Origin of the sequence: Pseudomonas sp. B21-056, assembly GCF_026016325.1 — a bacterium.
GTDB lineage: Bacteria > Pseudomonadota > Gammaproteobacteria > Pseudomonadales > Pseudomonadaceae > Aquipseudomonas.
In genome coordinates this window covers 1318285-1545836 of record NZ_CP087203.1, presented here as the reverse complement: position 1 = coordinate 1545836, position 227552 = coordinate 1318285, and the positions used below count along the sequence as shown (strand labels likewise).

At 61.4% G+C, this 227552-nt stretch carries 217 protein-coding genes, 3 tRNA genes, 6 pseudogenes and 1 other annotated feature (2 of these 227 only partly in view); of the genes and pseudogenes, 110 read left to right on the top strand and 116 right to left on the bottom strand.

Annotated features, from left to right (window positions below):
* A protein-coding gene (locus tag LOY67_RS06915) for a succinate dehydrogenase assembly factor 2 (RefSeq protein WP_039593311.1) crosses the window boundary here: on the bottom strand, window positions 1-132 show its 5' portion. Its footprint begins 123 nt before the window's first position; the window shows 132 of its 255 coding nt (coding positions 1-132); it begins with the start codon at window positions 130-132; its stop codon lies off the left edge, out of view.
* Between the two features lie 149 nt (window positions 133-281).
* On the opposite strand from LOY67_RS06915, the gene LOY67_RS06910 reads away from it, so the two are divergent.
* A complete protein-coding gene (locus LOY67_RS06910) occupies window positions 282-1223 on the top strand; it encodes a YgfZ/GcvT domain-containing protein (RefSeq protein ID WP_265066519.1) in 942 nt (313 codons plus the stop codon).
* 34 nt (window positions 1224-1257) lie between these two features.
* Complete coding sequence (locus tag LOY67_RS06905; protein ID WP_265066518.1) at window positions 1258-2079, top strand: HDOD domain-containing protein; 822 nt, start codon at window positions 1258-1260, stop codon at window positions 2077-2079.
* 18 nt (window positions 2080-2097) lie between these two features.
* Here LOY67_RS06905 and LOY67_RS06900 read toward each other — a convergent pair whose 3' ends face one another.
* Window positions 2098-3489: a sensor histidine kinase gene (locus LOY67_RS06900; protein ID WP_265066517.1), complete on the bottom strand. Its 1392-nt coding sequence runs from the start codon at window positions 3487-3489 to the stop codon at window positions 2098-2100.
* The gene (locus LOY67_RS06895) at window positions 3482-4153 is read right to left on the bottom strand and encodes a response regulator (protein WP_041020823.1); all 672 of its coding nucleotides are present in this window, start codon (window positions 4151-4153) and stop codon (window positions 3482-3484) included. Before LOY67_RS06895 ends, LOY67_RS06900 begins: the two co-directional genes overlap by 8 nt.
* Window positions 4154-4508: 355 nt before the next feature.
* Here LOY67_RS06895 and LOY67_RS06890 point away from each other — a divergent pair, with 355 nt between their 5' ends.
* From LOY67_RS06890 to LOY67_RS06875, 4 genes are read left to right on the top strand one after another with little or no spacing between them, the layout of a single operon-like run.
* Entirely contained in the window at window positions 4509-5486 is a 978-nt protein-coding gene (locus LOY67_RS06890; protein ID WP_265066516.1) for a Bug family tripartite tricarboxylate transporter substrate binding protein, read from the top strand.
* 55 nt (window positions 5487-5541) lie between these two features.
* Window positions 5542-6003 carry a tripartite tricarboxylate transporter TctB family protein gene (locus tag LOY67_RS06885; RefSeq protein ID WP_265066515.1) on the top strand — a complete coding sequence of 154 codons (462 nt, stop codon included), beginning with the start codon at window positions 5542-5544 and terminating at the stop codon, window positions 6001-6003.
* A gap of 1 nt (window position 6004) precedes the next feature.
* Window positions 6005-7519, top strand: coding sequence for a tripartite tricarboxylate transporter permease (locus tag LOY67_RS06880; protein WP_265066514.1), 1515 nt, complete (start codon window positions 6005-6007; stop codon window positions 7517-7519).
* A complete protein-coding gene (locus tag LOY67_RS06875; RefSeq protein WP_265066513.1) occupies window positions 7512-8549 on the top strand; it encodes an AbrB family transcriptional regulator in 1038 nt (345 codons plus the stop codon). Before LOY67_RS06880 ends, LOY67_RS06875 begins: the two co-directional genes overlap by 8 nt.
* A gap of 114 nt (window positions 8550-8663) precedes the next feature.
* Here the strand turns inward: LOY67_RS06875 and ung are convergent, their stop codons facing one another.
* Window positions 8664-9359 (bottom strand): uracil-DNA glycosylase, encoded by a 696-nt coding sequence (gene ung, locus LOY67_RS06870; RefSeq protein ID WP_265067710.1) that lies wholly within the window; start codon window positions 9357-9359, stop codon window positions 8664-8666.
* A 127-nt stretch (window positions 9360-9486) separates the two neighbouring features.
* Here ung and LOY67_RS06865 point away from each other — a divergent pair, with 127 nt between their 5' ends.
* A complete protein-coding gene (locus tag LOY67_RS06865) occupies window positions 9487-10599 on the top strand; it encodes an enoyl-CoA hydratase/isomerase family protein (RefSeq protein ID WP_265066512.1) in 1113 nt (370 codons plus the stop codon).
* 105 nt (window positions 10600-10704) lie between these two features.
* On the opposite strand, the gene LOY67_RS06860 is transcribed toward LOY67_RS06865, so the two are convergent.
* Window positions 10705-11070, bottom strand: coding sequence for a hypothetical protein (locus tag LOY67_RS06860; protein ID WP_265066511.1), 366 nt, complete (start codon window positions 11068-11070; stop codon window positions 10705-10707).
* 382 nt (window positions 11071-11452) lie between these two features.
* Here LOY67_RS06860 and LOY67_RS06855 point away from each other — a divergent pair.
* From LOY67_RS06855 to LOY67_RS06835, 5 genes and pseudogenes are all read left to right on the top strand, one after another.
* A pseudogene (locus LOY67_RS06855) lies at window positions 11453-12058 on the top strand (GGDEF domain-containing protein); the annotation flags it as partial.
* Window positions 12051-12269, top strand: coding sequence for a cysteine-rich CWC family protein (locus tag LOY67_RS06850; protein WP_265066510.1), 219 nt, complete (start codon window positions 12051-12053; stop codon window positions 12267-12269). The pseudogene LOY67_RS06855 and the gene LOY67_RS06850, both read left to right, overlap by 8 nt.
* 35 nt (window positions 12270-12304) lie before the next feature.
* A complete protein-coding gene (locus LOY67_RS06845) occupies window positions 12305-12997 on the top strand; it encodes a pseudouridine synthase (RefSeq protein WP_265066509.1) in 693 nt (230 codons plus the stop codon).
* Between the two features lie 310 nt (window positions 12998-13307).
* Complete coding sequence (locus tag LOY67_RS06840; protein ID WP_265066508.1) at window positions 13308-14192, top strand: alpha/beta fold hydrolase; 885 nt, start codon at window positions 13308-13310, stop codon at window positions 14190-14192.
* Between the two features lie 157 nt (window positions 14193-14349).
* Window positions 14350-14423, top strand: a tRNA-Gly gene (locus LOY67_RS06835).
* Between the two features lie 241 nt (window positions 14424-14664).
* Here LOY67_RS06835 and lysA read toward each other — a convergent pair.
* From lysA to LOY67_RS06820, 3 genes and pseudogenes are all read right to left on the bottom strand, one after another.
* Entirely contained in the window at window positions 14665-15903 is a 1239-nt protein-coding gene (lysA, locus tag LOY67_RS06830) for a diaminopimelate decarboxylase (protein WP_265066507.1), read from the bottom strand.
* 1 nt (window position 15904) lies between these two features.
* Window positions 15905-16051, bottom strand: a pseudogene (locus tag LOY67_RS06825) (EamA/RhaT family transporter); the annotation flags it as partial.
* A pseudogene (locus LOY67_RS06820) lies at window positions 16049-16465 on the bottom strand (SidA/IucD/PvdA family monooxygenase); the annotation flags it as partial. The pseudogenes LOY67_RS06820 and LOY67_RS06825, both read right to left, overlap by 3 nt.
* A gap of 155 nt (window positions 16466-16620) precedes the next feature.
* On the opposite strand from LOY67_RS06820, the pseudogene LOY67_RS06815 reads away from it, so the two are divergent.
* Window positions 16621-17578 (top strand): annotated as a pseudogene (locus tag LOY67_RS06815) (LysR family transcriptional regulator).
* An 83-nt stretch (window positions 17579-17661) separates the two neighbouring features.
* The gene (locus tag LOY67_RS06810) at window positions 17662-18213 is read left to right on the top strand and encodes a hypothetical protein (protein WP_265066506.1); all 552 of its coding nucleotides are present in this window, start codon (window positions 17662-17664) and stop codon (window positions 18211-18213) included.
* Between the two features lie 294 nt (window positions 18214-18507).
* Here the strand turns inward: LOY67_RS06810 and LOY67_RS06805 are convergent, their stop codons facing one another.
* Window positions 18508-19428 (bottom strand): nucleotidyl transferase AbiEii/AbiGii toxin family protein, encoded by a 921-nt coding sequence (locus LOY67_RS06805; protein ID WP_265066505.1) that lies wholly within the window; start codon window positions 19426-19428, stop codon window positions 18508-18510.
* Entirely contained in the window at window positions 19421-20179 is a 759-nt protein-coding gene (locus tag LOY67_RS06800) for a type IV toxin-antitoxin system AbiEi family antitoxin (protein ID WP_265067709.1), read from the bottom strand. The genes LOY67_RS06805 and LOY67_RS06800 overlap by 8 nt, the downstream gene beginning before the upstream one ends.
* 436 nt (window positions 20180-20615) lie before the next feature.
* On the opposite strand from LOY67_RS06800, the gene LOY67_RS06795 reads away from it, so the two are divergent.
* The 3 genes and pseudogenes from LOY67_RS06795 (at window position 20616) to LOY67_RS06785 (ending at window position 23542) form a co-directional block, all read left to right on the top strand.
* Window positions 20616-22643: a hypothetical protein gene (locus tag LOY67_RS06795; protein ID WP_265066504.1), complete on the top strand. Its 2028-nt coding sequence runs from the start codon at window positions 20616-20618 to the stop codon at window positions 22641-22643.
* 271 nt (window positions 22644-22914) lie between these two features.
* Window positions 22915-23091, top strand: a pseudogene (locus LOY67_RS06790) (type II toxin-antitoxin system HicA family toxin); the annotation flags it as partial.
* Between the two features lie 40 nt (window positions 23092-23131).
* Window positions 23132-23542 (top strand): type II toxin-antitoxin system HicB family antitoxin, encoded by a 411-nt coding sequence (locus LOY67_RS06785; protein ID WP_047701790.1) that lies wholly within the window; start codon window positions 23132-23134, stop codon window positions 23540-23542.
* A 123-nt stretch (window positions 23543-23665) separates the two neighbouring features.
* Here the strand turns inward: LOY67_RS06785 and LOY67_RS06780 are convergent, their stop codons facing one another.
* Window positions 23666-23812, bottom strand: a complete 147-nt coding sequence (locus LOY67_RS06780; protein ID WP_265066503.1) for a hypothetical protein — start codon at window positions 23810-23812, stop codon at window positions 23666-23668.
* A 174-nt stretch (window positions 23813-23986) separates the two neighbouring features.
* Here LOY67_RS06780 and LOY67_RS06775 point away from each other — a divergent pair, with 174 nt between their 5' ends.
* On the top strand, window positions 23987-24391 hold the full coding sequence (locus LOY67_RS06775) for a low affinity iron permease family protein (RefSeq protein WP_265066502.1): 405 nt from the start codon (window positions 23987-23989) through the stop codon (window positions 24389-24391).
* A gap of 48 nt (window positions 24392-24439) precedes the next feature.
* On the opposite strand, the gene LOY67_RS06770 is transcribed toward LOY67_RS06775, so the two are convergent.
* From LOY67_RS06770 to LOY67_RS06760, 3 genes are all read right to left on the bottom strand, one after another.
* Complete coding sequence (locus tag LOY67_RS06770) at window positions 24440-25348, bottom strand: SDR family oxidoreductase (RefSeq protein WP_265066501.1); 909 nt, start codon at window positions 25346-25348, stop codon at window positions 24440-24442.
* Window positions 25349-25422: 74 nt separating this feature from the next.
* Window positions 25423-25926, bottom strand: coding sequence for a DUF4142 domain-containing protein (locus tag LOY67_RS06765; protein ID WP_265066500.1), 504 nt, complete (start codon window positions 25924-25926; stop codon window positions 25423-25425).
* Window positions 25927-26272: 346 nt separating this feature from the next.
* Complete coding sequence (locus tag LOY67_RS06760; protein ID WP_265066499.1) at window positions 26273-27622, bottom strand: GGDEF domain-containing protein; 1350 nt, start codon at window positions 27620-27622, stop codon at window positions 26273-26275.
* A 484-nt stretch (window positions 27623-28106) separates the two neighbouring features.
* Here LOY67_RS06760 and LOY67_RS06755 point away from each other — a divergent pair, with 484 nt between their 5' ends.
* From LOY67_RS06755 to LOY67_RS06745, 3 genes are read left to right on the top strand one after another with little or no spacing between them, the layout of a single operon-like run.
* Window positions 28107-29342, top strand: a complete 1236-nt coding sequence (locus LOY67_RS06755) for an aminotransferase class I/II-fold pyridoxal phosphate-dependent enzyme (RefSeq protein ID WP_265066498.1) — start codon at window positions 28107-28109, stop codon at window positions 29340-29342.
* 12 nt (window positions 29343-29354) lie between these two features.
* Complete coding sequence (locus LOY67_RS06750; RefSeq protein ID WP_265066497.1) at window positions 29355-30518, top strand: MFS transporter; 1164 nt, start codon at window positions 29355-29357, stop codon at window positions 30516-30518.
* A gap of 51 nt (window positions 30519-30569) precedes the next feature.
* Window positions 30570-31589: a DUF4917 family protein gene (locus tag LOY67_RS06745; protein ID WP_265066496.1), complete on the top strand. Its 1020-nt coding sequence runs from the start codon at window positions 30570-30572 to the stop codon at window positions 31587-31589.
* A 79-nt stretch (window positions 31590-31668) separates the two neighbouring features.
* Here the strand turns inward: LOY67_RS06745 and LOY67_RS06740 are convergent, their stop codons facing one another.
* From LOY67_RS06740 to LOY67_RS06715, 6 genes are all read right to left on the bottom strand, one after another.
* Window positions 31669-32013, bottom strand: coding sequence for a YegP family protein (locus LOY67_RS06740; protein WP_265066495.1), 345 nt, complete (start codon window positions 32011-32013; stop codon window positions 31669-31671).
* 75 nt (window positions 32014-32088) lie between these two features.
* Complete coding sequence (locus LOY67_RS06735; protein WP_265066494.1) at window positions 32089-32670, bottom strand: DJ-1/PfpI family protein; 582 nt, start codon at window positions 32668-32670, stop codon at window positions 32089-32091.
* A gap of 216 nt (window positions 32671-32886) precedes the next feature.
* Window positions 32887-34104 carry a class I SAM-dependent methyltransferase gene (locus LOY67_RS06730; protein ID WP_265066493.1) on the bottom strand — a complete coding sequence of 406 codons (1218 nt, stop codon included), beginning with the start codon at window positions 34102-34104 and terminating at the stop codon, window positions 32887-32889.
* A gap of 233 nt (window positions 34105-34337) precedes the next feature.
* Window positions 34338-34955, bottom strand: coding sequence for a TPM domain-containing protein (locus LOY67_RS06725; protein WP_265066492.1), 618 nt, complete (start codon window positions 34953-34955; stop codon window positions 34338-34340).
* 28 nt (window positions 34956-34983) lie between these two features.
* Window positions 34984-35739, bottom strand: a complete 756-nt coding sequence (locus tag LOY67_RS06720; RefSeq protein ID WP_265066491.1) for a TPM domain-containing protein — start codon at window positions 35737-35739, stop codon at window positions 34984-34986.
* A 26-nt stretch (window positions 35740-35765) separates the two neighbouring features.
* Window positions 35766-36374 (bottom strand): LemA family protein, encoded by a 609-nt coding sequence (locus LOY67_RS06715; protein ID WP_265066490.1) that lies wholly within the window; start codon window positions 36372-36374, stop codon window positions 35766-35768.
* A gap of 262 nt (window positions 36375-36636) precedes the next feature.
* Here LOY67_RS06715 and bglX point away from each other — a divergent pair, with 262 nt between their 5' ends.
* On the top strand, window positions 36637-38928 hold the full coding sequence (bglX, locus tag LOY67_RS06710; RefSeq protein ID WP_265066489.1) for a beta-glucosidase BglX: 2292 nt from the start codon (window positions 36637-36639) through the stop codon (window positions 38926-38928).
* A 133-nt stretch (window positions 38929-39061) separates the two neighbouring features.
* Here bglX and LOY67_RS06705 read toward each other — a convergent pair whose 3' ends face one another.
* From LOY67_RS06705 to LOY67_RS06690, 4 genes are all read right to left on the bottom strand, one after another.
* Window positions 39062-40219 carry a phospholipase D-like domain-containing protein gene (locus LOY67_RS06705; protein WP_265066488.1) on the bottom strand — a complete coding sequence of 386 codons (1158 nt, stop codon included), beginning with the start codon at window positions 40217-40219 and terminating at the stop codon, window positions 39062-39064.
* Window position 40220: 1 nt separating this feature from the next.
* Complete coding sequence (locus LOY67_RS06700; protein WP_265066487.1) at window positions 40221-40811, bottom strand: YceI family protein; 591 nt, start codon at window positions 40809-40811, stop codon at window positions 40221-40223.
* Window positions 40812-41056: 245 nt separating this feature from the next.
* The gene (locus tag LOY67_RS06695) at window positions 41057-41368 is read right to left on the bottom strand and encodes an amidase (protein ID WP_265066486.1); all 312 of its coding nucleotides are present in this window, start codon (window positions 41366-41368) and stop codon (window positions 41057-41059) included.
* Window positions 41365-42459 (bottom strand): serine hydrolase domain-containing protein, encoded by a 1095-nt coding sequence (locus LOY67_RS06690; RefSeq protein WP_265066485.1) that lies wholly within the window; start codon window positions 42457-42459, stop codon window positions 41365-41367. The genes LOY67_RS06695 and LOY67_RS06690 overlap by 4 nt, the downstream gene beginning before the upstream one ends.
* 360 nt (window positions 42460-42819) lie before the next feature.
* Between LOY67_RS06690 and olsB the strand changes: the two genes are divergently transcribed.
* Both olsB and LOY67_RS06680 read left to right on the top strand, forming a co-directional pair.
* On the top strand, window positions 42820-43575 hold the full coding sequence (olsB, locus tag LOY67_RS06685) for an L-ornithine N(alpha)-acyltransferase (RefSeq protein ID WP_265066484.1): 756 nt from the start codon (window positions 42820-42822) through the stop codon (window positions 43573-43575).
* Window positions 43575-44366, top strand: coding sequence for a lysophospholipid acyltransferase family protein (locus tag LOY67_RS06680; protein ID WP_265066483.1), 792 nt, complete (start codon window positions 43575-43577; stop codon window positions 44364-44366). The genes olsB and LOY67_RS06680 overlap by 1 nt, the downstream gene beginning before the upstream one ends.
* Before the next feature lie 86 nt (window positions 44367-44452).
* Here LOY67_RS06680 and LOY67_RS06675 read toward each other — a convergent pair whose 3' ends face one another.
* Window positions 44453-45046, bottom strand: a complete 594-nt coding sequence (locus LOY67_RS06675) for an ACP phosphodiesterase (protein WP_265066482.1) — start codon at window positions 45044-45046, stop codon at window positions 44453-44455.
* Window positions 45047-45211: 165 nt separating this feature from the next.
* Between LOY67_RS06675 and LOY67_RS06670 the strand changes: the two genes are divergently transcribed.
* The 4 genes from LOY67_RS06670 (at window position 45212) to LOY67_RS06655 (ending at window position 48622) form a co-directional block, all read left to right on the top strand.
* The gene (locus tag LOY67_RS06670; RefSeq protein WP_003198672.1) at window positions 45212-45514 is read left to right on the top strand and encodes an ArsR/SmtB family transcription factor; all 303 of its coding nucleotides are present in this window, start codon (window positions 45212-45214) and stop codon (window positions 45512-45514) included.
* 12 nt (window positions 45515-45526) lie between these two features.
* A complete protein-coding gene (locus LOY67_RS06665; RefSeq protein WP_265066481.1) occupies window positions 45527-46693 on the top strand; it encodes an MFS transporter in 1167 nt (388 codons plus the stop codon).
* Window positions 46694-46724: 31 nt separating this feature from the next.
* Complete coding sequence (locus LOY67_RS06660; protein WP_265066480.1) at window positions 46725-47774, top strand: alkene reductase; 1050 nt, start codon at window positions 46725-46727, stop codon at window positions 47772-47774.
* Window positions 47775-48115: 341 nt separating this feature from the next.
* Window positions 48116-48622: a hypothetical protein gene (locus tag LOY67_RS06655; RefSeq protein ID WP_265066479.1), complete on the top strand. Its 507-nt coding sequence runs from the start codon at window positions 48116-48118 to the stop codon at window positions 48620-48622.
* Between the two features lie 133 nt (window positions 48623-48755).
* On the opposite strand, the gene LOY67_RS06650 is transcribed toward LOY67_RS06655, so the two are convergent.
* Window positions 48756-49388 (bottom strand): TetR family transcriptional regulator, encoded by a 633-nt coding sequence (locus LOY67_RS06650; protein WP_265066478.1) that lies wholly within the window; start codon window positions 49386-49388, stop codon window positions 48756-48758.
* A gap of 286 nt (window positions 49389-49674) precedes the next feature.
* On the opposite strand from LOY67_RS06650, the gene LOY67_RS06645 reads away from it, so the two are divergent.
* The 4 genes from LOY67_RS06645 (at window position 49675) to LOY67_RS06630 (ending at window position 57355) form a co-directional block, all read left to right on the top strand.
* Window positions 49675-50856, top strand: coding sequence for an efflux RND transporter periplasmic adaptor subunit (locus LOY67_RS06645; RefSeq protein ID WP_265066477.1), 1182 nt, complete (start codon window positions 49675-49677; stop codon window positions 50854-50856).
* Between the two features lie 3 nt (window positions 50857-50859).
* Entirely contained in the window at window positions 50860-54015 is a 3156-nt protein-coding gene (emhB, locus tag LOY67_RS06640) for an efflux RND transporter permease subunit EmhB (protein ID WP_265066476.1), read from the top strand.
* Window positions 54012-55469, top strand: coding sequence for an AdeC/AdeK/OprM family multidrug efflux complex outer membrane factor (gene adeC / locus LOY67_RS06635; RefSeq protein WP_265066475.1), 1458 nt, complete (start codon window positions 54012-54014; stop codon window positions 55467-55469). Before emhB ends, adeC begins: the two co-directional genes overlap by 4 nt.
* A gap of 632 nt (window positions 55470-56101) precedes the next feature.
* Window positions 56102-57355: an OprD family porin gene (locus LOY67_RS06630; protein ID WP_265066474.1), complete on the top strand. Its 1254-nt coding sequence runs from the start codon at window positions 56102-56104 to the stop codon at window positions 57353-57355.
* A gap of 194 nt (window positions 57356-57549) precedes the next feature.
* On the opposite strand, the gene pcaC is transcribed toward LOY67_RS06630, so the two are convergent.
* From pcaC to pcaR, 11 genes are all read right to left on the bottom strand, one after another.
* Window positions 57550-57942, bottom strand: coding sequence for a 4-carboxymuconolactone decarboxylase (gene pcaC, locus LOY67_RS06625; protein ID WP_047701824.1), 393 nt, complete (start codon window positions 57940-57942; stop codon window positions 57550-57552).
* A gap of 10 nt (window positions 57943-57952) precedes the next feature.
* Window positions 57953-58753: a 3-oxoadipate enol-lactonase gene (gene pcaD, locus LOY67_RS06620; protein ID WP_265066473.1), complete on the bottom strand. Its 801-nt coding sequence runs from the start codon at window positions 58751-58753 to the stop codon at window positions 57953-57955.
* A 12-nt stretch (window positions 58754-58765) separates the two neighbouring features.
* Window positions 58766-60130 carry a 3-carboxy-cis,cis-muconate cycloisomerase gene (locus LOY67_RS06615; RefSeq protein ID WP_265066472.1) on the bottom strand — a complete coding sequence of 455 codons (1365 nt, stop codon included), beginning with the start codon at window positions 60128-60130 and terminating at the stop codon, window positions 58766-58768.
* Between the two features lie 16 nt (window positions 60131-60146).
* Window positions 60147-61442, bottom strand: a complete 1296-nt coding sequence (locus LOY67_RS06610; protein WP_265066471.1) for an MFS family transporter — start codon at window positions 61440-61442, stop codon at window positions 60147-60149.
* Between the two features lie 185 nt (window positions 61443-61627).
* The gene (gene pcaG / locus LOY67_RS06605; protein WP_265066470.1) at window positions 61628-62194 is read right to left on the bottom strand and encodes a protocatechuate 3,4-dioxygenase subunit alpha; all 567 of its coding nucleotides are present in this window, start codon (window positions 62192-62194) and stop codon (window positions 61628-61630) included.
* A 1-nt stretch (window position 62195) separates the two neighbouring features.
* Window positions 62196-62900: a protocatechuate 3,4-dioxygenase subunit beta gene (pcaH, locus tag LOY67_RS06600; protein ID WP_265066469.1), complete on the bottom strand. Its 705-nt coding sequence runs from the start codon at window positions 62898-62900 to the stop codon at window positions 62196-62198.
* A gap of 37 nt (window positions 62901-62937) precedes the next feature.
* Window positions 62938-64143 (bottom strand): 3-oxoadipyl-CoA thiolase, encoded by a 1206-nt coding sequence (gene pcaF / locus LOY67_RS06595; protein ID WP_265067708.1) that lies wholly within the window; start codon window positions 64141-64143, stop codon window positions 62938-62940.
* Entirely contained in the window at window positions 64140-64919 is a 780-nt protein-coding gene (locus LOY67_RS06590; RefSeq protein WP_265066468.1) for a CoA-transferase subunit beta, read from the bottom strand. The genes pcaF and LOY67_RS06590 overlap by 4 nt, the downstream gene beginning before the upstream one ends.
* Complete coding sequence (locus LOY67_RS06585; protein ID WP_265066467.1) at window positions 64916-65776, bottom strand: CoA transferase subunit A; 861 nt, start codon at window positions 65774-65776, stop codon at window positions 64916-64918. Before LOY67_RS06585 ends, LOY67_RS06590 begins: the two co-directional genes overlap by 4 nt.
* 286 nt (window positions 65777-66062) lie before the next feature.
* Window positions 66063-67409, bottom strand: a complete 1347-nt coding sequence (locus LOY67_RS06580; RefSeq protein ID WP_265066466.1) for an MFS transporter — start codon at window positions 67407-67409, stop codon at window positions 66063-66065.
* A gap of 130 nt (window positions 67410-67539) precedes the next feature.
* A complete protein-coding gene (gene pcaR / locus LOY67_RS06575; RefSeq protein WP_265066465.1) occupies window positions 67540-68382 on the bottom strand; it encodes a pca regulon transcriptional regulator PcaR in 843 nt (280 codons plus the stop codon).
* 569 nt (window positions 68383-68951) lie between these two features.
* Here pcaR and LOY67_RS06570 point away from each other — a divergent pair.
* Window positions 68952-69152 (top strand): hypothetical protein, encoded by a 201-nt coding sequence (locus LOY67_RS06570; RefSeq protein ID WP_080686273.1) that lies wholly within the window; start codon window positions 68952-68954, stop codon window positions 69150-69152.
* Between the two features lie 361 nt (window positions 69153-69513).
* Window positions 69514-70989, top strand: coding sequence for an inorganic phosphate transporter (locus tag LOY67_RS06565; RefSeq protein WP_265066464.1), 1476 nt, complete (start codon window positions 69514-69516; stop codon window positions 70987-70989).
* Window positions 70990-71241: 252 nt separating this feature from the next.
* Here the strand turns inward: LOY67_RS06565 and ccoM are convergent, their stop codons facing one another.
* The 3 genes from ccoM to LOY67_RS06555 form a co-directional block, all read right to left on the bottom strand.
* A complete protein-coding gene (ccoM, locus tag LOY67_RS28330; protein WP_025212288.1) occupies window positions 71242-71358 on the bottom strand; it encodes a cytochrome c oxidase subunit CcoM in 117 nt (38 codons plus the stop codon).
* Between the two features lie 145 nt (window positions 71359-71503).
* Window positions 71504-71665, bottom strand: a complete 162-nt coding sequence (locus LOY67_RS06560) for a hypothetical protein (RefSeq protein ID WP_265066463.1) — start codon at window positions 71663-71665, stop codon at window positions 71504-71506.
* A gap of 95 nt (window positions 71666-71760) precedes the next feature.
* Window positions 71761-72102, bottom strand: coding sequence for an aspartate-semialdehyde dehydrogenase (locus LOY67_RS06555; RefSeq protein ID WP_265066462.1), 342 nt, complete (start codon window positions 72100-72102; stop codon window positions 71761-71763).
* Between the two features lie 235 nt (window positions 72103-72337).
* On the opposite strand from LOY67_RS06555, the gene rapA reads away from it, so the two are divergent.
* Complete coding sequence (rapA, locus tag LOY67_RS06550) at window positions 72338-75184, top strand: RNA polymerase-associated protein RapA (protein WP_265066461.1); 2847 nt, start codon at window positions 72338-72340, stop codon at window positions 75182-75184.
* 222 nt (window positions 75185-75406) lie between these two features.
* Here the strand turns inward: rapA and LOY67_RS06545 are convergent, their stop codons facing one another.
* The 4 genes from LOY67_RS06545 to LOY67_RS06530 form a co-directional block, all read right to left on the bottom strand.
* The gene (locus LOY67_RS06545) at window positions 75407-76249 is read right to left on the bottom strand and encodes a cache domain-containing protein (RefSeq protein WP_413776164.1); all 843 of its coding nucleotides are present in this window, start codon (window positions 76247-76249) and stop codon (window positions 75407-75409) included.
* A gap of 268 nt (window positions 76250-76517) precedes the next feature.
* Complete coding sequence (locus tag LOY67_RS06540) at window positions 76518-77390, bottom strand: ATPase (protein WP_265066460.1); 873 nt, start codon at window positions 77388-77390, stop codon at window positions 76518-76520.
* Window positions 77391-77497: 107 nt separating this feature from the next.
* The gene (locus LOY67_RS06535; RefSeq protein ID WP_265066459.1) at window positions 77498-78481 is read right to left on the bottom strand and encodes an NAD-dependent epimerase/dehydratase family protein; all 984 of its coding nucleotides are present in this window, start codon (window positions 78479-78481) and stop codon (window positions 77498-77500) included.
* Between the two features lie 78 nt (window positions 78482-78559).
* Complete coding sequence (locus LOY67_RS06530; RefSeq protein WP_265067706.1) at window positions 78560-79465, bottom strand: LysR family transcriptional regulator ArgP; 906 nt, start codon at window positions 79463-79465, stop codon at window positions 78560-78562.
* Between the two features lie 91 nt (window positions 79466-79556).
* Between LOY67_RS06530 and LOY67_RS06525 the strand changes: the two genes are divergently transcribed.
* The 4 genes from LOY67_RS06525 to LOY67_RS06510 all read left to right on the top strand — a co-directional run bounded on the left by LOY67_RS06525 (window position 79557) and on the right by LOY67_RS06510 (window position 84881).
* Complete coding sequence (locus LOY67_RS06525; protein WP_265066458.1) at window positions 79557-80159, top strand: LysE/ArgO family amino acid transporter; 603 nt, start codon at window positions 79557-79559, stop codon at window positions 80157-80159.
* Window positions 80160-80333: 174 nt separating this feature from the next.
* Window positions 80334-80930 (top strand): superoxide dismutase, encoded by a 597-nt coding sequence (locus tag LOY67_RS06520; protein WP_265066457.1) that lies wholly within the window; start codon window positions 80334-80336, stop codon window positions 80928-80930.
* A 316-nt stretch (window positions 80931-81246) separates the two neighbouring features.
* Complete coding sequence (locus LOY67_RS06515; protein ID WP_265066456.1) at window positions 81247-83298, top strand: putative bifunctional diguanylate cyclase/phosphodiesterase; 2052 nt, start codon at window positions 81247-81249, stop codon at window positions 83296-83298.
* Window positions 83299-83537: 239 nt separating this feature from the next.
* Complete coding sequence (locus tag LOY67_RS06510; RefSeq protein ID WP_265066455.1) at window positions 83538-84881, top strand: imelysin family protein; 1344 nt, start codon at window positions 83538-83540, stop codon at window positions 84879-84881.
* A gap of 225 nt (window positions 84882-85106) precedes the next feature.
* Here LOY67_RS06510 and LOY67_RS06505 read toward each other — a convergent pair whose 3' ends face one another.
* The 4 genes from LOY67_RS06505 to LOY67_RS06490 form a co-directional block, all read right to left on the bottom strand.
* Entirely contained in the window at window positions 85107-86342 is a 1236-nt protein-coding gene (locus LOY67_RS06505; protein ID WP_265066454.1) for an RNA polymerase sigma factor, read from the bottom strand.
* Complete coding sequence (locus tag LOY67_RS06500) at window positions 86342-86818, bottom strand: SRPBCC family protein (protein WP_265066453.1); 477 nt, start codon at window positions 86816-86818, stop codon at window positions 86342-86344. The genes LOY67_RS06505 and LOY67_RS06500 overlap by 1 nt, the downstream gene beginning before the upstream one ends.
* Window positions 86819-86845: 27 nt before the next feature.
* Window positions 86846-87190 carry a YciI family protein gene (locus LOY67_RS06495; RefSeq protein WP_265066452.1) on the bottom strand — a complete coding sequence of 115 codons (345 nt, stop codon included), beginning with the start codon at window positions 87188-87190 and terminating at the stop codon, window positions 86846-86848.
* A 67-nt stretch (window positions 87191-87257) separates the two neighbouring features.
* Window positions 87258-87692 carry a YybH family protein gene (locus LOY67_RS06490; protein ID WP_265066451.1) on the bottom strand — a complete coding sequence of 145 codons (435 nt, stop codon included), beginning with the start codon at window positions 87690-87692 and terminating at the stop codon, window positions 87258-87260.
* A gap of 141 nt (window positions 87693-87833) precedes the next feature.
* Here LOY67_RS06490 and LOY67_RS06485 point away from each other — a divergent pair, with 141 nt between their 5' ends.
* Window positions 87834-88337 (top strand): GNAT family N-acetyltransferase, encoded by a 504-nt coding sequence (locus LOY67_RS06485; RefSeq protein WP_265066450.1) that lies wholly within the window; start codon window positions 87834-87836, stop codon window positions 88335-88337.
* Here LOY67_RS06485 and LOY67_RS06480 read toward each other — a convergent pair.
* Window positions 88324-88812 carry a GyrI-like domain-containing protein gene (locus tag LOY67_RS06480; protein WP_265066449.1) on the bottom strand — a complete coding sequence of 163 codons (489 nt, stop codon included), beginning with the start codon at window positions 88810-88812 and terminating at the stop codon, window positions 88324-88326. The two genes, LOY67_RS06485 and LOY67_RS06480, sit on opposite strands and share 14 nt — an antisense overlap.
* 79 nt (window positions 88813-88891) lie before the next feature.
* Window positions 88892-89554, bottom strand: a complete 663-nt coding sequence (locus tag LOY67_RS06475; RefSeq protein ID WP_265066448.1) for a LysE family translocator — start codon at window positions 89552-89554, stop codon at window positions 88892-88894.
* 196 nt (window positions 89555-89750) lie between these two features.
* Between LOY67_RS06475 and alaC the strand changes: the two genes are divergently transcribed.
* Window positions 89751-90968 (top strand): alanine transaminase, encoded by a 1218-nt coding sequence (gene alaC / locus LOY67_RS06470; protein ID WP_265066447.1) that lies wholly within the window; start codon window positions 89751-89753, stop codon window positions 90966-90968.
* Between the two features lie 120 nt (window positions 90969-91088).
* On the opposite strand, the gene LOY67_RS06465 is transcribed toward alaC, so the two are convergent.
* Together LOY67_RS06465 and LOY67_RS06460 are read right to left on the bottom strand one after the other, a co-directional pair.
* Complete coding sequence (locus tag LOY67_RS06465) at window positions 91089-92441, bottom strand: GntP family permease (RefSeq protein WP_265066446.1); 1353 nt, start codon at window positions 92439-92441, stop codon at window positions 91089-91091.
* Window positions 92442-92531: 90 nt separating this feature from the next.
* A complete protein-coding gene (locus LOY67_RS06460) occupies window positions 92532-93065 on the bottom strand; it encodes a gluconokinase (RefSeq protein ID WP_265066445.1) in 534 nt (177 codons plus the stop codon).
* 215 nt (window positions 93066-93280) lie between these two features.
* On the opposite strand from LOY67_RS06460, the gene LOY67_RS06455 reads away from it, so the two are divergent.
* The 3 genes from LOY67_RS06455 to LOY67_RS06445 all read left to right on the top strand — a co-directional run bounded on the left by LOY67_RS06455 (window position 93281) and on the right by LOY67_RS06445 (window position 95558).
* Window positions 93281-94312, top strand: coding sequence for a LacI family DNA-binding transcriptional regulator (locus LOY67_RS06455; protein WP_265066444.1), 1032 nt, complete (start codon window positions 93281-93283; stop codon window positions 94310-94312).
* Window positions 94313-94465: 153 nt separating this feature from the next.
* On the top strand, window positions 94466-95020 hold the full coding sequence (locus LOY67_RS06450; RefSeq protein WP_265066443.1) for a hypothetical protein: 555 nt from the start codon (window positions 94466-94468) through the stop codon (window positions 95018-95020).
* Between the two features lie 115 nt (window positions 95021-95135).
* On the top strand, window positions 95136-95558 hold the full coding sequence (locus LOY67_RS06445; protein WP_265066442.1) for a GNAT family N-acetyltransferase: 423 nt from the start codon (window positions 95136-95138) through the stop codon (window positions 95556-95558).
* Between the two features lie 111 nt (window positions 95559-95669).
* On the opposite strand, the gene def is transcribed toward LOY67_RS06445, so the two are convergent.
* Both def and LOY67_RS06435 read right to left on the bottom strand, forming a co-directional pair.
* Window positions 95670-96209, bottom strand: a complete 540-nt coding sequence (def, locus tag LOY67_RS06440; RefSeq protein WP_265066441.1) for a peptide deformylase — start codon at window positions 96207-96209, stop codon at window positions 95670-95672.
* Window positions 96206-97165, bottom strand: coding sequence for a YihY/virulence factor BrkB family protein (locus tag LOY67_RS06435; RefSeq protein WP_265066440.1), 960 nt, complete (start codon window positions 97163-97165; stop codon window positions 96206-96208). The genes def and LOY67_RS06435 overlap by 4 nt, the downstream gene beginning before the upstream one ends.
* A 235-nt stretch (window positions 97166-97400) precedes the next feature.
* On the opposite strand from LOY67_RS06435, the gene LOY67_RS06430 reads away from it, so the two are divergent.
* Window positions 97401-97778: a hypothetical protein gene (locus LOY67_RS06430; protein WP_265066439.1), complete on the top strand. Its 378-nt coding sequence runs from the start codon at window positions 97401-97403 to the stop codon at window positions 97776-97778.
* Window positions 97779-97982: 204 nt separating this feature from the next.
* Here the strand turns inward: LOY67_RS06430 and fadD1 are convergent, their stop codons facing one another.
* Window positions 97983-99674, bottom strand: a complete 1692-nt coding sequence (gene fadD1, locus LOY67_RS06425) for a long-chain-fatty-acid--CoA ligase FadD1 (protein ID WP_265066438.1) — start codon at window positions 99672-99674, stop codon at window positions 97983-97985.
* Between the two features lie 372 nt (window positions 99675-100046).
* Window positions 100047-101735 (bottom strand): long-chain-fatty-acid--CoA ligase FadD2, encoded by a 1689-nt coding sequence (gene fadD2, locus LOY67_RS06420; RefSeq protein ID WP_265066437.1) that lies wholly within the window; start codon window positions 101733-101735, stop codon window positions 100047-100049.
* A 224-nt stretch (window positions 101736-101959) separates the two neighbouring features.
* Between fadD2 and LOY67_RS06415 the strand changes: the two genes are divergently transcribed.
* A complete protein-coding gene (locus tag LOY67_RS06415) occupies window positions 101960-102904 on the top strand; it encodes an alpha/beta hydrolase (protein ID WP_265066436.1) in 945 nt (314 codons plus the stop codon).
* 44 nt (window positions 102905-102948) lie between these two features.
* Window positions 102949-103419: a MaoC family dehydratase gene (locus LOY67_RS06410; RefSeq protein ID WP_041023860.1), complete on the top strand. Its 471-nt coding sequence runs from the start codon at window positions 102949-102951 to the stop codon at window positions 103417-103419.
* Between the two features lie 179 nt (window positions 103420-103598).
* Here the strand turns inward: LOY67_RS06410 and LOY67_RS06405 are convergent, their stop codons facing one another.
* From LOY67_RS06405 to LOY67_RS06385, 5 genes are all read right to left on the bottom strand, one after another.
* Window positions 103599-104468, bottom strand: coding sequence for an HlyD family secretion protein (locus tag LOY67_RS06405; protein ID WP_265066435.1), 870 nt, complete (start codon window positions 104466-104468; stop codon window positions 103599-103601).
* A 10-nt stretch (window positions 104469-104478) separates the two neighbouring features.
* Window positions 104479-104685 carry a DUF1656 domain-containing protein gene (locus LOY67_RS06400; protein ID WP_024781186.1) on the bottom strand — a complete coding sequence of 69 codons (207 nt, stop codon included), beginning with the start codon at window positions 104683-104685 and terminating at the stop codon, window positions 104479-104481.
* The gene (locus LOY67_RS06395) at window positions 104672-106672 is read right to left on the bottom strand and encodes an FUSC family protein (RefSeq protein WP_265066434.1); all 2001 of its coding nucleotides are present in this window, start codon (window positions 106670-106672) and stop codon (window positions 104672-104674) included. Before LOY67_RS06395 ends, LOY67_RS06400 begins: the two co-directional genes overlap by 14 nt.
* A 100-nt stretch (window positions 106673-106772) precedes the next feature.
* Window positions 106773-107051 (bottom strand): hypothetical protein, encoded by a 279-nt coding sequence (locus tag LOY67_RS06390; RefSeq protein ID WP_265066433.1) that lies wholly within the window; start codon window positions 107049-107051, stop codon window positions 106773-106775.
* A gap of 46 nt (window positions 107052-107097) precedes the next feature.
* Window positions 107098-107562: a ferritin-like domain-containing protein gene (locus tag LOY67_RS06385; protein ID WP_265066432.1), complete on the bottom strand. Its 465-nt coding sequence runs from the start codon at window positions 107560-107562 to the stop codon at window positions 107098-107100.
* A 205-nt stretch (window positions 107563-107767) separates the two neighbouring features.
* Here LOY67_RS06385 and LOY67_RS06380 point away from each other — a divergent pair, with 205 nt between their 5' ends.
* Entirely contained in the window at window positions 107768-108004 is a 237-nt protein-coding gene (locus LOY67_RS06380; RefSeq protein WP_024781183.1) for a DUF3820 family protein, read from the top strand.
* An 11-nt stretch (window positions 108005-108015) separates the two neighbouring features.
* Entirely contained in the window at window positions 108016-109197 is a 1182-nt protein-coding gene (locus LOY67_RS06375; RefSeq protein WP_265066431.1) for an aminotransferase class V-fold PLP-dependent enzyme, read from the top strand.
* A 225-nt stretch (window positions 109198-109422) separates the two neighbouring features.
* On the opposite strand, the gene LOY67_RS06370 is transcribed toward LOY67_RS06375, so the two are convergent.
* Genes LOY67_RS06370 through zwf form a run of 3 tightly spaced genes read right to left on the bottom strand, consistent with a single transcriptional unit; the run spans window position 109423 to window position 112275 of the window.
* Window positions 109423-110088: a bifunctional 4-hydroxy-2-oxoglutarate aldolase/2-dehydro-3-deoxy-phosphogluconate aldolase gene (locus tag LOY67_RS06370; protein WP_265066430.1), complete on the bottom strand. Its 666-nt coding sequence runs from the start codon at window positions 110086-110088 to the stop codon at window positions 109423-109425.
* Window positions 110089-110105: 17 nt separating this feature from the next.
* Window positions 110106-110819 carry a 6-phosphogluconolactonase gene (pgl, locus tag LOY67_RS06365; RefSeq protein WP_265066429.1) on the bottom strand — a complete coding sequence of 238 codons (714 nt, stop codon included), beginning with the start codon at window positions 110817-110819 and terminating at the stop codon, window positions 110106-110108.
* Window positions 110806-112275 (bottom strand): glucose-6-phosphate dehydrogenase, encoded by a 1470-nt coding sequence (gene zwf / locus LOY67_RS06360; protein ID WP_265066428.1) that lies wholly within the window; start codon window positions 112273-112275, stop codon window positions 110806-110808. Before zwf ends, pgl begins: the two co-directional genes overlap by 14 nt.
* A 196-nt stretch (window positions 112276-112471) precedes the next feature.
* Here zwf and LOY67_RS06355 point away from each other — a divergent pair, with 196 nt between their 5' ends.
* Window positions 112472-113332 (top strand): MurR/RpiR family transcriptional regulator, encoded by an 861-nt coding sequence (locus LOY67_RS06355; RefSeq protein WP_171057240.1) that lies wholly within the window; start codon window positions 112472-112474, stop codon window positions 113330-113332.
* Between the two features lie 155 nt (window positions 113333-113487).
* On the opposite strand, the gene LOY67_RS06350 is transcribed toward LOY67_RS06355, so the two are convergent.
* From LOY67_RS06350 to edd, 11 genes are all read right to left on the bottom strand, one after another.
* Window positions 113488-114342: a D-hexose-6-phosphate mutarotase gene (locus LOY67_RS06350; RefSeq protein ID WP_265066427.1), complete on the bottom strand. Its 855-nt coding sequence runs from the start codon at window positions 114340-114342 to the stop codon at window positions 113488-113490.
* 272 nt (window positions 114343-114614) lie between these two features.
* Window positions 114615-115961 (bottom strand): carbohydrate porin, encoded by a 1347-nt coding sequence (locus LOY67_RS06345; RefSeq protein WP_265066426.1) that lies wholly within the window; start codon window positions 115959-115961, stop codon window positions 114615-114617.
* A gap of 136 nt (window positions 115962-116097) precedes the next feature.
* Window positions 116098-117258 carry an ABC transporter ATP-binding protein gene (locus LOY67_RS06340; protein WP_265066425.1) on the bottom strand — a complete coding sequence of 387 codons (1161 nt, stop codon included), beginning with the start codon at window positions 117256-117258 and terminating at the stop codon, window positions 116098-116100.
* Window positions 117259-117260: 2 nt separating this feature from the next.
* The gene (locus LOY67_RS06335) at window positions 117261-118106 is read right to left on the bottom strand and encodes a carbohydrate ABC transporter permease (RefSeq protein WP_047701874.1); all 846 of its coding nucleotides are present in this window, start codon (window positions 118104-118106) and stop codon (window positions 117261-117263) included.
* On the bottom strand, window positions 118099-119007 hold the full coding sequence (locus tag LOY67_RS06330) for a carbohydrate ABC transporter permease (protein ID WP_265066424.1): 909 nt from the start codon (window positions 119005-119007) through the stop codon (window positions 118099-118101). The genes LOY67_RS06335 and LOY67_RS06330 overlap by 8 nt, the downstream gene beginning before the upstream one ends.
* 145 nt (window positions 119008-119152) lie before the next feature.
* Window positions 119153-120439 (bottom strand): ABC transporter substrate-binding protein, encoded by a 1287-nt coding sequence (locus tag LOY67_RS06325; RefSeq protein WP_041023874.1) that lies wholly within the window; start codon window positions 120437-120439, stop codon window positions 119153-119155.
* A 114-nt stretch (window positions 120440-120553) separates the two neighbouring features.
* Window positions 120554-121813, bottom strand: a complete 1260-nt coding sequence (locus LOY67_RS06320; RefSeq protein WP_265066423.1) for an AGE family epimerase/isomerase — start codon at window positions 121811-121813, stop codon at window positions 120554-120556.
* 235 nt (window positions 121814-122048) lie between these two features.
* Window positions 122049-123518 (bottom strand): ATP-binding protein, encoded by a 1470-nt coding sequence (locus LOY67_RS06315; protein ID WP_265066422.1) that lies wholly within the window; start codon window positions 123516-123518, stop codon window positions 122049-122051.
* Window positions 123508-124239, bottom strand: coding sequence for a response regulator (locus tag LOY67_RS06310; RefSeq protein ID WP_265066421.1), 732 nt, complete (start codon window positions 124237-124239; stop codon window positions 123508-123510). Before LOY67_RS06310 ends, LOY67_RS06315 begins: the two co-directional genes overlap by 11 nt.
* 176 nt (window positions 124240-124415) lie before the next feature.
* On the bottom strand, window positions 124416-125372 hold the full coding sequence (locus LOY67_RS06305; RefSeq protein ID WP_265066420.1) for a glucokinase: 957 nt from the start codon (window positions 125370-125372) through the stop codon (window positions 124416-124418).
* The gene (edd, locus tag LOY67_RS06300; protein WP_265066419.1) at window positions 125369-127195 is read right to left on the bottom strand and encodes a phosphogluconate dehydratase; all 1827 of its coding nucleotides are present in this window, start codon (window positions 127193-127195) and stop codon (window positions 125369-125371) included. The genes LOY67_RS06305 and edd overlap by 4 nt, the downstream gene beginning before the upstream one ends.
* Window positions 127196-127423: 228 nt before the next feature.
* On the opposite strand from edd, the gene gap reads away from it, so the two are divergent.
* The 9 genes from gap (at window position 127424) to LOY67_RS06255 (ending at window position 136476) form a co-directional block, all read left to right on the top strand.
* The gene (gap, locus tag LOY67_RS06295) at window positions 127424-128425 is read left to right on the top strand and encodes a type I glyceraldehyde-3-phosphate dehydrogenase (RefSeq protein WP_265066418.1); all 1002 of its coding nucleotides are present in this window, start codon (window positions 127424-127426) and stop codon (window positions 128423-128425) included.
* A 238-nt stretch (window positions 128426-128663) separates the two neighbouring features.
* Entirely contained in the window at window positions 128664-129182 is a 519-nt protein-coding gene (locus LOY67_RS06290) for an RNA polymerase sigma factor (protein WP_265066417.1), read from the top strand.
* Between the two features lie 51 nt (window positions 129183-129233).
* Window positions 129234-130196 (top strand): FecR family protein, encoded by a 963-nt coding sequence (locus LOY67_RS06285; RefSeq protein ID WP_265066416.1) that lies wholly within the window; start codon window positions 129234-129236, stop codon window positions 130194-130196.
* A gap of 119 nt (window positions 130197-130315) precedes the next feature.
* Window positions 130316-132907, top strand: coding sequence for a TonB-dependent receptor (locus tag LOY67_RS06280; RefSeq protein WP_265066415.1), 2592 nt, complete (start codon window positions 130316-130318; stop codon window positions 132905-132907).
* A gap of 197 nt (window positions 132908-133104) precedes the next feature.
* Window positions 133105-133695, top strand: a complete 591-nt coding sequence (locus tag LOY67_RS06275) for a biliverdin-producing heme oxygenase (RefSeq protein ID WP_265066414.1) — start codon at window positions 133105-133107, stop codon at window positions 133693-133695.
* 147 nt (window positions 133696-133842) lie between these two features.
* On the top strand, window positions 133843-134235 hold the full coding sequence (locus LOY67_RS06270; protein WP_265066413.1) for a YbaN family protein: 393 nt from the start codon (window positions 133843-133845) through the stop codon (window positions 134233-134235).
* Window positions 134236-134280: 45 nt separating this feature from the next.
* Window positions 134281-135627, top strand: a complete 1347-nt coding sequence (locus tag LOY67_RS06265; protein ID WP_265066412.1) for a CoA transferase — start codon at window positions 134281-134283, stop codon at window positions 135625-135627.
* Window positions 135628-135705: 78 nt separating this feature from the next.
* On the top strand, window positions 135706-136065 hold the full coding sequence (locus tag LOY67_RS06260) for a DUF5064 family protein (protein WP_265066411.1): 360 nt from the start codon (window positions 135706-135708) through the stop codon (window positions 136063-136065).
* Window positions 136066-136299: 234 nt separating this feature from the next.
* The gene (locus tag LOY67_RS06255; protein ID WP_162843618.1) at window positions 136300-136476 is read left to right on the top strand and encodes a hypothetical protein; all 177 of its coding nucleotides are present in this window, start codon (window positions 136300-136302) and stop codon (window positions 136474-136476) included.
* Window positions 136477-136483: 7 nt separating this feature from the next.
* Here the strand turns inward: LOY67_RS06255 and LOY67_RS06250 are convergent, their stop codons facing one another.
* Window positions 136484-137377, bottom strand: a complete 894-nt coding sequence (locus LOY67_RS06250; protein ID WP_265066410.1) for a helix-turn-helix domain-containing protein — start codon at window positions 137375-137377, stop codon at window positions 136484-136486.
* A 173-nt stretch (window positions 137378-137550) separates the two neighbouring features.
* On the opposite strand from LOY67_RS06250, the gene pobA reads away from it, so the two are divergent.
* Both pobA and LOY67_RS06240 read left to right on the top strand, forming a co-directional pair.
* Window positions 137551-138741: a 4-hydroxybenzoate 3-monooxygenase gene (gene pobA, locus LOY67_RS06245; RefSeq protein ID WP_265066409.1), complete on the top strand. Its 1191-nt coding sequence runs from the start codon at window positions 137551-137553 to the stop codon at window positions 138739-138741.
* Between the two features lie 52 nt (window positions 138742-138793).
* A complete protein-coding gene (locus LOY67_RS06240) occupies window positions 138794-140329 on the top strand; it encodes an MDR family MFS transporter (protein WP_413776163.1) in 1536 nt (511 codons plus the stop codon).
* Window positions 140330-140541: 212 nt separating this feature from the next.
* Here LOY67_RS06240 and LOY67_RS06235 read toward each other — a convergent pair whose 3' ends face one another.
* The gene (locus LOY67_RS06235; RefSeq protein ID WP_265066407.1) at window positions 140542-141891 is read right to left on the bottom strand and encodes a spinster family MFS transporter; all 1350 of its coding nucleotides are present in this window, start codon (window positions 141889-141891) and stop codon (window positions 140542-140544) included.
* A gap of 282 nt (window positions 141892-142173) precedes the next feature.
* On the opposite strand from LOY67_RS06235, the gene LOY67_RS06230 reads away from it, so the two are divergent.
* Window positions 142174-144351 (top strand): hypothetical protein, encoded by a 2178-nt coding sequence (locus LOY67_RS06230; RefSeq protein ID WP_265066406.1) that lies wholly within the window; start codon window positions 142174-142176, stop codon window positions 144349-144351.
* Window positions 144352-144627: 276 nt separating this feature from the next.
* On the opposite strand, the gene LOY67_RS06225 is transcribed toward LOY67_RS06230, so the two are convergent.
* Entirely contained in the window at window positions 144628-144933 is a 306-nt protein-coding gene (locus LOY67_RS06225) for a DUF2288 domain-containing protein (protein ID WP_265066405.1), read from the bottom strand.
* Here LOY67_RS06225 and LOY67_RS06220 point away from each other — a divergent pair.
* The 10 genes from LOY67_RS06220 (at window position 144932) to LOY67_RS06175 (ending at window position 153160) form a co-directional block, all read left to right on the top strand.
* Complete coding sequence (locus LOY67_RS06220; RefSeq protein ID WP_265066404.1) at window positions 144932-145210, top strand: hypothetical protein; 279 nt, start codon at window positions 144932-144934, stop codon at window positions 145208-145210. The genes LOY67_RS06225 and LOY67_RS06220 overlap by 2 nt on opposite strands.
* A gap of 60 nt (window positions 145211-145270) precedes the next feature.
* Window positions 145271-146398 (top strand): branched-chain amino acid ABC transporter substrate-binding protein, encoded by a 1128-nt coding sequence (locus tag LOY67_RS06215; RefSeq protein ID WP_265066403.1) that lies wholly within the window; start codon window positions 145271-145273, stop codon window positions 146396-146398.
* 272 nt (window positions 146399-146670) lie between these two features.
* A complete protein-coding gene (gene livH / locus LOY67_RS06210) occupies window positions 146671-147594 on the top strand; it encodes a high-affinity branched-chain amino acid ABC transporter permease LivH (protein ID WP_024776368.1) in 924 nt (307 codons plus the stop codon).
* A complete protein-coding gene (locus tag LOY67_RS06205; protein WP_265066402.1) occupies window positions 147591-148844 on the top strand; it encodes a high-affinity branched-chain amino acid ABC transporter permease LivM in 1254 nt (417 codons plus the stop codon). Before livH ends, LOY67_RS06205 begins: the two co-directional genes overlap by 4 nt.
* Window positions 148841-149608: a high-affinity branched-chain amino acid ABC transporter ATP-binding protein LivG gene (livG, locus tag LOY67_RS06200; RefSeq protein WP_265066401.1), complete on the top strand. Its 768-nt coding sequence runs from the start codon at window positions 148841-148843 to the stop codon at window positions 149606-149608. Before LOY67_RS06205 ends, livG begins: the two co-directional genes overlap by 4 nt.
* Window positions 149609-150310, top strand: a complete 702-nt coding sequence (locus LOY67_RS06195; protein WP_265066400.1) for an ABC transporter ATP-binding protein — start codon at window positions 149609-149611, stop codon at window positions 150308-150310.
* Between the two features lie 391 nt (window positions 150311-150701).
* Window positions 150702-151007: a DUF2282 domain-containing protein gene (locus LOY67_RS06190; RefSeq protein WP_265066399.1), complete on the top strand. Its 306-nt coding sequence runs from the start codon at window positions 150702-150704 to the stop codon at window positions 151005-151007.
* Window positions 151008-151032: 25 nt separating this feature from the next.
* Window positions 151033-151920 carry a DUF692 domain-containing protein gene (locus LOY67_RS06185; protein WP_265066398.1) on the top strand — a complete coding sequence of 296 codons (888 nt, stop codon included), beginning with the start codon at window positions 151033-151035 and terminating at the stop codon, window positions 151918-151920.
* Window positions 151917-152678, top strand: coding sequence for a DUF2063 domain-containing protein (locus tag LOY67_RS06180; protein ID WP_265066397.1), 762 nt, complete (start codon window positions 151917-151919; stop codon window positions 152676-152678). Before LOY67_RS06185 ends, LOY67_RS06180 begins: the two co-directional genes overlap by 4 nt.
* The gene (locus LOY67_RS06175; protein ID WP_265066396.1) at window positions 152675-153160 is read left to right on the top strand and encodes a DoxX family protein; all 486 of its coding nucleotides are present in this window, start codon (window positions 152675-152677) and stop codon (window positions 153158-153160) included. The genes LOY67_RS06180 and LOY67_RS06175 overlap by 4 nt, the downstream gene beginning before the upstream one ends.
* A gap of 83 nt (window positions 153161-153243) precedes the next feature.
* On the opposite strand, the gene LOY67_RS06170 is transcribed toward LOY67_RS06175, so the two are convergent.
* A complete protein-coding gene (locus tag LOY67_RS06170; protein WP_265066395.1) occupies window positions 153244-154158 on the bottom strand; it encodes a LysR family transcriptional regulator in 915 nt (304 codons plus the stop codon).
* Window positions 154159-154262: 104 nt separating this feature from the next.
* Here LOY67_RS06170 and LOY67_RS06165 point away from each other — a divergent pair, with 104 nt between their 5' ends.
* From LOY67_RS06165 to LOY67_RS06155, 3 genes are all read left to right on the top strand, one after another.
* A complete protein-coding gene (locus tag LOY67_RS06165; RefSeq protein ID WP_265066394.1) occupies window positions 154263-154862 on the top strand; it encodes a short chain dehydrogenase in 600 nt (199 codons plus the stop codon).
* Window positions 154863-155080: 218 nt separating this feature from the next.
* On the top strand, window positions 155081-155755 hold the full coding sequence (locus LOY67_RS06160) for a COG3650 family protein (protein WP_265066393.1): 675 nt from the start codon (window positions 155081-155083) through the stop codon (window positions 155753-155755).
* 87 nt (window positions 155756-155842) lie between these two features.
* Window positions 155843-157456 carry an NAD(P)/FAD-dependent oxidoreductase gene (locus LOY67_RS06155; RefSeq protein WP_265066392.1) on the top strand — a complete coding sequence of 538 codons (1614 nt, stop codon included), beginning with the start codon at window positions 155843-155845 and terminating at the stop codon, window positions 157454-157456.
* 140 nt (window positions 157457-157596) lie between these two features.
* On the opposite strand, the gene LOY67_RS06150 is transcribed toward LOY67_RS06155, so the two are convergent.
* Entirely contained in the window at window positions 157597-158691 is a 1095-nt protein-coding gene (locus LOY67_RS06150) for a PLP-dependent cysteine synthase family protein (RefSeq protein WP_265066391.1), read from the bottom strand.
* Window positions 158692-158947: 256 nt separating this feature from the next.
* Here LOY67_RS06150 and nhaA point away from each other — a divergent pair, with 256 nt between their 5' ends.
* Complete coding sequence (gene nhaA, locus LOY67_RS06145; RefSeq protein ID WP_265066390.1) at window positions 158948-160135, top strand: Na+/H+ antiporter NhaA; 1188 nt, start codon at window positions 158948-158950, stop codon at window positions 160133-160135.
* A gap of 257 nt (window positions 160136-160392) precedes the next feature.
* Here the strand turns inward: nhaA and LOY67_RS06140 are convergent, their stop codons facing one another.
* Entirely contained in the window at window positions 160393-160857 is a 465-nt protein-coding gene (locus tag LOY67_RS06140; protein ID WP_024776354.1) for a glycine zipper 2TM domain-containing protein, read from the bottom strand.
* Window positions 160858-161028: 171 nt separating this feature from the next.
* On the opposite strand from LOY67_RS06140, the gene LOY67_RS06135 reads away from it, so the two are divergent.
* A complete protein-coding gene (locus tag LOY67_RS06135) occupies window positions 161029-161313 on the top strand; it encodes a hypothetical protein (protein WP_265066389.1) in 285 nt (94 codons plus the stop codon).
* Here LOY67_RS06135 and pdxH read toward each other — a convergent pair.
* From pdxH to dinG, 4 genes are all read right to left on the bottom strand, one after another.
* The gene (gene pdxH, locus LOY67_RS06130) at window positions 161261-161908 is read right to left on the bottom strand and encodes a pyridoxamine 5'-phosphate oxidase (RefSeq protein WP_265066388.1); all 648 of its coding nucleotides are present in this window, start codon (window positions 161906-161908) and stop codon (window positions 161261-161263) included. The two genes, LOY67_RS06135 and pdxH, sit on opposite strands and share 53 nt — an antisense overlap.
* 24 nt (window positions 161909-161932) lie before the next feature.
* Window positions 161933-163033 (bottom strand): OmpA family protein, encoded by a 1101-nt coding sequence (locus LOY67_RS06125; RefSeq protein WP_265066387.1) that lies wholly within the window; start codon window positions 163031-163033, stop codon window positions 161933-161935.
* A 118-nt stretch (window positions 163034-163151) separates the two neighbouring features.
* The gene (locus LOY67_RS06120; RefSeq protein ID WP_265066386.1) at window positions 163152-164297 is read right to left on the bottom strand and encodes a serine hydrolase domain-containing protein; all 1146 of its coding nucleotides are present in this window, start codon (window positions 164295-164297) and stop codon (window positions 163152-163154) included.
* 314 nt (window positions 164298-164611) lie between these two features.
* Complete coding sequence (gene dinG / locus LOY67_RS06115; protein WP_265066385.1) at window positions 164612-166756, bottom strand: ATP-dependent DNA helicase DinG; 2145 nt, start codon at window positions 166754-166756, stop codon at window positions 164612-164614.
* Between the two features lie 99 nt (window positions 166757-166855).
* Between dinG and LOY67_RS06110 the strand changes: the two genes are divergently transcribed.
* The gene (locus tag LOY67_RS06110) at window positions 166856-167320 is read left to right on the top strand and encodes a CopD family protein (protein ID WP_265066384.1); all 465 of its coding nucleotides are present in this window, start codon (window positions 166856-166858) and stop codon (window positions 167318-167320) included.
* 121 nt (window positions 167321-167441) lie between these two features.
* Here LOY67_RS06110 and LOY67_RS06105 read toward each other — a convergent pair whose 3' ends face one another.
* From LOY67_RS06105 to LOY67_RS06095, 3 genes are all read right to left on the bottom strand, one after another.
* Window positions 167442-168200, bottom strand: a complete 759-nt coding sequence (locus LOY67_RS06105; RefSeq protein ID WP_265066383.1) for a collagen-like protein — start codon at window positions 168198-168200, stop codon at window positions 167442-167444.
* Window positions 168193-168465 carry a DUF1145 domain-containing protein gene (locus tag LOY67_RS06100; protein WP_265066382.1) on the bottom strand — a complete coding sequence of 91 codons (273 nt, stop codon included), beginning with the start codon at window positions 168463-168465 and terminating at the stop codon, window positions 168193-168195. Before LOY67_RS06100 ends, LOY67_RS06105 begins: the two co-directional genes overlap by 8 nt.
* Window positions 168466-168622: 157 nt before the next feature.
* Complete coding sequence (locus tag LOY67_RS06095) at window positions 168623-169318, bottom strand: OmpA family protein (protein ID WP_265066381.1); 696 nt, start codon at window positions 169316-169318, stop codon at window positions 168623-168625.
* 191 nt (window positions 169319-169509) lie between these two features.
* Between LOY67_RS06095 and LOY67_RS06090 the strand changes: the two genes are divergently transcribed.
* From LOY67_RS06090 to LOY67_RS06075, 4 genes are all read left to right on the top strand, one after another.
* Complete coding sequence (locus tag LOY67_RS06090; RefSeq protein ID WP_265066380.1) at window positions 169510-170007, top strand: DUF6231 family protein; 498 nt, start codon at window positions 169510-169512, stop codon at window positions 170005-170007.
* A gap of 2 nt (window positions 170008-170009) precedes the next feature.
* The gene (locus LOY67_RS06085) at window positions 170010-170498 is read left to right on the top strand and encodes a YchJ family protein (protein ID WP_265066379.1); all 489 of its coding nucleotides are present in this window, start codon (window positions 170010-170012) and stop codon (window positions 170496-170498) included.
* Window positions 170499-170562: 64 nt separating this feature from the next.
* Window positions 170563-171048, top strand: coding sequence for an LEA type 2 family protein (locus LOY67_RS06080; protein ID WP_265066378.1), 486 nt, complete (start codon window positions 170563-170565; stop codon window positions 171046-171048).
* A gap of 5 nt (window positions 171049-171053) precedes the next feature.
* Window positions 171054-171257, top strand: coding sequence for an SEC-C metal-binding domain-containing protein (locus LOY67_RS06075; protein WP_003198420.1), 204 nt, complete (start codon window positions 171054-171056; stop codon window positions 171255-171257).
* 155 nt (window positions 171258-171412) lie between these two features.
* Here LOY67_RS06075 and LOY67_RS06070 read toward each other — a convergent pair whose 3' ends face one another.
* The gene (locus LOY67_RS06070; RefSeq protein WP_265066377.1) at window positions 171413-171970 is read right to left on the bottom strand and encodes a cysteine hydrolase family protein; all 558 of its coding nucleotides are present in this window, start codon (window positions 171968-171970) and stop codon (window positions 171413-171415) included.
* 155 nt (window positions 171971-172125) lie between these two features.
* On the opposite strand from LOY67_RS06070, the gene LOY67_RS06065 reads away from it, so the two are divergent.
* From LOY67_RS06065 to pdeM, 11 genes and pseudogenes are all read left to right on the top strand, one after another.
* Window positions 172126-172770 carry a glutathione binding-like protein gene (locus LOY67_RS06065; RefSeq protein ID WP_265066376.1) on the top strand — a complete coding sequence of 215 codons (645 nt, stop codon included), beginning with the start codon at window positions 172126-172128 and terminating at the stop codon, window positions 172768-172770.
* Between the two features lie 262 nt (window positions 172771-173032).
* Window positions 173033-175483 carry a penicillin acylase family protein gene (locus tag LOY67_RS06060; RefSeq protein WP_265066375.1) on the top strand — a complete coding sequence of 817 codons (2451 nt, stop codon included), beginning with the start codon at window positions 173033-173035 and terminating at the stop codon, window positions 175481-175483.
* Between the two features lie 240 nt (window positions 175484-175723).
* Window positions 175724-176749 (top strand): ligase-associated DNA damage response exonuclease, encoded by a 1026-nt coding sequence (locus LOY67_RS06055; RefSeq protein WP_265066374.1) that lies wholly within the window; start codon window positions 175724-175726, stop codon window positions 176747-176749.
* The gene (locus tag LOY67_RS06050; protein WP_265066373.1) at window positions 176746-178434 is read left to right on the top strand and encodes an ATP-dependent DNA ligase; all 1689 of its coding nucleotides are present in this window, start codon (window positions 176746-176748) and stop codon (window positions 178432-178434) included. Before LOY67_RS06055 ends, LOY67_RS06050 begins: the two co-directional genes overlap by 4 nt.
* Window positions 178435-178854: 420 nt before the next feature.
* Entirely contained in the window at window positions 178855-179637 is a 783-nt protein-coding gene (locus LOY67_RS06045; RefSeq protein WP_265066372.1) for a transporter substrate-binding domain-containing protein, read from the top strand.
* A 57-nt stretch (window positions 179638-179694) separates the two neighbouring features.
* A complete protein-coding gene (locus LOY67_RS06040; RefSeq protein ID WP_265066371.1) occupies window positions 179695-180423 on the top strand; it encodes an ABC transporter permease in 729 nt (242 codons plus the stop codon).
* Window positions 180420-181130 (top strand): ABC transporter permease, encoded by a 711-nt coding sequence (locus LOY67_RS06035; protein WP_265066370.1) that lies wholly within the window; start codon window positions 180420-180422, stop codon window positions 181128-181130. The genes LOY67_RS06040 and LOY67_RS06035 overlap by 4 nt, the downstream gene beginning before the upstream one ends.
* Before the next feature lie 18 nt (window positions 181131-181148).
* Window positions 181149-182268: pseudogene (locus LOY67_RS06030) on the top strand (succinylglutamate desuccinylase/aspartoacylase family protein).
* 13 nt (window positions 182269-182281) lie between these two features.
* Window positions 182282-183046 carry an ABC transporter ATP-binding protein gene (locus tag LOY67_RS06025; RefSeq protein WP_265066369.1) on the top strand — a complete coding sequence of 255 codons (765 nt, stop codon included), beginning with the start codon at window positions 182282-182284 and terminating at the stop codon, window positions 183044-183046.
* A gap of 191 nt (window positions 183047-183237) precedes the next feature.
* Entirely contained in the window at window positions 183238-185724 is a 2487-nt protein-coding gene (locus LOY67_RS06020) for a ligase-associated DNA damage response DEXH box helicase (RefSeq protein ID WP_265066368.1), read from the top strand.
* Window positions 185724-186380, top strand: a complete 657-nt coding sequence (gene pdeM / locus LOY67_RS06015) for a ligase-associated DNA damage response endonuclease PdeM (protein WP_265066367.1) — start codon at window positions 185724-185726, stop codon at window positions 186378-186380. The genes LOY67_RS06020 and pdeM overlap by 1 nt, the downstream gene beginning before the upstream one ends.
* A 25-nt stretch (window positions 186381-186405) precedes the next feature.
* Here the strand turns inward: pdeM and LOY67_RS06010 are convergent, their stop codons facing one another.
* Together LOY67_RS06010 and dcd are read right to left on the bottom strand one after the other, a co-directional pair.
* On the bottom strand, window positions 186406-186612 hold the full coding sequence (locus tag LOY67_RS06010) for a hypothetical protein (protein ID WP_041022879.1): 207 nt from the start codon (window positions 186610-186612) through the stop codon (window positions 186406-186408).
* Between the two features lie 103 nt (window positions 186613-186715).
* Window positions 186716-187282 (bottom strand): dCTP deaminase, encoded by a 567-nt coding sequence (gene dcd / locus LOY67_RS06005; protein WP_017126297.1) that lies wholly within the window; start codon window positions 187280-187282, stop codon window positions 186716-186718.
* 341 nt (window positions 187283-187623) lie between these two features.
* Between dcd and LOY67_RS06000 the strand changes: the two genes are divergently transcribed.
* Window positions 187624-187833 carry a cold-shock protein gene (locus LOY67_RS06000; RefSeq protein ID WP_047701932.1) on the top strand — a complete coding sequence of 70 codons (210 nt, stop codon included), beginning with the start codon at window positions 187624-187626 and terminating at the stop codon, window positions 187831-187833.
* 207 nt (window positions 187834-188040) lie between these two features.
* Here the strand turns inward: LOY67_RS06000 and LOY67_RS05995 are convergent, their stop codons facing one another.
* Window positions 188041-189048 (bottom strand): DUF481 domain-containing protein, encoded by a 1008-nt coding sequence (locus tag LOY67_RS05995; protein WP_265066366.1) that lies wholly within the window; start codon window positions 189046-189048, stop codon window positions 188041-188043.
* Between the two features lie 163 nt (window positions 189049-189211).
* Here LOY67_RS05995 and LOY67_RS05990 point away from each other — a divergent pair, with 163 nt between their 5' ends.
* The 4 genes from LOY67_RS05990 (at window position 189212) to LOY67_RS05975 (ending at window position 193985) form a co-directional block, all read left to right on the top strand.
* Window positions 189212-189565 carry an MGMT family protein gene (locus LOY67_RS05990; protein WP_265066365.1) on the top strand — a complete coding sequence of 118 codons (354 nt, stop codon included), beginning with the start codon at window positions 189212-189214 and terminating at the stop codon, window positions 189563-189565.
* A 44-nt stretch (window positions 189566-189609) separates the two neighbouring features.
* Window positions 189610-191169: an AmpG family muropeptide MFS transporter gene (locus tag LOY67_RS05985; protein WP_265066364.1), complete on the top strand. Its 1560-nt coding sequence runs from the start codon at window positions 189610-189612 to the stop codon at window positions 191167-191169.
* 129 nt (window positions 191170-191298) lie between these two features.
* Window positions 191299-193014: a proline--tRNA ligase gene (locus LOY67_RS05980; protein WP_265066363.1), complete on the top strand. Its 1716-nt coding sequence runs from the start codon at window positions 191299-191301 to the stop codon at window positions 193012-193014.
* 17 nt (window positions 193015-193031) lie between these two features.
* Window positions 193032-193985, top strand: coding sequence for a hypothetical protein (locus tag LOY67_RS05975; RefSeq protein WP_265066362.1), 954 nt, complete (start codon window positions 193032-193034; stop codon window positions 193983-193985).
* Window positions 193986-194159: 174 nt separating this feature from the next.
* On the opposite strand, the gene dinB is transcribed toward LOY67_RS05975, so the two are convergent.
* Complete coding sequence (dinB, locus tag LOY67_RS05970) at window positions 194160-195221, bottom strand: DNA polymerase IV (protein ID WP_265066361.1); 1062 nt, start codon at window positions 195219-195221, stop codon at window positions 194160-194162.
* A 282-nt stretch (window positions 195222-195503) separates the two neighbouring features.
* Here dinB and LOY67_RS05965 point away from each other — a divergent pair.
* From LOY67_RS05965 to LOY67_RS05950, 4 genes are all read left to right on the top strand, one after another.
* A tRNA-Met gene (locus LOY67_RS05965) sits at window positions 195504-195580 on the top strand.
* Between the two features lie 207 nt (window positions 195581-195787).
* Window positions 195788-195864 (top strand) — tRNA-Met (locus tag LOY67_RS05960).
* Between the two features lie 167 nt (window positions 195865-196031).
* Window positions 196032-198671 carry a bifunctional lysylphosphatidylglycerol flippase/synthetase MprF gene (gene mprF / locus LOY67_RS05955; protein WP_265066360.1) on the top strand — a complete coding sequence of 880 codons (2640 nt, stop codon included), beginning with the start codon at window positions 196032-196034 and terminating at the stop codon, window positions 198669-198671.
* Window positions 198671-199960, top strand: coding sequence for a virulence factor family protein (locus LOY67_RS05950; protein ID WP_265066359.1), 1290 nt, complete (start codon window positions 198671-198673; stop codon window positions 199958-199960). The genes mprF and LOY67_RS05950 overlap by 1 nt, the downstream gene beginning before the upstream one ends.
* A gap of 113 nt (window positions 199961-200073) precedes the next feature.
* On the opposite strand, the gene LOY67_RS05945 is transcribed toward LOY67_RS05950, so the two are convergent.
* From LOY67_RS05945 to LOY67_RS05930, 4 genes are all read right to left on the bottom strand, one after another.
* A complete protein-coding gene (locus tag LOY67_RS05945) occupies window positions 200074-201834 on the bottom strand; it encodes an isocyanide synthase family protein (RefSeq protein WP_265066358.1) in 1761 nt (586 codons plus the stop codon).
* 27 nt (window positions 201835-201861) lie between these two features.
* On the bottom strand, window positions 201862-202584 hold the full coding sequence (locus LOY67_RS05940) for an HAD family hydrolase (RefSeq protein ID WP_265066357.1): 723 nt from the start codon (window positions 202582-202584) through the stop codon (window positions 201862-201864).
* The gene (locus tag LOY67_RS05935; RefSeq protein WP_265066356.1) at window positions 202560-203555 is read right to left on the bottom strand and encodes an isocyanide synthase family protein; all 996 of its coding nucleotides are present in this window, start codon (window positions 203553-203555) and stop codon (window positions 202560-202562) included. The genes LOY67_RS05940 and LOY67_RS05935 overlap by 25 nt, the downstream gene beginning before the upstream one ends.
* A gap of 211 nt (window positions 203556-203766) precedes the next feature.
* Complete coding sequence (locus LOY67_RS05930) at window positions 203767-205608, bottom strand: potassium transporter Kup (protein WP_413776200.1); 1842 nt, start codon at window positions 205606-205608, stop codon at window positions 203767-203769.
* A gap of 336 nt (window positions 205609-205944) precedes the next feature.
* Between LOY67_RS05930 and rimO the strand changes: the two genes are divergently transcribed.
* The 5 genes from rimO to tsaA all read left to right on the top strand — a co-directional run bounded on the left by rimO (window position 205945) and on the right by tsaA (window position 209990).
* The gene (rimO, locus tag LOY67_RS05925) at window positions 205945-207285 is read left to right on the top strand and encodes a 30S ribosomal protein S12 methylthiotransferase RimO (RefSeq protein WP_265066354.1); all 1341 of its coding nucleotides are present in this window, start codon (window positions 205945-205947) and stop codon (window positions 207283-207285) included.
* Window positions 207286-207502: 217 nt separating this feature from the next.
* The gene (locus LOY67_RS05920) at window positions 207503-207976 is read left to right on the top strand and encodes a GNAT family N-acetyltransferase (RefSeq protein WP_265066353.1); all 474 of its coding nucleotides are present in this window, start codon (window positions 207503-207505) and stop codon (window positions 207974-207976) included.
* 75 nt (window positions 207977-208051) lie between these two features.
* Window positions 208052-208762, top strand: coding sequence for an rRNA pseudouridine synthase (locus LOY67_RS05915; RefSeq protein ID WP_265066352.1), 711 nt, complete (start codon window positions 208052-208054; stop codon window positions 208760-208762).
* A 58-nt stretch (window positions 208763-208820) separates the two neighbouring features.
* Entirely contained in the window at window positions 208821-209282 is a 462-nt protein-coding gene (locus LOY67_RS05910) for a DUF1456 family protein (protein WP_258631469.1), read from the top strand.
* Window positions 209283-209291: 9 nt separating this feature from the next.
* A complete protein-coding gene (gene tsaA / locus LOY67_RS05905; protein ID WP_265066351.1) occupies window positions 209292-209990 on the top strand; it encodes a tRNA (N6-threonylcarbamoyladenosine(37)-N6)-methyltransferase TrmO in 699 nt (232 codons plus the stop codon).
* Window positions 209991-210109: 119 nt separating this feature from the next.
* Here the strand turns inward: tsaA and fpr are convergent, their stop codons facing one another.
* The gene (fpr, locus tag LOY67_RS05900) at window positions 210110-210889 is read right to left on the bottom strand and encodes a ferredoxin-NADP reductase (protein ID WP_003184787.1); all 780 of its coding nucleotides are present in this window, start codon (window positions 210887-210889) and stop codon (window positions 210110-210112) included.
* Between the two features lie 121 nt (window positions 210890-211010).
* Here fpr and LOY67_RS05895 point away from each other — a divergent pair, with 121 nt between their 5' ends.
* Window positions 211011-211937 carry a LysR family transcriptional regulator gene (locus LOY67_RS05895; protein WP_265066350.1) on the top strand — a complete coding sequence of 309 codons (927 nt, stop codon included), beginning with the start codon at window positions 211011-211013 and terminating at the stop codon, window positions 211935-211937.
* On the opposite strand, the gene LOY67_RS05890 is transcribed toward LOY67_RS05895, so the two are convergent.
* The 3 genes from LOY67_RS05890 to LOY67_RS05880 all read right to left on the bottom strand — a co-directional run bounded on the left by LOY67_RS05890 (window position 211938) and on the right by LOY67_RS05880 (window position 213943).
* Window positions 211938-212300 (bottom strand): diacylglycerol kinase, encoded by a 363-nt coding sequence (locus LOY67_RS05890; RefSeq protein ID WP_265066349.1) that lies wholly within the window; start codon window positions 212298-212300, stop codon window positions 211938-211940. It lies immediately after the preceding gene.
* Window positions 212301-212371: 71 nt separating this feature from the next.
* The gene (erdR, locus tag LOY67_RS05885; RefSeq protein ID WP_265066348.1) at window positions 212372-213025 is read right to left on the bottom strand and encodes a response regulator transcription factor ErdR; all 654 of its coding nucleotides are present in this window, start codon (window positions 213023-213025) and stop codon (window positions 212372-212374) included.
* A gap of 171 nt (window positions 213026-213196) precedes the next feature.
* Window positions 213197-213943, bottom strand: a complete 747-nt coding sequence (locus tag LOY67_RS05880) for a tRNA-uridine aminocarboxypropyltransferase (protein WP_265066347.1) — start codon at window positions 213941-213943, stop codon at window positions 213197-213199.
* A 185-nt stretch (window positions 213944-214128) separates the two neighbouring features.
* Here LOY67_RS05880 and LOY67_RS05875 point away from each other — a divergent pair, with 185 nt between their 5' ends.
* Window positions 214129-214551 carry a quorum-sensing-regulated virulence factor family protein gene (locus LOY67_RS05875; RefSeq protein WP_265066346.1) on the top strand — a complete coding sequence of 141 codons (423 nt, stop codon included), beginning with the start codon at window positions 214129-214131 and terminating at the stop codon, window positions 214549-214551.
* A 47-nt stretch (window positions 214552-214598) separates the two neighbouring features.
* Here the strand turns inward: LOY67_RS05875 and LOY67_RS05870 are convergent, their stop codons facing one another.
* The gene (locus tag LOY67_RS05870; RefSeq protein WP_265066345.1) at window positions 214599-214799 is read right to left on the bottom strand and encodes a hypothetical protein; all 201 of its coding nucleotides are present in this window, start codon (window positions 214797-214799) and stop codon (window positions 214599-214601) included.
* Window positions 214800-215035: 236 nt separating this feature from the next.
* Here LOY67_RS05870 and LOY67_RS05865 point away from each other — a divergent pair, with 236 nt between their 5' ends.
* Window positions 215036-216154 carry a TIGR00730 family Rossman fold protein gene (locus LOY67_RS05865; RefSeq protein ID WP_265066344.1) on the top strand — a complete coding sequence of 373 codons (1119 nt, stop codon included), beginning with the start codon at window positions 215036-215038 and terminating at the stop codon, window positions 216152-216154.
* Window positions 216155-216200: 46 nt separating this feature from the next.
* Here the strand turns inward: LOY67_RS05865 and recX are convergent, their stop codons facing one another.
* The 14 genes from recX to LOY67_RS05795 form a co-directional block, all read right to left on the bottom strand.
* On the bottom strand, window positions 216201-216668 hold the full coding sequence (gene recX, locus LOY67_RS05860; protein ID WP_265066343.1) for a recombination regulator RecX: 468 nt from the start codon (window positions 216666-216668) through the stop codon (window positions 216201-216203).
* 8 nt (window positions 216669-216676) lie between these two features.
* Window positions 216677-217729 carry a recombinase RecA gene (recA, locus tag LOY67_RS05855; protein ID WP_042730773.1) on the bottom strand — a complete coding sequence of 351 codons (1053 nt, stop codon included), beginning with the start codon at window positions 217727-217729 and terminating at the stop codon, window positions 216677-216679.
* Between the two features lie 83 nt (window positions 217730-217812).
* Window positions 217813-218313 carry a CinA family protein gene (locus tag LOY67_RS05850; RefSeq protein ID WP_265066342.1) on the bottom strand — a complete coding sequence of 167 codons (501 nt, stop codon included), beginning with the start codon at window positions 218311-218313 and terminating at the stop codon, window positions 217813-217815.
* Between the two features lie 71 nt (window positions 218314-218384).
* Window positions 218385-218921, bottom strand: coding sequence for a lysis protein (locus LOY67_RS05845; protein WP_265066341.1), 537 nt, complete (start codon window positions 218919-218921; stop codon window positions 218385-218387).
* Window positions 218903-219466: a glycoside hydrolase family 19 protein gene (locus LOY67_RS05840; RefSeq protein ID WP_265066340.1), complete on the bottom strand. Its 564-nt coding sequence runs from the start codon at window positions 219464-219466 to the stop codon at window positions 218903-218905. The genes LOY67_RS05845 and LOY67_RS05840 overlap by 19 nt, the downstream gene beginning before the upstream one ends.
* Window positions 219399-219513: a sequence feature (Trp leader region), on the bottom strand. (Overlaps the previous gene by 68 nt.)
* A 72-nt stretch (window positions 219514-219585) precedes the next feature.
* The gene (locus LOY67_RS05835) at window positions 219586-219972 is read right to left on the bottom strand and encodes a phage tail assembly chaperone (RefSeq protein WP_265066339.1); all 387 of its coding nucleotides are present in this window, start codon (window positions 219970-219972) and stop codon (window positions 219586-219588) included.
* An 8-nt stretch (window positions 219973-219980) separates the two neighbouring features.
* On the bottom strand, window positions 219981-221192 hold the full coding sequence (locus tag LOY67_RS05830) for a carbohydrate-binding protein CenC (RefSeq protein WP_265066338.1): 1212 nt from the start codon (window positions 221190-221192) through the stop codon (window positions 219981-219983).
* A gap of 11 nt (window positions 221193-221203) precedes the next feature.
* Entirely contained in the window at window positions 221204-221803 is a 600-nt protein-coding gene (locus LOY67_RS05825) for a YmfQ family protein (RefSeq protein WP_265066337.1), read from the bottom strand.
* Complete coding sequence (locus LOY67_RS05820) at window positions 221791-222831, bottom strand: baseplate J/gp47 family protein (RefSeq protein ID WP_265066336.1); 1041 nt, start codon at window positions 222829-222831, stop codon at window positions 221791-221793. Before LOY67_RS05820 ends, LOY67_RS05825 begins: the two co-directional genes overlap by 13 nt.
* Complete coding sequence (locus LOY67_RS05815; protein WP_265066335.1) at window positions 222821-223219, bottom strand: phage GP46 family protein; 399 nt, start codon at window positions 223217-223219, stop codon at window positions 222821-222823. Before LOY67_RS05815 ends, LOY67_RS05820 begins: the two co-directional genes overlap by 11 nt.
* Window positions 223219-223728: a phage baseplate assembly protein V gene (locus LOY67_RS05810; protein ID WP_265066334.1), complete on the bottom strand. Its 510-nt coding sequence runs from the start codon at window positions 223726-223728 to the stop codon at window positions 223219-223221. The genes LOY67_RS05815 and LOY67_RS05810 overlap by 1 nt, the downstream gene beginning before the upstream one ends.
* Window positions 223729-223971: 243 nt before the next feature.
* Window positions 223972-225012, bottom strand: a complete 1041-nt coding sequence (locus LOY67_RS05805; RefSeq protein ID WP_265066333.1) for a phage baseplate assembly protein — start codon at window positions 225010-225012, stop codon at window positions 223972-223974.
* 3 nt (window positions 225013-225015) lie between these two features.
* On the bottom strand, window positions 225016-226254 hold the full coding sequence (locus LOY67_RS05800; RefSeq protein ID WP_265066332.1) for a DNA circularization protein: 1239 nt from the start codon (window positions 226252-226254) through the stop codon (window positions 225016-225018).
* A protein-coding gene (locus LOY67_RS05795; protein WP_265066331.1) for a phage tail protein crosses the window boundary here: on the bottom strand, window positions 226241-227552 show its 3' portion. Its footprint extends 224 nt past the window's final position; only the last 1312 of its 1536 coding nucleotides appear in the window; its start codon lies off the right edge, out of view; its stop codon occupies window positions 226241-226243. Before LOY67_RS05795 ends, LOY67_RS05800 begins: the two co-directional genes overlap by 14 nt.

The following is a 227552-nucleotide window of genomic DNA, read 5'->3' as shown; positions in this document are numbered from 1 at the left end:
GTAACAGGCACGGTCCACTTCATCAAGGTGGGGATAGACCTCTTTCACGAATGGCACCAGCAGTACATCAAGCTCAAGCATGCCGCGGCGGCTGTGCCAGTAGAGGCGATTCAGTTCTACATCTTCGACCATGGAGCGCTCCTCAAATAGAGCGCAAGTATACAGGCACGGCTGCGGCGATACAGACGGCTTTGGTCGGTCGCCATCGATCCTTTGTGAACTACCCATTTCAAGGGCGCGCCCTTATGATGTCCACCAGACTTTTTACCCTGCGATGACTCATGGCTGATTCCGCTTTTTTCTGCACCCTGTCTCACGAAGGCATTCTCGCGGTTCGCGGCGTGGACGCCGGCAAATTCCTGCAGGGCCAATTGACCTGCAACCTCAACTACCTGAGCGACAGCCGTGCCAGCCTCGGCGCCCGTTGTACCCAGAAGGGCCGGATGCAATCGAGCTTTCGGATCCTGCTCGAAGGCGATGGCGTGCTGATGGCAATGGCCACCGAATTGCTCGAGCCGCAATTGGCGGACCTGAAGAAATACGCTGTGTTCTCCAAATCCAGGCTCACCGACGAAAGTGCAGCCTGGGTTCGCTTCGGCCTGGAGAACGCCGACGCGGCGCTGACTGAACTGGGCCTGGCGCTGCCGGCCGAGATCGACAGCGTGGCGCGCAACGAGGCCCTGATCGCCATCCGCGTGTCCCCCGGCCGAGTCGAGCTGTGGGCCCCGGCCGAACAGGCCGACGCGTTGAAAATCCGCCTGGGCACGACCTTGGCCGAGGCGGACCTGAACCCGTGGCTGCTGGGCCAGATCCGCGCAGGCATCGGCCAGGTCATGCCGGCCACGCGCGAGCTGTTCATCCCGCAGATGCTCAACCTGCAGGCGGTCGGCGGCGTGAGTTTCAAGAAAGGCTGCTACACCGGCCAGGAAATCGTGGCCCGCATGCAATACCTGGGCAAACTCAAGCGTCGCCTGTATCGCCTGCAACTGGATGCCAGCGAACTGCCGGAGCCCGGCACCGCATTGTTTTCCCCCGCCCATGGCAGTGCCATCGGCGAGGTGGTGATTGCAGCGCAAGCCGAGCGAAACATTGAACTGCTGGCAGTGTTGCAGGCCGAAGCAGCAGAAGAAGGCAACGTGCACCTCGGCACGCCGGAAGGCCCGATACTGAAATTGCTGGACCTGCCTTACGAACTGGACCGCGACCGCGAAATCCAGCACTGATCGCAGCATTTGTCGCAATACCTAGAGAATCGAAATGAGCGATTTGGCGGATAAGGTCCAACGGGATTTGGTAGAAGCCATCGATAACGATGACTTGGTTCTGCCGACATTGCCGGAAGTGGCCCTGCAGATTCGCCGGGCCGCCGAAGACCCGGAAATCAGCGTCAGCAACCTGAGCAAGGTGATCGGCCGCGACACGGCGCTTTCAGCGCGCCTGATAAAAGTGGTCAACAGCCCATTGCTGCGCGCCACTCAGGAAGTCACCGACCTGCACACGGCCATTACCCGGCTGGGCGTCAATTACAGCAGTAACCTGGCCATCGGCCTGGTCATGGAGCAGATCTTCCACGCCCGCTCCGAGGTGGTGGAACAGAAGATGCGCGACGTCTGGCGCAAAAGCCTGGAGATCGCCGGCGTCAGCTATGCGTTGTGTAGGACTTATACACAGCTCAAGCCCGATCAGGCCGCCCTGGGCGGGCTGGTGCACCAGATCGGCGTGCTGCCGATCCTCACCTACGCCGAAGACCATAATGAGCTGCTGTCAGACCCGGTCAGCCTCAACCATGTCATCGAAACGATTCACCCGGTGCTGGGGGACAAGTTGCTCAGCGTCTGGGAGTTTCCGGAGAGGCTGGTGAAACTGCCGGGCCTGTACCTGGATTTCGCCCGGGAATCCCGACAGCTTGATTATGTCGACCTGGTGCAGGTCGCTGCGCTGTATTGCTACAAGGACAGCGACCATCCCCTCGGCAGGGTCGACGTATCCAAGGTGCCGGCGTTCCAGAAGCTGGGCATCGACCCGAACGACAAGGAACGCTGTGCGGATCTCGAAGAAGCGCGGTCGATGTTTTACTAGACCGGGTTCGCCTCAGAGTCAGTCTGAGCCTGGGATAAAACTCACCCGCACCTTCAACCCACCTTCTTGCCCGTCATGCAGGCTGATCTGCGCCAGATGGGCGCGGCAGATTTCTCCGACGATGGCCAAGCCCAGGCCAGAACCTGCAACCTGCTGGTTGCGTCGGTAGAAGCGTTCGAAGACACGGTCACGCTCGTGCAACGGAATGCCGGGACCATCGTCCTCGACCTCCAGCACCGCAGGTGCGGCGACCCGCAGAATCACGTTGCCGCCCGAGGGCGTATGGGCCAGGGCATTGTCCACCAGGTTGCTCAACAGCTCATTCAACAGGGTCGGTTCACCTCGCAGCCACACCGGCTCGTCGGCTTCAAGGGCCAATGCCACGCCTCGCGCATGGGCCAGCGGCGCCATCGCCATACCCAGCTCACGGGCCAACTGACTGAGGTCCAGCAACTGCGCGCCCCCCTCGGCAATCGCCCGCGCACCGTTTTCCACCCGTGCCATGGACAGCAACTGGTTGGCCAGATGCGTCAACCGATCGGTGCCCTGGGCCGCAGTCTCCAGTGTTTCCCGCCAGGTCGTCGGTTCGCTGGCGCGCAGCCCCAGCTCAAGCCGCGCCTTGAGCGCAGCCAGGGGCGTGCGCAGTTCATGGGCGGCGTCGGCGATGAACTGCGCCTGGCGCTCGAACTGCCCGCGCAAACGCTCGGTAAAGTGGTTGAGGGCTCGCACCAGCGGCCATAACTCGTGCTGCACTTCCACCAGCGGCAACGGCCGCAGATCGTCCGATTGACGCTCCTCCACCGCCGTACGCAAGCGCTCCAATGGACGCAACGCCGCGCTGACCGCGAACCACACCAACAGCAGTGCGCCCACCGCCAGCATGCCCAGGCGCAACAGCGTGTCGGCCATCAGGCTGCGGGCCATGCTGACGCGAGCCTCTTCGGTTTCCGCCACACGGATTTCCGCCATGCCATTCATGTTCGGCTCGCTCACGGCCTTGAGCAGGCTTACCACCCGCACATCCTGGCCCTGATAACGGGCATTGTAGAAGCGCGCCAGGGCTGGATAGTCGTCCGTACGCGGCGTGCCGGGTGGCGGGCCGGGGAGGTTCTCGTAGCCGGAGATCAGCTTCTTGTTGATGTCATTGACCTGGTAATAGATGCGCCCGGCGCTGTCATAGGCGAAGGTGTCCAGGGCCACGTAGGGCACATCCGCGCTGAGGCTGCCGTCGCGTTGCGACAGGCCGGCGGCGATGGTCCGGGCTGAGGCCAGCAAGGTCCGGTCATAAGCCGTATCCGCGGCTTCACGACCGTTCCAGTAGGCGCTCAGGCCGCTGGCCAGCATCAGCACCACCAGCAGCAGCGCCAGGTTGCGCAGCAGTCGCCAGCGCAGGCTGTCGGGTCTATGCATCGCGGGTTTCCAGCAGATAACCCAAGCCCCTGAACGTCACGATTGCCACGGCGTGCCCATCGAGTTTCTTGCGCAGGCGATGGACGTAGATTTCAATCGCATCGGGACTGGCTTCTTCATCCAGGCCGAACACCTGGGCGGCGAGTTGCTCCTTGCTCATCACCCGCCCCGGCCGCGCGATCAACGCCTCCAGCACGGCTTGCTCGCGGGACGTCAGGGTCAACAGTTCGTCGTCGAGGGTAAAGCGCCGGGTGTCCAGGTCATAGATCAGCCCGCCACAGCGCTGCTGGCGTTCGCCGCCCAGTACACTGCGCCGCAACAGCGCCTTGACCCGGGCTTCCAGCTCGGTGAGTTCGAAGGGCTTGGCCAGGTAATCGTCGGCCCCCAGGTTGAGGCCATGCACCCGGTCCTTGACGTCGCTGCGAGCGGTCAGCATCAACACCGGCAAGGTCTTGCCCCGCGCCCGCAGGCGCGCCAGCACTTCAAAACCGTCCATGCGCGGCAACCCGACGTCGAGTACCGCCACGGCGTATTCCTCGCTGCTCAATGCCAGGTCGGCGGCCACGCCGTCGTGCAACACGTCCACAGTCAAACCAGTGCTCTTGAGCGCTTGGGCGACGCTTTCGGCGAGCTGCAGATGGTCTTCGACGAGCAGAACACGCATGGGTTTTTCCTCGATTCAGGAACGGTCGGCGCCATTCACTGGCGCGGAGTTTACAGCCGCATCCGCTGCTGTGAAGCCTGAAAACATCCTGAAAGCTTTTGAAAGGTTAGCGAAAGGTTGGGCTATTAGAGTCCTCTCACGGACAGTTTTGACTGTCGGTCGCGAAACCCCTCGCGAATGAAAAACGCCTCGAAGCGTTTTCGTAAGAATAAGAATAAAGCGGAGTATCCACCATGCTGTCCATACAGCTCCAGGCCACGATGCCTGCCCACCCCTCCCGCTTCCATCAGGCCGTTCCCCGGTCTGGCCTCTTGCATTTGCAATACACACAACAACAACTCCTGTGGAGACAAGTATGAGCCTTTCACTGCGTAAAGTAGCCCTGGCCGCTGGCTGCCTGATATTCGCCGGGCAGTTGCTCGCCGAACCGAAGCGCCCCGAATGCATTGCCCCGGCCTCCCCTGGTGGCGGTTTCGACCTGACCTGCAAACTGGCGCAAAGCGCGCTGGTCAACGAAAAGCTGCTGACCAAGCCGATGCGCGTTACCTACATGCCGGGCGGCGTCGGCGCGGTGGCCTACAACGCGGTGGTCGCCCAACGCCCCGCCGATGCCGGTACGCTGGTGGCCTGGTCCAGTGGTTCGCTGTTGAACCTGGCCCAGGGCAAGTTCGGTCGTTTCGATGAGAGCGCCGTGCGCTGGCTGGCCGCCGTTGGCACCAGCTATGGCGCCATTGCAGTGAAGAGCGACTCGCCCTACAAGACCCTGGACGATCTGGTACAGGCCCTGAAGAAAGATCCTGGTTCGGTGGTGATCGGCTCCGGCGGCACCGTCGGCAGCCAGGACTGGATGCAAACCGCACTCATCGCCAAAGCCGCCGGCATCAACCCCCGTGACCTGCGCTACGTGGCCCTCGAAGGCGGCGGTGAAATCGCTACCGCCCTGCTCGGCGGCCACATCCAGGTCGGCAGTACCGACATCTCCGACTCCATGCCCCACATTCAGAGCGGCGACATGCGCCTGCTGGCCGTGTTCGCCGAGAAGCGCCTCGACGAGCCGGAAATGAAAGATATCCCGACCGCCAAGGAACAAGGCTACGACATCGTCTGGCCGGTGGTACGCGGTTTCTACCTCGGGCCGAAAGTCAGCGACGAAGACTACGCCTGGTGGAAAGACGCGTTCGACAAACTGCTGGCTTCCGAAGAGTTCGCCAAGCTACGTGACCAGCGCGAACTGTTCCCGTTCGCCATGACCGGCCCGGAACTGGACACCTACGTGAAGAAGCAAGTAGCCGACTACAAGGTGTTGGCCAAAGAGTTCGGCCTGATCCAGTAACCGTCTCTGTTCGCGCGGCGGCGTCGGCTCCCCCGGCGCTGCCCAGGAGTTAGTCATGCTCACCCTCCAACGTATTTTTGCCGCGGTGTTGTTGCTGGTCTGTATCGGCCTGGCACTGATGGCCTGGCCTTACCAGGCCGCTTTTTCCTACGAACCGGTCGGCCCACGGGCCTTTCCCTTGCTGATGCTGGGTCTGATGGGCCTGGCGCTGCTGTACATGGTGTTCCGCCCGGCCCCCATCGTGCACAGCGAAGACGATCCGCAACTGGACCGTGAAACCTTGCAGAAGATCGGCATCTGCGTCGCGCTGTTGCTGGTATTCGCCGGAACCTTCGAGCCCCTGGGCTTCATCGTCTCCAGCATCCTGATCGGGGTGCCGATGGCGCGCCTGTATGGCGGTCGCTGGGTGCCGAGCGTGGTGATCATCAGCCTGATGGCCATCGGTCTTTATCTGTTGTTCGACAAGCTGATGGACGTGCCGCTGCCCCTGGGCCTGCTCGACGTCCTGGAGAATTGATATGGATACCCTGAATTATCTCGGCCAGGGTTTCGGTGTCGCGCTGACGCCTTATAACCTCGTCACAGCTCTGACCGGCACCCTGATCGGCACCGTGGTCGGCCTGCTGCCCGGCCTCGGTCCGATCAACGGCGTGGCGTTGCTGATCCCGATCGCCTTCGCCCTGGGCCTGCCGCCGGAATCGGCGCTGATCCTGTTGGCAGCGGTGTACCTGGGTTGCGAATACGGCGGGCGCATCAGTTCGATCCTGCTCAACATCCCGGGGGAAGCCTCCACCGTGATGACAACCCTCGACGGCTACCCGATGGCCCGCCAGGGCCTGGCCGGGGTGGCGCTGTCGTTATCGGCGTGGAGTTCGTTCATCGGTGCGTTCATTGCCACGTGCGGCATGGTGCTATTCGCTCCGCTGCTGGCCAAATGGGCGATTGCCTTCGGGCCGGCGGAATATTTCGTCCTGATGGTATTCGCCATTGTCTGCCTCGGCGGCATGGCCGGCGACCGCCCGCTGAAGACGTTCATCGCGGCGTTGATCGGGTTATTCCTGTCGTCTGTGGGGATCGACGCCAACAGCGGCGTGTACCGCTTCACCGGTGACAACATCCACTTGACCGACGGCATCCAGTTCGTCGTGCTGGTGCTGGGCCTGTTCTCCATCAGCGAAATCCTGTTGCTGCTGGAAAAAACCCATCGCGGCCAGGAAGCGGTGAAAGCCACCGGGCGGATGATGTTCAACTTCAAGGAAGCCGCGTCGGTGTTCGTCGTGAACCTGCGTTGCGGCCTGCTCGGTTTCATCATGGGCGTGTTGCCAGGTGCCGGAGCAACCCTGGCCAGTGCCGTGGCCTACATGACCGAGAAACGCATGGCCGGTGCCAGCGGCACCTTCGGCCAGGGCGACAAGCGCGGCCTAGCCGCCCCGGAAACCGCCATCGGTGGCGCAGCCTGTGGTGCGCTGGTGCCGATGCTGACCCTCGGCGTTCCCGGCTCGGGCACCACGGCGGTGATGATCGGCGCGCTGTCGCTGTACAACATCACCCCGGGCCCACTGTTGTTCCAACAACAGCCGGACATCGTCTGGGGCCTGATCGCCTCCCTGTTCATCGCCAACGTCATGCTGGTGATCCTCAACATCCCGATGATCCGCGTCTTCACCCGCATCCTGGCCGTGCCGAACTGGGCGCTGGTGCCGGTCATCGCCATCATCACCGGCATCGGTGTCTACGCGGTGCACGCCACCACGTTCGACCTGTTCCTGATGATCGGTATCGGCATCTTCGGCTACATCCTGCGCAAGCTGGACTTTCCGTTGTCGCCGGTGCTGCTGGGTTTCATCCTCGGCGGCCTGATGGAGCAGAACCTGCGGCGTGCGTTGTCGATCTCCAACGGCGCACTGGAAATCCTCTGGTCGAGCCCGATCACCTTTGGCTGCTGGATCCTGACGGCGATCATGCTGTTCATGCCACTGCTGCGGATCTGGCGTCGCCGCGCAGCCCAACGACGCGCCGTGGCCGATGTCTGAAACGACCTTCAGACAATGGTGGGGAACACCGCTGGTCGGCCTGGCCGGCGGTTATCTGGCCAGCCTGATCGGCTGGCCTTTGCCCTGGATGGTCGGCTCGTTGCTGGCGATCATCCTGGTGCGCTGCCTGACCCCGTGGCAACTGATGGAAATCCCCGGCGGCCGTAAATGCGGCCAATGGGTGGTGGGCATCGGCATCGGCCTGCACTTCACCCCCGTGGTGATGGAACAGGTCCTGGGCCACTTCGGCCTGATCTTCTTCGGCGCGCTGATCACCAGCGTGTCCAGCGTGGTCAGTGTGTGGCTGATGCGCCGCACCGGCGAAGACCGCGCCACCGCTTTCTTCTCCAGCATGCCGGGCGGTTCCGGCGAAATGGTCAACCTTGGCGCTCGGAACGGCGCGGATCTCAGCCGTGTCGCCGCGGGCCAGAGCCTGCGGGTGCTGGTGGTCGTGCTGTGTGTGCCGGCGGCGTTCAAATACCTGCTGGGCGAAGGCGCCCCGGTGCAGCACGCCACCACTGTGGACTGGCTGTGGCTGGCGCTGTTGTTCCCGGCGGGCGCCCTGCTCGCCTGGATCTGGGAGCGCCTGCGTCAACCCAACCCGTGGTTGTTCGGGCCGCTGCTGGTGAGTGCGGCGGTCAGTATCGGTTGGGACCTGCACATCGGCCTGCCCAACGGCGGCAGCCAGATCGGCCAGTGGCTGATCGGCAGCGGCTTGGGTTGTCACTTCAACCGGCAGTTCTTTCGCCGGGCGCCCTCGTTCATGGGGCGCACCCTGATCGGCACGGTGTTGACGATGCTGATCGCCACCCTCGCGGCCCTGGGCCTGAGCACGCTGACCCATCTGGACCTGCGCTCACTGACCCTCGGCATGATGCCCGGCGGCATCGCAGAAATGAGCCTGACGGCGGAGACGCTGCAACTGTCGGTGCCGCTGGTGACGGCGTTGCAGGTGATGCGGCTGTTGTTCGTGTTGTTTCTGGCGGAGCCGTTGTTCAGGTATTGGATGCGACGACCGGGTTCCGCCTGATCGTTCGTGTCGCCCTCATCGCGAGCAGGCTCGCTCCCACATTGATCCGTGCCTGCACCGCAGATCCTCTGTGGGAGCGAGCCTGCTCGCGATGAGGCCCGCATTGCCGAACATTTAAACCGGCGGCAACCGCCAATCGATCGGCGCCTCGCCATGCTGCTCGAGAAACTTGTTCGTCCGGCCAAAATGCCCGCACCCCAGGAAGCCACGATAAGCCGACAGCGGCGATGGGTGGACCGAGGTCAGCACCAGGTGTTTGGTGGCGTCGATCAGCTTCTGCTTGCTCTGGGCATGAGCGCCCCACAGCAGGAACACCAGATTCGGTTGATGCGCGCTGACCACCTCGATGACCCGGTCGGTAAAATGTTGCCAGCCCTTGCCTGCATGAGCGTTGGCATTGGCACGTTCCACGGTCATGGTGGTATTGAGCAGCAACACACCCTGATCGGCCCAGCTTTGCAGGTAGCCGTGGTTGGGGATGTCGATGTTCAGGTCGCGCTTCAATTCCTTGAAGATATTCACCAGCGACGGCGGCGCCGGTACGCCCGGCTGCACCGAAAAGCACAGGCCATGGGCCTGGCCCGGGCCGTGATATGGGTCTTGCCCCAGGATCACCACCTTGACCTTGTCCAGCGGCGTGGAGTTGAGGGCGTTGAAAATCAGCGAGGCCGGTGGGTAAATCTCCTTGCCGGCGGCGTATTCCTGGCGCAGGAATTCGCGCAACTCTGCCATGTAGGGCTGGTCGAACTCGGCACGCAGCGCCTGCTTCCAGCTCGGTTCGAGTTTGATACGGTCGTCAGCAGTCATGATTGCACCCGGTAAAAACAATGGGCGCACCCTAGGAAAGCCTACATGGCTTGTCAATTGATCTGACGCAGAACCGGCACTTTCCCACGCAGCGTTCATACTGAACATTCAATTTCTGATCGAGGTCACGATGAATCTGCACTTCGAAGAACTCACGGGCATCACTGGGGCCCGTATCGGCATTGCCACCCTGGACGCCGAAAAATCCTTGAACGCCTTGTCCCTGCCGATGATCAACGCGTTGCGCGAACGTCTCGATGCCTGGGCCCGGGAACCGCAAGTGGTTTGTGTATTACTGCGAGGCAACGGCGCCAAGGCCTTCTGCGCGGGAGGCGAAGTCCGCAGCCTGGTGGAAGCCTGCCGCGCCCATCCCGGCGAAGTCCCAGCGTTGGCGGCGCAATTCTTTGCGGCGGAATATCGCCTGGACTTCAACTTGCACACCTACCCCAAGCCCTTGGTGTGCTGGGGCCACGGCTATGTGCTCGGCGGCGGCATGGGTTTGCTGCAAGGCGCAAGCACCCGGATCGTCACACCAAGCAGTCGCCTGGCGATGCCGGAAATCAGTATCGGCCTGTACCCGGATGTCGGCGCCAGTTGGTTCCTGTCACGCTTGCCGGGCAAGCTCGGGCTGTTTCTCGGCCTGACCGGCGCCCACATGAACGCCCGGGATGCCATCGACCTGGGCCTGGCCGACCGTTTTTTGCTGGACGAGCAACAAGACGACCTGATCGAGGGCCTGCTGCAGCTCAACTGGCAGGAACAGACCGACATGCAACTCAACAGCCTGCTCAAGGCCTTGCAGCAGGAAGCGCTCGACCGGTTACCCGAAGCCCAATGGCTCCCACGTCGTCGACAAATCGACGAATGGCTGGATGTCAGCGACGTGCGTTGCGCCTGGAAAGCCCTCAGCCTGCTGGTCGACCATGCGGATCCGCTGATCGCCCGGGCCGCCAGGACCATGACCGAAGGCTCACCGCTGACCGCTCATCTGGTCTGGGAGCAGATCGCCCGGGCCCGTCACTTGTCGTTGGCCGGCGTGTTTCGCATGGAATACACCCTGAGCCTCAATTGTTGCCGGCATCCTGAATTCAGTGAAGGCGTGCGGGCCCGACTGATCGACAAGGACCAGAAACCTCACTGGCACTGGCCGGACATCAACCATGTGCCTGAAGCGGCAGTGGAGGCGCACTTCCACAAGGCCTGGGAAGGACGGCATCCGCTGGCGGATCTGGCCAATGAATAGAAATCCCGGATGAAACCATGTGGGAGCGAGCCTGCTCGCTCCCACAGATTTTGTTGCAGGCGAAAAAAAGCGGCGCTCGATGCGCCGCTTTCAGTTACCTGGAGATCAGCGGTGACTGCCCCGTCCATCATGATCGCCCCGTCCCCGACGGTCATGGCCGCCCCAGTCACGGCCACCCCAACCACCCCGGTCATGGCCGTCCCAGCCGCCCCGACTCGGATAAGACCGATAGACTGCCCGCGGTGGCGAATAATAGCGGGGAGCGGGTTGGTAGTAGCGCGGCGCCGCTTGGTAATACCTTGGTGCCGAATAGTAGCGCGGCGCCGAGTAATAACTCCCACCGCCGTAATAGACCGGCGCCGGTGAGGTGTAGACCTCGGAACGGTAATAGCTCGAGTCTCCGTCGTAGTAAGGCACGCAGGCCGAAAGAGTCAAACCGAGAAACGCAAGGAGCAGCAATCGTCGATACATGGCGGCCTCCTGGACCGCGAATGGGCCGCATCAGCGACGCTGATGGGCGGCAGTCATCTTTCGGTGACTGACGATTAATCTGACAACAAAAACGGAATCTGGTGCGATTTGGCAATAAGTTGAAACATCTAGCCTTTTGCCTGTTTCCCGGACTCGCCACAGAGTCCCCTCCACAAATCCCGTCGCCATTTCCTACAAGCCACTAAACTGAGTCCATCCGATCGCCGCTCAGGGAATCGCCATGTCGCCTCGTTCGCCGTTGTATTCCCAACGCAAACCGCTCCTGGCACTGGCGGTGCTGCTGGGTACGGGCTTTCTGGTGATTTCGCTATTGGGCTATTACGTCGCCCACACCTCGATACGGGACAACCTGCTCAAGGTCCTGTACCTGAATCTTGTGATTGGCCTGCTGATCACGCTGGCGGTGCTATTAGTGCTGTGTCGGATCATCAGCAGCTATCAACGCCGCATCGATGCCCAGGCAACGCTCGACAGCCTGACCGAACTGCCCAACCGCCGGGGCTTCGACCTGCTCGCCGTGCAAGCTCTCCATGAGGCTCAGCGCGAGCCCAGACCCTTGACCGCATTGTTGCTGGAACTGGACGACTTCAAGCGACTGGACACCGCCCATGGTCACATCGCCAGCGATCAACTGTTGACCGGGTTTGCCCGCGACCTGACCGATAGCCTGCGACATTCGGACATCGTGTGTCGCTGGAGTACCGACGCCTTTGTCGTCCTGCTCAAGGACACCGACGGACAGACAGGTCTGAAAATCGCCGAGAAAATTCGTCAGCACATCGAGAGGCAACGCTATTTCTGCAGTGGGAAGCAACTGCTGGCGACTATCAGCATCGGCCTCACCACCTTGCAGGACAACGACACCTTGCACAGCTTGCTGTCGCGGACCGATCATGCGCTGCAACGTGCCCGACAAACCGGAAGCAACCGAACCTGCGTTGAGATGCCCCACTCCAGTTATGAATAAACCCGACTTGTGCCCCGCCTGCGGCAGCGCCAATGACTGCACCCTGGCCAACCCGAACACAGCCGACCGAGCCTGCTGGTGTTACGGTGTGAGTATCGACCCGGTAGTGCTCGAGGCATTGCCAGCCGAACTGCGCAATCAATCCTGCCTGTGCCCACGCTGCGCCCGAGTCGAAAGCCAATTGCGCGCCAGACAGCAGCCGATCGCGTAAGATTCCCGCCCTCCGCTCCCTTGCCTGAATTGCCCATGCGCGTCGACCGTTTCCTCAGCAATCTACCGCGCTTCAATCGCCAACAGGTCCGGTTGTTGCTGGTGGCGCGTCGGGTGCGAATCGATGGTCTGGTGGTCAGCGACCCGCACGCTCAGGTCCGTGAGTTCAGTCGCGTCGAGGTCGACGACGAATTGCTGCAGGCAGGCCGACCGGCGCGGTATTTCATGCTGCACAAACCCACCGGCTGCGTCAGCGCCACCCGCGATCCGCAGCATCCCACCGTGCTCGATTGGCTGGACGAGCCGGACAAGGACGACCTGCACATCGCCGGACGCCTGGACTTCAACACCACCGGGCTGATGCTGATCACCAATGACGGCAGTTGGTCGCGACGCCTGACCCAGCCACAGACCAAACTGCCAAAGGTCTACTACGTCGAAACCGAGCAGATCATTACTGCCGAATACGCCGTCACCTTCGCCCGAGGCCTGTACTTCGCTTTCGAAGACCTCACCACCTTGCCCGCGGAGTTGACGCTGCTGGGGCCGAACTCGGCGCGGCTGAGCATCGTTGAGGGGCGCTATCATCAGGTCAAACGCATGTTCGGCCACTTCGATAACAAAGTGTTGCGCCTGCACCGCGAAGGCATGGGGCCGCTTTCGCTGGACGCCGATCTCGAGCCGGGCCAATACCGCGCCTTGACCCCCGAAGAAGTCAGCCTGATCTGAGCTACGGACCGCCGGGCAGAAGTGTCGAACAATTTTCAAAAAGACACTTGCGCAACGGCCATCCCCCTGCTTGAATCAGACCGTCGGCCGAAATGTGACCGATGAGTCACCCCATACCTCTAAGAAACTTTTTGTCGGCCAGAACCTCTGGTTCCGCCTTGCCCGCCGACAAACTGCCCGCTTAATAACAACACCCGTCGACCGGTCTTTTTGGGATCGACTTGGGCCTTATCTTCCAGGCGAATGCCTACCTGTCACATTGCCCGTGCAATCTCATTGCGCGCATACCCGCTTGCCAGGAGTCTATGACATGAGGCCAGAAATCGCTGTGCTGGATATACAGGGTCAGTATCGGGTTTACACGGAGTTCTATCGCGCAGACGCCGCACAAAAGACCATCATCCTGGTCAACGGCTCGCTGGCCACTACCGCGTCGTTTGCACAGACCGTCAAGAACCTTCATCCGCAATTCAACGTCGTGCTGTACGACCAGCCCTACGCGGGCAAGTCCAAGCCCCACAACCGGCACGAGAAGATGCTGACGAAGGAAGTCGAAGGCCAGATCCTGCTGGAGCTGATCGACCATTTCGCCGCCGAACACGTGCTGTCGTTCTCATGGGGCGGCGCCGCCACATTGACCGCGTTGTCCCAGCGCCCGCGACGTATCGAAAAAGCCGTGATCAGCTCGTTCTCACCCATCCTCAATGCGCCGATGCGCGACTACCTCGAGCGTGGTGTCGATTACCTGGGCAACCTGGACGGCGACCGTGTGGGGCATCTGGTCAACAGCACCATCGGCAAGCACCTGCCGCCGCTGTTCAAGCGCTTCAACCATCGCCACGTCAGCAGCCTGGCCGAGCATGAATACGGGCAGATGCATTTCCACATCAGCGAGGTGCTCCAGAGCGACCTCGGCTGCTACGCCACTGCTGCGAAAAAAATCAACGTGCCGGTGCTGTTCCTGAACGGTGAATGGGACGAGTACACCTCGGCCGCCGACGCCAGGCTTTTCGCCACCCATGTGCAGCACAGCACGTTCAGCACGCTGCAAGCCACCGGGCACTTCCTGGACATGGAGCACAAGGCCGCCTTCCGGGACAGCCGCAACGCCTTGCTGGGCTTCCTCAAACCGGGCCACCACGAAAGCCGACCACGCTACAGCCAGGTGCAGGGCTACCATGCACTGGCAATCTGAAACCGCGTCCTCGCGAGCAAGCCCCGCCCCCTCGACAACGGGGCTTGCTCGCGAACGACCGCTCTGGTTTGAGGCTTGCGTCGACGGGCAACCTCAGCGTCGGTAAAGAAAAACTTCAAATCCGCGCCCACATCTGGTACAAAGTCAGCCGCTCTGAGCGGGTGTCGTATAATGGCATTACTCCAGCTTCCCAAGCTGATAACGAGGGTTCGATTCCCTTCACCCGCTCCAATCGAATTCTGGTCTCGCGTCGTGGTGGTTTTGACGGGGGATATAAAAACCGGCACTGGGTGGCCGGTTTTTTTTGGTCTGGAATTTATGTGTTGCCGGCGCGTACGGACGCGGTTGAATGGAATGTCCCAGTTCCCCTACTAGTGGCCTGTACAGTTAATCGAGTGCACGAATAGCCACACAGACCACCCGCCACCCGCGAGCATCGAGCAAACATACGGGGGAACCGGGATGTGCTCCCTCAGCTGACCTCTTCGAGCTCCAATAAGGTACTCAACGTCTGACGCTTCCTGATCAGCCGATCTTCACCACCATCCATTAATACCTCCGCAGCATGTGTGCGACTGTTGTAGTTAGAAGACATGGAAGCGCCATAAGCCCCTGTGTCATGGAACACAAGATAATCTCCTACCTCGGCAGCGGGTAGAAGTCGAGACTCGACAATCCCGCCATCGGACTGGGTAAAGACATCACCGGACTCGCAAAGCGGACCCGCCACCACGGTAGCCCGCATTGGTAATGGCTCATCGCGCGAAGTAATCAAGGAAATCTCGTGATAACTGCCATACAGCGATGGACGCATCAGGTCATTGAAACCCGCATCAACCAGTGTGAAGTGGTTGCTGCCCATCTGCTTGATTGCACGCACCTCTGACACGAGTACTCCAGCATCAGCAACCAAAAAGCGCCCTGGCTCGATTTCCAGGCGTACCGGATGACCTAGATGGCGTTCAATTTGCTTCCTGGCGGCATCCCACTGCGCAAAATAATGGTCGGCATCGACGGGCTTTTCGCCAGCCCGGTATGGAACGGACAAACCGCCTCCAGCTGAAATGGCCTCGATATCATGGTCCATGCCTGCTATCAGTTCTGCCATGGTGCTGCAGACTTGCTTTAAATGCTGGTAATCCACTCCAGAACCAATGTGCATGTGCAGACCGACAAGATGAAAATCGTATTTACGGACCAGCGTCAGGGCGTCCTCTAACTGCGTATGCCATATTCCATGCTTGCTGTTTTCGCCGCCGGTATTGGTCTTACGACTGTGCCCATGACCAAAGCCTGGATTGATCCGTAGCCATATGCGATGACCAGGTGAAAGCGGTCCCAACTGACGCAGCATATCGATTGAACCAACATTGACTTCGACTTGCGCCTCTACCACTCGCTGCAATGTGGCTTGATCAAACACGTCGGCAGTGAATACGACTTGCGCAGCTCCCGACGACGCCCTGCTGACAAATCCTGCACGTAGCGCGCGTTCTATCTCACCCAATGACACGGCATCTACCACCGCCCCGGCATCGCGCATCAACCGCAGGATATGGAGATTGGAACAGGCCTTCTGGGCAAAGCGAACGGTATCGAAAGCAGCCAGCTGCTTGATACGCTGTTGGATCATCTGGCCGTCGTACACCCACAAAGGGGTGCCATAGTGAACCGCAAGTTTCGATACAAGACTCTCAGGGAAGGAACTCATGTCAGCAAGTCTCAGGTAAGCGGCGCGCCTGAAGCGCGGGCAGGATAGAAATGATAAGCACCGGAAGTACAACCAGGCCGATGCCCGCCAGGGTTGTCATGCCCAAAGGTTCATATAGAAGAGCGACCGCGAATATGACCCCGAAATACGTACTGTTTTCGGTAAAAACCTCAAAGCCCAGGGAATGGGGCTTTATCATTTTCACATCCTCTCCCCATCGCACTGCCGGGAGGCATTGAGCCACCCACTGCAGATATTGGTTGAACTCTCGCCGTGTGGTTCTTTGAAAGCCAGCGTTCACATACTGGTAGAGGCGCTTGTGTTCATGAAGAAACGCTAGAAAGGAGAAAGGGCTGGTTGGGTCAGCAAAACTGACGAGGTCTTTGAGGAAACTGTTCTGGACAGTCGTATTCTGTAAAAGCATCCCGGCATGCCAACTAAAATGGTTCTGCTTTTCGAGGAAGCAGTTCCGAACAGTCTTTATCGGGTGAAGAAGCGCCGCAACGCTCAGGTTGAACGGACCCGCACCTACTCCCACGGCATCAAATACTTGATTGTCCATCGGTCTTCCCTACCTTGATTAGCGCGTGTGCATCAACGGTGCTATCGCGCAGTGGGCGGCATCATGAGGAAAGACCAGCCACTCATAAAATATCAATATTCAGTAACTTTATTCATTTATGATATGGCTCTATCGAAAACGATGAGTTCCTGTTCATGTCAGCCACGCTGCGCCACGTAGAAGTGTTTCGAGCAGTCATGACCTCAGGCAGCGTTACGGAAGCCGCAGCAATGCTGCATACCTCCCAGCCAACTGTGAGCCGCGAGTTGGCACGCTTTGAGCAATTGACCCAACTCAAACTGTTTGATCGAGTGCGTGGCCGTTTGCGACCTACGGCTCAAGCCCTTTCTCTTTTCGAGGAGGTGCAACGGGCCTACTTTGGCTTAGGGCGGATTCTGAACACGGCCGCGTCATTAAGGGAGTTCGAGCACGGTCAGCTATCGATTGCCTGTCTACCAGTGTTCTCGCAATCCTTGCTGCCCAAGGCATGCCAGCGTTTCTTTGCGCAGTTCCCAAAAGCCAGCATGAGCATTACGCCGCAAGAGTCCCCCTTATTAGAGGAGTGGCTGTCGGCCCAGCGCTACGATCTTGGAATGACAGAAGTGGCCATAGCCCCCCCCAGGGACAGAGCTTCTGCCCTTGATGGTTGTTGATGAAGTCTGTGTTCTGCCAATGGGCCACCCGCTATTGAAGAAACATACGTTGGCACCTGAGGACTTCTCTTCAAAGCCTTTTATCAGCTTGTCCAACCTTGATAGCTACAGACAGCAGATCGACGAAATTTTCCGTCAAGCCCAAGTGGAACGGCAAATGGTCTTGGACACCCATAGCGCCGCATCAGTCTGCGCATTGGTTCGGGAGGGGGTTGGCCTTGCCATCGTCAATCCACTGACTGCACTGGACTTCGTTGGGCAAGGTTTGGAAATCCGGCCGTTCACAGCATCGATACCGTTCACCGTCAGCCTCGTTAAACCCCTGTACCGACCGGCCTCCCCACTGGTTATCCTGTTTGAAGACGCATTGCGCGAACAAGCCGCGTTAGTTGAGGCACGACTGGCTACGATCAGCAGTCGCTCGCATGTGAACCGTGGCGATCGAACGGATATTTGCTAACGCCCTTGGGAGCAAGGTTGGATGGCGCCCCATGGTATTTCCCGCTATCCACCGGCACGCAGAGTAAATAAAGGAGAGCAGGCATGCGCGTCATTGATTCATACCTTCCTACCTATCAATTCAGTGAAGTGCATTCAATAGACGTACCAGTGTCTCCCTCCCGGGCGATGGCGCAAGCGCTTGCTCATCGTCCGGAAGACGACTGTTTTTTTCGATATGCAATCAAGCTCCGCGAGCTGCCTATGCGCCTGCTGGGTAAGTATCGACGCGAGGGGTTTGAGCGACCCGCTTCCTTCGGCCTGGATAACTTCACATTGCTCCAGCGTAATGACGACACAGAGGTCGCTTACGGGCTGGCTGGCAAACTCTGGAAAGCTGACTATGGCCAAGCCCTTATCGCGGATGCCGAAGCTTTTCAGGCATTCAATGAGCCGGGTAACGTGAAGCTGGTTATAGATTTCACATGCCAGTCATTGCGGCCAGGTTTGACGAGAGTCACCACGGAGACGCGAATACAGTGCCTTGACGCTGATGCGCTACGTAGTTTTACGTCGTACTGGTACCTGATTCGACCTGCCAGCGGTCTCATTCGTCGTCGCATGTTGAAGGCGATTGCGAGACGTTGTGGGAGCTGAGTCTGCGTGAATTCATATTCTGGTTGAAGTATCTGAGTTACAGAGACCAAACGTATTTTGCAGCAAAAGCAAAAACGACAAACAGGATCAGAGCGAACACGGCACCAACGCTGAGTGGCAACAAGGTAGCGCGGATTCTGGTCGGGGTCGTGCGTCTCATCTCCTCAGCGAAAGCCGCTACCTCAAGATGGAGTTGCTCAATGTTGGCTTGATTACTACGAGGTGGACATATTCCTTTCTCCTCCAGAGTCGCGGGCCGTGCTGAAATGCATCATGCACATGCTAGGTAGACCCCTAGACTTGGCTCAGAAGCCTTTCGAGTTCACCCGCCTGAGACGCAAAGTCTTCGGGTCGGCGTTTGCGGAAGGTTTCCAGATTTCTGAGTTTCCATTGCAGTGCAGGTAGCTGCGCAACGTGCTGACATTGCAACAAAGACCAGTCGGGTCGTGCCCACGCGAGCCCTTCCAGGAATTGCTTATGGGCCACACTCAATCTTGCTGGTAATTCACGACGAAGCTGCGCCCGAGCATCAAGCAACGTGGACAAGGGGCACGCGACTTCGGTCATGCCCATGAAGGCACGGTCGTACTCGGCAGCGATATTCTTGTCATTGCCGAATAACACTTCATGAATCGGTCTATTGTGCCCGGCCAGATAGACCACAAAGCACTCCACCATACCGTCGGTGATTCCCCCTGTTTCGTATAGCTGCCACACATCAAAAAGATCGCGAGGGTGTTGCCGGTCAAGCGCGGCGGTTAGTTTCCCGGCATAGAGCTCGTCTGGGGCAAGAGTGGGTACGTCAAACTCGACACCGAAAAGATCACCCGTCCTGGCACAAAGTTGTCGCCGCTCCACAGGCAGAACCGTCCCTCGAAACACGACATTGACTTCGATCTTGACTTGGCTGGTCTCGTTTTCAACGATCAGCTTGGTATCGCCCAACTCCCCGCTGCGAACAAGGCGGGTATGCACGCCAAGACTCTCAACACGTTCTGAAATAGCTGCCAACTCCTGATTGATCGCACGTAGCGCGTCCTCACGAGGGGTCTGCCATGGCAGGTATACGACATCGATGTCGACCGACAGACGCGGCATATCTTGCATAAAAAGATTGATGGCGGTGCCGCCCTTCATGGCAAAGATATCGTTGGCGAATACATCGGGGGCAACGGCGAGCAAAAGGCGGACGGTGTCCGCATAGCTTTTATCCATGAGGTTTCAGGCTCAACAGCGTGCCGTCATCAAGGCGGCTCATCCAGCGCTTGTTGCTGCCGGTACGGACCTCGTGTTGCGCCAGCAAAGCATCGACATCTACGACATTCGTCTCGCGAGCCCAGGAGAGGAACAGACGTACAGCCTTCACGCTGGTGCAGCAGGACAACAGATGCCCAAGGAGCTCCTTGCGGGGAGAACGTAAACCGTCGAACAGATTGCGTGCCTCTTCGAGACCTTGTTTCACACCTGTCTCATACAGCAACTCCATGAGCGCACGCTCGGGAACGGATACTTGCATTCCCTCTGGTAGACCCGGCGGGGTAGTTAGCGTCTTGACGGGCAAAACAGTGTCCGGCCACTCGAACAGTTGGGCGTGCACATAACGAGCAGGAAAACGCGAGGTGAACCATGTTGGCAATACAAAGCGGGTATCGCCCCACAAGACCAGCGTATCTCGAGTGCTCAGGTTATGGCGCACACCCTGCACAGCCAATGCACTCTTGCCGCCGATGTGCAGACCAGGCACACGCTTCTGGAGGAACAGGATTGCCTTGTGAACGCCGAAGTCATCATTCGGGAAGGCATAGACCCCTTGTGCCAGACGCACGAGCCAACCTCCTTGCGCATAGCGTGCGGCGAGCTGCGCCGAGACCCCGAACTGCTCAAGAGTAGCGAGATCGAAGGGTGCGCCGCGAGGTAATTCCGCTTGAAGACGCTTGATTATCTGATGTCGGGAATTTATATCCATGATTGAAAAGTAGCACAAATTCCAATCAACAAATCCGGCAGGACAGAAACTCTGCACGAAAATTAACCTCATGGTGTATTTTTTCAGCAAGATCTAATCAAAAGAGTACGCACTCGCATCTCAATCCGATGGCACCGTTATCCGGTCTTGATTGCAGCTTTCTTGTGTCTGCACGAATGCTCCATTGAACAGCTTTACCTAAAATATCGTACGGTTCTCATGAGGGGTTGTAGGCAAACTCCGAGAGTTGCGTAAGGGGTACGTCAAATGCCTATTTTGGGCGGGCTCCCAGCTTGTTGATCCTGTTTTCGTTGGGCGAGAACCCAGGCCACTAGCAAGGTACGGATACCGGACTAGACTTTCCACGCGGTCGCTTCAGCAGGCATGAAGCGCATCACTCAAAAGCTGCTTTTATCCGCGGATAGGGAGATCTCTCATGTTCAGCCTCAACGCCTCTGGATATACGAAAAGCACCACCATCCCCGCATTTGCTACAGAGCCGCCCGTCAGTGGCAGCATCGAAAGCACCGCCGTGGCGGTTGTCTGGCAAAACATTCTGCAAAGTGATGTGCTTCAGATGCTCTCGGAAATCAATCCCCCTCCGAGTGGCTCCTTCATCGATTACCGTTACTGGGCAAACGGCATTCTTCGTTGGGCACTGAGCCAGCAGGACGACGATGGCAACCCGCTTTATGCTTTCGCCATCCCGTCGTGGGAAACGGGCTTCGATGACGATGGCAATCCCGTCGTCGGGGCGTTTCTGTTCCCTGTGGGGACCCAGGTCACCGTGCTCCAGCCCAGCGACAACGAACTCAACGCCGCGTTGGCGAGTGCCTATGGCAACCAACCGCCCCTCACATTGACCTCGAACCAGACCGGCGACCCTGACGAGCGCCGCTGGGCCGCTGCTGCCCATGCCTATGCCCTGACGCAAAACGACGCCAACGGTAACGCCTACGTGGCCGGCATCCCGAGCTGGGAAATGGCGGTCGAGGGCGACCAGACCATCCGCGGCGTTTTCGCTTTCAGCAACACTCCTGGTATCCAGGTGCTCGAGGCTGGTCGCGCCGCCCTTATGGATCAGATCCTCGCGGGCATTCTCGACCCCTTGAACAGTCCGAACCTGATGGACACGAACATGAGTGTCCTCGCCGTGGCCGCCAACCGTTGGGCCATGCGTTACAGTGGAGTGTGTGGCGCTGGTACCTTTGGCTATTGCTCCGCCAAATACCCCGAGGGGGACGAGTGGTACAGCATCTTCACGCACGACATCGTCATCTGCTTCGCGCCACAGCAGCCGACCATGGATTTGCTGCAATCCATCGTCGATCAGCCCGCCGTGGCCTGGCCTGATTTCAACGGCGCCTACTCGGCGCTGTGCATCGCCCTCGGTAACATCATCAATGGCCCGAACTCCAATGACCCACTCGATCCACGTGAGCTGGCGGCGTCCTCCGATTGGTCTCCGAACACCGTCGCCACCCAACTCGACAACTGGTTGCAATTCGACACGAACGGCAACTACAGCCTATCTCCCACCGCCCCCGTTGCGCCGACGGGTGTGGCCGCTGACGACTGGCTCCAGATCATCTATACCGTCTGGCAGGAAATGAGCGCTGTCGGACAACTCCAATCGCTCTATACCTACACCCAGGGAACCCTGAACACCGCCCAAGGCACAGCAAATACCCTGATAAACGGCGCTATCGCCAACATGCAAGCCAAGACCGACGACAGTACGCTGCTGGACTTCGGCCAGTTGCTCAAGGATCTCGGTTATTCGCTGGTATGGTTCTTCTCCGGAACCACTGCTGCCTGGGCCAACCTGGCGGCGGTTGCCGTGACCGACGTCATTCGCGTGATCACCAACGCCCTCGGCGGAACGTCCAGTTCGATCACCATCGGCCAATACTGGGACCAGGTCGCCGACTCCTTCGAAGCGAGCAACACGAGCCTCAGTAACTTCTACACGACCATCGCCAGCGACCACGGACGCCTGATGAACTTCTACAGGTACGCCGATAACGGCAACCTGCCTATCCCCACTGGCAATAACGGCGGCTCCTCGACAACGGACCACGACAGCTCCACTGCAACCGCAATGGCCAATGGGCTGATGTTGCAGGCCTACCAGAACCTGATGCCGCTCTACTGGGCAATCGCCTGGGCCGCCCCCGATCCGTACGTCGGCCCGGGATATAGTGCTTATACGACACTCACCATTCCAGAAGCACCCGAGGGCACCTATGTCGAGGGGCCGTATTACGAGTTTGCGATCGTCTGGAGCAACAGTGGCGTCATCAAAAGCTATCCGACGTCGGCGATGATGACGGACCTCACCGACACACTGAACGTCAACCTGATGGATGTCCTGGCGCGGACCGAGCCCTGGCTCGGCATTACCGCTTGGTTTGGCTGGTTCGCTGGCACTCAGGTCAACGTGCAAGGCCCTTATAGCCGCTGATCCCAGGTGCTTCCCCAACGACGCGGCGGCCGCGCCGTTGGGGAGGGGCTGCTCCGCAGCCCAACGGGAGCAAGCTCCCCTCGCCACGGTTTGTACGCTCTTCACATCCGGCAATAATCCCGCCCGCCTCGCCACCGGCCTTATCTGGCGCGGCTTCTAGACTTCGTTGCGATAAGCGCGCCTACCGGCCCAAGCATTGGCGGTGGTTATAGTGTTGATCATAAACTCATAGTAGGTATAGTACCCACCAAGCACACCACACGGAGGTGATGTGAATAGCCGATTTTTGATAAGCCAGATCGTCGCGGACGGTTGGTACCTGGTGCGGGTTCGAGGCAGCCATCACCATTTCAAGCACCCGACCAAGCCTGGACTGGTCACCGTTCCGCATCCTAAGAAGGACCTGCTCAAGAAAACGGCCATCAGTATCCTGCAACAGGCCCTGCTCCAGACCGCCCGTTGCCCTGCGTTCCCGGAGGACGATGAACATGCTGTACCCGATTGCGATTTCCATGGGTGATGAACAACACGCCTGGGGTGTTGAAGTGCCGGATATTCCCGGATGCTTTTCCGCCGGTGATGATCTGGACGACGCCATGGCCATGGCCCGCGAGGCCATTGAAGGTCACTTCGAGATTCTGGCCGAAGACGGCTCGCCGATTCCGTCGGCCAGCAAAGTCACTGTCCACGCGGCCAATCCGCACTATGCCGGTTGCACCTGGGCACTGGTGGATATCGATGTGACCAAGTACCTGGGCAAGGCGCAGAAACTCAATATCACCTTGCCGGGCTACCTGCTGAACCGTATCGATGAATATGTGCTGCATCATCCGGAAGAAAAGAGCCGTTCCGGTTTCCTGGCTTCGGCGGCGCTCAAGGTGTTGCAACAGGGACGGTAAACAGCTGGAAACAAACCCTGTGGGAGCGAGCCTGCTCGCGATGGCGGTGGCTCAGCAACATTGGCGTTGCTTGGCACTACGCCATCGCGAGCAGGCTCGCTCCCACAAGGTTTTGCACCCCACCTATTTATTCTGGGACTCGGACTCTTTCATCTGCACCGAAGACTTGGTCCCGTCGGTGTTGTCCTTGGTTTCATTGTCCGAGTTGTCGAAGCAGCCTTGCAGGACGAGCAGGCTACAGGCGAGGCAGAAGGTGCGCGTGACGTTCATGGTGTACTCCGGCTAAGGGCTTTAAGGAGTGACCGATGAAGGCGGCAAATGGTTGCGCCTGTCTTGAGCCAGTGCGATGAACGTTCGCCCGAGGGAGCGCCTAAATGTAAGTAGAATTTTCACCGCTGCGTTGCTGTCACACCAGACAGGTGCAATCCCATAAGGAACACAGCAATGACCTTCGCAAAAATCGCTCAAAAACTGGCCCTGTGGGCGGGGAGTCCCAAGACATTTCTGGCGGCTATCGTTCTGCTCGTGCTTTGGGCCTTCAGCGGGCCACTGTTCAAGTTCAACGATACGTGGCAACTGATCATCAATACGTCGACGACGATCATTACCTTCCTGATGGTGTTCCTGATCCAGAACACGCAGAACCGCGACACCGATATCCTGCACCTGAAGATCGACGAGCTATTGCGCGCGACCAACGAAGCGCAAAACGCAATGCTCGGGCTCGAGGCGCTGGACCTCAAGCAGTTGGAGGCGCTGAGAAAGCATTACCAGGCCATGGGACAAGGTGAAGCTAAAAGCCTCGAAGGACTGCAAAAGAAGAACAAGATCGATCTGAATCAATGCTGATAGAGATGCGCGAATGGCGCAGCGCCACTCGCGTATCCTGAGCGAGCCTCAAGGCAGCGGATTACCCCCCGTCACCCCGAAGACTTCGCCGGTGATGTAGCTCGATTCCTGAGAGGCCAACAGTACATACAGTGGCGCACATTCGGCCGGTTGCCCGGGACGCTTCATCGGTACCTGAGAGCCAAAGGTAGGAATTTTCTCCTGGGGTTGTCCGCCGCTGGGTTGCAGCACCGTCCAGATCGGCCCGGGGGCCACGGCGTTGACACGGATGCCCTTGCTGATCACCTGCCCCGCCAATGCCTTGGTGAAGGCGACGATGGCGGCTTTGGTGGTGGCGTAATCCAGCAACGTCGCGGACGGATCGTAAGACTGGATGGAGGCGGTGTTGATGACCGTCGCCCCTGCCGGCATCAACGGCACTGCGGCCTTGCAGATCCAGAACATCGCGTAGATGTTGGTTTTCATGGTGTCATCGAATTGCGCGGTGGTGATGTCGGCGATGTCTTTTTGCGCCTCCTGCTTACCGGCAACGTTCACCAGGATATCCAGGCCACCCAGTTGCTCATGGGCGCTTCGCACCATCTGGACGCAAAAGGCTTCGTCCTTGAGATCACCGGGAATCGCAATGGCCTTGCGGCCTTCGGCTTCGATCAGTTCGATGACCTGCCGTGCATCACGCTCTTCGCTGGGCAGGTAATTGATCGCGACGTCAGCCCCCTCCCGGGCATAGGCAATGGCGGCCGCGCGGCCGATACCCGAGTCGCCGCCGGTCACCAAGGCCTTGCGACCTTCCAGGCGGCCAAAGCCTCGATAGCTTTTTTCACCATGATCCGGCTTGGGCACCATCTCCTGGTCGATGCCGGGGGGCGATTGCGGCTGGTCGGGAAAGGGTGGACGGGGGTATTGGGTCAGCGGGTTCTGCATCGCGTATTGATTGGGCTCTCGGCGTGTGGACATCGAGGTTCTCCTTTCAGCGGCAAGACAAGCCGGGAGCGCGAACGCCCCGGCCCTGAATGTAAAACGTGCCGCGATCAGCGGCTGGCCTGCAGCGCCCTGGCCATCTCCAGATGGGTCTGCAATTTAGGCAGGGTTTCATCGGCAAACGCTTTGATTTCCGGTACTTCCGTGGTCTGGGCTTCCTGCTCGATCTGCGCGATGGCCTCCTCGGTGGCCTTGACCTGGCTGGCGGCATAAGCCGCTTCGAACGATTCGCCTTCCTGTATTGGCGGGATCAACGCCTTAGCCTTGTGAGCGACTTCCTCCCGCGGTGCCACGGGCAGATCGAGCTTTTTCGCGATCTTGGCAAGATGCTGATTGGCGGTGGTGCGGTCGTTGATCACCATGATGGTGTAATCCTTCACCTCCCGGGATTCGGCTTTACCGTGGGCCATGCGACTGGCCTCGATGTCGGCCATGCCTTTGGCGGAGGCATCGTTGATGAATTCGGCTGGCGATTGGGCCCAGGCACTATTGGCACCCAGGCCCATCAGCACGACGAGACTGGTGGTGCGAAAAAAGGTGGCCATCCGGCTCATGGTCGCGCCCTCCTCGTAATAAAAGTTGCGGCGGGTCTCCCCGCTTCTGAATCAGAACCACCGATGCCCCTTCAGCGACATGTCTGACCCGGCTTACGACCGGTTTCGGCTTTCGACGGGCGCTTATCGACGGTCATGATGGTGGTTCTCCCACTTTTGCGACCCGCTTCAGACACCTTGGTTCGATCGTGGGCACTGTTTCCAGGGTAATTGCTTCGTGAACCAGGCATGGTCTGGCCCTCCAGATGCATGGATGCGGCGAGCAGGGCCCGCCTGATATTCGAAAGGACGAGGGACCAAAAGGTTTGAATAAACGAGCGGCGCCACGACGAACGGTGACGAGTCCTCAGATGCCGAAGGTTCTGTGATTCTGACGTTTGGCGGCGTACATCGCTTCGTCGGCATGGCGGAACAGCGCCACGTCTTCGACGCCATGGTCGGGAAAGCAGGCCACGCCGATGCTCGGTTCGATGCTCAGGCAGTGCCCGTCCAGTCGCAGCGGCTGGGTCAACGCATGGCGGATTTTTTCCTGCACGCCGTGGGCATCCTCCAGAGCCTGGATGCTATGGAGCAACACCACAAACTCATCGCCGCCAATACGCGCAACCGTGTCGGAATCACGTATACAACCCTGGAGCCGACTGGCCACCGCTTGCAGCAGCATGTCGCCGATGCCGTGACCGTAGGTGTCGTTGACCTGTTTGAAGCGGTCCAGGTCGATATACAGCAGCGCCATGCGCCCTGACACTGCGCGGGCGCTCGCCAGTGCGGCCTTGAAGCGTTCACGCAGCAGTTCGCGATTGGGCACCTGGGTCAGTTGGTCGTATTGCGCCATGCGCTGCAATCGGGCGTGCAGTTGCTGGCGCTCGACGGCGAGGGTGATCTGCGCACAGACGTACTGCAGCAATTCCATGTCCTGCTCGGTGTAGCGCTCATTGTCCTGAGCGCTCTTGAGGATCAACGCGCCAATCGTGCCGTTCTGCGAGTTCAACGGCACACCCAGCCAGCACGGCGCGCCCGGCTGCGCCATGAGGTCGAAAAAGCCCGCCGGCAATGGGTTGCAACCAGGTGTCAGCAGGATCGGCTGGCCGCTTCGGATCACCTCGGTGCACAAACGCCCGGTCATCGTGCCCGGCAATTCGGGTTGCCGCTCCTGGTCGTCGACGTGATAGGCAAAATTCAACTGAGCGCATTGTTCATCGTACAGCGCCACCGAGAAATTCAGCGCCGGCAGCCACTCGCCGATGATCAGGTGGATACGCTTGAACAACGCCAGCAGATCTGCCGCGGCATGGGCTGCTTCGGAGATGGCGTACAGCGCCGCCTGCCGGGACTCGGCCAGTTTGCGCTCGGTGATGTCGCGGGCCACGGCGATCCGCAACTGGTCCACTTCCGACCAGCGCGCCGACCACAGGATATGCACCACCCGGCCGTCCTTGCGCAGGTAGCGGTTCTCGAAGTTGAGCTTGGGCTCGCCGCCCATGATCTCCCGCGCCGCCTCGAGGGTACGCTGGCGGTCGCCGGGGTGAACCAGGTCGATCATCGGTCGGCCGATCAACTCCTGGGGGGTGTAGCCGAAAATGCGTTCGCAGGCGGCACTGACAAACACGAAACGCCCCTGGCCGTCGACGGCACACACGGCGTCCAGCAGAAGGTCGATATAACTGGCCAGCGGCGCGGAATCTCGAATACCCATTGAGCTGGAAGCCATCCGGAGAATGCAGCGGTGGGCGAATAGGGTGATCGGACATGCACCCATGATACGAAGAGGATAGCGCAGGCAATCAGGCCGCCCGATAAATTGATTGCAATAAGCCATCTATCTGCTAGCCGGTAGGCCCGGGCGGCCCAGGTGATTGAGGCCTGAAAGCATCGACAGGCGACCTCCGCAAAAAGAAATGAATGTTACGCCCGTTTACCGATGCCTTGACAGCGGTTCAGGCCAGGCAAACGCAGCGGATCCGGAGACATCCGCGTAGCCCCACCGAACTCCCACTCGCCGATGGGATTCCCCGTCCACGTTCATAGGCAAGGTCCTACACGGAAGACTCCGGCAGCCCTCAAACACGCCGGAAACAGCCGATTCAAAGCCCTGTGCGGTGGTCTGTAAAGTCCGGAAACACACAGATATTGAAACAACCCACGGACTGCACCACTCAACCAAGGAATGTAATCGCACCATGAACCCGATCGCGCAACCCACCCATCGCTTCACCAACTACCGCAAGGTCATCTCCCTGGCGGACCCGGACTGGCAGTGCGCCGAGGCCGGAAAAATCTCGGGGCTCAACGTCGAGGTCAAGACACCCAACGTCCTGGTCGACCAGTACGGCCGCACCCTTCACCACTTCTGTACAACGTCCTACCTGGGCCTGGACTATCACCCCGCCCTGCTGGATGGCGCCATGACCGCGCTATGGGAAACCGGGACCCTGCGGGTCGCCAATTCGAAGAATCGCTGCAAGCTGGCGATCCTGGCCCAATACGAGACCCAGCTGTCGGAACTGTTCGGCGCCAGCTGCCTGAGTGCCTTGTCCTGCAGCGCGGCCAGTGCCGGAATCCTGCCACTGCTGGCCAGCGGTGCACTCACGGACAATCGGCCCCCCGTCATGGTGTTCGACAAACATGCCCACCATTCGATGAACCACTTCAAGACCGCCTGCGCCGATGAAACCCAGGTCATCACGTGCCCGCACAACGACATGGATTTCATCGAAGACCTGTGCAAACGGGAGCGCAATGTCGCCTATGTGACTGATGGCGCCTACAGCATGGGCGGCGTGGCGGACCTGGACAGCCTGCTCTATCTCAAACAGCGGTATGGCCTGTTCCTGTACCTGGACGACTCCCACGCGTTATCCACCGTCGGCAAAGGCGGCACGGGGCTGGTCCGTTCGCGTCTTCCCGCCGTGGACGAGCGCACCCTGATTGTCGCTTCGCTGGCCAAATCGTTCGGTGCCAGCGGCGGGCTGGCCATGTTCGGCAGTGAGCGGCATAAGGCGCTGGTGCAGCGTTATGGTGGGCCGAGCAACTGGTCCCAGAGCCTGAACGCAGCGGCCATTGGTGCCGGCATGGCCTCGATCCGCCTGCACCGCAGTCGGGAGCTGGGCTCCTTGCAGGAGCGTTTGCAGGCTAATATCCGCTTCTTCGACAGCCTTATCCGCACCGAACAGCACGGCAACCCGATGGCGATCCGTCTGGTGCCCTGCGGCGAAGCGGCCCTGGCCAACCGCCTGGCGGTTGAGCTGGCCGAGTTGGGGTATTTCACTTCGGCGGTGTTTTTCCCCGTGGTGCCACAAGACAAGGCGGCAATACGCATTACCCTGCGCGCTGACATGGAGACGAGCGTGATCCGATCCTTCTGCGAACAGATCATCACCCTGCTGCTGGCCCATGGGCGCGATATCCGCCCCTGACACGAGCCCTCGATGAAAAAACGTACAACTCTGATTGTCACTTGCACCACCGTTTTCCTGGCACAACTGGGCATGAGCATCTACCTACCCGCACTGCCGGATATTGCCCGGGATCTTGGGGCCGATGCATCCCGGGTTTCCTGGGGCCTGTCGGTGTACCTGATCGGGATGGCGCTGCCCATGCTGGCGTGGGGCAGCCTGAGCCAACGCCTGGGACGCAAGCCGGTTCTGCTGGCGGCATTGGGGTTGTACGGGCTGGGCAACCTGGCGTTGCCGCTGGGTACCTCGGTGGAGGGATTCCTGGCGTTCAGGTTGATCCAGGGCATCGGTGCCAGTGGTATCTCGGTAATGGCGCGGGTATTGATCCGTGACAGCTTCAGCGGCGACCTGCTGGCAAAAGCCCTGCCATGGATTTCGATAGCCTTCGTGATCGCCCTCGGCATCGGCCAATACCTGGGTTCGCTGATCCAGGCGGCTTTTGGTTGGGAAGCAATCTTTCAGGGCCTGGGCGCTGCCAGCCTGATCATGGCAGCAGCGGTTTTGCGGGCCAGGTTCCCCATACTGACAGAGGTCAGCAGCGGAAAGCCTGCGTGGCGGGTGTATGGGCAGTTGCTCACCTTTCACGCTTTTTTGCGGCCTGCCCTTGCGGGAGGGCTGGGGTACGGCGTGATCATCGCTTTCAACACCGCAGGGCCGCTCATTCTGCAAGAAGGCTTTCAGTGGTCGGCAATTGAGTACGGCCTGCTGGGCTGGCCGATCAGTGCCGCGTATCTGCTCGGCGCACTGGTGGTGAACGCCTTTGTGCTGCGTACCGGCCAACGGCGGCTGATGAGCTGGGGCATCGTGCTGGTGCTGGGCGGCAGCGCGGCCATGCTGGCGGGCAGCCTTACCCCGGGTAGCATCGCCTTGCTCTTCTGGTTGCCGTACTGCCTGGCAGTGTTCGGCCAATCGTTGAACTACCCCATCAGCCTGTCCCTGGCCAACGAAGGTTCGCCGGTGTCGGGCGCTTACGCCATGGCGCTGAGCGGGTTCCTGCACCAACTGCTGGCTGCGGTAATCGGTGCCATGGCCAGCCTGTTATCGAGTCAACAGGCCTGGCCGTTGGCTACGTTGTGCACGTTGCTGGCGGTGTCGGCCATGCTTTGTGTGAGGGGCATGCCTCCTCGTGCCACTTAGAACGCGTTAAAGTCGCGCCCTGCCCTTGCCACGTTTTGAGATGACTTTCCAATGACCGACTTCCAGGAATACGACGCCCGACTTGAAGATTGGGAGACCCTGCGCGCCCATACCGCCTTCAGCGGGCTGCTGGTGGGCAATGGTGCCAGCCGCGCCGTATGGGATGATTTCGGCTACGACTCGCTGTTCGAAAACGCCCGCACGGTCGAGGAAAAGCCCTTGAGCCCGTCGGAACTGAGCGTGTTCGACGCGCTGCAGACCCGCAGCTTCGAACAAGTGCTCGGTGCGCTGAAAACCACCAGCCGGGTCAACAAGGCCCTCGCCGTCAGTTCTGCCGCCCCGCGCAATCGCTACTACGCGATCAAGGAAGCACTGATCAACACCGTGCATGCGGTGCATATCCCCTGGCGGCTGGTGCAGCCGTCGACCCTGGCGACGTTGAACCAGGAGTTGAGCCGTTACCCTACGGTGTTCACCACCAACTACGACCTGCTCAACTACTGGGCGATCCAGCATGCGCCACAAGCCGTTACCGACCTGTTCACCGGCGCCGACCACAGTTTCGATCTGAGCCAGGTGGCCACGGAGAAACCACGTCTGTTGTACCTGCACGGCGGCCTGCACCTGGTGCGCAACCAGGACGGCACGGCGCGCAAGCTCACGTCCACCGAAGGTACGTTGCTGGGCAATTTCGCCATCAACAACACCCTCAAGACCCTCGACGACGTACCGCTGTTCGTCAATGAAGGCCCCAACGCGGACAAGCTCAAGACCATCCGCAGTTCCGACTACCTGTCGTTCTGCTACGACCAACTGCTGCACCACGGCGACAACCTGTGCCTGTTCGGCCACGCCCTGGGCGAGCAGGACCAGCACATCGTCCGCGCCCTGCGCCAGGCGACACCCCGCGTCATGGCAATCTCGATCTACCCCCGCAGCCAGGCGTTCATCCAGCACCAGAAGCGCCACTACACCAAACTGTTCCAGGGGCTGAAGATGGAGTTGCGGTTCTTCGACGCCAAGAGCCATCCGCTGGGCAATCCAAAGCTGTCGGTGCCAGTGGAGCTGTAGGAGCTGTCGAGTGCAACGAGGCTGCGATCTTTCCCCTATCAATTGAATCTCAAGTGAAGGTCGCAGCCCGCGACAGCCCCTACAGCGCCAGCAGAGTCTTGTCCTTGATCATCGTGGTCGGCCCGTTCGCCTTGACGCTGGCAATGCCTTTGTCCCGGGCGGCGTCCGATGAATAGGTTTCGCTGCTGCCGATCACTTCATGGTTGGCGGCCTTGAGATTGAAGTAGGGATGTCCGTCCCTGGTGTTCTTAAGCTCGTAGCGCTCGGCCAATGGGCTGTTCTTCTGCACCGCGGCGATGCCACCGTCGGCACCGCTGTGGGTGGTGTACAACTCGCTGGTCAGGATCGTCTCGGCGTTGGCTGCCTTGAGCACGAACCGAAACTGGCCACTGCTGTTTTTGCTGACTTCGTACCATCCGGACATGATCATTTTCCTGAAAGGTCAAGAGATCGCCTCGCAAGTAAAGACCTGCCACGCCCGCTCTGCCAGTCCGCCCTGCTACAGGGTGATGGCCGTGCCCAGCAGCGTCAGGAACCCCGCCAGCCAGTTCGGATGAGCCGGCCAGGCCGGTGCGGTTGCCAGGTTGCCCTGGACATGACCTTCGGTCACCGGAATGTCGATAAAGGTCCCGCCCGCCAGGCGCACCTCCGGGGCACAGGCCGGATAAGCGCTGCATTCACGCCCTTCCAGGATCCCCGCCGCCGCCAGCAGTTGCGCGCCGTGACATACGGCAGCAATCGGCTTGCCCGCCACGTCGAAATCGCGCACCAGTTGCAGGACCTTTTCATTCAGCCGCAGGTACTCCGGCGCCCGCCCGCCGGGAATCAGCAGGGCGTCGTAGGCGGCCGCTGTGACACTGGCAAAATCATGGTTAAGGGCGAACAGGTGACCCGGTTTCTCGCTGTAGGTCTGGTCGCCTTCGAAGTCGTGGATCGCCGTGCGCACGGTCTGCCCGGCGGTCTTGTCAGGGCATACCGCGTGCACGGTATGACCGACCATCTGCAAGGCCTGGAACGGCACCATCACTTCATAGTCTTCGACGTAATCGCCGACCAGCATCAGGATTTTCTTTGCGGCCATGGTTTGGGCTCCTTTGGGAATGCGTGAGGGGGGAACGCATTAAAGGTAGTCCGGTGGGGAAGGCTTCACTTGTCATCTGACGGGTTGCACGACGCTGGAGCCCTTTGTGGGAGCGAGCCTGCTCGCGATGGCGGTGTGTCAGTCAGCAATCCAGTCAACTGATACACCGCTATCGCGAGCAGGCTCGCTCCCACAGGGAATCGGTGTAACTGGCGATCAGGCGAGGTAACCGTCGGCCCGCAGCAGGGTTTCGAGGCAGTGTTCGGTGATGTGATAGAACGCCTTCAGTTCCTCGATCTTCGCCAGCAGTTCGGCCGGGTCGATCGGCTCGGCGCGCTTGACCGCCAGGATCATCTTGTTCTTGTTGGTGTGTTCCAGGGAGATGAACTCGAACACCTTGGTTTCGTAGCCACAGGCTTCCAGGAACAGTGCCCGCAGGCTGTCGGTGACCATTTCCGCCTGCTGGCCCAGGTGCAGGCCATATTGCAACATTGGCTTGAGCAATTCCGGGCTCTGGATCTGCAAGCGGATCTGCTTGTGGCAGCACGGCGAGCACATGATGATCGAAGCGCCCGAGCGAATGCCCATGTGGATCGCGTAGTCGGTGGCGATGTCGCAGGCATGCAAGGCGATCATCACGTCCACAGCGCTCGGCGCCACGCTGCGCACGTCGCCGTGCTGGAAGCTCAGGCCCGGGTGTTCCAGGCGCGCTGCGGCCTCGTTGCACAGCCGGACCATGTCCTCGCGCAGCTCGACGCCCGTCACCACGCCTTCGGCCTGCAAGGTGTTGCGCAGGTAGTCGTGGATGGCGAAGGTCAGGTAGCCCTTGCCCGAACCGAAGTCCGACACCCGTACCGGTTTGTCCAGGGCCAGCGGCGAGGACGTCAGCGCATGGCTGAAGACTTCGATGAACTTGTTGATCTGCTTCCACTTGCGCGACATGGCCGGAATCAGCTCGTGCTTGTGGTTGGTCACGCCCAGGTCGGCCAGGAACGGTCGACTCAGGTCGAGGAAGCGGTTTTTCTCGCGGTTGTGTTCCACCGAGGGCACTTCGCGCAACTGCTGGGGCTTGCTTTTGAACAGTGACGGCTTGCCCTTCTTGCTGTATTCCAGCTGCGCCTCGTCGGTGACCGCCAGCAAATGGGCGTTCTTGAACGATGCCGGCAACAACGCCGCGATGGTCGCCACGCCTTCGGCCAGCGGGAAGTTCTTGGTGATGTCGCGGGTCTTGTAGCGGTAAACGAAGGACAGGCAAGGCTGCTCCTTGACCGTCAGTTGTTTGATGATCAGCCGTTGGAGGTCCGCTTCGTCACCGACGTACTTGGCCAATACCAGCTTGATGAAAGCGTTCTGTTCGAGGCTGGCCTGCAGCAGCTCGATGAACTCGGCGTGATGATCCGGCGCGGGACGGGCGGGAGTTGCGGTGACAGACATGGAAAAACGGCCTCGGGGCGGGCGGATCGGGAGTGGTGGGTATTTTAGGAGGAATGAAGTGTCTGGGCACGAGGAATTGTTGTGGCGAGGGGATTTATCCCCGTTGGGCTGCGAAGCAGCCCCAAAACTGTCGACTCAATCTGTCTGGTACATCTAGGTGTCAGGATCTGGGGATGCTGCGCAGCCCAGCGGGGATAAATCCCCTCGCCACAACAGTGTTTGGCAGAAAAATCTTAGCCCAGTACCACCAAGCGGTTCGGCAACTCATTGCGCTCATGGGTCACCGGAACATGCGTCTTGAGCAATTCTCCACAGGCTTCGATGCAGGTCACGAAGCCCTGCAACGTCTGCCCCTGGCGGACCTGCTCGGTGAAGGCCGCAACAATGGCACCCCAATTCCGGTTATCGAGTCGCTTGGAAATGCCTTCGTCCACCAGGATCTCCACGTAGCGCTCGGCCTCGCAGACAAAGATCAGCATGCCGGTGCTGCCCACGGTGTGGTGCAGGTTCTGTTCGAGAAACTGTCGGCGAGCCAGGTTGGATGCCCGCCAGTGGCGCACCGACCGGGGGATCAGGTGGGTGGTGATCCTGGGAATGCGAAACACCAGGCACAGCACGATGAAACTGATCCACTGCACCAGCAGCAGGCTGTGCATGGTCAGCCAGCCCGACAGGTAATGCAGCACGCCGGGGACCACCAGGGCCAGCAGGCTGGCCCACAGCAGCGGGATGTAGGCGTAATCGTCGGCGCGTGCCGCGAGCACCGTGACCAATTCGGCGTCGGTGTCCCGTTCGACCCGGGCGATGGCCTCGGCCACCTTGCGTTGTTCGTGTTCAGTCAGTAATGCCATGGTTAAAAGTGCCTGCTCATTATTATTGTCACCAGCCGCCCGACGACCCGCCGCCACCGAAACTGCCACCGCCGCCGCTGAAACCACCACCCCCGCCACCACCGAACCCGCCGCCGCCAAAGCCTCCCCCGCTTGAGCCGCTGGAGCCGCCCCGTCCGGCCGGCAGGATGCCCAGCACCTGGCAGACCATGATCGTGACGATAAACAACATCACCAGCATCACGAATGTCCACGGATGGCGCGAGACAAAGTCACCCTCCTCCTGCTCGCCTGCATTGTATGCGGTGGCCGGTTCATCCAGAGGGCTGCCCCCCAGCACCACCAGCATCGCCGCCACGCCGTCGCTGATGCCTTTGTTGAAATTGCCGGTCTTGAACGCCGGGGTGATGACCTGGTTGATGATCACCGAACTCTGGGCGTCGGTCAGGCGATCTTCCAGGCCGTAACCCACTTCGATCCGCAGTTTCCGGTCGTCCCGGGCCACGATCAGCAGCGCGCCGTTGTTCTTGTCCTTTTGCCCGATGCCCCAATGGCGCCCCAACTGATAGCCGAAGTCTTCGATGCTGGTGCCTTGCAGGTCAGGCAGCGTGACCACGACCACCTGTTCGCCAGTGGCCTGCTCGTGGGTCTTGAGCTGCGCATCCAGTTGCTCGCGCACCGATGGTTGAAGCAATTGGGCAGTGTCCACCACCCGGCCGGTCAGCGCAGGGAACTTCAACTCGGCCTGGGCCGTGACTGCAAACACCCAGAGCAACAGCACCAGGCCAAACTTCAACATGCGCATTGGAACCTCTGGCTGCCAGGTATTGATCAGAACTTCACCTCAGGCGCTTTTTCGGCGTTGGGGCTGGTGGCCTCGAAGGTTTCGCGGATCGGCAGGTCGCTGTACATCACGCTGTGCCACAACCGCCCCGGGAAGGTCCGGATCTCGGTGTTGTACTTCTGCACCGCCAGGATGAAGTCGCGACGGGCCACGGCGATACGGTTCTCGGTGCCTTCGAGTTGCGATTGCAGCGCCAGGAAGTTCTGGTTGGCCTTGAGGTCCGGATAGCGCTCGGAGACCACCATCAAGCGGCTGAGTGCACCGGTCAACTGGTCCTGGGCCTGCTGGAACTGCTTGAGCTTCTCCGGGTTGTCCAGGGTGTTGGCATCGACCTGGATCGAAGTGGCCTTGGCCCGCGCCTCGATGACCGCGGTCAGGGTTTCCTGTTCGTGCTGGGCATAGCCCTTGACGGTTTCCACCAGGTTGGGAATCAGGTCGGCGCGACGCTGGTACTGGTTCTGCACCTGGCCCCAGGCAGCCTTGGCCTGCTCGTCGAGGGTCGGGATGGTGTTGATGCCGCAACCGGCCAGCAGCGAGGTGAACAGCATCAGGGCCAGCAGTTGCAGGCCGCTGCGGTGGTTCAGTCGTAGGTTCATTGGATGAAGCTCTCCCTTGCCTTTATATTGGATAACACGGCCACCTATACCACCGGTGTCTGGGGCATAATCTGCCGCCGCACTGGATTGAAACGGATCGATGGGCTAAAAGATGCGCGGTGCGAAACTGCAGTGCGAAACTAAATTCAGCCCCATGGGTTCGAAAGTGTGCTGCATTTGACCGAACAACAATAGCCACTCCTCACATTTCGGCTGACGGCGTGTCCTGATCAACGCCTTTGGGCCTGCGAGAAAACTATTCATGAAGAAGCTGTGTTTGCTGGGCCTGTTTGTCAGTCTGGCCAGTCAATCCGTATTAGCCGACAACCTGCCAGCCCCCATGGAGAACAAGGACGCTTTCATCGGCAACCTGATGAAGCAGATGACCCTCGAGGAAAAGATCGGCCAGTTGCGCCTGATCAGCATCGGCCCGGAAATGCCCCGGGAAATGATTCGCAAGGAAATCGCCGCCGGCAACATCGGCGGCACGTTCAACTCCATCACCCGTGCCGAAAACCGTCCAATGCAGGATGCGGCCATGCGCAGCCGGCTGAAGATCCCGATGTTCTTCGCCTATGACGTGATCCACGGCCACCGCACCATTTTCCCGATTCCCCTGGCCCTGGCTTCGAGCTGGGACATGGACGCCATCCACCACTCCGGCCGCATCGCCGCCCAGGAAGCCGCGGCCGACAGCCTCGACATCACCTTCGCGCCGATGGTCGACATTTCCCGCGACCCACGCTGGGGCCGGACTTCCGAAGGCTTTGGCGAAGACACCTACCTGGTGTCGCGCATCGCCGGGGTGATGGTCAAGGCGTTCCAGGGCAGCGGCGCCAATGCGGCCGACAGCATCATGGCCAGCGTCAAGCACTTCGCCCTGTACGGCGCCGTTGAAGGCGGCCGGGACTACAACACCGTGGACATGAGCCCGCTGAAAATGTACCAGGACTACCTGCCACCCTACCGCGCCGCTATCGATGCCGGTGCCGGCGGGGTGATGGTGGCGTTGAACTCCATCAACGGCGTGCCGGCCACGGCCAACACCTGGCTGATGAACGACCTGCTGCGCAAGGAATGGGGCTTCAAGGGCCTGGCCGTCAGTGACCATGGCGCCATCTTCGAACTGATCAAGCACGGTGTTGCCCGGGACGGTCGCGAAGCGGCGAAGCTGGCGATCAAGGCCGGCATCGACATGAGCATGAACGACTCGCTGTATGGCAAGGAATTGCCGGGGCTGCTCAAGTCCGGTGAGATCGAGCAGAGCGACATCGACAATGCCGTGCGTGAAGTGCTTGCCGCCAAGTACGACATGGGCCTGTTCAAGGACCCGTACCTGCGCATCGGCAAGGCCGAGGATGACCCAGCCGACACCTACGCCGAAAACCGTCTGCACCGCAGCGATGCCCGTGACGTGGCACGCCGCAGCCTGGTGTTGCTGGAAAACCGCAACCAGACCCTGCCGCTGAAAAAGAACGCGAAGATCGCCCTGGTCGGCCCGCTGGCCAAGGCACCGATCGACATGATGGGCAGTTGGGCCGCCGCCGGTCGTCCTGCGCAGTCGGTCACTCTGTTCGACGGCATGAGCCGCGCCCTCGGCGGTGACGCCAAGTTCATCTATGCCCGTGGCGCCAACATCACCAGCGACAAGAAGGTGCTCGATTACCTGAACTTCCTCAACTTCGACGCCCCGGAAGTGGTGGACGATCCGCGCCCGGCCCAGGTGCTGATCGACGAAGCGGTGAAAGCCGCCAAGGACGCCGATGTGGTGGTGGCCGCCGTGGGTGAGTCCCGTGGCATGTCCCACGAGTCTTCGAGTCGCACCGACCTGCACATCCCCGCCAGCCAGCGCGAGCTGATCAAGGCCTTGAAGGCCACCGGCAAACCGCTGGTGCTGGTACTGATGAACGGCCGTCCACTGTCGTTGCTGGAAGAACAACAGCAGGCCGATGCGATCCTGGAAACCTGGTTCAGCGGCACCGAAGGCGGCAACGCCATCGCCGACGTACTGTTTGGTGACTACAACCCGTCGGGCAAACTGCCGATCACTTTCCCACGCTCGGTGGGTCAGATTCCGACCTACTACAACCACCTGAGCATTGGCCGTCCGTTCACCCCGGGCAAGCCAGGCAACTACACCTCGCAGTACTTCGATGACACCACCGGCCCGCTGTACCCGTTCGGCTACGGCCTGAGCTACACCGAGTTCAGCCTGTCGGACATGGCCCTGTCGTCCACCACGCTGAACAAGACCGGCAAGCTCGACGCCAGCGTGACCGTGGAGAACACCGGCAAGCGTGACGGCGAAACCGTGGTGCAGCTGTACATCCAGGACGTGACCGGTTCGATCATCCGCCCGCTGAAGGAACTGAAGAACTTCCAGAAGGTGATGCTCAAGGCCGGCGAGAAGAAGGTCATCCACTTCACCATCAGCGAAGACGACCTGAAGTTCTACAACGCCCAGCTCAAGTACGCGGCTGAGCCAGGCAAGTTCAACGTGCAGATCGGCCTGGATTCCCAGGATGTGAAGCAGCAGAGTTTTGAGTTACTCTGACCTTCAGAGCGACATGACTCCCCTGTGGGAGCGAGCCTGCTCGCGATAGCGGTGTGTCAGCCGACTGAATGGTTGACTGATTCACCGCTATCGCGAGCAGGCTCGCTCCCACAGTTGTTTTAGGGTGTCTGGATCAGCCCCGCCGATCCAGCAGATTCACCACCAACCGATCCACCAACCCCCACACCCGCTGCTTGAAACGCTTCCACAACGGCCGGCGCTGCCAGGCGTCGAGGCTGACTTGCAGGCTTTGGCTGAAGTCCTGCTCGAAGCTCGCCGCCACTGCACGGCTGAGCCGGGAATCCAGGGCTTCGAGGTTCGCTTCCAGATTGAAACGCAGGTTCCAGTGATCGAAATTGCAGGAGCCGATGCTGACCCAATCGTCCACCAGCACCATCTTCAGGTGCAGGAAACACGGCTGGTACTCGAAGATCTTCACGCCGGCCTTGAGCAGGCGCGGGTAGTAGCGGTGCCCGGCGTAGCGTACGGACGGGTGATCGGTGCGCGGGCCGGTGAGTAGCAGGCGCACGTCGATGCCCCGGGCTGCGGCTTTGCGCAAGGAACGACGGACGTTCCAGGTCGGCAGGAAGTACGGCGTTGCCATCCAGATGCGTTTCTGGCCGCTGTTCAAGGCTCGCGATAACGATTGCAGGATGTCGCGGTGCTGGCGGGCGTCGGCATACGCCACCCGGCCCATGCCCTCGCCCGCCGGCGGTACGCGAGGCAGGCGCGGCAAGCCAAAGTTGGAGGCTGGCTTCCAGGCCCGGCGATGGCGGTTGGCGAGCCACTGGCGATCGAACAGCAACTGCCAGTCGAGCACCAGCGGGCCGACGATTTCCACCATCACCTCGTGCCAATCACTGCGATCGTCGAGGGGGTTCCAGAATTCATCGGTCACCCCGGTACCGCCGACCACCGCCAGACGCTGGTCCACCAACAACAGTTTGCGGTGGTCGCGGTAGAAGTTGCGCACCCAGCGGCGCCAGCTCAGGCGATTGTAGAAGCGCAACTCCACACCGGCCTCGATCAGGCGGTTACGCAGGCTCAAGGTAAACGCCAGGCTGCCGTAGTCATCGAACAGGCAACGCACCCGGACACCACGCTCGGCCGCCTGGACCAGAGCCTGGACCATCGCTTCGGCACAGGCGCCCGCCTCCACCAGGTACAACTCCAGTTCGACCTGCTCCTGGGCGCGGGCAATCTCCACGAGCATGCGCGGAAAGAACTGCGGGCCGTCGATCAACAGCTCGAACCGATTGCCGTCACGCCATGGAAAGACCGGACCGCTCATGTCAGCGCGCCGTGAAGATCAGCACCGCATTCACCGGTACCGACAGACTGATGGCCGACAACCCGGCCATTTTGCGCAACGTCTCCAGGCCCGGCGCCAGGTCGAAGTCCGCTGCGTTGAGCACCACCGGCTCCAGGGTCACCACCTGGAAGCGGCGTTCATCCAGCCGCGTCGCCAGCAGTTCGACGTTGTACTCGTGCTGCTTGCCATGCAAATCCACGGTCAGCGGCAGGCGCAGCTCCAGCTGTGCGCCGTTGGCCAGATCCTGGATCGGCAACAGGTCGATCTGCGCAGTGATGGTGGCTTCGCCGAACTGCTTGATGTCGAACAGTTCGGCGCGCATGCGCTCGTCCCGCAGGGGAATGCCGCTGTTGATCGACTCCAGCTCCACTTCCAGCCGCGCCAGCCCCTTGGGCTGGACCTGGCCATGCAACACCAGGAAGCGCTGGACTTCGGACACATTGCCGTTCTTGCTGCTGATAAACGACAACCGTGACGACTCACCGTCCAGATACCAGTCGGCCCGGGCAGGCAGCACAGCGCCGGCCAACAGCAAGGTCGTGACAGCGAGGGAAAGAAACCGCTTGAACATACACACTCGGAGGGCAGATAAACCTGTGGCGAACCTTAACCGGGCCGAGGGCGCTTGCAAACTGTCTGTTAACCCATCGTCCGCAAACACACAGATCCTGGGGCGAGGGGATTTATCCCCGCTGGGGTGCGAAGCGCCCCCAAAAAACTATCAGCCACCGCGATAAAACAGACAGGACGCAGGGGGTCGCTTCGCAACCCAGCGGGGATAAATCCCCTCGCCACAAGGTTCGCGTCGATCCAGGCTCACGGCTCCAACTGACAGCCCTGCCGCTCTCCCATCCAGCGCGCGCTGTTGCTGCGCCCCAATCCGGCAACCGTCACGCGCTTCGCTTCGGGGCTTTCGAGAAAAGCGCTGATGGGCACCGACTGTTTCACGTAGCCATGGCAGTAGTCGGCCGGTTGCTGCATCACGTAACGGCACGAACAATACTCCTTGGCGGTATAGGCGCTAATGATGTCGGGGAATGCCCGCAGCGCCACACGCTCGATCCAGATCCAACTGAACAGCGCAATGAGCAACACCAGCATCAACGTCAGTAACGGTCTGCGTCTCATGGCTGCACCGCCCCGGCGAACGCCGCCATGACTCGTTTGAGCAACTCATTGTGGTGATAGCTACCGTCGCGGTCGTCACCGTAGCGCACGATGACCAGCCGGGCGCTGGGGATGACATACAGCGCCTGCCCCCAATGCCCCAGCGCGGCGTAGGTGTCCGGCGGCGCATCGGGCCAGGGGCGAAGCGTGGGGTCGGCACCACGGTTGAGCCACCAGTGCCCGCCGGGCACGGCCTCGTCCTGGCCGGCCTGGAACCGGGCGAAAGGTTCGCGATTGAACGCCACCCAATCCTTGGGAACCAGTTGCCGCTCGCCCCAGCGGCCATCGCGTTGCATCAGCAAGCCGACACGGGCCAGGTCGCGGGCCGTGAGGTAGGCGTAGGACGAACCGACAAAGGTGCCGCTGGCATCGGTTTCCCAAACAGCATGGCGGATGCCCAGCGGTTCGAACAACGCCGTCCAGGGATAGTCGGGATATCGCGCCGGGCCGACGATATTTTTCAACGCCGCCGCCAACAGGTTGCTGTCGCCGCTGGAATAACGGAACGACTCCCCCGGCGGGCTGTAGCGCTCATGGTGCGCGGTGAACGCCGCCATGTCGCGGCGTCCCCGGGTGTAGAGCATCGCCACCACCGAGGAATTGAGCGGCGCGTATTCATAGTCTTCCTGCCAGTCCAGGCCCGAAGCCCAGTGGAAAAGATCGGCCAGGGTCAGGTTCGGCGAGTTGCTCAACGCGGGGTAATACCGGGCAACCGGGTCCTGCAGGGCAAAGCGCTTTTCACCGTAGGCCACGCCAAACACCGTCGCCATCAGGCTTTTGCTGATGGACCAGGTCAGGTGCGGGGTGTCTGCGCTGGTGGGGCCGGCATAGCGCTCGTAGACCAGTCGACCGTCCTGGATCACCAGCAGCGCGTCAGTGCGAATGCCTTGGCGGGTGGCATCGTCGCGCAGTGGAAAAGCGTATTGCTCAAGCGCTTCGACGGCCGACCCGGTGGGCGTCGGACCGCTCGGCCATTGCTCGCCGGGCCAGTCTTCGGCATGGACGCTCAGGTTGAACAGCAGGAACGGGATCAGGAACCAGCCTTTAGACATGCTTGGGGGCTCGGTGGATTGAACCGGTTGAGCTTAACCGAGGTTGATGACGGTTTCAGGATCGTTCCCACGCTCCTGCGTGGGAATGACGCAACGGACGCTCCGCGTTCGGCTCTGGGGACGCGGAGCGTCCCGGGCTGCATTCCCACGCGGAGCGTGGGAACGATCAACTGATCCACCGCTATCGCGAGCAGGCTCGCTTCCACAGGGGGCTCCTTGAGGGCTGTCATATAAGCATCACCAAAGCTTCATGGCGATGACACCGGGGCTACATAGCCTGACTTTGCACAACATGGCTGCATAAAGAAAGTCGATTGGCTCAACCCCAAGACGGGTACACAGCCCGCACGGAGATTCGCTATGACTCAGATCGCCCGCATCAGTGACACCGGCAATGACCGCCGCCTGCAAGCCGAACGCCTGATCGGCGCCCAGGCCTTGCAAGAAGCCCAGGCCCTGCGCTTCAACGTCTTCAGCGGCGAATTCAACGCCAGGCTCAAGGGCGCTGAAATGGGTCTGGACATGGATGACTACGATGTTCACTGCGCCCACATCGGCGTGCGGGACCTGAACACCGGCCGCCTCGTGGCGACCACTCGCCTGCTCGACCACCAGGCCGCCAGCAGCCTGGGCCGCTTCTACAGCGAAGAAGAATTCAACCTCCACGGCCTGATCCAGCTCAAGGGCCCGATCCTGGAAATCGGCCGCACCTGCGTCGACCCGGCCTACCGCAACGGCGGCACCATCGCAGTGCTCTGGGGTGAACTGGCCGAAGTCCTGAACGAGGGCGGCTACAGCTACCTGATGGGCTGCGCGAGCATTCCGATGCAGGACGGCGGCATCCAGGCCCAGGCAATCATGCAACGCCTGCGTGAGCGCTACCTGTGCACCGACCACCTTCAGGCCGTACCGAAAAAACCGTTGCCGGCCCTCGACGTACCGTCCAACGTCATCGCCGAAATGCCGCCGCTGCTCAAGGCCTACATGCGCCTGGGTGCGAAGATCTGCGGCGAGCCGTGCTGGGACGAGGACTTCCAGGTGGCCGACGTGTTTATCCTGCTCAAGCGCGACGATCTCTGCCCACGCTACGCCCGCCACTTCAAGGCAGCGGTCTGATGAGCCGGCTACGGGTGTACGCGCGTATCGCGCGAGTGCTGATGGTGGTGACGCTGGGCCTGGCGATGGCCAGCGTGTTTGGTCTGTTCGAACGCCTGGGGCTGGCCAACTCGATGATGCGCCGTCAGCGCTGGTCGCGATTTTTCATGGCACGTCTGAGCAATGCCCTGCCCTTTACCGTGACCGTCCACGGCCAGTTGCCGCAACGGCCAATGCTGTGGGTCAGTAATCACGTGTCCTGGACCGATATCCCGCTGCTGGGCATGCTCACGCCCTTGTCGTTCCTGTCCAAGGCCGAAGTGCGCACCTGGCCGGTGGCCGGTTGGCTGGCGGCCAAGGCGGGCAGCCTGTTTATCCGCCGTGGCTCGGGTGACAGCCAGTTGATCCGCAAGCAGATGAGTCGTCATCTGGAACAGGCCCATCCGCTGCTGATGTTCCCGGAAGGCACCACCACCGATGGCCGCTCGTTGCGCACTTTCCATGGACGCCTGCTGTCGGCGGCCATCGATGCCGACGTAGCGTTGCAACCCGTGGCGATCCGTTACCTGCGCAACGGCGAGCCGGATTCGCTGGCGCCGTTCATTGGCGAGGACGACTTGTTGTCGCACCTGATGCGCTTGTTCAGCAACGACCTGGGTGATGTGCACATCCACCTGCTGCAACCCATCGCCTGTCACGACCAGGAACGTGCGGCCCTGGCCTTCCAGGCGCAGCAGGCGGTGCACAAGGCGTTGTTCGGTGTGATTCCCGAGAAGCAACAGGTGCCGATGCGCCCTGCCATTGCGGCTTGAGTCAAACCTTTGCGCAATCCCCTGTGGGAGCGAGCCTGCTCGCGATAGCGGTCTGACATTCAGTGGAGATGTTGACTGCTACACCGCTATCGCGAGCAGGCTCGCTCCCACAAGTGGTTCGTCGCAAACGCTTGAAGCTGCGGATAAAACAACCGGAAATCCTCACTCAACGGCTCATAGAGCCGGACCAGTTCTTCCATCGCCCCAGCCAGTTCCTCCGGCCGGGACAGGCGTCGGGAAATGCCCCGCAGCACCTGCCCGAGCACCTCGAATTCCTGATAAGACCCCAGCCAGTCATCCGCCACCATGTAGGGCGCGATGTGCGCCAGGCGTCCCGGCAGTTGCGGTTCGTCGGCCAGCACCCGGTACACACGGGACGTGAAATCCGCCAGCACCCCATCGCCATACAGCGCCCAATCCCGGGCCAGGCAATGGTCGAAAAACACATCCAGCACGATACCGGCGTAGCGCCGCCGCACTGTGGAAAAACGCGACAACGCGGTATCCACCAGCGGGTGTCGGTCGGTGTACTGATCGATGCGCCGATGCAGGGCAATGCCCGCTTCGATCCGCGGGTCATAGGTGCCTTGCAGCGGTCCTTTGACGAAGTCGCCATAGAGACTGCCGAGCAGTTGTTCCCGGTCGGAGCCGCCGAGGTGCAGGTGTGCGAGATAGTTCATGGTCGGCAGCTTAGCACCGTCGCGCTCATATCGTTATAACCCGATATAGCGATTCGTTCGGTATTCAGATCAAATCCATATTGGTATATCGCGAAGCAACGATTTAAGGTTCGCCTCATCGCGATATAGCGTTTTATCCACCTCAACCCATTACGAACTGCCCTCATGACCCTTGACCTCGACGAAATAATAAAAGCACTGGCACACCCGGTACGGCGAGACATCCTCAACTGGCTCAAAGACCCCAAGGTCCAGTTCCCGGAACAGTTGCATAACCACGAATTCGGCATTTGTGCCGGCCAGATCGACCAGCGTTGCGGGCTGTCGCAGTCCACGGTGTCGGCCCATCTGGCGGTGTTGCAACGGGCGGGGCTGATCACCAGCCAGAAGGTCGGTCAATGGCACTTCTTCAAACGCAATGAGGAAGTGATCCAGCAGTTCCTCAAGCAAATGAGCCAAGAGCTCTGACAAGGATTCGCCATGCCCCTCTCACTCCTTATCCTGGCCCTCAGCGCCTTCGCCATCGGCACCACCGAGTTCGTCATCATGGGCCTGTTGCCCGATGTGGCGGCTGACCTGGGTGTATCGATCCCCGGCGCCGGCTGGCTGGTGACCGGCTACGCCCTGGGCGTCGCCATCGGTGCGCCCTTCATGGCCCTGGCCACCGCCCGGCTGCCGCGCAAGGCCGCCCTGGTGGCGCTGATGGGGATTTTCATCATCGGCAACCTGCTGTGTGCCATCGCCAGCGACTACAACGTGCTGATGTTCGCCCGGGTCGTCACAGCCCTGTGCCATGGGGCGTTCTTCGGGATCGGTTCGGTGGTGGCCGCCGGCCTGGTGGCGCCCAACAAGCGTGCCTCGGCGGTGGCCCTGATGTTCACCGGCCTGACCCTGGCCAATGTGCTCGGCGTCCCGTTGGGCACGGCATTGGGCCAGGAAGCCGGCTGGCGTTCGACCTTCTGGGCCGTGACCCTCATCGGTGTGGTGGCGCTGATCGGCCTGATCCGCTTCCTGCCGGCCAAGCGCGATGAAGAAAAACTCGACATGCGCTCCGAACTGGTGGCGCTCAAGGGTGCAGGCCTGTGGCTGTCCCTGGGCATGACGGCACTGTTTTCCGCCTCGGTGTTCACCCTCTTCACCTATGTCGCGCCATTGCTGGGTGAAGTCACCGGCGTGTCGCCCCGTGGCGTGACCTGGACCCTGGTATTGATCGGCCTGGGGCTGACCCTGGGCAACATCATCGGCGGCAAGCTCGCGGACAAGAGCCTGGCGAACACGCTGATCGGTGTGTTCATCACCATGGCCGTGGTCTCCACCGTACTGAGCTGGACCAGCGTGGCGCTGATCCCTACCGAAATCACCCTGTTCCTCTGGGCCACCGCCTGCTTCGCCGCCGTGCCGGCCCTGCAAGTCAATGTGGTGACCTTCGGCAAAGACGCACCGAACCTGGTGTCCACCCTGAACATCGGCGCCTTCAACATCGGCAACGCCTTGGGCGCCTGGGTCGGCGGCAGCGTCATCGACCGGGGCCTGGGCCTGACCACCGTGCCCCTGGCCGCCGGTGCGCTGGCCGTGCTCGCGCTGTTGATCACCCTGATTACTTTCCGCCAGGGCGCCAACCCCGACCTGGCTCCGGCAACTCGTTGACTTTCACTTTCCACTTTCGAGGCTGTAACTCATGACGACTATTTTCGACCCGATCAAACTCGGCGACATCGAGCTGAACAACCGCATCATCATGGCGCCACTGACCCGCTGCCGCGCCGACGCAGGCCGCGTGCCCAACGCGTTGATGGCCGAGTACTACGTGCAACGCGCCTCCGCCGGCCTGATCCTCAGCGAGGCCACCTCCGTCGCGCCGATGGGCGTGGGCTACCCGGACACCCCAGGCATCTGGTCCAACGATCAAGTGCGCGGCTGGGCCAACGTGACCAAGGCGATCCACGGCGCCGGCGGCAAGATCTTCCTGCAACTGTGGCACGTCGGCCGGATCTCCCACCCGTCGTACCTGGATGGCGAAACCCCGGTGGCGCCCAGTGCCATCCAGCCTAAAGGCCACGTGAGCCTGGTGCGCCCATTGGCCGACTACCCGACGCCACGGGCCCTGGAAACCGCTGAGATCGCCGACATCGTCGACGCCTACCGCGTAGGCGCCGAGAACGCCAAGGCCGCCGGTTTCGACGGCGTGGAAATCCACGGCGCCAACGGCTACCTGCTCGACCAGTTCCTGCAAAGCAGCACCAACCAGCGCACCGACAACTACGGCGGCTCCCTGGAAAACCGCGCTCGCCTGTTGCTGGAAGTGACCGACGCCGCCATCGAAGTCTGGGGCGCCGGCCGGGTGGGCGTGCACCTGGCGCCACGGGCCGACTCCCATGACATGGGCGACGACAACCGCCTGGAAACCTTCAGCTACGTGGCCCGCGAATTGGGCAAGCGCGGCATCGCCTTCATCTGCTCCCGCGAGAAGGCAGGCGACGACAGCATCGGCCCGCAACTCAAGCAGGCCTTCGGCGGCCCGTACATTGCCAACGAGCGCTTCACCAAGGACAGCGCCAACGCCTGGCTGGCCGAAGGCAAGGCCGATGCCGTGGCCTTCGGGGTACCTTTCATTGCCAACCCGGACTTGCCGGCACGCTTGAAAGCCGATGCACCGCTGAATGAGCCACACCCGGAAACGTTCTATGGCAAAGGTCCGGTGGGTTATATCGATTACCCCGTGATGTAAGCTCGGAAAACAGAGCCTACTGAAAAGCCCCGACTCGAAAGAGCCGGGGCTTTTTTATACCTGTAAACTTTAAACCCGCATCAATTATTCAGAACCGAAACATCGGATAACAAGACGAAACTTATCCGCTATGGATTCCCAATTCGAACAACGCTAATAATAAAACCCGGACGACACTTCACCCACTCAAAGGATTGACGCTTATATATTCATTACCCGCAATGACTCAACACGCTGACAAGTAAAGCTCAGCAATACAACAACATTCAATCAAACACAGCAACATATCCATCAATGTGTGCAGGCTTCAGCGAGCCTTGCATTTACGAGAGACGCTAACTATGAACATCCTGAAAAGTTTCATCCTCGCCCTGATCCTGGGCCCCGCAATGGTTGCCAACAGCATGGCCAACACCGGTATCACCGTGGAAATCACAAACAACACTGCCGGCACGTTGACCATGACCAACCTGTTGACCGACCCACCACAGCCTCCGGACTTCTCCTCGAACGCTTATGACATATCGCCCAAGTCCATTCGCAATATCCATTTCGTTCACCAACGAAATTACACTTACCCCACCGCTGGCTGGCAACCCACCCTGAAGAAGGTCAAACCTATTGAACTCGTGCTCTCTTATGCACTTAGCAATTACGATTTCGAATGCCAGATGCAAACCCGATTCCAGGCCCCAATCGTTATTGGCGCCCTGGAGCCGAGTTACAAGCCAGACTGGAAAAGCCGATCGAACTACACCGGCAATGGCAAATACACCTGCCGGACTGAAATCTCCCAAAAGATGCTCGAACCGCCCTTTAACTACACCGTCCGCCTGATTGTCGAATAGACCGTAGACATACGACAGCGACTCATCCGCAGCCAATGTGCCAGCGGCGCATAAAGTACCCCGCCGGGCTCAAGTCCGGCGGGATATTTGCCATCAGCTATTGACACATATCGACGCAATTACGCATTTTGTTTCATTTGCGCAGGCTGGGGCTCAGGCGCAGCATATCCAGCCCGATGTCCACCCAGCGCTCGGCCTCACCGGCCAGGGCGAAGCTGTCGGGGACCAGCAGCCACTGGTAGAGGATGCCGTCGATATAGGCATGAAGGGCGACCGCCGCCCTTTCCGGGTCCAGATCACCCGGCAACTGTCCGCGCTTCATTGCATTGCGCAGCGACAGCGTGATACGCACATTGCAGTCGAGGCTGACTTCGCGCCGCTGCTGGCGCAAATCGCACATCTCATCGGTGAACTCGCACTTATGGAAAAGAATCTCGTTGATGCGTCGGGTTTTCGGGTCCAGGGCCACCTGTTGAAACAGCCGCACCAGCAATTTCTGGACGCAGCCCAGCGGGTCCAGCTCCTCTGCATTTTCACTGGCGCGGGCCAGTTCATCGAGCGGCTCATGCAAGGTGTCGAGCATGGCCTGGAGCAAGTCCGCCTTGTTGCTGAAATGCCAGTAGATAGCCCCGCGCGTCACACCGGCCAGGCTCGCAATGTCAGCCAGCGTCGTGCGCGCCACGCCTCGCTCGAAAAAGGCTTTTTCGGCCGCTTCGAGTATCTGGCTGCGAGTCTCCAGGGCTTCCTCTTTGGTACGACGAACCATGGCAGTAAACACCTCAATCAGGATGCATCAGCAATGCGTAAGGTCAGCTGAGCGAATAGAGAGCGCTTGCACATAGAGCGCGCCTCCGGTCAACAGGGCCTTTGTCAGGCTTTTGTAAATCCGGATGGTACGCAATTTGGCTGTTTACAAACAACCATGTACGTAAGTATATTTCTTAGCATCCTACTAATTGAAAAATGCTGCCTTTTTAATCGTCGAATAATGCTGCTTTTTTAACCTTCCACCTTTCGAGTGCGCCCGTCGCGCGCCTGACCCGAGGATTTCCATGCAATTCAAGCCAGCTGTTACTGCTCTGGTTACCGCCATCGCCCTGGCATCACTGCTCAGCGGATGCAAAAAGGAAGAGGCGGCCCCCGCCGCACCACCCCCTCAGGTCGGCGTCGTAACCCTCAAAACCCAGCCGTTCACCCTGACGTCCGAGTTGCCCGGCCGTACCAGCGCGTTCCGCGTCGCGGAGGTCCGCCCACAGGTCAACGGCATCATCCTCAAGCGCCTGTTCAAGGAAGGCGCCGACGTCAAGGCCGGTCAGCAGCTGTACCAGATCGACCCGGCCGTGTACGAAGCGACCCTCAAGAGCGCCGAGGCCAACCTGCGGTCAACCAAATCCATCGCCGATCGCTACAAGCAGTTGGTCGACGAACAGGCCGTCAGCCGCCAGGAATACGACACCGCCGTGGCCAACCGCCTCGAGTCGGAAGCCAACCTGCAAACCGCCCAGATCAACGTGCGTTACACCAAGGTCTATGCACCGATTTCCGGTCGCATCGGTCGTTCTTCGGTGACCGAGGGTGCGCTGGTCAGCAACGGTCAGGCCGACGCCCTGGCGACCATCCAGCAGTTGGACCCGATCTACGTCGACGTGACACAGAGCTCTGTCGAGCTGCTGCAATTGCGCCGTGAGCTGGAAAGCGGCCGGTTGCAGAAGGCTGGCGACAACGCCGCCATGGTCAAGCTGACCCTGGAGGACGGCAGCCCGTACCCTCACGAAGGCAAGCTGGAATTCTCCGAAGTGTCGGTCGACCAGACCACCGGCTCCGTCACCTTGCGGGCCGTGTTCCCCAACCCTGACCACACCCTGCTGCCGGGCATGTTCGTCCACGCGCAATTGCAGGCCGGTGTGAACAGCGCGGCAATTCTCGCGCCGCAGCAGGGCGTGACCCGCGACCTCAGGGGCATGCCGACTGCATTGGTGGTCGGCCCGGACAACAAGGTCGAACTGCGTCAGCTCAAGGCCAGTCGCACAGTCGGCAGCCAATGGCTGATCGAAGACGGGCTCAAGGCCGGCGATCGCGTCATCACCGAAGGGTTGCAGTACGTAAGGCCCGGAGTCGAAGTCAAGGCCACCGAAGCCACCAACGTGAGCAGCAATGCGGGCAGCAACGCAGCCACCAAGAACCCGGCCCCCGCTCAGGCAGCTGACAAAGCAGCCGGCGGCAAAGGGGAGTAAACCATGTCGAAATTCTTTATCGACCGTCCGATTTTCGCCTGGGTGATCGCCCTGGTGATCATGCTGGTCGGGGCTCTATCGATCCTCAAGCTGCCGATCAACCAGTACCCGAGCATCGCACCACCAGCCATCGCGATCCAGGTGACCTACCCGGGTGCGTCCGCGCAAACCGTGCAGGACACCGTGGTCCAGGTGATCGAACAGCAGCTCAACGGTATCGACAACCTGCGTTATGTGTCCTCGGAAAGTAACTCCGACGGCAGCATGACCATCACCGCGACCTTCGAGCAGGGCACCAACTCCGATACCGCGCAGGTCCAGGTCCAGAACAAGCTGAACCTGGCCACCCCGTTGCTGCCGCAAGAAGTGCAGCAGCAGGGTATCCGCGTGACCAAATCGGTGAGGAACTTCCTGATGGTGATCGGCGTGGTGTCGCGCGACGGCACCATGACCCGGGAGGACCTGTCCAACTACATCGTGTCCAACATGCAGGACCCGATCTCGCGCACTGCCGGCGTCGGTGACTTCCAGGTCTTCGGTGCCCAGTACGCGATGCGGATCTGGCTTGACCCGGCCAAGCTGAACAACTACAGCCTGACCCCGTCGGACGTGAGCACCGCCATCGCCGCGCAGAACGTCCAGGTTTCGTCCGGCCAGCTCGGCGGCCTGCCCGCCTTGCCCGGCCAGCAACTGAATGCCACCATCATCGGCAAGACCCGCCTGCAGACCGCCGAGCAGTTCAAGAATATTCTGCTCAAGGTCAACCCGGACGGCTCGCAAGTCCGCGTCGGCGACGTGGCGGATGTCGGCCTGGGCGGTGAAAACTACGCCATCAACGCACAGTTCAACGGCGCCCCGGCCTCGGGCCTGGCGGTGCGACTGGCCACTGGTGCCAACGCCCTCGACACGGCCAAGGCCCTGCGCCAGACCGTCAATAACCTCAAGCCATTCTTCCCGCCTGGCATGGAAGTGGTATTCCCCTACGACACCACGCCGGTGGTGAGCGAATCGATCAAGGGTGTGGTCGAAACCCTGGTCGAAGCGGTCGCGCTGGTGTTCCTGGTGATGTTCCTGTTCCTGCAGAACTTCCGCGCCACCATCATCACCACGATGACCGTGCCCGTGGTGTTGCTGGGTACGTTCGGGATCCTCGCGGCGTTCGGCTTCAGCATCAACACCCTGACCATGTTCGGTATGGTATTGGCCATCGGCTTGCTGGTGGATGACGCCATCGTCGTGGTGGAAAACGTCGAACGGGTGATGAGCGAAGAAGGCCTGTCGCCCAAGGAAGCGACGAAAAAATCCATGGGCCAGATCCAGGGTGCCCTGGTGGGTATTGCCCTGGTGCTCTCGGCGGTACTGCTGCCGATGGCGTTTTTCGGCGGTTCCACCGGTGTGATCTATAAACAGTTCTCCATCACCATCGTCTCGGCCATGGCCCTGTCGGTACTGGTGGCACTGATCTTCACCCCGGCCTTGTGCGCCACGATGCTCAAGGCCATCCCGCAGGGTGAACATGGCACGCCGAAACGCGGCTTCTTCGGTTGGTTCAACCGCAGCTTCGACCGCAGCGTGCAAAGCTACGAACGCGGCGTCGGCAACATCCTGCGCAACAAGGCACCGTACCTGCTGGTCTACGTGATCATCGTCGTCGGCATGATCTGGCTGTTCATGCGCATTCCATCCTCGTTCCTCCCGGAAGAAGACCAGGGCGTGTTGTTTGCCCAGGTACAGACGCCCGCCGGCTCCAGCGCCGAGCGCACCCAGGTGGTGGTGGACAAGATGCGTGAGTTCCTGCTGCGTCCGGGCAAGGACGGCGGCGAGGGCGACGGCGTGGCGTCGGTGTTCACCGTGACCGGTTTCAACTTCGCCGGTCGTGGCCAGAGTTCGGGCATGGCGTTCATCATGCTCAAGCCGTGGGAAGAGCGTAACGCCGACAACACCGTGTTCAAGATCTCGGCCCGCGCCCAGCAGCACTTCTTCACCTTCCGTGATGCAATGGTGTTCGCCTTCGCCCCGCCGGCGGTGATGGAATTGGGTAACGCCACCGGTTTCGACGTATTCCTGCAGGACCGCGCCGGGATCGGCCACACCAAGTTGATGGAGGCGCGCAACCAGTTCCTGGGCATGGCGGCCCAGAGCAAGGTGCTGGCGCAGGTGCGTCCTAACGGCCTGAACGACGAACCGCAATACCAGTTGGAAATCGATGACGAGAAGGCCAGCGCCCTGGGCGTGACCATCTCGGACATCAACAGCACCCTGTCGATCGCCCTGGGCAGTAGCTATGTGAACGACTTCATCGACCGCGGTCGGGTGAAGAAGGTCTACGTGCAAGGTCAACCGGGTGCCCGCATGAGCCCTGAAGACCTGCAGAAGTGGTACGTGCGCAACAGCGCCGGAACCATGGTGCCGTTCACCGCGTTCGCCAAGGGTGAGTGGATCTACGGTTCGCCGAAACTGGCTCGTTACAACGGCGTGGAAGCGATGGAAGTGCTGGGCGTTCCGGCGCCGGGTTACTCCACCGGTGAAGCCATGGCCGAAGTCGAAGCCATCGCCAAGAAGCTGCCGGCCGGTGTCGGTATTTCCTGGACCGGCCTGTCGTATGAAGAACGACTGGCAGGCTCTCAGGCACCGGCGCTGTTCGCCCTGTCGATCCTGATGGTGTTCCTCTGCCTGGCGGCGCTGTATGAGAGCTGGTCGATTCCGATTGCGATCGTGCTCGTGGTGCCGTTGGGGATCATCGGTGCGTTGATGGCAACCAGCTTGCGCGGTCTTTCCAATGACGTGTACTTTCTGGTCGGTCTGTTGACCACCATCGGCCTGGTCGCGAAAAACGCCATCCTGATCGTCGAGTTCGCCAAAGAACTGCACGAGCAAGGCAAGAGCCTGCAGGAGGCGGCCATCGAGGCTTGCCGGATGCGACTGCGGCCGATCATCATGACTTCGCTCGCGTTTATCCTCGGCGTGGTACCCCTGGCGATTTCCACAGGTGCCGGCTCGGGTAGCCAACATGCCATCGGCACCGTGGTGATCGGCGGGATGATCACCGCCACCGTCCTGGCGATCTTCTGGGTGCCGCTGTTCTTCGTGGCCGTGTCGTCGATCGGTCGTCGCAAGCAGGACGATACTCCTGAAACTTTTAAAGAGGCTGGGCAATGAGCAAGTCGCTACTCTCTCTGACCATCGCCGCCGTCGTGCTCAGCGGCTGCTCGCTGATCCCCGACTATCAGCGGCCCGAAGCACCGGTCGCGGCGCAATACCCGCAAGGCCCGGCCTACGAACCGGCCCAGGCGGCCGGCCAGGCCGCCGCGGAACAGGGCTGGAAGCAGTTTTTCCATGACCCGGCGTTGCAGCAGTTGATCCAGGTTGCCCTGGAAAACAACCGTGACCTGCGCGTCGCGGCGCTGAACATCGATGCCTATGCCGCGCAGTACAACATCCAGCGGGCGGACCTGTTCCCGGCGGTCTCGGCCACCGGTTCCGGCAGTCGCCAGCGTGTACCGGCACGGGCCTCGCAGACCGGGCAAGCAGCCATCAGCAGCTCCTACTCGGCCACCCTGGGCATCAGCGCCTATGAACTGGACCTGTTCGGTCGGGTTCGCAGCCTGAGCGAGCAAGCGCTGCAAAGCTACTTCGCCACCGAAGAAGCCCGTCGCAGTACCCAGATCAGCCTGGTGGCCAGCGTCGCCAACGCCTACCTGACCTGGCAGGCCGACAAGGAACTGCTCAAGCTGACCCAGGAAACCCTGGGCACCTACGAGAAAAGCCTCAAGCTGACCACCCGCAGCGCCGACGTCGGCGTGGCCTCGGCGCTCGACCTGAGCCAAGCACGCACAGCGGTGGAAAACGCCCGCGTGCAACTGGCGCGCTACACCCGCCAGGTGGCCCAGGACGAAAACAGCCTGACCCTGCTGCTGGGCACCGGCCTGCCGGCCAACCTGAACTCGCAACCGCTGAGCGACGACCTGCTCAGCGAAGTACCGGCCGGGTTGCCGTCGGACCTGCTGCAGCGTCGTCCCGACATTCTCCAGGCCGAACGCAACTTGCTGGCCGCCAACGCCAACATCGGCGCCGCACGGGCCGCGTTCTTCCCGAGCATCAGCCTGACGGCCAACGCCGGAACGCTGAGCCCGGACCTGTCCGGCCTGTTCAAGGGCGGCTCGGGCACCTGGAGCTTCGCCCCGCAGATCAACCTGCCGATCTTCAACGCCGGCAGCCTGCGGGCAAGCCTGGACTACGCCAAGGTTCAGAAAGACATCAACGTCGCGCAGTACGAGAAGTCGATCCAGACCGCGTTCCAGGAAGTCTCCGACGGCCTGGCCGCGCGCCAGACCTACAACGAACAGTTGCAGGCCCAGACCGACTTCGTCGCCGCCAACCAGGACTACTACCGCCTGGCCGAGCGTCGCTATCGCATCGGTGTCGACAGCAACCTGACCTTCCTCGACGCCCAACGCCAGTTGTTCAGCGCCCAACAATCGCTGATCACCGACCGCCTCGCGCAATTGACCAGCGAGGTCAACCTGTACAAGGCACTGGGTGGAGGCTGGAACGCCGAGACCGGCAAGAACGAACCGGTCAAGGAAGAAGCGCCGAAGATGAAGCTGTTCTGATGGATGTTTGAACGTTGAACAAAAAGCCCACCAAAAGGTGGGCTTTTTGTTTTTAAGGATCAGTAATCAGTAGTTTCCGAGTTCAAAACACAGGCCTGTGGCGAGGGGATTTATCCCCGCTGGATTGCGCAGCAATCCCCGTATTCCTGCCACCTCGACTTACCAGATTTTCGCATAGGGCCCTTTTGGGGCTGCTCCGCAGCCCAGCGGGGATAAATCCCCTCGCCACAATATGTTCCGACTGGCTAACGTGGGTCGACGATATCCAGCGCGCGATTAGCCAGCACTGTGGGAGCGAGCCTGCTCGCGATAGCGGAAGACCAGGCACAGCAGTGTTGTCTGATACTCCGCCATCGCGAGCAGGCTCGCTCCCACAGGTTTTCCGGTTTCTGCTCAGGTGTTTTTTGCCGTTCGATAATCGCCCAAAACCGATAATCGCCAATTGAAGCGATCCCGGCCCGCCCTTCACCATCGCTCGCACAAAACAAGAACGACAGGTTCCACGCCATGACCGCACGCCTCGCCTCCCCCGGCTGACCCCCAGCTGTTTACCCCTTTGGTTTCACCGTTTCGCCTGCAACCCAGATTTGCGGCAACGGCTCTTCTCGTCCATAAAAAACAGAGACACGCCCATGAAGTCCACACAGCATTTGTTCCCCAGCCTGATCGCCGTTGCCCTGGCCGGTTCCGCCCTGCCGGTCCTGGCCGCAGAGTCGGGGTTTGTCGAGGATGCGAAGGTCAACCTCAACCTGCGCAATTTCTATTTCAACCGCAACTTCACCAACTCGAGCGCCGCCCAGGGCAAGGCCGAGGAATGGACCCAGAGTTTCATCCTCGACGCCAAGTCCGGTTTCACCCAGGGCACGGTGGGTTTCGGCATGGACGTGCTGGGCCTGTATTCGCTCAAGCTCGATGGCGGCAAAGGCACCGCCGGCACCCAGTTGCTGCCGGTCCACGATGACGGGCGTCCGGCCGATGACTTCGGGCGCCTCGGTGTGGCCCTCAAGGCCAAGGTGTCGAAGACCGAATTGAAGGTCGGCGAATGGATGCCGGTGTTGCCGATCCTGCGTTCCGACGACGGTCGCTCCCTGCCGCAAACCTTCCGCGGTGGCCAGGTCACGTCCACTGAGATCAGCGGCCTGAGCCTCTACGGCGGCCAGTTCCGTGGCAACAGCCCGCGCAACGATGCGAGCATGGAAGACATGTTCATGAACGGCCGCCCGGCCTTCACCTCCGACCGCTTCAACTTCGGTGGCGGCGAGTACGCCTTCAACGACAAACGCACCCAGGTCGGCGTCTGGTACTCGGAACTGTCCGACATCTACCAACAGCAATACTTCAACCTGACCCACAGCCAGCCCATCGGCGACTGGACCCTGGGCGCCAACCTCGGCTACTTCATCGGCAAGGAAAACGGCAGTGCTCTGGCCGGCGACCTGGACAACAAGACCGCCTTCGCCATGCTCTCGGCCAAGTACGGTGGTAACACCTTCTACGTCGGCCTGCAGAAACTCAGCGGCGACGACGCCTGGATGCGTGTCAACGGTACCAGCGGCGGCACCCTGGCCAACGACAGCTACAACTCCAGCTACGACAACGCCAAGGAAAAATCCTGGCAAGTGCGTCATGACTTCAACTTCGCCGCCGGCGGCGTACCGGGCCTGACCTTGATGAACCGCTACATCAGCGGCGACAACGTGCACACCGCCACGGTGGACGACGGCAAGGAATGGGGACGTGAGAGCGAGCTGGCGTACACCGTGCAGAACGGTGCGCTGAAGAACCTCAATGTGAAGTGGCGCAACTCGACCCTGCGGCGGGATTTCAGCACCAATGAGTTCGATGAGAACCGGTTGATTGTCAGCTATCCGATCAGTTTGCTGTAAAGCGGCTGGGGTGGGTCTGTCGTTCAGGTGGCGACTGACCCACCGCTATCGCGAGCAGGCTCGCTCCCACAGTGGTTCAGTGCGGTATGTAGATTCTGCGTACACTGCAAATCCCCTGTGGGAGCGAGCCTGCTCGCGATAGCGGTAGCACATTCAACATCTTCACCAACTGACCCACAGGGATTGCGGTGAATCTATTCCCGCGATTCGACACCCAACTCGTCCCACACCGACTCAGCCAGGTGGAACGTGGCGTTGGCCGCCGGAATGCCGCAGTAGATCGCGCTCTGCATGATCACTTCCTTGATCTCGCCACGGCTCACGCCGTTGTTGGCGGCGGCGCGCAGGTGCAGTTTGAGTTCTTCGTTGCGGTTCATGCCGATCAGCATGGCGAGGGTGATCAGGCTGCGGGTGTGGCGCGGCAGACCCGGGCGGGTCCAGATGTCGCCCCAGGCGTGACGGGTGATCATCTCCTGGAATTCGCTGTTGAACTCGGTCAGGGCATTGAGGCTGCGATCCACATGGGCATCGCCCAGCACTGCGCGGCGGACTTGCATGCCTTCGTCGTAACGTTGTTTCTCGTCCACAAAAAATTCCTCAGGCGCGACTGGAATCAAGCAGGAAATCCAACACCCGCTCGCTGAACGCAGCGCCGGCCTGGACGTTGGACAGGTGCGCGGCATGGAATTCGGCATACTGCGCCCCACTGACCCGCTCCTGGATAAAATGCCCGCCCGATGGCGGCGTAACGGCATCTTCGGTACCGGCCACCACCAGCAGCGGCACACGGATCGATGCCAGTTGATCGCGAAAATCGGCATCGCGCACGGCGGCGCAGTTGGCGGCATAGCCCTGGGGTGAGGTGGCGGCGAGCATGTCGGTGATTTTCCTCGCCGTGTCCGGGTTGGCCTGGGCGAAGTCCGGGGTGAACCAGCGGGCAATCGAGGCATCCCGCAGCGCCACCATGGCCGCCTTGCCATCACGCAGCACGGTTTCGATGCGCGGGTTCCACATCGACGGATCACCGATCTTGGCCGCGGTGTTGCACACCACCAGCTTGTGCAGTCGCTCGCCGGCGTTGATGCCCAACCACTGGCCGATCAGACCGCCCATGGACAAGCCGCAGAAGTGCACCTTGTCGATCTCCAGCGCATCAAGCATCGCCAGCACATCGTGGCCCAGTTGCTCGATGCTGTAAGGGCCTTCGGTGACCAGCGACTGGCCGTGACCCCGGGTGTCGAAACGCAGCACACGGAAGTGTTCGCTGAACGCCGCGACCTGCTCGTCCCACATGTGCAGGTCAGTGCCCAAGGAGTTGGACAACACCAGCACCGGCGCGTCTTGCCGCCCGTCAAAGCAATAGTTCAGTTCGCCGTCGGCGAGTTTGACGAATCCCACAACAATCTCCTTTCAGACCTTCAAGGCCAGGTGTTCGGCCACTGCCCGGGCGACCCAGGTCTGGGCCTGGCCGAGGTAATGGGCGGGGTTGAGCAAATGATCGAGTTCGGCCGCGGACAACTGCGCGCAAACCTGGGGTTCGTCCCCCAACACGTCCCGCAGATGACGGTGTTCGGCCACGGCACGCTTGCAGCATTGCTCCAGCAGATGGTGCGCGGTGTCACGCCCGACGCGCTGGGCCAGGACGATGCTCACCGCTTCGGCCAGCACCAGCCCCTGGGTCAGATCGAGGTTATGGGCCATGCGCGCCGCGTCCACCTCCAGCCCTTCCGCCAGCAGCCGCGCCTGTTGCAGGGCACCGGACACCAGGCAACAGATCTCCGGCAGGGTTTCCCATTCGGCATGCCACAGGCCCAGGCTGCGTTCATGTTCCTGGGGCATCGCGCTGAACAGCGTCGACAACAACCCCGGCACCCGCGTTGCCGCACCGATCAGCACCGCCGCGCCCACCGGGTTGCGCTTGTGGGGCATGGTCGACGAACCGCCCTTGCCCGGCGCCGACGGTTCGAACGCTTCACCGGCCTCGGTCTGCATCAACAGGCTGACGTCACGGCCGAGTTTGCCCAGGCTACCGGCAATCAGGCCCAGTACCGAACCGAACTCCACCAGCCGATCACGCTGGGTGTGCCAGGGTTGCTCCGGCAGGCTCAGGTGCAGCTCGGCGGCCAGGGCTTCGGCGATTGGCAAGGCGTGTTCGCCCAATGCAGCGAGCGTCCCGGAGGCGCCGCCGAATTGCAGCACCAGCAAGCGGGGCTTGAGTTCCAGAAGACGTTGGCGGCTGCGGGTGATTGCCCCCAGCCACCCGGCGATTTTCATGCCCAGGGTCACCGGCGTTGCATGTTGCAACCAGGTGCGCCCGGCCAATGGCGTGGCGGCGTAGCGCTCGGCTTGTCGGGCGAGGATAGCGGCCAGTTGCGCCAGCTCACCCTCGATCAGCTCCAGCGCCTGGCGCAGTTGCAGGACCAGGCCACTGTCCATCACGTCCTGGCTGGTGGCGCCCAGGTGCACATAACGCTCAGCCTCGCGATCCACGCTGGCGATGCGCTTGCCCAATGCCTTGACCAGCGGGATCGCTGAATTGCCGGCCGTGGCAATCGCTTCACTCAGTGCTGAAAAGTCGTAGAGGTCGGCACAACAAGCCTGCTCAATCGACGCCACTGCACTGTGGGGAATCAATCCAACCCGCGCCTCGGCCCGGGCCAGTGCCGCCTCGACATCGAGCATGGCTTGCACCCGGCCGGCATCGCAGAACACCTCGCGCATGTCGCGGGCGGTGAAGTAGGCATCGAACAGCTGATTACCCGGTCGTTCGCTCATAAACAGTCCTAGGGTGTTAAAGGTCGTGATGCAAATACGTCGGTTGCTTCGGCAGGCGCAGGCTGAACAGGAACGCCACCACCATCATGACCGTGACGTACCAGTAAAAGGCGTTCTCCATGCCCTGGGCTTTCAGGCTCAAGGCAACGTACTCCGCCGAACCGCCAAAAATCGCATTCGCCACTGCGTAGGCCAACCCTACCCCCAGTGCTCGTACTTCGGGTGGAAACATTTCAGCTTTTACCAGACCACTGATGGAGGTGTAGAAGCTGACGATTGCCAGTGCCAGGGTAATCAACACGAACGCCAGGAACGGACTGCTGATGCTTTTGAGCGTCAGCAGGATCGGCACCGTGCACAACGCGCCCAAGGCACCGAACCAGAGCATGGAGTTACGTCGGCCGATCCTGTCCGCCAGCATGCCGAACAGCGGCTGCATGCACATGTAGAGGAACAGCGCGCCGGTCATGATGTAGCTGGCGGTCTTGGCGTGCAGGCCCGCGGTGTTCACCAGGTATTTCTGCATGTAGGTGGTGAAGGTGTAGAAAATCAACGAACCGCCGGCGGTGTAGCCGAGTACGGTGATGAACGCGGCCTTGTGGTCGCGAAACAGCGCGGCGATGCTGCCGGCGTCCTTGTTCTCGCGCATTTCCTTGCTGCTGGTTTCCTTCAGGGAACGGCGCAGGAACAGGGAAATCAACGCGGCCACGGCGCCGACCACGAAGGGGATCCGCCAGCCATAGGCCCGCAGTTCGTCTTCGTTGAGGAACTGTTGCAGGATCACCACCAGCGACACTGCCAGCAGTTGCCCGCCGATCAGCGTCACGTACTGGAACGAGGCGAAAAAGCCGCGCTGGCCCTTGAGGGCGACTTCGCTCATGTAGGTGGCGGTGGTGCCGTACTCGCCACCCACCGACAAGCCTTGCAGCAAGCGGGCGAGCAACAGCAACACCGGCGCCCAGACGCCGATGTCCTTGTAGGTGGGCAGGCAGGCGATGAGCAACGAGCCGAAGCACATCATCAGCACCGAAATCATCATCGAGTTCTTGCGTCCGTGACGGTCCGCCACCCGGCCGAAAATCCAGCCGCCGATCGGCCGCATCAGGAACCCGGCGGCGAAGACACCGGCGGTGTTGACCAGTTGCACCGTGGGGTTATCGGACGGGAAGAACGCCGGGGCGAAATAGATCGCGCAGAACGCGTAGACGTAGAAGTCGAACCATTCGACCAGGTTGCCGGAGGAAGCACCGACGATGGCGAAGATGCGCTTGCTGCGTTCTTCGCCGGTGTAGTGGCTGGTTAAGGTGGTCATGGGCTATTCACTCTTGGGGACTCAACAAAGTCTAGACACACTTCGTAACAGTCCCGTTCCACAGATCGTTCCTACGCTCTGCGTGGGAATGCAGCCGGGGACGCTCTGCGTCCCAAAAGCCGAACGCGGAGCGTCCGTTGAGGCATTTCCACGCAGAGCGTGGGAACGATCAGTACAGGAGTTCTTCAGTAATCGAAAAACACCGTCTCGGCATCCGTCCCCTGCAGGATCACGTTCCACTGGTACACGCCCGACCCATCGGGCTTGCTCACGATCGTGGCGCGGCGCTCCTCGGGTACGCAGGCCAGCAGCGGGTCGGCTTCGTTGGCCTGTTCGCCGTCAAAGTAGATGCGCGTCAGCAGGTGCTTGACCAAGCCACGGGCGAAGACCAGCACCACCAGGTGCGGGGCCTGGGTCGTGCTGCCCAGGCCCGGCACGGTGCCCGGCTTGATGGTGGTAAACCGAAAACGCCCCTCGGCGTCCACCGGCACCCGGCCGAAGCCTTCGAAGTTCGGGTCCAAGGGTTTGTCCTGCTCGTCCTCGGGGTGGGCGTATTTGCCGGCAGCGTTGGCCTGCCAGACTTCCAGCATTGCGTCGTTGACGAACTCGCCGTTGCCGTCGATCACCTGCCCGGTGATCGCCACGCGCTGGCCGAGGGTTTCGGCGACGGTCATGTCTTCGCGGTTCAGCCAGGTCAGGCCGATGTGGTAGTAAGGGCCAACGGTATGGGACGTGGTGGCGGTAAGCGTCATCTTATTTCTCCATCGGCGTGGCGTCGCGGCCGCGCAAGACGATGTCCCAGCGATAACCGAGGGCATAGTGAGGGATGGTTTTTTCCAGGTCGAAACTGGCGATCAGGCGTTCCTTGGCACTGGTGTCCGACACGCAGTTGTAGATCGGATCGTAGGCCAGCAGCGGGTCGCCAGGAAAATACATCTGCGTCACCAGGCGCGTCAGGATGCTCGGCCCGAACAACGAGAAATGGATATGCGCCGGGCGCCAGGCGTTGTGGTGGTTGCCCCATGGGTAGGCGCCGGGCTTGATGGTCTGGAACTGGTACCAGCCGTCGGCGTCGGTGATAGCACGACCGGTGCCGGTGAAGTTCGGGTCCAGCGGTGCATCATGTTTGTCGCGGTCATGGTTATAGCGACCGGCGGCGTTGGCCTGCCAGATCTCTACCAGGATGCCCGGCACGGGATGGCCGTTCTCATCCAGCACGCGTCCGTGAATGATGATCCGCTCCCCCAGGGGTTCGCCGGCATGTTGGGCGGTCAGGTCGTTGTCCTTCTCCTGCACGCGGTCGGCGCCGATGGTCGGGCCGGTGATTTCCGACAGCGAGTGAGGCAGATGCACCAACGGCTTGGACGGCGAGCGCAGGTTGGTGGACTGATATGGCGGGTGCAGGTACTCCGGCTGGGTGCCCACTTGGGGGCGACGGTAACCAGGCTTGTCAGTCATGAAGCATTCCTCGGATTCTTATAAGTAGTACGACGCGTCAAACGCGTTCGATAGCCAATGCCAGGCCCTGGCCGACGCCGACACACATGGTCGCCAGGCCTTTGCTGCCGCCGGTCTTTTCCAGATGATGCAACGCCGTCAGCACCAGCCGTGCGCCACTCATGCCCAACGGATGGCCGAGCGCGATGGCGCCGCCGTTCGGGTTGACCTGCGGCGCATCGTCCGCCAGCCCCAGTTCGCGCAGCACCGCCAAGCCCTGGCTGGCAAACGCTTCGTTGAGTTCGATCACGTCGAAATCGGCGACCGCCAGGCCCAGGCGCTCCGTCAACTTGCGCACCGCCGGCACCGGGCCGATGCCCATTACCCGTGGTGCCACGCCGGCACTGGCCATGCCCAGCACTTTGCCGCGAGGGGTCAGGCCGTGTTGCTTCACCGCGTCGGCCGAGGCCAGGATCAACGCCGCCGCGCCATCGTTCACACCCGAGGCGTTGCCGGCGGTGACGGTCTTGTCCGGGCCGTTGACCGGTTTGAGTTTGTTCAAGGCCTCCAGCGTGGTGTCGGCGCGCGGATGCTCGTCTTGCTCGACCACGGTTTCGCCTTTCTTGTGGGCAATGCGCACCGGTACGATTTCTTCGGCGAAGAATCCTGCGGCCTGGGCCGCTGCCGTGCGTTGCTGGCTGCGCAGTGCGAAGGCATCCTGGTCGGCGCGGGACACCGCGTAATCGTCCGCCACGTTATCGGCGGTCTGGGGCATCGCATCGACGCCGTACTGGGCCTTCATCAACGGGTTGATGAAGCGCCAGCCGATGGTGGTGTCTTCCAGTTTCATGTTGCGGGAGAACGCCGCGTCGGCCTTGCCCATCACGAACGGCGCGCGGGACATCGATTCCACGCCGCCGGCGATGGCCAGTTCCATTTCGCCGCTGGCAATGGCGCGGAACGCCGTGCCGATGGCGTCCATGCCCGAAGCGCAGAGACGGTTGAGGGTCACGCCGGGAATGCTCTCCGGCAGGCCCGCCAGCAGCAGCGCCATGCGCGCCACGTTGCGGTTGTCTTCGCCGGCCTGGTTGGCGCAACCGAGGAACACCTCGTCCACCGCGCTCCAGTCCACCGACGGGTTGCGCTCCATCAGCGCCTTGATCGGCACGGCCGCCAGGTCATCGGCGCGCACCGCGGCCAAACCGCCACCGAAGCGGCCGATGGGGGTACGAATCGCATCACAGATATAAACGTCGCGCATCAGGCTTCTCCCGGTGCCTGGCCGTGGGCCGCCGCCGTGCGAGCTTCCAGGTCGCGCAGCGCGCGCAGCTCCACGTCGGTCGGCTCGGCGGTTGTTTGCACCTGATCGGCGAAACGGATCGCCCATCCGGTGGCCGCGATGACCTGCTCGCGGGTCACGCCGGGGTGCAGCGCGGTGACCACGAATTCATGGGTGCCGGCTTCCGGCTCCATGATGCACAAGTCGGTGATGATACCCACCGGCCCCGCGCCCGGCAGGCCCAGGCGCTTGCGGGAATCTCCGCCCTCACCGTGACCGACCGAAGTGATGAAGTCCAGTTTGTCGACGAACGAACGCGCCGACTGCTTGAGGATGATCAACACACTCTTGGCGGAACCGGCGATTTCCGGTGCGCCGCCGGCGCCCGGCAGGCGGACTTTGGGCTGATGGTAATCGCCCACCACCGTGGTGTTGATGTTGCCGAAACGGTCGACCTGGGCCGCGCCGAGGAAACCGACGTCGATACGCCCGCCCTGCAGCCAGTAGCGAAAAATCTCACCGGTCGGTACGACGGTATCCGCCGTTTCAGCCAGCTCACCATCGCCAATGGACAGCGGCAATACGCTGGGCTTGGCACCGATCGGACCGGACTCGTAGATCAGCACCACATCTGGCGATGAGGTCAGCCGCGCCAGGTTGGCCGCTTTCGACGGCAGGCCGATGCCGACGAAGCACACGGCGTTGTTCTTCAACCGACGGGCCGCGGCAACGGTCATCATTTCGTTGGTGGAGTACGTCATTGTTTCGCCTCCGAAGCGGCTGCCAGTCTGGCCTGCAATTCACTGAAATCCCGGGTGCCATGAATGTATTCGTTGATCCACGCGGTAAAGGTCCCACGGTCCCGGGCAATGGCATCCCACGCCTGGTAGAAACGATTGTCACGCTCGGTGTAGCCATGGGCGTAGGACGGATGAGCACCACCAGGCACATGGCAGACTGCGCTCAGGGCCCAGGTCGGCAGCACGCAGGCGTTCATCGGCGCGTTCAGGTCGTCGACGATTTCTTCCACGGTGACGATGCAGCGTTTGGCGGCCAGGGCGGCTTCTTTCTGCACGCCGAGGATGCCCCACAGCAGCACGTTGCCCTTGCGGTCGGCTTTCTGGGCGTGGATCACGGTGATGTCCGGGCGTACCGAAGGCACGGCGGCCAGGACTTCACCGGTAAAGGGACAGGTCACGCTTTTGATCAGCGGATTGACCTTCGGCAGGTCGGAACCGGCGTAGGCCCGCAACACCGCGAACGGCAGGCCGGAGGCACCGGCGACGTAGGCGTTGGCCAGGTCGGCGTGGCTGTGTTCCTCGATCTCCAGCGGATGCGGCCATTGTTTCTCCACGGCATCGCGCAGGCGGTGCAACGAACCCACGCCCGGGTTGCCGCCCCAGGAGAAAATCAATTTGCGCGCGCAGCCTGCACCGATCAACTGGTCATAGATCAGGTCCGGGGTCATCCGCACCAGGGTCAGGTCTTTCTTGCCCTGGCGAATGATTTCATGACCCGCCGCCGTCGGAATCAGGTGGGTGAAGCCTTCGAGGGCGACGGTGTCGCCGTCGTTGACGAACTGCTTCACCGCGTCGTGCAGCGAAAGGATTTCAGCCATGGGCAGGCTCCCGTTTTCCAGTGGACCGACATGAAGAAAAAGGCGCGAGGTTCAGCGCCGGAGTGACTGAAGATTAAGCTGCGGGAAAAGGCCAAACAATCCGATAATCGACTGAGTGTTCGTTTATCGAACGGATTGTTGTTTGGCTATCGATTTACTTGGTCAATGAATTTTGGGTGGGAGCGAGCCTACTCGCGATGGCGGCCTGTCAGTGCCAAATTTATTGCCTGATACACCGCTATCGCGAGCAGGCTCGCTCCCACAAGGGTTCGCTCAGGTTAGCGGCTCAGGTCGCATCCGCATGGCTGACCATGCCCTTGATCACCACCGCCGTGGTCGCCAGCGCCGCGGGAATGACCAGCGCGGTCAGCACCTGTTCGAAGTTCCAACCCAGGCCCAGCAGCGTCGCCCCCATCCAGGCCCCGAGGATGGCACCGAACCGGCCGATGCCGAGCATCCACGACACGCCCGTGGCCCGGCCTTGGGTCGGATAGAAGCGTGCCGCCAGGGAAGGCATCGCCGATTGCGCGCCGTTGACGCACATGCCGGCCACCAACACCAGGGTGGCAAGCAGGGTGATGCTGCCCAGGCTCTGCCCGACGGCGTAGGCAAATATCCCGGCCATCAGATAGAAAAGGCCGATGACCTTGTGAGGATTGAACCGATCCATCGCCCAACCCACACCCACAGCGCTCAATACGCCACCGAACTGAAACAACGCACCGATAAATGCCGCCTGCTCCATGCCCGCGCCACTGTCGCGCATCAGCGTCGGCAGCCAACTGGTCAGCAGGTAAACGATCACCAGGCCCATGAAATAGGTCAGCCACAGCAGCAACGTACCGGCGCTGTAGGTACCGGAGAAAATCACTGCGAGGACATTGCGGGCCTTCACGGTTTTCTGCTCAGGCACACTGAAGCTGGCTGCCTGGGCGATGGTGGCCGGGTCGATCGGCGCCAGGGCCTTGCGCACCTTGTCGGTGCCGCGATTGCGCACGAGCAGGTAGCGCGCCGATTCCGGCAACCAGAACAGCAGCACCAACGCCAGGATCAGCGGCAGGATCCCGCCGATCAGCAGCAAGCTGTGCCAGCCGAACGCCGGGATCAATTTGGCCGAGATGAAGCCGCCGCCGGCCATCCCCAGGTTGAACCCGCAGAACATGCTGGTCACCAGCAGGGATTTCTTGCGTTCCGGGGTGTACTCCGACAGCAACGTGGTGGCGTTCGGCATCCCTGCGCCCAACCCCAGGCCCGTCAGGAAGCGCAGCACCAGCAATTGCTCGACATTGGCGCTATAGGCCGAGGCCAGGCTGAACGCACCGAACAGCACCACCGCCCCCACCAGTACGACTTTGCGCCCGAAGCGGTCAGCCAGCGGCCCGGAGCCCAGCGCGCCGAAGACCATACCGATCAGCGCGGCGCTCATGACCGGGCCGAGGCTGGCGCGATCGATTCCCCAATCCTGGGACAGCGCCGGGGCGATGAAGCCCATGGCCGCCGTGTCCAGGCCATCGAGGAAAACGATCAGGAAACAGAGGATCACCACCCGCCACTGATAGCGCGAAATGGGTTGCGCATTGATGAAGGACTGCACATCGAGGCAATGGCCTACGGAGGTCTGGGGCTGGTTCATCGGGTCTCTCATTATTATTGTGCCGGGCGGATCGGACCCGATCGCGCCGGATGACGCTGCCGCGACATTAATGAGGCCGGATAAACACCGTCAATTCACCCGAGACGTCTCTGTGCGTTTATCGAACAGCTTAAGCGAACAGCTGCGCGCTCAGGTCCCGGCTGGCCCCCAACAGGCTGGGCAGGAAACGCTGTTCCAACTCATTGCGGCTGACCCGTCCGGCATGGGTACTGACATTCAGCGCCGCCACGACCTGACCGGAAGCGTCGTAGACCGGAACGGCAATCGCCCGCAGGCCCTGCTCCAGCTCCTGATCGACGATGCACCAGCCTTGCAGTCGCACCTGCTGCAGGCACTCGAGCAATGCCTGCGGTGTGTGCAACGTCCGACTGGTCTTGGCCTGCAGGTCGGCGTGGTCGAGGTAGTCACGCAGCGACGCGTCATCCAGGGCCGCCAGGAGAATCCTGCCCATCGAAGTGCAATAGGCCGGCAGGCGTCCACCGACGGACAGATCCACGGAAATCAGCCGCTGGGTGGTGGCCGACCGGGCGATGTAAAGGATGTCGTCGCCCTCGAGCGTCGCCATGTTGCAGGCCTCGTGCAACTGCTCGCTCATGCGGTCCAGGTACGGCTGGGCAGAAACCGCCAGCGGCGTCGACGACAGATAGGCATGGCCGAGGGTCAGCACTTTTGGCAACAGCGAATAGGTGCGCCCGTCGGTGGTGGCGTAGCCGAGTTTGATCAATGTGTGTAGGCAGCGCCTGACAGCGGCGCGAGGGATTTCGGTGCGGTGGCTGATCTGTGCAATGGTCAGGTGGCGCTTGCGCTCCTGGAATGCCTGGACCACGGCCAGCCCACGGGCCAGGGACGTCATGAAGTCCGGATCACCGGTCAGGGCCTGTATCCGTTTGGCCGGCGAGGCGACAATCGGTGGCGCGACTGAAGAGAAGGCATTGCGCAATTGATCGTTCATGTCTGGTGCTTCCCCCGGCGGTGGCGGTTATTACAAACGGCAGCCCGAGGGACAACAAGAGCTGGCCCATCAAGACCGTTCGATTATCGAACCCTCGGCCGATAATCGCAATCGACGAAACCATTCCCGGGAAATCGCCCGACCGCTCAACGAGAGAATCCGCCAATTAGTTTGAAGGACAGCACCCGGCACATTTGACTTTGAACAACGAGGTTGCAATATTGAACTTGTCGCCTTGAACGGCGCGAGGGTATCGGCAGAATGGTATTGTTTGAAACGTAATTGCCACAAGTTGCACAGGCAAACATGGACACACACAACAACCCACCCTTTTAATAATTCCCGATAGTGTTCTTCGGGTGGACCGCTATAATGCAGCTCAGCGACGGTACGGCCCATCGGCCGGTCCGTCCTCAGGTGCCTGAAGCGCCACATGGCCGTTTCCCCTGTATCGGCAACAACACGAAGCCCTGATGCTACGTCAGCTGTCAGCTCTGGTGCCGTGGCCGTCTGCGTGGATACATGCAGTGCGTATCACCAGATTCAATTTCACTTTGCTAGGTAATACTGTGACGAAAGACGAACTGCGCGCGGAACTTGAGCGCCAGGAACAACGTTACAAGGAAGTTTACGGCGGGGAAGTCACCACCTACGCCGCACAACCTGAACCGGAACGCAAACCCTGGCGTAAACGCGCCACTGTTCAGGACCAGGCCTTTTCCCAGGAACTTCAGAAAATGGAAAAGGAACTCAGGCCCGAAGAGCGATGACACGCTTACTCCGAGCCTTTTGAAACGGTTTCCGGTCGGCACCCAGGCCGGACACCGGGCTGGATGCCCGTCATGAGCGGGCCGCCCCTCCTTCCGTTAAGCGGTGGAGGAAACGTGACTGACCTTCTTTTCAGATATTTCATACAACTACCTGGGGCCCTGCTCAGCCTCATGGCGCCCCTTGCTCGCCTGGCTTTTGACCCCGGAATCAATGGGTTGCGCCCCCCTTGGAAAACCTGCCCCCAGAGGGTTTCCTACAAATTATTTCGTTGAAGAATGTTACCGATGAGCAGGCAATGCATCGATCAACGAGGTTTTCTGGCATAATCGCGCCCCCTTATGACCGGGTCAGAAAACCTTCATGATCGATTTATTCAGCGGACTGGATGCTTGGGTGCTTGTGAGCCTCTTGCTCGCCCTGGCTTTTGTCCTCGCCTTCGAGTTCATCAACGGCTTTCATGACACCGCTAACGCGGTTGCCACTGTTATCTACACCAAAGCGATGCCGCCGCACCTGGCGGTGTTCTTTTCCGGGGTGTTCAACTTCCTCGGCGTGCTGCTGGGCGGCGTGGGCGTGGCGTATGCCATCGTTCACCTGTTGCCGGTGGAACTGCTGATCAACGTGAACACCGGGCACGGGCTGGCAATGGTGTTCTCGCTGCTTGCAGCGGCCATTACCTGGAACCTGGGCACCTGGTACTTCGGTATCCCGGCGTCCAGCTCCCATACGTTGATCGGTTCGATCCTCGGCGTGGGCCTGGCCAACGCGTTGATCAACGATATTCCGCTAGGCGATGGGGTGAACTGGCAGAAGGCAATCGATATCGGCGCCTCGCTGGTGTTCTCGCCCATGGCCGGCTTCCTGATTGCAGCCCTGGTGCTGATTGGCCTGAAATGGTGGCGTCCGCTGTCGAAGATGCACAAGACACCGGAACAGCGCCGCAAGCTCGACGACAAGAAGCATCCCCCGTTCTGGAACCGCCTGGTGCTGGTGATCTCGGCCATGGCCGTCAGCTTCGTCCACGGTTCCAACGATGGTCAGAAAGGCATCGGCCTGATCATGCTGGTGCTGATCGGTATCGTCCCCGCGCAATTCGTACTCGACCTGAGCAGCACCACTTACCAGATCGAACGCACCCGCGACGCCACCCTGCACCTGAGCCAGTTCTACCAGCGCAACAGCGAATCCCTGGGTGAATACCTGGCGCTGGGCAAAAGCGTGCCGGGCGACCTGCCGGAGAAATTCCGTTGCAACCCGCAACAGACCGAACCCACCATCAATGCGCTGCTCGACACCCTCAAGGGCGTGGCCGACTACCACTCGCTGCCGGCGGAAAGCCGCATCGAGATTCGTCGCTACCTGCTCTGCCTGGACGACACAGCCAAGAAGGTCGGCAAGTTGCCAAACCTGGCGGCCCGCGAAAAGGACGATCTGAACAAGCTGCGCAAGGACCTGACCGCCACCACCGAATACGCTCCGTTCTGGGTGATCCTGGCCGTTGCCCTGGCGCTGGGCCTGGGCACCATGGTTGGCTGGAAGCGCGTGGTGCTGACCATCGGCGAGAAAATCGGCAGGCAGGGCATGACCTACGCCCAGGGCATGTCGGCGCAGATCACCACCGCGTGCATGATCGGCCTGGCCAACGTCTTCAGCCTGCCGGTATCCACCACCCACGTGCTGTCTTCCGGCGTGGCCGGCACCATGATCGCCAACAAGAGCGGCCTGCAAGGCGGCACGGTACGCAACATCCTGCTGGCCTGGGTACTGACCCTGCCGGCGACGGTGGCGCTGTCGGCCGGATTGTTCTGGCTGGCTTCCAAGGCGCTGGGCAGCTGAGTCCAGCGGCTCATAAAAAAGGTGCGATCCTGGCGGGTCGCACCTTTTTTTATGCCAAATGCATACCCTGTGGGAGCGAGCCTGCTCGCGATAGCGGTGGGTCAGCCACCATTGATACTGGCTGAACTGACGCTATCGCGAGCAGGCTCGCTCCCACAGGGGTTTGGTGTGTGGGCAAGAATCTGGCGCGAAAAAAAAAGGGCGACCGAAGTCGCCCAAAATGCCTTGCGTGCTCGTTGCAGCCGGAAAGACCTATGGTTTTTTGCGCTTGTGTGCGTCTTTCCAGATGAATAATCCAAAGCCGGCGAAAAATACAAACATGAGGCCGACCGTCAACACGCCGGCAAACACCACATTGTCGAAAAACATGATTGGCCTCCTGGTCTTGCCCCTGTTGCGTTGGAGCCAAGTTAACCAATGACGCCTGGATGAGAATTGACCGAGGTCAATAACGCTCGCGACCGAGCGAAAAGGAAGGGAAATAACTGATCTGCATCAATGGATCGAGGGGGCGTCAGCGCTTTTTCGGTTTGCTCTTCGGTTTTTTCTTCGGCTTACCCAAAGGCATGGCCTGCTCGAAAGCCTGGCGGACTTCATTGAGGCGCTTTTCGTTGAGGTCATGAACACGCTTGGCGCGTTCAGCGCTGAGGTCTATCAGTTTGTCGTCTTGGCTCATGGCGTGTCGGCATCATGCAGTGAAGTGCGAATGTGCTCATGATGGGGGCTGTCGGCGGCGTTGACCAGCCTGCATACGCGGGCACATATCGGAAATCAGATCTGGATATCGACCCACAGGCCCTGGCGCGCCTCATCGTCTATCAGCGGCTTCACCGGCACGGTGTTGTCGGCATTGAGTTCAGTCCCCGGTATGGCCAGGTGCTCCTCGGGGTCTTCATCGGCTTCACGACGGCGCCTCTCGCGCTCCTGCTGGCGACGCTGTTCCTCGCGCAACAACAGCGCGGCTTCCTCCGGATCGCGCTGTTGCAGGTCGATGGTGCTTTCGCTGGAGGTCTGTTGTACCGGGACCACGGGCGGGATATCCGGTCGCTGGCGGACCGGATCCTGTTGTGCGGTGATGGGTACGGCGCTCAAGGGGAGCGTGGGTAGCAACATAAAAATCTCCTGTCATCAGGCTATCGGCTGTGGCGCAGACAGCTTGAACCGCTGGTCCGAAACTTGTGACCCGGTTGGCATTAACGCAGGGCAGGCGCAAGCCTGTTTGATCGCAGAACCGGCTGAAGTTCCATCGGACCGGCCGCTATAACGGCCTTTAAAGTGCTTAATTCCTTTGGTCTGAGGGATCATTCCGTTAAGATAATCGGCTTTTTCAAGGCGGGAGTCAGGCAGCATGGCGCAGCAGTATCAACCGGGGCAACGCTGGATCAGTGACAGCGAAGCCGAGCTGGGTTTAGGCACCGTTCTGGCACAGGACGGCCGCTTGTTGACCGTGCTCTATCCGGCCACTGGCGATACCCGCCAGTACGCGCTACGGAATGCGCCTCTTACACGGGTACGGTTTTCGCCGGGCGACGTGATCACCCACTTCGAAGGCTGGAAGATGACCGTGCGCGAAGTCGATGACGTCGATGGGCTGCTGGTTTATCACGGTCTCAACGGGCAGAACGAAGTCGTCACCCTGCCGGAAACCCAGCTGTCGAACTTCATCCAGTTCCGCCTGGCCAGCGACCGTCTGTTCGCCGGCCAGATCGACCCGCTGGCCTGGTTCTCCCTGCGCTACCACACCCTGGAGCACACCAGCCGCCAGTTGCAGTCCTCGCTCTGGGGCCTGGGTGGCGTACGCGCCCAGCCTATCGCCCACCAGTTGCACATCGCCCGGGAAGTCGCCGACCGTATTGCACCGCGGGTGTTGCTGGCGGACGAAGTGGGGTTGGGCAAGACCATCGAAGCCGGCCTGGTCATCCATCGCCAACTGCTGTCCGGTCGCGCCAGCCGCGTGCTGATCCTGGTTCCGGAAAACCTTCAGCACCAGTGGCTGGTGGAAATGCGCCGGCGCTTCAACCTGCAGGTCGCTCTGTTCGATGAAGAGCGCTTCATCGAAAGCGATGCGAGCAACCCGTTCGAAGACACGCAACTGGCGCTGGTGGCGCTGGAATGGCTGGTGGACGACGAGAAGGCCCAGGACGCGCTGTTCGCCGCCGGCTGGGACCTGATGGTGGTCGACGAAGCCCATCACCTGGTATGGCACGAGGATCAGGTCAGCCCGCAATACGCGCTGGTCGAACAGCTTGCCGAGACGATCCCGGGCGTACTGTTGCTGACCGCGACGCCGGAACAATTGGGCCAGGACAGCCACTTCGCCCGCCTGCGCCTGCTGGACCCGAACCGTTTCCACGACCTCAAGGCCTTCCGCGCCGAAAGCGAAAACTACCGCCCGGTGGCCGAGGCCGTGCAGGAACTGCTGGACAAGGGCCGTCTCTCGCCCGAAGCCCACCAGACCATCCACGGCTTCCTGGGCAATGAAGGCGAAGCGCTGCTGACCGCCGTCAATGATGGCGACGTCGAAGCCAGTGCCCGCCTGGTCCGCGAACTGCTGGACCGTCACGGCACCGGCCGCGTGCTGTTCCGCAACACCCGCGCCGCCGTCCAGGGCTTCCCGGAGCGTAAGCTGCATGCCTATCCGCTGCCGTGCCCGGCCGAATACCTCGAGCTGCCCCTGGGCGATCACGCCGAGCTGTACCCGGAAGTCAGCTTCCAGGCCCAGCCGGACGCCAGCGAAGAAGAACGCTGGTGGAAATTCGACCCGCGCGTCGAGTGGCTGATCGACCAGCTGAAAATGCTCAAGCGCACCAAGGTGCTGGTGATCTGTGCCCACGCCGAAACCGCCATGGACCTGGAGGACGCCTTGCGCGTGCGCTCCGGCATCCCGGCCACGACGTTCCACGAAGGCATGAGCATCCTGGAGCGTGACCGCGCAGCGGCCTATTTCGCCGATGAAGAATTCGGCGCCCAAGTGCTGATCTGCTCGGAAATCGGCAGCGAGGGCCGTAACTTCCAGTTCGCCCATCACCTGGTGTTGTTCGATCTGCCGGCGCACCCGGACCTGCTGGAGCAGCGTATCGGTCGTCTGGACCGAATCGGCCAGAAGCACACCATCGAACTGCATGCGCCATATCTGGAAACCAGCCCGCAGGCGCGCCTGTTCCAGTGGTATCACGAAGCGCTGAATGCGTTCCTCAACACCTGCCCGACCGGCAACGCCCTGCAGCATCAGTTCGGCCCACGCCTGCTGCCGTTGCTGGAAGAAGCCGACGATGGCCAGTGGCAAGCGCTGATCGACGAGGCCCGCGCCGAACGCGAACGCCTGGAAGCCGAGCTGCACAGCGGCCGCGACCGGCTGCTGGAGCTCAATTCCGGTGGCACCGGTGAGGGCGATGCGCTGGTGGAAGCCATTCTCGAACAGGACGACCAGTTCGCCCTGCCGATCTATATGGAAACCCTGTTCGACGCGTTCGGCATCGACAGCGAGGACCATTCGGACAACGCGCTGATCCTCAAGCCGAGCGAAAAAATGCTCGATGCCAGCTTCCCGCTGGGCGACGACGAAGGCGTGACCATTACCTACGACCGCAACCAGGCGCTGTCCCGCGAGGACATGCAGTTCATCACCTGGGAACACCCGATGGTGCAAGGCGGCATGGACCTGGTGCTGTCCGGCTCCATGGGCAACACGGCCGTGGCCCTGATCAAGAACAAGGCCCTCAAGCCCGGTACCGTGCTGCTGGAGCTGCTCTACGTCAGTGAAGTGGTTGCCCCGCGCTCGCTGCAACTGGGCCGTTACCTGCCACCGGCCGCCCTGCGCTGCCTGCTGGACAGCAACGGTAACGACCTGGCGGCCCGGGTTTCGTTCGAGACCTTGAACGATCAGCTCGAAAGCGTGCCACGCGCCAGCGCCAACAAGTTCATCCAGGCCCAGCGCGATCAACTCACCCCGCGCATCAATGCCGGCGAAGAGAAGATCGCTCCCCGGCACGCCGAGCGCGTGGCCGAGGCCCAACGTCGCCTGGCGGCCGATACAGACGAAGAACTGGCCCGCCTGACCGCCTTGCAAGCCGTCAACCCGACTGTGCGCGACAGCGAACTGGTGGCCCTGCGCCAACAGCGCGAGCAAGGCCTGGCGATGCTGGAAAAAGCTGCCTTGCGCCTGGAAGCGATCCGGGTGTTGGTGGCGGGCTGATTGCCTTAGGAACCAAACAAGAAGCCCGCAGCGAATGCGGGCTTTTTTGTACCTGTGGCGAGGGGATTTATCCCCGCTGGGTTGCGCAGCAACCCCTTGCGTTCTCTCTAACACATCCAACGGCTGAGATCATGGGGTCTGCTTCGCAGCCCAACGGGGCGGTGCGACGTTTCGCTAAATCCCCTCGCCACAAGGGCGCGTCAGTGCAAGACCTCACCGGGTTTACGGGCTGTAATACCCCACCGCCACCAGGAAATGCCCGACCTTCTTCAGGTAGGCGTGTTTGTCCTCGACTTTGCCAGTCACCGGGTTCTTCCAGCGATAGGCATACTCCCCCACATCCTGCTTGCCGATCATTGCCAGGATCGGCTCGCCCACCGGCTTGCCACCCGGGTCCTTGACCTTGGCGAAATCGGTATCGATCAACCGCAGATTGGTGCCATGAGCAACATAGCGTCGGGTATCGAGGTCAACGACGAAGACGTACAAATCATCCTGCAAGTACCCGCCTTTGAGGGAGTTGACGGCCGTCAACGTGGCCTTCTCGTTCTTCTGCAGGTCGTTTGAAGCCTTGTCCAGTAGCGCCCGGGCCTGTTCGGCAGAAGCCCGTGGCAGGTAATAGCCGACGGCCAGGATTCGCTCGCCGACTCGCTGGAAATACACATGCTTGCGTTCGACCTTGCCGTCCGCCCAGTTCTGCCAACGGTAGTCGGCCTGCTGGATCCCGCTGCCCTCGGGAGTTTTCAGGGCGTCCTTGAAACCCTTGCGCAGGTCTGGTCCCAACACCTCGGAAACGTCACGCCCGATCAGTGCCGCAGAAGGCCCGCCGCTGGCGAGCATCACGCCCCGGGTGTCCAGCACGAACACGTAGCGATCCTTGTCGACGAAATCCCCCTGCCGACTGAAGGCGGCAAAGGCTTTGTCACCGTGGTCGTGGTAGTAGGCCAAGGCCTTTTCCAGCAACCCCCGGGCCGCCCGGCCGTCATCCGCTGGCGCGGCATGCACCTGTGCCAGCCCCAGCACCAACAGTGCGCCCAGCCAGGCCATCTTCTGAAAAATTCCCATACCGCGCCCCCGTTCTTGTTGGTATTTCAAGAGAGTAACTGGCATGGGGTGATGTGGAAGTATTCAGGAAACTGCGGTGGAGACATCAGACCCGCGACCGCTGGAAAACAACTGTGGGAGCGAGCCTGCTCGCGATGACGCCCGCACAGTCGAGATTTCTGCCAACTGAACCATCGCCATCGCGAGCAGGCTCGCTCCCACAGGGATCTGTGGTGAATTTAAGTTCTCTGGGTACCTGGAAAACCGTGGGAGCAGGCTCCCACAGTTTTTACTGAGCCCGGGCGCTGAGCTGCTGTTGCAGATGCTGGATCTGCGCTTGCAGGGTATTGATGTTGCGGGTGACCTGGCCACGGAAGGCGTCGAATTCGGCGGTGTTGCCGTTATCCTGCTGGCTCTTGAGCACTATCATGTCCTGCTCCAGGCGCTCGATGGCAGGGTTCTGGCTGTTCCTTTTCAGCGCGGTGATATCGGCACCGATGCTCTTGAGCTGGGCATCGAGCACGCCGCCTTCGCCCTGGTTCTTCAGGGCGGTCACTTCCGCCGCCAGCGTCTTGAGCTGGGCTTGGAGCTCCTTGTTGGCAGCTTGCAGTTGAGTGCTGGTGTTCTGCTGCTCAGTGGCCTGGGCAATGAGCTGGGCCAGTTCCTTGTCCAGGTCGGCGGATGGACCGAACGTAGCCTGCTGCTGTTTGTACTGTTCCTGCAGCTTGCTTTCGAATAGCCGGGCCTGCTCTTGCAGCTTGTTGTCCAGCTGTTTGATCTGCAGCTTCAAGGCTTCACTGTCGCTCATGACATTGGACTGACCGGCCACCACCTTGCCGGAAATGTCCTGCAAGCGTCCCGCCGCGTCCTCACTGATCCGCGCGAAGCTCTCCTGGGTCGCCACCAATTGCTGCTCCATCAGGGAAATCTGCTGGAAGCTCCACCAGGCCAGGAAGCCGAACGCACACAGCAACGCGCCGACCAGCGCCCACAGCGGCCCGGTGCTGGGGCCCTTGACCTTGGCCGCCGCCACGGGTGCGGGACGCGCCTGCACATGCGGTTGACGGTTGGGCAGGAAGTCGTCGTCATCGGGGATGTCGGCACGCATCCGCAGGCTCGGTACATCGTCGAAGTCGTCGTGTTCATCATTACGCGTGGGCATGGATTCAACCTTTGAAAAACCAGTAATGGCTTGATGCGGCGAGTATAACCCCCTCGCCCGCCGCACCGATTGACCCCGAACCCGGCAGTCGGTTCATGACGGGCCGATCAGCGGGCTTTCCACCAGGTGCAGAATTCATCGAGGGCGGCCCACAGGCTGACCTGCGGATCGTAATCGAGATAATGCCGGGCCCGGCTGATGTCGAGGGTGAAATTCTTGTTCATGACCTGCATGCCCAGGCGCGACAGCGTCGGTTCGGGACGACCCGGCCACAATTTACAGGCCCCTTCGTTCAACGCTGCAACGCTGTAGGCCAGCTTGTAGGAACGGTAACGCCTGACCTGTGGGACGTCCATCTGCCGCATCACATAGTTGACCACGTCCCACAGCGGAATCGGCGCCCCGTTGCTGATGTTGTAGGCCTTGCCCAAGGCTGAACCGGTGGCCAACAGGCTGCTGAGCAGCGCCTCGTTGAGGTTGTGCACGCTGGTGAAATCGACCTTGTTCAAACCATTGCCGACAATCGCCAGGCGCCCCTTGCGCTGCATGTTCAACAGGCGCGGGAAGATGCTCATGTCACCGGCGCCGGTCACGAAGCGCGGCCGCAGGGCCAGCACTTCAAGGCCGAACTCCTGGGCGCCGAAGACTTTCTGCTCGGCCAGGTATTTGGTCGCGGCGTAGGGATGGCCGAAGCGCTTGGGCACCTGCTCTTCGGTCAGCCCGAGGTGGTCACGGCCATCGAAATAGATCGAGGGGGACGACAGGTGTACCAGGCGCCGGACCTTTTGCTTGAGGCAGGCCTCGACCACATTTTCCGTGAGCTGGACGTTGCCCTGGTGAAAATCCTGATAGCGCCCCCACAACCCCACGGAACCGGCGCAATGCACCACGGCCTCGACGTCCAGGCACAGATCACGGGCCAACAATGGGTCGCTCAGATCCCCCGGGACGAATTGCGCACCGCGCCGCACCAGGTGCTCCACGCTCTCGGCCCGGCGTCCGTTGACCCGTACATCCAGGCCCTGCTCCAGGGCGAACCGCGCAAAGCGCCCGCCGATGAAGCCGCTTGCGCCGGTAACCAGAATTTTCATGAATACTCCCAACCCATGCCGCGGCAACCCTTGGGCCGCCACGGCAAATTAATCTGTGCGCCGCTTGCGGCTTGACGCTCATTGCGGCTCCCAAGGCACCAGCCAGCGCCTCGAGAAGTGGATCAATCGCTCGGTCAACAACCCGAGCAACTGTCCGCCATTGCGCCAATGATGCCAGTACAACGGCACATCGATCGGTTTATCTGCCAGCAACTCCACCAGCACGCCACGCGCCAGTTGCTCGCGCATCTGCAATTCCGGCACCAGCCCCCAGCCAAGCCCGGCTTCGGCGAGGCGGATGAAACCTTCGGACGACGGGCACAAATGGTGCTCGAAACCGCCTTCGACGCCGAGGGAAGCGAGGTAGCGGTGTTGCAGGAAATCATCCGGACCGAACACCAGGGCCGGCGTGCGGGCCAGTTGATCGGCGCGCACGCCATCGGGGAAGTGCCGGGCGATGAAGGCCGGGCTCGCCAGCGCACGGTAGCGCATGGCCCCCAGCAAGACACTGCGCGCACCGGCCACCGGGCGTTCGCTGGCGCAGACACACGCCGCCACTTCGCCGGCACGCATGCGTTTGAGGCCAACGGTCTGGTCCTCGACCACCAGGTCCAGCAACAGGTGATGTTCGGCGCAGAAATCGCCCACGGCCCCCGCCCACCAGGTCGCCAGGCTGTCGGCATTCAGAGCGATGCGCAGACGTTCCGGCAGCCCGTCTTCATCCAGTGCCGGCACCAGGCTTTGCAGATCGCGCTCGAGCAAACGCACCTGCTGCACATGGTTGAGCAGACGGCGACCGATCTCGGTGGGGGCTGGCGGCGTGGCGCGTACCAGCACCGGCTGGCCGACCCGTGCCTCCAGCAGTTTGATCCGTTGGGAAATGGCCGATTGCGACAACCCCAGCACTTGGGCGGCGCGCTCGAAACCGGCCTGCTCCACCACCGCCGCCAGGGCAGCCAGCAATTTGTAATCGAACATCAGTATTCCTAATGAGCAATCAGCAAGATTGGTTTTTCTTATACAGCGTTCCACTCGAAAATGGCCAGCATTCGCACACTGACCGGGGATTGAATCTATGTGGCAAAGCTATCTGAACGGCCTGTTGGTGGCCCTCGGGCTGATCATGGCCATCGGCGCCCAGAACGCGTTTGTGCTGGCCCAGAGCCTGCGTCGCGAACATCATTTGCCCGTGGCGGCGCTGTGCGTCACCTGCGATGCGCTGCTGGTCATGGCCGGCGTATTCGGGTTGGCTACGCTGCTGGCCCAGAGTCCGCTGTTGCTGTCGATTGCCCGCTGGGGCGGTGCGGCGTTCCTGCTCTGGTACGGCAGCCTGGCCTTGCGTCGGGCCTGTTCGAAGCAGAGCCTGCAACAAGGCGAGAACCAGGCTGTGCGCTCGTTGCGGGCGGTATTGCTCAGTGCGCTGGCCGTGACACTGCTCAACCCCCACGTCTACCTCGACACCGTGCTGCTGATCGGCTCCCTCGGTGCCCAGCAGAGCGTGCCGGGGGCCTATGTCGTGGGCGCCGCCAGCGCCTCGCTGCTATGGTTCTTCACCCTGGCCTGCGGCGCCGCATGGCTGGCCCCCTGGCTGGCTCGCCCGAGCACCTGGCGGATCCTCGACCTGCTGGTGGCGGTAATGATGTTCACCGTCGCGGTGCAACTGATCGTCATGGGCTGATTATTCAAAACCGCTCTGGAACCTCTATCCCACACAGTTGTTGCGTGGTTATGCCGCACCCCCGGTGCTATGATCCGACCCTGCGCCGCAAAGAGTACAAACTCCCCGGCGCTAGTCCGGCCGCCCGTGATCGGCCTTGCGCTCACCGCAACTGACCTGATTAGGAGAATCACCATGGCTTTCGAATTGCCGCCGCTGCCCTACGCACACGATGCACTGCAGCCGCACATCTCCAAAGAGACTTTGGAATTCCACCACGACAAGCACCACAACACCTACGTCGTGAACCTGAACAACCTGGTGCCTGGCACCGAGTTCGAAGGCAAGACCCTGGAAGAAATCGTCAAGACTTCCTCGGGCGGTATCTTCAACAACGCCGCTCAGGTCTGGAACCACACCTTCTACTGGAACTGCCTGGCGCCCAACGCCGGCGGTCAACCTATCGGCGCACTGGCCGAAGCCATCAACAAGGCCTTCGGTTCGTTCGACAAGTTCAAGGAAGAGTTCAGCAAGACTTCCATCGGCACCTTCGGCTCCGGCTGGGGCTGGCTGGTGAAAAAGGCTGACGGTTCCCTGGCCCTGGCCAGCACCATCGGCGCCGGCAACCCGTTGACCAGTGGCGACACCCCGCTGCTGACCTGCGACGTCTGGGAACACGCCTACTACATCGACTACCGCAACCTTCGCCCGAAATACGTCGAAGCGTTCTGGAACCTGGTCAACTGGAAATTCGTGGCAGAGCAGTTCGAAGGCAAGGCTTTCACCGCCTAAGCTTCGTTCCAGGCCTCGATGCCAGACAAAAGAACCCGGCACCTTGCCGGGTTTTTTTCATCCCGCATAAATTTCACCGCCCCTTTCCGAGCGGATGACCTCACGTCCGAATCCCAACAAAAAATTCCTCAAGCCCTCAAGTTGCGGGCCTCTGCAACCGACACAATGACCGTAGAGCAATCACTCTGGAAAAACCGTATATCGGCCATGCTCCGGGCAAAATCCCTTGTGTTTGATTGTCCCTTTGACTGACATCACAGGATTGCCAATACTCATGGCAACTTGACGCTACCCGCACGGTACAAGGAATCCCTCTTTGAAGCTGGAACTCAAGAACAGCTTGTCTGTGAAGTTGCTCCGGGTCGTGCTCCTTTCGGCATTGATCGTTGGCGTGATTTTGAGCTGTGCTCAGATCGTGTTCGATGCCTACAAAACCAACCGGGCCGTTGCCAGCGACGCCCAACGCATCCTCGATATGTTTCGCGATCCCTCGACCCAGGCCGTCTACAGCCTCGACCGGGAAATGGGCATGCAGGTGATCGAAGGGCTGTTCCAGGACGAAGCCGTCCGCATGGCCTCCATCGGTCACCCTCACGAAACCATGCTCGCCGAAAAGACCCGGCCCTTGCAGCACTCCGAAAGCCGTTGGCTGACCGACCTGATCCTGGGCAAGGAACGTACCTTCACCACGCAATTGGTTGGCCGCGGCCCCTACAGCGAATACTACGGCGACCTGAGCATCACCCTGGACACCGCCACCTACGGCCAGAGCTTCATCATCAGCTCGGTCATCATTTTCATCTCCGGCATGCTGCGGGCCCTGGCAATGGGCCTGGTGCTGTACTTGGTCTATCACTGGCTGCTGACCAAGCCGCTGTCCCGGATCATCGAGCACCTGACCGAAATCAACCCCGACCGCCCCAGCGAACACAAGATCCCGCAGTTGCGAGGCCATGAGCAGAATGAGCTGGGCCTGTGGATCAACACGGCCAACCAGTTGCTCGCCTCCATCGAGCGCAATACGCACCTGCGCCACGAAGCGGAAAACAGCTTGCTGCGGATGGCCCAGTACGACTTTCTCACCGGCCTGCCCAACCGCCAGCAGCTCCAGCAGCAACTGGACAAGATCCTGGTGGACGCCGGCCGCCTGCAACGTCGGGTCGCGGTATTGTGCGTGGGACTGGATGACTTCAAGAGCATCAACGAACAGTTCAGCTACCAGACCGGCGACCAGTTGCTGCTGGCCCTGGCTGACCGGCTGCGGGCCCACAGCGGGCGCCTGGGTGCGCTGGCACGGCTGGGCGGCGATCAGTTCGCCCTGGTCCAGGCCGACATCGAACAGCCTTACGAAGCCGCCGAACTGTCGCAAAGCATCCTTGACGACCTGGAGGCGCCATTCGCCCTCGACGACCAGGAAATCCGCCTGCGCGCCACCATCGGCATCACGCTGTTCCCCGAAGACGGCGACAGCACCGAGAAGCTGCTACAGAAAGCCGAACAGACCATGACCCTGGCCAAGAGCCGCTCGCGCAACCGCTATCAGTTCTATATCGCCAGCGTCGACAGCGAAATGCGCCGCCGTCGCGAGCTGGAAAAAGACTTGCGCGACGCTCTGGTTCGCGATCAGTTCACCCTGGTCTACCAGCCACAGATCAGCTACCGCGACTTGCGGGTGGTGGGCACCGAAGCCCTGATTCGCTGGCACCATCCCGAACACGGTTTCGTGCCGCCGGATCTGTTCATTCCACTGGCCGAGCAGAACGGCACCATCATCGCCATCGGCGAATGGGTGCTGGACCAGGCCTGCAAGCAACTGCGCGAATGGCACGACCAGGGGTTCGTCGAAATGCGCATGGCGGTCAACCTGTCCACGGTGCAACTGCACCACGCCGAACTGCCGCGGGTGGTGAACAATTTCCTGCAGATGTACCGGTTGCCACCTCGCAGCCTGGAACTCGAGGTCACCGAAACCGGCCTGATGGAAGACATCACCACCGCCGCCCAACACCTGCTGAGCCTGCGCCGCTCCGGCGCGCTGATTGCCATCGACGACTTCGGGACCGGCTATTCGTCCCTGAGTTACCTCAAGAGCCTGCCGCTGGACAAGATCAAGATCGACAAGAGCTTCGTCCAGGACCTGCTCGATGACGAAGACGACGCGACCATCGTCCGCGCCATCATCCAGTTGGGTAAAAGCCTCGGGATGCAGGTGATCGCCGAAGGTGTCGAGACGGTGGAACAGGAAGCCTACATCATCGCCGAGGGCTGCCATGAAGGTCAGGGCTACTACTACAGCAAACCCCTGCCGGCACGGGAGCTGGGGGTTTATCTGAAACAGGCGCAGCGCAGCAAGGCCTCCATTCTCTGACGCTCTGAAGATCGCAGGTACTGGCGAAGCCTGCGATTTTGATTTCACCTGGGACTCAAGTGTCTGGGGAAAGATCGCAGCCTCGCGTTGCTCGGCAGCTCCTACCCCATCTGCATTTATTAAATAAGAAATATTTACAGGCACAGCCCTTTACACATAATGCAAATCTTTCGCATTATGTCGCAGTTTTTGCGCACCCTCGCGCCAGTCCCGTCCATTTTCGAAGCAGGATGTTTGCCATGATTCGTATGCCCCTGGCTACCGCCAGTCTGCTGGCCATCGCTATTTCCCTCGCCGGCTGCGGCGAAGGCAAAGACAAGGCTGCCGCGCCGCAAGCGCCAACGCCTGCCGCCAGCACTGCGGCACCGGCCGCCCCTGCTGCTGCCGGCAAACTCGACGAAGCCGCCGCCAAGGCCGTCGTCGCGCATTACGCCGAGATGGTCTATGCCGTCTACAGCGATGCCGAATCCACCGCGAAAACCCTGCAAACCGCCGTCGACGCGTTCCTAGCCAAGCCGAACGCCGACACCCTGAAAGCCGCCCGGGCCGCCTGGGTCGCCGCACGCGTACCTTATCTGCAGAGCGAAGTGTTCCGCTTCGGCAACACCATCATCGACGACTGGGAAGGCCAGGTGAACGCCTGGCCCCTGGACGAAGGCCTGATCGACTATGTCGACAAATCCTACGAGCACGCCCTGGGCAACCCCGGCGCCACCGCCAACATCATCGCCAACACTGAAGTCCAGGTGGGTGAAGACAAGGTCGACGTGAAAGACATCACCCCGGAAAAACTCGCCAGCCTGAACGAGCTGGGTGGTTCCGAGGCCAACGTCGCCACCGGCTACCACGCCATCGAATTCCTGCTGTGGGGCCAGGACCTCAATGGCACCGGCCCGGGTGCCGGCAACCGCCCGGCGTCCGACTACCTGCAAGGTGCCGGCGCCACTGGCGGCCACAACGACCGTCGTCGTGCCTACCTCAAGTCCGTGACCCAACTGCTGGTCAGCGACCTGGAAGAAATGGTCGGCAACTGGAAGCCGAACGTGGCCGACAACTACCGCGCCACCCTGGAAGCGGAACCGGCCGAAAGCGGCCTGCGCAAGATGCTGTTCGGCATGGGCAGCCTGTCCCTGGGTGAACTGGCGGGCGAGCGCATGAAGGTGTCCCTGGAAGCCAACTCGCCAGAAGACGAGCAGGACTGCTTCAGCGACAACACCCATAACTCGCACTTCTACGATGCCAAGGGCGTGCGTAACGTCTACCTGGGTGAGTACACCCGTGTCGACGGCACCAAGATGACCGGCGCCAGCCTGTCGTCCCTGGTAGCCAAGGCTGACCCGGCTGCGGACACCGCGCTCAAGGCCGACCTGGCCAGTACCGAAGCCAAGATCCAGGTCATGGTCGATCACGCCAACAAGGGTGAGCACTACGACCAGTTGATCGCCGCCGGCAACACCGCCGGCAACCAGATCGTCCGCGACGCCATCGCCGCCCTGGTCAAGCAGACCGGCTCGATCGAACAGGCTGCCGGCAAACTGGGCATCAGCGACCTGAACCCGGACAACGCTGATCACGAGTTCTGATCAACGCTGGCTGAATGAAAAAGGCGACCTTCGGGTCGCCTTTTTATTGGCGCCACCGAAAAGCCAAACACTGTCTTGTGGCGAGGGGATTTATCCCCGTTCGAGTGCGAAGCACTCGTCAACAGACTGCACCTGCTGCACAAAGCGTGGGATTGCTTCGCAATCCAACGGGGATAAATCCCCTCGCCACAAATAGATCCCTCGCCGCGGGTCCTTGGGATCACATCACGCCAACCCCGCCAACCGCCCTTCAAGAAACCGTCGCTCCGGCAGTTGCTGTGTCAATTCAAGCGCACGCCGGTAAGCCGCCCTCGCCTCCTCCACTCGTCCCAACTGCCGACAGAACTCTGCCCGCGCCGAGTGGGCCAGGTGATAGTCGAGCAACTCGCCACGCCCGAGGATCGACTCGATCTGGCGCAACCCGGCATCCGGCCCGTCGCGCTTGGCCAGGGCGACGGCGCGATTGAGTTCGATCACCGGTGACGGCATGACGCGCAGCAACACATCATAAAGCCCGACGATCTGCGGCCAGTCTGTCTCCTGGGCGGTCGACGCTTCGGCATGCACAGCCGCAATCGCCGCTTGCAGGCAATAAGGCCCGAACCGGCGGGTATTCAACGCGGCTTCCACCAACGCACAGCCGTCGGCAATCAGTTGCGCATTCCACAGGGAGCGGTCCTGTTCATCCAGCAGCACCAGCTCACCGGTGTCCGACGTGCGCGCCGTCCGCCGGGACTCATGCAACAGCATCAGCGCCAACAAACCCATGACTTCGGCTTCAGGCAACAGCTCCATCAACAGCCGTGCAAGACGGATGGCTTCGCGGGTCAGGTCTTCACGGGTCAACTCGGCGCCCATCGACGCCGAGTAACCTTCGTTGAACACCAGGTAGATCACCCGCAGCACACTGTCCAAGCGCTCGGGCAACTCCGAACGGGACGGTACCTGGTAGGGAATCTTCGCGTCGCGAATCTTCGCCTTGGCTCGCACGATACGTTGGGCGATGGCCGCCGGTGCAGCGAGGAATGCACGGGCGATTTCCTCGGTGCTCAGGTCGCAGACTTCCCGCAGCGTCAGCGGCACCTGGGCATCCGCCGCCAGGGCCGGGTGGCAACAAGTGAAAATCAGCCGCAGACGATCGTCTTCCACGTCTTCGTCGCTCCAATCAGACTGCTCGAGCGCTTCAAGTTGAGCAATCAGCATGGGCTGGGACGCCGCGAAGCGCGCTCGCCGGCGCAGACTGTCGATCGCCTTGAAGCGCCCGGCGGACACCAGCCAGGCCCTCGGGTTGTCCGGCACACCGTCCCGTTGCCAGCGCTCGACCGCGATGAAGAAGGCTTCGTGCAGGGCTTCTTCTGCCAGGTCGAAATCCCCCAGCAGGCGAATCAGCGTCGCGAGGATCCGCCGTGAGTCTTGTCGGTAGACCTGCTCGACCCGCGCCTTGACTACATCGACCGACATCAGTCGGGCATGCCTTGGGTGACCAACGCTTCAAGCCGGTCCAGGCTCTGGCCCCAGCCGTCATGGAAGCCCATGGCCTCGTGGGCCTGCCGGTCCTCTTCGCTCCAGTGCAGGGCACGGGCGGTGTAGCGGGTTTTGTCGCCCTCCTCTTCAAGCACCACCTCGGCCGTCATGAAGGCCTTGCCGGAGGGCATCCAGCCGGGCACGAACGCATCGGTGAACACCAGGCGCCGGGGGGCGAGGATTTCCAGGAACACCCCCATGGTCGGGTACTCGCTGCCGTCGGGTGCACGCATCAGGGTGCGAAACTGACCGCCGACCCACAGGTCCATTTCGCATTCCGGCGTGGTCATGCCGTGGGGCCCCCACCACTGGACCAGCAGGGCCGGCTCGGTCCAGGCACGGAAAATCTTCTGGCGCGGGGCATCGATCAGCCGGCTGATGGACAATTCGAAAGCAGCAGGTGTGAGGTTCATGAGCGAAATCCTGTTTGTGATTGTTATTCAGGGGTTCAGTTGGCGCACCGGTCGGACTTCGACACAACCGACCCGGGCCGCCGGGATGTTGCCGGCGACCTGGATGGCCTCGTTCAAGTCCTTGGCGTCGATCAGGTAAAAACCCGCCAGTTGCTCCTTGGTTTCAGCGAACGGCCCGTCGGTGATCGACAGCTTGCCGCCACGCATGCGCACGGTGGTCGCGGTCTGCACCGACGCCAGGGCCTCGGCGGCGATCATCCGCCCGCTGCCCTGGATCGACTCGGCGTAGGCCATGCACTCGGCGTCCTCCGGGCTGTCGGGCGAGCTGTGCAGCGTTTGTTCGTTGCTATACACCAGGCATAAGTACTTCATGGAAAACTCCGGGATCGAACTGATCAACAATGACAGCAGAAGGACGTGGTGGCGAAAAAACCGACGATCAGGGCTGCAGATCGAATATCGCCGTGCCCGCCATCGGATCGAACGGCGCCGACCAATGCTCATGGACGATCTTCCACTGCCCCGCCACACGCTGGTAGCAGGCCGTCACGCGCATCCAGCAGGCCTGTTCTTCGCCCTTGTCGTTGGTGCCGCCGCAATAGGCCAGCCAATGGGCGAAGGCGATGCTGTCCGCCGCGTTGATCCTGACTTGATGGAAGTCGAACTTGTGCGGGCCGGGGCACATTTCCAGGCAGGCCTGCCAATGCGCCCGATAGGCGACCTTGCCCTTGAATTGCAGGGCCTGGATGGCGTCGAACGAGACGATGTCATCGTGATAGAGCGCCATGACTTTTTCGACGTCCTTGCTCATGACCGCTTGGCGATAGGTGTCGATCAGGGTCTGGATTTCGCTTTCGGTGGTTTGGGTATTCATGGTGATTCTCCACAGGTTTTTGTTGAAGACACCCTTTGTCGTCTGGGGAAAGGGCGAATCGACATCCCGGATAAAAATAATTCAAGGAAGAAAGTTCGCTAGAATCCAGCCTCATTCCGCCGGCAGATAACGGACGTTACTGTGACTGCTCAACTTGTCGCCTACGAACATCTGAGTGCCGTCCAGCGCCAACAGGTGGAGGCCATCGAGATCCTGCCGGACCAGGTCCGGTTCGCCGGAGACATCCACGGGGCACTGCACATGCTGCTGTCCCGGCCCTGCCCGGGGGTCAAGGGTTTCGCGTGGCTGGTCGACGATGTGCCGGTGGCGTTCCTGCTGCTCAAGCGTGCGCCCGTACTGCCCGCCTGGGCCGATGAACACAGCGCGACCCTGCACGCCCTGCAGGTCGACCACCGGGCCCAGGGCAAGGGCCACGGCAAGGCCTGCCTCCAGGCTCTGCCCACCGTGGCGCGCGCGGCCTGGCCGGAAATCAGGGGGTTGGAGCTCTCGGTGGATGCCGGTAACGAATCGGCCATCGGCCTGTACACCCAAATGGGTTGGGTCGACTGTGGCGAGGCCTACAAGGGCCGCATCGGTTATGAGCGACGGATGGGCTTGATGTTCCAGGCCACTAGCGGCTTTTGAGCGGTATCCAGATCTCCAGCGTACCCTCACCGGTCCTGGGGTTGAAATCCTCGCTGTAGCGTTCGAACTCCGGTGCGTCTGCCGCTTCGTGACCCGACCGTGGCAACCAGACATTCCAGATGTGGTGAAAGGTGTCCGGCAGGGTTTTCAACGGCCCACGGTGTTCGAACACGGCATAGCGGGCGGGCTGGATCTCGATCCAGCGGTACTGTTCCGGCAAATCATCGAGTCGGCTGATCTCCACCCCGGCGATGTATTCGAACCCGCCCTTCCCGTCCGGGTTGCAACACACACCGTAGGTGATTTCGCTTTTTTGCCCTGGCACGTTACCGAGCCAGGGCAGAAATTTTTCCCAGAGCAGGGGGATACCCTGGGCAGTCTCCTGGGTAAAACGGCCGCCGAAACCGGCGATCAGTTGGAAATTTCCGTGTTCGAAGCGTGGCTCGGCTATGTAATCGCGTTGGGGATTTTCCATGCGTCAACACTCCGCAAAACGTGAGCTCGGGCTTGGCAGTATAGAAGCCAAACCATGATTGCCAGGGCCGTTTGGCTTGTCAGGCCGCTGGAATGACCGTCGCCACGGAGGCCCCTAAAAACTCGTTGTAGCCAGAAAGGATCACGTAAACGGCGAAATAACAGAAGATCGCAGCGGATGCCCAATAGGAATAACGCAGCAATTTATCCCCCAATAATTTTCCACCCTGGGTCGCCGCCAGGCACAGGCCGGCACTCCACAGCAGCCCGGCACAGAGGAAGCCACCGAGGAAAAGCACCGAGCTGAGCACGGTGCCACCTCCTGAACGGGCGATGAGCGTACCGCCCACGGCCGCGAACCAGAGGATCGCGCTGGGCGATGACATGGCCAGGAAGATCCCGCGCAGGAATTCCTGGCGAGAGGAGTTGCCCTGCACCTCGCCCGCCTGCTCCAGCACTGCGCCGTGATAAATCGCCGAATGAACCATTTTCGCCGCGAAGTACAGCAACAGCACCGAACCGCCGATCCACAGCACCCAACGCACCGCTGCGTATTGCAACAACACGGTCATGCCGGCCAGGGCCAGCACCGCATAGACCAGGTCGCCCACGCAGGTACCCAGGCCCAGGGCGAACCCCTGGAAATAACCACGTTGCATCGCCAGAGTGATCATCGCGATGTTGGCGACACCGATGTCCAGGCACAGGGAGAGACTCAGCAAAAAGCCGCTGGAAAATTCCATCATCATTCCGTTCGGGTTGGTATGGCGAATTGAACAGCCCGCACGCATCCCACGAGCGGGTCGACAGTGTCGTCGAAAATAGTTGTGGGCCGCCACTGGACAAGCGGCCGTCGCGGCCATTATCTTGCGCCGCAGGCCACCGCAGTGGCCAACGTCGCTCGGACGGTTCCGGGCGCTCACGTATCTCGAGGCAACAATGGCCGAACAAGGTTCGCCGCGCCGCTTTGCGCGCATCGATCGACTCCCCCCTTACGTATTCAATATCACTGCCGAGCTGAAGATGGCTGCGCGTCGGCGCGGCGAAGACATCATCGACTTGAGCATGGGTAACCCCGACGGCGCCACGCCCCCGCACATCGTGGAGAAACTGGTCACCGTCGCCCAGCGTGAAGACACCCACGGCTACTCCACCTCCAAAGGCATCCCGCGCCTGCGCCGCGCCATTTCGCGCTGGTACAAGGACCGCTACGAGGTGGACATCGACCCTGAAAGCGAAGCCATCGTCACCATCGGCTCCAAGGAAGGCCTGGCCCACCTGATGCTGGCGACCCTGGACCAGGGCGACACGGTACTGGTGCCCAACCCCAGCTACCCGATCCACATCTACGGCGCGGTGATCGCCGGCGCCCAGGTGCGCTCGGTGCCGCTGATACCGGGCGTGGATTTCTTCGACGAACTGGAGCGGGCCATTCGCGGTTCGATTCCGAAGCCGAAGATGATGATCCTGGGCTTCCCGTCCAACCCCACCGCCCAGTGCGTGGAGCTGGACTTCTTCGAGCGGGTCATCGCCCTGGCCAAGCAGTACGACGTGCTGGTGATCCACGACCTGGCCTACGCCGACATCGTCTACGACGGCTGGAAAGCCCCGTCGATCATGCAGGTGCCCGGCGCGAAAGACATCGCGGTGGAGTTCTTCACCCTGTCCAAGAGCTACAACATGGCCGGCTGGCGCATCGGCTTCATGGTCGGTAACCCGGAACTGGTCAGCGCCCTGGCGCGGATCAAGAGCTATCACGACTATGGCACCTTCACCCCGTTGCAGGTGGCCGCCATCGCCGCATTGGAAGGCGATCAGCAGTGCGTGCGCGACATCGCCGAGCAGTACCGCCAGCGCCGCAATGTGCTGGTCAAGGGCCTGCACGAACTGGGCTGGATGGTGGAAAACCCCAAGGCGTCGATGTACGTCTGGGCCAAGATCCCTGAGGCCTATGCGCACCTGGGCTCACTGGAGTTTGCCAAGAAGCTGCTGGCCGAAGCCAAGGTCTGCGTCTCACCGGGCGTGGGGTTCGGCGAGTATGGGGATGATCACGTGCGCTTTGCGCTGATCGAAAACCAGGACCGGATCCGCCAGGCTGTGCGCGGGATCCGGGCGATGTTCCGGGCGGATGGGTTGGTCAGCAAGACCAACGCCTGACACAAAACCAACTGTGGGAGCGAGCTTGCTCGCGATGGCGGTGTATCAGTCAACACAGATACTGACTGTTATATCGCCATCGCGAGCAAGCTCGCTCCCACATTGGTTACTTCGCCAGGCTTAGACCACCAGCGACAACAACAGGATAAAGCCCAACCCCACCACCGACAGGATGGTTTCCATCGCGGTCCAGGTCTTGAAGGTTTCGGCCACGGTCATGTTGAAGTACTGCTTGACCAGCCAGAAGCCTGCATCGTTGACGTGAGACAGGATCAACGAACCGGCACCGGTCGCCAGCACCAGCAGCTCGCGGTTCACGCCCGGGATCATCCCCACTACCGGCACCACGATGCCTGCCCCCGTGATGGTTGCGACGGTGGCCGAACCGGTGGCGATACGAATCACCGCCGCGACCAGCCAGGCCAGCAGGATCGGCGAAATCTGCGCACTCACGGCCATGTGGCCGATCACGTCACCCACACCGCTGGTCACCAGCATCTGCTTGAAACCGCCACCGGCACCGATGATCAGGATGATCGCGGCGGTCGGCGCCAGGCTCGCGTCGAGCAACTTCAGGATCTGGTTGGAACCGATGCCCTGGCGATGGCCGAAGGTGTACAGCGACAGCAGCAAGGCCAGCAGCAGTGCCGAGATCGGGTGGCCGATCAGGTCCATGAAGGTACGGAAGATGTTGCCGTCCGGCAGCACCACGTCGGCAAAGGTCTTGAGCAGCATCAGGAACACCGGCAGCAGCACAGTGACCAGGGTAATGCTGAAGCTCGGCAGTTCCTTGGCCTCGGGCTCACGGGCCAGTTGATCGACCAGCTCCTGATTGGCGTGGCCCGGGATGTGCTTGGCGATGAACGTACCGAAAATCGGGCCGGCGATGATGGCGGTCGGCAACGCGACGATCAGGCCATAAAGAATGGTCTTGCCGATATCGGCACCGAACACGCCGATGGCCAGCAGCGGACCCGGGTGCGGTGGCACCAGGCCGTGCACCGCGGACAGACCGGCGAGCAGCGGGATACCGATCTTGATGATCGACACGCCGGTGCGGCGGGCCACGATGAACACCAGCGGGATCAGCAGTACAAAACCGATTTCGAAGAACAGCGGGATCCCCACCAGGAACGCGGCGAACATCATCGCCCACTGCACCTTGTCCTTGCCGAAGGCGCGGATCAGGGTCTGGGCGATCTGATCGGCCCCGCCCGACTCGGCCATCATCTTGCCGAGCATGGTGCCCAGCGCCAGGATGATCCCGACGAAGCCCAGCACGCCGCCAAAGCCGTCCTGGAAGGCCTTGATGATGGTGCCGATCGGCATGCCCGAGGTCAGGCCGAGAAACGCCGCGGCAATGGTCAGGGCAATGAAGGGGTGGAACTTGAACTTGGTGATGAGGACGATGAGTCCGATCACCGTGACCACTGCATCAAGCAGTAGAAACGACTCGTGGGACATGCCGAACATGAGGTGTCTCCTGATTTGTTGTTGTTATTGAAGCAGTTATTCGTAAGCTGCCGGGACAGCGCTATCTTTCTGACGCAAAATTCTTGGAGTTCAACTGGCCAGCTTCAGGCCGTGCTCCACCCACCAGGTGTAAGCCTGGCGAGCCAGTTCATCGACGTCATGGCTGGACGCATCCAGGGCCAGGGTCAGGGGCTCGCCGACGGGGGATTCAAGGGTGGCGAACTGACTGTCGATCAGGGTCGAGGGCATGAAATGGCCGGGACGGTGGGACACACGGTCCGCCGCCACCTCGGGGGTCAGTTCCAGGAATACGAAGCCCAGGCCCGGCAAGGCGCTGCGCAGGCGTTCGCGATAACTGTGCTTGAGGGCCGAGCAGGTCAACACCGGGCGCTCGCCCGTGGCATCGACACGGCGCAACTCGTCGCACAGGCTGTCGAGCCAGCCGGCACGGTCGTCGTCGTTCAGGGGAATACCGGCGCTCATCTTCTGGATGTTGGCCGCAGGGTGGAACGTGTCGCCTTCGATGGCGGTGGCGCCGCTCAATTGGCACAGGGCCTGGCTGACGCAAGTCTTGCCGCAACCGGCAACGCCCATGATGACCAGGGCGGTGATGGGATTATTCATGTAACACCTCAGCGCGCAGACAGCGCTACCTTTGCCAGTTATGACACCGCAGCAAAAGCAGAAGTTGCCGACGCCTTCTTGTCATTTTTGTGGTTGCAGCATTGTTCGTTCACGACACCAACGGATGGGATTCAGGCAAACCCCACTCGCGCATTTGCAGCCGCGTCGAGACAGCGCTACCTTAGTGCCTGGATTTTTGTTTGGCAAGCCACCTGATGACCGTCCCCAAGAACGATAAGAACACACGCACCACCGGTCGCCCTACGCTCAACGAAGTCGCGCGCCTGGCCGGTGTCAGCCCCATCACCGCTTCCCGTGCCCTGCGCGGCGTCAGCACCGTGGCCACTGACCTGGTAGAAAAAGTCCGACAGGCGGCGCAGGAACTGAACTACGTCGTCAACCCTGCCGCCCGTGCCCTGGCTTCGGCCCAGAGCCACTCGGTGGTGGTGCTGGTGCCGTCGCTGTCCAACCTGCTGTTCATCGACACCCTGGAAGCCATCCATCGCGTGCTGCGGCCCAAGGGCTTCGAAGTGGTGATCGGCAACTATCACTACTCCCGAGATGAAGAAGAAGACCTGCTGCGCAACTACATGGCCTATCAGCCCCGTGGTTTGTTGCTGACCGGTTTCGACCGCACCGAAAGCGCCCGCCGCATGATCGAGGCCAGCAACATTCCCTGTGTCTACATGATGGAACTGGACCCTGGGGCGGGCCTCAACTGCGTCGGCTTTTCCCAGCTCAAGGCCGGCGAGACGGCGGCCGGGCACTTGATCTCCCGCGGTCGCAAACGCCTGGCTTATATCGGCGCACAATTGGACCAGCGCACCTTGTTGCGTGGCGAAGGTTTCCGCCGGGCCCTGCAGCAGGCCGGGCTGTACGACCCGGACCTGGAGCTGTTGACCCCGCGCCCGTCATCGGTGGGCCTGGGCGGCGAATTGTTCCTGCAACTGCTGGCCAGCCACCCGGATGTCGATGGGATCTTCTTCGGCAACGACGACCTTGCCCATGGCGCGCTGTTCGAAGCCTTGCGCTGCGGCATCAGGATTCCCGAGCAGATCTCGGTCCTCGGCTTCAACGATTTGCCCGCCTCGGCCCACATGGTGCCGCGCCTGAGCAGCATTAGTACCCCGCGGGAAGCCATCGGCCGCCGTGCCGCCGAACAGATGCTGACGTTGATGGCGGGCAATCGCATCGCCCAACCCGTAGTGGACATGGGCTTCGAACTCAAGATCCGCGAAAGCACCTGAGCCGGTGAGGCGGTCGATCCCTGCCGGTCAACGGCAAGGCTTGGCCGCTTCGCCTCGCCCCGCATCCCTGCAACCCTTGTAACCCGAGGCGCCTGGCCTCGGCATGGGAATTGCTCCTGCCCATCGCTCAGACATTACCTACAGGTATCCCTCATGTTGGTCAGTGCAAAACAGCAAGCGATGATTCTGCCGCTCAAGCGCCTGGGCGAGGACCCGACCGCCGACGCAGCCAGCGGCCTGCAAAGCGCCGCGTTGCAGGCGTTGCGCGAGAACGTCCAGGCCCAGGCCAGCCAGGGCAACGTCCAGGTCCAGGAGTCCGTCACCCAACAGGCCACGCAACAGGTCAATGCGGCCACCGCCATCAGCGACAACGTCGATGAGGCGTTCGCCAAGACCCGCATGCAACTGCAGACCCTTGCCTCCCAGGATGCCTGGGCAAGCCAGACCGACAGCTCAGCACTGAAGGACTTCAAGGACTACATGAGCAAGACGCCTGAAGAACGCCTGCGTGACAGCATTCTCAAGGAGATGGGCATCAGCGAAGAAGAATACGAGGCCATGCCACCCGAGAAGCAATTGGCGGTCGGCCAGGAAATTGCCCAGCGCATGCAGGACAAATCCGCAATGGCGCAGGCAGAAAAGGACCAGGAACGCCGCAACACCGGCGATAAGGATCCCGCCGCGGCCACGCGCCTCGCATCCCTCTGAACCCGCCAGGCCGCCAGCCGATGATGCGCCGGGGTCTACGCCCCGGTCCGTCGTTGCGGCCAGTCGAAGCGTGTTCCCTTATAATCGCCCCCCTCACCGCCTCCACGACGTTGCCATGTCCGAAATCCGCTACGTGCTGCTTGATGAACCGCTGTGGCCTTTGATGAACAAGTTCTACCGCGCCCATCAATCCTCGATGAAAGCCGTGCGTGACGCGCAACTGTGGGTGGCGCGACGGGATGACATCGTCGCCGCCCTGTGCCTGCGACCGGTGTCGGGCGGGCACTGGTTGACGGGGTTGTTTGTCGACCCGGCGTACCGTGGGCAAGGTGTTGCGGCGCGGTTGATCAGCGAAGCGGTGGAAGCAGTGGACGCACCGGTGTGGCTGTTCTGCCACCCGGAGCTGCGCGGCTTTTATGAGCGACACGGCTTCACTTTCGATCCTGCCCTGCCCTATGCAATGGCCGAGCGGCTGAGCCGGTATGCACGGAGCAAGCCGATGATTGCGATGGGGTTGGAGCCGGGAACCGGGTCCTGATGCCATCTCATATACCCTGCTCGCGAAGGCGGCGGAACATTCAGCCCTGATGCAAGCAGACCCACCGCTATCGCGAGCAGGCTCGCTCCCACAGGGGATTGAGGTGAATGTTCAATCGTCGGCCGTCGGATCAAGGTCTGGAAACATCACCTCGGTAAACCCGAACTTGCTGAAGTCGGTGACGCGCGACGGGTACAAGCGCCCGATCAGGTGATCGCACTCATGCTGCACCACCCGTGCGTGGAAACCCGAGGCTGTGCGCACGATCGGCTCGCCCTTGGGATCGAAGCCTTCATAGCGGATGTGCCGGTAGCGATCGACCGCTCCACGCAGGCCAGGCACCGACAGGCAGCCCTCGAAACCCTCTTCCATCAGCGGGTTCAGCGGCGTGATCAGCGGGTTGATCAGGATGGTCTGCGGCACGGCCTCCGCGTCGGGGTAACGCTCGCTGTGTTCGAAGCCGAAGATCACCAGTTGCAGGTCCACGCCGATCTGCGGTGCCGCCAGACCGACGCCACCGACGCTTTCCATGGTCTGGAACATGTCGTCGATCAATTGCCACAGCTCCGGGGTGTCGAACATCTGCGGTGGAACCGGTGGGGCGATACGCAGCAGGCGTGCATCGCCCATCTTGAGGATTTCTCGAATCATGGTCGGGCTTCGTCTGCGTTCGGATCGCTGTCCGGTTTGATGGAGTGGTCGCGCGCCAGTCCCGATACATGGTGCTTCCAGTGCTCGTCTGGAACCTTCTCACCACGCTCCTTGCCTTCGGCGGACATATGTTCGATCACTGCGTTCATCTCCGCGCCCAGCAACAGCACCGCCGCCGAGATGTAGAAGTACAGCAGCAATACGATGATCGCGCCGATACTGCCATACATGGCGTTGTAGTTGGCAAACGTCTTGACGTAAAAAGCGAAGCCCAGGGAGGCGATGATCCACACCACCACGGCCAGCACCGACCCTGGGGTGATGAAGCGAAACTCCTGCTTCACGTCAGGCATCACGTAGTAGATCAACGCCACCGCCACCATCAACAGGATCACGATCACCGGCCAGCGCACGATCGTCCAGAGCGTGACGATGAATTCCTCCAAGCCGACCTGGGAGGCAATCCACTCCATCACCTGCGGCCCGAGGACCATCAGCGCCGCGGCGATGAGCAGCATGCCGGCGATGCCGACCGTATAGAAAATCGACAGCGGGAAGCGCTTCCAGGCCGGGCGTCCCTCGACCACGTCGTAGGCGGCATTCATGGCGCTCATCATCAGCCGCACCCCGGCCGAGGCCGTCCACAACGCAACCACGATACCCACCGACAGCAACCCGCCCTTGGATTGCTGGAGCTGGTCGATCACTGGGTTGACCTGCTCCAGCGCCTGGGGCGGCAGTACCAGCTCCGATTGCAGGCGCAACCACGAGAAGAAATCCGGCAGATGCAGGAAGCCAATCAGCGCGATCAGGAAGAGGATGAAGGGGAACAGGGAAAACAGCATCTGGTAGGCCAGTGCCGAGGCGTAGGTGGACATCTCGTCGTCGAGAAACTCGGTCACCGTACGCATCATCACACGATGCAACGGCAAACCTTTCATATCCGGAAATATCATGAGCGTCTCCTTTCGCCGCAAAAAAGGTCGCGTGGCGACTCAAGGGGCGTTTTTTTACCTCAAAGTAGCCTGTTTGGCGACTTCGAGACAATCTCATCCCGACGCAGAATTGACCGATGCTCCACGGCGCAAGTTTCATTCTTCGCACCGGCGGGGCTTTATGTTTGCCCGCCAACCGTCGAGAATGCCTCACATATTCAGGCTCGGCCCGAAGCTTTAATCCCGTAGGAACGTTATGAAACTCGATAAGAAGCAGGCCATTGCCCGCAGAAACCAGGAACTGGGCGGCGCCGTCCTGGGCGTCAACAACTGCCATTTCAGCGAATTGAACCGCAACCGCAACATCTTCTGGTTCAACATTCCGGTGACCCGCCTGGCAGTCGGCCAATACGAATGGATTCATCTGCTGCTGCACACCCCGACCACCGACGAGCTGCTGCACCTGAAAGTGCCGACCGTATTCCTGCGGGAAAAAATGGAAGGCCTGGAAGTGCGCAACCAGGGCAAGCGCAAGGCCGCCCTGAGCCTGGAGCTGAGCGCCGACAGGGATTCGTACCTGCAAGACTTGCGACCGGGGGGCACCAACCTGGATTTCGCGCAGTTCAGGTTGTGACCCACCGCCTACAGCCGACTTCCCTGTGGCGAGGGGATTTATCCCCGCTGGGGCGCGGAGCGGCCCTTGCTTTTTTTGGTCTGCTTCGCAGCCCAGCGGGGCGGTGCGACGTTTCGCTAAATCCCCTCGCCACAACAGCGACTGCCTGAGTAATCGTGCAACAAAAAGCCCCGCTTCGGCGGGGCTTTCTGTTTACACGCAATGCTACTTCTTCAAACCCAACTTCCTGAGTTCTTCATCCCGCAGCTCACGCCGCAGGATCTTGCCCACGTTGGTGGTCGGCAACGCATCGCGGAACTCGACGGACTTGGGCACCTTGTAGCCGGTGACGTTGGCGCGCATGTGCTCCATCACCTGCTCCTTGGTCAGCGTGGCACCTGGCCGCACGACGATGAAGATCTTGATCGCCTCGCCGGACTTCTCGTCCGGTACACCGATGGCGGCGCATTGCAGCACGCCCGGCAGGGTCGCCAACACGTCTTCCAGTTCGTTGGGGTACACGTTGAAGCCGGAGATCAGGATCATGTCTTTCTTGCGATCGACGATGCGCATGTAGCCGTCCGGCTGGATCAGCGCGATGTCGCCGGTCTTGAGCCAGCCCTCGCTGTCGAGGATTTCGTCGGTGGCCTCCTGGCGCTGCCAGTAGCCCTTCATCACCTGTGGACCTTTCACACACAACTCGCCGACTTCGCCCAGGGGCAGTTCGACGCCGGCATCGTTGATGACCTTGCACAGCGTCGATGGCACCGGAATGCCGATGGTGCCGACCTGGATGTTCTGGATCGGGTTGACCGTGGCCACCGGACTGGTTTCAGTCATGCCATAGCCTTCGCAGATCGAGCAGCCGGTGACCGCTTTCCAGCGCTCGGCAGCGGCCAGTTGCAGGGCCATGCCGCCGGACAAGGTGACCTTCAGCGCGGAGAAATCCAGCTTGCGGAAACCTTCGTTGTTGCACAGCGCCACGAACAGGGTGTTGAGGCCGACGAAGCCGCTGAACTTCCACTTCGACAGTTCCTTGACCATCGCCGGAAGGTCGCGCGGGTTGCTGATCAGGATGTTGTGGTTGCCGATCAGCATCATTGCCATGCAATGAAAGGTGAAGGCATAGATGTGATACAGCGGCAGCGGCGTGATCAGCACTTCGCAACCTTCATTGAGGTTGGAGCCCATCAGCGCCTTGCACTGCAGCATGTTCGCCACCAGGTTGCGGTGGCTCAGCATTGCGCCCTTGGCCACGCCGGTGGTGCCGCCGGTGTACTGCAACACGGCCACGTCATCACTGCCCGGGTTGGCTTCGGTCACTGGCCGGCCGTGGCCCTTGCTCAATACGTCGTTGAACTTGACGGCCTTGGGCAGGTGATACGCCGGGACCATCTTCTTCACGTACTTGATCACGCTGTTGATCAACAGCCGCTTGAGCGGCGGCAACAGGTCGGCAACCTCGGTGACAATGACATGCTTGACGCCTGTCTTCGGCACCACGGCCTCGGCCAGGTGCGCCATGTTCGCCAGGCAGACCAGCGCCTTGGCGCCGGAGTCGTTGAACTGGTGTTCCATCTCCCGCGCGGTGTACAGCGGGTTGGTATTGACCACGATGAGGCCGGCGCGAATCGCCCCGAACACCGCCACCGGGTATTGCAGAACGTTAGGCAGTTGCACGGCGATTCGATCGCCCGGCTGCAAATCGGTATGCTGTTGCAGATACGCGGCAAAGGCACCGGACAATTCGTACAGTTCACCGTAGGTGAGCGTCTTGCCGAGGTTGCTGAATGCCGGCTTGTCGGCGAAGCGTTGGCAGGACTGCTTCAACACCGCCTGAATATTCGGATACTCGTCTGGATTGATGTCGGCAGCAATCCCAGCTGGGTACTTATCCTTCCAAAAGTCTTCGATCATGGAAGCCCACTCCTCAGCAACGCGAATTCTCACCGCATTTGATGCGATTATTATTGGTGTGTTTGTTGGTGAATCTGGCTTGGATGAAGGCCGAGAAGTCACAAAAGCGCGCCGAGAGTAGCAGCTTTGCCAAGGGTCGACTAGAGCCAAAAGTGGCTGGCATGGTCACTAATTCGACTCAAGAATATGCAATGGTCACTTTTAGAGTAAAAATTCTACAAACTGTAGGAACGCTCTGAAAACCAATGTGGGAGCGAGCCTGCTCGCGATAGCGGTAGATCAGCAACATGGATATTGGCTGACACACCGCTATCGCGAGCAAGCTCGCTCCCACCAGGCTCGCTCCCACAAGGGTTTTGCGCTTGGCCTGCATCAAGCGATATCGCGCAGCTCCCTGCGCAGGATCTTGCCCACCGGCGTCATCGGCAACGACTCTCGCAACACGATGTGCTTGGGTATCTTGTAGCCAGTGAAGTTCTCCTTGCAGTAGGCCTTGAGCTCTTCGAGGCTGACGCCCGTCTCCCGCGCCACCACGAACAGCTTCACCGCCTCCCCCGAGCGCTCGTCCGGCACGCCGATCACCGCGCAGTTGGCGACCTTCGGGTGGGCCATCACCACGTCTTCGATTTCGTTGGGGTACACGTTGAAACCCGAGACGATGATCATGTCCTTCTTGCGGTCGACGATCCGCACGAAACCGTCCGGGTCGATCACCGCGATGTCACCGGACTTGAACCAGCCCTCGCTGTCCAGCACTTCGGCAGTGGCTTCAGGCTTGTTCCAGTAGCCTTTCATGATCTGCGGGCCCTTGATGCACAGCTCGCCGCGCTCGCCCAGGGGCTGTTCGATGCCGTCGTCGCTGATCACTTTCATGAGCGTGCCCGGCACCGGCAGCCCCACCGTACCCAGTCGCGATCCCTTGCCATAAGGGTTGGTACAGGCCACGGGCGAGGTCTCAGTCAGGCCATAGCCTTCGGTGATGCGGCAACCCGTGAGCTGCTCCCAACGATCGGCCGTGGCCTTGACCAGCGCGGTGCCGCCGGAATTGGTGAGCTTGAGGCTGGAGAAGTCCAGGGTCTTGAAGTCCGGATGGTCCATCAACGCCACGAACAGCGTGTTGAGCCCCAACAGGGCCGAGAAACGCCAGTTCTTCAGCTCCTTGATGAAACCGCCGATGTCCCTCGGGTTGGTGATCAGCACGTTGTGGTTGCCGGTGACCATCATGCACATGCAGTTCGCCGTGAACGCATAGATGTGATACAGCGGCAACGGCGCGATCATCACCTCCTGGCCCTCGCGCAGCAGCGGCTGGCCGTCGTCGCCGAACTGCCCCAGGCACGCCCGGGCCTGTTGCATGTTCGCCACCAGGTTGCCGTGGGTCAGCATCGCGCCCTTTGCCAACCCGGTGGTGCCGCCGGTGTATTGCAGCACCGCGATATCGTCGAGGCTGACGTTCAATGGCTTGATGGCCTGGCCACGCCCCAGGCGCAAGGCGCTCTTGAAGGAAATGGCCTGGGGCAGCGAATACGCCGGGACCATCTTCTTGACCTTGTTTACCACGGTATTGATCAGCCAGCCCTTGGCGGTAGGCATCAGGTCGCCCATTTTCGCTTCGATCAGGTATTGCAGGTCCGTGTCGGGCAGCACTTCCTGGACCTTGCTGCCGAACAGGTTCATGTACACCAGCGCCCGGGCGCCGGAGTCCTTGAACTGGTGGCGCATTTCCCGCGGCGTGTACAGCGGGTTGGTGTTGACCACGATCAGCCCGGCGCGCAAGGCACCGAACACGGCAATCGGGTATTGCAGGACATTGGGCATCTGCACCGCGATACGATCACCGGGGACCAGATCGGTATGGGTTTGCAGGTAACCGGCGAACGCTGCGCTGCAGCGCTCGAGCTCGGCATAGGTGAGGGTCACGCCCATGTTGCTGAACGCCGGGCGGTCGGCGAATTTCTTGCAGGAACGCTCGAACACCTCGATGACCGACTTGTAGGCCCCCAGGTCGATGTCCGAGGGCACGCCGGTCGGGCGTTTGTCATTCCAGAAATCAGGCTGCATTGTTTTTGTCCTCTTTACCTGAACCTATCCCGGGCCACTTCTGGATTGCTCGCAGAAGCGGAGCTCTTGGGACACTAGCAGCTCTGGCCAATCAGGCAAATATGCCAATTTGTGTCATAGATTGTGTGAATCTTGCCGCCTACGTGTGGCCTGATCAGGCGAGACGCAACGGATGCGCTATACAATGCAGCAACAGTGCGCATGCTCCCATGTAAAGGATCGTCATGATTCATCAAACGTTCTGGCTGACCGCGACCGACCACAGCCGTCTGTTCGTCAATCAGTGGTTGCCCGAAACCGCGCCCGTGGCAGTGGTCATGCTGGCCCACGGCATGGCCGAACACAGCGGCCGCTATGGGCGCTTGGCCCAGGCCCTGTGCGATGAAGGCTACGGTGTCTACGCGCTGGACCTGCGCGGTCATGGCAAGACCGGCGAAGGGGCGATCCTCGGCCACTATGCCGATGAGGATGGCTGGGCCAAGGTGGTCGGCGACCTGGCCAGCCTCAACCATCACATCGGCCAGCAACATCCCGATACGCCCATCGTGCTACTGGGCCACAGCATGGGCAGCTACATCGCCCAGGCCTACCTGTTGCATCACAGCGCCAGCCTGCATGGGGCGATTCTCAGCGGGTCCAATTTCCAGCCGGTGGCGCTGTATCGCGCCGCCCGCCAGATCGCCCGCCTCGAACGCTGGCGCCAGGGCGGCACCGGGCGCAGTGCCCTGATCGAGTGGCTGTCGTTCGGCAGCTTCAATCAGAAACTCAAACCGACACGCACGCCCTTTGACTGGCTCAGCCGTGACCCGGCCGAAGTGGACAAGTACGTCCACGACCCACTGTGCGGCTTTCGCTGCAGCAATCAACTGTGGGTCGACCTGCTCGGCGGCTTGCAGCAAATCAGCAAAGCGTCCAATCTCGCCCAGATCGATCCGGACCTGCCATTGCTGGTGATTGGCGGTGAATGTGATCCGGTGAGCGAAGGCAAGCGTCTGAAGGATCTGGCCGACGCACTGCGCGCCGCCGGCAGCCAGCACCTGCAATTGACGATTTATCCACAGGCCCGGCATGAATTGTTCAACGAAACCAACCGCGATGAAGTGACGGCCGATGTGCTGGCCTGGATTGCCCAGGCCCTGAACCACAAGCGCCCGCCACGCAGCGAGTAGGTTTCCAACGTTTTCCCTCATTACTGCCACAGGATCAGAAACAGATGACCCAGGTTACCAACACTCCCTACGAAGCCCTCGAAGTCGGCCAGACCGCCAGCTACAGCAAATCTGTCGAAGAGCGCGACATCCAGCTGTTCGCCGCCATGTCGGGCGATCACAACCCGGTGCACCTGGACGCCGAATTCGCCGCGGCGAGCATGTTCAAGGAACGCATTGCCCATGGCATGTTCAGCGGTGCGCTGATCAGCGCGGCGGTGGCGTGCGAGTTGCCTGGGCCCGGCACCATCTATATCGGCCAGCAGATGAGCTTCCAGAAACCGGTAAAAATCGGCGACACCCTGACCGTACGCCTGGAGATCCTGGAAAAGCTGCCGAAGTTTCGCGTACGCATCGCCACCCGCGTGTTCAACCAGCGCGATGAACTGGTGGTGGATGGCGAGGCCGAGATCCTGGCGCCGCGCAAGCAGCAGACCGTGACCTTGCCGACATTGCCGGCGATCAGCATCGGCTGACCAGCCCTATCTCTGGTGTGGCACCTACCTGTGGCGAGGGGATTTATCCCCGCTGGGCTGCGAAGCAGCCCTCGAACCTGTCGCCTCGGTGTGCCAGACAGATTGAGTTGGCTGTTTTGGGGCCGCTGCGCAGCCCAACGGGGATAAATCCCCTCGCCACAATGATCTCAGTGCCAGAGCTATCGAGTCCCAGCCTCCTCCCACACCTGCACACTCGCCGTCATCCCCGCACTCAGGTTCACCCCTTCCGGCACCTTGTCCAGCTTGATTCGCACCGGAATCCGCTGGGCCAGGCGCACCCAGTTGAAGGTCGGTTCAACCTCCGCCAGCAACTGCGCGTCCGGATTGGTGTTGCGGTCGGTAATGCCGCGACTGACGCTTTCGACGTGACCTTCCAGGGCATGGCCGGCGCTCATCAGCCAGACCTTGACCGGATCGCCCACGCGAATCCTCGGCAGTTTGGTTTCTTCGAAATAGGCCTGCACATAGAACGTCGAATCGTCGATCAGCGCCATGACCGGCTGCCCGGCGTTGACGTAGTTGCCTTCGGCCAGCCGCAGGTTGGTGATGTGACCGCTGCGGGGCGCCAGGACCTGGCTGCGGGCGAGGTTGAGCTCGGCGACCTTGGCCTCGGCCTGGGCCTCGCGCAGTTCGCCTCGGGCGATGCCGGCGTTGATCTGGGCGTTCTCCCGCAACTCCGCACTGATGGCCTGGGGGCCCAGGGCGGCACGGCGACTGGCTTCGTGTTCACGCAAGCTCAGTTGCTGCTGGCGGGTCTGGACCACCGCCCTGGCCTTTTCCACGGCGGCTTCGAAGCGCTCGCGGTCGATGCTCAGCAATAAATCGCCGGCCTTGACCTGCTGGTTGTCCACCGCCTTGAGCTCACGCACCCAGCCCGACACGTCGGGAGCAATCACCACCACGTCGGCGCGAATCCGCGCGTCCCGGGTCCAGGGCGTGAGCATGTAGTACTGCCACAGGTGTAACCCGGCGAAAATCGCCAATGCCACCACGCCCAGCGTAATGGCGACACGTACGGAGGTCCGCATGTTCAACTCCTTATAACGGCCCGAGGACCAGGGTAATCACTGTCAGGACACAGACGTACAGGGCGCAGTCGAACAAGGCTTCGTGCCAGATCCAGCGTCCGGCCGGCACGAGGCTGAGCAACAGGCGCAATGCACCGGTCACCAGCAAGGCCAGCACCACATAAATCAGGAACGGGCTGAGCAACACCCCGCCAATCGACCACTCACGCAAACCCATGGCTGTGCTCCCGTCGTTCAGGTTCGTGCTGACGGCACCAGGCGCGCCAACTGTTCTGCAATTGCACCACCGCGCCCTGGGCCAACTTCAGCGCATCGCCGGGGGGCTCTGTCGATAACACCTTCAGGAACTCGGCGCTGGCCGGGGCCAACGCATCGGCCAGCCCGCCGGACGGACCGCGTTCGAGCACCTGTTCCAGCGCTTCGAAATAGCGCCGCTGCGCCTGATGATCGGACACCCGGGCGACGGCCAGGCTCAGACGCAAGTGCAGCAGCTCATCACCGATATCCAGGCCGAGCAATCCGTCATCCCAACGGCTGCGCGCCGGGACCGGCAATTCGGGGTAATGCCGCGCCAATTGCAGCAGCCGGTCGGCCATGCGTCCGCCGAACCAGCTCTCGGCGCCACTCAGGTTGCGCCGGGTCAGGCGCACCAGGTCGTCCAGGGTTGCAGCCAGCAGGCGACGGCCGTGCCAGGCCGGATCGCGCAGAATCAGCAGATTGAATGCCAATACCGCCGCCCCCACGCCGATCATCATCGCCTGAGCGCTATTGAAGAATGTCGCCACGTCGTACTTCATGGCGTTGAGCGGTGATATCAGCACTACAAAATGCAGACAGAATGACGTGGCCGTGGCAAAGATCGGTGGCTTGGCCATGCCCAGCGCGCCGAAGAACAGCGGTACGCCCATGGCCATGCAAAGCATGGCGAAACTGCTCCACTGCGGCAGCAGGATCTCGCCGACCACAAACGCCGTCGGCACGGCCAGCAGAATGCCCCGCAGGAAACTCATGCCGATCTGCGCACCGTTTTCGCGGCTGGCAAACAGGCTGCACACAACACACGTCAACACCAACGCGCCCCCTGCTGCGGGCCAGGCCGTTGCCAGCCAGAAGCAGGCAACCGCGAGAAACGCCAGGGCACTGCGGGCACCGAAGACCAGGGCCAGGGACAGGTCACGGTGGGGCGTCAAGGTACGCGGGGGATCCGACGCCGCCCTGCCCTCCCGCACCGCCGCCAGCGCCGCGCAGGCGGCCAGGGCGGTGTCGAGCAACAAGGCGAAACGCGCCAGGCAGTAACTTTGCGCCGAGCTGATCAAGGGATCGTGAGAGGCATCCAGTACCCGCGGTCGCAAGGCTTGCAGCGTTGCACTGTCGGCATCGAGGGCTTGCTGCACCTCGTTCATCCAGGGTTGGAGAGCCTCGGCTTCTGCGGGTTCGAGTTGTTTCCATTGCCGGCGCACCGAACGGGCAATGCGCAGCAGCATCAGTAATTTCTGGCTCAAACCGCTGATGGCCCGGGCCCGCTGCCGACCCAGGCTGCCTTCGAACCAGGCATGTTCGCGCTGGGCATCCACCGCGACGATCCTGCCGAGGATCTCCAGCAAGCCCTTGCGCGCCTGGGCATCACCGGCCAGGGTGGCGCGGGCCGCCTGCATGCCGCTTTGCCAGGCGGCATGGGCCTGGCCCGCCAACTGTCGCTCGACCCGCAACGGCCAGAGCAAGGCACTGGCGGCCGTGGCACAGACAATGCCCAGGCTGATCTCGGTGCAGCGCGCCACCGCCTGATCGAACACCCCCAGTGGATGGGAGATGGCCGGCAAGGCGATGATCGCCACCGTGTAGCCGGCCAACACGAACGAATAGGACCAGGCACTGCGCAGCAGCGTCGAACAGGCCGTGCACAGGCCCAGCCACAAGGCCAACGCCAACAGGAACAACCACGGCGTCTGCGCGAACAGGCCCATGAAGACCACCGACATGACGGTCCCCACCAGCGTACCGAGCAATCGCGCCAGCCCCTTCTGCACCACCATCCCGGAAAGCGGCTGCGCCACGATGAACGCGGTCATCAACGCCCACGCCGGCTGCTCCAGCCCCCACCGCAACGCCAGCCACAGTGCCAGCCCGCCACCGAGCACGGTCTTGATGGCGAACTGCACAGCGAGGCGGTCGGGGGCGAACAAGGCCTGGAGGGTAATGGGCACGCGGGAAACTCTTTCCGGGGTTGCAGTAACGATAGTTGCAATGATGGGTGATGGGGCAGGCGCAATTATTAGCTGGCTATCTATTTGAGTCCAGAGCTGATTACCCGTGGATTTGACAAGACACTTTTTCAGAAAGCCGCATGATGAGGCCGGACGGCATTTGCCCGACTTTGTGGCGAGGAGCTTGTGTGGCGTAGGAGCTGGCGAAGCCTGCGATCTTTTGATCTTGATCTTGATCTTGATCTTGATCTTGATCTTGATCTTGATCTTTCGCTCGCGACTCAATTGCCTGGGAAAAGATCGCAGCCTCGCTTTGCTCGACAGCTCCTACAGGGCCAGCGGCCACTCCCTGAGTACAACTGCGCTTGTCTGTAAACACAAAAAAACGCCAGGCGAACTGGCGTTTTTTTGATCAAGCGCGTGTATCAGCTGGCGCGTGCCTGGTTACGCAGCGCCTTGACCTGATCGTGGTTGCGTTGCACGCCATGATACTGGCGCTCAACCAGATCACGGATGCCGACCAGGTTATGCTTGGTGATCTTCTCCATGGCTTCCTTGTAGGCCTTCTTGGCGTGATCTTCACCGCGCTCGGCTTCGTTGAGGACCGCTTCCTCATCCTTGCCGGTGAACATCGACTTCACGTCCACCCAGCGACGGTGCAGGTCACCGGAGACACTGGTAGAGGTTTCCGGATCGCCGCCCAAGGAACGAACGGCTGCCTGGAGTTCGGACGCGGCCGCGGCGCAATCGGCGGAACGTTGCACGAACAGGGCCTTGAGTTGCGGGTGCTTGATGTCTTCGGCGCAGGTCTTGAACCCTTCCTGACCATCCTTGCTGGTCTGGATCAGGTCGTTCAGGACGGCGATGGCTTCTTTGTTCATGTCGGTCATTTTTCAATTCCTTTGCTGGTGAATAAAAAACCTGCAAGGAATATTGCATCGCTCATGCCAGCCCCAACCAAAAGAAATTATCCTTAAAAATCAATAAATTAATAAACCCATCCAAAACTGTATCCGCGTTATTTGCATGATCTGTCATTTGGCCTGCATGCAGAATGCCTGTATTTTCAAACCTGTTTGATCCAAGACATTTGCCATGAACCCGGAAACCCTCGAACTGCTGGTCACGCGCCAGATGCCCTTCGGTAAATACAAAGGCCGGATCCTGGCCGACCTGCCCGGTCAATACCTGAACTGGTTCGCCCGCGAAGGTTTTCCCCACGGTGAGCTGGGCGGTTTGCTGGCGTTGATGCAGGAAATCGACCACAACGGTTTGTCAGACCTGCTCGATCCCTTGCGCGTCAAGCACGGCAAACCCAAGCCCCGCCCCTGATTGAGCCCACCATGCCCGAGAACACCCTGCGTGCCCGCGATGAAGCTTTTTGGAAGACCTTTGTCGGCCGCTACGACGTCCCCCCCGAGGGGCCGCTGAACCTGGAAAACGGCTACTTCGGGCGCATGTCGCGCACCGTGGTCGAGGAATACCAACGCAATATCGACTTCATCAACCGCAGCAACTCGGTGTACGTGCGCCAGCATTTCGACCGTGAACAGGGCGAGGCGATTCGCCGCCAGGTGGCCGAGTTGATCAAAGCGCCGGTGCAAACCGTGGCGCTGACCCGCAGCGCCGTCGACTCCCTGCAATCGTTGATTCGCAACTACAACGGCCTGAAGCCCGGCGACCAGGTGCTGATATGCGATCTGGAATATCAGTCAGTCAAGAACGCGATGCGCTGGCTGGCCCGCCAGCGTGGCGTGGAGCTGATCGAACTGGTCCACCAGCATCCGGCCAGTTTCGAGAGCCTGGTGGGGACTTACCGCGAAGCGTTCATTCGCTACCCGCGCCTGAAACTGATGACACTGACCTACGTCAACCACCTCACCGGGCTGGTAATGCCGGTGCAGGCAATTGCCGAAGCGGCTCGGGAGTTCGATGTCGACATCATCCTCGACGGCGCCCACGCCCTCGGCCAGATCGATTTTGACCTGGCCAAGATGGGCATCCCGTTCGCCGGATTCAATCTGCAGAAATGGATCGGCGGGCCCCTGGCCCTGGGCTTCCTGTACATCGCCCCGAAACGCCTGGCCGACATCGATCCGGACATGGACGACAGTCATTACCCGGCAAACGACATCCGCTCGCGCACGCCCCACAGCACGTCGAACATTCCAGCCTTGCTGACCCTGCCCCTGGTGTTCGAGGAACACCGCGCCCTGGGCGGAGCCCTGGCCAAAGGTGCGCGACTCCGCTATTTGCGCGACCTGTGGGTCAACGCGGTGCGCGATCTGCCGGGCATCGAAGTCATGACCCCGGATGATCGGCGACTCTACTGCGGCATCACCTCGATGCGCTTTACCGCCCAGGCGGACCAGCAGGCGATGGCCGATCGATTGCTCAACGACTATGGGATCTTCACCGTGGTACGCCAGACCAGCGTCGGGCCTTGTATCCGTATCACGCCGGGGTTGATCACACTGGCAAGTGATATCGAGCGGCTCATCACGGCGTTGAAGGAATTGAGTTGACGACGCCCGGTAGGAGCTGCTGAGTGCAACGAAGCTGCGATCTTTTCCCCAGCAGATGAATCTCAAGACGAGCGACAAGAGCAAAAGATCGCAGCCTCGCTTCGCTCGACAGCTCCTACAGCGCTCAACCAAGCTATAGGGCTCATAAGATCAGGCAAAAAAAACGGCGCGCCGACCAAGCGCACCGTAAAGCCGTAGAACACCCAACGAAGTCCGGTAAAACAATCAGTCCAGCAGCGCCAATGCCTCGGCGGTGCACTCCTGGATGCGGGCCCAGTCGCCGTTCTTGATCCACTCCGGATCGAGCATCCAGCTACCGCCCACGCACATCACGTTTTTCAACGCCATGTAGCTCTTGATATTGGCCGGGCCGACGCCGCCGGTCGGGCAGAACTTCACTTCGCCGAACGGGCCGCCCAGGGCCTTGATGGCAGCGACACCGCCGCTGACTTCCGCCGGGAACAGCTTGAAGCGGCGATAACCCAGGCCGTAGCCTTCCATGATGCCGGACGCATTGCTGATGCCCGGCAGCAACGGGATCGGGCTGGCGACACTGGCTTCGAGCAAGTCACGGGTGATGCCCGGGGTCACGATGAACTGCGAACCGGCCGCCTCGGCAGCCGCCAGCATCTGGCGGTCGAGCACCGTACCGGCACCGGTCACCAGCTCCGGACGCTGCTCGCACAACACCTGGATGGCCTTGAGGCCGAACTGGGAACGCAAGGTCACTTCCAGCGCCGTCAGGCCACCGGCCGCCAGGGCATCGGCCAGGGGCAGGATGTCCTGTTCGCGGGCGATGGTGATGACCGGCAGGATCCGCGCCTTGGCGCACAGTTCGTCGATCAGGGTAACTTTGTCCGCCATGGAAACGGTCGGGGATAGGGTTGTCATAGCGGCTGATCCTTGGTTCATGGGCACCAGTAAATCTCTAACGTAGGTTGCAAAAACGCGCGGATCGGCATTTCGGCGACGTTGTCACCGGCCACCGCAGCGTTCAGGGTGGTCAATTTCGATTGACCGGAAATCGCCAGCACTTTGTGTCTGGCCGAGGCCAGCAAGGCGCGGCTCATGGTCAGGCGCTGGTGCGGCACGGTCGGCGCCAGCATTGGCCAGCAACGACGAGCGCCCTGGGCATCCAATGCTTCTGCCAGGTTCGGGCTGTCGGGGAACAACGAGGCGGTGTGCCCGTCGTCGCCCATGCCCAACACCAGCACATCGATGGGCGGCAGCTCGGCCAGCAGGCGATCTGCCTGTTCGGCGGCGGCCTCCAGGTTGGCACTGGCGCTGTAGAGGCTCAGGAACTGGGCCTTGGCCGCCGCACCTTGCAAAAGGTAACGCTTGAGCAGGCCGGCGTTGCTGTCGGCATGTTCAACCGGTACCCAACGCTCGTCGGCGAGGCTCACCACCACCTTCGGCCAGTCCAGCGCCTGCTTGGCCAGGCTCTGGAAAAACGCCACCGGGCTGCGCCCGCCGGACACCACCAGGACCGCCGTGCCACGCGCGTCGATCGCCACGCGCAATTGCTCGGCCACTTTCAATGCCAGGCCTTCAGCCAGCAGCACCGGGCTCTTGAATGCCTGGGCGCTGACGCCCTGGGGCAGTTTCACTTCAGATATCGCCATACCATGACCTCCCGTCCCGCGTGATCAGTGCAATGGAGCTCATCGGCCCCCAGGACCCGGCCGCGTACGGCTTGGGCGCATCACCGGATTTTTTCCATCCGGCGATCAGCTGGTCACACCACGTCCACGCGGCTTCGATTTCATCTTTACGGACAAACAGGTTCTGATTGCCGTTCATGACTTCCAGCAACAACCGCTCGTAGGCATCGGGGATCCGCGCGCTACGCCAGGTGTCGGAAAAGTTGAGTTGCAAAGGACCGCTGCGCAATTGCATGCCCTTGTCCAGGCCTTGCTCCTTGGTCATCACCCGCAGGGAAATGCCTTCGTCCGGTTGCAGGCGGATGATCAGTTTGTTGCTGATCTGCAAGCGCTGCTCGGGAGCGAAGATGTAGTGGGACGGTTCCTTGAAGTGAATGACGATCTGCGACAGCTTCTGCGGCATGCGCTTGCCGGTGCGCAGGTAGAACGGCACCCCGGCCCAGCGCCAGTTGCGAATGTCGGCGCGCAGGGCGACGAAGGTTTCGGTGTCGCTCTGGGTGTTGGAGTTGGGCTCTTCCAGGTAGCCGGGCACGGCCTTGCCTTCGCTGTGGCCGGCAATGTACTGGCCGCGCACCACTTGGGTGGTCAGGCCTTCCGGGCTGATCGGCGCCAAGGCCTTGAGCACCTTGACCTTCTCGTCGCGGATACTGTCGGCGGACAGCTCGGCCGGCGGGTCCATGGCGATCAGGCACAGCAACTGCAACAGGTGATTCTGGATCATGTCCCGCAGCTGGCCAGCCTTGTCGAAATAGCCCCAGCGGCCTTCGATGCCGACCTTCTCGGCCACGGTGATTTCCACGTGGGAAATGTAATGCTGGTTCCACTGGGTTTCGAACAGGCTGTTGGCAAACCGCAGCGCGATCAGGTTCTGCACCGTCTCTTTGCCCAGGTAATGGTCGATGCGGTAGGTGCGGTTCTCCGGGAAGAACTGCGCCACGGCGTCGTTGACCTTGCGCGAGGATTCCAGGTCCGAGCCGATGGGTTTCTCCAGCACCACACGGGTGTTTTCGCTCAAGCCGACTTTCGCCAGGTTCTCGCAGATCGACCCGTACACCGCCGCTGGCGTGGCGAAATAGGCAATGACCTGCTGGGCCGGGCCAATCTGCTCGGCCAGGGCGACATAATCGTCGGCCTTGAGGAAATCCACATGCAGGTAGGACAGTCGCGCCATGAAGCGCTCGAGCACGGCTTCGTCCAGGTCCTTGTCGCCCACGTAGCGGCGCAGTTCGGTGGCGATGAAGGCCAGGTGCTGCTGCTCGCTGCCGGGTTCACGGGCCAGCGCGATGATTCGCGTGTCCTCGTGCAACAGGCCGGCGCCGTCGAGTTGATAAAGGGCAGGAAACAGCTTGCGCAGGGCCAGATCGCCCAGCGCGCCGAACAAGGCAAAGGTGCACGGTTCAACCGTAATCGAAGGCATGATGTTTGTTCTTTTATCAAGTTAGGCTACAAATACCTTTTTTCAAGGCATCACTCAAGGAAAAATGTAGTAATAACCACAACATTTTCCGAAAATACTGATTCCGAGTGGTGGTCCGTCGGAGCCATCAGTAGGATAGGCCACCGCAAAGGGTCGTATCAAAGACCCGTCTTTCTAGGAATCCTCTATGGACCGCGTGCGAAATTTACTGGAGCAGATCCAGAGTCGCCTTGAAGACCTGAACAAGGCAGAACGCAAGGTGGCCGAGGTGATCCTGCTCAACCCACAGCAGGCCACCCGTTTCAGCATCGCCGCCCTCGCCCAGGCCGCGTCGGTCAGCGAGCCCACGGTCAACCGTTTCTGCCGTTCGTTCGGCGTCAGCGGCTACCCGGAGCTCAAGCTGCAACTGGCCCAGAGCCTGGCCAGCGGCGCCGCTTACGTCAGCCGCGCGGTAGAGGCCGACGACAATCCGGAAGCCTACACCCAGAAAATCTTTGGCAGTGCCATTGCTTCGTTGGACAGCGCCTGTCAGGCACTTGATCCAAATTTGATCAGCCGTGCCGTGGACCTACTGATCCAGGCCCGACAGATCCACTTCTTCGGCCTCGGCGCCTCGGCCCCGGTGGCGCTGGATGCCCAGCACAAGTTTTTCCGCTTCAACCTGGCGGTGACCGCCCACGCCGACGTGCTGATGCAACGCATGATCGCCTCGGTGGCCCACACCGGTGAGCTGTTCGTGATCATTTCCTACACCGGCCGCACCCGCGAACTGGTGGAGGTGGCTCGCATCGCCCGGGAAAATGGCGCTTCAGTGCTCGGCCTCACGGCTGAAAACTCTCCCCTGGCCAAGGCCAGCACCTTGAGCCTGAACATTCCCCTACCCGAAGACACCGACATCTACATGCCGATGACCTCGCGGATCATCCAGCTCACCGTGCTGGATGTGCTCGCCACCGGCATGACCCTGCGCCGGGGTGTGGATTTCCAGCCGCACCTGCGCAAGATCAAGGAAAGCCTGAACGCCAGCCGGTATCCGGTAGGGGATGAGTTCAACTGATCGAGCTCCAGGGCTCTGTTGCCTGACAGGCCGTCATCGCGAGCAGGCTCGCTCCCACACTGATCTGCTTCGAACACAATTATTGTGTCCAGTGAAGATCCACTGTGTGCGAGCCCGCTCGCGATAGGGCCAGTCGCCGCACCCGATATCCCGACCTAAGCCCCCACCCGCGCCTGCAAACTCAGGTGCGCCCGCTCCCCCGGCGCCAGGCACAGGCTGTCGGTGCCGCCGCTGGCCGCTTCGACGCAGACAAACTCACTGACTTCATCCCAACTCACCCCCAGTAATGGCCGGGTACCGGGATGCCACACCACGGTGTCGGCACTGTCGCCGGTATCGATGCACAGTGCTCGCTGCCAGGCGTGGTCCTTGAGCTGCAATTCGCCTTCGTGCTGGAACACCCGCTGGCAGCCGCCATCGACCCGCAACTCGCCTTCCTGCTGGCACACCGCACGGTTCAATTGGTCGTAACCTTGCGCGCCTTCGAGCCCAGACAGCGCTACCTCACCAACGTCACCGATACGCCAGTAGGCATGCAAAGCCTGGCTCAACTGGCACGGCAGGCTGTCCTGATGCTCGGTGCTCAAGCGCAGTTCCATGCGCTCGCCAAGGTCCGCGTGCAAGTCCACCTGCCAGTCGCACAGTTGCAATTGCCAATGCAGATGCACGCCGTCGTCGTCGCTGCGGCTGTCCAGCAGCTTCCAGTCGATCAACCGCGCCCAGCCATGGGACGGCCAGGCGTTTTCACTCGGATGACGGCCATACCACGGCCAGCACACCGGCACCCCACCCCGTATCGCTCCGACCTGGGGCCATTTGGCCGCGCACCACAACCAGGGTTTCTGCCCACGGGGCTGGAAGTGCAGCAACTGTGCGCCCTGGCGACTGAACACCGCCTGGCACAGGGGATGATCGATCACCAGCACATCGCGCTGCCGATAGCGCTCCCACGCGAACACCGGGCGCTCGCGCAAGGATCTGAAGAAGCGTTGTAGCGGATGCTCATGCATGGGCCGCGGTCCTGGAAATCATTCAATACTCAACTGGGCATGGCGGTTTTTTGTGGCGAGGGGATTTATCCCCGCTGGGCTGCGCAGCAGCCCCCCAGGCAAATCAGCCACAGCGATGTTGCAGGTAAAACAACAGGGGTTGCTGCGCAACCCAGCGGGGATAAATCCCCTCGCCACAGGTTCTACTCCAGCCAAGCACTCCCCAAAAAAAAGCGGACAGCCTTGGCTGTCCGCAAATATGCGCACATAGAGAGGAGCTTATCGCAACAACGTTAGAACACCGACTGAATTTTCAGGCCGGCCACCAGCGCGTTGTCCACTTCATCCACACCACCTGGGTGAGTGATGTACTGCAGGTTTGGACGCACGGTGAGCCAGTTGGTGACGTGGAAACCGTAGTTGATCTCGTAGTTGTACTCAGTGGTACGCAGCGGTGCGAACAGCGGGTCGTTGTAGTCGGTCACGCCATTGGCATCGTTGGTCAGCTCGGCGTTTTTCTTCACGTCGTCGTTGACATGGATACGAGAGAAACCGATGCCGACGTCGTCTTTCGGACGCGCATCGAACGGCCCCTTGTACACGAACATCAACGACTGGTAGTTGTCGACGAAGTTGGTGTCCTTGTCGTGGAAGGTCGCGTTGGCTGCGATGTTCAGGCCGCGGGACGCATCACCGTTGTGGGTGGTGAGTTGTTGTTGCGCCACGAACCAGTAGCCGTGCTTGCTGTTGTGGCTGCGATAGGCGTTGCCGGTGGTCGCGGCGTTGTCACCGTTGTCGTCTTCAAGGACGTCATTGGCATCGGCCGTGCTCTTGTAGTAACCGACACGGTATTCACCCGGCAGGCTGTTGACCTTCGGCGACCAGACCAGCTCGACCGGAATCACAGTGCCCTTGGTACCACTGCCGCTGAGCTTGAAGCCGTTGCCGTGCTCCAGCTGCGAAGGGTTCTGGTTGTAGGCACCGATCTGCGCATAGAACTCAGGCGTGATGTTGTACTTCACGCGCAGCGCTGCCTGCATGACCGGCCAGTTGTACCAGATACCGGTGGCCCAGTTACCCGCCTGGGAACCGCAGAATGCCAGGTTCTGGAATTCGCAAGGGAAGGTGTTGAAGTCTTCGCCTTCACCGAAGTAACCGGCCTTGACGTCCAGCTTGCCGTCGAGGAACTGGTGCTTGATCCACAGTTGGGTCAGACGGACCATGTGGCCACGGCCGTAGACTTCCTGGGAGGAACTCAAGGTGCCGGCACGCGGGTCGCCGACACGGTCGTTGGAAATGTTTTCGCCGTTACGGTTGGTCAGCTGGATCTTGGCCTGGGTGTTATCCCAGCCCCACAGCTTTTGCAGGTCCAGTGCCACGCCCAGGCCGAACTGGTCGGCGTAACGCGCAGTCTTGTCGTTGTTGTAGCCACCGTGCAGGTTGCCACCCACTTCACCGACATAGTCAGCCTTGATGTCGATACCCTGCTCGATCAGCTTGGTCCGCTCACCACCCCAGTCGCCCGTCATCCACTGCGAGTCGGCGCTGAACGCGTCGGCAGCCTGTGCGCTACCGGCCAGCATCATCGCCGCAACGGCTGATAACTGGCAGATAAGCCGGGCATTGTTCTTCTTCTTCATCCCTACATTCCTCGTCTTTATTGTTATTAACTGTTTTTATTTTTTCTAACGCGGTTTACAACGATTGCGGTGAGCAGTCCCCCACCCACCGCATACTTCTTTTTTGTGGGAGCGAGCCTGCTCCCACATTTGTTCTTCACCGGCCTTTGAACTGCGCCACGTTCGGTGCCCGCCCCTCGGCTTGCGCCTGACCAGCCACACCCAGGCGCTCACCGGTCTGCGCATCAAATAGTAATACTTTTTGCGGATCAAACTGAAGCGTCATCGTTTCACCGGCCTGTGGCGCCACGTCCGGAGCCAGGCGGCAGCAAACCTTGGTGTCATTTAGACTGACAAATACCAGGGTGTCCGGGCCGGTGGGCTCGGTGACCTGGACTTCGGCACGAATGGTCGGCAAGCCGTTCGGCTCGCTGCCGGCCAGCACAATCTGTTCCGGGCGCATGCCAAGAATCACCTCGCGGTCTTCCAGACCGGCGTCCTGCATGCCCAACGGCAACTCGCAACGGGCCTGGCCGCTGTCGAGCAGCGCCATCAGGCGACCGTCCTTGCGTTGCAGGCGCAGGGGAATGAAGTTCATCGGCGGCGAACCGATGAAGCTCGCCACGAACAGGTTGGCCGGATTGGTGTAGATGTCCTTCGGCGTGCCGAACTGCTGGATGATCCCGTCCTTCATCACCGCCACTTTGTCGCCCAGGGTCATGGCCTCGATCTGGTCGTGGGTCACATAGACCGTGGTGGTCTTCAGGCGCTGGTGCATCAGTTTCATTTCGGTGCGCATCTCGACCCGCAGCTTGGCGTCGAGGTTGGACAGCGGTTCGTCGAACAGATAGATCTTCGGCCGCCGCGCCAGCGCCCGGCCCATGGCCACGCGCTGTTGCTGGCCGCCGGAGAGCTGGCCGGGCTTGCGATTGAGCAGGTGTTCGATCTGCAACAGCTTGGCGACCCGGGCCACTTCCTCGTCGATGGCCGATTGCGGCATCTTGCGGATCTTCAGGCCGAATTCGATGTTTTCGCGCACGCTCATGGTCGGGTACAGCGCATAGGACTGGAACACCATGGCGATGTCGCGATCCTTGGGGCTCATGCCGCTGACATCCTGGTCGCCGATCATGATCGCGCCACCGGTGATGGTTTCCAGGCCGGCGATGCAGTTCATCAGGGTCGACTTGCCGCAGCCCGAAGGCCCGACCAGGATCAGGAACTCACCGTCCTTGATCGACAGTTCGATGTTCTTCAGGGTGTCGGGCAAGCCGGCGCCGTAGGTCTTGTTTACATTGCGAAGTTCGAGCGTTGCCATGATTACCCCTTGACTGCGCCGGCCGTCAGCCCGCGCACGAAATACTTGCCTGCGACCACATAGACCAGCAGGGTCGGCAGCCCGGCGATCATCGCCGCCGCCATATCAACGTTATATTCCTTGGCCCCGGTGCTCGTGTTGACCAGGTTGTTCAGCGCCACCGTGATGGGCTGCGAATCACCGCTGGAGAACACCACGCCGAACAGGAAGTCGTTCCAGATCTGCGTGAACTGCCAGATCAGGCAGACCATGATGATCGGCGTCGACATCGGCAGGATGATCATGCGAAAGATGGTGAAGAACCCCGCACCGTCCAGGCGCGCCGCCTTCACCAGCGCGTCAGGAATGCTGACGTAGTAGTTGCGGAAGAACAGCGTGGTGAACGCCAGGCCATACACCACGTGCACGAACACCAGGCCGGTGGTGGTGCTGGCCAGGCCCATCTTGCCGAGGGTGAACGAGGCCGGCAGCAGTACGGTCTGGAACGGCAGGAAGCAACCGAACAGCAGCAGCCCGAAGAACAGCTGCGAACCGCGGAAGCGCCACATCGACAGGACGTAGCCGTTCAGTGCACCGATGGCAGTGGAAATCAGCACCGCCGGAACGGTGATCTTGATCGAGTTCCAGAAGTAACCGTTGACCGTCGCCCAGGCCTTGACCCAGCCGATGCCGCTGACCACGGTCGGCCAGCTCAACAGGTTGCCGGTGCTGATGTCTTCCGGGGTCTTGAAGCTGGTCAACAGCATGACCACCAGCGGAACCAGGTAAAGCAGTACGGCGAGGATCAGCACCGCGTAGATCGCGATGCGACTCAGGCTGATGCCAGGTTTGGTGGCGAGACTAGTCATGGCGCTTGGTCCTCAGCTCGGAATACAGGTAAGGCACGATGATCGCGAGGATCGCACCGAGCATCAGGATCGCACTGGCCGAGCCCATGCCCATCTGGCCGCGGCTGAAGGTGAAGGAGTACATGAACATGGCGGGCAGGTCGGACGAATAGCCCGGGCCACCGGCCGTCATCGCCGCCACCAGGTCGAAACTCTTGATCGCGATGTGCGCCAGGATCATCACGGCGCTGAAGAACACCGGACGCAGGCTTGGCAGGACCACTTTCCAGTAGATCGTGGGCATGCTCGCGCCATCGATCTGCGCGGCGCGGATGATCGATTGATCGACGCCCCGCAGGCCGGCCAGGAACATCGCCATGATGAAGCCCGAGGCTTGCCACACGGCGGCGATCACCAGGCAATAGACCACGCGGTCCGGGTCGATCAGCCAGTCCAGGCGAAAACCTTCCCAACCCCAGTCCCGCAGCAGTTTGTCCAGGCCCATGCCCGGGTTGAGCAGCCACTTCCAGGCGGTACCGGTGACGATCATGGAGAGTGCCATCGGGTACAGGTAAATGGTGCGGATGAAACCTTCGCGACGGATACGCTGGTCGAGGAATACCGCCAGCAGCACGCCGATCACCAGGGTGATGCCAATGAACATGCCGCCGAACACGGCGAGGTTCTTGCTCGCGACCCACCAGCGGTCGTTGTCGAACAACCGGGCGTATTGCGCCAGGCCCACCCATTTGTAGGTGGGGAGGAAAGTCGAGTTGGTGAACGAGAGAAGAAACGTCCACAGGATGTAGCCATAGAAGCCCACCAGGACGATGAACATGCTGGGCGCCAGCACCAGTTTTGGAAGCCAGCGCTGCAATGCATCGAACGGCGAGGCCTTGCTGAACACAGCAACAGAGCTCATGGGGAAATCCAGTACAAGAAATATGAACTACAGCGACATCCCTTGTGGGAGCGAGCCTGCTCGCGAATGCGGTGTGTCAATCAGCCTCGATTCAACTGATTGATCGCCATCGCGAGCAGGCTCGCTCCCACAGGGTGCTACCCGTTTACTTCGCGGACTTGACCGCAGCGCCGAGTTTCTTGGCAGTGTCGGCAGGGTTGGCACTCGGGTCGTTGATGTAGTTGGTCACCACGTCAAAGAACGCGCCCTGTACCGCCAGCGTGGTCGCCATGTTGTGCGCCATGCTCGGCTGCAGGCCGCCGGTGGTGGCGTCGGCCAGGAAGTCCTTGGCCGCGGTCTGGGCACAAGAGTCGAAACCGTACTTGCCCATGTCCTTCAACATGTCGTTACGAACCGGGATCGAACCCTTGTTGATGCTGAAGACCTTCTGGAAGTTCTCACCCAGCACGACCTTGGCAATGTCCTGCTGACCGGCAGAAGTGCCCTTGTCTTTCTGCTTGAACACCGCCAGGGAGTCGATGTTGTAGGTAAAGGCCTTGTCGGTACCCGGGAAAGCTACGCACTCGTAATCCTTGCCGGCGACTTTCTTGGCCGCTGTCCACTCGCTCTTGGCCCAGTCACCCATGATCTGCATGCCGGCCTTGCCGTTGATGACCTTGGCCGCTTCCAGGTTCCAGTCCTGGCCCTTGCCGTCGGCGTCCATGTAGGTCGCGACTTTCTTCAGCTCGGTCAGCGCCTTGACCATTTCAGGACCGGTCAGCGCAGCGTTGTCCAGGTCGACCAGGGCCTTCTTGTAGCCATCGGCCCCCATGACCGACAGCACCACGGCTTCGAACACGGTGCTGTCCTGCCAAGGCTGGCCACCGTGGGCGAGCGGAATGAAACCCGCCGCCTTCAGCTTGTCGCCGGCGGCATAGAATTCTTCGAGGGTGGTCGGGTTTTTCGTGATGCCGGCTTTCTTGAAGACTTCCGGGTTGATCCACAGCCAGTTGACGCGGTGGATGTTCACCGGCACGGCCACGTAATCGCCTTCGTACTTCACGGTATCGGAGACTTTCTTGTCGAGAAGGGAGTCCCACTTCTCGTCTTTGGCAACGTCTTTGAGGACGTCGCTGTCGAGCAGCCCGGTGGACGCCCATTCCTGGATGTCGGGGCCCTTGATCTGGGCAACGCCTGGCGGGTTGCCGGCGACTGCGCGGCTTTTCAGCACGGTCATGGCCGTGGCACCACCACCGCCTGCAACGGCGCCGTCCTTCCAGGTGAAACCGTCCTTCTCGACTTGGGCCTTCAGGACATCAACAGCCGCCTTCTCACCACCCGAAGTCCACCAATGCACCACTTCGACCGTCCCTTTCGAGTCGGCGGCAAAAGCACTGAGGGGAAACAACGAGGCAATGGAAACAGCAACTGCGAGGCGATTAATCGCGTTCATCTGAGTACCTTTTTTGTTGTTATGCATGCAAGTCTGTTGCTTGCGCTGCATGGATTCTAATCAGGGGCATTCCCTTCGCAGGTAACGAAGGGATGCGTAAATGTCACGACATGGTTACACGGTCGCCGGAGCGGAAAGTTGCGCCAGGGCCGAGGCCATGCTCGGTGCCAGGGGCAAGCGTGGAATCAGCACCGCCTGCCAGGCGTGATACAGGTCCGGCTTGCCTGGCCAGATGTCGGCACTGGGGCGGTTCTGCGGATCGAGTTCGTGGTGCCAGCTACCGTTGCAACGGTCGATGAAGTGTTTGTCGCAGAATTCCCAGAAGCACCGGTACCAGGTTTCGTACTGCGCTTCATCGGTGCGTTTGAGCAAGGCGCTGGCAGCCGCCGCCGCTTCGGCATGGACCCAGTGCAGGCGATGGCGGACCACCGCGCGATTGTCCCAATCCAGCGTATAGACAATGCCAGGCGCGCCATCGACGTCCCAGCCGTGACGGCAGTTCTGTTCGAACAGTTTCTGCGCATCCTGGAGCAGCCAGCCCGGAGTCAGCATGCCGATCCGCACGCGTGCCGCTTCAAGGTGCAGGAGCAGGCGAGCCCATTCGAAACCGTGGCCTGGCGTGGTGCCATACGGGCGGAAGCCATCGGCGGGGTTGTCGCGGTTGTATTCGCGCAGCGGCTGCCAGTGGCGGTCGAAATGCTCCACCACCAGATAGTCGTTGGCCGCCGCATGACCATGGATCACCCGTTCGACAATGCGCAGCGCGCGGGCGAGCCAGCGCGGGTCGTCGGTGACATCGGCCAGGGCCAGGAAGGCTTCGGTGGCGTGCATGTTGCTGTTGGCGCCGCGATAGGCCTCTTCCTCGCTCCAGTCACGGTTGAAGGATTCGCGCAGGGCGCCCTCTTCTTCGCTCCAGAAATACGTGTCGATGACCCGCACAGCCTCGTCCAGCAACGCTTGGGCGCCAGGACGCTGGGCCACCACGGCGGAACTGGCGGCCAGGGCCACGAAGGCATGCAGGTAGGCGGCTTTGCCGGTGTCGTCTTCATGGGGTTGCGTGGTGGCGAACCAGCCGCCGTATTCAGCGTCCCGCAAGGGGCCGCCCAGGGCCTGGATACCGTGGTCCACCAGTTCGGCGAACCCCGGCAAGCCCTGGATATGGGCCATGGCGAAACTGTGGGTCATGCGTGCGGTGTTCATGGTTTCGGCCCGGGCCCCGGTCGGCAGGCAACCGTGCTCGTCGAGGTTGCCGAAACCGTCCGGCAGCCTCGACGCCTTGGCGAACGCCAGCAGCCGCAAGCCTTCGGCGGCGAGCCATTGCTGGTGGGCAGGTGCGTTCAGCCAACTGCTGAAAGCCGGTTGGAAGGTGTCCATTCAGGCGTACCTTTTTTGTTGTTTTGACGCGGGGAGTCTAAACAAGGGAGGACGGGGGGCAGGTAACGAAAGGGGCGAGTTATGTCACCAGCCTGTTACAAAACAAGTGAGGCGACTGGCGCCATCGCGAGCAGGCTCGCTCCCACAAGGGTTCGAGGGTGGACACAGAAATTGTGAACACCACAGATCCACTGTGGGAGCGAGCCTGCTCGCGATGAACGATTACGCGGTCTCGCTAATCCGCACTGCGAGGCAACTGCAACGTCACCCGCAACCCACCCTCGCGCAGGTTCTGCAGGCTCACCTCACCGCCATGGCTGTGGGCGATGTTGCGGGCAATGCCCAGACCCAGGCCGTATCCCTGCTGCTGCCCGGCCAGGCGGAAGTGCGGCTCGAAAACCTGCTCGAGACGCTGCTCCGGCACGCCCGGGCCTTCATCGTCGACGTGCAGGATGAACGCGGTTTCATCGTCGTCGATGTGCAAGTGGGCGTTCTGCCCATATTTCAGGGCATTATCGATCAGGTTGCCGATGCAGCGCTTGAGGGCCAACGGCTTGCCGGGGTACGGCGCCAGCGCCCGGCCATCCTGGGTCACACGGCCATTGCCGTTGGGGGCAAGGTAAGGTTCTACCAGGCAATCGAGCACATGGTTGAGGTCCACCGGCTCGATGTTTTCGTGAATGTCGGTGTCCTTGACGCATTGCAGCGCCCCTTTGACCAACAGCTCCAACTCATCCAGGTCACGGCCGAACTTGGCCTGCAGGTTCTCGTCCTCCAGCAGTTCGACCCGTAGCCGCAGGCGAGTGATCGGCGTGCGCAGGTCATGGGAAATCGCGCTGAACAACTGGCTGCGCTCGGTCAGGTAGCGACTGATGCGCTCACGCATGGCATTGAACGCACGGCCCACCTCCACCACTTCGCTGCCACCGCCCTCCGCCACTGGCTCCACTTCGGCCCCCAGGGACATGTCCCGTGCCGCCCGGGCCAGGCGCTTGAGCGGCCGACTCTGCCAGTGCACGAGTAAACCGATGAACAACAGCAACAGGCTGCTGGTGAGCACGATGAAGCCGACCTGTTGCTTGGGCAGGTCCTGCTCTTCGAGGCTGGTATAGGGTTCGGGCAGCAGCGAGGCGATGTACAACCATTCGCCCGGCGCCATCTGGATCTGCGTGACCAGCACCGGCGGGTTCACCGGTTCAAGGGTCAAGGCGTAGTGAGCCCACGAGCGTGGCAGCTCATCGAGCTTCAGCCCGCCGTTGAAAATCCGCAGGTCATCGGGGCTGACGAAGGTCACGGAAATATCCGTGTTACTGCCCAGGGACTTGCGCAGCACTTCGTCCACGGCCTTGAGCACCGCCAGCTTGCGCGGCGTGACCGGCAGCACATCCATGCCCAGGGGCTTGTCGTTGAGCGTGACGACAAACCGCGTGCCGCCCATGCTGCGCAATTGGTCCAGCACCAGCGGCCGATACGCCACCGGCAGCGAACGCAGGTAGCTGACGCTGGCCGTCATCGAATGGGCGAGGCTGCGGGCGCTGGTAACCAGGCCTTCAAGTTGCGTGGCGCGCAGTTGTGACACCCAGATGACGCTGGACAACGTCTGGGCGAACAGCACCACCAGCAGGGTCAGCAACAGCATCCTTCCGAGCAACGAACGCGGCACCGGCACCCGTCGGGCGACTTTCCTGGCCCAGTCAATGACCATTGCTGGCAACCACGTTGGCCGCCAATTGATAACCACTGCCGCGCACCGTGCGGATCAGCCGGGGCGGCTTGTCGGTGTCACGCAGGCGCTGGCGCAGGCGGCTGACCGCCATGTCGACGATCCGGTCCAGGGGCATCAGTTCCCGCCCCCGGGTGGCGTTGCCGATGGTGTCGCGGTCGAGGATTTCCTGGGGATGGTCGAGAAACAGTTTGAGCAGGGCGAAGTCGGCACCGGAGAGGATCACTTCTTCACCGTCGGTGTGAAACAGCCGATGACTGACCATGTCCAGCCGCCACTCATCGAAGGCCAATACTTCCCCGCCGGTGCGTTCCTGGCCGAACTGCGCCCGGCGCAACAGGGCCTTGATGCGCGCCTGCAATTCACGCGGGCTGAACGGTTTACCGAGGTAGTCATCGGCCCCCAGCTCCAGGCCGATGACCCGGTCGGCTTCGTCGGAACTGGCGGTGAGCATGATGATCGGCACGTGGGCCTGGCGCGGATGCTGGCGAACCCAGCGGCACAGGCTGAAGCCGTCTTCGTCGGGCAGCATCACATCGAGGATCACCAGATCACTTGGCGCGTCGTTCAACGCCTGGCGAAACCCGGCCCCGTCGGGCGTGGTCCGCACCTGGAACCCCGCCCGGCTGAGGTAAGTGTCCAGCAGCTCGCGAATCTCCTGGTCGTCGTCGACCAACAAAATCGATTTGTTTACTGAACTCACGGGGCCGCGTCCTTGTTGTTTGGATTAGTGCGGATTATGCCTGATGGAGAAAGCCTACAAACACCACAGGACCTCTGTGGGAGCGAGCCTGCTCGCGATAGCGGCGTGTCAGTTACCTCAATAGTGAATGACACTCCGCTATCGCGAGCAGGCTCGCTCCCACAGGGGACTGCATTTCAGCTGGCCGATTGCTCCAACGCCACGCCCGCGCCCATCAGGCCGGAGTACGGCGCCGTCACCAGCCAGACCGGAATGCCCTTGAAGTAATCGCTCATGCAACCCTTGTCGGCGAAGCAGCGGGCGAAGCCGCTTTCGAGGAAGAAGTCGGCAAACCGGGGGATCACCCCGCCGACGATGTATACACCGCCTCGCCCGCCCACCGTCAGTACATTGTTGCCGGCCACGCGCCCCAGCCAGCGACAGAACTGCTCCAGCACTTCCAGGGCGATGGGGTCGCCGGCCAGGCCGGCGGCGGTAATGGATTCGGGCGTATCGAGCAGCGGTTCATGCCCGTCCACCGCGCAGATCGCCCGGTACACCCGGGGCAAGCCGCTGCCACTCAAGGCGGTTTCGGCGCTGACGTGACCGATCTCGTTGTAGATGTGCTGCCAGAGCTGGGTTTCCCGCGGGCTGCTCATGGGCAGGTCGACATGCCCACCCTCCCCCGGCAATGCCGCAAAGCGGCCGTCGCCCAGGTCCAGCAATGTACCGACGCCCAGCCCCGTGCCTGGCCCGATCACCACCGCCGGACGCATCGGTTCCGGGGTGCCTTCGCAGACGACCCGGTATTCATCGGGACGCAAGCGGGTCATGCCCAGGGCCATGGCCGAGAAGTCGTTGACCAGCAACAGCTTCTCTACCTGCAAGGTCTTGCAGAACGCCAGGTTGCTCAGGCGCCAGTGGTTGTTGGTGAAGCGAAACAGGTCACCCGCCACCGGGCCGGCCACCGACAGGCACACCGAGCCGATGGCACCAGGCGCCAGGCCCATGCCACTCAGGTACACCTTGATGGCATCTTCAGGGCAGGCGTAATCCGCCGTCGCCAGCACCTGGACGTTCTCCAGGTTGTGGTTTTTCCACAACGCGAAACGTGCGTTGGTCCCACCGATGTCACCGACCAGAGCCAGTTTCAATTAATCGTCTCCAGTGCAGCCGTGAAGGCGCTGGCGCCCTGCTCTGCCGAGCTGAAGGCCGTGCGCATGAAGCCGAACAGCTCGCGACCGGTGCCGATGTTGTTGCCCAACAGGCCCTTGGCCGGCTCGCGTGCGGCAAATTCCTCGGCGTCCACCTTCAACTCCAGGGTGCCTTTGACGCCATCGACGCGGATGATATCGCCCTCCTGCACCCGGGCCAACGCGCCGCCGACATAAGCTTCGGGGCTGACATGGATCGCCGCCGGGATTTTCCCCGAGGCGCCGGACATGCGCCCGTCGGTGACCAGCGCCACTTTGAAACCGCGATCCTGCAGCGAACCGAGGAACGGGGTCATCTTGTGCAGCTCCGGCATGCCGTTGGAGCGCGGGCCCTGGAAGCGCATCACCGCGACAAAATCCTTCTCCAGCAGCCCGGCCTTGAACGCGTCCGCCAGGTCCTGCTGGTCCTGGAAGACCATGGCCGGGGCTTCGACGATCTGGTTTTCCAGCGCGACGGCGGAGACTTTCATCACGCCACGGCCCAGGTTGCCTTCCATCACCCGCAACCCGCCTTCTGGCGAGAACGCACGGGCCACCGGGCGCAGGATGTTTTCGTCGAGGCTTTCGATCGGGCCGTCGCGCCACACCAGTTCGCCATTCTCCAGGAACGGTTCCTGGGTGTAGCGGCTCAGGCCGTGACCGAGCACGGTGTTGACGTTTTCGTGGAGCAGACCGGCTTCCAGCAGTTCGCGAATCAGGAACGACATGCCGCCCGCCGCCTGGAAGTGGTTGATGTCGGCCTTGCCGTTCGGGTAGACGTGGCTCAGGGTCGGCACCACCTCGGAGAGGTCGGCCATGTCCTGCCAGGTCAACTGGATGCCCGCCGCCATGGCGATGGCCGGCATGTGCAAGGTGTGGTTGGTCGAGCCGCCAGTGGCGTGCAGCGCAACGATGGAGTTGACCAGCGAGCGTTCGTCGACGATTTCACCGATGGGCATGAAGTTGCCGCTCTGCTTGGTCATGCGCGTCACCTGGAACGCCGCTTCGCGGGTCAGGGCATCGCGCAGCGGGGTGTTCGGGTTGACGAACGAGGCGCCCGGCAAGTGCAGGCCCATCACTTCCATCAGCAATTGGTTGGTGTTGGCGGTGCCGTAGAAGGTGCAGGTGCCAGGGCTGTGGTAGGACTTCATCTCCGACTCCAGCAGTTGCTCGCGGGTGGCCTTGCCCTCGGCGTAGCGCTGGCGCACGTCGGCCTTTTCCTTGTTGGAGATGCCGGAAACCATCGGCCCGCCGGGCACGAAAATCGTCGGCAGGTGACCGAAGCGCAGGGCTCCCATCATCAGGCCCGGGACGATCTTGTCGCAGATGCCGAGCATCAGCGCGCCGTCGAACATGTTATGGGACAACGCCACCGCCGTGGACATGGCGATCACTTCGCGACTCGGCAGGCTCAGCTCCATCCCCGCCTCGCCCTGGGTCACGCCGTCGCACATGGCCGGCGTACCGCCCGCGAACTGGCCGACCGAGCCGATCTCGCGCAGGGCTTTCTTGATCTGTTCCGGGAAGGTTTCGTAGGGCTGGTGGGCCGAGAGCATGTCGTTATAGGACGACACGATGGCGATGTTGGCGGCGTTCATCATCCGCAGGTGATGCTTGTCTTCGCTGCCGCAACCGGCCACACCATGGGCGAAGTTGGCGCACTGCAGCTTGCCGCGCATCGGACCGTCGCTGGCAGCACCGCGGATCAATGCAAGGTAAGCCTGACGCGTGGCGCGGCTGCGGGCGATAAGCCGTTCGGTGACCTCAAGGACGCGGGGATGCATGTGTAGAACTCCAGGCTAACGGGTGTGGCGACCTGATTGTCTATGCTGGTCAAGACCGGCTGCGCCCCCTGGGACAGGGAAGGCGACAAACGGTTTTGACCAATCGGACCAGTTGATTCAGGTCACTCGTTGTAGATAAAACAAAATATTGCCATCAAAAAGGCTTGTTTTCTATTTTTATGCGAATAATCTTGTAATTCCAACAACAAATCGACGGCAGCGCAGTTAATGACTCTTCGAATCGCAATCAATGGTTTTGGCCGCATCGGCCGCAACGTCCTCCGTGCACTGTATACCCAAGGCTATCGTCGCGACTTGCAGATTGTCGCCATCAACGACCTGGGCGACAGCGCGATCAATGCCCATCTGCTCAAGTACGACACCGTTCACGGCACGTTCGACGCCGAAGTGCAGCACGATAACGAAAGCCTGACGGTCAATGGCGACCGCATCTCGGTCAGCGCCATCCGCAACCCGGCCGAACTGCCCTGGGCCGCCGAGAAGATCGACGTGGTGTTCGAGTGCACCGGCCTGTTCACCGACCGCGCCAAGGCTGCCGCGCACATCAGCGCCGGTGCCCGCAAGGTGATCATCTCGGCCCCGGCCAAGGGCGCCGACGCCACCGTGGTGTATGGCGTGAACCATGACATCCTGCGCCAGTCCCACCAGATCATTTCCAACGCGTCGTGCACCACCAACTGCCTGGCCCCGGTGGCCCAGGTGCTGCACCGCGAGCTGGGCATCGAAAGCGGCCTGATGACCACCATCCATGCCTACACCAACGACCAGAACCTGACCGACGTCTACCACACCGACCCGTACCGCGCCCGTTCGGCCACCCAGAACATGATCCCGAGCAAGACCGGCGCCGCCGAAGCGGTCGGCCTGGTACTGCCGGAACTGGCGGGCAAGCTGACCGGCATGGCCGTGCGCGTGCCGGTGATCAACGTGTCCCTGGTGGACCTGACCGTGCAGCTCAAGCGCGAAGCGTCGGCCGAAGACGTCAACGAACTGCTGCGCCAGGCCAGCCAGCATTCGAAGATCCTCGGCTATAACACCCTGCCGCTGGTTTCCAGCGACTTCAACCACAACCCGCTGTCGTCGATCTTCGACGCCAACCACACCAAGGTCAGCGGCAAGCTGCTCAAGGTACTGGCCTGGTATGACAACGAGTGGGGCTTCTCCAATCGGATGCTGGATAACTGTCTGGCGTTGTGTAACGCCGAATAAATACCGCCACGGATGTAGGGATGCCCCTGTAGGAGCTGTCGAGTGCAACGAGGCTGCGATCTTTTGATCTTTTGATCTTTTGATCTTTTGATCTTTCGCTCACGACTTAATTGTCTGGGACAAGATCGCAGCCTCGTTGCACTCGACAGCTCCTACACATCACCTGACGGAATCTACGCTTGACCTGCCGAGTAGATGATAAGCATTATCATCCACTCGAACCGGATCGGGCCTTACCGTGAGTCAATCGCGCTTTCACCACGTCTTCCTCGCCCAGCGCACGCCCCTGCTGCGCACCCTCGAACGCATGGTCAACAACCCCAGTACCGCCGAGGACCTGCTCCAGGAAACCTATTTGCGCGTCTCTCGCGCATTGGCCGAACGCACAGTCGAGCACCTCGAACCCTTTGTCTTCCAGACCGCCCGCAACCTGGCGCGGGATCACTTGCGTGCCCGGCGCATACAGTCCCGTACCGTGCTGGACGACGTGCCCCTGGAGATCGTTCACAATGTGATCGCTCCCCAGAGCAGCGCCGAGGATGCCGCCCATGCCGAACAGATGCTCGAGCGCCTCAACGTCAGCCTGCAAGCGCTGAGCCCGCGCCAACAGCAGATTTTCATCCTCAGCCGCCTGCACGGTCATGGTTATCAGGACATCGCCGCAGCGTTGGGTGTGTCCCTGAGTACCGTGCAAAAGGAACTGAAGCTGATCATGACGATCTGTATCCGCGTGGCAGAACGCCTGGACATCGACTGAATCCTCAAGAAAATTCGAAACAGCCGTGCAAAGACACTGCGAGGAACCACCGTGACGGATAATCACCGCTCTTCCGAATCTGCGTCAGCGCAGGACACCGCCCACGCCATGGAGCAGGCGCTGGACTGGCTGGTCCTGCTGGACAACCCCAGCCAGGAGCAGACCCGGCAATTCCAGGTCTGGTTGGCGGCCGATCCGCGCCATGGCGAAGCGTTCGTCCGGGCCCAGACCCTCTGGAACGGCCCGCAAGTGAAGGAGAGTGCCCGGCGGCTCCAGGCCACGCCCAGGGTGACCGCGCTGTCACGCCTGCGCGCCCACTGGAAACCCCTGGCCACCGCCGCCGTGCTGTTCCTCGGCCTGTTCAATTTCAGCGACCTGCCCCTGCATTTCCAGGCCGATCACCTGACGGTGGTCGGTGAACGCCAGCGCCTGCAGCTGGAGGATGGCTCCAAGGTCCTGCTCAACACCGACTCGGCCTTTTCCAGCACGTTCGACAAACAGCGCCATGTGGCCCGGCTGTACAAGGGCGAGGCGTTTTTCGAGGTGCCCGACAATCGCAGCCTGCCACTGGAGATCGACGCCGGGCCGGTCACCGCCAGTGTCAGCAACACCACGTTCGCCGTGCGCTACCTCGACGGCGTGGCCCAGGTCCAGGTCCAGCGCGGCGATGTGGAACTGCGGGCCAACCGCAACGACACCCATGTCCGGCTCTCGGCCGGGGAAAGCATCCGCATCGGCCCCCACGGCTTCGACCGCCCGGCCCCGCTCGATGCCGGCACCGACCTGGCCTGGGTCCAGGGTCGGCTGGTGTTCGAGAACCGACCGCTGAGCCAGGTCCTGGCCGAACTGCGGCGCTACTATCCCGGCTGGATCATCAACCGCAACGAGCAACTGGCCCAGGTCACGGTGACCGGCAATTACCGCCTCGACCAGCCGCTGGACGTGGTTCGCTCCCTGGCGCACATCACCTCTGCGCGGCTTCAAGAATTCCCGGCACTGGTGATCCTGAACTAAATGAGAATTATTTTTACTCGATAGCCTTCGCTGATTCGTCTCGTTATAGCCAATGCAATTGATTCGCATCTATCGATGCCAATCTGCACCTATAACAGATGCGACACGGAGCGCTATCGATGTCCTCTCGCCTTACCTGCCGGTTCCTTGCCCCTTCCCGCACGCTGTCGTTGCTGACCGCCGCCATCCTGATGGCCGGCACCGCGCCCGCCACCCTGGCCGCCGCGACGCAACCGCCTGCACGCAACATCGGCGACTACACCTTCGCCATCGCCCAACAGCCACTGGTTTCAGCCCTGAATGCATTCACCGCCGTCACGGGCTGGCAAGTGGGCCTGCCGGCAGAACTGGCTGAAGGTGTCGCGTCGCCCGGCGTCAACGGCTCGCTGCCACCGGAGAAAGCCCTGGAGCGCCTGCTGGTGGGGACCGACTTGAGCTACCGCAAGCTGGGCAACAACAGCATCGTCCTGGAGAAGCGCAGCGCCAGCAACGTGCTGAACCTGCAACAGATGACCATCAGCGCCACCCGCCAGGAGCAGGACATCAGCGGTGTACCCAGTACCGTCAGCGTCCACGATCGCCAGGCACTGGACCGCAATAACGTCAACACCCTCAAGGACCTGGTGCGCTACGAGCCCGGCGTGTCGGTGGGCGGCGCGGGCCAGCGCGGCGGCATCAGCGGCTACAACATCCGCGGCATCGACGGCAATCGGATCCTGACCCAGGTCGACGGCGTGGCAATTCCCGATGGCTTCTTCAACGGCCCCTACGCCAAGACCCAGCGCAACTACGTCGACCCGGAGATCATCAAGCGCGTGGAAATTCTTCGCGGTCCGGCCTCGGTGCTCTATGGCAGCAATGCCATCGGCGGTGCCGTCAGCTACTTCACCCTGGATCCGGATGACATCATCAAGCCCGGCCAGGACGTCGGTGCCCGCCTGAAGACCGGCTACAGCTCTGCCGACGAAAGCTGGCTCAAATCCGCCACCGTCGCCGGCCGCAGCGGGACATTCGATGGCCTGCTGCACTACAGCCAGCGCGACGGCCATGAAACCGAATCCTACGGCAGCCACAACGGCACCGGCCTGGACCGCACCGCCGCCAACCCGGAAGACGTGAGAGCCAACAACGTTCTGGCCAAACTCGGCTGGAACTACAGCGACGACGCGCGCCTGGGCCTGGTCTACGAGAAGTACAAGGATGACCGCGACAGCGATCTGAAAAGCGCCTACGGCGGCCCCTTCTCCAACGGTCAACCGGCCATTCCCGCGAGCATCCTGCCGGGCGGCATGTACCAGTGGCGCACCGGTAATGACACTATCACCCGCGAGCGTTTCGGCCTGGAGCACAGCTTCGCCCTCGACAGCCTGCTGGCCGACAACATCAAATGGAGCCTGAACCATCAGGTCGCCAAGACCGACCAGGGCACCGCCGAGTTCTACTTCCCGATCACCCGCCGGGTGCTGCGTACCCGGGAAACCCTCTACGAAGAAAAACAATGGGTTTTCGATGCACAACTGGACAAGGCCTTCAGCCTCGCCGACACCGATCACGCGCTGACCTATGGCACCACGATCAAGCAACAGAAAGTCACCGGCTCGCGCAGCGGCAATGGCGTGTGCCTGGCGGTCGGCGTGGGTTGTTCCGCCGTCGGCGCCATCAGCACGCGAGACGTGCTGGCAAAAGCCAGTGACTTCCCGGACCCGACCATCAACACCTACAGCCTGTTTGCCCAGGACCAGATCCGTTGGGACAAGTGGACCTTCACCCCGGGCCTGCGCTACGACTACACCCAGCTCAAGCCGCACCTCACCCAGGCCTTCCTCAACACCGTGGACCCTACCAGTGGCGGCCAGGTCAGCGACAGCAACAAGACCTGGCATCGCGTCTCGCCCAAGTTCGGCCTGACCTATGCCTTTACCGACCAGTACACCGGGTATGGCCAGTACGCCGAAGGTTTCCGCACCCCGACCGCCAAGGCCCTGTACGGCCGTTTCGATAACCCCGGGGTCGGCTACAGCGTGGAACCCAACCCTGACCTGGAAGCGGAAAAAAGCAAAAGCTACGAGACCGGGTTGCGGGGCCGTTTCGACTCCGGCTCATTCGATGTGGCGGTGTTCTACAACAAGTACCGCGATTTCATCAACGAAGACGCCATCACCCCCGGCGCCGATCAGTTGACCTTCCAGAGCAACAACATCAAGCACGCCACCATCAAGGGCGCCGAGGTCAAGGGCCGCCTGGACCTCGACGTATTGGGCGCGCCCCAAGGCCTCTATACCCAGGGGTCGGTGGCCTACGCCTACGGTCGCAACGACGACACCGGCGAGCCGATCAACAGCGTCAACCCGCTGACCGGCGTGTTTGGCCTGGGCTACGAGCAGGACGACTACGGCACCTTGCTCAGTTGGACCCTAGTCAAGAAGAAGAACCGTGTCGACGACAGCAACTTCAACTCGCCCGATGGCGTCAGCAGCCAGTTTAAGACGCCGGGTTTCGGGATTCTCGACTTGAGCGGGTTCTACAAGGTGACCCAGGACGTCACCGTCAGCGGCGGCCTCTACAACCTCACCGACAAAAAGTATTGGCTGTGGGATGACGTGCGTGGCTACGACAGCGTCGGCGAAGCGGCCGTGCTGAGCCCCGCCAACCTCGACCGCCTGACGGCGCCCGGGCGCAACTTCGCGGTCAACCTGATCTGGGATATCTGATCCGCCTGTACCTCCCTTGTGGCTAAGGATTTATCTGTGGCGAGGGGATTTATCCCCGCTGGGCTGCGCAGCAGCCCCAAAAAAACAGGGCCGCTGCGCGCCCCAGCGGGGATAAATCCCCTCGCCACAAATAAATCTCCTGCAACAAATGAGTCCCCTGCAACAACAGCAATCCGTTTTCATTCCTAGGAACTCTCATGAACACCCAACGCCCCACCTCCCGCTCCCAACGCCTGAACCAGATCACCCACGAACCCCACGGCAAACTCGACGCCCTGGTCAAGGCCCACGCCCCGTTCGCAACCCCGGCCAGCTTTGCCCGCTTCGTTGTCGCTCAGTACCTGTTCCAGTCGGAACTGGTGGCGCTGTACAACGACCCGCAACTGTCCGTCCTGGTCCCCGACCTGCCCGCCCGCTGCCGTGCCGAAGCCGCCAAGGCCGACCTGGCGGACCTGGGCACCGACGTCCCGGCCCCGGTGGCCGGTGCGCTGAAAAACCCAACCCAGGCCGAGGCCCTGGGCTGGTTGTTCGTTTCGGAAGGTTCGAAACTGGGCGCGGCGTTCCTGATCAAGCGCGCAGTGGGCCTGGGGCTGAGCGAAACCTTCGGCGCCCGCCACCTGGCCGAACCGGCGGGCGGCCGTGCCGAAGGCTGGAAGACCTTCACCCGTATCCTCGACGAGCTGCCTCTCACCGAACAGCAGGAAGCCGAGGCGGACAAAGGTGCGCTGGACGCCTTCAACCGGTTTACGGTGCTGCTGGAACAGGCCTACGCCGCTGAACCCGCCTGAACGGTGATTTTTCTATGACCCCTTTCCCCTGTGGGAGCGAGCCTGCTCGCGATAGCGGAGTGTCAGTCAACAGAGATGTTGGAGGATCTACCGTCTTCGCGAGCAGGCTCGCTCCCACAGGGAAATGTGTATAGCTGAAAGGTGCTGATGAACCGTCCCTCAAAACCCGCCCAACTACTCTTCGGCCTGCTCGCCTACGTAAGCCTCGCCATCGGCCTGGTCGCCATTGTCGTGCCCGGCCTGCCGACGACCGAGTTCATCCTGCTGGCCGCCTGGGCCGCGACTCGCAGTTCGCCGCGCCTGAGTGCCTGGCTGGAGAACCATCGCCTGTTCGGGCCGATGCTGCACAACTGGCGCAACGGCAAGGTCATCCCGCGTCGGGCCAAGATTGGCGCAACCCTCAGCATGTTGTTCTGCGCCGCATTGATGCTGGCGACGCTCAATCACGGCTGGCCGGTGTACCTGGCCCTGACGGGCATGGGCGCGGGCAACCTGTGGCTCTGGTCCCGTCCGTCTGCAACAGCACAGACGCCCGGATAAACCGTTTTGATCTATGCTCGGCCTCTCAAACCCGGAGGGCCTTCGATGACAGATCTACTCGCGTCCATGCAAGCCGCCCTCGGCTTGCCCACGACTCCGATCCCCTTCAGCGGTGAAGGTGCCCTGCCTTCGGCGTTCGCCGTCACGGAGCTGGCCTGTGCCAGTATCGCCGTGGCCGGCCAGGCGAGCGCAGCACTCATTTGCCAGCAAACCGGCCGCTTGCCGCCCCTCGAGGTCGACCGACGCCTGGCCTCGTTCTGGTTCGCCACGTCCCTGCGGCCGATCGGCTGGAGCGTGCCGCCGATGTGGGACCCGGTGGCGGGCGACTACGCCACCGCCGACGGCTGGATTCGCCTGCACACCAATGCACCGCATCATCGCCTGGCCGCGGAAAAAGTCCTCGGCCCCTGCCTTGATCGCGCCGACATGGCAAGCAAAGTGGCCCGCTGGAACAAGACCGAGCTGGAACAAGCGGTGGTCGACGCCGGTGGCTGCGCCGCCGAGATGCGTTCGGCGCTGGCATGGCAAGCACATCCCCAAGGCAGGGCAGTGAGTGCCGAGCCGCTGGTGCACTTCGCCCAAACCGACGAGGAACACCACAAACCCTGGCTCGGCTCCGTGGCCCGGCCATTGGCGGGCCTCAAGGTGCTGGACCTGACACGGGTGCTCGCGGGGCCCATCGCCAGTCGGTTCCTCGCAGGCTTGGGCGCCGATGTACTGCGCATCGATCCGCCGACCTGGGACGAGCCCGGCGTAGTCCCGGAAGTCACCCTCGGCAAACGCTGCGCCCGCCTCGACCTGCAGCAGCCCGACGACCGCGCCACGTTCGAAGCGCTGCTCAAGGACGCCGACATCCTCCTGCACGGTTACCGCGCCGATGCCTTGGAACGACTGGGTTATGGCGCCGGACAACGCCACAAGCTCGCCCCGGGCCTGATCGATGTCAGCCTCAACGCCTACGGTTGGAGCGGCCCCTGGCAGAACCGCCGCGGCTTCGACAGCCTGGTGCAGATGAGCAGCGGCATCGCCGAGGCGGGCATGGGCTGGAAGCACGCGGACAAACCGACACCGCTGCCGGTACAGGCGCTGGATCACGGCACCGGTTACCTGATGGCGGCGAGCGTCATCGTGTTGCTGACCCAACGCCTGGAGAACGGCCGCGGTGGTTCGGCACGCCTGTCACTGGCACGCACGGCCAAGCTGTTGATCGAGCAAGGCGCAGGCCGCCGGGATGTGCTCCGACCGGAAGACGCCAACGATCAGGGGCTGCTGGTGGAACAGACGCCATGGGGACCGGCGCATCGATTGCAGGTGCCGATGAAACTCATGGGCACACCGCTGCAATGGGCGCTGCCGGCTGCAAATCTGGGCGAACATCGAGCGCAGTGGTGACATCACTCACCACCGAAACAGGAAACTTGTCAGGCAGATAGCAGGTCTGCCTTTGCATACCTACGAAGGAGAGTCGCCATGGCCATGTTCCAACCCGGTCACCTGCACATGGAGCGTCATGCGCTGAACAAGGATGATTTCAACTGCAACCTCCGCATCGACTATGAAGTGGCCCAGGATCCCAAGGAGGGCACGGGCATGTCGTTCCGGTTGCATGGCACGGTGGAAGACAAGAACGTGGATGAGACCTTTTTCCTGCCCAAGGACCTGGCCTTCGACTTTGCCCGGCACGCCACGCGCATCGCGCAGAAGTACGGCATGCCAAAGAGCGCCAGCATCGACTCGATGCACACGCAGTACGACGAAATGTTCGAAGACGTGCGCAAGCAACTGGATGTGAAACCGGGTGACCCGGTGAAGCCTGAGCATCTGGCGTAAACCGCCCCTGCAGACAACCCTGTTCCCCTTGTGGGAGCGAGCCTGCTCGCGATAGCGGCGTGTCAGTCAATAGGGATGTTGACGGATCTACCGCTATCGCGAGCAGGCTCGCTCCCACAGGGATATCAGTGTTCTGAATACCGGGTTAACTGCCCCACCCGCCCACTGGCAACTCCCCCCCGCTGACCTATGCTGAAAACAGTACCCCAGGGTATTCGTTCAGAGGTCATCGCCATGAACATCAGAACAAAAAGACGCCTCGCCATCTTCGTGACCTGCGCCGCCACGCTTGCGCTGTATGGCACGGCGGCCTACCGGGTCGAGCAGGCCAGGCAACTGCCCCGTGAATACGCCAGTTGCAATTTCGAACGCTGTATCCCACACAACGCGACCCTGAACGCCCTGCGCTGAAGTGCGCTCAGTCGTCCGGCTGATCGGTCTTGAGCCGGTCCCGGAAGGCCTTGGGCGAGATGCCGACGCGGCGGCGGAAAAGACGGGTGAAATTGGTCGGGTCGGAAAACCCGAGCATCTCGGAAATCTCGTAGATGGTCATGCCGGTGTAGGTCAACAGCCGCTTGGCCTCCAGCAATTGACGCTCATGCATGATCTGCAACGCCGGCTGCCCGGCCAGCTCGCGACAGGTGCCGTTGAGGTGTGACACGGAAATGCCCAGGCGGTGGGCCAGGTCTTCCACCTTGACGTGCTGGCGATAGGTCTCTTCCACCAGTTGAATGAACCCGTTGAGGTATTCCCGGGCCCGCTGTGGGCGTTGGGTCTGGGTGCGTCGCTGCATGACCTGGCGGCTGACCCAGACCATGATCACATTGACCAGCGCATGCATGAGCATTTCCCGGGCCGGTTGATGCCCCATGTACTCACTCTGCAAGGCGCTGAACAGGCTGTTGAGGTAGTCGGCATTTTCACCGGCCGGGTAGCTCTCGGCCTGGGCCAGGATGTTCACCGAATGGCCGAGCTGCCCTTGCAGGTGTGTCACCAGCGGCGCCGCCAGGGTCACCACGTAACCTTCCACGTCTTCGGAAAAACGAAACCCGTGGACCGACAGCGGCGGCAGGATCTGCACCGCCGGCACATCGAGCCGGGTACGCAGGCCTTCGATTTCCAGCTCCGCCTGGCCCTTGAAAACGAACAGCAACTGACAGAGGTCGGCATGCCGATGGGGTTTGATTTCCCACTGATGCTCGCGACTGCGCTTGGAGATGGTTTCACAGTGCAGCAGGTCCGGCGTCGGCCATTCCTGGCTTTCGCCGTAGAGCTTGAACACCGGAATCGAAGGCAGGTCAGGTTTTTTCATAACGAGGATCGGCCTCGGGTAGCGGGCGATAATCGCACCGATTGGCAGAAAGTACAGGTATCGGCTCAGTTTTCCCCTTCAATTGACAGGCCCGCAAGGAAAAAATGCAAGGACTCGGTTCATAACCCTCCACACCGGCCCTGGTCGCGTGCTTCGTGCGAGTCATAACAACAATGAAAACCCTCAAGACCCAAGTCGCCATTATCGGCGCCGGCCCCTCTGGACTGCTGCTCGGCCAGTTGTTGCACAATGCCGGAATTGACACCCTCATCCTTGAACGCCAGACCCCGGACTATGTCCTGAGTCGCATCCGCGCCGGCGTACTGGAGCAAGGCATGGCCGAACTGCTGCGCCAGGCCGGTGTTGGCCAACGCATGGACGCCGAAGGCCTGGAGCATGACGGTTTCGAACTGGTCCTCAATGGCCGTCGGGTACACATCGATCTCAAGGGGCTGACCGGCGGTAAGAACGTGATGGTCTACGGTCAGACCGAAGTGACCCGCGACCTGATGGCCGCCCGCGAAAAGGCCGGCGCGCGGACGCTTTATCAGGTCGACAAGGCCCAACCCCACGACATGCAGACCGACCAGCCTTTCGTGACCTTCGAGCACCAGGGCGAAACCTGGCGTCTGGACTGCGACTACATCGCCGGGTGCGACGGCTTCCATGGCGTGGCGCGGCAATCCATCCCGGCGGAAAAACTGAAGGTCTTCGAACGGGTCTATCCCTTCGGCTGGCTCGGCATCCTGGCCGACACCCCGCCGGTCCACGAGGAATTGGTCTACGCCCGTCACGAGCGTGGATTTGCCCTGTGCAGCATGCGCTCCAAGACCCGAACCCGTTACTACCTGCAAGTGCCCGCCGAAGAACAGGTCGCCGACTGGCCGGACGAGCGTTTCTGGACTGAACTGAAAACCCGCCTGCCCACTGATCTGGCCGAAGCCCTGGTGACCGGCCCGTCCATCGAAAAGAGCATCGCGCCACTGCGCAGCTTCGTGGTCGAACCGATGCAGTACGGGCGCATGTTCCTGGTGGGCGACGCCGCCCACATCGTCCCGCCCACCGGCGCCAAGGGGCTGAACCTGGCGGCCAGCGATGTCAGCACGCTGTTCAACATCCTGCTCAAGGTCTATCGCGAAGGACGGGTGGATCTGCTGGAGCAGTATTCGGCCATATGCCTGCGGCGCGTCTGGAAAGCCGAGCGTTTCTCCTGGTGGATGACGTCGATGCTGCACCGCTTCGATGACGATGCCTTCAACCAGCGCATCAGCGAAGCGGAGCTGGAGTACTTCGTTGACTCCGAAGCCGGACGAAAAACCATTGCAGAAAATTACGTCGGACTTCCTTACGAGGCTATCGAATAGCCAACTACCGACTTACACTGCGGGCTCCATCTCCACTCGCGTCTATAGCGTGATGCCCGCAGGTTCTACCGTGACTCAGCTCAATACGCTCAACGTCCAGCAGCCCGCCATCCGCAGCGTACTGGTGGCCCTGATGCTGGCGATTTTCCTCGGTGCGCTGGACCAGACCATCGTTGCCGTCTCGATGCCGGCCATCTCCGCCCAGTTCAAGGACATCAGCCTGTTGGCCTGGGTGATTTCCGGCTACATGGTCGCCATGACCGTGGCCGTGCCGATCTACGGCAAGTTGGGCGATCTCTACGGTCGTAGGCCGTTGATGCTGTTCGGCATGGGGCTGTTCACCCTGGCCTCGTTGTTCTGCGGCCTGGCCCAAAGCATGGAACAGCTGGTGCTGGCGCGGATTATCCAGGGCATCGGTGCCGGCGGGATGATTTCCGTGAGCCAGGCAATCATCGGCGACATCGTGCCACCCCGCGAGCGTGGCCGTTATCAGGGCTACTTCAGCAGCATGTACGCGGTGGCCAGCGTGGCCGGGCCGGTGCTGGGCGGCTACATGACCGAATACCTGTCGTGGCGCTGGGTGTTCTGGATCAACCTGCCGTTGGGCCTGGGTGCCTGGCTGGTGGCCCGTCGCACCCTGGTCGGGCTGTCGGTGCCGCAACGCACGCCGATCATCGACTACCTGGGCACCGTGTTGCTGATCATCGGCCTGACGGCCTTGCTGCTGGGCATCACCCAGGTCGGCCAGGGGCAGGCCTGGCACAGCCGTGGCGTATTAGGACTGCTGGGTTGCGCCGTGGTGACGCTGGGCGTGTTCGTCTGGCACGAACGCCGCGCCCGGGAGCCCTTGCTGCCGATGCACCTGTTCGTCAACCGCAGTGCGGTGTTGTGTTGGTGCACAGTCTTTTTCACCAGTTTCCAAGCGATTTCCCTGACGGTGCTGATGCCGTTGCGCTTTCAGAGCGTGACCGGTGCCGGCGCTGACAGCGCGGCGCTGCATCTGTTGCCGCTGGCAATGGGTTTGCCCATCGGCGCGTATTTCGCCGGGCGTCGCACCTCGGTCACGGGTCGCTACAAACCGATGATCCTCAGCGGCGCCCTGCTGCTTCCCTTCGCCATCCTCGGCATGGCCTGCACAACGCCCGACGCGTTCTGGCTCAGCAGCCTGTTCATGCTGCTCGGCGGCATCGCCTCCGGCATGCAGTTCCCCACCTCACTGGTGGGTTCGCAGAACTCGGTGCAACAACGGGACATTGGCGTCGCCACCAGCACCACCAACCTGTTCCGCTCCCTCGGCGGCGCGGTGGGCGTGGCGCTGATGTCGGCGTTGCTGCTGGCCTTGCTGCAGGACTCAGGTTTCGCCCAACTCGCCAGCGCGTCGCTGATCGGCGAAGGCCATTCCGGCAACGTATTGCTGGACGGCTTGAACGCTGCGCCGGGCGAGGCACAGGACGCCTTGCGCCTGGGGTTGCAGACGACGTTCCGGCATCTGCTGCTGATCAGCGCGGCGGTGTCGCTGCTGGGGTTGGCGGCGGCGGTGGCGATGCCGAATCGATTGTTGCGTGGGCGGGAGGAGCAGGTTCAGTAGTTGCCTTGAAACACATAACCCTGAATGAAATACAAAACCCAGAGTTGAAATACAAAAACTGTGGCGAGGGGATTTATCCCCGCTGGGCTGCGCAGCAGCCCCCTTGAGGTCTATCTGATATCACGTAGTGGCAGACAGACTTGGGGGCGCTTCGCACCCCAGCGGGGATAAATCCCCTCGCCACAAAAAGCTTCTTTGCCAGGTTGGCGCACTCAAGCCGTCGCCACCACAATCCCCGGCTCCACCTGCGCGCTCATCCCCTCCTTCATCCGCTTGGCATCCCGGGCGAAACAGCGCGAGGCCAGGAACAGGAACACCATGGTCATGAACAGCGCCACCGGAATCAGGTACATCGCGTCGTGCAAGCCGATGGCCTTGAACGCCTCGGTCATCTGCGGAGCGCCGGCAGCGGCCATGGCCGTGCGGGCGAAGTAATCCGACAGGCCGCCGACCACCACCGGCCCCAGGCCACCGCCGAGCAGGTACAACCCGGCAAAAAACAACGCCATCGCCGTCGCCCGCAGACGCGGCTCCACAACGTCCTGGATCGCCGTGTAGACACAGGTATAAAAGGTATAGGCAAACAGCCAACCGACGCTGAACACCGCGACGAACACGCCGATTTCAATCCGCCCGGCATGCAGCGCCCAAGCCGTCGTCAGCGTGGAAACCACCAGGCTGAACCCGGCGAACAGCAGACGGCCATTGGGCACCCGCTGATGAATCTTGTCGGCGATCCAGCCGCCCAGGGTCAATCCGAACAACCCGGTCACGCCCACCATGATCCCGGTGGCCACAGCCGCTTCGTGCAACGGCATCAGGAAGTAACGCTGCAGCATCGGCACCAGGAACGAGTTGCAGGCATAGGTGGCGAAGTTGAAACACAGCCCCGCCAGCACCAGCCACAGGAAAGTGGGAATCGCCAGCACCCGGCGGATCGGCCGGTCGATTTTTTCCTGGGACACCGGCACGGTTTCCGCCGCACCGCGCTTGGGCTCCTTGATAAAGAACATGAAGACCGCCAGCACCAGCCCCGGCACCGCCGCAATAAAGAATGGCGCGCGCCAGCTGTCGAAGGCCTTGACCATCGCCCCGATGGTGAAGAATGCCAGCAGTAACCCGATCGGCAGGCCCAGCATGAAGATGCCCATGGCCCGCGCCCGTCGATGGGCCGGGAACAGATCGCCGATCAGTGAGTTGGCAGCCGGCGCGTAACTGGCTTCGCCGATGCCGATGCCCATGCGCACCAGCAGGAACGCCCAGAAGCTGCCCACCAGGCCATTGACTGCCGTCAGCCCGCTCCAGGCCGCCAAGCCCCAGCCCATCAACTTGCTGCGCGAACCGGTATCGGCCATGCGCCCCAAGGGCAGGCCGGCAATGGCGTAGACGATGGTGAACGCGGTGCCGATGATGCCGATCTGGAAGTCGCTGAGGCTCCATTCCATGCGGATCGGCTCGATGATGATCGCCGGGATGGTGCGGTCGAAGAAATTGAACAGGTTGGCCAGAAACAACAGGAACAGAATGCGCCAGGCATTCGCCGCTTGGGTCGAGTTCTGCATGATTCCGTCTCTTTATTGTTATGGGCGAGGCATCCGAGCCCGGAATCTGCAATCTAGACAGCAGTGCGAGGGCTGTCTCCAATCATTCGCAGCGCTGATACCCGACCATGGGACACGACCTGTTGATTGATGCCGATCAACAAACTGTAACAATTGCCATCATTTTGCCCGTTCTTGATTAAAGATCATGTCCCGGTGGCCGATCCATCATGAAGCTTCTTTCATCCGCGAAGGTTCGATGACAGCGGTCGTCCAACCCACCAGTTCAGGTTCCGGCGCACAATGACCTCAAAAAAAACAGCCACTGCGGTATCCGATCTGACCCTGGGCCCGGCCGCCAACGGCCCTGAGGCTCCGAAGTCGTCGAGCAGCTCGCGTCCCCTGGCGACGCAGCAGTATCTGTATTTCACCGAGACCAACACCGACCGCATCCTCGACAACCTCGATGGCCTGCGCGATACCGTATTCCCGCGCCCACCCCATCTGGTGGACGACGAGAGCGAACGCGACCAGCAGGAATTCCCGTCGGTGTGCCTGATCGGCCTGGGGCGTTGCGGCTCCAACATCGCCCTGGACGTGGCAGAGCTGGTCTACAACGCCCGCAAGTTCTACCTCAACGAATTCAATAACGAAGACAAGGCCTACAGCGACAAGGGCTACCGTCCTGCACAGTGGATTCGCAACAACCTGCGCCTGGGCACCGGCAAGGCAACCAAACCCGTGTTCCTGGTGGAGCCACTGGTGATGCTCGGCGACCTGGACAAGGACATCGCCGGACGTATCCGCTTCTCGCGCAAGGGCGAAAAAACCGGCTTCCTGCGCGACTACAGCAAGATGAAAATCATGGACCTGTCGGAAGTCCATGCCGGTGGCGCCGGTAACGCGCCGATCCTGGGCCAGTACCTGGCCAAGATCATCCTGAACAAGGACACACAACGGTTCTCCAGCCCCGACTGGAAAATGATCCACTCGTACCTGATCGACAGTTGCGGCATCAAGGCCAACCAGTCGCGCCTGTACTTCTCGATCTTCAGCGCCGGCGGCGGTACCGGTTCGGGCATGGCCTCGGAATTCGGCCTGGCCCAGCAGCACTCGTACATGAACAAGACGTTCGACACCAAGCCGATGGACGAGCACGACGGCAAAAGCGGCCATTCCTTCGTCTTCGAACCGATCTTCACCAGCGGCATCTGCGTGCTGCCGAACATTTCCGATCACCGCAGCGAAATGTCCGAAGCCCTGCACATCAACGCCGGACGCCTGCTGTGCAAGTACCTGTCGGAAGAATGGGATTTCTCGTACAACTTCGCCAACGAAGACAGCAGCGAAGCCAGCGTCATGGGTCGTATCCGCCCTTGGAACGCGATGATGCTGATCTCCAACGACATCATGCGCTACGCCGAAGAGAACGATGACGGCAACATCCAGAACATCGACGTCAATGCCATGGAGAAGCACGCCAACCAGTACATCTCCCAGCAGATCTTCAACATCCTGACGGCCCAGGCGGTCACCACCGACTACGACCAGAACTATTTCCGTCGCGCCGGCATCGACATCGGCGAAACCATCCGCCTGGACGCCAACGACCTGTTCATGAGCCTGGCCGGTCCCGTGGCGATTGCCTATGCCGAATCCGTCGTCCCGGAAACCCCGGCGCCGAGCAACGACAAGTTCAAGGTGTTCGACAAAGAACCGCCGCGCCTGAACATCGACGACCTGTTCTTCCGCTCCATCGACCTGCCGCACTTCAACAAGGTCACCCAGGCCATCGAAGGCATCAGCCTGTTGCCGATCGAATCCAAGCGCTACCGGGCGTCGCTGGAGCAGTACAAGAACTCCGGCTACGACGCGGCGGCCCTGCACGACCTGCACTTCTTCAAGAATTGCTCATCGGTGGTGTCGATCGTTTCGCTGCCCAAGGACTACAAGCTGTCCTACATGGACCTGAACCGGCTCAAGACCCACCTCAACAGCCTGTTCCCCAACACCACCCTCAAGCGTTACGCGCTGGTGATCGGCGCCTCGGCCAACCTGTCGCTGACCACCCTGATCGCCAAGAGCCCGTGCCTGTCGGATGACTTCCTGACCCTGATCGTGGCCTTCATCAAACGCTGCTTCGCCCGCACCCCGTATCGCTTCGACGACACCCTGGACAACTCGATCCTGGACTTCATCATCAATGAAGACTTCGACGAGGACCGGATCGATGAGTTGCTCAACGAATTCGAGAATCCGGCGAAGATCCTCGACACCAACTGGTACGCGATCAAGCCGATGTACGAGAAGAAATACCGCGAGCTGATCAACGACAAGGACAAGTTCGTCTCGATCAACGACATCCGCCTGTCCCGTGATTGTGTGAAGAAGTCCATCAAGTACCTGCGCGAGATCTACCGTCATCGCATCGGCAAGACCAAGGTTATTTCGCTTAATAACCATACTGGCAAGACTTACTGAGGCAGGCTTAAGACTGCGGCACCCTTATCGCGAGCAGGCTCGCTCCCACATGGATTGCGGCTTCCTGTGGGAGCGAGCCTGCTCGCGATGGCGATCTGAACAACACCAAAAAACAACATCCAGAAACAATTGAGCGGCCCGTAGGCCGCCCCATGAACTGTTCCCGTTACGTATACGTCACCCTAGCCTGTGGCGTTTCACCACGGCAGGGTGCCATCACGCTACTCAGCTACACACTTTTAATCGATCGAAGCACGACCCAATTTGGTGCACCGATCAATTCGACGCTCTTTCCTGGATCATGATCCACGGCGAAACCACCACCGCCCAGAGCTGGGGATCGCGTTCCAGAAAATCCAGCGCCCGCGTTTCAGACAGCTTGGCGAGCTGCCCGGCGGCCAGCCAGGCGGCGACTTTATCGCCTTCGTCCTGGGCGACAGCCTCGGCGGCAGCGATCAAATCCAGTGCCGGCTCGACCCATAACAGGGCACCCTTGGCAAAGAACGGCTCCAGCTCCTTCCAGGTGATGGATGCAGTTTCTCCAAGCAGTTTGGCATAGAGGGTGCTAGGTTCTTGATTCATGGGACTGTCCGGAAAAGAAATCGGCGCGAATGATAACGTCGGTGGTCTGGCAGAAAAACCCGGTAGTAATTGGAGTACGATTGAAAAGCACAGCAAAGCCAGGGATTGCCGATTTGACCGGACACCACCCGCCGCTATTCTGTCTTTTTCTTTCGATAAAGCGACACCCTCTGATTTTGCCCCCAAGCGCCAGCTTCCCTTGCCAACAACCGGCGCTCTACACTGTACCGGTACAGTTGCCGGGGGCATTTTCCGAGGGGATATCCAAGATATCTGACCCGGTTCTGCTGCTACGGCGTCAGGACTATAAAAACTACAACAGCATGAGTGGAGCACTATGACTAAGGCTACTAAGCAGATTTCCAAACTGTTTGCCGCTATGGTTCTGGCCGGGGTTGCCAGCCATTCGTTCGCCGCCGACACCATCAAGATCGGCATCGCCGGTCCCAAGACCGGTCCGGTGACCCAGTACGGCGACATGCAATTCGTCGGCGCCAAACAAGCCATCAAGGACATCAACGCCAAGGGCGGCGTCGACGGCAAAATGCTCGAAGCCAAGGAATACGATGATGCCTGCGACCCGAAACAGGCCGTAGCCGTGGCGAACAAAGTGGTCAACGATGGCGTCAAGTTCGTCGTCGGCCACCTGTGCTCCAGCTCCACCCAACCGGCTTCGGACATCTACGAAGACGAAGGCGTGATCATGATCACCCCAGCAGCCACCAGCCCGGAAATCACCGCCCGTGGCTACAAGCTGGTCTTCCGCACCATCGGCCTGGACAGCGCCCAAGGCCCTGCCGCCGGTAACTACATCGCCGATCACGTCAAGCCGAAGGTCGTTGCGGTCCTGCACGACAAACAGCAATACGGTGAAGGCATCGCCACCGCCGTCAAGCAGACCCTCGAGAAGAAAGGCGTGAAAGTCGCCGTATTCGAAGGCCTGAACGCTGGTGACAAGGACTTCTCCTCGATCATCCAGAAACTCAAGCAGAACAACGTCGACTTCGTCTACTACGGCGGCTACCACCCTGAGCTGGGCCTGATCCTGCGTCAATCCAAGGAAAAAGGCCTGAACGCCAAGTTCATGGGGCCTGAAGGCGTCGGCAACGATTCCATCTCGCAAATTGCCCAGGACGCTTCCGAAGGCCTGCTGGTGACCCTGCCGAAATCCTTCGACGCCGATCCTGAGAACCAGAAGATCGTCGAGGCCATCAAGGCCGACGGCAAGGACCCAAGCGGTCCGTTCGTGTTCCCGGCCTACTCCGCCGTCGAGCTGATCGCCGAAGGCATCAAGGCAGCCAAGAGCGAAGACACTACCAAGGTGTCCGAAGCCCTGCACAAAGGCAGCTTCAAGACTCCTACCGGCGAACTCTCGTTCAACGACAAGGGCGACCTGAAGGATTTCAAATTCGTGGTCTACCAGTGGCACTTCGGCAAACCGAAAACCGAAGTTTCCCCTCAGTAAGCCCGGCCTGGTGTCCTGTTTCACAAGTACGTTTTTTTTGTGATACAGGACACTCACGGTCAACGAGCCCACTGTGCAAGCAGTGGGCTTTGTTTTACGAGGTTTATGGGCCAGGCACCCGCGATCCGGGCGCTGGTTCACCTGAAAATCTTAAAACCGTCACCAGCGGTTCGCTGGCAAACGCTTTGTGCAAATGTGCTCACAGAACACAGCACAGGGCCGGAACATGACTCCACCAGTGAAATGCGTATCGGGTTTTTAGGAGCGCTGTAATGCCTGAGATCTATCACTTTTTCCAACAGCTGGTTAATGGCCTGACCATTGGCAGCACCTATGCTCTGATAGCCATTGGCTACACAATGGTTTACGGCATCATTGGAATGATTAACTTCGCCCATGGCGAGGTCTACATGATTGGTTCCTACGTGGCTTTCATCGCCCTTGCCGGGCTGGCCATGCTGGGTATCCACTCACTGCCGCTGTTGATGACCGCCGCGTTCGTGGCGTCCATCGTCGTGACCAGTGCCTATGGCTACAGTATCGAACGTGTTGCCTACCAGCCCTTGCGTGGCAGCAATCGTCTGATCCCGCTGATTTCCGCCATCGGCATGTCGCTGTTCCTGCAAAACACCGTATTGCTGTCCCAGGACTCCAAGGACAAGTCCATTCCCAACCTGATCCCGGGGAGTTTCTCCTTCGGCCCGGGCGGTGCAGAAGAAGTCCTGATTTCCTACATGCAGATCCTGGTGTTCGTCGTGACCCTGATCGCCATGCTCGGCCTGACCCTGTTCATCTCCCGTTCCCGCCTGGGCCGCGCCTGCCGCGCCTGTGCCGAGGACATCAAGATGGCCAACCTGCTGGGCATCAACACCAACAACATCATCGCCCTGACCTTCGTCATCGGTGCCGCGCTGGCGGCCGTCGCTGCCGTGCTGTTGAGCATGCAGTACGGCGTGATCAACCCGAACGCCGGCTTCCTGGTTGGCCTGAAGGCCTTTACCGCGGCGGTACTGGGTGGCATCGGCAGTATTCCGGGCGCGATGCTCGGCGGGCTGGTGCTGGGGGTGGCCGAAGCATTCGGCGCCGATATCTTCGGTGACCAGTACAAGGACGTGGTGGCGTTCGGCCTCCTGGTCCTGGTTCTGTTGTTCCGGCCGACCGGCATCCTGGGCCGCCCGGAGGTTGAGAAAGTATGAGCAAATATCTTAAACAGGCGCTGTTCAGCGCCCTGCTGGTCTGGGCCGTGGCCTTTCCGGTGCTCGGTCTCAAGTTGAGCATCGTCGGCGTCAACCTTGAAGTGCACGGCACCGGCCCACTGACCCTGAGCGTGATTGCCCTGTGCTCGGTGCTGATGTTCCTGCGGGTGCTGTTCAGCCAACAGGTCGGCGCCGCGCTGCGCTCCAGCCGTGGCCCGCTGGTTTCGCCCAAGGTCAGCCAGTTCCTGACCCTGCCACGCACCCAGCGCCGGATCATCATCGGCCTGATCGTGGTCGCGCTGGTCTGGCCGTTCTTCGGCTCCCGTGGGGCGGTGGATATCGCCACGCTGATCCTGATCTACGTGTTGCTGGGCCTGGGCCTGAACATCGTGGTCGGCCTGGCCGGCCTGCTCGACCTGGGTTACGTGGGGTTCTACGCCGTGGGCGCCTACAGCTACGCGCTGCTGTCCCATTACTTCGGCTTGAGCTTCTGGATCTGCCTGCCGATTGCCGGGATGATGGCGGCCACGTTCGGCTTCCTGCTGGGCTTCCCGGTGTTGCGCCTGCGGGGCGACTACCTGGCCATCGTGACCCTGGGTTTCGGTGAGATCATCCGCTTGTTCCTGCGTAACCTCACCGACCTCACCGGCGGCCCCAACGGCATCAGCAACATCCCCAAGCCGACCTTCTTCGGGTTGAGCTTCGACCGCAATGCGGCCGAGGGCATGCAGACCTTCCACGAGTTCTTCGGGCTGACCTACAACCCGGTGAGCAAAGTGGTGTTCCTGTATCTGGTGGCGCTGTTGCTGGCCCTGGCCGCATTGTTCGTCATCAACCGCCTGCTGCGCATGCCCATCGGCCGTGCGTGGGAAGCGCTGCGCGAAGACGAAATCGCCTGCCGTGCCCTGGGTCTCAACCCGACCGTGATCAAGCTGTCGGCCTTCACCCTCGGTGCCGCGTTTGCCGGTTTCGCCGGCAGCTTCTTCGCCGCCCGCCAGGGTCTGGTGACGCCGGAATCCTTCACCTTCATCGAGTCGGCGATCATCCTCGCCATCGTGGTGCTGGGCGGGATGGGGTCGCAGCTGGGTGTGATCCTGGCCGCCATCGTGATGATCCTGCTGCCCGAAATGATGCGTGAATTCAGCGAATACCGCATGTTGATGTTCGGCGCCTTGATGGTGCTGATGATGATCTGGCGTCCTCAAGGTCTGCTGCCTATGCAACGCCCCCACATGGAGCTGCGCAAATGAGCCGCGAGATCCTCAAGGTTGAAAACCTCAGCATGCGCTTCGGCGGCCTGCTGGCGGTCAATGGCGTGGCCCTGACCGTGAAAGAGAAACAGGTGGTTGCCTTGATCGGGCCGAACGGCGCGGGCAAGACCACCGTGTTCAACTGCCTGACCGGTTTCTACCAGCCAACCGGCGGCAGCATCGTACTGGACGGCGAGCCGATCCAGGGCCTGCCGGGGCACAAGATCGCCCTCAAGGGTGTGGTGCGCACCTTCCAGAACGTGCGGTTGTTCAAGGACATGACGGCCATCGAGAACCTCTTGATCGCCCAGCATCGTCACCTGAACACCAACTTCTTTGCCGGCCTGTTCAAGACCCCGTCGTTCCGCAAGAGCGAACGCGAGGCGATGGAGTACGCCGAGTACTGGCTGGAAAAGGTCAACCTCAAGGAATTCGCCAACCGTACCGCCGGCACCCTGGCCTACGGTCAGCAGCGGCGCCTGGAAATCGCCCGTTGCATGATGACCCGTCCGCGGATCCTCATGCTCGACGAACCGGCTGCCGGCCTGAACCCACGGGAAACCGAAGACCTGAAGGCCCTGATCGGCGTGCTGCGTGAGGAGCACAACGTCACCGTGCTGCTGATCGAGCACGACATGAAACTGGTCATGAGCATTTCCGACCACATCGTGGTGATCAACCAGGGCACGCCCCTGGCGAACGGCACGCCGGAACAGATCCGTGACAATCCTGAAGTGATCAAAGCCTACCTGGGGGAAGCGTAAATGCTGCAGTTCGAAAACGTTTCCACCTTCTACGGCAAGATCCAGGCCCTGCACAGCGTCAACGTGGAGGTCCGCCAGGGCGAAATCGTGACGCTGATCGGCGCCAACGGCGCCGGCAAGTCCACCCTGCTGATGACGCTCTGCGGTTCGCCCCAGGCCCACAGCGGCAGCATCCGCTACATGGGTGAAGAACTGGTGGGCCAGGACTCGTCGCAGATCATGCGCAAGAGCATTGCGGTGGTGCCGGAAGGTCGTCGGGTGTTTGCCCGGCTGACCGTGGAAGAGAACCTCGCCATGGGCGGATTCTTCACCGACAAGGGCGACTATCAGGAACAGATGGACAAGGTCCTGCACCTTTTCCCACGCCTGAAAGAGCGCTTCAGCCAGCGCGGCGGCACCATGTCCGGCGGCGAACAGCAGATGCTCGCCATCGGCCGTGCGCTGATGAGCAAGCCCAAGCTGCTGCTGCTCGACGAGCCGTCCCTGGGCCTGGCACCGATCATCATCCAGCAGATCTTCGACATCATCGAACAGCTGCGCAAGGATGGCGTGACGGTGTTCCTGGTGGAGCAGAACGCCAACCAGGCGCTGAAAATCGCTGACCGGGCGTATGTGCTGGAGAACGGTCGAGTGGTGATGCAAGGCACCGGTGAAGCGCTGCTGACCGATCCGAAGGTGCGCGAGGCGTACCTGGGTGGTTGAGCGGTTGCGGTAAACAGAAACGGCCTTCGGGCCGTTTTTTTTTGCGCCACTTTCAAGCGAACAGCATTGTGGCGAGGGGATTTATCCCCGTTGGGCTCTGTAGGAGCTGGCGAAGCCTGCGATCTTTTGATCCTGCTCTTTCGCTTTCGACTCAATTGGCACTGGAAAGATCGCAGCCTCGTTGCACTCGGCAGCTCCTACAAGTCCCAGCCCGGAGCAAGCTCCCTCGCCACAAGGGATGGAGATGCTTCTTTTAATCCCTTTCACCACAAATTTCGCGGTGATCGAAAATATTTCAGAACTCGCTGTAACACTCCCCCACCTCCCCTCTCTAGTTCAGCAGACCGGCGCTGAAGCCGGTTAATTTCCCAAGAAGAACTGGAGAAACATCATGTCCGCTACCACCCGTACCCTGTCCGCCTCCGCCCTGGTCCTGGCCCTCGGTTCCGCGCTGAGCATCGCTGCCGTATCGACCGTCCACGCCGCTGACGACAACATGGAAAAATGCTTTGGCGTGGCCATGAAGGGGCAAAACAACTGCGCCGCCGGCGCCGGCACCACCTGTGCCGGTACCGCCAAGATGGACTACCAGGGCAACGCCTGGAAACTGGTCCCGAAAGGCACTTGCATGACCACCATGAGCAAGACCTCGCCGACCGGTTTCGGTCAGCTCGAAGCCTTCAAAGCCAAGTCCTGATCTGCCGTCTGCCTGAGTGTCGATCATGACCACGTCTTGCAAACCTGCTTTCCCTGGCACTCAGGCAGCCTGCACCGAGCTCCCGCCCCGTGCCGGGCTGGGGCTCAAGACCGGGCACTTCCAGCAAGTGCTCGGTTCAAGGCCGGACATCGGCTTCTTTGAAGTCCACGCCGAAAATTACATGGTGGACGGTGGTCCGTTCCATCATTTCCTGGGATTGATCCGCGAGCAGTACCCGCTGTCGCTGCACGGCGTCGGCCTGTCTATAGGCACCGAAGACAAGCTGGATGCGAAACACCTGCAGCGCCTCGCCAAACTGATCGAGCGCTATCAGCCCCAAGCCTTTTCCGAACACCTGGCCTGGTCGAGCCATGGCCCGGTGTTCCTCAACGACCTGCTGCCCCTGGCTTACGACGCACCGACGCTGAACCGCGTCTGCGCCCACATCGACCAAGTGCAGGACACCCTCAAACGCCCGATGCTGCTGGAAAACCCGGCCACCTATCTGGCATTCCAGCGCTCGACCCTCGACGAGACGGACTTCATCAGTGAAGTCATTCGTCGCACGGGTTGCGGGCTGCTGCTGGACGTCAACAACCTCTACGTTTCCTGTATCAATCATCAACGCGATCCACTGGCCTATCTCGATGCCCTGCCGCTGCAAGCGGTGGGCGAGATTCATCTGGCCGGGTTTGCCGAAGACTCCGACAGCCTGGGCGACCGTTTGCTGATCGACGATCACGGTGCGCCTGTTGATCAGGCTGTCTGGGCGCTGTACCGAGAGGCGCTGGAACGCGTCGGCCCGGTGGCGACCCTGATCGAGCGTGACAATCAGGTTCCGGCCTTCAGCGTCCTGTTGGCCGAAGCCCATCACGCAGATGAACTGTTGCTGTCTGCAGGGAGGTCGGCATGAGCAGCCAAGCCGCATTCACCGCCGCCCTGCTCGACATCCGGCAACCCTGCCCGGAAGGCTTGTGTTGCGCCAACGGTGCGGACCCGGCGAGCCGCTTCGCCGTGTATCGCAACAACGTCCAGGGCTCATTGATCAATGCATTGGCAGACGGCTATCCGGTGGTCCGGCAGTTGGTCGGTGATGAGTTCTTCCAGGCCATGGCGGCCGTTTACGTGCAAGCCTCAGCGCCCCTCAGCCCGCTGATGAGTGGCTACGGCGAGGATCTGGCCGACTTCATCGAAGACTTCGAACCGGCGTCCTCCGTGCCGTACCTGGCGGATGTCGCCCGGTTGGAAAGGTTGCGCACCGTCGCCTATCACGCCGCTGACGCCGTCCCGCTGGGCCATGAGCAGATCGCTGCTGCGCTCGCCGATCCACAATCCTTGGGCGAGCTGTGCGTCACGCTTCATCCGTCCGTGCGCCTGCTCGACTCCGCGTTTGCAGTCGTAGCGATCTGGGCCGCCCATCACACGGACACGACGCTCGCCGACATCGACCCGAACCACGGGCAACACGCCTTGGTCCTGCGCAACGGACTCGACGTGGAGGTGTTCGCCATCGCCCCAGGCACCTGCACCTTCATCAGGGGCCTGCAAAATGGCCAGTCGTTGGGCCAGGCATTGGCCTGCGCCCCCGTCTTCGACCTCGAACAAGCCCTGGCGCTGCTGATCAGCCAGGGCGCCATCACTCGCTTACACCACGACAAGGCATCGCCATGAACAATCCCATCATTCGCGTCATTACCCTGCTGGAGAAAATCCCCCACAGCCTGATCGCGTTCATTGCGCGGTTTTCCATTGCGGCGGTGTTCTGGAAATCCGGGCAGACCAAGGTCGAAGGCTTGGCCATCGACTTGATCGATGGCACCTTCCAGCTCGGCTGGCCGCATCTGGCCGACTCAACCATCCCGTTATTCAAGAGCGAATACGCCATCCCGCTGCTGTCACCGGAAATCGCCGCGCACCTCGCCGCGTTCGCCGAGCATTTTTTCCCGGTCCTGATTCTGTTGGGTTTGGCCACACGGTTTTCGGCACTGGCGTTGCTGGGCATGACCCTGACCATTCAGGTGTTCGTCTACCCCGACGCCTACCCGACCCATGGGACCTGGGCGGCGGTGTTGCTTTACCTGATGGCCCGTGGCCCTGGCGTGCTGTCCATCGACCATCGGATTGCTGTGTGGGAGCGAGCCCGCTCGCGATAGCAATGTCAGCTTTACACAATGATTGACTGACCCACCGCTATCGCGAGCAGGCTCGCTCCCACAAGGGTTGGTGTAATGCCTCGCTATTGCTGGAGACGGTCCAGCGCTTCACCGCTGCGCTTGAACCAGTCAATCAGGTAGTCGGCCAACACCTGGGTGCGCTTGGGCAACCCACCTTGATAGGGATGCACCAGGTACATCGGCATGCGACGGGTCTGAAAGTCCCGTAGGAGCCAGCACAAGCGTCCGTCAGCCAACTCTTCATTCAGCAGGTAGGACGGCAGCCGGGCGATTCCGGCGCCGGCCAGGGCGGCTTTTTTCAACAGGCTGTAGTGATTGCTGGCGAACGGCCCCGATACCCGCACCCGCAGCAGTTCGTGTTGCTGGTGATACAACCACTCTTCCCGGCCACTGTAGTGGCTGTTGAGCAGACAACGGTGTTCGGCAAGGGCCTGGGGCGTTTGTGGCTCGCCGTATTGATTGAGATAGGCCGGGCTGGCGCAGGTCATCTCGTGCCAGGCCAGCAACGGTCGGGCGACCAGTCGTTCATCGATGGCGGCGTCGGAGCGGATCGCCAGGTCGAAGCCCTCGCGGGTCAGGTCGCGATAACCGTTGCTCAGCTCCAATTCGATCTGCACGTTGGGGTACGTGCGTGCGAACTCCATCAGCAGTCCTTCAAAGAAGGTTTCGCCCAACGAAACCGGAACCGTCATACGTACCGGCCCGGAAACATCGTCCTTCAATCGGGCCAATGCCTGACGCGCCCTTTCCACCTGAACCAACAACGCCTGGGCCTGGGGCAACAAGGCCGCCCCGGCCGCTGTAAGGCTCAAGCGCCTTGTGGTGCGCTGTAGCAACACCACCGAAAAGCGGCTTTCCAGCAGGCTGATGCGCTTGGACAACTGGCCCTTGCTGCACCCCAATTGTTGGGCCGCCAGGGTAAAACTGCCGGCCTCGATCAACACGGCGAACGCCGCCAGGTCATCCATCTCGCTCACTGGATTGTTTCCAATAGAAAACCAAAGGTTGCCTATTAGCACGCTTATCAATGGAAAAAACCACTCTAAACTGCAACCTCGTTCAACCCACTGAGGAACAGCCCATGAAAATCCTGTTGATCGGCGCCAACGGCACCATCGGTTCGGCCATTGCCAACGAACTGTCGCCGCGCCACGAAATCATTCGAATCGGCCGCAACAGCGGTGAACTTCACGTCGACATCAGCGACAGCACCTCGATCCGCGCCCTGTTCGAAAAGACCGGGCGCTTCGATGCGCTGATCTGCGCCGCGGGCAGCGTCACGTTCGCAGCGCTGGGCGAGATGACCGAGGAAAGCTTCGCCCTCGGCTTGAAGGACAAGTTGATGGGCCAGGTCAACCTGCTGTTGATCGGCCGGGAATTCGCCAACGACGGCGCATCGTTCACCTTCACCACCGGCGTGCTCAGCCACGATCCGATCAAGAGCGGCGCTTCGGCGGCACTGGTCAACGGTGCCCTGGACAGTTTCGTGCGGGCGGCGGCCATCGAGTTGCCACGGGGCCTGCGCGTCAACTCGGTGAGCCCTAACGTGCTGCTGGAATCCATGGACAAATACGCCCCTTACTTCCGCGGCTACAAACCGGTGCCGGCCGTCGATGTGGCATTGGCCTACGCCAAAAGTGTCGAAGGCCTGCAAACCGGCCAGACTTTTCATGTGGGTTAAGACCGCGCTACCAACACGTTACCGGCGGGAGCTGGCGCAGGCTGCGATCTTTTGATCTTGAGGTACGGGAGCGTTCGCTTGGGATTCAATTGGCAGTGGAAAGATCGCAGCCTCGTTGCGCTCGACAGCTCCTACTTAGCTCAACGCAGCTCCAGGGATGGGGTTGTGGTGTAGGATCAGTCTGAGTAACGTGGCGGCACCTGTCTGGAGACCCAATGATGCGTGCCGCCCGTTCCCTGTTGTGTGTTGCCCTCCTCCCCTTGTTCGCCGGCTGCCAGTTGCTCGAGGCACCACGCCAGAGTGCGTCCCACGCTGGCCAGATGCGCATGCAGGGCGAACTCACCGCGGCCGACGGCAAGCTGGTGTTCCAACCGTGCCAGGAACAGCGCCGCTACATCGTCAACGACAGCGGTGGCACCAGCGTGCTGCAACAAGCCGCCACCCTGGCCGATGAGCGCGGCAAACTGTTCGCCGACGTGCGCGGCCATATCGTCTCCAGTGCCGCGGCGGGTGCCGACAGCCAACTGGACCTGGAACAGTTGTATCGCCTGGAGCGCTCGGGCACGGCCTGCGACGACGGTGATTTCAAACGACTGGTGCTGCGCGCCAGCGGCCACGGTCCGGAGTGGAGCCTCAAGGCCAGCGGCAAGGGCCTGGTGCTCGAACGTGACGGTCAACCGGCGCTCGCGGTGCCTTACGTTGAAGAGCAACTGGGAGACGGCCGTTTCGACCTGAGTACCGAAGCGAACGGTCAGAAAGTCGAGCTATGGGTCGCGCCGCAGCGCTGCGTCGACAGCGTCAGCGGCAGTGTCCAGCACCTGAGTGCCGAGTTGCGGGTCAACGGCGTGGTTCAGCGTGGTTGCGCCTACTTTGGTGGTGCGCGTAACGACTGATTCATTGTGACAGGGGATTGCAGCTTATAATCGCCGGTTTGAAGAACGCCCTGGCGCAGTTGTGCGCCCCGCGAACCGGATCCCGTCATGTTACGAATCACCGAACTCAAGCTGCCGATCGACCATCCCGAAGAAGACCTGCGCCCTGCCATCCTGCAGCGCCTGGGCATCGTCAGCGATGACCTGCTCGACTTCACCTTGTTCAAGCGCAGCTACGACGCGCGGAAAAAGTCCTCCGAACTGTGCTTCATCTACACCCTCGACCTGACGGTGCGCGATGAAGCCGGCCTGCTGCGCAAGTTCGCCGATGACCGTAACGTCAACGAAGCGCCGGATGTCAGCTACAAAATGGTCGGCCAGGCACCGGCCGATCTGGGTGAGCGGCCGATCGTGGTCGGTTTCGGCCCGTGCGGCATCTTCGCCGCCCTGCTGTTGGCGCAGATGGGCTTCAAGCCGATCATCCTCGAACGCGGCCCGGAAGTGCGCCAGCGCACCAAGGACACCTGGGGCCTGTGGCGCAAAAGCGTGCTCAACCCCGAATCCAATGTGCAATTCGGCGAAGGCGGCGCGGGCACGTTTTCCGATGGCAAGCTCTACAGTCAGATCAAGGATCCGAAGTTCCTCGGCCGCAAAGTGCTGCACGAGTTCGTCAAGGCCGGGGCGCCGGAGGAAATCCTCTATGTCAGCAAACCGCACATCGGGACGTTCCGTCTGACCGGCGTGGTGGAAACCATGCGTGAGCAGATTCGCGCCCTCGGTGGCGAAGTACGCTTCCAGCAGCGGGTCACCGACGTCTTGATCGAAGACGGCCAACTGGTCGGCGTCGAACTGGCCGGCGGTGAACGTATCCATTCCAGGCACGTGATCCTGGCATTGGGCCACAGCGCCCGGGACACTTTCCGCATGCTCCACAGCCGTGGCGTGTACATGGAGGCCAAGCCGTTCTCGGTGGGTTTCCGTATCGAACACCCGCAATCGCTGATCGACAGCGCGCGCCTGGGCAAATACGCCGGCCACCCGAAACTCGGTGCCGCCGACTACAAACTGGTGCACCACGCCAGGAATGGCCGTTCGGTGTACAGCTTCTGCATGTGCCCGGGCGGCACCGTGGTGGCGGCGACGTCCGAGCCGAACCGCGTCGTGACCAACGGCATGAGCCAGTATTCGCGCAACGAACGCAATGCCAACTCCGGCATCGTGGTGGGCATCACCCCGGAAGTGGATTACCCGGGTGGACCGCTGGCCGGGATCGAACTGCAAGAGCGCCTTGAGTCCCACGCCTTCGTGCTCGGCGGCAGCAACTACGAAGCCCCGGCGCAACTGGTGGGTGATTTCATCGCCGGCAAACCGTCCACGGCACTGGGCAGCGTCGAACCTTCCTACAAACCCGGGGTTGCGCTGGGCGACCTGGCCCTGGCCCTGCCGGACTTCGCCATCGAAGCCATTCGAGAAGCCCTGCCGGCCTTCGAGAAACAGATTCGCGGCTACTCACTGCACGATGCGGTGTTGACCGGGATTGAAACCCGCACTTCATCGCCGCTGCGTATCACTCGAAATGAATCGCTGCAGAGCCTGAACGTGAAGGGCCTGTTCCCGGCAGGGGAAGGCGCCGGTTATGCGGGCGGGATTCTGTCGGCGGGCGTGGACGGGATCCGGATTGCCGAGGCGGTGGCACGGGATATTCTCGGTCTGGAGGCCTGATCCCCTTTAAGTGTGCACCACCAATCCCTTGTGTGCGAGCCTGCTCGCGATAGCGGTGGGTCAGTCGACGAAGAAAGCGTCTGACACTCCGCTATCGCGAGCAGGCTCGCTCCCACAGGGATTTCCAGTGTCTGGAAGGTTCAGATGTTGGCCCGCAGCACCGTCTCCGGCAATGCCTCTCCCCGCTCCACACTCGCCGCCACGGCGTCCATCAGCCCACTCAACTCATACCCTTGGACCTTGAGCCACGCCGGGTCGTAATACGTCGTGGCATAACGCTCGCCGCCGTCACACAGGATCGCCACGATCGACCCTGACTCGCCGGCTTCCACCATCCGTTTCGCGGCGATCAGCGCACCGATCAGGTTGGTGCCGCTGGACCCGCCAACCCGTCGCCCCAAACGCTGGGCCAGGTAATGCATGGCCGCCAGTGACAAGGCGTCCGGTACCTTGACCATCGCATCAATGACTTTTGGCAGGAACGACGCCTCGACCCGCGGCCGGCCGATGCCTTCGATCCGCGAGCCGCATTCCAGGCGCAGGCTGGCATCGCCGCTGCGGTAGTAGTCGAAAAACACCGAACGCTCGGCGTCTGCACACAGTACGCGGGTACCATGCTGCCGATAGCGGACGTAGCGCCCCAGGGTCGCGGTGGTCCCCCCGGTGCCGGGGCTGGAAATCAGCCAGCTCGGCTCAGGGTGCTGCTCGAAACGCATCTGCTGGAAGATCGACTCGGCGATGTTGTTGTTGGCCCGCCAGTCCGTGGCGCGTTCGGCGTAGGTGAACTGATCGATGAAGTGCCCGTCATGCTCACGGGCAAGACGCTCGGACTCGGCGTAGATCTGCGTAGGATCATCCACCAGATGGCTCTGGCCCCCATAGAAAGCGATCTGTGCGATTTTTTCCCGGGAAGTCGTCGCCGGCATGACCGCAATGAACGGCAGGCCCAGCAGCCTGGCGAAATAGGCCTCGGAAATCGCCGTCGAGCCACTGGACGCTTCGATCACCGGGGCGCCGGGCTTGAGCCAGCCATTACACAACGCATAGAGAAACAGCGAGCGGGCCAGTCGGTGCTTGAGGCTGCCGGTGGGATGGCTGGACTCGTCCTTGAAGTACAACTCGATGCCCGCAAACCCCGGCAGTGGCAGCGGAATCAGATGCGTATCGGCGCTGCGCTGGAAATCAGCCTCAATGATGCGAATCGCTTCGCGTGCCCACTGACGATGGTCGTTCATGTGTTCTCTCGCAGGAATAGGTTCGACGCTGGGAAGCCTGGCGGTCAGGACTGGGTATCGGAAAAACCAGTCACAAGCTTAGGAAAAAACCGACATCACGCACAGGTACAGCTAAGGTCCAATATGCCCTGCAACTGCCCGACCGCCTCGCCAGCCTTGTAACGACATATAACAAAAAAGAATATAACTTTTGTTTTAACAACTAACAGTACGGGTTAGGGTGTGACCACTTTTGATTGACGAATGGAGAGCGATCTTGCCTCTACGTAATTCTCTGACACGTTTTTTTCAGCTGGAGGCTGCCAGCGGCCTGCTATTGATTGCCGCCGCGGTGTTGGCCCTGGTCATCAACAATTCGCCCCTTTCCTGGCTGTACGGCGGCCTGCTGGAGACCCCCGTGGTGGTCCAGGTCGGCGCATTGAAAATCGCCAAGCCCCTGCTGCTGTGGATCAACGATGGCCTGATGGCGATGTTCTTCCTGCTCATCGGCCTTGAGGTCAAACGTGAAGTGCTCGATGGCCAACTGTCGAAGCCTTCGCAAATCGTCCTGCCGGGCGCCGCGGCGATTGGCGGCATGGTGGTGCCCGCGCTGATCTACTGGTTCCTCAACCGTGACAATCCGGCAGCCCTTTCTGGCTGGGCAATCCCGACGGCCACCGACATCGCCTTCGCCCTCGGGGTGCTGGCCTTGCTGGGCAAACGAGTGCCGGTTTCACTCAAACTGTTCCTGATGACCCTGGCGATCATCGACGACCTGGGCGCCATTATCATCATCGCCATTTTCTACTCCGGCGCCCTGTCGACCCTGTCACTGATGCTGGCGGCGGCGTGCATCGCCCTACTGGTGGCGATGAACCGGATGGGCGTGGTCAGGCTCGGGCCCTACATGATCGTTGGCCTGATCCTCTGGGTCTGCGTGCTCAAGAGTGGCGTTCATGCGACCCTGGCCGGAGTCACATTGGCGTTCTGCATTCCATTGCGCACGAAAAACGCCGAAACCTCACCGCTGCTGACCCTGGAGCATGCCCTGCATCCATGGGTGGCCTACGGCATCCTGCCGCTGTTTGCCTTCGCCAATGCCGGCCTATCCCTGAGCGGTGTCACCGTCGAGAGCTTCACCCACCACGTGCCGATGGGTATCGCGGCGGGCCTGTTGCTGGGCAAGACCGTCGGCGTGTTCGGCCTGACCTGGCTGGCGGTGAAAATCGGCATCGCCAGCCTGCCCAGCGGCGCCAACTGGGGGCAGATACTGGGGGTGGCGATCCTGTGCGGAATCGGCTTCACCATGAGCCTGTTCGTCGGCTCCCTGGCCTTCGAGCCCGGCGCCAGCGAATATGCCGGCATGGACCGGATGGGCATTCTCACGGGGTCGATCCTCGCTGCACTGCTGGGCTACATAGTGGCAGCGGCGGCCAGTCGCAAGCCTTCCGCGTTGTCCTCCTGATACGTCGGCGCAAGAAGGGATCGCTGTATGGCGATCCCTTCTTCTTGAAGCAAACGCAAACCCTCTGTGGGAACGAGCCTGCTCGCGAAAGCGTCGGCACACCCAGCATTTATTCAAGCTGACCCACCGCTATCGCGAGCAGGCTCGCTCCCACAGGGGAACGCATACGCTCAAAAAAACGGCGCTTCCTCCATTGGAGAAAGCGCCGTTTTTTTTGAGCAGACATTAAAACCAGAGAAACGCTTACCCGATCCAGCTTAGTGCGATACGCGACTCGTCCCGCCCACAGTGGAAATACGAACCCGCTCACCCACACGGAACACCTCGTTTTCCTGAACCTGTTGCACGTAGGCACGCATGCTGCCGTCGTCTTCACGAACGGTGATTTCCACGCCCTGGGTACGGGTCAGGCCTTCTTCGGTAGCGGAGCCGATCAGGCCGCCAGCCACCGCGCCGATCACGGCGGCGACGATACTGCCACGACCGCCACCAATGGCGCTGCCGCCTACACCACCCACCACAGCACCGGCGGCACCGCCGATTGGGGTCTTGGTGCCTTCGATCTTGACCGGGCGCAGGGATTCGATGGTCCCCATGCGAATGGTCTGCACGCGACGCGCTTCGTCACGGGAGTAAGAGTCACCGGTCAGGCTCGACTGACAGCCAGTGAGCAACATCGCCATCGTGGAAAAGGAAGCAACCAGCAAAACAGACTTACGCATAGCATCAACTCCAAAAGACAGGGAACTATTAAACTCCGCAGCTTGACGCCTGTCACGGCCTGGCCGGGATAAAATTGTTTTCATTCAGGTGGGATACAGACGCACCCGAAAAATTCATCCAACAGTAGCGTCAATTGCCGAAACCTGCGTCATCAGCCCAAGGATTTTTTCATGGATTATTTCATCATCGTCGCGACCACCGTCGCCGGCCTCTACTTTCACGGGTGGCTGTACGTGCGGATCAAACGCTGGATGGACCGCGACCTGGCGCTGTCACTGGCGGGGCAGGATGAACAGAAGAAAGCCTACATGCTGCAGCAACTGGCCCGTTCCCGAGAACAAGGAATCAAGCGCCGGGACCTGCCGCAATGGCTTCAAACCGCTGCGGCAGGGTATCCCGATACTAAGGCGCCAGACGCTCGCGAGTCCAGTCCGCCCCTTGCAGGCGGTAATTGAGGCGATCGTGCAGGCGGCTTGGGCGTCCCTGCCAGAACTCGATGCGCTCGGGCAGCAAGCGATACCCCCCCCAATGCTCCGGGCAGTGGGGTTGGCTATCGCTGAAGCGTTGCTCGGTGGCCTTGAGCAGGTTCTCCAGCTCATCACGACCGGCAATCACCCGGCTCTGGGGTGAAGCCCAGGCGCCGAGACGGCTGCCAAGGGGGCGAACCTGGTAATAAGCGTCCGACTCCTGCGCCGTGACCTTGACCACTTTGCCCTCGATGCGCACCTGGCGCTCCAGGGTCGGCCAGAAAAACGTCATGGCCGCGAACGGATTCGCGGCCAGTTGCTGGCCCTTGGCGCTGTCGTAGTTGGTGAAGAACGTAAAGCCTTGGGCATCCAGGCCTTTGAGCAGCAGGATCCGACAGTGAGGACGGCCATCGGCGTCCACCGTGGCCAGGGTCATGGCGTTGGCCTCCACCGGGGCCTGCTCGGTTTTCACCGCTTCGGCGAACCATTGGTGAAACAGCGCAAATGGCTCGGCCGGGGCTTGCGCCTCGGTCAGGCCATCACGGGTGTAGTCGCGGCGCATATCAGCCAGCGTTTGGGTCATGGCGCACTCCTTGTGGTTCGCCCGTTACTGCTTGGGGGTATCGGCGGCGGCGACTTTCTTGGCATCGGTGGCAGCCTTGGCCGGTTCAGGTTTCTTCGCCGGAGTGGCCTTCTTGGCCGGGGCTTTCTTCGCTGGAGCCTTGATGGTCGCTTTCTTGGCAGGTGCCTTCTTAGTGGCCGGGACTACAGCTTTCTGGGCAGCTGGGGCCGGGGTCACGGGCTTCACATCCTGGGCGGCCACCAGCGTGACCGGCGCCGGGGCTGGCATATTGTATTTGCTCAATAGCGCAACCAGGGTGTTCTGCGGCGTGACCAGCAACTCCACGCGACGGTTCAAGGCGCGACCTTCAACGCTGTCGTTGGCAGCACGCGGCTCCACCGAACCCATGCCCCGCAGCATCAGGCGATCACGCTGCAGACCGCTGAGACGGAAAATCGCTGCCACGGACTGGGCGCGTTCCTGACTGAGTTTCAGGTTCGCCGGTGCAGCACCCGAGGTGTCGGCGTGGCCAAGAATCAGCACGGCGGATTTCGGATCGGCTTCCAGGACCTTCGCCACGCGAGTGAATGGGCCAAGGGTCACCGGCAGCAACATGGCCGGGCGATCCGGGTTGAAAGAACTGTCCACAGGTGCGGTGACCACCAGGACGTTGTCGCGACGTTCCAATTGGAGCTTGCTGTCCTGAATGGCGGTACGCAGCTTCGGCTCGTAGTCGTCGAGCCAGGCCTGGGTGACTTTCGGATCAGGCAACGGAGCCGCCTTGGCGGCTTCCTGCTCCTTGCCGCCGAACGGCCACCACCATTTCCCACCACTTTGCGTTTCGGCCTTGGCGACAGGCGCCGGGGCCTTCACTTCAGGCTTGGCCTGGTCTTTTGCTGCAACATCGTTGCCGGCGTCATCGGAGGAGAACGGCCACCACCAGTGGCTCCCGCTCTCGGCCTTGGCCTGCGGCGCAACGGCCACCGGTTTCAGTGGAGCCGCTGGCGCCGGATCCTTGGCCGCAACCTTGTCGGAAGAACCGAACGACCACCAGCTACCGCCGCCTTCGGCATCATTTTGTGGGGTTTGTGCACAACCGGTGATGGCGAAGCACAGCGCCAGAGCGAGGGTTTTATTCGATGACATTGGATATCCACAAAATGATGTAAATGAAAAATGGAAGGCCCTGTCCAGGCCGCATAAACAGACGCTTGGAAACTGAAAAGGGCACGAGGTTCCTGTACCCACCGCCTTCAATGGCGTTTTACAGACAAGTGGCAAGTACCCTCGCAAGGTTCTGCGCGCGCGGGTCCATCAGCACATAGGGGCCAAGCGTGTTGGTCACGAAGCCGAAAGCGACATCGTGTTCCGGATCGGCAAAGCCGATGGAGCCCCCTGCTCCTGGATGACCAAACGCCCGCGGGCCGAGGCCATAGGTCGCGTTCGGTACGTCCGGCTGGTCGAGCATGCAACCCAGGCCAAAGCGGGTCTGGGTCAGCAACGTCTTGTCTTCGCCGAAACTGTGCTGGCGGGTCAGCTCATCGAGCATTTCACCTTCCAGCAGGCTGCCGTCCAACAGACCGGCGTAGAACCCGGCGAGGCTGCGGGCATTGCCGTGGCCGTTGGCGGCCGGTTGCTGCATACGTCGCCACTCCGGCTTATTGGTGCTGGTCAAAACCGACGGCGGATTGGTAAAGGCCCGGGTGGTCATGGCAGTGGGCTCGCGCATCGTCACCTGGAGCAGGCGTTGTGCCGCCGCATCGCCGACGTTGCCTTTGCCCCGGGCGATATGAGCCACGCGATGGAACTCTTCGTCAGCCAGGCCGACATGAAAATCCAGGCCCAAAGGCTTGGCGACCCGGGCCACGATGGACTCTCCGGGTCCGCGACCATCGGCCCTGCGCAGCAGCTCGCCGACCAGCCAGCCGTAGGTGATTGCGGCATAACCATGGCCATCGCCCGGCGTCCACCAAGGCGTTTCGGCAGCCAGGGCATTGACCATGGCGTTCCAGTCATACAAGGCTTCGGGTGCCAGCAACTCACGCAACGCCGGCAACCCGGCCTGATGGCACAGCAGTTGGCGCAGGGTAATGGATTGCTTGCCGGCCGCCGCAAATTCAGGCCAGTAACGGGCGACCGGGGCGTCCAGTTGCAACTTGCCCTCGGCCACCAATTGCAAGGCGGTGACGGCAGTGAAAGTCTTGGTGCAGGAAAACAGATTGGCGATGGTATCGCTGTGCCAGGCTTCAGTACCGTCCCTGTCAGCCGTACCGGCCCACAGATCGATCACCGTCCGACCGCCGACCTGGATGCACAGCGCCGCGCCGCGCTCCTGGGGATCATCGAACAGTGCTGCGAAGGCTTCGCGTACCGCCTCGAACTGAAGTTCATAATGGCCTTGAATCTGCACCCGCAACTCCTTTGAAACAAAGACTTTCTCAAGTGGCCGCATTGTTTCAGCCATTGGTGGTTTTGGAAACCACCATGGGACGGCTGGCTGAATTGACGCAGCCTGATTTATCCCTGCTGAATTGCGCTCGTAGGAGCTGTCGAGCGCAGCGAGGCTGCGATCTTTCCCCTGACACTTGAGTCTCAAGAGAAAGACCAAAAGATCAAAAGATCAAAAGATCGCAGCCTCGCTTCGCTCGACAGCTCCTACACAGCTCCTACACAGCCCAGCGGGGATGAATCCCCTCGCCACAGGAGATTGCCGCGCCGTCGATATCAGGAAATCTCCCGCCGAAACGGCGGCAACGCATTGAGGATCGCCTTGCCATAGCGTTGGGTCACCAGCCTGCGGTCGAGCAAGGTGATGGTGCCGCGGTCTTCTTCGGTGCGCAGCAACCGGCCGCAGGCCTGGACCAGTTTCAGCGAGGCATCCGGCACGGAGATTTCCATGAACGGATTGCCGCCGCGGGCTTCGATCCATTCGGCCAGTGCCGCTTCCACAGGGTCATCCGGGACCGAGAACGGGATCTTGGCAATCACCACGTGCTCGCAATAGGCACCGGGCAGGTCCACGCCCTCGGCAAAGCTCGCCAGGCCGAACAGCACGCTGGAATCCCCGCCATCCACCCGCGCCTTGTGCTTGTTCAGGGTTTCCTGTTTCGACAGGTTGCCCTGGATGAACACCTGCTTGCGCCAGTCACGGTCAAGGCCGTCGAACACGTCCTGCATCTGTTTACGCGAGGAAAACAGCACCAGGGTACCCCGCGAACCCTCCACCAGTTCCGGCAGGTCACGGACGATCGCAGCGGTGTGCGCCGCGGCATCCCGGGGATCGGCCTTCAGGTCCGGTACCCGCAACACACCGGCGTCGGCGTGATGGAACGGGCTCGGGACCACGGCGGTCACGGCGGTTTTCGGCAAGCCGGCGCGCATGCGGAAGCGGTCGAACGTGCCCAGCGCGGTCAGCGTGGCGGAGGTCACCAGGGCACCATAGGCCACGTTCCACAGACTGCGACGCAACATGTCCGCTGCCAGGATCGGGCTGGCGTTGACCTCGATATCGAACAGCGAACCGCTTTCGGCCAGGGTCAGCCAGCGCGCCATCGGCGGGTTGTCCTCCGGGTCTTCAGTGGTGAAGGCCATCCACAGGTCCCAGTTGCCCTGGGAGCGGGACAACAGGCTACCGAACAGCGGGTACCATTCTTCGGCCTGGTTGCTGGCGAGACCGATATTGACCTCGCCATCCATGCCTTCCTTGAGCAGGTCGGTCAGGCGGGTGAACAGGTCGGTCAGGCGGGCAAAGCCCTTCTTCAGCTCGATGCCCATCTCGCGCATGTGCTCGGGGATCACGCCACCGACGAAACGATGGCGTGGCCGCTCGCGGCCCTCGACGTCTTCGCCGGGCTTGAAGTCGGCCACCTGCTCGCAGGCGGTGAACATGAACTGCTGGTTCGTCTTGATCTCGCGGGCCAGCTCAGGCACTTGCTCGATGAACTTGCCCAGGTCGCCCGGCAACGGATGCTGGGCCAACAGCTTGGTGAGATTCTTGGCGGTGGTTTCCAGCCAGTCGGCGGTGGAACGCAACCGGGTGTAATGGGCGAAGTGGCCGATGGCCTTGTCCGGCAGGTGGTGACCTTCGTCGAACACGTAGATCGTATCGCGCGGGTCCGGCAGCACCGCGCCGCCACCCAGGGCCAGGTCGGCCAACACCATGTCGTGGTTGGTGACGATGACGTCGACCTTACCCATGCCTTCGCGAGCCTTGTAGAAAGCGCACTGGCCGAAGTTCGGGCAATGACGGTTGGTGCACTGGCTGTGATCGGTGGTCAGGCGAGCCCAGTCGGCGTCTTCCAGGGTGGTGGGCCAGCTGTCGCGGTCGCCGTCCCACTTATTGCCGGCCAGTTTTTCGATCATGCTGGTAAACAGCTTCTGACTGGCCTCATCGACTTCGATCTTGAAGCCTTCTTCCTCGAACAGCTGGGCCGTGGCCGTCTGCGCCTGGCCTTCCTGCAGCAGCATGTCGAGCTTGGACAGGCACATGTAGCGTCCCCGCCCCTTGGCCAGCGCAAAGCTGAAATTCAGACCGCTGTTGCGCATCAGGTCGGGCAGGTCCTTGAAGACGATCTGCTCCTGCAGGGCGATGGTCGCGGTGGCGATGACCAGGCGCTTGCCGGCGGCCTTGGCCGTGGGGATCGCCGCCAGGCTGTAGGCAACGGTCTTTCCGGTACCGGTGCCGGCCTCCACCGCCACGACGGCGGGATCGCCACCGCGCCGGCCTTCGTCGTCGGTGGCGATGTCACCCAGGACTTTCGCCACTTCGGCGATCATCAGGCGCTGGCCGTAACGCGGCTTGAGGCTCTTGGCTTCGAGAAAACGCGAATAGGCGCCCTGGATCGTGGTTTTGAGTTCGGTGCTGATCATGAATGGTCGGGCGCTGGAAACGCTGGATAAATTTTCAGTGGTTCGGATCGGCGGCTATCATACCCCGCTAATGAATCCCGCGCAGAACGGAGTAACTCAATGACACCCTTTGCTTTCATCTACACCCTGCATTTACTGGCGGCCCTGGTCTGGGTCGGCGGCATGTTTTTCGCCTGGATGATCCTGCGCCCCGCCGCAATGACGGCGCTTGAGGGCCCTGCCCGGCTGAAACTGTGGGTAGAAGTGTTTCAACGTTTTTTCATCTGGGTCTGGGTGGCGGTGGCGCTTTTGCCGATCAGCGGCGTCGGCCTGATCCATGTGCGCTTCGCCGGTTTCGAAACGGCACCGCGTTATGTACAGATCATGATGGGGTTGTATGTGGTGATGACAGCGCTGTTCATCCGTATCCAGGGCTTGCAGTTGCCGGCACTGCGTAGCGCCGTGGCGGCGCAGGACTGGCCGACGGCGGCGGCGACGCTGGGGAAGATCCGCAGGCTGGTGGGGATCAACCTGTTGATCGGATTGCTGGTGGTGGCGATTGCCGCGGCCCGGCCGATGTTCTGAAGATTGCGTAGCCCCCTGTGGGAGCGAGCCTGCTCGCGATAGCGATCCTTCAGTCACATCAGAGTTGCCTGACCCGACGCTATCGCGAGCAGGCTCGCTCCCACAAGGTTCGTCTCCGGACTTAAAACCGTTGCACCGTCACCGTCCCCGCCGCTCCGGCAGGTCCTGGCTGGCCAGCCGCACCGGGGCGACCACTTTTACCGCCGTCGGCGGTATAGACGAAACAACCCTTGGCCTTGCCGCCGGCGCCTGGCTTGCCACCGGGACCCGCCGCGCCGCCGACTCCACCCTCCACCACCACCTTGATCTGCTCGGCGGGGTAATCACGGGGCAGTTCGAGGCGCACCAGCGCACCGGCCGCACCTGGCTGGCCATCGCTGCCATTGCTGCCGTCGGCACCGCGCCCGGCCGAACCCCAGGTGCAACCCGGAGCCTGCCCGTTGGCGCCGTCGAGGCCCACGTAACCTGGCGCACCCGTGCCGCCACGGGCATCCACCGACAGCACCGGCGCATCCAACGCATTGAAACGCAGATTGAGATCGCGGCCCGGCCGCGCCGCCTTCGTGTAGGTGCCCGGTGCACCGCGGGAAGTGATCTGGCTGCCGTCAGCCAGCTCAGCCTGGGTAACGTTCATCGCCAGCGGCTGTTGCGACGGCACGATGGCGATTCGCGCCTCGCGCCCCAGGTGCAACTGGCCAATGGACAATTGGGTGACGGTCGACGGCACCAGCAACGTGGCGTAATCGGCCACGTCCAGCCGTTCCAGGGTCAGGGTGCTGGCGGTATTGGGCAGGCGCATCAACGAGTGGGTTTCTACCTGGAGCACTTGAGCACAAGCCCACGGGCACACGAGTGCAGCGAGCAGACACAATTTACGCATGGGAGGCCTCTGCGGCAGTCGGGAGGGTTTGCAGGTGAAAGATGCCGAACAACAGCACTCTGAGGCGTTCACGACCGGGAGAGGGCAAGCCACGGAAACTGGCCCTGAACAGCAGCAGTTCGAGCAAATGGACCGCCAGTAACAGCGCCCCGGCAAGGTTGACCAGCACATGCAGCGGATGAACGAACGGCACGGCCAGATTGACCAGCACCACCAGCCAGAACGACAGGGTCAACAAGCGCCCCAGCCCCCAAAACACCTTCATACGCCCCCCGGGTGAGGATTATTCTTTGCACGCACAGTAACGGCTTGCGCGCCGGTTAAGCCAGAGGGCAGAGCAAATTTAATCTATGTGACAAAAGCGCGAGTTTTTGACTGGAGAGCTTGTTGTGGCGAGGGAGCATGCTCCCTCGCCACAGGTTTCAGCGGTTTATCTTGATTTCAGTGCGGCGGTTCATGGCGCGTCCATCGGCGGTCTTGTTGTCGGCCACCGGCTGACTCTCACCAGCACCGGCCACCGAGACGAAACTGGCGCGAGGTACGCCGCTTTCAACCAGGTACTGCACCACCGAGTTGGCCCGTTTCTCCGACAGTCGCTGGTTATAGGCATTGCTGCCGACACTGTCGGTGTGCCCGGTCACCCGAAGCTGGGCGGTGGACGACTCCTGTTTCAGTCGGGTCGCGACGCCGCTCAATACTTGCTTGTCAGCCGCCGTCAACGTGGACTTGTTGAACTCGAAATGCACATCGCGGACTACGATTGTTTCCTCTTTGACAACCACGGGCTCCTCTACTACCGGCGCCGGGGCGGGCGGCGGGCAACCATCGGCGTCGACCTGTACGCCCTTCGGTGTACCCGGGCACTTGTCGCGGCTGTCCGGCACGCCATCGCCGTCCTCGTCGCCGTCTCCGTGCACCCAGCAATAGGCCGCTGCCATGGTGCCGAGAAACAGCGCACCGCCGCCGGCCCAGGAGGTGCTTTCAGTGGCGCCCAATCCCGCGCCGACCACGCCGCCGACGGCCGCACAGGTCGGCCAGTCGGTTTTTTGCAAACCTGCGCAACCAGTCAACACACTGGTTAGCAGAACCAGGGGTAACGCTGTCCGAACTATGCTCATTGGGTTTCTCCTTGAGGGATCGGCTTTGCACCGATTCAGGGGAGTAAAGACCCGAGTGGGGATCTGCGCCAGCACCGCGCTATCGCGGATTTTGCCCAGTGTTTGCGGCCGTTCGGCACGTTTTAATGCAAACCGCTCTAGGCCACGTTGTCCAGGCAGGCTATCGTGGTGGTTCTGATCGAGGAATTTCAATGACCGTTGCCATTTCATCGCGCACACCCCAGCAAGCACTGGCTGCCGTGCTTGACCGTTACGCCCCGCGAAAACTGCTGTTGATCGGTGCCAGCAGCTTTCCCGCGCTCGAGGCGTTCCGGCAGGCACACCCCGACACCGAAGTGATCCAGGTAGCTCCCGGCCCCTTGCCGATGGAGGTGGCCGGACAGCGCTTCGACCTGGCCCTGGCACTCGATTGCCTGGAACATGTGCCCAAGCGCGACGGTCTGAACCTGCTGGGCGGCATCCGTAATCTCAACGCCAGCCGCATTGCCGTGCTGGCGGACCTCGACGCCTGCGGCTGGCAGGAAACGGACTTCTTTTCCCTGGCCCTGCAAGCCAGCGAACGGTTCCAGCGCGAGAAACAGGTGCTGACCCTGTTCACCTACGATCTGCTGGAATACAAACAAGTCCCCGACTGGCTCAATTCACGTTTCTGGGCCAATCCCGAAAACTTCGGAAAATACTGGTGGTAGCCGTGAACACAAGCCAGCACGCAACCATCTGCCCCTGCGGCAGTGGCAACCCGTTGAACACCTGCTGCGGCCATTACCACGACGGCCACCCCGCCCCCTGCGCCGAAGCCTTGATGCGTTCGCGCTACAGCGCTTATGTGCTGGGGCTGGTGGACTATCTGGTGGGCACCACCCTGCCCGTCCAGCAGGACGGTCTCGATCGCCTGTCCATCAGTGAATGGAGCAGCAAAAGCACCTGGCTGGGGCTGGAGGTGGAGAGCAGCGAGGTATTCGGTGGGCAGCCGGAACATGCCTTCGTCACCTTCACCGCGCGTTGGCATGACGGCCAGGGGGAACACAGCCACCGCGAACAGTCCTCCTTTGTGCAGAACGATGGGCGCTGGTATTTCATCGACCCGACCGTGCCGGTCAAGACCGGGCGCAACGACAGTTGCCCGTGCGGCAGCGGACACAAGTTCAAGAAATGCTGCGCAGGCTACTTCGCTCGCTGATTTCGGAAACGTCCGACGCTTGCCCTGTTATCAGCGGGCTAGACTGAAAAGCAGAGGCGCGGACATGACCCATTCATTACATAGGCTACGCATCACCTGCCTGCTGCTGTTCATCGGGCTTGGCGGCTGTGCGTCCTGGCAAACCGAAGAGGCAACTGAACCGCAGGTGCACCTGGTCAAGGTCGAAGTGGTGCGGGCCCGGCTGCTGGAACAGCGGTTCATGCTGCATTTGCGGGTCGATAACCCCGGTGACAGCGACCTGACCGTGCGCGGCCTGACCTACCGGATCCATCTGGGCGACCTGCTGTTGACCGAAGGCGAGCATGAGCATTGGTTCACCGTCCCTCCCGGGCAAAGTGGCTACTTCAAGATACCGATTCGCACCAATCTGTGGCCGCAGGTGCGGGAAGTGGTGAAACTGCTCGAGAAACCCCGCCAGCAGATCCCCTATCGTCTGGAAGGTGAGCTGGAAACCGGATTATTCGTCGCCCACTACGTGCACCTGAAACGCAATGGCGTGATAATCGCCGCCGATTTTATTGCGGAGTAACCCCGATGACCCAACAACCCCACGTTCACGGCCCTGATTGCAACCACGATCACGACCATCACCACGATCATGATCACGGCCACGTTCACGGCCCGAACTGCGGCCACGCCCACCAGGAGCCGGTGCGCAACGCCTTGAAGGATGTCGGCCGCAACGACCCTTGCCCGTGCGGCAATGGCAAGAAATTCAAGAAGTGCCACGGGGCTTGATAGCCTGGGCGCAGAGAGTCTTCGCCGGTTGAATCGTCATCGCGAGCAGGCTCGCTCCCACAGGAATGAAGGCAGGCGTCAGATTTGTGAATGCCGCAGATCCCTTGTGGGAGCGAGCCTGCTCGCGATGAGGCCCGCACCCCCAACACCGCTTGTCAGCCTGCCTCCAGAACCTGCTTCACACTGACCACCGTCGCATACTCGCCGTGCAGGTTACCCAGCGACATGGCGTGCACCTCATCGGCCGAACGGGCCCGGCCGAAATAATCGGCCTTGTCGAAGGTGAAACAGGCGTCCTCGGCCACCCAGGTATCAAAACCCAGGTTGCCTGCCGTACGCGCCGTGGACTCCACCGAGTTGTTCGTCGCCACGCCGACGATCACCAATTGTCCGATCCCCGCCCGACGCAAGTCAGCCTCCAGATGAGTCGCGCAGAACGCATCCGGCACGTCCTTGTGGATCAGCCACTCGCCTTCCTGCGGTTCGAACCGTTCCTGGACCTCCACCCCTTGCTGCCCTGGCCAGAACACCGAATCCGGCGAGCGGGACAGGTGATGGACATGGATCACCGGCCGCGCCGAATCTCGCCAGAAGGCCAGCAGTTCGAGCATGCGCAGCTCTGCCTCGGGGTTGTTGCGAGAGCCGAGCCTGGGCTGCAGGATGCCTTTCTGTTGATCGATAAGGATCAACGCTGCATTTTTCTCTAGCGCCATGTCTGTAACTCCATTCCGATTTTCGCGTGCATGGTCATTGAATTTTCCACACTTGAGCATCACCTCTTCCCACAGGCAAGCCTTCGCGCGAAAGAGGACGACCTCCTGCCGTCGTTTGTTGTCCACTCACCACGCTGTCTCATCTGGAGCCCTCCATGATCGACCTGTATTACTGGACCACCCCCAACGGCCATAAAATCTCGCTGTTCCTCGAAGAGGCCGGCCTGCCCTACAAGGTACATCCGATCAACATCGGCCAGGGCGAGCAATTCAAGCCGGATTTCCTGAAAATCGCCCCCAACAACCGCATCCCGGCGATCGTCGACCATGAGCCCGCCGACGGTGGCGAGCCGATCTCGTTGTTCGAGTCGGGCGCGATCCTGCTGTACCTGGCGGAAAAAACCGGCCGCTTCATTCCACAGGACCTGCGCGGGCGGCAGGAAGTCCTGCAATGGCTGTTCTGGCAGATGGGCGGCCTGGGGCCGATGGCCGGGCAGAACCATCACTTCAGCCGGTTCGCTCCGGAAAAGATTCCCTACGCGATCAAGCGCTACGTCGACGAAACCGCTCGCCTGTACGGCGTGCTGGATCGACGCCTGGCGGACCGTGATTTCGTGGCGGGCAGCGAGTACAGCATCGCCGACATGGCGATCTACCCCTGGACGGTGTCCCATCAATGGCAAAGTCAGCGCCTGGAAGACTTCCCGAACCTGCAGCGCTGGTTCAATCGCATCAAGGAGCGCCCGGCGACGGTAAGGGCCTATGCGCTGGTGGATAAGATCAACCCACCGAAGCCCTGAGCAACCTGTAGCGAGGGGGATTTATCTGTGGCGAGGGGATTTATCCCCGCTGGGCTGCGAAGCGGCCCCCTCCAGACACAGGCTGGCACACCGAGTTGCTCGGGTTGGGGCCGCTACGCGCCCCAGCGGGGATAAATCCCCTCGCCACAGCTGGGGTTCATCGCCAAATCCACAAATAACCCCCGCCCCCGCTTGCGCGGCCCCCTCCTGCTCACTAACGTAGCGCCTTTATTTGCCGCCCCCCTCCCGCAGGAGCTTCGTCATGGCCTCGCCAGCCTCTAATTCCTTCTTCCCCCGGCTCGGTATTGCCGCCGCCGTGGCCAGTGTGCTCGGTTTGAGCGGTTGCCAGTCCTGGAATGCCCAGGACACCGTCCCACCGGTTTCCGGCGTGCAACCACTCAAGGGGCTGGCGCAGAACGTCTCGGTTCGACGCAATGCCATGGGCATGCCGCTGATCGAGAGCAACAGCTTCCACGACGCGCTGTTCGCCCTCGGCTACGTCCACGCCAGCGATCGCATCACCCAGATGGTCACCATGCGCCTGCTGGCCCAGGGTCGGCTGGCGGAAATGTCCGGGGCCGAACGGCTGGACGTCGACCGCTACATGCGCGCGGTCAACCTGAAGAAAAGTGCCGACGAGCTGTACAAGGCTTCCTCACCGCGGCTCAAGCGCTTCTTCGAAGTCTACGCCCGCGGCGTCAACGCCTACCTGTTCCGCTACCGCGACAAACTGCCGTCGGACCTGGCCGCCACTGGCTACAAACCCGAGTACTGGAAACCGGAAGATTCGGCGCTGATGTTCTGCCTGCTGAACTTCAGCCAATCGGCCAACCTGCCGGAAGAAATCGCGGCCCTGGTCATGGCCCAGACGGTCAGCCAGGACAAACTGGCCTGGCTGACCCCGTCCTACCCGGACGAACCCCTGCCCCAGGGCGAAGCCGACAAGCTCCAGGGTGTCCGGCTCAACGGCCAGATCCCGGGCCTGAACGAAATCAACAACGCCACCCGCCAGTTGGCCGAACTGAACCTGTTGGGCGCTACCTCTTCGAACAGCTGGGCCATGGCCCCGCAACGCAGCCGCAACGGCAAGAGCCTGCTGGCAAGCGACAGCCACGGACCGTTGGGCGTGCCCTCGTTGTGGAGCGTGGTGCAGATTCGCGCACCCAAGTATGAGGCGGCCGGGGTTTCCGTGGCCGGTATTCCCATGATTCTGGCGGGCTACAACGGCAACGTGGCCTGGAGCATGACCAGCGTGCAGGGAGACAACCAGGATCTGTTCCTGGAAAAGATCCGACGCCAGGGCAGTGGTTTGTCCTACGAGGTCAACGGCAAATGGCAGCCGGCGATGGTGCGCAACGAAACCTACTTCGTCAAAGGCCAGCGGTCGATTCGCGAAGCCGTGTATGAAACCCGCCACGGCCCGTTGCTCAACAGCGTCCAGGGTCCGGCCATGGCCAATGGCTTTGGCCTGGCCTTGCAGACGCCGAGCCTCACCGACGACAAGACCCTGGACGCGTTCTTCGACCTGTCCCGGGCACAGAGCGCCGAGAAAGCCTCCGATGCCAGCCGCGAGATCCGTGCCATGGCGGTGAACCTGGTGTTTGCCGACGCCAGCCACATCGGCTGGCAAGTCACCGGTCGCTATCCGAACCGCCGCGAAGGCGAAGGCCTGTTGCCGTCGCCGGGCTGGGACGGCCGCTACGACTGGGAGGGCTACGCCGACCCGATGGCGCACCCTTACGACCAGGATCCGCCCCAGGGCTGGCTGGGCAACGCCAACCAGCGGGTCATTCCCCATGGCTACGGCATGCAGCTGTCCAACTCCTGGGCCGCACCGGAACGTAGCGAGCGTCTGGCCGAGCTGGCCGGCGCCAGCAAACACGACGTCCGCAGCCTGACCGCCATGCAATACGACCAGACCACGACGTTCGCGGCCAAACTCAAGAAAGTCTTCGAGGCCCCGGGCATGGCCCAACCGCTCAAGCAGGCGATCGAAGCCCTGCCAGTGACTGACCGGGCCAAGGCCCGCGAGGCCTATACCCGCCTGATGGCGTTCGATGGCCGGCTCAGCCCGACCTCCGCCGACGCGGCTATCTACGAACTGTTCCTGCAAGAAAGCATGAAGCAGATTTTCCTCGATGAACTGGGCCCGCAAAGCAGCCCGGCGTGGAAAGCGCTGGTCGCCAACGGCCAACTGTCCTATTCGGCCCAGGCCGATCACCTGCTGGGACGTGAAGACAGTCCGTTCTGGGATGACGTGCGTACCCCGCAGAAAGAAGACAAGGCGGTTATCCTCGCCCGCAGCCTGGCAGCGTCCATCAGTGCCGGTGAAAGCCAGTTGGGCGGTGACCACAAGGCCTGGCAGTGGGGCAAATTGCACAGCTACGCGTGGAGGAACGGCAGCGGCCAGGTCGTGCGCGGTCCGCTATCGAGCGGCGGCGACGCCACCACGCTCAACGTTGCGGCGTTCGCCTGGGGCCAGGACTTCAACACCACCCAGGCGCCGGACATGCGCTTCATCGTCGATTTCGGCCAGCCCGAACCGTTGATGGTCCAGAGCGGTAGCGGCCAGTCGGGCAACCCGGCCAGCCCCTACTACCTCAACGGCATCGATCCGTGGATCAAGGGGCAGTACCAGAACCTGCCGCTGCAACCGCAGAACTTTGACCGGGCGTATGGCAAGACGCGGCTGACCCTCGTTCCCGGTAAATAAAGCGTTCCCGGCTCCCAGACCGCGGTCGTAGGAGCTGTCGAGCACGTGTAGGAGCTGTCGAGCACCGCGAGGCTGCGATCTTTCCCCCGACACTTGAGTCTCAAGCGAAAGATCAAAAGATCGCAGCCTCGCGGTGCTCGACAGCTCCTACAGGGGGCAGGCGCCTCTCCATCAGAACTCGATAGAACTTCTCCCCTCGCACCTGCCTCTACCTGACAAGCCCATCGCCCCGGTGATTGCATGGATCTTGTCATTGCCCGCCCCGAAGGCCTGTATTGCCCGCCCGGGGATTTCTACATCGATCCCTGGCGCCCGGTTGCGCGCTCGGTCATCACCCATGCCCACGGTGACCATGCCCGCGGCGGCAATCAACACTACCTGGCAGCGGCCCCCGGTGAAGGCATCCTGCGTTCGCGACTGGGCCAGGACATCAATCTGCAAACCCTGCCCTACGGCGAACGCCTGCAACATCACGGCGTGACCTTGAGTTTTCACCCCGCCGGCCACGTGTTGGGGTCGGCCCAGGTGCGGCTGGAACATGAAGGCGAGGTCTGGGTGGCCTCCGGGGATTACAAAGTCGAACCCGACGGCACCTGCACGCCGTTCGAGCCGGTGAAGTGCCATACGTTCATCACCGAATCCACGTTCGGCCTGCCCATCTATCGCTGGCAACCCCAGGCGCAGATATTCGATGAGATCAACCAATGGTGGCGCGCAAACATCGCCGCCAATCGCGCCAGCGTGCTGTTCTGCTATTCCTTCGGCAAGGCCCAGCGGATTCTCCACGGCATCGACGCCAGCCTCGGCCCCATCCTCGCCCACGGCGCGGTGGAGCCGTTGAACCGGGTGTACCGCGAGGCCGGGGTGCATTTGCCGCCGACGATCTATGCCGGTGACATCAAGAAGAACGATCCCATCCTGGGCCAGGCCCTGGTCATCGCCCCGCCCTCGGCCGGTGGCAGCACCTGGATGCGCCGTTTCGGCGCCTACAGCGATGCCTTCGCCAGCGGCTGGATGCGCCTGCGGGGCACTCGACGGCGGCGCGGCGTGGACCGGGGCTTCGTGCTCTCCGATCACGCCGACTGGCCCGGGCTGCTCTGGGCCATCGAACAGACCGGCGCCGAACGGGTGATGGTCACGCACGGGTCGGTGGGCGTGCTGGTGCGACATTTGTGCGAGCTCGGCCTGGATGCCCAGGGTTTCAGCACTGAATACGGCGACGATGAAGAAGACGTCTCCCCTGCCACCGGGGAGGACGCAGCATGAAAGCCTTCGCCGAGCTCTACGCCGACCTGGACGCCACCACCTCCAGCAATGCCAAGCTGGCCGCCATGCAACGCTACTTCACCCAGGCCCCGCCCCAGGACGCGGCGTGGGCCGTGTACTTCCTGTCCGGTGGCCGCCCCCGGCAGTTGGTGCCGGTGAAGATCCTGCGGGAACTGGCCGTACAGGTATCCGGATTGTCGCCTTGGCTGTTCGAAGAAAGCTATCAGGCCGTGGGCGACCTGGCCGAAACCATTTCCCTGGTGTTGCCGGAGTCTCCCCACACCTCTGCCGAAGACCTGGCGTTGTGGATCGAAGAAAAACTGCTGCCGTTGCGCGGCGAAGCGCCTGAGGTATTGGCGGTGCGATTACCCGCCCTGTGGGCACAACTCGACCGCTCGAGCCTGATGCTCTGCATCAAGCTCATCACCGGCAGTTTCCGGGTCGGGGTGTCCAAGCTGCTGGTGACCCGGGCCCTGGCCGGGCTGGCCGGGCTGGACAGCAAACGGGTCGCCCAGCGCCTGGTGGGTTACACCGACCTGTCCCATCGCCCGACGGCCGAGCGTTACCTCAAGCTGATCGCCGCCGAGTCCGAGGATGAACATGCCCAACGCGGCGGTCAGCCGTACCCGTTTTTCCTGGCCCATGCCTTGGCCGCACCGGCAGAGCAGTTCGACACGCTGCTGGGGCCGGCCAGCGACTGGCAAGTGGAATGGAAGTGGGACGGCATCCGCTCCCAGGTGATCAAGCGCGACGGCCATCTGTGGGTCTGGTCCCGGGGCGAAGAGCTGGTGACCGAGCGCTTCCCTGAATTGCATGCCTTGGCTCAGGTACTGCCCGACGGCACGGTAATCGATGGCGAAATCGTGGTCTGGAAAAACCCGCAACCGGTGACCGGGGAGGCTTTCGATGCGGCTGCACCGCTGCAACCGGCCGTGCAACCGTTCGCCCTGTTGCAACAGCGCATCGGTCGCAAGACCCTGAGCAGAAAAGTCCTCGAAGATGCGCCCGTGGTAGTGATGGCCTACGACCTGCTGGAATGGCAAGCAGAGGACTGGCGCAGCCGTCCCCAGGCCGAGCGCCGCGAGCAACTGGAGGCACTGATTGCCCGCGCCAAAAGCCCGGTGCTGCTACCGTCGCCGATCGTCACCGGCCAGGACTGGCCCGACCTCGCCCGCCAGCGCGAAGCGTCCCGTAGCCTCGGCGTCGAAGGCATGATGCTCAAGGCGCGCAACGCGCTGTACGGCGTCGGCCGGACCAAGGACATGGGTGTGTGGTGGAAATGGAAAATCGACCCGTTCAGCGTCGACGCCGTGTTGATCTACGCCCAACGCGGTCACGGCCGACGCGCCAGCCTGTACAGCGATTACACCTTCGCCGTCTGGGACAACCCGCCGGGCAGCCGCGAGCGCAGCCTGGTGCCGTTCGCCAAAGCCTATTCGGGGCTGACCGATGAAGAGATGCGCCAGGTCGACAGCATCGTGCGCAAGACCACCGTTGAGAAATTCGGCCCGGTAAATAGCGTGACGCCTACCCTGGTTTTCGAATTGGGTTTCGAGGGTATTGCCTTGTCCAAGCGCCACAAGAGCGGGATCGCGGTGCGGTTTCCCAGGATGTTGCGTTGGCGCAGGGACAAGCGCGTCGACGAGGCCGATACCCTGGCAACGCTCCAGGACCTGCTGAAATAACCCTCTGTGGCTCCGCCCCGCCGCCTGCGTAGGAGCTGTCGAGCGAAGCGAGGCTGCGATCTTTTGATCTTTTTGGTCTTTTGGTCTTTCGCTTGAGATTCAAGTGTCAGGGGAAAGATCGCAGCCTCGCTTCGCTCGACAGCTCCTACGCAGGCGCAACCCAGCGAGCGGGGCGACGTTTCGATCCCCCGCCACAAGTGTCCGCGCTGCAATGCACGCACCATCCCAACGCACCTTTTGTTGTACGATCTCCTCCGCGCACCAGCGCGTTCCACCGTCTGCCGCAGAAACTTTTTAAAACGCTTGTTCGGCACTCTGGTTCGGAAATTGCTACCTTTATGCCGTCATACCGTTCTCATCTTCACCGGTAACAAAAACTTATGCGCCACAAGCGCCCATCATGGTTTTAGGGACTCGATAATGAAAAAAGCACTGCTGACCCTTTCTGCACTGGCATTGTGCATGGCCGCCGGCGCCGCCACGGCCAAGGAATACAAGGAACTGCGTTTTGGTGTCGACCCGTCCTACGCTCCCTTTGAATCCAAGGCCGCCGATGGCAGCCTGGTAGGTTTCGATATCGACCTGGGCAACGCGATCTGCGCCGAGCTGAAGGTCAAATGCAAATGGGTCGAAAGCGATTTCGACGGCATGATCCCTGGCCTCAAGGCCAATAAATTCGACGGTGTGATCTCGTCCATGACCGTGACTCCAGCCCGTGAGAGAGTCATCGACTTCTCCAACGAGCTGTTCTCCGGCCCAACGTCCCTCGTGTTCAAGAAGGGCTCTGGCCTGAGCACCGACATCGCTTCGCTCAAGGGCAAGACGGTCGGCTATGAACAAGGCACCATCCAGGAAGCCTACGCCAAAGCGGTACTGGACAAGGCCGGCGTCAAGACCCAGTCCTATGCCAACCAGGATCAGGTCTATGCCGACCTGGTCTCCGGCCGCCTCGACGCCTCGATCCAGGACATGCTGCAAGCCGAGCTGGGCTTCCTGAAGTCCCCGCAAGGCGCCGACTACGAAGTCAGCAAGCCGGTGGACAGCGAACTGCTGCCTTCCAAGACCGCCGTCGGTATCAAGCAAGGTAACAACGAGCTGAAGGCTCTTTTGGATAAAGGTATCAAAGCGTTACACGATGACGGCACATTCGCCACCATCCAGAAAAAACACTTTGGCGATCTGAATCTGTACAGCGGCAAATAATGCGCGGCGCCCATCCGATTGCGGATGGGCGCTTTTTGACTGCCAAAGGCCTCTTCCATGTTCGAACAACTCCTACAAAATCTGGGGCTCTCCGCCTTCAGCCTGAAGGGCTTTGGCCCACTACTGATGCAAGGCACCTGGATGACCATCAAACTGGCGGCCCTGTCGCTTTTATTGAGCGTCTTGCTCGGCCTGTTGGGCGCCAGCGCCAAGCTGTCCCCGGTCAAACTGCTGCGAATCCCGGCCCAGCTCTATACCACGCTGATTCGCGGTGTGCCGGACCTGGTGCTGATGCTGTTGATTTTCTACAGCCTGCAAACCTGGCTGACCTCCTTTACCGATTTCATGGAATGGGAATACATCGAGATCGACCCATTCGGCGCCGGGGTGATTACCCTGGGCTTCATCTATGGCGCGTACTTCACCGAAACCTTTCGCGGCGCGATCCTCGCGGTGCCCAGGGGCCAGGTCGAAGCCGCCACCGCGTATGGCCTCAAGCGTGGCCAGCGTTTCCGCTTCGTGGTGTTTCCGCAAATGATGCGCTTTGCCCTGCCGGGGATCGGCAACAACTGGATGGTGATGCTCAAGGCCACGGCGCTGGTGTCGATCATCGGCCTGGCCGACCTGGTCAAGGCGGCCCAGGATGCGGGCAAGAGCACCTATCAACTGTTCTACTTCCTGGTGCTGGCGGCGCTGATCTATCTGCTGATTACCAGCGCGTCCAATTTCATTCTGCGCAGGCTTGAACGCCGCTACGCCGCCGGAGCACGGGAGGCGGTGCGATGATCGAACTTCTACAAGAATACTGGCGGCCGTTCCTTTATAGCGACGGCGTCAACGTCACGGGCCTGGCGATGACCCTGTGGCTGCTCAGCGCTTCGCTGCTGGTCGGCTTCCTGGTGTCGATCCCGCTGTCCATCGCCCGGGTTTCGCCCAAGCGCTCCGTGCGCTGGCCGGTGCAGTTCTACACGTATCTGTTCCGCGGCACACCGCTCTATATCCAGCTGTTGATCTGCTACACCGGTATCTACAGCATTGCGGCGGTGCGCGCCCAACCCCTGCTCGACAGTTTCTTTCGCGATGCGATGAACTGCACGATCCTGGCCTTCGCCCTGAACACCTGCGCCTACACCACGGAGATCTTTGCCGGGGCGATCCGCAGCATGAACCACGGCGAAGTCGAAGCGGCCAAGGCCTACGGCCTGACCGGTTGGAAGCTGTATGCCTACGTGATCATGCCATCGGCGCTGCGTCGTTCGCTGCCTTACTACAGCAACGAAGTGATCCTGATGCTGCACTCGACGACCGTGGCATTCACCGCTACCGTTCCAGACGTGCTGAAAGTGGCCCGGGATGCCAACTCGGCCACCTTCCTGACCTTCCAGTCGTTCGGGATCGCCGCGTTGATCTACCTGACCGTGACCTTCGCACTGGTAGGTCTCTTCCGCCTTGCCGAACGCCGCTGGCTGGCCTTTCTCGGGCCGACTCATTAGTCCAGGACACACACGCAAATGCGCCACCAGATCCATGACTTGCTGGCCCCACTGCCGGGGACCGCACGCAAGATCCACAGTTTTCACTTCGGCCCGGAAAAAGCCGTCGGCAAGATCTACATCCAGTCGTCCCTGCACGCCGATGAATTACCCGGCATGCTGGTGGCCTGGCACCTCAAGCAACGCCTGGCGGAACTCGAGGCGTCCGGCCACCTGCGACACGAAATCGTGCTGGTGCCCGTGGCCAACCCCATCGGCCTCGAACAAGTGCTGATGGACGTGCCACTGGGTCGCTACGAATTGGAGAGCGGGCAGAACTTCAACCGCCGCTTCATCGACCTGAGCGAGGAAGTCGGCAACGAGATCGAAGAGCTGCTCACCCAGGATCCGCAGCACAACCTGATGCTGATCCGCACCAGTCTGCGCGATGCCCTCGCCCGGCAGACCGCGCCCACGCAACTGCAATCCCAGCGCCTGGTCCTGCAGCGGCTGGCTTGCGACGCCGACATGGTGCTGGACCTGCATTGCGATTTCGAAGCCGTGGCGCACCTCTACACCACACCGGAAGCCTGGCCCCAGGTCGAGCCGCTGGCCCGCTACATCGGCGCCGAGGCCAGCCTGCTGGCGACCGACTCGGGCGGTCAATCGTTCGATGAATGCTTCACCCTGCTCTGGTGGCAACTCAAGGAACGTTTCGGCGATCGCTTCGAGATTCCCCTGGGCAGTTTTTTCCGTCACCGTCGAATTGCGTGGCCAGGGCGACGTCAACCACGGGCTGGCGAGTCTCGACTGCCAGGCCCTGATCGAATACCTGATCCACTACGGCGCGATCGACGGCGAACCGATGCCCCTGCCCGAGCTGCCTTATCCGGCCACACCGCTGGCCGGCGTCGAGCCGGTGGCAACACCCGTGGGCGGGCTGCTGGTCTACAGCGCCCTGCCTGGCGAGTACCTGGAGGCCGGTCAACTGGTGGCGGAAATCATCGATCCGGTCAACGATACCGTCACCCCCATTCATTGCTGCAACGCCGGGCTGATGTACGCCCGCTCGCTGCGCCGCATGGCCACCGCCGGCATGGTCGTCGCCCACGTCGCCGGCGCCGATGCCTACCGCAGCGGCTACCTACTTTCGCCTTGAGGATGCCTGTTCCATGTACAAACTGACCATTGAAGGCCTGCATAAAAGCTACGGCGAACATGAGGTGCTCAAGGGCGTTTCGCTCAAGGCCAAGACCGGCGACGTCATCAGCCTGATCGGCGCCAGCGGCTCGGGCAAGAGTACCTTCCTGCGCTGCATCAACTTCCTGGAGCAACCCAACGACGGCGCCATGAGCCTGGACGGCCAACCGGTCCAGATGATCAAGGACCGCCATGGCATGCACGTGGCTGACGCCGATGAACTGCAACGCATCCGCACCCGCCTGGCGATGGTGTTCCAGCACTTCAACCTGTGGAGCCACATGACCGTGCTGGAAAACATCACCATGGCGCCACGCCGGGTGTTGGGCATCAGCAAACAGGAAGCCGATGAGCGCGCCCGTCGCTACCTCGACAAGGTCGGCCTGGCGCCGCGCGTGGCCGAGCAGTACCCGGCGTTCCTTTCCGGCGGCCAGCAGCAACGCGTGGCCATCGCCCGCGCCCTGGCGATGGAACCGGAGGTGATGCTGTTCGATGAACCGACCTCGGCCCTGGACCCGGAATTGGTGGGCGAAGTGTTGAAGGTCATCCAGGGGCTGGCCGAAGAAGGCCGGACCATGATCATGGTGACCCACGAAATGAGCTTCGCCCGCAAGGTTTCGAACCAGGTGCTGTTCCTGCACAAGGGCCTGGTGGAAGAAGAAGGCGCGCCGGAAGACGTGCTGGGCAATCCGAAGAGCGAGCGGCTCAAGCAGTTCCTAAGTGGCAACCTGAAATAGAACTTGCAAGAGGTACCCAGTGTGTAGGAGCTGTCGAGTGCAACGAGGCTGCGATCCTGTCCCAGACAATTGCGTCCCAAGCGAAAGATCGCAGCCTACGGCAGCTCCTGCACAGTACGTGGTAAGTCATTAAACCTTTCCCCTGCCGCCGTGGTCACTGAAAGAGGACTTCCAGGGCGCACGCGGCAGGCATGGCGACATCCAACAACTTCGCAAACCAGTGGTTCCGCGCCCGCGGCTGGAAGCCGTTCGCCTTTCAGAAACAGGTATGGGCCGCGGTCAAGCGAGGGGAGTCCGGGCTGCTGCACGCCAACACCGGTGCGGGTAAAACCTACGCAGTGTGGTTTGCCGCCCTCAACCGTTTCGCCCGCACCGCCCCGCCCCCGGATAAACCGCGCAAACGCAAACCTGTGGCCGAACCGCTGACCGTCCTGTGGATCACGCCGATGCGTGCACTGGCCGCCGACACCGGCAAAGCTCTCGAAGCGCCGCTGACGGAACTGCAGATTCCCTGGAGCGTCGGCCTGCGCACCGGCGATACCAGCGCCAGCGAACGAGCCCGCCAGGGGCGGCGCCTGCCCACGGCGCTGATCACCACGCCGGAAAGTCTGACCCTGATGCTCGCCCGCGCCGACGCACAGACGGCGACGGCAACGCTGCGCATGGTGGTGGTGGACGAATGGCATGAACTGCTGGGCAACAAGCGCGGCGTACAGCTACAACTGGCGTTGGCGCGCCTGCGGCACTGGCATCCCGGGCTCATCGTCTGGGGCGTGTCCGCCACCTTGGGTAACCAGGCTCACGCCGAGCAGGTGCTGATCCCCCAAGGCAACGGCATCAGCGTGCAAGGGACCAACGACAAAGCGCTCCAGGTCGATACGCTGCTGCCTCCGGCCCTCGAGCGTTTTCCGTGGGCCGGGCACATCGGCCTGAAAATGCTGCCCCAGGTCATCGCGCAAATCGACGCCAGCAGCAGTTGCCTGGTCTTTACCAACACCCGGGCGCAATCGGAAATCTGGTATCAGGCGCTCCTCGAAGCGCGTCCGGACTGGGCTGGATTGATCGCACTGCATCATAGCTCGCTGTCCCGCGATACCCGCGACTGGGTGGAGCGGGCGCTCAAGGACGGTCAACTCAAAGCGGTGGTGTGCACGTCCAGCCTGGACCTGGGCGTGGATTTCCTGCCGGTCGAGCGGGTGTTGCAGATCGGTTCGGCCAAGGGCGTGGCGCGCCTGATGCAACGTGCCGGGCGCTCCGGTCACGCGCCGGGGCGAACCTCGCGGATCACCCTGGTGCCGACCCACAGCCTGGAACTGATCGAGGCCGCCGCCGCCCAGGATGCCGTGGCCCAGCGGCGTATCGAACCGCGCGAATCCCCCCACAAGCCTTTGGATGTGCTGGTGCAACATCTGGTCAGCATGGCCTTGGGCGGCGGCTTTGTGCCCGATGAGTTGTTCCGGGAAGTGCGCGGCGCCTGGGCCTACCGTGACCTGAACGAAGCGCAATGGGCCTGGGCCCTGGCCTTCGTGCGCCACGGCGGCCTGTCGCTGACCGCCTACCCCGATTACCGTCGGGTCGAGCCGGACGAGCATGGCATCTGGCGAGTCCCTGACGCACGCCTGGCCCGGCGTCACCGCATGAGCATCGGCACCATCGTCAGCGATGCCAGCCTGCAACTGAAATTCTGGAGCAAGGGTGGTGGCGGCAAAACCCTGGGCAGCGTGGAAGAAAGCTTCATTGCCCGCCTGCGGCCGGGGGACGGTTTCCTGTTCGCCGGACGCTTGCTGGAGCTGGTGCGGGTCGAAGACATGACCGCCTACGTGCGCCGCAGCCAGGCGAAAAAAGCCGCCGTGCCGCGCTGGAACGGCGGGCGGATGCCGCTTTCCAACGAACTGGTCGCTGCTGTCGTGGCCCGCCTGAGCGAGGCCGCCAAGGGGCGCTTCGAGGGCCCGGAGATGCAAGCCGTACAGCCCTTGTTGCTGACCCAGCAGCGCTGGTCCGGTCTGCCCACGCAAACCTCATTGCTGGCCGAAGCCCTGAAGTCCCGGGAAGGCTGGCACCTGTTCCTGTACCCGTTTGCCGGACGCCAGGTGCATCTGGGGCTGGCGAGCCTGCTGGCGTGGCGCGTCAGCCAGCAAGAACCGGTGACCTTTTCCATTGCGGTCAACGACTACGGCCTGGAGCTGCTCAGTGCCACGGCGCTGGATTGGTCGCACTACCTGAAGCCCGCGCTCTTGAGCACCGACAATCTACTGGCCGACGTGCTCGCCAGCCTGAACGCCGGTGAGCTGGCCCTTCGGCGCTTTCGCGAAATCGCCCGGATCGCCGGCCTGGTCTTCGCCGGCTACCCCGGCGCGCCGAAAAGCACCCGGCAGGTCCAGGCCTCCAGCGGGTTGTTCTTTCAAGTGTTCAAGCAATACGACGCCGATAACCTCCTGCTGGCCCAGGCCGGGGAAGAAGTCTTGCGCGAAGAACTGGATATACGTCGCCTGGAGCAGACTTTGGAACGCCTCAACACCTTGACGCTGGACCTGCATGTCATCAAGCGTCCTACCCCGCTGGGTTTCCCGTTGCTGGTGGAGCGGTTCAGGGAAAGCATGAGCTCGGAGAAGCTTGCCGATCGCATCCGGCGGATGGTCAGTGAGCTGGAGAAAAGCGCCGATAGGGGTGACGCCTGATGCCCGCGCCTTATCCTGTCAGCCTGGCCGGCGAAGAACTCTGGTTGCTACCGGAAAAAGCCCTCTACTGGCCCGCCCAGGAGACCCTGATGGTGGCGGACGTGCATTTCGGCAAGGCCGCCGCCTATCGCAGCCTCGGCCAACCGGTACCCCACGGCACCACCGCCAGCAACATCGAGGTATTGGATGGATTACTGGCGAGCCTGCCGTGTCGACAGTTGATCTTTCTCGGGGATTTTCTCCACGGCCCCGGCTCTCACGCGCCCGGCACCTTGAAGGCCCTTTCCGACTGGCGTGCCAGGCATTCGCTCCTGGCCATGACGCTGATTCGTGGCAACCATGACAAACGCGCCGGCGACCCACCGGCTTCGCTGAATATTCGCGTCGTCCCGGAACCTCTGCTGCTGGGCCCCTTCGCCGTGCAACACGAACCCGACCCGCACCCGAGCCGTCATGTGCTGGCCGGTCACGTGCACCCGGTGTATCACCTGAGCGGCAAGGGCCGGCAGCGCCTGCGCTTGGCGTGCTTCCGCCTGGGCACCGAGGTCAGCCTGCTGCCGGCCTTCGGCGCGTTCACAGGCGGCTATCGGGTCGAGCAGGACAATGAGTGCAGGATTTTTGTCATTGGCGATAACGAAATATGGCCCGTCAGCTAAGCATCGCTAACGGGCCATAGTCTGATCAGGCTACGGGCGCAGGAGGCGGCTCGTCCGGCAGGGTCGGTTCGCCCGGCTCGGTGGGTTGTTCATTGGGGGTGTCGGGATCAGGCTGGCCAGGAATACCGCCTGCCGCTTCGGCAGGGTGGGCCAGCAGGGACCAGGCCATGACGCCGATCTGATTGGGCTCAAGCCTTGCCAGTTCGGCACTGATTCGCGGATCGATCTTCATAGAGCAACTCCTGAACGAAGGCCCGCTGCGCTGACGCAAAAAAAACGGGCAGTACACGCAATAGAGTGTCTGCCCGCTCAGGAATTCCCGCTGTTCGTCAGAATCAGGTGCGTGGAAGTGTCACACCACGCTGGCCCTGGTACTTGCCGCCCCGGTCCTTGTAGGACACTTCGCACTCTTCATCGGATTCGAGAAACAACATCTGCGCCACGCCTTCGTTGGCATAGATCTTCGCCGGCAGGGTCGTGGTGTTGGAGAATTCCAGGGTCACGTGGCCTTCCCACTCCGGTTCCAGCGGCGTGACGTTGACGATGATGCCGCAACGGGCATAAGTGCTCTTGCCCAGGCAGATGGTCAGCACGTTGCGCGGGATGCGGAAGTACTCGACGGTACGGGCCAGGGCGAAGGAGTTTGGCGGGATGATGCAAACATCGCTCTTGATGTCGACGAAACTCTTCTCGTCGAAATTCTTCGGGTCGACGGTGGCCGAGTTGATGTTGGTGAACACCTTGAATTCGTCGGCGCAGCGCACGTCGTAGCCGTAGCTGGAGACACCGAAGGAAATCAGTCGGTCGGCGCCTTCGCCACGCATCTGGCGCTCTACGAAGGGCTCGATCATGCCGTGCTCTTGCGCCATGCGGCGAATCCACTTGTCCGATTTGATGCTCATGGCGGGTGTCCTGAATAGCGAGGTGGAGAAAACTGTCCGGCATCTTACCGGGGCGAGCGGCAGGGTTCAAAGCGTGGGACGCAATTCTCGCCGATCCACCGGGTTTTCCCGAGCCTGGACGCCGTCAGTCACCAAAATCGAGAAACCTTCGCAAAGACCATTGGCACGTTTCGGAAAAAGGGTTAAGGTGGCGCCACTGTGTTGCTTGTGTCACTGAGAATCTCTACACGATATGTTGAATTTCGATCCAACCATCTACAAGAATTTTTCCTGCTCTTTGCACTCAGTCTCGGCCAGGGTTCTTCCTGAGTCGCAGTTATCTTTGTCCAAGGAGTTACACCATGTCTAATCGCCAAACCGGTACCGTTAAGTGGTTCAACGATGAAAAAGGCTTCGGCTTCATCACTCCACAATCCGGTGACGATCTGTTCGTTCACTTCAAAGCTATCCAATCCGACGGCTTCAAAAGCCTGAAAGAAGGCCAACAGGTTTCTTTCATCGCTACCCGCGGTCAGAAAGGCATGCAAGCTGAAGAAGTAACAGTTATCTAACTGTTCCTGCTTCGGTAAAGAGCCCCGCCCTCAAAAGCGGGGCTTTTTTGTGCCTGCCGGTTTTGCCGGCACCAAAAAACCTGTGGGAGCGAGCCTGCTCGCGATAGCGGTGTGCCAGTCAACAGTATTGTTGCTGGTCTACCGCTATCGCGAGCAGGCTCGCTCCCACATGGGCTATTTCCCACAAGGGCTATTCCTGCCCGGGGCTTACCAGGTCACGCCGAACCCGGCCGTATAACGCGTCTTGCTCAAGTCACTATCTTCCGTGCCCTCAATGACGTCTTTCTCGGCCTTGAGGTTGAGCGAGGCCCAGTCGGTGACCTTGTAGCGCAGCCCCATCTCGGCGTCGTAGGAATACTCCGCAACGCCGGAGAGCGGCTTGCCCACTTCACCATTGGTGAAGAACTCGACACGCTTGCCCACGAGGTAGCGGTTGTAGTCCCACTTCATGGCAACGGAATAGAAGTTGTCCTTGCCGCCGTCCTGATACTCGTAATCGGTGCGGTTCAACAACGAACCCAGCGAGAACGCGCCCAATTCGTCGTCCCAGAACTGGTAACCCGGACCGGTGCCGACCACCCGTTGACGGGCCAGGTCTTCAACCTTGTCACGCTTGTAGTTCAGGCGGCCTTGCCAGAACCATTTATCCGTCAGGAATCGGTCGAGGGAGTACTCCAGTTTCCAGTTATCGGTCGAGACCACATCATCCTGGAACTCACGGTTGTACTCGCCCTCGGCGGTGTGCCGCCATCGGCCGTGGCGCGCCGAGGTCTTGAAATCGATGTCATAGTCATCGACATCCTTTTCCGCCCGCTGGTAGTCCATTGCGGCATCGACATTGCCCTTCCACACCAGGTCCTCGACCACCGGCTTGGGCTTGAGGATCTGCTGGATACTGGCCAACTCGACGGTCTTGGGCGCGTCACCGTTGGCCAAGGTCACCTTGCCGTCCTCGGCGGCGTGCAGGGCCTTGGCCTTCTCGCCGGTGTAGGCATCCTGCTTGACCAGCAACTGCTGGTCACTTTCAAGGGTCTTGACCTGTTTCCAATCGATGGGAACGGCGCCGGCATAATCGGTCTGGATCAGCAACTTGCCGCCATCGAAAACGGTAATCTTGCCGCTGAGTTTGTCGCCGTTCTTCAACCAGACGGTATCGGCCAGCAAGGGTGTGGAGGCGCTGGCAACAGCCAGGCAAAGCAGGGTTCTGGACAACATAAGCGTATAAAGAGCTCAGGTTTGCGGTGAAAAGGCGGCATTATCCCCCAGGACGACACCTCAGCAAGGACTGACCCGAGGATGGGGGATGAGTTCATTTCTCAATCAACCGTGCCAGCATTAATCTACGAACGGACATGTACTTTTTTCAGGAACCCTCCCCGTGACCGACATCCCAGTGGGCCCCGAAGACGCCGCGCAGGTACGCCGCACCACGCTTTACCTGACCCTCGCGCAAGTGCCGGCCGGCAAGGTCGTCACCTATGGCCAGCTCGCCGAGATGGCTGGCCTGGGTCGGGCGGCGCGCTGGGTGGGCCGGACCCTCAGCCAATTGCCCAACGACACCAGCCTGCCCTGGCATCGGGTATTGGGCGCCGGTGGTCGGATCAGCCTGCCGGCGGGCAGTGTCTCCGGGGATGAACAACGCGCACGCCTGCGCATGGAAGGGATCAGTGTCCTGAATAATCGTGTTGATATTCGGCGCCATGGCTGGCGCCCGGTAGAGCACAGCGGTTAGAGTGCGCGCTTTGTTTTCGCAATTTTTGAGGCAGACTCCAGCCCATGCCCCGTAAAACCTGGCGCGCCGCCCTCGCCGCCTATGCCAGTCCTTCGACGCTCGTGCTGTTGCTGCTTGGCTTCGCCGCCGGCTTGCCCTACATGCTGGTGTTTTCCACGCTTTCGGTCTGGTTGCGCGAGGCCGGCGTGGCCCGTGAAACCATCGGTTATGCGAGCCTGATCGGCCTGGCGTATGCCTTTAAATGGGTCTGGTCACCGCTGCTCGACCAATGGCGCCTGCCGCTGCTGGGTAAACTCGGACGTCGCCGGTCGTGGCTGGTGCTTTCCCAGGGCCTGGTGATCCTGGGCCTGGTCGGCATGGGCTTCTGCGATCCGCAAAAACACCTCTCATGGTTGATCGCCATTGCCGTGCTCGTGGCGTTCGCTTCGGCCACCCAGGACATCGCGGTCGATGCCTATCGCCTGGAAATCGTCGATGACACCCGCCAGGCTGCCCTTGCCGCCAGCTACATGTCCGGCTACCGGGTCGCCGCGCTGCTGGCGACCGCCGGCGCATTGTTCTTCGCCGAGGGTTTCGGCTCCACCGGCTTCAGCTACAAGCATTCGGCCTGGGCCGGTACTTATCTGCTGTTCGGCGTGTTGATGGTCCCGGCATTGCTGACCTCGCTGTTCATGCGCGAACCACCGGTGCCATTGCGCACGCAATTGCAGGCCGGGCGCTACACGTTCGTTCATCAACTGGCATCAGTGTTCGTGCTGATCGTGCTGCTGGTATCCGTCCCCGCGATGTTCACCCAGCTCTATTACACCGACTTCGCCAGCGTGCTGTTCGAAGGCGTCAGCCTGCTCGACCTGCTGCTCGAGGACCGTGCCTTCCTGCGGGCCATTCTCTATATCCTCCTGACGGCCATGTGCCTGTCGGCCATGGGACGTCGCGGCCTGGCACCCGTGCTCACGCCGATCAACGATTTCATCCTGCGCTATCGCTGGCAGGCCCTGTTGCTGCTCGGGCTGATCGCCACGTACCGGATGTCCGACACGGTCATGGGCGTCATGGCCAACGTGTTCTACATCGACCAGGGCTTCACCAAGGACCAGATCGCCAGTGTCAGCAAGATTTTCGGCCTGATCATGACCCTCGTCGGCGCCGGCATGGGCGGCTTGTTGATCGTGCGTTTCGGCATCCTGCCGATCCTGTTCATCGGCGGCGTGGCCTCGGCGGCCACCAACATCCTGTTCCTGATGCTGGCCGACATGGGCCCGAACCTGAAGATGCTGGTGCTCACCATCTCCCTGGACAACTTCAGCTCCGGCCTCGCCACCTCGGCGTTCGTGGCGTACCTGTCGAGCCTGACCAACCTGAAGTTCTCCGCCACCCAATACGCCCTGCTCAGCTCGATCATGCTGTTGCTGCCACGCTTGATCGGTGGGTACTCCGGGGTGATGGTGGAAAAGTTCGGCTACCACAACTTCTTCCTGATCACCGCCCTGCTCGGCGTCCCGACCCTGCTGTTGATCGCCCTGCACTGGTTCCAGGAGAACCGTCGCCAGGGCTCACCCACTGCCATGGAACCGACACCCACCCGGCCAGCGGAAGAGTCGTAGGAAACTTCAGAAAGCGCCGGGGAAACCGGCATTCGCACCTGGCGACCGGCCACGCGCCTGTACGCCAGGGCATCTCGCCCGTACAATGCTCCGTCACTTCTCGTCATCAGCAACCGACAACGGCCAACCATGCGCACCAGTCAATTTTTGCTCGCCACACAGAAAGAAACGCCTTCCGACGCCGTCGTGATCAGCCATCAGCTGATGCTGCGTGCCGGCATGATCCGCAAGCTCGCCTCGGGCCTGTATACCTGGCTGCCGATGGGCCTGCGGGTCATGCGCAAGGTGGAAGCCATCGTGCGCGAAGAGATGGACGCCGCCGGCGCCCTGGAAGTGCTGATGCCGGGCACCCAACCGGCTGAGCTGTGGCAGGAATCGGGACGCTGGGAAGAATACGGTCCGGAGCTGCTGCGCCTCAAGGACCGTCACGGTCGTGACTTCTGTGCAGGCCCGACCCACGAAGAAGTGATCACCGATCTGATGCGCAACGAGTTGAGCAGCTACAAGCAGTTGCCGATCAACCTGTACCAGATCCAGACCAAGTTCCGTGACGAGATCCGCCCACGCTTCGGCCTGATGCGCGGTCGCGAATTCATCATGAAGGACGCCTACTCCTTCCACGCCGACCTGGCCTCGCTGCAGGTCACCTACGACCGCATGCACCAGGCGTACTGCAACGTGTTCACTCGCCTGGGCCTGAAGTTCCGCCCGGTTGAAGCCGACAACGGCTCCATCGGCGGTGCCGGCTCCCACGAGTTCCACGTACTGGCCGAGTCCGGCGAAGACGACATCGTCTTCAGCAGCGGCTCCGACTACGCCGCCAATATAGAGAAAGCCGAAGCCGTGCCACGGGAAACCTCCCGTCCTGCGCCATCGGAAGAACTGCGCCTGGTGGACACCCCGAACGCCAAGACCATTGCCCAGCTCGTGGAAGGCTACAACCTGCCGATCGAACGCACGATCAAGACCCTGATCGTCCGCGCCGAAGAAGAAGGCAAGCTGATTGCGCTGATCGTCCGCGGCGATCATGAGCTGAACGAAATCAAGGCCGCCAACCAGCCAGGCGTTGCCAGCCCGTTGGTCATGGCCACCGACGCCGAACTGCGCGACGCCATCGGCGCCGGTGCCGGTTCCCTTGGCCCGCTGAACCTGCCACTGCCGATCATCATCGACCGCTCGGTAGCATTGATGAGCGACTTCGCCATCGGCGCCAACATCGATGACAAGCACTATTTCGGTGTGAACTGGGAGCGCGACCTGCCGGTTCCCGCCATCGCCGACCTGCGCAACGTCGTGGCCGGCGACCCGAGCCCGGACGGCAAGGGCGTGCTGGAAATCAAGCGCGGCATCGAAGTCGGGCACATCTTCCAGCTGGGCAACAAGTACAGCAAGGCGATGAAGTGCGAAGTGCTGGGCGAGAACGGCAAGCCGGTCACCCTGGAAATGGGTTGCTACGGCATTGGCGTGTCCCGCGTGGTGGCGGCTGCCATCGAGCAGAACAACGACGAGAAAGGAATCATCTGGAGCGACACCCTGGCGCCGTTCCAGATCGCCCTGGTGCCACTGCGCTACGAGACCGACCTGGTTCGCGAAGCCACCGACAAGCTCTACGCCGAACTGAAGGCTGCCGGCTTTGAAGTGCTGCTGGATGATCGCGACAAGAAAACCAGCCCCGGCATCAAGTTCGCGGACATGGAACTGATCGGCATCCCGCACCGGATCGTCGTCAGTGACCGTGGCCTGGCCGAAGGCAACCTGGAATACAAGAGCCGCACCGAGGCCGAGCCGCAAGCGCTGCCGGTCGCCGACGTGCTCTCCTTCCTCCAGGCCCGTATCCGCCGCTGACACCAGATAGAGACGTCATGTTCAAGCGAAACACCTTAGGCCTCGGTGGCGCCGCGCTCTGCGGCGCCCTGCTGGTCAGCGGCTGTGCCAACCAGATGTCGCAACGCAGCGAGCACGAAGAGCGGGTCGAGCGTAAATTGCTCGACCATAGCCTGCAGATCGATGTGGGCGAACCCAAGGTGCTCGATCTGCCGCAACGCCGGGTACGGATCCATGAGCAGAAGACCTTCGAAGTCACCGAGTTCGAAGTCACTCGTCGCTATGACCGCTACACACCGTACCAACCCTGGCGGGAAATCTACGAGATCCCGTTGGGCGCAGTGGCGGTGGTGGCCGGCATCGGCGCGAACGTGGTCAATGTGTTTACCCTCGGCAACCTGCCGGAGACGGTGACCCATGACTGGCTCAGCTACGGTGTCGCCGGGCTGAACCCGTTCATGAACGTACCCTCCCACGGTCGCGCTCAGCAAAACCTGGCCGGCATCGACGAAGTCCAGCGTGACAAGCGCACCGAACACTCGAGCCTGCCCTGGAGCGAGCGACCGGTGCAGGTCAAGGCTGCCCGCCAGACGTTCGAGCTGAGCACCGACCGCAATGGCGTGCTGCGCCTCAACCTGCTGGAAAGCCCGTTCGCCGAGCAGGACCTGAGCCAATTCGGCAAATTGCAGATCAGCGTAACCGACGCCCAGGACGAGGTGCACACCGACTCATCCCTGAGCATCAGCAGCACCCTGCGCAGCAGGCTGGTGGAAGCCCACGCCTTGATCTACGACGACCTGGAAGACGACGAAGTGAGCCAGTGGGTTCATCGGGTCAAGCGCCTGTCGGAACTGGGCCTGGAAGAAGAAGCCAGCGAACTGGAACAGAGCCTGATCGAACTGACCCGCAACGATCCTGAATTGCAGGCCGAATTCATGAAGGCATTGACCAAGAGTGGCGGACGGTTGGTGGCGGATCCGGGCGCTCACTGACACCCTTGTGGCGAGGGGATTTATCCCCGCTGGGGTGCGCAGCAGCCCTAAAACCGGGCGACTCGGTATGTCTGACAGATTGAATTGGCTGGCTTGGGGCTGCTGCGCAGCCCAGCGGGGATAAATCCCCTCGCCACAAAAAAGCAAAGGCTCTGTGAGCATCCCCCCAGAACATCACCGCTCAAACAACTCCAACTGCTCAAACCCACCGCGCAAGTCCTCCAGCCGTACCCCGATCCCCAGCAACCGCACCGGCTTCGCGCCGCGATTGAACGCCTGGGTCAACAGCGACTGGTAACTGCCCAGGTCCCGCCCTGCCCCGGCCTGTTCCAGAGTGGTCTGGGTGAAGTCATGGAATTTCACTTTGACGAAGGGCTTGCCAGGCCGATAGCTGTTGTCGATTCGCGCCATGCGCCCACTCAGGGTTTCCATCAGTTCCGGCAGCTTATCGAGGCAGCTCGCCAGATCGGGCAGGTCGACGTCATAGGTGTTTTCCACGCTGATGGACTGACGTCGACTGTCGTTGTGCACCAGACGCTCGTCGATGCCACGGGCCAGGCTCCAGAGTCGCTCACCGAAACTGCCGAATTCGCGCACCAGCGCCAGCTTGTCCCACTGACGTAATTGCAGGCAATCGACAATCCCAAGCCTGTTCAGCTTGTCGGCCGTCACCTTGCCGACGCCATGAAGCTTGCTGACCGGCAGGGCCGAGACAAAGTCCTCGACCTGGTCCGGGGTGATGACGAACAGGCCGTTGGGCTTTTTCCAATCACTGGCTATCTTGGCCAGGAACTTGTTCGGAGCGACACCGGCGGACACCGTGATATGCAACTGATTGGATACGCGCCGGCGAATATCCTGGGCGATGCGGGTGGCGCTGCCACCGAAATGGGCACTGTCGGAAACATCCAGGTAGGCCTCATCCAGGGACAGCGGCTCGATCAGGTCCGTGTAGTCACGGAAGATGCCCTGGATTTCCTTCGATGCCTCGCGATAGGCATCCATCCTGGGCTTGACGATGAGCAGGTCCGGGCAGAGTTTCAAGGCGTGCCCGGAGGACATGGCTGAGCGTACACCGTAAGCCCGCGCCTCATAGTTGCAGGTCGCAATCACACCCCGTCGATCCGCCGAACCGCCGACCGCCATGGGCTTGCCGGCCAGCCGCGGGTCATCGCGCATCTCGATGGCGGCATAGAAGCAATCGCAGTCGACGTGGATGATTTTGCGTTGCGTCATAAAAAGCGGGATACGGGACGAATCGGACCGCCAGTATCGCACCAGCAACTGTATATAGCACCAGTAGTTTGAAAGATCCGACGCTTAGCCTGGAAAAGGACTACGTAAAATGTATTTCTTCAATCGTACCGAACCGCCCAATAGAGCCGCAGCCCTTGCCCCGCCTGCGTCACAGCGTGGTCACCATCCTTTTTGGAGAGGCTAAGCGCTTGAAGCGGAACAGTTTTTTCCACGGCAAGGGTTGACAGCCAGCCGATCCTCTGTAGAATGCCGCCTCACAGACGCGGGATGGAGCAGCCTGGTAGCTCGTCGGGCTCATAACCCGAAGGTCGTCGGTTCAAATCCGGCTCCCGCAACCAAACATCAAAAAAGGCCACTCGAAAGAGTGGCCTTTTTTGTGCGCGCGTCTTTCCCATGCCAGCCCCACGAGCCCGCAGTTGTAGGACAATTTCCCTTTTGATTTCTGGTATTTAGGAAGGAAAAGGCTGCTTTGGCCGTTAATTTGCAGCCGCGCCCTTTTAACAGTTGACACTCAAGCGTTCGCCTGTAGAATGCCGCCTCACAGACGCGGGATGGAGCAGCCTGGTAGCTCGTCGGGCTCATAACCCGAAGGTCGTCGGTTCAAATCCGGCTCCCGCAACCAAACATCAGGAAAGGCTACTCGAAAGAGTGGCCTTTTTTGTGCCCGTTATTTTTTGGCTTGTCTAAAATCGGCCTCATTACAAAAGTTTTGTAATTATTTTCTGCCGTAGGGATTGGTAACTTGGCTGGATACCCCCATCCTGTCGCGCATAGCTCAAGAGGTGATTGATGCGCGCAAATTCTGACCCGCAGGACACTGTTACCGCGACACAACCGATCAAGGCCGAACGACTGCGCTGGCTGGACCGGATCAGCCAGTACCGCCAGCCGATCGGCCTCGCTGTCACGCTGCTGCTGTTTGCAATTGCGCTGATTGCCTGTCGCCATCTTCTGAGCGAACTCGATCTTTACGCGCTGCACGACTCGATTCTCGATGTGCCCCGGCCGGCCCTGCTCGGTGCGGTCGCCGCCACGGTCGCAGGCTTCATCATTCTGCTGGGCTACGAATGGTCGGCAAGCCGCTATGCCGGCGTGACACTGCCGCCACAGACCCTGGTGCTGGGTGGATTTACCGCGTTTGCCATCGGCAATGCCATTGGGCTGTCGCTGCTGTCGGGCGGTTCGGTTCGCTATCGCCTGTATGCTCGCCATGGCCTCGGGGCTTCGGACGTCGCCCACATGACGTTGTTCGCCAGCCTGTCCCTGGGCTGTGCGCTGCCGCCACTGGCCGCCCTGGCCACCCTCAGCAACCTGCCCGCCGCTTCCGCCGCACTGCATCTACCCGCCACCTTGCTGGCAGGTGTCTCCCTGGCGGTGCTTCTGCTCATGGGCGTGTTGGCCATCGGCATCTATCGTCGCCGCCTGCCGGAGCAACCTCATCGGGATGCGCTCCTGGTCAAGGCCGGACGTCGCACCCTGCGCCTGCCGAGCCGACGCCTGACCTTCCTGCAACTGATCATCACAGCGCTGGATGTCGCGGCCGCCGCCACGGTGCTGTATCTGTTACTGCCCGAGGCGCCGCCGTTCGGCGCGTTCCTGCTGGTCTACCTGCTGGCGCTGGCTGCGGGCGTGCTCAGCCATGTTCCCGGTGGTGTCGGTGTATTCGAAGCGATCCTGCTGGCGGCATTTGCCGACAAACTGGGCGCCGCGCCGCTGGCCGCCGCCCTGCTGCTGTATCGCTTGATCTACGTGTTGTTGCCGATGCTGGTGGCCTGCGTGCTGTTGTTGATCAATGAAGCCCAACGGCTGTTCCAGACGCGCCAGACTCTGCGGGCGGCATCCGGCTTCGCGGCGCCGATCCTGGCGGTGCTGGTGTTCCTCTCCGGCGTGGTGCTGCTGTTTTCCGGCGTGACTCCGGAGATCGATACACGCCTGGAGCACATCGGTTTCCTGATCCCCCATCGGCTGGTGGACGCTTCGCACTTCGGCGCCAGCCTGGTGGGCGTGTTATGCCTGTTACTCGCCCAGGGCCTGCGCCGTCGCCTGTCAGCGGCCTGGATGCTGACCACCGTATTGCTGCTGGTGGGCGCCCTGCTCTCCCTGCTCAAGGGCTTCGACTGGGAGGAAGCCACGCTGCTGACCTCGACGGCCGCCCTGTTGGCGGTATTCCGGCGCTCCTTCTATCGCCCGAGTCGCCTGACCGAACTGCCTTTTTCCCCACTGTTCCTGATCGCCAGCCTCTGCGTGCTCGGCGCGTCGATCTGGCTGCTGCTGTTTGCCTACCAGGACGTGCCCTACAGCCATCAACTGTGGTGGCAGTTCACCCTCGATGCCGACGCTCCCCGTGGCCTGCGCTCGTTGCTGGGGGCCGCCGTGCTGCTGGTGGTGGTGTCCCTGACCTGGCTGCTGCGCACCGCGCGACCGGTGATCCATCTGCCCACGACAGAAGAACTGGAGCGAGCAAGGACGGTCCTCATGGCGTCTTCACAGCCCGACGGCGGACTGGCCCTGACCGGTGACAAGGCGCTGCTGTTCCACCCCAACGACGAGGCGTTCCTGATGTACGCCCGTCGTGGTCGCAGCCTGGTGGCCCTGTATGACCCGATCGGCCCCGCCCAGCAACGGGCCGAGATGATCTGGCAGTTTCGCGACCTGTGCGACATCCACCACGCCCGCCCGGTGTTCTACCAGGTGCGCGCCGAGAACCTGCCGTACTACATGGACATCGGCCTGACAGCGATCAAGCTGGGTGAAGAAGCCCGGGTCGACCTCAAGCGTTTCGACCTCGAGGCCAAGGGCAAGGAGATGAAGGACCTGCGCTACACCTGGAACCGCGGCACCCGGGACGGCCTGTCGCTGGAGATCCATGAGCCGGGGCATGCGCCGATGGATGAGCTCAAGATGATCTCCGATGCCTGGCTGACCGGCAAGAACGTACGCGAGAAAGGCTTCTCCCTGGGCCGCTTCAGCGATGACTACCTCAAGCATTTCCGCATCGCCGTGATTCGCTTCGAGGGCCGTCCCGTGGCATTCGCCAACCTGCTGGAAACCCACAGCCATGAGCTTGCCAGCCTCGACCTGATGCGTGCCCACCCCGAGGCGCCGAAGCTGACCATGGAGTTCATGATGGTCGGCCTGATCCAGCATTATAAGAACCATGACTACGCCCGCTTCAGCCTTGGCATGGTCCCGCTGTCGGGCCTGCAACCGCGTCGCGGTGCGCCATTGACCCAGCGCCTGGGTTCGATGGTGTTCCGCCGTGGCGAGCAGCTCTACAACTTCCAGGGGCTGCGCCGTTTCAAAGACAAATTCCAGCCTGACTGGGAACCTCGTTACATGGCCGTGCCCGCCGGACTCGATCCGCTGGTGGCGCTGGCCGATACTGCCGCCTTGATTGCAGGCGGCCTGACTGGACTGGTGAAACGCTGATGATGCAACGCTCCTGGCGATACGTAGTGGCCGCCCTGCTGGTGCTGGCGGTGATTCTCGGTGGCGGCTATTGGTATTGGAACCGCCCGGCCCCGCAACCCACCCTTGAACAACTGACGCCTGCCGACGGCGCGCCGATGACCCGTGTCATCCCCGGCACCAAACCTCGCGCCCAGGTACTGGTGGCGGTCAATGAAGACCAGAAGCTCAGCGACACGCAATTGACGACCCTCAGCCGCAGCGGCTCGGCGCAGATCGTCCAGGTGATCCTGCCCAAGGACTGCATGCTGCAGGGTCGCGCCTTGCAGGCGGGCCTGAGAGAACTTCAAGGACCGGCGACGCTGGTCAGCGGCATCGGCCCGGGCGCCGTGCTCGCCTGGCGTTGGCTGGCCGAGCAGAAGGACGACAAGGCCAAGGCCATTTCGGTGGACCTGGCCCTGGAAAAACCCGGCTGCACGCACCTGCTGCCCAAAACCGCGACCCACGGTCACTGGCTGGTCGCCTGGAACGACAACCCCGACGACACCAGCGCCGCGTTCGTGCGGGACCAGAAGAATGCCGAAACCAGCATCAGCGACTACGACATCAACCTGCCGCAAGTGCTGAACAACGAACTGCGCAAGATCCTCGTCGGCACCGACAAGGCCAAGGGTGGCCTGGCCATTCCGGTGGTCGAGGTGCCTGCGAGCCAGGCCCGGGACACCGTGACCCTGTTCCTCTCCGGCGACGGCGGCTGGCGTGACCTGGACCGCGACGTCGCCGATGAGATGGCCAAGATCGGTTACCCGGTGGTCGGCATCGACACGCTGCGCTACTACTGGCAGCACAAGAGTCCGGAACAGAGCGCGCTGGACCTCGCCGAGCTGATGCAGCACTACCGCCAGGTCTGGGGCACCAAGCACTTCATTTTGACCGGCTACTCTTTCGGCGCCGACGTGTTGCCGGCGATCTACAACCGCCTGCCGGCCACCGAACAGCAACGGGTCGACGCAATCATCCTGCTGGCCTTCGCCCGCACCGGCAGCTTCGAGATCGAAGTCGAAGGCTGGCTCGGCAACGCCGGTACCGAAGCCGCCACCGGGCCGGAAATGGCCAAGCTGCCGGCCGAGAAAGTGGTATGCATCTACGGTGGTGAAGAAGCCGACGAAAGTGGCTGCACCGACAAGACCGCCGTAGGCGAAGTTATCAAGTTGCCGGGCGGCCACCACTTCGACGAAAACTACCCGGCCCTGGCCAAACGCCTGATCGATGAGATCAACAAGCGCCAGGCCAAGCCTGCCGATCAGTAATCGGATGCTGGCTTAACAAGAAGCCCCTGCTGCCTTCCGGCATGCAGGGGCTTTTTGTTGTGACGGTGCCGCCGTCTTCGCGAGCAGGCTCGCTCCCACAGACGGGGCTGGCCTTAGTAGACCTGCACCCGCCACAGCTCCCGCAAGCCAGATCCCGCCGACATCGGCAACCGACCGTGCAGCGTTCGATAGTTGTCGATCAGCACCAGATCGCCTTCGCTCCATGGATGGGCAATCAGGCACTCCGGGTCATAGACCAGCTCGTTGACCTGATCCAGCAGCGCCTTTTGCGCCTGTTCGTCATGATCCTGCACGGCCTGGCTGAGGGTCTGCAATGTCGAGTCGGTACCCTCCTGGTAACGCAGGATGAGTTCGCCGCTGCGGGGATGACGATCCACCAGGCTGTACATGCGCGGCGAACCACCAAAATAGGTCATCTTGGTGTAGTAGGTGATGTTCACGCCCTGCCATTGTCGGGCGACTTGCTGCCCGACCTTGCGCAGCACGTTCCGGCTGTCGACAACGGTGGTCTGACCTTCGCCCGGCAACGGCGCCGTCTTGCAATACAGCATGAACTTGCTGGCACAGAATTTCGGGTTGCGCTGAACCTGGGGGTCGCTGTCGGGCAACATGTTCAGGTCCCAGTGCAACGGGGTTTTCTCCAGCGAGTGCACCACGCCTTGCGGTTTGTCCGCCGGCTTGACCACATGCACCGCGCCGAAGGCCCATTTGTACAATGTGCCGAAACGTTCGCAACTGCGGGCGAAACTGTCCTGGTCCTCAAAATGACAACCCTTGAGGCAAACAAAGCCGAAGGTTTCCACCAACGCCTCCAGCAGGCCCGTGGACAATCGCTCGAAACCCAGCCCCGATGGATCGCGCACCACCAGGCCAAACAGCGGGAGCTTCTGCAGTTCGTACTCGAAGCCTTGCGCCTCGGGGCCTTCGGTCTGGTGATAAAGCCACGGCCGTCCTTGCCAGGTGACCAGCACATGCCGGTCGAGGTCCACCTGCGCCCGCGCGCGCAGGCACTGGCTGCCATCGAGGTTGCACACTGGCACGGCATGCCATGGGCTGTCCGTATGAGTCAGCCCTTCGGCCAATCCGACGGTGAATTTTGGCCCGGCATTGCTGTACTGATGGACCGACAGGCGGATGTCGTCACCGAAGAAACGATCCACCGCCGCATTCAAGGCCTGCCCGCGCAACATCATCTGGTAGGCCTTGAGGTTGATCTGTTGCAGGTATTCATCGTCACTCTGGCCGTCCTCGCGGCACAGGCGCAGGTCGTTGTACAAATGACTGCAGAGATTGTCATGGGTCTGGCCGAGGGCTTCGTCGTGGCGGCTCTGCTCGATCAGCTCCTCCAGGTTTTTCCAGGGTAGACGGGCCTGCTTGACCAGACTGGCGCGAACCGCCTCGGCACTTTGTGCCTGGGGAAACAGATCTTCCATGCTCACCCACTGGATCGCGTGAGTGGTACACAGCTCACGCAACGCCCGGTTGTAGGCCGCACGCACGTCGTCGGCCACCCCGACGATGTCATTGAAGGTGGTTCCGTCGCTCAGGATCGACACCACGCAGCCCGGTGCATGCAACGCGGCGACAGCCTGGCCGAGCTGGTCGAGGCGCTCGATGGCCATGACTTCGCCGTAGTCCGGCAGCACACCGAACGTCTGGTCGCTGGCATTGGGTGACTTGCAGGGAAAGCCCGGCAGGACCAGTCGCACCGGCAGCCCGTGGTCGAAATAGCGCCCCAGGCTACGCGCCAGGTGCTCCCTGCCTTGTGTTTCGAAACGATCATCCGTGCCCTTGAACAGATAAGCGGCCAGCACATCGCTGACAGCCGCGATCCAGGTGTCTCTATGTTCCATGGAACAGTTTCCTTGAGAGTGGGTATATCAACAGGATTTGACGGTATCGTCCTGCTCGGCGCAGACCTGTTGCAGTGCTCGCAGCAAGCCGAGCGGGTGCTGACAATAGAAGTTCGGGGACTGGGCCTGCCAGGTACACGTCCGGCCATAGCCCCACGCAGCCATCGCCGAAGGCATGCCGGCGGCTCGGGCGGTTTGCAGGTCGATCTCCGTGTCACCGACGAACAGACACCGACGTGGGTCGACCGACAACTGCCGGGCGGCCTCCCACGCGACATCCGGCTGGGGCTTGAGCGAACGGCCCGTGCACTGCCCCAGAACCGTTGCGAAGGTATTTTGCGCAAACAATGAACCGGCGATCTCCAGGGCCATGTCCTCGGCCTTGTTGGTCACGATCGCCAGCGGCAGCTCTAACTGGCGGCAGCCTTCGAGCAGTTCCCATACGCCGTTGAAAGGCCTGGAAAACTGCACCAGATGGTGTTGGTACAACGTCATATAGCGTTGGTGCAACGCAGCCGCCCCGGCAATGCCGAACTGCGCAGCCACCTGCCCTATCATCGCCCTGGTGCCGCCACCGATATAGCCCCGCACGGTGTCTGCCGTCAGCACCGGGCAACCCTCTTCGAGCAGCACCCGGTTCAGGCACCAGGTGATGTCCGGCAAGGTGTCCACCAGCGTGCCATCCAGATCGAAGAGCACCGCATCGACCCGCAACCGAGGCGCCATCATTGGGCACTGGCGTAGTGACAAGGACGCCCCTTGCGAAACACCAGCCGGTGAAAACGCTCATCGACATTGCTGCGCTTTTCGAGGGTCACCACTCCCCGTCGCTTGATCGCCACCGAATGCCAAGGGGTACGCCACAGGTCGCTGGTCGGCACCAGGCGGATACCGATTTTCGTCGATACCGCCAGTTGCGGGTGAATCGACAGGCGCAGGCAATGCGGATAACGCGCCTGCAACAGGGCACCCCAGGCCTCACTGCGCTGGATCACCCGCTGGGAGGCCGGCTTGGCGACCTTCTTCACCGCATTGAGGCTCATGCCGGCGAACACCTTGAGGCCCGAGTAATCTTCAGAAAGGAAGCGATGGATACCGCAATACATCAACATCATGTGCGGGTCATCCTTGAAACGCTGTTGCAGCAGGATCAGGGACTGACCATGTTCGATCATCATTTCCTCGCGCATGGCGTCCAGGCAATCGAGCTGGGGATAGGCATCCCTGAGATCGAAATGGACGAACGTGCCGGGATAATGGCGTTCGGCGTAGTCCTGGATGGCGTCGGTGTAAGCCTTGACGTCCGAATCGGAAACGCGCACCAGGTCGGAGAACACATGACCGTCGGAGCAGATATGGATCAGCGCGCCCGGCGCGTAGATCGCCTGGACTTCAGCACACAGACGATACAACTCGTCGATGGCATGGTGCTCAGCCAGATCAGGCAGGTGGCTCAGGGTTTTCTTGCGGCTGGGGGATTTTCCGGGAAAGGCCGGCAAAACCATTTCAATCTGGCGCCCGCACTCCACCGCCTGCATGACCTTGGCCAGATGGGGTTCCAGCACTTGCGCCGAAAGTTCGTCGTCCTGCCCCGGTGCGAGGCTGCGACGGCGAAACAGGCATTCGAGAATCTGTTGGGCAACGGTCAGGTGTGAGGCGCTCTGATGCGCGCGCACCGGTTGACCACCCACCTGTTGGGTAACGGTATCTGGACCCTGCATAGACAATCCCTTGCTTGATGGTGAGTAACGGCCAAATCCTTGGCCGCCGGCAAATACCCCACTGCGGGCGACGAGCAGTCTTGCAGGTAGTGAGAATCTGTCAAATCCTCCGATACCTTGTGTGCCGGCGTTGTCATGGAGTTCCGGGGCAAACGCACCCACAAAAAAGCCCCCGCCGCCACAAAGGCCACGGGGGCTTTCGGTTTACCGGCTACATCTCGACCTGCGTCCCCAACTCAATCACCCGGTTCACCGGCAGGTTGAAGAAGCGCAGGTTGCCGTTGGCATTTTTCAGCAGGAAGGCGAACAACAACTCGCGCCAACGGGCCATGCCCTCGAGCTTGGAAGCAATGACGGTCTCGCGACTTAAGAAGTAAGTCGTGCGCATCGGGCTGAAGTCCAGGTCATCCAGATGACAGAGCTTGAGCGCCTGGGGCACGTCCGGCTCGTCGGTGAAGCCGAAATGCAGGATGACCCGGAAGAAGCCTTCGCCATAGGAATCGACTTCGAAGCGCCGCTGCGGCGGCACCCGCGGGATGTCTTCGTACACCACCGTCAACAGCACCACTTGCTCATGCAGCACCTGGTTATGCAACAGGTTGTGCAACAACGCGTGAGGCACGGCGTCGGAGCGCGCGGTCAGGAACACAGCGGTGCCCTGCACGCGATGAGGCGGCTGCACACGGATGCTGCTGATAAAGATCGGCAGCGGCAAGGCACCTTCGTCGAGACGCTCCACCAGCAACTGCTTGCCGCGTTTCCAGGTGGTCATCAACACGAACAGGGCGATACCGGCGATGACCGGGAATGCGCCGCCCTGGATGATCTTCGGCACGTTGGCGGCGAAATACAGGCCGTCCACCAAGAGGAAACCGAGCAACACCGGCACCGCCAGCACCGGCGGCCATTTCCACAACAGCAGCATCACGGCCGACACCAGGATGGTGGTCATCAGCATGGTGCCGGTCACCGCCACCCCGTAGGCCGAAGCCAGCGCACCGGAGGATTCGAACCCCAGCACCAGCAACACCACGCCGACCATCAGCGACCAGTTCACCGCGCCGATGTAGATCTGGCCCTGTTCGGCGCTGGAAGTGTGCTGGATGTACATGCGCGGGATATAGCCCAACTGGATCGCCTGGCGCGTCAGGGAAAACGCGCCGGAAATCACCGCTTGCGAAGCGATCACCGTCGCCAGGGTCGACAGGCCCACCAGCGGGATCAACGCCCAGCTCGGCGCCAACAGATAGAACGGGTTGCGCGCCGCTTCCGGATCGCCCAGCAGCAACGCTCCCTGGCCGAAATAATTGAGCATCAGCCCCGGCAGCACCAGGATGAACCAGGCGCGGGCGATCGGTTTACGGCCAAAATGCCCCATGTCGGCGTACAGCGCTTCGGCGCCGGTCAGCGCCAGCACCACCGCACCGAGGATCGCCACGCCCATGCCCGGATGAACGGCGAAGAAACGTACCGCCCAGACAGGGTTCACCGCCTGCAAAACTTCCGGGTGCTGGCTGATGCCATAGACACCGAGGGCACCGAGCACCAGGAACCAGGTGACCATGATCGGGCCGAACAGGATGCCGATCCGCGCAGTACCGTGGCGCTGGATCAGAAACAGCGCCACCAGCACCACCAGCGACAGCGGCACCACCCAGTGGTCAATCCCCTCGAACGCCAGCTCCAGGCCTTCGATTGCCGACAGCACGGAAATCGCCGGGGTGATCATACTGTCGCCATAGAACAGTGCCGCACCGATCAAGCCGCAGATCACCAGCAAGGTACGCAATCGCCTGCGCTCCCCCGCCGCACGTCGCGCCAGGGCCGTCAGCGCCATGATCCCGCCTTCGCCCTGGTTGTCGGCCCGCAGGACGAACATCATGTATTTTATCGACACGACCCAGATCAGCGACCAGAAGATCAGCGACAGAATCCCCAACACGCCATCGTGGTTGACCGGTACGCCATAGCCGCCGGAAAACACTTCTTTAAGGGTGTACAACGGGCTCGTGCCGATGTCGCCATAAACCACCCCGACCGCCGCGACCAGCATGCTCAGCGACTTCGTTGCCGAATGTTCGGCACCTGCCGCCTGACTACTTGCATGACCCATCCAGCACTCCTGATTCCCAGATCTGTCTTCTTGTTCAACGAAGCCTTATGCCCCGTCACGCAGCATGCGCTGTTTTACATGCCGTTACAGGTGTTTTGTTGACTGTAATAACCGGTAAAGCGCAAAGGCGCGAAGCATAGCGCAGCACTCGTCGTTTTTCCCTGTATAAAGCTGGTCAAGTGCCTCGCCCGTCGCTAGAATTGCGCACTTTTTGATCAGAGGCGCGTCAGGCGCCCTGTCTCGGCAAGAGACGATCCCCCTACACCGAGGTTAGACATGTCCACCACTACTACGCCAGCCAATCCCAAGGTCGGCTTCGTATCCCTGGGTTGCCCGAAGGCTCTGGTCGACTCCGAGCGCATCCTGACCCAACTGCGCATGGAAGGTTATGACGTCGTGTCCACCTACCAGGACGCCGACGTGGTAGTGGTCAATACCTGTGGTTTCATCGACTCGGCCAAGGCCGAATCCCTGGAAGTCATCGGTGAAGCCATCAAGGAAAACGGCAAGGTCATCGTCACCGGCTGCATGGGCGTGGAAGAAGGCAACATCCGCGACGTGCACCCAAGCGTGCTGGCCGTGACCGGTCCGCAGCAGTACGAGCAGGTGGTCAACGCCGTGCACGACGTGGTGCCGCCCAAGCAGGACCACAACCCGCTGATCGACCTGGTGCCGCCACAAGGCATCAAGCTGACGCCACGCCACTATGCGTACCTGAAGATTTCCGAAGGCTGCAACCACAGCTGCAGCTTCTGCATCATCCCGTCGATGCGCGGCAAGCTGGTGAGCCGCCCGGTGGGCGATGTGCTCGACGAAGCCCAGCGCCTGGTCAAGGCCGGCGTCAAGGAACTGCTGGTGATCTCCCAGGACACCAGCGCCTACGGCGTCGACGTGAAATACCGCACCGGCTTCTGGAACGGCGCGCCGGTGAAGACCCGCATGACCGAACTGTGCGAAGCCCTCGGCACCCTCGGCGTCTGGGTCCGCCTGCATTACGTCTACCCGTATCCGCACGTCGACGAGCTGATCCCGCTGATGGCCGCCGGCAAGATCCTGCCGTACCTGGACATCCCGTTCCAGCACGCCAGCCCGAAAGTCCTCAAGGCGATGAAACGCCCGGCCTTCGAAGACAAGACCCTGGCACGCATCAAGAACTGGCGCGAAATCTGCCCGGACCTGATCATCCGCTCGACCTTCATCGTCGGTTTCCCCGGCGAAACCGAAGAAGATTTCCAGTACCTGCTGGACTGGCTGACCGAAGCCCAGCTCGACCGCGTCGGCTGCTTCCAGTATTCGCCGGTAGAAGGCGCACCGGCCAATGACCTGGACCTGGACGTGGTGCCAGACGACGTCAAGCAGGACCGTTGGGAGCGCTTCATGGCGCACCAGCAGGCCATCAGCTCGGCACGCCTGCAAATGCGCATCGGCCGTGAAATCGAAGTGCTGGTGGATGAAGTGGACGAGCAAGGCGCTGTCGGCCGCTGCTTCTTCGACGCTCCGGAAATCGATGGCAACGTCTTCATCGACAACGGCAGTAACCTCAAGCCGGGCGACAAGGTCTGGTGCAAGGTGACCGATGCCGACGAGTATGACTTGTGGGCTGAACAGATCGGTTGATCTGCCCTATCCCCCTGTGGGAACGAGCCTGCTCGCGATAGCGGGGGTCAGTCAGCTTCAATGCTGAATGACCCAATGCCATCGTCGGATCGCCGCCCGGAGCAGGCTCGCTCCCACAATGAATTCTGAAAGCCCCGCCCTTGCGACAAGATGCGGGGCTTTTTTACGACTATCGTATGGATAAACCCAGGACATCCAGCACAAGGAGCAGGCGGGCATGCGCCAGCATTCGGTCATCCATACACCCAAACCCGGCGATTACCAGGAACTGACCCAAGTCTGGGAAGCTTCGGTACGGGCTACCCATGATTTTCTGCCGGACAGCTACATCGAGTTGCTGAAGAACCTGGTGCTCACCCGTTACCTGGATGCCGTGATGCTGATCTGCACCCGGGACACCCGCCAGCGCATCACCGGTTTCGCCGGTGTCGCGGCCGGCAAGGTCGAGATGCTGTTCATCGACCCGCAACACCGCGGCCAGGGCCTGGGCAAGCAATTACTGCGCTATGCCATGGAGCAATTGAATGCCGATCAACTGGATGTCAACGAACAGAACCCGCAAGCCCTGGGCTTTTATCTCAAGCAAGGCTTTGAAGTGGTCGGCCGTTCGGCCCGGGACGGCATGAACCAACCCTACCCGTTGCTGCATATGCGCTACCGGCAACCCGACCTGAAGGCCCGACGCGGCTAGACGAGACAAATGGACACGCGATTAACCGGCGCCAGGCAGGTACAATGTCCACCCTCTTTTTGTTACGGCCCTGTCATGACTGACCCGATCCGCCTCTCCAAACGCCTCATCGAACTTGTCGGCTGCTCCCGTCGGGAGGCTGAACTGTTCATCGAAGGTGGCTGGGTCACCGTGGATGGCGAAGTCATCGACGAGCCGCAATTCAAGGTCGGCGCCCAACGCGTCGAGCTTGACCCCGAAGCCAAGGCCACCGCGCCGGAGCCGGTGACGATCCTGATGAACGTCCCGGCCGGCATGGATGCGGACACTGCGATGGCGACCCTTGGGCCAGAAACCCTGAGCGAAGAACACCGCTTCGGCAAGCGCCCGCTCAAAGGGCATTTCCTGCGCCTGACCGCCAGCGCCGACTTGCAGGCCAACGCCAGCGGGCTGCTGGTGTTCACCCAGGACTGGAAGATCCTGCGCAAGCTCACCGCCGACGCCGCCAGGATCGAGCAGGAATACGTGGTGGAAGTCGAAGGCGAGATGGTCGCCCATGGCCTGAATCGCCTGAACCATGGCCTGACCTACAAGGGCAAGGAACTGCCGGCGGTCAAGGCCAGTTGGCAGAACGAAAACCGCCTGCGCTTCGCCATGAAAAACCCGCAGCCGGGCATCCTGGCCCTGCTCTGCCAGGCCGTCGGCCTCAAGGTGGTCGCCATTCGCCGTATCCGCATCGGCGGTGTGTCCATCGGCAAGGTACCGCTGGGCCAGTGGCGCTACCTGTCCGCCAAAGAGAAATTCTAATTTTTTCGGCGCCGCACGTGGCTGGGGCGCCCATTGCCGATCGATCAGGATTGCACACATGATTCACAACGACGTACTGCGCAGCGTGCGCTACATGCTCGACATCAGCGACAAGAAAGTCATCGAGATCATCAAGCTGGGCGGCCTGGAAGTGTCCCTCGCGGACCTGGCGGGCTATCTCAAGAAGGACGAAGAAGAAGGCTTTGTGTTCTGCCCTGACGAGGTCATGGCGCACTTTCTCGATGGCTTGGTGATCTTCAAGCGTGGCAAGGACGAAAGTCGCCCGCCACAACCCATCGAAGTACCGGTGACCAACAACATTATCCTCAAGAAGCTGCGGGTGGCCTTCGAGCTGAAAGAGGACGACCTGCACGCGATCCTCAAGGCCGCCGAGTTCCCGGTGTCCAAGCCGGAGCTCAGCGCACTGTTTCGCAAATTCGGCCACACCAACTACCGTCCGTGTGGCGACCAGTTGCTGCGCAACTTCCTCAAGGGGCTGACGCTGCGTGTTCGCGGCTGACTCCGACCCATGACCTACACGGTGTCCCCCATCGGCTTCGTCCGCTCCTGCTTCAAGGAGAAGTTCGCCATCCCCCGCCAACCGCAACTGGCGCCGGCCGCGCGGGGCGTGCTGGAGCTGGTGGCGCCGTTCGACCAGGGCGATGCGGTGCAGGGCCTGGAGCAGGTCAGTCACGTCTGGCTGTTGTTCCTGTTCCACCAGGCCCTGGAAGACAAGCCGCGCTTGAAGGTCCGCCCGCCGCGCCTGGGCGGCAACAAGTCCATGGGCGTGTTTGCCACCCGTGCCACCCATCGTCCCAATGGCATCGGCCAGTCGGTAGTGAAGCTGGAACGGGTCGAAGCCGGTCGGTTGTGGATCTCGGGCATTGATTTGCTGGATGGCACGCCGGTGCTGGACATCAAGCCCTATGTGCCCTATGCCGACATCATCGGCTCGGCGACCAATGACATCGCCAGCGCGGCGCCTGGGCTGATTCCGGTGCAGTGGACGGACTCAGCGCTGCTCCAGGCGCAAAACCACGCCATGCGCCTGGAGGAGCCCTTGGTCGAGCTGATCGAACAGTGCCTGGCCCAGGATCCACGCCCGGCGTACCAGATTCCTACAGCCGAACGGGAATATGGCGCGCAGTTCTGGGATCTGGATGTGCGCTGGCACTACCCGCAACCGGGGTCGATCCGGGTGCTGGAAGTCGTTCCCGTCCGGCAATAACCGGCAGAAACGAAAAAGCCCGCGTTGCCTTTATCAGGCAACGCGGGCTTTTTCATGGAGTTGGGATCGTGCCCACGCTCTGCGTGGGCACGCCGCAACGGACGCTCTGCGTTCGGCGCTTACTTCTCTACAAACGCCCGCTCGATCAGGTAGTCACCCGGCTCGCGCATACGCGGCGATACGGTCAGGCCGAAGCTGTTGAGCACTTCGCTGGTTTCGTCCAGCATGCTCGGGCTGCCGCACAGCATGGCGCGGTCGTCTTGCGGGTTGATCGGCGGCAGGCCGATGTCGCGGAACAATTTGCCGCTGCGCATCAGGTCGGTCAGGCGGCCTTCGTTCTCGAACGGCTCGCGGGTCACGGTCGGGTAGTAGATCAGCTTGTCGCGCAGCGCTTCGCCGAAGAATTCGTTCTGCGGCAGGTGCTCGGTGATGAATTCGCGGTAGGCGACTTCATTGACGTAACGCACGCCGTGGCACAGGATCACTTTTTCGAAACGCTCGTAGGTTTCCGGATCCTGGATGACGCTCATGAACGGCGCCAGGCCAGTGCCGGTGCTGAGCAGGTACAGATGCTTGCCGGGCTTGAGATCGTCCAGCACCAGGGTACCGGTGGGTTTCTTGCTGATGATGATCTCGTCGCCTTCCTTCAGGTGCTGCAACTGGGAAGTCAGCGGGCCATCAGGCACCTTGATGCTGAAGAACTCGAGATGCTCTTCCCAGTTCGGGCTGGCGATCGAGTAAGCGCGCATGAGCGGGCGGCCGTTGGGCTGTTGCAGGCCGATCATCACGAACTGACCGTTCTCGAAGCGCAGGCCCGGATCGCGGGTGCACTTGAAGCTGAACAGAGTGTCGTTCCAGTGATGAACACTGAGGACACGCTCGTGGTTCATGTTGCTCATGTACGTGGGACTCCTGGGAATGATGCCTGCGTCGTTATATGCGCATTTGCATCGCATTCTAATGGCGACGACAATATCTGTTAACTGAATTATTAAGATAAGGGTTATCGGTTATATCGATATGCGATTTACTCTACGTCAACTCCAGGTCTTCGTCGCTGTCGCCCAGCAAGAGAGCGTCTCCCGTGCTGCTGGCCAGCTCAATCTGTCGCAATCGGCCGCCAGCACCTCCATTACCGAACTGGAGCGGCAATCCAGCTGCCAATTGTTCGACCGCGCCGGCAAGCGCCTGAGCCTCAATGCCCTCGGCAAACAGCTGCTGCCCCAGGCCGTGGCGCTGCTGGACCAGGCCAAGGAGATCGAAGACCTGCTCAATGGCAAGTCCGGCTTCGGCTCACTGGCGGTCGGCGCGACCCTGACCATCGGCAATTACCTGGCGACCCTGCTGATCGGCGGCTTCATGCAGCGTCATCCGGAAAGCCAGGTGAAGCTGCATGTGCAGAATACGGCCAATATTGTGCAACAGGTCGCCCACTATGAAATTGATCTGGGTCTGATCGAGGGTGATTGCAGCCACCCGGACATCGAGGTGCAGAGCTGGGTCGAGGACGAGCTGGTGGTGTTCTGCGCCCCTCAGCACCCGCTGGCCAAGCGCGGTCAGGCGACCATGGCAGAGTTGACCCACGAGGCATGGATTCTGCGGGAACAGGGTTCCGGCACCCGGCTGACCTTCGATCAAGCCATGCGCCACCATCGCAGCGCGCTGAACATCCGCCTGGAGTTGGAACACACCGAAGCCATCAAGCGCGCCGTGGAATCCGGTCTGGGGATTGGCTGTATCTCACGCCTGGCGCTGCGCGATGCGTTCCGTCGCGGCAGCCTGGTGCCGGTGGAAACGCCGGACATGGACCTGGCGCGGCAATTCTATTTCATCTGGCACAAGCAGAAATACCAGACCTCGGCGATGCGCGAATTCCTCGAGCTATGCCGGGCATTCACCGCCGGGGCACAGCGCAGCGACGAAATCGTGTTGCCGACCATTGCTTGATCAGAGAAGCACCAGGCCCCACACCAAGGCAATCATGGTCAAGGCGACAAGCTGGGCGGCACTGCCCATGTCCTTGGCGTTTTTCGACAACGGGTGCAGTTCCAGGGAGATGCGGTCGATGGCCGCCTCCACTGCCGAGTTCAGCAGCTCCACGATCAATGCCAGCAGGCAGACCGCAATCAGCAGCGCCTGCTCGACACGGCTGACGTTCAGGAAGAACGACAGCGGAATGAGGACCACATTGAGCAGCACCAGTTGACGGAATGCCGCTTCGCCGGTGAAGGCGGCGCGCAGGCCATCCAGGGAGTAGCCGGAAGCATTCAGGATGCGTTTGAGGCCGGTTTGGCCTTTAAAAGGAGACATAGGATGGGCAACTGATTGAAAGAAGTGGGAAAGCTAATTCAACCCTAGTCAAAAAAGCGTGAATAAAAATGCTATGACTGCGGTGAAATTGACTCAAGTTGTTGCAGCAACAAAGCCGCCTGGGTCCGGGTACGCACATTCAGTTTACGAAAGATCGCCGTCACATGGGCCTTGATGGTGGCCTCCGACACGTTCAATTCATAGGCGATCTGCTTGTTCAACAGGCCTTCGCAGACCATGGTCAGCACTCGGAACTGCTGGGGCGTGAGACTGGCCAGGCCTTCGCTGGCGGCCTTGGCCTCTTCGGACACACTCACCGCTTCGAACGCCTGGGGCGGCCAGGCGACATCGCCGTCCAGGACTTTCTTCACGGCCTGCTGGATCATCTCCAGAGAACTCGACTTGGGTATGAACCCGCTGGCGCCGAATTCCCGCGCCTTGACCATCACCGAGGCCTCTTCCTGGGCCGACACCATCACCACCGGTATCTGCGGATACTGGCCGCGCAACAGCACCAGCCCGGAAAAACCGTACGCGCCGGGCATGTTCAAGTCCAGCAGGACCAGGTCCCAGTCGGCCTTTTCGGTCAGCCGAGTCTCCAGCTCCGCAATACTGGCTACCTCCGTCAACCGGACAGCCGGGCCAAGGCCCAGGGTCACTGCCTGATGCAACGCGCTGCGAAAGAGCGGGTGGTCATCGGCGATCAGGATTTCGTATGTGGTCATTTTTCAAATGATCCTGTTTTTATGGGGGCCCGATGCAATCGCGCCTCGCCAAAACAACTCAAGACGCCACGCAGCATTTCGAATGTCGGCCGCACCTGGTCGGCGCCAAGCATGCCCAGCGAAGCCGGGGTGGTCAAGCAGCACGGCCATCACTGCTTTGAGTATGGGCCACTATGGGGCCGATACCGCTTGGGACGCGCGGATGAAGGGTTGCAGCTCGGCGTGAGCCGGCGTCGACACATCCATCTCCTGCTGCCGTTTCGCGCCCAGGTAATGCTGGCTGAACACATCGAAATAAGCGTCCAGGGCCGACGCGGCGTCATTGTCTCCCGCCAGCTCCAGGCACAGCGCCGCCACTTCGGCGGTGCACAGGTGCTCGCTGCGGGTCGAACGGCGCAAACGGTAGCGCGACAGCTTGTCGGGCTGCAGGCTGAGGATCGGCAAGCGGTCGAAATACGGACTCTTGCGGAAGATCTTGCGCGCCTCCGTCCAGGTGGCATCCAGCAGAATGAACAGTGGGCGCCTGGAACGATCGAGATCAACCGTCTGGGTGACTCGCGATGGTTCGACATATTCGCCGGGAAATACCAGGTACGGTTGCCATTGCGGGTCGTTGAGCAGTGCAAGCAGTTGCTCGTCAACTTCGGTGCGCGACCAGATGAAGGCATGGTTGTCGCGCACCACGTCAGCGATCAACCAGCCGGTGTTGCTTGGCTTGAACACTTCCTTGTTGGTCATGATCAGACAAATCCCGGAGCGGGTTTCGACGTTCGGACGCCAGGCGCACAGGCAATGGCTTTCGATCACCCGGCAGGCGCTGCAACGGGGGGCACGCCAGCCACGGGCTTGAAGCGGCTTGATGCCTTCATCGATGCGCTGATCGCGCAGGCGGGCTACGGCGTTAGGGGCATGATTCATCGTGGGCAACGCCGACGAACAAAAGAACTCGACACGAACAACACTCGGCAGGGCAATAAAGGCCGGCAGTCTACCAGAGCGCGCAATCCTGTACCGTCCCACCCGGCCTCCCCTATAATTCGCCGCCACTGAACGCACAGTCACGTGACCGGTCGAAATAGCCGTCACTGAACCAGGAGAGTTTCATGCTGCGCCTTATCGTCCCTACCGTTGCCGTTCTGCTGGCTACGTCCTTCAGCGCCCAGGCTGCCTCGCTGAAAGAACTCGAACTGAACAAGATGCTGCAGAACGTCGCCGCGCAAAGCAGCCTCGGCACTCCGCGGGCAATCAACGAAGACATTCTCGACCAGGGCTATACCGTCGAAGGCACCGAGTTGATCAACCACCTCAGTGTGCAAAGCAGCCATGCCCAGCAAATGCGCGCCGACCCCAAGGCTGTGTATTTCCAGTTGGGTTCCAAAGTCTGTACCAACCCGGGTTTCCGCAAGCTGATGGCCAAGGGTGCAACCCTGCGCTACGAGTTCACCGAGGTCAAGACCAATCGCCCGGTCGCCACCGAACGCTTCCAGGAATCGGATTGCCCGAAACCGGCCAAGACGAAGAAGTAATCAACCCAAGCCAGGGGCCTGTCCGATTATTCGTTTGTAGGCGTTAGTCAGCCACGCAGGCCACTGTCGCGCCGTTGCTCATCGTCGGCGCGCAGCTCCGCCACCAGCGCCTGTAGATAGCGCGAGCGCCAGGCCCGGCCTTCCAGACGACGGCAACATTCTTCCTCGAGACTGACTCGATTGGCCTGCGCCGCCTCCAGCAGCGCCAGATATAACTGCCTGTCGAGCTCCAGAGTCACCCTGGTCATTTTTCCCGCCTCCTTGCCCGATCTACCTCAATCCTTCGCGTGGCCCAGCCGTGGGCATCGAATTGCATGGCACGCCTGTTATCAGTAAATCAGAGCTGCATGTACCCGGTCGGCGATCTGACGAGCGGTTGTGGCCGCTCATTGCTTGTTGCCAACCGTCACTTTTGAGGGCCATGATCAAGGCAGCGAAGATCAACGCGAGGGTCTAGGATTCAGAAGTAAGAAGGAGCAACTGAATGCCTTATAAACCGAATGACCAGCTCAGTCGGCATTTTGAGAACCATGGCCACGACCTCACCCGCAAGGTCGAAGAGCAACTCAACCTGGTATCGCCCGACAGCCCGAACCTTCCCATCTACCGCGACATGATCCTGACCGTGCTGCGCATGGCCCAGGAAGATCACAACCGCTGGAATGCCAAGATCACCCTGCAGGCATTGCGAGAGCTGGAACACGCGTTCCGCACGCTCGAACAGTTCAAGGGCCGACGCAAGGTCACCGTCTTCGGCTCGGCCCGAACGCCCATCGAACATCCACTGTACGGCCTGGCCCGTGAACTGGGGGCGGCGCTGGCCCGTTCGGACATGATGGTCATCACCGGTGCCGGCGGCGGTATCATGGCCGCCGCCCATGAAGGCGCGGGCCGGGAACACAGCCTGGGATTCAATATCACTCTGCCCTTCGAACAGCATGCGAACCCGACGGTCGAGGGCACGCCGAACCTGCTGCCGTTCCACTTTTTCTTCACACGCAAACTGTTCTTCGTCAAGGAGGCCGATGCACTGGTGCTCTGCCCGGGCGGCTTCGGCACCCTCGATGAAGCGCTGGAAGTCCTGACGCTGGTGCAGACGGGTAAAAGTCCGCTGGTGCCGGTGGTGCTGCTGGACGCTCCAGGGGGCAAGTTCTGGCAAAGCGCCCTGGACTTCATCCGCGAGCAACTGGAAGAAAACCGCTACATCCTCCCAACAGACATGAAGCTGATGCGGCTGGTGCACAGCGCCGAAGACGCCGTGGAGGAAATCAACCAGTTCTACCGCAACTTCCATTCCAGCCGCTGGCTCAAGCACCAGTTCGTGATCCGCATGAACCACAAGCTCAACGAACAAGCCATGGCCCAGATACAGGTTGAGTTCGCCGACCTGTGCCTGAACGACTGTTTTCACCAACAAACCTACGGTGGCGAAGAACAGGACGAGGCCCGGTTCAGCCATTTGACGCGACTGGCGTTCAATTTCAACGCCCGCAACCAAGGGCGATTAAGAGAACTGGTGGACTACATCAACCTGCCGGAAAACTGGGCGACACCCTCCTCCCAGCCACACCCTCTGACATGGGAACCGATCAAGGTAACCTGAACCCATAAAAAAACGGCCCGCTATCAAAATAGCGGGCCGTTTTTATTCAATCATCCAGGCCACGACCGCTGAACAAGCGGTTGATCATTTCCATGGAGTAGCCTCTATACGCCAGGAAACGTCCTTGCTTGGCCCGTTCTCGCGCATCGATGGGCAAGTGCCCCGAGAACTTTCGACGCCAGGTATCCATCAACTGATCCTGCCAATCGATACCACTTTCACGCAGGGCCTGTTCGATATCCGGGCGTTGCAAACCACGCTGGCCCAGTTCCTCACGAATTCGTAACGGACCGTAGCCGGAGCGGGCGCGATAAGAGACAAAGCTTTCGAGGTACCGGCTTTCCGATAACAGGCCCTCTTCCGTCAAGCGGTCGAGGGCCGTTTCGATCAAATCATCGAGAGCGCCGCGCTGACGCAATTTTCGCGTCAACTCGACTCGACCGTGCTCGCGTCTGGCGAGCAGGTCCATTGCAGTTCGCCGCACCGCGACGAGGGTATCGAGTACGGCGGTCATCGAATCGATCAGATATCAGCGTCAGCCAGGTCGTCGGCGGTTTCGCGACTGGCCACTGCCTTGACGTCGGCAACCGGGCTCAGCAACTTGTCACGCAGTTGCTTCTCGAGCGCTGCCGCAACTTCCGGGTTGTCTGCCAGGAACTTGGCCGAGTTGGCCTTGCCCTGACCGATCTTGGTACCGTTGTAGGCATACCAGGCGCCGGATTTTTCGACGAAACCGTGCAACACACCCAGGTCGATCATCTCGCCATTGAGGTAGATGCCCTTGCCATAAAGAATCTGGAACTCGGCCTGACGGAACGGCGAAGCGACCTTGTTCTTCACGACCTTGACGCGGGTTTCGCTGCCGACCACCTCGTCGCCTTCCTTCACCGCGCCGGTACGACGGATGTCCAGGCGAACCGAGGCGTAGAACTTCAGCGCGTTACCACCGGTGGTGGTTTCCGGGCTGCCGAACATCACGCCGATCTTCATGCGGATCTGGTTGATGAAGATCACCAGGCAGTTGGCGTTCTTGATGTTGCCGGTGATCTTGCGCAGGGCCTGGGACATCAGGCGAGCCTGGAGGCCCACGTGCATGTCGCCCATTTCACCTTCGATTTCAGCCTTGGGTACCAATGCCGCCACGGAGTCGACGATGATCACGTCAACCGCGTTGGAACGCACCAGCATGTCGGTGATTTCCAGGGCCTGCTCGCCGGTGTCCGGCTGGGACACCAGCAGATCGTCGACGTTGACGCCCAGCTTGCCGGCGTATTCCGGGTCCAGGGCGTGTTCGGCATCGACGAAGGCGCAGGTCGCGCCGGCTTTTTGGGCCTGGGCGATCACGGACAGGGTCAGTGTGGTTTTACCGGAGGATTCAGGACCGTAGATCTCGACGATACGACCTTTTGGCAGGCCGCCGATGCCGAGCGCAATGTCCAGGCCCAGGGAGCCGGTAGAGATGGAAGGAATAGCCTGACGGTCCTGATCGCCCATACGCATTACGGCACCCTTGCCGAATTGACGTTCGATCTGACCCAAGGCCGCAGCCAAGGCTTTCTTCTTGTTGTCGTCCATTAAAGTCCTCACGTAATCAATAAGGCCTGGCGGCCAACACCTGTATAAGTAGCCAGTATTATTCCACAGCGATTCAGGATCGCCTACCCCTGATTTGAGATTTCTACGGCGGCATGTTGCAGCAGCCCCTCTAGCGCGGCCCTCACCGTCTGTCGGCGGACCTCATCGCGGTTGCCGGGAAAGAATCGTTGCTCACTGACGACCCTGTCGCCGATGCCCCAGGCGAGCCACACGGTGCCCACCGGCTTGCTCGGCGAACCACCGTCCGGCCCGGCCACGCCGCTGACCGCCACGGCAAACCGCGCCAGGCTTTTCTGCTGGGCGCCCCGCGCCATGGCCTCGACCACCTCGCGGCTGACCGCCCCCACCCGCTCGAACAACGTGTCCGGCACATTCAACTGCTGGGTTTTCTGGCGATTGGAATAGGTTACGTAGCCCGCCTCGAACCAGGCCGAACTCCCCGGGATCCGGGTGATCGCCTCGGCAATCCCGCCGCCGGTGCAGGATTCGGCCGTGGTCACATGGGCATTGACCAATTGCAGGCGCCTGCCCAGTTCAGCCGCCAGTTCGGTGATGTCATCCATGATGCTCTCCTGATTCGACGCAATTGGGGCCTACCGTACACGAGCGCTCGCCGCTTGCAAGGCTCGGCGGACTACTGACCCAATGCCTTGACGTAGGCCTGGCAGGCCTGCAAAGCGATCAATCCACGGTCTCCTTCGTCGGTGATGGCGATAATTCGTTGAGCATGCGCCGGGTCAAGTCGGGCGCGTGGGGCGCCATGATCCATGCCGCCGGTGCGGGTGGCGGCAGGCAACGCACAGCCGGCGACAACATCGTCGGCGTCGAGGAGGACTGACAGCCGGACATCGGCAGTAGCAAGGCGATCGCGCAGGCGATCCTGGTCACGTTGGGCATCGCTCAAGGCTCGGTAGTGGGTTTGTTCGCTGCTGGAAAGTTGTTGTTCCAAGACCAGGCGCCTGTCCTGTTCAACCTTTTGTTGCAGCGCTGCCGCCTGGGTTATCTGGTTCAGGGTTTCAGCCTGGGTTTGGGCCAGTTGCGCCAGTTGCCGGCCGTAACGCAAGTCCTGGAAGCGCCATGCCAGCACCGCCGGACCCGCCGCCAACAGCGCCAGCAACACAGCGCCGACAAGGGAGCGGGCAGAAAAAGGCATCACGCCGAAGATTGGCATAACACCGCCCTCGCCCGCGCCCAGAGCTGCAAACGATCCTCCAGACCGTTCAAGCCACCGTTGATGCGCCGGGTAATACTGTTGAACTGGTCGCGATCGGCCAGTTCGTTCAAGCCATTCTGTTCCCAGAACCATGCGGCCGACTCGGCCGCCCATTGCGGTTGTTCAAGGAGTTCAGGCAGCGTCAGCAGCCGTTCATCATCGAACAAGCCAAGGCTGCAACGACGATAGTTATCGCGCCCGGTCACCTGAATCAGCCCGCGGCCTCGATACTTCTGGCCGTCACCGTCTGCCTCGGGGGTATTGCCCAGGCGAGCGGCCAACGCGCCGGTGTCGTACTTGCTCAGATATTGCTCATCACCGAGTTCACGCGCATAGCGCAGTTGTCCCGACTCATGTCCGACCTGGGCCAGAAATGCAGCGACGCGTTTGGGCGTGTCGATATGGTGTCGGGACATGGCAGTGTTGAGGGGAGAAATGAAAACGCCCGCTTGGGAGCGGGCGTTGGGCATGATGTTGATGAGTTGTTGTTGGGTAACTTCCATGGTCAGACCATCAAAAACTGATTATTGAAATTGCGCCATCAGCCAAGAAAGCGCAACTGAATTGAGTTCAGCCCCAGAAAAAAGCTCGTCCCCTGAGCTATTGAAAAAACGCTTACGATCTAGTGGTTCTGAAGGACTTGTTCGGCGATCCAGTGGGGAGCGGAGGGGCGCAGCTGCACTTGAGGAAAATTTGCGTCCTGAGGCCAGTCTCGAAGCGATTGTATATAGGTCAACAGTTCCTTGAACTGCTCATCTGTCAGCGTCGAACTTAAACCAAGCTCAACTTCGTCACGATGGCGCTCGCGCAGCCATTGAACGTTATAGAACTGCGAATCGCGCCATCCTCGCTCCTTCGAATCATCGCGCTCCTCCACGACAGGAAGTGGGATACCGCCCTTTTCGACCCAGTCCTCATATTCAGCCCAATAGCGGTGATGACGGGGAATGGTTGTATTGTCATACAGACGAATTACCGTATCCGGATCAATAGTCAATTGAAAACTCATAACTGCTCCTAGAGTTCGGCGTCAGCCGTGGCATGAATGTAATAAACCTGCGACGTCAAAGCGACATCCGAGTTGTACACCCCCGTTCCTCGAGTGGAGGTTGCAAAAGGCAAGGCATTGCCGGAAGAGAACTCATCGGAGCCAGAACGCCATTGTCCCAGGGTGCCGTGTAGAAAAGGTCGAAACAAGCTGATGCTGGGGATGGTTCTTTTTTCGACTTTGAACGACCACTGAGCCAACGGCTGTGATGCTGGTCCCGATTGCCCCATGTTAACAATGGAAATCAGGCATCCCGACGAGTTTGTTAAACTTCCAGGCGCCGTCTCTTGACTGTAGGTTTTTTCGTAGTAACGCTGACAGAGAAGCAACTCCTCGACAGGACTACGACTCTCAAAAGGCGTAGCAACAGGGCTTTCCTCAAGTTGAACCTGCGCCAGATCAAAAGTCTGTACGATGTTTAGGGGAAGATCAAAAGACAACATCAAACAGTCGGTAGCCGTTGTACCGACAACCTTTCCCGCAATGGAAGGCACCTGAAAAGTCGCGCTATACCTCATCCAAGTACTCTTGACTTGAAATGTCGCTACCGGAGTGACAAGTGGCGCTGAACCGCCGACCCCAAACAACTGAGTTACCGTCAAGGCCACCTGCCGCGAAGTGTCAGCCTTGGCCCAAAAGTTGACGGTTGCAACTTTACCGGCCAATGTCCGCACAAACTCAACGGACTGAGAAACTTTATGTATGGTTGCCCCCGCCCCAGCACTCACCTGCTGCCAACGGTAAAAAAACCGAGGCTCATTAGGAACATCTAATTGCCCCGGAACAAAATTCTGTCGAGAAACATTAACGCCCGCATTGCCATCCCAATCGCACCGAAAGCGGTCGGCTACGTATCCACCTGTATTTTGGTTAACGTTAGTTGTACCGCGCTGCCATATATCAAAGTTCCCATTAATCAGCAGATTCCTGCGATACACCTGGGCTGGAAAGTTCTGTTTTGGATCAAGTCTGGCCAGCGTTCGGATTGCCTGACACAGTTGATCGTTTTTATCTTCGACCGGCACCAATCCCGCTTCAATGATCGTGGTCAGAAGCTCCTGCGTAACACCGTTACCCCACTTAGCAGGTATCAAGGAACCGGGCGTGCCTGTCAGCGGGTTCTCGTCTACAAACTGGCCATTCACCAGTCCCACGCCGGGAACATTTTTTGGATAATCCATCCATCTACTCCTTAGTCATAATTGATATGCACCTGCGTATGCGCCGGCGCATTACGATGAATCTGGCACTCCAATACCGACCCCGGGTTAACGCCAAAACGCTCCCCCCAATAGCTGGCGCCAAAACGCCGACCGAGCAGCAGGCGCCCCCCGGTGTTGAGGGTCCACATGAACTGCGCTTGCCAGGTGCCGAAATGCGCCTCTCCAAAACGTGCACGGCCCATGCGGGGTGCCCTGTGTTCGGTAACGGTGGCGTTGGGATAACCCTGGCTCTTGGCGATTTCCACGTAGTACGCAACGGTCTGGCTACCCACCGCCAATAACCGCCGACGCACCGCCAACCTGCGGTCGTCATACAGCGGCGTGGCTCCCAGACACGGATCCGGCAATCCCATCACCCGCTCCCAATCCGGCACCAGCTCACTCACCCCTGCCGGGTCCATCTCATGCAGCAGATCAGCCGCACGCGCATCAAGACGCGCCAGTTCCTGGGCGATGCCTTCCAGCACGTCCTCCAGTTCCGGCACGCGCTCCGGGTCCCACGCCGGGCCGCTGGGCAGCAGGCTGCGCAGTTGGGCCCGGTATTGTTCGGCGGTTCTTATTCCAGCCATATGCAGCCTCCGAAGGTCAGCAGTTGATTGCTGGCCGCGACCACGTCGGCGGTGGGTGTGGTGAGTGTGTGATCGGTTTCGCCGGTGGCGCTGCTGATGGCTTCGGCGATGTGGGTCAGCAGCAAGGTTTCGCCGAGGCCGGCTTCGCGGTTGTGCAGGTCGCGCAACTGGGCTTCGATGGCGGCGCGTACGGCGCTGGTGTCAGGAGTGATGCGCAACCTGTAGACCACCGGAACCTGCGTTGGGGCCAGCACATGCACCTCGGCGGTGACCGGGCGCAGGGGCTCGATATAGGCCCGGACTTCCTCCAGTTGCTCGGCGTTGGGGATCGGCTGCGGATCGTCGTCACGCATGACGAACAGGCCGACGGTGCCGGGCCCCAGGTAGCTACCGCGACACCAGGCGCGGGTGATGCCGGGGCATTCCAGGGCCCAGGTTTCATAATCCTGGGCCGAGCCGCCATGGGGGATGATGCGATAGGAGCGGATCACCCGCGCCCGCAGGGATTCGAGGCTTTCCCGGGCGACGCCACCGGTCAGCCCCGGCGCCAGCACGATGAAGCTGCTGGAGACGCCGAGGATCGGTTGAACGGGGGTCAGCACCAGGCCCGCGTCGGCATTGCCCAGGCTGCCGGCATCCAGGGCGGCGATGGTAGTGGTGTTCAGGCCGTTGCTGGTGGTACGGGCACTGGTCACTTTGTAGGCGCGGCCATCGGTGGACTGCAGCAGCGTGTCGACATCTAGCACCGCACCGGCGGTCGCGCTGAAACTGACAGCGCCGCTGGCCGCCTGGGCGGCTTTGCGCGCCTGGTTCAGCCGCAAGGCGGCGATGCGCTCCAGGGTCGATTCGTCGGCCTTGTCCGGCAGGATCTGCTCGGCGATCCAGTCCAGGTAGCCATACAGGCCATAGGCTGCGCCGCCGAGGGTGCGGGCCAGCACCTGGGCATCGGACTGGCGCAGCGAATCGCTGGCCAGGTCGCTTTGGGTGCGTTTGATCAGCACCGGCAGCGAAGGGGTTTCAAACGGCATAGGTCACCTGCCAACTGTTATCGGGGTTTATGTCCAGACGCTCGCCATCGGCCAGGGTCAGGACCGTGCGCAGGTTCAGGCGCTGGGCGTCGAGGCGTTCACTGATGATGTCGATGGCCCTGCAATGGCCATCGTCGATCAGCCATTGCAGAGCTTCGCGGGCGTAGAACTCGGCGTCGAGCTGGGTCTGGCGGGTCAGCTTGACCCGGCGCAACAACCACAGCCGCGAGCCGATGCGGTCATCGGCGACCGTAGGAAAGGTGTCGCCCCACCAGCCGAAACGTTCCTCGTCATCGAGGGCGTCGTCGTCAGCGGCGCGGCGCCAGGTGAACAGGCTGATGAGCACCGAGCGGGTCAACGCGGCGTGCAGGTTCTGGCTGATGAACATCATTGGCCTCCCGCCGGCGCGCCGGTCTGGCCGTTGCCGACCTGTACGCCGCCATGCACATGCTTGATCTGGCTGATGCCGCCGGCGATCTGGTCCCCTTGGGAAACGATCTTGCCGGTGTGGTTGATGACGGGGCTGTCGATGTTCACTGCGCTGCTGGCGCGGATGTTCAGGGTGGCGGTTTCAATGTCGATGACGCGACCGCGTTTGCAGTGAATCCTGTCGCCCTCGTCGGTGTAGATCGCGACTTCGCCGGGAGCGAGAGCCTTGAGGCGAAAACGCCGGTCGGCGACCACCAGCACCACTGCGTGGGAACGGTCACCACCGAGGAAGGTGGCGATGCCCTCGGCGCCGGCCAGTGGGTTGCTGGTGAAGCCGTAGGGTTCGAAGTGCTCCATGTCGTCGTTCACCTCGCCGGCGGTGAGGCGCATTTGCAGCGATTGCAGCTTGGAGGCCGAATTGGCGAACACGACAGTGCCGCGCGCCAGGAGGCGGGTCAGTAGGCTCATTGGGGTTCCTTCGGAAATCGGTTGGGGGCGGGCTGGGTGTCAGTCGAAGTGGTCGGTGTCTGGGCCGGCGCCATCGCGAGCAGGCTCGCTCCCACAGGGGATTTGTGGTGGACGGGATCTTGTGGTCATCCCGGAACAGTGTGGGAGCGAGCCTGCTCGCGATGCGGTGGATCAGTGGAGACTGAGGTGACTGACACTCAGCCTTCGCGAGCAAGCTCGCTCCCACAGTGGGGAGCGTCGGGCTCAGGGCTTGGGCTTGACCGGATTCGCGTCGAAGGTGTGGGGCGGGGCGACTTGCAGGGTGGTGACCGAGCCCTGAGCAGACAGCGAATAGGTCACTTTGGAAATCAGCATGTCGCCGTCGAACCCCAGCACCGGGTCGATCACCCGCACCAGGCTGTTGTGGCGCCACAAGTCGCCGTTGGCCTGGCGCCAGCCCTGCACGCGGTAGGTGGTGGTCAAGGCCCGACCGGTGCGGATGGCGCTTTCCCAGTCGGCCCGTTGCTGGGCCAGCTCGAACGTCAGTTGCGCGCTTTCGTTGATCACCGTGACCCGCTTGCGCTTGAAACCCAGGTCCGTGGCGGTGCCCGAAACCTCGCTCACCGCCGCCCCGCTCTGCTGGTCGCTGCCCTTGTGCTGACCGATGACCCGGTATTCGGAGAACACCTGGCTGTAGTCCATCGGCGCATTGCCCGAAAGAATATTCTTGCCCAGTTCCAACCCATCACTGGCCCGCCCGCCGCTGCCCGGCTTGGCCAACAGCACGCGGCCTTCGGCGTCGTCGGTGGAGAACACCCGGAACAACGTCAGCAAACGGTCGATGGATTGAAAGACGGTTTCTCCCGGCACGATGCTGTGTTCGCTCAGACGCGCGGTCTCCGGGATTTCACTGACCACCCCCACGCCATATTGCGACGCCAGGGCCTGGACGATGCTCAGCACCGTCTGCCCCCGCCATTGGCTCGGCCGATTGATCGCCGCGCAATCCACCAGGTCCTGGGTCCTGGAACCGCCTTCGATACTCAGCGTGATCTGGCGTCCGTCATAGCTGACCGGGGCCTTGAACACGTAGCCGCTGAGCACCAGGTCGGCACCGATGCGCACCTGGCATTCATCACCGGGACGGATCGGCACCGCCTGGGTCTGCCCCGGCCATTGCCAGGTGATGTCGAGTTTGAAAGTGCGGAACTGACGCTCCAGGTCCGCACTGATTTCCACGCTTTTCCAACCACCGTAGTCCAGCCCGCCGACGGTGAGCGTGACGGTGTTAGCGAACTCGCCCATGGCTTACTCTCCCGAGACTTTCAGGTCGTTGGGCGGCAGGAAACCCGGGTGGGCCACGCCGTTGCGCTGGATTACTTCGGTCACCCGGGTGGCGTCGGCAAATTGCTGATACGCCACCACCAGCGCCGGCAGGCTTTGCTTGAACGACAGGTTGATCAACCTGACGCCCGATGACGCCACTGCCGTCAGGTGCGCGGCCATTTGCTGACGCAGGTTGTTCAACGCCTGGTAGTGATCCGGATCGGCCTTGAGGGAGGCCTGCCAGATGGCTTCGTTGAGGGCATCACGCAGGGCCAGCACATCGTCGGCCACCGGCACGTCACGGCGCTGGATCGGTTGCACGGCCTGCTGCGCCACCGAAGGCGTGGCGCCGAGCTTGACCACCGGCGCCGCCACGGGCATCGCCGCGATCCATTGCGCCGCCTGCACCAGCAAAGTGTCCTGGACCAGATCGGCCACGGCCTGGGCCGCCGCCGTGGTGTCCTTGCCGGTGGTGAGTTTGGGCGCGTCCGCCTGGCGAATGGCTTCGACCTGTTGCGACACGCTGGCAATCACGCCGCGATAGCCGTCACGGGCAAAGTCCTTCAACTCCCGGATATCCCCCAACAATCCCTTGAACTCGGCCACCACTTCCTTGGGCAGTTCTTTCACCGCCTTGACCAGATCGCTGAGCTGTCCATAAACCTCGATCAATGGCTTCAGCTCCTGCTCGATGATGCCGTAGACCTCCTTGAGGCTGTTGCGCAGGTCAGCGATACCGATCCGCGCGGCCTTGATCAAGGTCATCGCGTCTTCGAAGCGCCGCACCGCCGAACCCAGGAAACTGTCAGCCGACACCAGCAGCAATTTCTGGCTGTTGATCGCGGCCGAGGGGAATTGCAGCGGCTGGTCGGGGTAGAACTTCAGGGCAAAGGTCACCAGCCCGCCGTCCTGGCGGGTCTGGGTCATGTCGCATTCGCCGACCTTGACCTGCATCCGTCCCAGCCAAGGGTGCACCAGTTCGCCGCTGCCCTGCTCCAGCGCCTTGAGCAGTTTGTCGCGCTGCTCCAGGCAATCGGGGCCGACGATGAACGCGGTCAGTTCATGGATTTTCGCCTGCTGGCCGAGCCCTTCGAAAAACGGCTGGTCGCGCTGCGGATATTCATGCAACTGGCCCTTGTGGCCGACCGGGGTTTTCGCCTGGTCGACCCAGAACCCGACGCCACGAAACGACGCCGGCAACAAACGATCACGCCAGCTCATTGGAACCTCCTGCGGACAGAGAGCGATAGCCGATGCGCGAACTCATCGCCAGGCCCGGTTGATTGGTCTGGGGTGGGTCGGCGCGCAAACCGGCCGGCGCGTTTTCGAAGCGCACGGTCAGGCCGCCCTCAAGCTGAGTACGATTGTTCGCGGCGCTTTGTTGCACCAGGGCATTGGAGGTTTGCGGCAGCGCGCCGGGCGCAACGCTTGAAGACAGGCCCAAAGGCTGTTCGCTGGCGCCGCCAAAAAACGCCGGCGCCAGCTCGCCCTTGCCTTCGGCATTGGTCTTCTGCTGTGCCTGGGCCAGTCCTTCGACCTTGCCGGTGAAGGTGGTGATGATCTCGCCGAAGCCGCCATTGAAGAACGCCTTGATCGGCGCAATCACGCCTTGCAGCTCGTCCCACCATTGGCTGAACCACTCGCCTACCGGTCCCCACTGCTTGGTGAGGCCGTCGATGGGCGACCAGTCGAACAGGCCGCTGAACACCGCCAGCATGATCGACACCTGATTGCGGAGGCCTTCCCAGATCCCGGCGAAGACTTCCCCGATTGTGCCCCAGTTGGCCATGATCAGGCCCAACGGCGTCCAGTTGAAAAGCCCTTGGAGCGCGTCCATCACCGGCACCGTCAAGGCCTTGAGCAGATCCCAGATGGCCGAGAACAACCCGGTCAGGGGGCCCCAGTTGCTGATGATTAAACCCAGGGGTGACCAGGCGAATAACGTCTGCATGAAACCGATGACGGGTGTTGCGGCCGCCACGACCATGTTCCAGAGCGCGCCGAAGAAAGCACTGATCGGCCCCCAATTGCTGATCACCTGCCCCATCGGGGTGAAGGCGAACATCGTCTTGAAGAACTCGGCCATCGGCACAACGATGGGCGCGAGCCGTTGCCAGAGCCCGGCGAAGAACGCCGAGATCGGTTCCCAGTAGGCAATGATCATCCCTGCCGCCAAGGCGATGCCCATGGCGATCAAGCCAATGGGGTTCATCTTCAAGGCCAGGCTGACCACTTCGAGGGCCTGGCTCGCACCGCTGACCGCCGTCTGCATCGCGCTGAACGCCACGGCGCCGGCAGCCAGGCCCTGTACCAGTTGCGGGTTGTCCTGCAGCACCTGGGTCACGCCGCCGATCATCGGCTGTAGACCGACCGTCAGCGCATTGACCGCCGGCACCAGCGCCGAACCGAACTGCAACGACACATTGCTGATGGACGTCTTCAATCCCTCCAGGCTCTGTGCCGCTACCTGCGGCGCGGCCGGTGCCTGGACGGCGCTGGCCGCCGCGTTCACTCCAGCA

Coding starts and splice junctions, on each gene's coding strand:
- LOY67_RS06910 (WP_265066519.1), top strand. CDS start 282: ATGGCTGATTCCGCTTTTTTCTGCACCCTGTCTCACGAAGGCATTCTC.
- LOY67_RS06905 (WP_265066518.1), top strand. CDS start 1,258: ATGAGCGATTTGGCGGATAAGGTCCAACGGGATTTGGTAGAAGCCATC.
- LOY67_RS06900 (WP_265066517.1), bottom strand. CDS start 3,489: ATGCATAGACCCGACAGCCTGCGCTGGCGACTGCTGCGCAACCTGGCG.
- LOY67_RS06895 (WP_041020823.1), bottom strand. CDS start 4,153: ATGCGTGTTCTGCTCGTCGAAGACCATCTGCAGCTCGCCGAAAGCGTC.
- LOY67_RS06890 (WP_265066516.1), top strand. CDS start 4,509: ATGAGCCTTTCACTGCGTAAAGTAGCCCTGGCCGCTGGCTGCCTGATA.
- LOY67_RS06885 (WP_265066515.1), top strand. CDS start 5,542: ATGCTCACCCTCCAACGTATTTTTGCCGCGGTGTTGTTGCTGGTCTGT.
- LOY67_RS06880 (WP_265066514.1), top strand. CDS start 6,005: ATGGATACCCTGAATTATCTCGGCCAGGGTTTCGGTGTCGCGCTGACG.
- LOY67_RS06875 (WP_265066513.1), top strand. CDS start 7,512: ATGTCTGAAACGACCTTCAGACAATGGTGGGGAACACCGCTGGTCGGC.
- LOY67_RS06865 (WP_265066512.1), top strand. CDS start 9,487: ATGAATCTGCACTTCGAAGAACTCACGGGCATCACTGGGGCCCGTATC.
- LOY67_RS06860 (WP_265066511.1), bottom strand. CDS start 11,070: ATGTATCGACGATTGCTGCTCCTTGCGTTTCTCGGTTTGACTCTTTCG.
- LOY67_RS06850 (WP_265066510.1), top strand. CDS start 12,051: ATGAATAAACCCGACTTGTGCCCCGCCTGCGGCAGCGCCAATGACTGC.
- LOY67_RS06845 (WP_265066509.1), top strand. CDS start 12,305: ATGCGCGTCGACCGTTTCCTCAGCAATCTACCGCGCTTCAATCGCCAA.
- LOY67_RS06840 (WP_265066508.1), top strand. CDS start 13,308: ATGAGGCCAGAAATCGCTGTGCTGGATATACAGGGTCAGTATCGGGTT.
- lysA (WP_265066507.1), bottom strand. CDS start 15,903: ATGAGTTCCTTCCCTGAGAGTCTTGTATCGAAACTTGCGGTTCACTAT.
- LOY67_RS06810 (WP_265066506.1), top strand. CDS start 17,662: ATGCGCGTCATTGATTCATACCTTCCTACCTATCAATTCAGTGAAGTG.
- LOY67_RS06805 (WP_265066505.1), bottom strand. CDS start 19,428: ATGGATAAAAGCTATGCGGACACCGTCCGCCTTTTGCTCGCCGTTGCC.
- LOY67_RS06800 (WP_265067709.1), bottom strand. CDS start 20,179: ATGGATATAAATTCCCGACATCAGATAATCAAGCGTCTTCAAGCGGAA.
- LOY67_RS06795 (WP_265066504.1), top strand. CDS start 20,616: ATGTTCAGCCTCAACGCCTCTGGATATACGAAAAGCACCACCATCCCC.
- LOY67_RS06785 (WP_047701790.1), top strand. CDS start 23,132: ATGCTGTACCCGATTGCGATTTCCATGGGTGATGAACAACACGCCTGG.
- LOY67_RS06780 (WP_265066503.1), bottom strand. CDS start 23,812: ATGAACGTCACGCGCACCTTCTGCCTCGCCTGTAGCCTGCTCGTCCTG.
- LOY67_RS06775 (WP_265066502.1), top strand. CDS start 23,987: ATGACCTTCGCAAAAATCGCTCAAAAACTGGCCCTGTGGGCGGGGAGT.
- LOY67_RS06770 (WP_265066501.1), bottom strand. CDS start 25,348: ATGTCCACACGCCGAGAGCCCAATCAATACGCGATGCAGAACCCGCTG.
- LOY67_RS06765 (WP_265066500.1), bottom strand. CDS start 25,926: ATGAGCCGGATGGCCACCTTTTTTCGCACCACCAGTCTCGTCGTGCTG.
- LOY67_RS06760 (WP_265066499.1), bottom strand. CDS start 27,622: ATGGGTATTCGAGATTCCGCGCCGCTGGCCAGTTATATCGACCTTCTG.
- LOY67_RS06755 (WP_265066498.1), top strand. CDS start 28,107: ATGAACCCGATCGCGCAACCCACCCATCGCTTCACCAACTACCGCAAG.
- LOY67_RS06750 (WP_265066497.1), top strand. CDS start 29,355: ATGAAAAAACGTACAACTCTGATTGTCACTTGCACCACCGTTTTCCTG.
- LOY67_RS06745 (WP_265066496.1), top strand. CDS start 30,570: ATGACCGACTTCCAGGAATACGACGCCCGACTTGAAGATTGGGAGACC.
- LOY67_RS06740 (WP_265066495.1), bottom strand. CDS start 32,013: ATGTCCGGATGGTACGAAGTCAGCAAAAACAGCAGTGGCCAGTTTCGG.
- LOY67_RS06735 (WP_265066494.1), bottom strand. CDS start 32,670: ATGGCCGCAAAGAAAATCCTGATGCTGGTCGGCGATTACGTCGAAGAC.
- LOY67_RS06730 (WP_265066493.1), bottom strand. CDS start 34,104: ATGTCTGTCACCGCAACTCCCGCCCGTCCCGCGCCGGATCATCACGCC.
- LOY67_RS06725 (WP_265066492.1), bottom strand. CDS start 34,955: ATGGCATTACTGACTGAACACGAACAACGCAAGGTGGCCGAGGCCATC.
- LOY67_RS06720 (WP_265066491.1), bottom strand. CDS start 35,739: ATGCGCATGTTGAAGTTTGGCCTGGTGCTGTTGCTCTGGGTGTTTGCA.
- LOY67_RS06715 (WP_265066490.1), bottom strand. CDS start 36,374: ATGAACCTACGACTGAACCACCGCAGCGGCCTGCAACTGCTGGCCCTG.
- bglX (WP_265066489.1), top strand. CDS start 36,637: ATGAAGAAGCTGTGTTTGCTGGGCCTGTTTGTCAGTCTGGCCAGTCAA.
- LOY67_RS06705 (WP_265066488.1), bottom strand. CDS start 40,219: ATGAGCGGTCCGGTCTTTCCATGGCGTGACGGCAATCGGTTCGAGCTG.
- LOY67_RS06700 (WP_265066487.1), bottom strand. CDS start 40,811: ATGTTCAAGCGGTTTCTTTCCCTCGCTGTCACGACCTTGCTGTTGGCC.
- LOY67_RS06695 (WP_265066486.1), bottom strand. CDS start 41,368: ATGAGACGCAGACCGTTACTGACGTTGATGCTGGTGTTGCTCATTGCG.
- LOY67_RS06690 (WP_265066485.1), bottom strand. CDS start 42,459: ATGTCTAAAGGCTGGTTCCTGATCCCGTTCCTGCTGTTCAACCTGAGC.
- olsB (WP_265066484.1), top strand. CDS start 42,820: ATGACTCAGATCGCCCGCATCAGTGACACCGGCAATGACCGCCGCCTG.
- LOY67_RS06680 (WP_265066483.1), top strand. CDS start 43,575: ATGAGCCGGCTACGGGTGTACGCGCGTATCGCGCGAGTGCTGATGGTG.
- LOY67_RS06675 (WP_265066482.1), bottom strand. CDS start 45,046: ATGAACTATCTCGCACACCTGCACCTCGGCGGCTCCGACCGGGAACAA.
- LOY67_RS06670 (WP_003198672.1), top strand. CDS start 45,212: ATGACCCTTGACCTCGACGAAATAATAAAAGCACTGGCACACCCGGTA.
- LOY67_RS06665 (WP_265066481.1), top strand. CDS start 45,527: ATGCCCCTCTCACTCCTTATCCTGGCCCTCAGCGCCTTCGCCATCGGC.
- LOY67_RS06660 (WP_265066480.1), top strand. CDS start 46,725: ATGACGACTATTTTCGACCCGATCAAACTCGGCGACATCGAGCTGAAC.
- LOY67_RS06655 (WP_265066479.1), top strand. CDS start 48,116: ATGAACATCCTGAAAAGTTTCATCCTCGCCCTGATCCTGGGCCCCGCA.
- LOY67_RS06650 (WP_265066478.1), bottom strand. CDS start 49,388: ATGGTTCGTCGTACCAAAGAGGAAGCCCTGGAGACTCGCAGCCAGATA.
- LOY67_RS06645 (WP_265066477.1), top strand. CDS start 49,675: ATGCAATTCAAGCCAGCTGTTACTGCTCTGGTTACCGCCATCGCCCTG.
- emhB (WP_265066476.1), top strand. CDS start 50,860: ATGTCGAAATTCTTTATCGACCGTCCGATTTTCGCCTGGGTGATCGCC.
- adeC (WP_265066475.1), top strand. CDS start 54,012: ATGAGCAAGTCGCTACTCTCTCTGACCATCGCCGCCGTCGTGCTCAGC.
- LOY67_RS06630 (WP_265066474.1), top strand. CDS start 56,102: ATGAAGTCCACACAGCATTTGTTCCCCAGCCTGATCGCCGTTGCCCTG.
- LOY67_RS06615 (WP_265066472.1), bottom strand. CDS start 60,130: ATGAGCGAACGACCGGGTAATCAGCTGTTCGATGCCTACTTCACCGCC.
- LOY67_RS06610 (WP_265066471.1), bottom strand. CDS start 61,442: ATGACCACCTTAACCAGCCACTACACCGGCGAAGAACGCAGCAAGCGC.
- pcaG (WP_265066470.1), bottom strand. CDS start 62,194: ATGACGCTTACCGCCACCACGTCCCATACCGTTGGCCCTTACTACCAC.
- pcaH (WP_265066469.1), bottom strand. CDS start 62,900: ATGACTGACAAGCCTGGTTACCGTCGCCCCCAAGTGGGCACCCAGCCG.
- LOY67_RS06590 (WP_265066468.1), bottom strand. CDS start 64,919: ATGACGTACTCCACCAACGAAATGATGACCGTTGCCGCGGCCCGTCGG.
- LOY67_RS06585 (WP_265066467.1), bottom strand. CDS start 65,776: ATGGCTGAAATCCTTTCGCTGCACGACGCGGTGAAGCAGTTCGTCAAC.
- LOY67_RS06580 (WP_265066466.1), bottom strand. CDS start 67,409: ATGAACCAGCCCCAGACCTCCGTAGGCCATTGCCTCGATGTGCAGTCC.
- pcaR (WP_265066465.1), bottom strand. CDS start 68,382: ATGAACGATCAATTGCGCAATGCCTTCTCTTCAGTCGCGCCACCGATT.
- LOY67_RS06565 (WP_265066464.1), top strand. CDS start 69,514: ATGATCGATTTATTCAGCGGACTGGATGCTTGGGTGCTTGTGAGCCTC.
- ccoM (WP_025212288.1), bottom strand. CDS start 71,358: ATGTTTTTCGACAATGTGGTGTTTGCCGGCGTGTTGACGGTCGGCCTC.
- LOY67_RS06560 (WP_265066463.1), bottom strand. CDS start 71,665: ATGAGCCAAGACGACAAACTGATAGACCTCAGCGCTGAACGCGCCAAG.
- LOY67_RS06555 (WP_265066462.1), bottom strand. CDS start 72,102: ATGTTGCTACCCACGCTCCCCTTGAGCGCCGTACCCATCACCGCACAA.
- rapA (WP_265066461.1), top strand. CDS start 72,338: ATGGCGCAGCAGTATCAACCGGGGCAACGCTGGATCAGTGACAGCGAA.
- LOY67_RS06545 (WP_413776164.1), bottom strand. CDS start 76,249: ATGGGAATTTTTCAGAAGATGGCCTGGCTGGGCGCACTGTTGGTGCTG.
- LOY67_RS06540 (WP_265066460.1), bottom strand. CDS start 77,390: ATGCCCACGCGTAATGATGAACACGACGACTTCGACGATGTACCGAGC.
- LOY67_RS06535 (WP_265066459.1), bottom strand. CDS start 78,481: ATGAAAATTCTGGTTACCGGCGCAAGCGGCTTCATCGGCGGGCGCTTT.
- LOY67_RS06525 (WP_265066458.1), top strand. CDS start 79,557: ATGTGGCAAAGCTATCTGAACGGCCTGTTGGTGGCCCTCGGGCTGATC.
- LOY67_RS06520 (WP_265066457.1), top strand. CDS start 80,334: ATGGCTTTCGAATTGCCGCCGCTGCCCTACGCACACGATGCACTGCAG.
- LOY67_RS06510 (WP_265066455.1), top strand. CDS start 83,538: ATGATTCGTATGCCCCTGGCTACCGCCAGTCTGCTGGCCATCGCTATT.
- LOY67_RS06505 (WP_265066454.1), bottom strand. CDS start 86,342: ATGTCGGTCGATGTAGTCAAGGCGCGGGTCGAGCAGGTCTACCGACAA.
- LOY67_RS06500 (WP_265066453.1), bottom strand. CDS start 86,818: ATGAACCTCACACCTGCTGCTTTCGAATTGTCCATCAGCCGGCTGATC.
- LOY67_RS06495 (WP_265066452.1), bottom strand. CDS start 87,190: ATGAAGTACTTATGCCTGGTGTATAGCAACGAACAAACGCTGCACAGC.
- LOY67_RS06490 (WP_265066451.1), bottom strand. CDS start 87,692: ATGAATACCCAAACCACCGAAAGCGAAATCCAGACCCTGATCGACACC.
- LOY67_RS06480 (WP_265066449.1), bottom strand. CDS start 88,812: ATGGAAAATCCCCAACGCGATTACATAGCCGAGCCACGCTTCGAACAC.
- LOY67_RS06475 (WP_265066448.1), bottom strand. CDS start 89,554: ATGGAATTTTCCAGCGGCTTTTTGCTGAGTCTCTCCCTGTGCCTGGAC.
- alaC (WP_265066447.1), top strand. CDS start 89,751: ATGGCCGAACAAGGTTCGCCGCGCCGCTTTGCGCGCATCGATCGACTC.
- LOY67_RS06465 (WP_265066446.1), bottom strand. CDS start 92,441: ATGTTCGGCATGTCCCACGAGTCGTTTCTACTGCTTGATGCAGTGGTC.
- LOY67_RS06460 (WP_265066445.1), bottom strand. CDS start 93,065: ATGAATAATCCCATCACCGCCCTGGTCATCATGGGCGTTGCCGGTTGC.
- LOY67_RS06455 (WP_265066444.1), top strand. CDS start 93,281: ATGACCGTCCCCAAGAACGATAAGAACACACGCACCACCGGTCGCCCT.
- LOY67_RS06450 (WP_265066443.1), top strand. CDS start 94,466: ATGTTGGTCAGTGCAAAACAGCAAGCGATGATTCTGCCGCTCAAGCGC.
- LOY67_RS06445 (WP_265066442.1), top strand. CDS start 95,136: ATGTCCGAAATCCGCTACGTGCTGCTTGATGAACCGCTGTGGCCTTTG.
- def (WP_265066441.1), bottom strand. CDS start 96,209: ATGATTCGAGAAATCCTCAAGATGGGCGATGCACGCCTGCTGCGTATC.
- LOY67_RS06435 (WP_265066440.1), bottom strand. CDS start 97,165: ATGATATTTCCGGATATGAAAGGTTTGCCGTTGCATCGTGTGATGATG.
- LOY67_RS06430 (WP_265066439.1), top strand. CDS start 97,401: ATGAAACTCGATAAGAAGCAGGCCATTGCCCGCAGAAACCAGGAACTG.
- fadD1 (WP_265066438.1), bottom strand. CDS start 99,674: ATGATCGAAGACTTTTGGAAGGATAAGTACCCAGCTGGGATTGCTGCC.
- fadD2 (WP_265066437.1), bottom strand. CDS start 101,735: ATGCAGCCTGATTTCTGGAATGACAAACGCCCGACCGGCGTGCCCTCG.
- LOY67_RS06415 (WP_265066436.1), top strand. CDS start 101,960: ATGATTCATCAAACGTTCTGGCTGACCGCGACCGACCACAGCCGTCTG.
- LOY67_RS06410 (WP_041023860.1), top strand. CDS start 102,949: ATGACCCAGGTTACCAACACTCCCTACGAAGCCCTCGAAGTCGGCCAG.
- LOY67_RS06405 (WP_265066435.1), bottom strand. CDS start 104,468: ATGCGGACCTCCGTACGTGTCGCCATTACGCTGGGCGTGGTGGCATTG.
- LOY67_RS06400 (WP_024781186.1), bottom strand. CDS start 104,685: ATGGGTTTGCGTGAGTGGTCGATTGGCGGGGTGTTGCTCAGCCCGTTC.
- LOY67_RS06385 (WP_265066432.1), bottom strand. CDS start 107,562: ATGACCGACATGAACAAAGAAGCCATCGCCGTCCTGAACGACCTGATC.
- LOY67_RS06380 (WP_024781183.1), top strand. CDS start 107,768: ATGAACCCGGAAACCCTCGAACTGCTGGTCACGCGCCAGATGCCCTTC.
- LOY67_RS06375 (WP_265066431.1), top strand. CDS start 108,016: ATGCCCGAGAACACCCTGCGTGCCCGCGATGAAGCTTTTTGGAAGACC.
- LOY67_RS06370 (WP_265066430.1), bottom strand. CDS start 110,088: ATGACAACCCTATCCCCGACCGTTTCCATGGCGGACAAAGTTACCCTG.
- pgl (WP_265066429.1), bottom strand. CDS start 110,819: ATGGCGATATCTGAAGTGAAACTGCCCCAGGGCGTCAGCGCCCAGGCA.
- zwf (WP_265066428.1), bottom strand. CDS start 112,275: ATGCCTTCGATTACGGTTGAACCGTGCACCTTTGCCTTGTTCGGCGCG.
- LOY67_RS06350 (WP_265066427.1), bottom strand. CDS start 114,342: ATGCATGAGCATCCGCTACAACGCTTCTTCAGATCCTTGCGCGAGCGC.
- LOY67_RS06345 (WP_265066426.1), bottom strand. CDS start 115,961: ATGAAGAAGAAGAACAATGCCCGGCTTATCTGCCAGTTATCAGCCGTT.
- LOY67_RS06340 (WP_265066425.1), bottom strand. CDS start 117,258: ATGGCAACGCTCGAACTTCGCAATGTAAACAAGACCTACGGCGCCGGC.
- LOY67_RS06335 (WP_047701874.1), bottom strand. CDS start 118,106: ATGACTAGTCTCGCCACCAAACCTGGCATCAGCCTGAGTCGCATCGCG.
- LOY67_RS06330 (WP_265066424.1), bottom strand. CDS start 119,007: ATGAGCTCTGTTGCTGTGTTCAGCAAGGCCTCGCCGTTCGATGCATTG.
- LOY67_RS06325 (WP_041023874.1), bottom strand. CDS start 120,439: ATGAACGCGATTAATCGCCTCGCAGTTGCTGTTTCCATTGCCTCGTTG.
- LOY67_RS06320 (WP_265066423.1), bottom strand. CDS start 121,813: ATGGACACCTTCCAACCGGCTTTCAGCAGTTGGCTGAACGCACCTGCC.
- LOY67_RS06315 (WP_265066422.1), bottom strand. CDS start 123,518: ATGGTCATTGACTGGGCCAGGAAAGTCGCCCGACGGGTGCCGGTGCCG.
- edd (WP_265066419.1), bottom strand. CDS start 127,195: ATGCATCCCCGCGTCCTTGAGGTCACCGAACGGCTTATCGCCCGCAGC.
- gap (WP_265066418.1), top strand. CDS start 127,424: ATGACTCTTCGAATCGCAATCAATGGTTTTGGCCGCATCGGCCGCAAC.
- LOY67_RS06280 (WP_265066415.1), top strand. CDS start 130,316: ATGTCCTCTCGCCTTACCTGCCGGTTCCTTGCCCCTTCCCGCACGCTG.
- LOY67_RS06275 (WP_265066414.1), top strand. CDS start 133,105: ATGAACACCCAACGCCCCACCTCCCGCTCCCAACGCCTGAACCAGATC.
- LOY67_RS06270 (WP_265066413.1), top strand. CDS start 133,843: ATGAACCGTCCCTCAAAACCCGCCCAACTACTCTTCGGCCTGCTCGCC.
- LOY67_RS06265 (WP_265066412.1), top strand. CDS start 134,281: ATGACAGATCTACTCGCGTCCATGCAAGCCGCCCTCGGCTTGCCCACG.
- LOY67_RS06260 (WP_265066411.1), top strand. CDS start 135,706: ATGGCCATGTTCCAACCCGGTCACCTGCACATGGAGCGTCATGCGCTG.
- LOY67_RS06255 (WP_162843618.1), top strand. CDS start 136,300: ATGAACATCAGAACAAAAAGACGCCTCGCCATCTTCGTGACCTGCGCC.
- LOY67_RS06250 (WP_265066410.1), bottom strand. CDS start 137,377: ATGAAAAAACCTGACCTGCCTTCGATTCCGGTGTTCAAGCTCTACGGC.
- pobA (WP_265066409.1), top strand. CDS start 137,551: ATGAAAACCCTCAAGACCCAAGTCGCCATTATCGGCGCCGGCCCCTCT.
- LOY67_RS06240 (WP_413776163.1), top strand. CDS start 138,794: ATGCCCGCAGGTTCTACCGTGACTCAGCTCAATACGCTCAACGTCCAG.
- LOY67_RS06235 (WP_265066407.1), bottom strand. CDS start 141,891: ATGCAGAACTCGACCCAAGCGGCGAATGCCTGGCGCATTCTGTTCCTG.
- LOY67_RS06230 (WP_265066406.1), top strand. CDS start 142,174: ATGACCTCAAAAAAAACAGCCACTGCGGTATCCGATCTGACCCTGGGC.
- LOY67_RS06220 (WP_265066404.1), top strand. CDS start 144,932: ATGGGACTGTCCGGAAAAGAAATCGGCGCGAATGATAACGTCGGTGGT.
- LOY67_RS06225 (WP_265066405.1), bottom strand. CDS start 144,933: ATGAATCAAGAACCTAGCACCCTCTATGCCAAACTGCTTGGAGAAACT.
- LOY67_RS06215 (WP_265066403.1), top strand. CDS start 145,271: ATGACTAAGGCTACTAAGCAGATTTCCAAACTGTTTGCCGCTATGGTT.
- livH (WP_024776368.1), top strand. CDS start 146,671: ATGCCTGAGATCTATCACTTTTTCCAACAGCTGGTTAATGGCCTGACC.
- LOY67_RS06205 (WP_265066402.1), top strand. CDS start 147,591: ATGAGCAAATATCTTAAACAGGCGCTGTTCAGCGCCCTGCTGGTCTGG.
- livG (WP_265066401.1), top strand. CDS start 148,841: ATGAGCCGCGAGATCCTCAAGGTTGAAAACCTCAGCATGCGCTTCGGC.
- LOY67_RS06195 (WP_265066400.1), top strand. CDS start 149,609: ATGCTGCAGTTCGAAAACGTTTCCACCTTCTACGGCAAGATCCAGGCC.
- LOY67_RS06190 (WP_265066399.1), top strand. CDS start 150,702: ATGTCCGCTACCACCCGTACCCTGTCCGCCTCCGCCCTGGTCCTGGCC.
- LOY67_RS06185 (WP_265066398.1), top strand. CDS start 151,033: ATGACCACGTCTTGCAAACCTGCTTTCCCTGGCACTCAGGCAGCCTGC.
- LOY67_RS06180 (WP_265066397.1), top strand. CDS start 151,917: ATGAGCAGCCAAGCCGCATTCACCGCCGCCCTGCTCGACATCCGGCAA.
- LOY67_RS06175 (WP_265066396.1), top strand. CDS start 152,675: ATGAACAATCCCATCATTCGCGTCATTACCCTGCTGGAGAAAATCCCC.
- LOY67_RS06165 (WP_265066394.1), top strand. CDS start 154,263: ATGAAAATCCTGTTGATCGGCGCCAACGGCACCATCGGTTCGGCCATT.
- LOY67_RS06160 (WP_265066393.1), top strand. CDS start 155,081: ATGCGTGCCGCCCGTTCCCTGTTGTGTGTTGCCCTCCTCCCCTTGTTC.
- LOY67_RS06155 (WP_265066392.1), top strand. CDS start 155,843: ATGTTACGAATCACCGAACTCAAGCTGCCGATCGACCATCCCGAAGAA.
- LOY67_RS06150 (WP_265066391.1), bottom strand. CDS start 158,691: ATGAACGACCATCGTCAGTGGGCACGCGAAGCGATTCGCATCATTGAG.
- LOY67_RS06140 (WP_024776354.1), bottom strand. CDS start 160,857: ATGCGTAAGTCTGTTTTGCTGGTTGCTTCCTTTTCCACGATGGCGATG.
- LOY67_RS06135 (WP_265066389.1), top strand. CDS start 161,029: ATGGATTATTTCATCATCGTCGCGACCACCGTCGCCGGCCTCTACTTT.
- pdxH (WP_265066388.1), bottom strand. CDS start 161,908: ATGACCCAAACGCTGGCTGATATGCGCCGCGACTACACCCGTGATGGC.
- LOY67_RS06125 (WP_265066387.1), bottom strand. CDS start 163,033: ATGTCATCGAATAAAACCCTCGCTCTGGCGCTGTGCTTCGCCATCACC.
- dinG (WP_265066385.1), bottom strand. CDS start 166,756: ATGATCAGCACCGAACTCAAAACCACGATCCAGGGCGCCTATTCGCGT.
- LOY67_RS06110 (WP_265066384.1), top strand. CDS start 166,856: ATGACACCCTTTGCTTTCATCTACACCCTGCATTTACTGGCGGCCCTG.
- LOY67_RS06105 (WP_265066383.1), bottom strand. CDS start 168,200: ATGCGTAAATTGTGTCTGCTCGCTGCACTCGTGTGCCCGTGGGCTTGT.
- LOY67_RS06100 (WP_265066382.1), bottom strand. CDS start 168,465: ATGAAGGTGTTTTGGGGGCTGGGGCGCTTGTTGACCCTGTCGTTCTGG.
- LOY67_RS06095 (WP_265066381.1), bottom strand. CDS start 169,318: ATGAGCATAGTTCGGACAGCGTTACCCCTGGTTCTGCTAACCAGTGTG.
- LOY67_RS06090 (WP_265066380.1), top strand. CDS start 169,510: ATGACCGTTGCCATTTCATCGCGCACACCCCAGCAAGCACTGGCTGCC.
- LOY67_RS06080 (WP_265066378.1), top strand. CDS start 170,563: ATGACCCATTCATTACATAGGCTACGCATCACCTGCCTGCTGCTGTTC.
- LOY67_RS06075 (WP_003198420.1), top strand. CDS start 171,054: ATGACCCAACAACCCCACGTTCACGGCCCTGATTGCAACCACGATCAC.
- LOY67_RS06070 (WP_265066377.1), bottom strand. CDS start 171,970: ATGGCGCTAGAGAAAAATGCAGCGTTGATCCTTATCGATCAACAGAAA.
- LOY67_RS06065 (WP_265066376.1), top strand. CDS start 172,126: ATGATCGACCTGTATTACTGGACCACCCCCAACGGCCATAAAATCTCG.
- LOY67_RS06060 (WP_265066375.1), top strand. CDS start 173,033: ATGGCCTCGCCAGCCTCTAATTCCTTCTTCCCCCGGCTCGGTATTGCC.
- LOY67_RS06055 (WP_265066374.1), top strand. CDS start 175,724: ATGGATCTTGTCATTGCCCGCCCCGAAGGCCTGTATTGCCCGCCCGGG.
- LOY67_RS06050 (WP_265066373.1), top strand. CDS start 176,746: ATGAAAGCCTTCGCCGAGCTCTACGCCGACCTGGACGCCACCACCTCC.
- LOY67_RS06045 (WP_265066372.1), top strand. CDS start 178,855: ATGAAAAAAGCACTGCTGACCCTTTCTGCACTGGCATTGTGCATGGCC.
- LOY67_RS06040 (WP_265066371.1), top strand. CDS start 179,695: ATGTTCGAACAACTCCTACAAAATCTGGGGCTCTCCGCCTTCAGCCTG.
- LOY67_RS06035 (WP_265066370.1), top strand. CDS start 180,420: ATGATCGAACTTCTACAAGAATACTGGCGGCCGTTCCTTTATAGCGAC.
- LOY67_RS06025 (WP_265066369.1), top strand. CDS start 182,282: ATGTACAAACTGACCATTGAAGGCCTGCATAAAAGCTACGGCGAACAT.
- LOY67_RS06020 (WP_265066368.1), top strand. CDS start 183,238: ATGGCGACATCCAACAACTTCGCAAACCAGTGGTTCCGCGCCCGCGGC.
- pdeM (WP_265066367.1), top strand. CDS start 185,724: ATGCCCGCGCCTTATCCTGTCAGCCTGGCCGGCGAAGAACTCTGGTTG.
- LOY67_RS06010 (WP_041022879.1), bottom strand. CDS start 186,612: ATGAAGATCGATCCGCGAATCAGTGCCGAACTGGCAAGGCTTGAGCCC.
- dcd (WP_017126297.1), bottom strand. CDS start 187,282: ATGAGCATCAAATCGGACAAGTGGATTCGCCGCATGGCGCAAGAGCAC.
- LOY67_RS06000 (WP_047701932.1), top strand. CDS start 187,624: ATGTCTAATCGCCAAACCGGTACCGTTAAGTGGTTCAACGATGAAAAA.
- LOY67_RS05995 (WP_265066366.1), bottom strand. CDS start 189,048: ATGTTGTCCAGAACCCTGCTTTGCCTGGCTGTTGCCAGCGCCTCCACA.
- LOY67_RS05985 (WP_265066364.1), top strand. CDS start 189,610: ATGCCCCGTAAAACCTGGCGCGCCGCCCTCGCCGCCTATGCCAGTCCT.
- LOY67_RS05980 (WP_265066363.1), top strand. CDS start 191,299: ATGCGCACCAGTCAATTTTTGCTCGCCACACAGAAAGAAACGCCTTCC.
- LOY67_RS05975 (WP_265066362.1), top strand. CDS start 193,032: ATGTTCAAGCGAAACACCTTAGGCCTCGGTGGCGCCGCGCTCTGCGGC.
- dinB (WP_265066361.1), bottom strand. CDS start 195,221: ATGACGCAACGCAAAATCATCCACGTCGACTGCGATTGCTTCTATGCC.
- mprF (WP_265066360.1), top strand. CDS start 196,032: ATGCGCGCAAATTCTGACCCGCAGGACACTGTTACCGCGACACAACCG.
- LOY67_RS05950 (WP_265066359.1), top strand. CDS start 198,671: ATGATGCAACGCTCCTGGCGATACGTAGTGGCCGCCCTGCTGGTGCTG.
- LOY67_RS05945 (WP_265066358.1), bottom strand. CDS start 201,834: ATGGAACATAGAGACACCTGGATCGCGGCTGTCAGCGATGTGCTGGCC.
- LOY67_RS05935 (WP_265066356.1), bottom strand. CDS start 203,555: ATGCAGGGTCCAGATACCGTTACCCAACAGGTGGGTGGTCAACCGGTG.
- LOY67_RS05930 (WP_413776200.1), bottom strand. CDS start 205,608: ATGCTGGTCGCGGCGGTCGGGGTGGTTTATGGCGACATCGGCACGAGC.
- rimO (WP_265066354.1), top strand. CDS start 205,945: ATGTCCACCACTACTACGCCAGCCAATCCCAAGGTCGGCTTCGTATCC.
- LOY67_RS05920 (WP_265066353.1), top strand. CDS start 207,503: ATGCGCCAGCATTCGGTCATCCATACACCCAAACCCGGCGATTACCAG.
- LOY67_RS05915 (WP_265066352.1), top strand. CDS start 208,052: ATGACTGACCCGATCCGCCTCTCCAAACGCCTCATCGAACTTGTCGGC.
- LOY67_RS05910 (WP_258631469.1), top strand. CDS start 208,821: ATGATTCACAACGACGTACTGCGCAGCGTGCGCTACATGCTCGACATC.
- tsaA (WP_265066351.1), top strand. CDS start 209,292: ATGACCTACACGGTGTCCCCCATCGGCTTCGTCCGCTCCTGCTTCAAG.
- fpr (WP_003184787.1), bottom strand. CDS start 210,889: ATGAGCAACATGAACCACGAGCGTGTCCTCAGTGTTCATCACTGGAAC.
- LOY67_RS05895 (WP_265066350.1), top strand. CDS start 211,011: ATGCGATTTACTCTACGTCAACTCCAGGTCTTCGTCGCTGTCGCCCAG.
- LOY67_RS05890 (WP_265066349.1), bottom strand. CDS start 212,300: ATGTCTCCTTTTAAAGGCCAAACCGGCCTCAAACGCATCCTGAATGCT.
- erdR (WP_265066348.1), bottom strand. CDS start 213,025: ATGACCACATACGAAATCCTGATCGCCGATGACCACCCGCTCTTTCGC.
- LOY67_RS05880 (WP_265066347.1), bottom strand. CDS start 213,943: ATGAATCATGCCCCTAACGCCGTAGCCCGCCTGCGCGATCAGCGCATC.
- LOY67_RS05875 (WP_265066346.1), top strand. CDS start 214,129: ATGCTGCGCCTTATCGTCCCTACCGTTGCCGTTCTGCTGGCTACGTCC.
- LOY67_RS05870 (WP_265066345.1), bottom strand. CDS start 214,799: ATGACCAGGGTGACTCTGGAGCTCGACAGGCAGTTATATCTGGCGCTG.
- LOY67_RS05865 (WP_265066344.1), top strand. CDS start 215,036: ATGCCTTATAAACCGAATGACCAGCTCAGTCGGCATTTTGAGAACCAT.
- recX (WP_265066343.1), bottom strand. CDS start 216,668: ATGACCGCCGTACTCGATACCCTCGTCGCGGTGCGGCGAACTGCAATG.
- recA (WP_042730773.1), bottom strand. CDS start 217,729: ATGGACGACAACAAGAAGAAAGCCTTGGCTGCGGCCTTGGGTCAGATC.
- LOY67_RS05850 (WP_265066342.1), bottom strand. CDS start 218,313: ATGGATGACATCACCGAACTGGCGGCTGAACTGGGCAGGCGCCTGCAA.
- LOY67_RS05845 (WP_265066341.1), bottom strand. CDS start 218,921: ATGCCAATCTTCGGCGTGATGCCTTTTTCTGCCCGCTCCCTTGTCGGC.
- LOY67_RS05840 (WP_265066340.1), bottom strand. CDS start 219,466: ATGGAAGTTACCCAACAACAACTCATCAACATCATGCCCAACGCCCGC.
- LOY67_RS05835 (WP_265066339.1), bottom strand. CDS start 219,972: ATGAGTTTTCAATTGACTATTGATCCGGATACGGTAATTCGTCTGTAT.
- LOY67_RS05830 (WP_265066338.1), bottom strand. CDS start 221,192: ATGGATTATCCAAAAAATGTTCCCGGCGTGGGACTGGTGAATGGCCAG.
- LOY67_RS05825 (WP_265066337.1), bottom strand. CDS start 221,803: ATGGCTGGAATAAGAACCGCCGAACAATACCGGGCCCAACTGCGCAGC.
- LOY67_RS05820 (WP_265066336.1), bottom strand. CDS start 222,831: ATGCCGTTTGAAACCCCTTCGCTGCCGGTGCTGATCAAACGCACCCAA.
- LOY67_RS05815 (WP_265066335.1), bottom strand. CDS start 223,219: ATGTTCATCAGCCAGAACCTGCACGCCGCGTTGACCCGCTCGGTGCTC.
- LOY67_RS05810 (WP_265066334.1), bottom strand. CDS start 223,728: ATGAGCCTACTGACCCGCCTCCTGGCGCGCGGCACTGTCGTGTTCGCC.
- LOY67_RS05805 (WP_265066333.1), bottom strand. CDS start 225,012: ATGGGCGAGTTCGCTAACACCGTCACGCTCACCGTCGGCGGGCTGGAC.
- LOY67_RS05800 (WP_265066332.1), bottom strand. CDS start 226,254: ATGAGCTGGCGTGATCGTTTGTTGCCGGCGTCGTTTCGTGGCGTCGGG.